Source organism: Frankiales bacterium (assembly GCA_016125335.1).
Classification (GTDB): Bacteria; Actinomycetota; Actinomycetes; order S36-B12; family CAIYMF01; genus Longivirga.
In genome coordinates, this window is sequence record WGLY01000015.1 from 1 (window position 1) to 230,686 (window position 230,686).

The 230,686-nt window shown below is 75.2% G+C and carries 210 protein-coding genes, 1 rRNA gene and 7 pseudogenes (1 of these 218 cut by a window edge); 66 read left to right on the top strand and 152 right to left on the bottom strand.

Annotated elements, in window-relative coordinates:
* From GC157_08135 to GC157_08230, 20 genes and pseudogenes are all read right to left on the bottom strand, one after another.
* Window positions 1-1,420 (bottom strand): 16S ribosomal RNA (locus tag GC157_08135); the annotation flags it as partial.
* A 573-nt stretch (window positions 1,421-1,993) separates the two neighbouring features.
* A complete protein-coding gene (locus GC157_08140) occupies window positions 1,994-3,388 on the bottom strand; it encodes a tyrosine--tRNA ligase (GenBank protein MBI1377435.1) in 1,395 nt (464 codons plus the stop codon).
* Window positions 3,376-4,020, bottom strand: a complete 645-nt coding sequence (locus tag GC157_08145; GenBank protein ID MBI1377436.1) for a DNA-3-methyladenine glycosylase — start codon at window positions 4,018-4,020, stop codon at window positions 3,376-3,378. The genes GC157_08140 and GC157_08145 overlap by 13 nt, the downstream gene beginning before the upstream one ends.
* A 13-nt stretch (window positions 4,021-4,033) precedes the next feature.
* Window positions 4,034-5,395: an argininosuccinate lyase gene (gene argH, locus GC157_08150; GenBank protein ID MBI1377437.1), complete on the bottom strand. Its 1,362-nt coding sequence runs from the start codon at window positions 5,393-5,395 to the stop codon at window positions 4,034-4,036.
* Window positions 5,396-5,453: 58 nt separating this feature from the next.
* Window positions 5,454-6,665, bottom strand: coding sequence for an argininosuccinate synthase (locus GC157_08155; protein ID MBI1377438.1), 1,212 nt, complete (start codon window positions 6,663-6,665; stop codon window positions 5,454-5,456).
* 43 nt (window positions 6,666-6,708) lie between these two features.
* The gene (locus GC157_08160; protein MBI1377439.1) at window positions 6,709-7,212 is read right to left on the bottom strand and encodes an arginine repressor; all 504 of its coding nucleotides are present in this window, start codon (window positions 7,210-7,212) and stop codon (window positions 6,709-6,711) included.
* Complete coding sequence (locus GC157_08165; GenBank protein MBI1377440.1) at window positions 7,209-8,435, bottom strand: acetylornithine transaminase; 1,227 nt, start codon at window positions 8,433-8,435, stop codon at window positions 7,209-7,211. Before GC157_08165 ends, GC157_08160 begins: the two co-directional genes overlap by 4 nt.
* A complete protein-coding gene (gene argB / locus GC157_08170) occupies window positions 8,432-9,391 on the bottom strand; it encodes an acetylglutamate kinase (GenBank protein MBI1377441.1) in 960 nt (319 codons plus the stop codon). Before argB ends, GC157_08165 begins: the two co-directional genes overlap by 4 nt.
* Window positions 9,388-10,539, bottom strand: coding sequence for a bifunctional glutamate N-acetyltransferase/amino-acid acetyltransferase ArgJ (gene argJ / locus GC157_08175; GenBank protein MBI1377442.1), 1,152 nt, complete (start codon window positions 10,537-10,539; stop codon window positions 9,388-9,390). Before argJ ends, argB begins: the two co-directional genes overlap by 4 nt.
* Window positions 10,536-11,576 carry an N-acetyl-gamma-glutamyl-phosphate reductase gene (locus GC157_08180; protein ID MBI1377443.1) on the bottom strand — a complete coding sequence of 347 codons (1,041 nt, stop codon included), beginning with the start codon at window positions 11,574-11,576 and terminating at the stop codon, window positions 10,536-10,538. The genes argJ and GC157_08180 overlap by 4 nt, the downstream gene beginning before the upstream one ends.
* Window positions 11,577-11,622: 46 nt before the next feature.
* Window positions 11,623-14,142, bottom strand: coding sequence for a phenylalanine--tRNA ligase subunit beta (locus GC157_08185; GenBank protein MBI1377444.1), 2,520 nt, complete (start codon window positions 14,140-14,142; stop codon window positions 11,623-11,625).
* Complete coding sequence (gene pheS / locus GC157_08190; protein MBI1377445.1) at window positions 14,142-15,209, bottom strand: phenylalanine--tRNA ligase subunit alpha; 1,068 nt, start codon at window positions 15,207-15,209, stop codon at window positions 14,142-14,144. The genes GC157_08185 and pheS overlap by 1 nt, the downstream gene beginning before the upstream one ends.
* Window positions 15,210-15,553: 344 nt before the next feature.
* Window positions 15,554-16,309: pseudogene (locus GC157_08195) on the bottom strand (hypothetical protein).
* 126 nt (window positions 16,310-16,435) lie between these two features.
* Entirely contained in the window at window positions 16,436-17,206 is a 771-nt protein-coding gene (locus GC157_08200) for a hypothetical protein (protein ID MBI1377446.1), read from the bottom strand.
* A 117-nt stretch (window positions 17,207-17,323) separates the two neighbouring features.
* Window positions 17,324-18,169, bottom strand: coding sequence for an RNA methyltransferase (locus tag GC157_08205; GenBank protein MBI1377447.1), 846 nt, complete (start codon window positions 18,167-18,169; stop codon window positions 17,324-17,326).
* Between the two features lie 37 nt (window positions 18,170-18,206).
* Window positions 18,207-18,590: a 50S ribosomal protein L20 gene (rplT, locus tag GC157_08210; GenBank protein ID MBI1377448.1), complete on the bottom strand. Its 384-nt coding sequence runs from the start codon at window positions 18,588-18,590 to the stop codon at window positions 18,207-18,209.
* Between the two features lie 63 nt (window positions 18,591-18,653).
* Window positions 18,654-18,848, bottom strand: a complete 195-nt coding sequence (gene rpmI, locus GC157_08215) for a 50S ribosomal protein L35 (protein ID MBI1377449.1) — start codon at window positions 18,846-18,848, stop codon at window positions 18,654-18,656.
* 163 nt (window positions 18,849-19,011) lie between these two features.
* The gene (locus GC157_08220; GenBank protein ID MBI1377450.1) at window positions 19,012-19,692 is read right to left on the bottom strand and encodes a translation initiation factor IF-3; all 681 of its coding nucleotides are present in this window, start codon (window positions 19,690-19,692) and stop codon (window positions 19,012-19,014) included.
* A gap of 282 nt (window positions 19,693-19,974) precedes the next feature.
* A complete protein-coding gene (locus GC157_08225) occupies window positions 19,975-20,673 on the bottom strand; it encodes an MIP family channel protein (protein MBI1377451.1) in 699 nt (232 codons plus the stop codon).
* A gap of 118 nt (window positions 20,674-20,791) precedes the next feature.
* Complete coding sequence (locus GC157_08230) at window positions 20,792-21,535, bottom strand: SseB family protein (protein MBI1377452.1); 744 nt, start codon at window positions 21,533-21,535, stop codon at window positions 20,792-20,794.
* Between the two features lie 66 nt (window positions 21,536-21,601).
* On the opposite strand from GC157_08230, the gene GC157_08235 reads away from it, so the two are divergent.
* Entirely contained in the window at window positions 21,602-22,012 is a 411-nt protein-coding gene (locus GC157_08235; protein ID MBI1377453.1) for a universal stress protein, read from the top strand.
* A gap of 55 nt (window positions 22,013-22,067) precedes the next feature.
* Here GC157_08235 and GC157_08240 read toward each other — a convergent pair whose 3' ends face one another.
* The 18 genes from GC157_08240 to GC157_08325 form a co-directional block, all read right to left on the bottom strand.
* Window positions 22,068-22,916: an ATP phosphoribosyltransferase gene (locus GC157_08240; GenBank protein ID MBI1377454.1), complete on the bottom strand. Its 849-nt coding sequence runs from the start codon at window positions 22,914-22,916 to the stop codon at window positions 22,068-22,070.
* 71 nt (window positions 22,917-22,987) lie between these two features.
* Complete coding sequence (locus tag GC157_08245) at window positions 22,988-23,254, bottom strand: phosphoribosyl-ATP diphosphatase (protein ID MBI1377455.1); 267 nt, start codon at window positions 23,252-23,254, stop codon at window positions 22,988-22,990.
* The gene (locus GC157_08250; protein MBI1377456.1) at window positions 23,251-23,748 is read right to left on the bottom strand and encodes a 6,7-dimethyl-8-ribityllumazine synthase; all 498 of its coding nucleotides are present in this window, start codon (window positions 23,746-23,748) and stop codon (window positions 23,251-23,253) included. Before GC157_08250 ends, GC157_08245 begins: the two co-directional genes overlap by 4 nt.
* Window positions 23,745-25,043, bottom strand: a complete 1,299-nt coding sequence (locus GC157_08255; GenBank protein MBI1377457.1) for a bifunctional 3,4-dihydroxy-2-butanone-4-phosphate synthase/GTP cyclohydrolase II — start codon at window positions 25,041-25,043, stop codon at window positions 23,745-23,747. The genes GC157_08250 and GC157_08255 overlap by 4 nt, the downstream gene beginning before the upstream one ends.
* Window positions 25,040-25,636 (bottom strand): riboflavin synthase, encoded by a 597-nt coding sequence (locus GC157_08260; protein ID MBI1377458.1) that lies wholly within the window; start codon window positions 25,634-25,636, stop codon window positions 25,040-25,042. Before GC157_08260 ends, GC157_08255 begins: the two co-directional genes overlap by 4 nt.
* 2 nt (window positions 25,637-25,638) lie before the next feature.
* Window positions 25,639-26,730: a bifunctional diaminohydroxyphosphoribosylaminopyrimidine deaminase/5-amino-6-(5-phosphoribosylamino)uracil reductase RibD gene (gene ribD, locus GC157_08265; GenBank protein ID MBI1377459.1), complete on the bottom strand. Its 1,092-nt coding sequence runs from the start codon at window positions 26,728-26,730 to the stop codon at window positions 25,639-25,641.
* Window positions 26,731-27,033: 303 nt separating this feature from the next.
* The gene (gene rpe, locus GC157_08270) at window positions 27,034-27,723 is read right to left on the bottom strand and encodes a ribulose-phosphate 3-epimerase (protein MBI1377460.1); all 690 of its coding nucleotides are present in this window, start codon (window positions 27,721-27,723) and stop codon (window positions 27,034-27,036) included.
* Between the two features lie 60 nt (window positions 27,724-27,783).
* Window positions 27,784-29,205, bottom strand: a complete 1,422-nt coding sequence (locus GC157_08275; GenBank protein MBI1377461.1) for an rRNA cytosine-C5-methyltransferase — start codon at window positions 29,203-29,205, stop codon at window positions 27,784-27,786.
* A gap of 7 nt (window positions 29,206-29,212) precedes the next feature.
* On the bottom strand, window positions 29,213-30,145 hold the full coding sequence (locus GC157_08280) for a methionyl-tRNA formyltransferase (protein MBI1377462.1): 933 nt from the start codon (window positions 30,143-30,145) through the stop codon (window positions 29,213-29,215).
* Window positions 30,146-30,148: 3 nt separating this feature from the next.
* A complete protein-coding gene (gene def / locus GC157_08285) occupies window positions 30,149-30,694 on the bottom strand; it encodes a peptide deformylase (GenBank protein ID MBI1377463.1) in 546 nt (181 codons plus the stop codon).
* 65 nt (window positions 30,695-30,759) lie between these two features.
* Window positions 30,760-32,859, bottom strand: coding sequence for a primosome assembly protein PriA (locus GC157_08290; protein ID MBI1377464.1), 2,100 nt, complete (start codon window positions 32,857-32,859; stop codon window positions 30,760-30,762).
* The gene (locus GC157_08295; GenBank protein ID MBI1377465.1) at window positions 32,856-33,467 is read right to left on the bottom strand and encodes a GNAT family N-acetyltransferase; all 612 of its coding nucleotides are present in this window, start codon (window positions 33,465-33,467) and stop codon (window positions 32,856-32,858) included. Before GC157_08295 ends, GC157_08290 begins: the two co-directional genes overlap by 4 nt.
* A 37-nt stretch (window positions 33,468-33,504) precedes the next feature.
* A complete protein-coding gene (locus tag GC157_08300) occupies window positions 33,505-34,701 on the bottom strand; it encodes a methionine adenosyltransferase (GenBank protein MBI1377466.1) in 1,197 nt (398 codons plus the stop codon).
* 144 nt (window positions 34,702-34,845) lie between these two features.
* Window positions 34,846-36,087 carry a bifunctional phosphopantothenoylcysteine decarboxylase/phosphopantothenate--cysteine ligase CoaBC gene (coaBC, locus tag GC157_08305; GenBank protein MBI1377467.1) on the bottom strand — a complete coding sequence of 414 codons (1,242 nt, stop codon included), beginning with the start codon at window positions 36,085-36,087 and terminating at the stop codon, window positions 34,846-34,848.
* Window positions 36,088-36,097: 10 nt separating this feature from the next.
* Complete coding sequence (locus tag GC157_08310; protein MBI1377468.1) at window positions 36,098-36,394, bottom strand: DNA-directed RNA polymerase subunit omega; 297 nt, start codon at window positions 36,392-36,394, stop codon at window positions 36,098-36,100.
* A 123-nt stretch (window positions 36,395-36,517) separates the two neighbouring features.
* Complete coding sequence (locus GC157_08315) at window positions 36,518-37,075, bottom strand: guanylate kinase (GenBank protein ID MBI1377469.1); 558 nt, start codon at window positions 37,073-37,075, stop codon at window positions 36,518-36,520.
* Entirely contained in the window at window positions 37,072-37,386 is a 315-nt protein-coding gene (locus GC157_08320; protein MBI1377470.1) for a 30S ribosomal protein S13, read from the bottom strand. Before GC157_08320 ends, GC157_08315 begins: the two co-directional genes overlap by 4 nt.
* A 114-nt stretch (window positions 37,387-37,500) precedes the next feature.
* Window positions 37,501-38,082, bottom strand: coding sequence for a hypothetical protein (locus GC157_08325; protein MBI1377471.1), 582 nt, complete (start codon window positions 38,080-38,082; stop codon window positions 37,501-37,503).
* A 227-nt stretch (window positions 38,083-38,309) separates the two neighbouring features.
* Between GC157_08325 and GC157_08330 the strand changes: the two genes are divergently transcribed.
* The 3 genes from GC157_08330 to GC157_08340 all read left to right on the top strand — a co-directional run bounded on the left by GC157_08330 (window position 38,310) and on the right by GC157_08340 (window position 41,059).
* On the top strand, window positions 38,310-38,669 hold the full coding sequence (locus GC157_08330) for a DUF1801 domain-containing protein (GenBank protein ID MBI1377472.1): 360 nt from the start codon (window positions 38,310-38,312) through the stop codon (window positions 38,667-38,669).
* A 136-nt stretch (window positions 38,670-38,805) separates the two neighbouring features.
* Window positions 38,806-40,359 (top strand): YjjI family glycine radical enzyme, encoded by a 1,554-nt coding sequence (gene yjjI / locus GC157_08335; GenBank protein MBI1377473.1) that lies wholly within the window; start codon window positions 38,806-38,808, stop codon window positions 40,357-40,359.
* Window positions 40,331-41,059 carry a radical SAM protein gene (locus GC157_08340; protein ID MBI1377474.1) on the top strand — a complete coding sequence of 243 codons (729 nt, stop codon included), beginning with the start codon at window positions 40,331-40,333 and terminating at the stop codon, window positions 41,057-41,059. Before yjjI ends, GC157_08340 begins: the two co-directional genes overlap by 29 nt.
* Here GC157_08340 and GC157_08345 read toward each other — a convergent pair.
* Genes GC157_08345 through pyrR form a run of 9 tightly spaced genes read right to left on the bottom strand, consistent with a single transcriptional unit; the run spans window position 41,046 to window position 51,405 of the window.
* Window positions 41,046-41,354 (bottom strand): hypothetical protein, encoded by a 309-nt coding sequence (locus tag GC157_08345; GenBank protein ID MBI1377475.1) that lies wholly within the window; start codon window positions 41,352-41,354, stop codon window positions 41,046-41,048. The two genes, GC157_08340 and GC157_08345, sit on opposite strands and share 14 nt — an antisense overlap.
* Before the next feature lie 25 nt (window positions 41,355-41,379).
* On the bottom strand, window positions 41,380-42,084 hold the full coding sequence (gene pyrF / locus GC157_08350; GenBank protein ID MBI1377476.1) for an orotidine-5'-phosphate decarboxylase: 705 nt from the start codon (window positions 42,082-42,084) through the stop codon (window positions 41,380-41,382).
* A complete protein-coding gene (locus GC157_08355) occupies window positions 42,081-43,103 on the bottom strand; it encodes a dihydroorotate dehydrogenase (GenBank protein ID MBI1377477.1) in 1,023 nt (340 codons plus the stop codon). Before GC157_08355 ends, pyrF begins: the two co-directional genes overlap by 4 nt.
* 50 nt (window positions 43,104-43,153) lie before the next feature.
* Window positions 43,154-44,029: a dihydroorotate dehydrogenase electron transfer subunit gene (locus tag GC157_08360; protein ID MBI1377478.1), complete on the bottom strand. Its 876-nt coding sequence runs from the start codon at window positions 44,027-44,029 to the stop codon at window positions 43,154-43,156.
* Window positions 44,026-47,391 (bottom strand): carbamoyl-phosphate synthase large subunit, encoded by a 3,366-nt coding sequence (gene carB, locus GC157_08365; protein ID MBI1377479.1) that lies wholly within the window; start codon window positions 47,389-47,391, stop codon window positions 44,026-44,028. Before carB ends, GC157_08360 begins: the two co-directional genes overlap by 4 nt.
* On the bottom strand, window positions 47,378-48,520 hold the full coding sequence (gene carA / locus GC157_08370; protein MBI1377480.1) for a glutamine-hydrolyzing carbamoyl-phosphate synthase small subunit: 1,143 nt from the start codon (window positions 48,518-48,520) through the stop codon (window positions 47,378-47,380). Before carA ends, carB begins: the two co-directional genes overlap by 14 nt.
* Window positions 48,517-49,827, bottom strand: coding sequence for a dihydroorotase (locus GC157_08375; protein ID MBI1377481.1), 1,311 nt, complete (start codon window positions 49,825-49,827; stop codon window positions 48,517-48,519). The genes carA and GC157_08375 overlap by 4 nt, the downstream gene beginning before the upstream one ends.
* A 1-nt stretch (window position 49,828) precedes the next feature.
* Window positions 49,829-50,821, bottom strand: coding sequence for an aspartate carbamoyltransferase catalytic subunit (locus GC157_08380; GenBank protein ID MBI1377482.1), 993 nt, complete (start codon window positions 50,819-50,821; stop codon window positions 49,829-49,831).
* Window positions 50,818-51,405, bottom strand: coding sequence for a bifunctional pyr operon transcriptional regulator/uracil phosphoribosyltransferase PyrR (gene pyrR, locus GC157_08385; GenBank protein MBI1377483.1), 588 nt, complete (start codon window positions 51,403-51,405; stop codon window positions 50,818-50,820). The genes GC157_08380 and pyrR overlap by 4 nt, the downstream gene beginning before the upstream one ends.
* 436 nt (window positions 51,406-51,841) lie before the next feature.
* On the opposite strand from pyrR, the gene GC157_08390 reads away from it, so the two are divergent.
* On the top strand, window positions 51,842-52,330 hold the full coding sequence (locus tag GC157_08390) for a helix-turn-helix domain-containing protein (GenBank protein MBI1377484.1): 489 nt from the start codon (window positions 51,842-51,844) through the stop codon (window positions 52,328-52,330).
* 63 nt (window positions 52,331-52,393) lie between these two features.
* Here GC157_08390 and pyk read toward each other — a convergent pair whose 3' ends face one another.
* The 18 genes and pseudogenes from pyk to GC157_08480 all read right to left on the bottom strand — a co-directional run bounded on the left by pyk (window position 52,394) and on the right by GC157_08480 (window position 73,880).
* The gene (gene pyk, locus GC157_08395) at window positions 52,394-53,821 is read right to left on the bottom strand and encodes a pyruvate kinase (protein ID MBI1377485.1); all 1,428 of its coding nucleotides are present in this window, start codon (window positions 53,819-53,821) and stop codon (window positions 52,394-52,396) included.
* 65 nt (window positions 53,822-53,886) lie between these two features.
* Window positions 53,887-55,341, bottom strand: a complete 1,455-nt coding sequence (gene gltD / locus GC157_08400) for a glutamate synthase small subunit (GenBank protein MBI1377486.1) — start codon at window positions 55,339-55,341, stop codon at window positions 53,887-53,889.
* Window positions 55,334-59,869 (bottom strand): glutamate synthase large subunit, encoded by a 4,536-nt coding sequence (gene gltB, locus GC157_08405; GenBank protein ID MBI1377487.1) that lies wholly within the window; start codon window positions 59,867-59,869, stop codon window positions 55,334-55,336. The genes gltD and gltB overlap by 8 nt, the downstream gene beginning before the upstream one ends.
* 151 nt (window positions 59,870-60,020) lie before the next feature.
* Window positions 60,021-60,662 carry a hypothetical protein gene (locus tag GC157_08410; GenBank protein ID MBI1377488.1) on the bottom strand — a complete coding sequence of 214 codons (642 nt, stop codon included), beginning with the start codon at window positions 60,660-60,662 and terminating at the stop codon, window positions 60,021-60,023.
* 87 nt (window positions 60,663-60,749) lie between these two features.
* Entirely contained in the window at window positions 60,750-61,802 is a 1,053-nt protein-coding gene (locus GC157_08415; protein ID MBI1377489.1) for a prolipoprotein diacylglyceryl transferase, read from the bottom strand.
* The gene (locus GC157_08420) at window positions 61,799-62,611 is read right to left on the bottom strand and encodes a thioredoxin domain-containing protein (GenBank protein ID MBI1377490.1); all 813 of its coding nucleotides are present in this window, start codon (window positions 62,609-62,611) and stop codon (window positions 61,799-61,801) included. Before GC157_08420 ends, GC157_08415 begins: the two co-directional genes overlap by 4 nt.
* Window positions 62,608-63,150, bottom strand: coding sequence for a DoxX family membrane protein (locus tag GC157_08425; GenBank protein MBI1377491.1), 543 nt, complete (start codon window positions 63,148-63,150; stop codon window positions 62,608-62,610). The genes GC157_08420 and GC157_08425 overlap by 4 nt, the downstream gene beginning before the upstream one ends.
* 169 nt (window positions 63,151-63,319) lie before the next feature.
* Window positions 63,320-64,114: a tryptophan synthase subunit alpha gene (locus GC157_08430; protein MBI1377492.1), complete on the bottom strand. Its 795-nt coding sequence runs from the start codon at window positions 64,112-64,114 to the stop codon at window positions 63,320-63,322.
* The gene (gene trpB, locus GC157_08435) at window positions 64,111-65,364 is read right to left on the bottom strand and encodes a tryptophan synthase subunit beta (protein ID MBI1377493.1); all 1,254 of its coding nucleotides are present in this window, start codon (window positions 65,362-65,364) and stop codon (window positions 64,111-64,113) included. Before trpB ends, GC157_08430 begins: the two co-directional genes overlap by 4 nt.
* Window positions 65,365-65,374: 10 nt before the next feature.
* On the bottom strand, window positions 65,375-66,184 hold the full coding sequence (trpC, locus tag GC157_08440) for an indole-3-glycerol phosphate synthase TrpC (protein ID MBI1377494.1): 810 nt from the start codon (window positions 66,182-66,184) through the stop codon (window positions 65,375-65,377).
* An 83-nt stretch (window positions 66,185-66,267) separates the two neighbouring features.
* A complete protein-coding gene (locus GC157_08445) occupies window positions 66,268-66,708 on the bottom strand; it encodes a DUF2752 domain-containing protein (GenBank protein MBI1377495.1) in 441 nt (146 codons plus the stop codon).
* Between the two features lies 1 nt (window position 66,709).
* Window positions 66,710-68,110 (bottom strand): HAMP domain-containing protein, encoded by a 1,401-nt coding sequence (locus tag GC157_08450; protein ID MBI1377496.1) that lies wholly within the window; start codon window positions 68,108-68,110, stop codon window positions 66,710-66,712.
* 40 nt (window positions 68,111-68,150) lie between these two features.
* Window positions 68,151-68,852 (bottom strand): response regulator, encoded by a 702-nt coding sequence (locus GC157_08455; protein ID MBI1377497.1) that lies wholly within the window; start codon window positions 68,850-68,852, stop codon window positions 68,151-68,153.
* A 194-nt stretch (window positions 68,853-69,046) separates the two neighbouring features.
* Window positions 69,047-69,265, bottom strand: a complete 219-nt coding sequence (locus GC157_08460; GenBank protein ID MBI1377498.1) for a hypothetical protein — start codon at window positions 69,263-69,265, stop codon at window positions 69,047-69,049.
* Window positions 69,262-70,224: a hypothetical protein gene (locus GC157_08465; GenBank protein ID MBI1377499.1), complete on the bottom strand. Its 963-nt coding sequence runs from the start codon at window positions 70,222-70,224 to the stop codon at window positions 69,262-69,264. Before GC157_08465 ends, GC157_08460 begins: the two co-directional genes overlap by 4 nt.
* Window positions 70,152-71,726 (bottom strand): anthranilate synthase component I, encoded by a 1,575-nt coding sequence (locus GC157_08470; protein MBI1377500.1) that lies wholly within the window; start codon window positions 71,724-71,726, stop codon window positions 70,152-70,154. Before GC157_08470 ends, GC157_08465 begins: the two co-directional genes overlap by 73 nt.
* Complete coding sequence (gene hisI / locus GC157_08475; protein MBI1377501.1) at window positions 71,723-72,112, bottom strand: phosphoribosyl-AMP cyclohydrolase; 390 nt, start codon at window positions 72,110-72,112, stop codon at window positions 71,723-71,725. Before hisI ends, GC157_08470 begins: the two co-directional genes overlap by 4 nt.
* 1,555 nt (window positions 72,113-73,667) lie before the next feature.
* Window positions 73,668-73,880: pseudogene (locus GC157_08480) on the bottom strand (carbohydrate kinase).
* Between the two features lie 2,362 nt (window positions 73,881-76,242).
* On the opposite strand from GC157_08480, the gene GC157_08485 reads away from it, so the two are divergent.
* The gene (locus tag GC157_08485) at window positions 76,243-76,884 is read left to right on the top strand and encodes a TIGR03085 family protein (GenBank protein MBI1377502.1); all 642 of its coding nucleotides are present in this window, start codon (window positions 76,243-76,245) and stop codon (window positions 76,882-76,884) included.
* 192 nt (window positions 76,885-77,076) lie between these two features.
* On the opposite strand, the gene hisF is transcribed toward GC157_08485, so the two are convergent.
* Window positions 77,077-77,868 (bottom strand): imidazole glycerol phosphate synthase subunit HisF, encoded by a 792-nt coding sequence (hisF, locus tag GC157_08490; GenBank protein ID MBI1377503.1) that lies wholly within the window; start codon window positions 77,866-77,868, stop codon window positions 77,077-77,079.
* A gap of 297 nt (window positions 77,869-78,165) precedes the next feature.
* On the opposite strand from hisF, the gene GC157_08495 reads away from it, so the two are divergent.
* From GC157_08495 to GC157_08505, 3 genes are all read left to right on the top strand, one after another.
* Window positions 78,166-78,807 carry a GAP family protein gene (locus tag GC157_08495; GenBank protein MBI1377504.1) on the top strand — a complete coding sequence of 214 codons (642 nt, stop codon included), beginning with the start codon at window positions 78,166-78,168 and terminating at the stop codon, window positions 78,805-78,807.
* Window positions 78,808-78,924: 117 nt separating this feature from the next.
* A complete protein-coding gene (locus tag GC157_08500) occupies window positions 78,925-79,320 on the top strand; it encodes a PPOX class F420-dependent oxidoreductase (GenBank protein ID MBI1377505.1) in 396 nt (131 codons plus the stop codon).
* 184 nt (window positions 79,321-79,504) lie between these two features.
* The gene (locus tag GC157_08505; protein MBI1377506.1) at window positions 79,505-80,074 is read left to right on the top strand and encodes a DUF664 domain-containing protein; all 570 of its coding nucleotides are present in this window, start codon (window positions 79,505-79,507) and stop codon (window positions 80,072-80,074) included.
* 296 nt (window positions 80,075-80,370) lie between these two features.
* On the opposite strand, the gene GC157_08510 is transcribed toward GC157_08505, so the two are convergent.
* From GC157_08510 to hisD, 9 genes are all read right to left on the bottom strand, one after another.
* A complete protein-coding gene (locus GC157_08510; GenBank protein MBI1377507.1) occupies window positions 80,371-82,023 on the bottom strand; it encodes a DUF222 domain-containing protein in 1,653 nt (550 codons plus the stop codon).
* A gap of 632 nt (window positions 82,024-82,655) precedes the next feature.
* Window positions 82,656-83,276 carry a methyltransferase domain-containing protein gene (locus GC157_08515; GenBank protein MBI1377508.1) on the bottom strand — a complete coding sequence of 207 codons (621 nt, stop codon included), beginning with the start codon at window positions 83,274-83,276 and terminating at the stop codon, window positions 82,656-82,658.
* Window positions 83,273-83,662 carry a RidA family protein gene (locus GC157_08520; protein MBI1377509.1) on the bottom strand — a complete coding sequence of 130 codons (390 nt, stop codon included), beginning with the start codon at window positions 83,660-83,662 and terminating at the stop codon, window positions 83,273-83,275. Before GC157_08520 ends, GC157_08515 begins: the two co-directional genes overlap by 4 nt.
* Before the next feature lie 5 nt (window positions 83,663-83,667).
* A complete protein-coding gene (gene priA / locus GC157_08525) occupies window positions 83,668-84,477 on the bottom strand; it encodes a bifunctional 1-(5-phosphoribosyl)-5-((5-phosphoribosylamino)methylideneamino)imidazole-4-carboxamide isomerase/phosphoribosylanthranilate isomerase PriA (protein ID MBI1377510.1) in 810 nt (269 codons plus the stop codon).
* Window positions 84,478-84,566: 89 nt separating this feature from the next.
* Entirely contained in the window at window positions 84,567-84,926 is a 360-nt protein-coding gene (locus tag GC157_08530) for a hypothetical protein (protein ID MBI1377511.1), read from the bottom strand.
* The gene (gene hisH, locus GC157_08535; GenBank protein ID MBI1377512.1) at window positions 84,923-85,561 is read right to left on the bottom strand and encodes an imidazole glycerol phosphate synthase subunit HisH; all 639 of its coding nucleotides are present in this window, start codon (window positions 85,559-85,561) and stop codon (window positions 84,923-84,925) included. Before hisH ends, GC157_08530 begins: the two co-directional genes overlap by 4 nt.
* A 147-nt stretch (window positions 85,562-85,708) precedes the next feature.
* On the bottom strand, window positions 85,709-86,296 hold the full coding sequence (gene hisB, locus GC157_08540; protein MBI1377513.1) for an imidazoleglycerol-phosphate dehydratase HisB: 588 nt from the start codon (window positions 86,294-86,296) through the stop codon (window positions 85,709-85,711).
* Window positions 86,293-87,381, bottom strand: a complete 1,089-nt coding sequence (locus GC157_08545) for a histidinol-phosphate transaminase (protein MBI1377514.1) — start codon at window positions 87,379-87,381, stop codon at window positions 86,293-86,295. The genes hisB and GC157_08545 overlap by 4 nt, the downstream gene beginning before the upstream one ends.
* Before the next feature lies 1 nt (window position 87,382).
* On the bottom strand, window positions 87,383-88,699 hold the full coding sequence (gene hisD / locus GC157_08550) for a histidinol dehydrogenase (protein MBI1377515.1): 1,317 nt from the start codon (window positions 88,697-88,699) through the stop codon (window positions 87,383-87,385).
* Between the two features lie 58 nt (window positions 88,700-88,757).
* Between hisD and GC157_08555 the strand changes: the two genes are divergently transcribed.
* Together GC157_08555 and ybaK are read left to right on the top strand one after the other, a co-directional pair.
* On the top strand, window positions 88,758-89,477 hold the full coding sequence (locus tag GC157_08555) for a peptidase S16 (protein ID MBI1377516.1): 720 nt from the start codon (window positions 88,758-88,760) through the stop codon (window positions 89,475-89,477).
* A gap of 56 nt (window positions 89,478-89,533) precedes the next feature.
* The gene (gene ybaK, locus GC157_08560; protein MBI1377517.1) at window positions 89,534-90,037 is read left to right on the top strand and encodes a Cys-tRNA(Pro) deacylase; all 504 of its coding nucleotides are present in this window, start codon (window positions 89,534-89,536) and stop codon (window positions 90,035-90,037) included.
* A gap of 21 nt (window positions 90,038-90,058) precedes the next feature.
* Here ybaK and dnaE (GC157_08565) read toward each other — a convergent pair whose 3' ends face one another.
* From dnaE (GC157_08565) to GC157_08575, 3 genes are all read right to left on the bottom strand, one after another.
* Window positions 90,059-93,637 (bottom strand): DNA polymerase III subunit alpha, encoded by a 3,579-nt coding sequence (gene dnaE / locus GC157_08565; GenBank protein MBI1377518.1) that lies wholly within the window; start codon window positions 93,635-93,637, stop codon window positions 90,059-90,061.
* A gap of 180 nt (window positions 93,638-93,817) precedes the next feature.
* Complete coding sequence (locus GC157_08570; GenBank protein MBI1377519.1) at window positions 93,818-94,489, bottom strand: hypothetical protein; 672 nt, start codon at window positions 94,487-94,489, stop codon at window positions 93,818-93,820.
* A 37-nt stretch (window positions 94,490-94,526) separates the two neighbouring features.
* Window positions 94,527-95,393 carry an oxidoreductase gene (locus GC157_08575; protein MBI1377520.1) on the bottom strand — a complete coding sequence of 289 codons (867 nt, stop codon included), beginning with the start codon at window positions 95,391-95,393 and terminating at the stop codon, window positions 94,527-94,529.
* Here GC157_08575 and GC157_08580 point away from each other — a divergent pair.
* A complete protein-coding gene (locus tag GC157_08580) occupies window positions 95,287-96,000 on the top strand; it encodes a hypothetical protein (protein ID MBI1377521.1) in 714 nt (237 codons plus the stop codon). The two genes, GC157_08575 and GC157_08580, sit on opposite strands and share 107 nt — an antisense overlap.
* Window positions 96,001-96,081: 81 nt before the next feature.
* On the top strand, window positions 96,082-96,453 hold the full coding sequence (locus tag GC157_08585) for a nuclear transport factor 2 family protein (GenBank protein ID MBI1377522.1): 372 nt from the start codon (window positions 96,082-96,084) through the stop codon (window positions 96,451-96,453).
* 21 nt (window positions 96,454-96,474) lie between these two features.
* On the opposite strand, the gene GC157_08590 is transcribed toward GC157_08585, so the two are convergent.
* The 4 genes from GC157_08590 to GC157_08605 form a co-directional block, all read right to left on the bottom strand.
* On the bottom strand, window positions 96,475-97,920 hold the full coding sequence (locus GC157_08590) for a serine hydrolase (GenBank protein MBI1377523.1): 1,446 nt from the start codon (window positions 97,918-97,920) through the stop codon (window positions 96,475-96,477).
* A gap of 48 nt (window positions 97,921-97,968) precedes the next feature.
* Complete coding sequence (locus tag GC157_08595) at window positions 97,969-98,898, bottom strand: RluA family pseudouridine synthase (GenBank protein MBI1377524.1); 930 nt, start codon at window positions 98,896-98,898, stop codon at window positions 97,969-97,971.
* Between the two features lie 36 nt (window positions 98,899-98,934).
* A complete protein-coding gene (lspA, locus tag GC157_08600) occupies window positions 98,935-99,534 on the bottom strand; it encodes a signal peptidase II (protein ID MBI1377525.1) in 600 nt (199 codons plus the stop codon).
* A 229-nt stretch (window positions 99,535-99,763) separates the two neighbouring features.
* Window positions 99,764-100,429: a DNA-binding protein gene (locus GC157_08605; GenBank protein ID MBI1377526.1), complete on the bottom strand. Its 666-nt coding sequence runs from the start codon at window positions 100,427-100,429 to the stop codon at window positions 99,764-99,766.
* Window positions 100,430-100,535: 106 nt separating this feature from the next.
* On the opposite strand from GC157_08605, the pseudogene GC157_08610 reads away from it, so the two are divergent.
* Window positions 100,536-100,763 (top strand): annotated as a pseudogene (locus GC157_08610) (hypothetical protein).
* A gap of 377 nt (window positions 100,764-101,140) precedes the next feature.
* On the opposite strand, the gene GC157_08615 reads toward GC157_08610, so the two are convergent.
* Window positions 101,141-101,440, bottom strand: a complete 300-nt coding sequence (locus GC157_08615; protein ID MBI1377527.1) for a DUF167 domain-containing protein — start codon at window positions 101,438-101,440, stop codon at window positions 101,141-101,143.
* A gap of 337 nt (window positions 101,441-101,777) precedes the next feature.
* Between GC157_08615 and GC157_08620 the strand changes: the two genes are divergently transcribed.
* Window positions 101,778-104,936, top strand: coding sequence for an isoleucine--tRNA ligase (locus GC157_08620; protein MBI1377528.1), 3,159 nt, complete (start codon window positions 101,778-101,780; stop codon window positions 104,934-104,936).
* A 76-nt stretch (window positions 104,937-105,012) separates the two neighbouring features.
* Here GC157_08620 and GC157_08625 read toward each other — a convergent pair whose 3' ends face one another.
* From GC157_08625 to GC157_08720, 20 genes are all read right to left on the bottom strand, one after another.
* Window positions 105,013-105,816, bottom strand: coding sequence for a DivIVA domain-containing protein (locus GC157_08625; GenBank protein ID MBI1377529.1), 804 nt, complete (start codon window positions 105,814-105,816; stop codon window positions 105,013-105,015).
* A gap of 62 nt (window positions 105,817-105,878) precedes the next feature.
* Window positions 105,879-106,163, bottom strand: a complete 285-nt coding sequence (locus GC157_08630) for a YggT family protein (GenBank protein MBI1377530.1) — start codon at window positions 106,161-106,163, stop codon at window positions 105,879-105,881.
* A gap of 58 nt (window positions 106,164-106,221) precedes the next feature.
* Complete coding sequence (locus tag GC157_08635) at window positions 106,222-106,791, bottom strand: DUF552 domain-containing protein (GenBank protein ID MBI1377531.1); 570 nt, start codon at window positions 106,789-106,791, stop codon at window positions 106,222-106,224.
* Window positions 106,792-106,847: 56 nt separating this feature from the next.
* On the bottom strand, window positions 106,848-107,546 hold the full coding sequence (locus tag GC157_08640; protein ID MBI1377532.1) for a YggS family pyridoxal phosphate-dependent enzyme: 699 nt from the start codon (window positions 107,544-107,546) through the stop codon (window positions 106,848-106,850).
* Window positions 107,543-108,289 (bottom strand): peptidoglycan editing factor PgeF, encoded by a 747-nt coding sequence (gene pgeF / locus GC157_08645; GenBank protein MBI1377533.1) that lies wholly within the window; start codon window positions 108,287-108,289, stop codon window positions 107,543-107,545. Before pgeF ends, GC157_08640 begins: the two co-directional genes overlap by 4 nt.
* An 84-nt stretch (window positions 108,290-108,373) precedes the next feature.
* Window positions 108,374-109,537: a cell division protein FtsZ gene (ftsZ, locus tag GC157_08650; GenBank protein ID MBI1377534.1), complete on the bottom strand. Its 1,164-nt coding sequence runs from the start codon at window positions 109,535-109,537 to the stop codon at window positions 108,374-108,376.
* A 204-nt stretch (window positions 109,538-109,741) separates the two neighbouring features.
* The gene (locus tag GC157_08655; GenBank protein ID MBI1377535.1) at window positions 109,742-110,464 is read right to left on the bottom strand and encodes an FtsQ-type POTRA domain-containing protein; all 723 of its coding nucleotides are present in this window, start codon (window positions 110,462-110,464) and stop codon (window positions 109,742-109,744) included.
* The gene (locus GC157_08660; protein MBI1377536.1) at window positions 110,461-111,888 is read right to left on the bottom strand and encodes a UDP-N-acetylmuramate--L-alanine ligase; all 1,428 of its coding nucleotides are present in this window, start codon (window positions 111,886-111,888) and stop codon (window positions 110,461-110,463) included. The genes GC157_08655 and GC157_08660 overlap by 4 nt, the downstream gene beginning before the upstream one ends.
* The gene (murG, locus tag GC157_08665) at window positions 111,885-113,006 is read right to left on the bottom strand and encodes an undecaprenyldiphospho-muramoylpentapeptide beta-N-acetylglucosaminyltransferase (protein ID MBI1377537.1); all 1,122 of its coding nucleotides are present in this window, start codon (window positions 113,004-113,006) and stop codon (window positions 111,885-111,887) included. The genes GC157_08660 and murG overlap by 4 nt, the downstream gene beginning before the upstream one ends.
* A gap of 4 nt (window positions 113,007-113,010) precedes the next feature.
* Window positions 113,011-114,528, bottom strand: a complete 1,518-nt coding sequence (gene ftsW / locus GC157_08670) for a putative lipid II flippase FtsW (GenBank protein ID MBI1377538.1) — start codon at window positions 114,526-114,528, stop codon at window positions 113,011-113,013.
* The gene (locus tag GC157_08675; protein ID MBI1377539.1) at window positions 114,198-115,637 is read right to left on the bottom strand and encodes a UDP-N-acetylmuramoyl-L-alanine--D-glutamate ligase; all 1,440 of its coding nucleotides are present in this window, start codon (window positions 115,635-115,637) and stop codon (window positions 114,198-114,200) included. The genes ftsW and GC157_08675 overlap by 331 nt, the downstream gene beginning before the upstream one ends.
* On the bottom strand, window positions 115,634-116,701 hold the full coding sequence (locus GC157_08680; protein MBI1377540.1) for a phospho-N-acetylmuramoyl-pentapeptide-transferase: 1,068 nt from the start codon (window positions 116,699-116,701) through the stop codon (window positions 115,634-115,636). The genes GC157_08675 and GC157_08680 overlap by 4 nt, the downstream gene beginning before the upstream one ends.
* Complete coding sequence (gene murF, locus GC157_08685; GenBank protein ID MBI1377541.1) at window positions 116,698-118,131, bottom strand: UDP-N-acetylmuramoyl-tripeptide--D-alanyl-D-alanine ligase; 1,434 nt, start codon at window positions 118,129-118,131, stop codon at window positions 116,698-116,700. The genes GC157_08680 and murF overlap by 4 nt, the downstream gene beginning before the upstream one ends.
* Window positions 118,128-119,735 carry a UDP-N-acetylmuramoyl-L-alanyl-D-glutamate--2,6-diaminopimelate ligase gene (locus GC157_08690; GenBank protein ID MBI1377542.1) on the bottom strand — a complete coding sequence of 536 codons (1,608 nt, stop codon included), beginning with the start codon at window positions 119,733-119,735 and terminating at the stop codon, window positions 118,128-118,130. The genes murF and GC157_08690 overlap by 4 nt, the downstream gene beginning before the upstream one ends.
* Window positions 119,736-119,756: 21 nt before the next feature.
* Window positions 119,757-121,634: a hypothetical protein gene (locus tag GC157_08695; GenBank protein ID MBI1377543.1), complete on the bottom strand. Its 1,878-nt coding sequence runs from the start codon at window positions 121,632-121,634 to the stop codon at window positions 119,757-119,759.
* The gene (locus tag GC157_08700) at window positions 121,631-122,356 is read right to left on the bottom strand and encodes a hypothetical protein (protein ID MBI1377544.1); all 726 of its coding nucleotides are present in this window, start codon (window positions 122,354-122,356) and stop codon (window positions 121,631-121,633) included. The genes GC157_08695 and GC157_08700 overlap by 4 nt, the downstream gene beginning before the upstream one ends.
* Entirely contained in the window at window positions 122,353-123,366 is a 1,014-nt protein-coding gene (rsmH, locus tag GC157_08705) for a 16S rRNA (cytosine(1402)-N(4))-methyltransferase RsmH (protein ID MBI1377545.1), read from the bottom strand. The genes GC157_08700 and rsmH overlap by 4 nt, the downstream gene beginning before the upstream one ends.
* Before the next feature lie 370 nt (window positions 123,367-123,736).
* Complete coding sequence (gene mraZ, locus GC157_08710; protein MBI1377546.1) at window positions 123,737-124,165, bottom strand: division/cell wall cluster transcriptional repressor MraZ; 429 nt, start codon at window positions 124,163-124,165, stop codon at window positions 123,737-123,739.
* 400 nt (window positions 124,166-124,565) lie between these two features.
* Complete coding sequence (locus tag GC157_08715) at window positions 124,566-125,117, bottom strand: RDD family protein (protein ID MBI1377547.1); 552 nt, start codon at window positions 125,115-125,117, stop codon at window positions 124,566-124,568.
* Complete coding sequence (locus tag GC157_08720; GenBank protein MBI1377548.1) at window positions 125,114-126,016, bottom strand: hypothetical protein; 903 nt, start codon at window positions 126,014-126,016, stop codon at window positions 125,114-125,116. The genes GC157_08715 and GC157_08720 overlap by 4 nt, the downstream gene beginning before the upstream one ends.
* A gap of 433 nt (window positions 126,017-126,449) precedes the next feature.
* On the opposite strand from GC157_08720, the gene GC157_08725 reads away from it, so the two are divergent.
* The gene (locus GC157_08725) at window positions 126,450-128,036 is read left to right on the top strand and encodes a hypothetical protein (protein MBI1377549.1); all 1,587 of its coding nucleotides are present in this window, start codon (window positions 126,450-126,452) and stop codon (window positions 128,034-128,036) included.
* A gap of 80 nt (window positions 128,037-128,116) precedes the next feature.
* Here GC157_08725 and GC157_08730 read toward each other — a convergent pair whose 3' ends face one another.
* The 3 genes from GC157_08730 to GC157_08740 all read right to left on the bottom strand — a co-directional run bounded on the left by GC157_08730 (window position 128,117) and on the right by GC157_08740 (window position 133,033).
* Entirely contained in the window at window positions 128,117-131,959 is a 3,843-nt protein-coding gene (locus GC157_08730; protein ID MBI1377550.1) for an AAA family ATPase, read from the bottom strand.
* The gene (locus GC157_08735; GenBank protein ID MBI1377551.1) at window positions 131,956-132,435 is read right to left on the bottom strand and encodes a cyclic nucleotide-binding domain-containing protein; all 480 of its coding nucleotides are present in this window, start codon (window positions 132,433-132,435) and stop codon (window positions 131,956-131,958) included. The genes GC157_08730 and GC157_08735 overlap by 4 nt, the downstream gene beginning before the upstream one ends.
* A gap of 70 nt (window positions 132,436-132,505) precedes the next feature.
* Window positions 132,506-133,033, bottom strand: coding sequence for a MaoC family dehydratase (locus tag GC157_08740; protein MBI1377552.1), 528 nt, complete (start codon window positions 133,031-133,033; stop codon window positions 132,506-132,508).
* A gap of 234 nt (window positions 133,034-133,267) precedes the next feature.
* Here GC157_08740 and GC157_08745 point away from each other — a divergent pair, with 234 nt between their 5' ends.
* From GC157_08745 to GC157_08765, 5 genes are all read left to right on the top strand, one after another.
* A complete protein-coding gene (locus tag GC157_08745; protein ID MBI1377553.1) occupies window positions 133,268-133,987 on the top strand; it encodes an ATP-binding cassette domain-containing protein in 720 nt (239 codons plus the stop codon).
* Window positions 133,984-134,751: an iron export ABC transporter permease subunit FetB gene (fetB, locus tag GC157_08750; protein MBI1377554.1), complete on the top strand. Its 768-nt coding sequence runs from the start codon at window positions 133,984-133,986 to the stop codon at window positions 134,749-134,751. Before GC157_08745 ends, fetB begins: the two co-directional genes overlap by 4 nt.
* A gap of 305 nt (window positions 134,752-135,056) precedes the next feature.
* The gene (locus GC157_08755; GenBank protein MBI1377555.1) at window positions 135,057-136,058 is read left to right on the top strand and encodes an AAA domain-containing protein; all 1,002 of its coding nucleotides are present in this window, start codon (window positions 135,057-135,059) and stop codon (window positions 136,056-136,058) included.
* A gap of 1 nt (window position 136,059) precedes the next feature.
* Entirely contained in the window at window positions 136,060-137,349 is a 1,290-nt protein-coding gene (locus GC157_08760; GenBank protein ID MBI1377556.1) for a DUF58 domain-containing protein, read from the top strand.
* The gene (locus GC157_08765) at window positions 137,346-139,694 is read left to right on the top strand and encodes a hypothetical protein (protein MBI1377557.1); all 2,349 of its coding nucleotides are present in this window, start codon (window positions 137,346-137,348) and stop codon (window positions 139,692-139,694) included. Before GC157_08760 ends, GC157_08765 begins: the two co-directional genes overlap by 4 nt.
* A gap of 156 nt (window positions 139,695-139,850) precedes the next feature.
* On the opposite strand, the gene GC157_08770 is transcribed toward GC157_08765, so the two are convergent.
* The 5 genes and pseudogenes from GC157_08770 to GC157_08790 form a co-directional block, all read right to left on the bottom strand.
* A complete protein-coding gene (locus GC157_08770; protein MBI1377558.1) occupies window positions 139,851-140,246 on the bottom strand; it encodes a DUF3040 domain-containing protein in 396 nt (131 codons plus the stop codon).
* Window positions 140,247-140,547: 301 nt separating this feature from the next.
* Window positions 140,548-141,864: a DNA polymerase IV gene (gene dinB, locus GC157_08775; protein MBI1377559.1), complete on the bottom strand. Its 1,317-nt coding sequence runs from the start codon at window positions 141,862-141,864 to the stop codon at window positions 140,548-140,550.
* A 201-nt stretch (window positions 141,865-142,065) separates the two neighbouring features.
* Window positions 142,066-146,517, bottom strand: coding sequence for a DNA polymerase III subunit alpha (gene dnaE, locus GC157_08780; GenBank protein MBI1377560.1), 4,452 nt, complete (start codon window positions 146,515-146,517; stop codon window positions 142,066-142,068).
* Between the two features lie 240 nt (window positions 146,518-146,757).
* Window positions 146,758-147,183, bottom strand: a pseudogene (locus GC157_08785) (hypothetical protein).
* 322 nt (window positions 147,184-147,505) lie between these two features.
* On the bottom strand, window positions 147,506-147,937 hold the full coding sequence (locus GC157_08790; protein MBI1377561.1) for a hypothetical protein: 432 nt from the start codon (window positions 147,935-147,937) through the stop codon (window positions 147,506-147,508).
* A 19-nt stretch (window positions 147,938-147,956) separates the two neighbouring features.
* Here GC157_08790 and GC157_08795 point away from each other — a divergent pair, with 19 nt between their 5' ends.
* From GC157_08795 to crtI (GC157_08830), 8 genes are all read left to right on the top strand, one after another.
* Entirely contained in the window at window positions 147,957-148,196 is a 240-nt protein-coding gene (locus GC157_08795; GenBank protein MBI1377562.1) for a hypothetical protein, read from the top strand.
* A 618-nt stretch (window positions 148,197-148,814) separates the two neighbouring features.
* Window positions 148,815-149,438, top strand: a complete 624-nt coding sequence (locus tag GC157_08800) for a YbaK/EbsC family protein (protein MBI1377563.1) — start codon at window positions 148,815-148,817, stop codon at window positions 149,436-149,438.
* Between the two features lie 100 nt (window positions 149,439-149,538).
* Complete coding sequence (locus GC157_08805) at window positions 149,539-149,916, top strand: VOC family protein (protein ID MBI1377564.1); 378 nt, start codon at window positions 149,539-149,541, stop codon at window positions 149,914-149,916.
* A 114-nt stretch (window positions 149,917-150,030) separates the two neighbouring features.
* Window positions 150,031-151,029, top strand: a complete 999-nt coding sequence (locus GC157_08810) for a hypothetical protein (protein MBI1377565.1) — start codon at window positions 150,031-150,033, stop codon at window positions 151,027-151,029.
* 52 nt (window positions 151,030-151,081) lie between these two features.
* Window positions 151,082-151,825, top strand: coding sequence for a monooxygenase (locus GC157_08815; GenBank protein MBI1377566.1), 744 nt, complete (start codon window positions 151,082-151,084; stop codon window positions 151,823-151,825).
* Window positions 151,826-151,838: 13 nt separating this feature from the next.
* The gene (locus GC157_08820) at window positions 151,839-152,654 is read left to right on the top strand and encodes a carotenoid biosynthesis protein (protein MBI1377567.1); all 816 of its coding nucleotides are present in this window, start codon (window positions 151,839-151,841) and stop codon (window positions 152,652-152,654) included.
* Window positions 152,651-153,781, top strand: a complete 1,131-nt coding sequence (locus GC157_08825) for a glycosyltransferase (GenBank protein MBI1377568.1) — start codon at window positions 152,651-152,653, stop codon at window positions 153,779-153,781. Before GC157_08820 ends, GC157_08825 begins: the two co-directional genes overlap by 4 nt.
* A gap of 123 nt (window positions 153,782-153,904) precedes the next feature.
* Window positions 153,905-155,401, top strand: coding sequence for a phytoene desaturase (crtI, locus tag GC157_08830; GenBank protein ID MBI1377569.1), 1,497 nt, complete (start codon window positions 153,905-153,907; stop codon window positions 155,399-155,401).
* Between the two features lie 51 nt (window positions 155,402-155,452).
* On the opposite strand, the gene GC157_08835 is transcribed toward crtI (GC157_08830), so the two are convergent.
* Window positions 155,453-156,571, bottom strand: coding sequence for a hypothetical protein (locus GC157_08835; protein MBI1377570.1), 1,119 nt, complete (start codon window positions 156,569-156,571; stop codon window positions 155,453-155,455).
* 179 nt (window positions 156,572-156,750) lie between these two features.
* Between GC157_08835 and GC157_08840 the strand changes: the two genes are divergently transcribed.
* On the top strand, window positions 156,751-157,308 hold the full coding sequence (locus GC157_08840) for a hypothetical protein (GenBank protein MBI1377571.1): 558 nt from the start codon (window positions 156,751-156,753) through the stop codon (window positions 157,306-157,308).
* Window positions 157,309-157,351: 43 nt separating this feature from the next.
* Here the strand turns inward: GC157_08840 and GC157_08845 are convergent, their stop codons facing one another.
* A complete protein-coding gene (locus GC157_08845; GenBank protein MBI1377572.1) occupies window positions 157,352-158,113 on the bottom strand; it encodes a GNAT family N-acetyltransferase in 762 nt (253 codons plus the stop codon).
* A gap of 39 nt (window positions 158,114-158,152) precedes the next feature.
* On the opposite strand from GC157_08845, the gene GC157_08850 reads away from it, so the two are divergent.
* Complete coding sequence (locus tag GC157_08850; protein MBI1377573.1) at window positions 158,153-159,514, top strand: phosphotransferase; 1,362 nt, start codon at window positions 158,153-158,155, stop codon at window positions 159,512-159,514.
* On the opposite strand, the gene GC157_08855 is transcribed toward GC157_08850, so the two are convergent.
* Window positions 159,508-160,407 carry an alpha/beta fold hydrolase gene (locus GC157_08855; protein MBI1377574.1) on the bottom strand — a complete coding sequence of 300 codons (900 nt, stop codon included), beginning with the start codon at window positions 160,405-160,407 and terminating at the stop codon, window positions 159,508-159,510. The genes GC157_08850 and GC157_08855 overlap by 7 nt on opposite strands.
* 91 nt (window positions 160,408-160,498) lie before the next feature.
* On the bottom strand, window positions 160,499-162,229 hold the full coding sequence (locus GC157_08860) for a DHA2 family efflux MFS transporter permease subunit (GenBank protein ID MBI1377575.1): 1,731 nt from the start codon (window positions 162,227-162,229) through the stop codon (window positions 160,499-160,501).
* 57 nt (window positions 162,230-162,286) lie between these two features.
* Here GC157_08860 and GC157_08865 point away from each other — a divergent pair, with 57 nt between their 5' ends.
* Window positions 162,287-162,865 carry a TetR family transcriptional regulator gene (locus GC157_08865; GenBank protein MBI1377576.1) on the top strand — a complete coding sequence of 193 codons (579 nt, stop codon included), beginning with the start codon at window positions 162,287-162,289 and terminating at the stop codon, window positions 162,863-162,865.
* A 28-nt stretch (window positions 162,866-162,893) separates the two neighbouring features.
* Here GC157_08865 and GC157_08870 read toward each other — a convergent pair whose 3' ends face one another.
* The 3 genes from GC157_08870 to metF are packed head-to-tail and all read right to left on the bottom strand — an operon-like array spanning window position 162,894 to window position 165,132.
* On the bottom strand, window positions 162,894-163,559 hold the full coding sequence (locus GC157_08870; GenBank protein ID MBI1377577.1) for a CDP-alcohol phosphatidyltransferase family protein: 666 nt from the start codon (window positions 163,557-163,559) through the stop codon (window positions 162,894-162,896).
* A 12-nt stretch (window positions 163,560-163,571) separates the two neighbouring features.
* Entirely contained in the window at window positions 163,572-164,195 is a 624-nt protein-coding gene (locus GC157_08875) for a DUF541 domain-containing protein (GenBank protein ID MBI1377578.1), read from the bottom strand.
* Window positions 164,196-164,232: 37 nt separating this feature from the next.
* The gene (metF, locus tag GC157_08880; protein ID MBI1377579.1) at window positions 164,233-165,132 is read right to left on the bottom strand and encodes a methylenetetrahydrofolate reductase [NAD(P)H]; all 900 of its coding nucleotides are present in this window, start codon (window positions 165,130-165,132) and stop codon (window positions 164,233-164,235) included.
* Between the two features lie 182 nt (window positions 165,133-165,314).
* On the opposite strand from metF, the gene GC157_08885 reads away from it, so the two are divergent.
* The 3 genes from GC157_08885 to GC157_08895 all read left to right on the top strand — a co-directional run bounded on the left by GC157_08885 (window position 165,315) and on the right by GC157_08895 (window position 169,617).
* Window positions 165,315-166,367 (top strand): polyprenyl synthetase family protein, encoded by a 1,053-nt coding sequence (locus tag GC157_08885; GenBank protein MBI1377580.1) that lies wholly within the window; start codon window positions 165,315-165,317, stop codon window positions 166,365-166,367.
* Window positions 166,368-166,388: 21 nt separating this feature from the next.
* A complete protein-coding gene (gene crtI / locus GC157_08890; GenBank protein MBI1377581.1) occupies window positions 166,389-167,888 on the top strand; it encodes a phytoene desaturase in 1,500 nt (499 codons plus the stop codon).
* A 169-nt stretch (window positions 167,889-168,057) separates the two neighbouring features.
* Complete coding sequence (locus GC157_08895; GenBank protein MBI1377582.1) at window positions 168,058-169,617, top strand: hypothetical protein; 1,560 nt, start codon at window positions 168,058-168,060, stop codon at window positions 169,615-169,617.
* 13 nt (window positions 169,618-169,630) lie between these two features.
* Here GC157_08895 and GC157_08900 read toward each other — a convergent pair whose 3' ends face one another.
* Together GC157_08900 and GC157_08905 are read right to left on the bottom strand one after the other, a co-directional pair.
* Entirely contained in the window at window positions 169,631-170,050 is a 420-nt protein-coding gene (locus GC157_08900) for a hypothetical protein (GenBank protein ID MBI1377583.1), read from the bottom strand.
* On the bottom strand, window positions 170,047-170,556 hold the full coding sequence (locus GC157_08905) for a hypothetical protein (GenBank protein MBI1377584.1): 510 nt from the start codon (window positions 170,554-170,556) through the stop codon (window positions 170,047-170,049). The genes GC157_08900 and GC157_08905 overlap by 4 nt, the downstream gene beginning before the upstream one ends.
* A 37-nt stretch (window positions 170,557-170,593) precedes the next feature.
* On the opposite strand from GC157_08905, the gene GC157_08910 reads away from it, so the two are divergent.
* Complete coding sequence (locus GC157_08910) at window positions 170,594-171,550, top strand: phytoene/squalene synthase family protein (GenBank protein ID MBI1377585.1); 957 nt, start codon at window positions 170,594-170,596, stop codon at window positions 171,548-171,550.
* Between the two features lie 22 nt (window positions 171,551-171,572).
* On the opposite strand, the gene GC157_08915 is transcribed toward GC157_08910, so the two are convergent.
* On the bottom strand, window positions 171,573-172,625 hold the full coding sequence (locus GC157_08915; protein MBI1377586.1) for a hypothetical protein: 1,053 nt from the start codon (window positions 172,623-172,625) through the stop codon (window positions 171,573-171,575).
* 109 nt (window positions 172,626-172,734) lie between these two features.
* On the opposite strand from GC157_08915, the gene GC157_08920 reads away from it, so the two are divergent.
* Window positions 172,735-173,091: a hypothetical protein gene (locus tag GC157_08920; GenBank protein ID MBI1377587.1), complete on the top strand. Its 357-nt coding sequence runs from the start codon at window positions 172,735-172,737 to the stop codon at window positions 173,089-173,091.
* A 9-nt stretch (window positions 173,092-173,100) separates the two neighbouring features.
* Here the strand turns inward: GC157_08920 and GC157_08925 are convergent, their stop codons facing one another.
* The 3 genes from GC157_08925 to GC157_08935 are packed head-to-tail and all read right to left on the bottom strand — an operon-like array spanning window position 173,101 to window position 174,432.
* A complete protein-coding gene (locus GC157_08925) occupies window positions 173,101-173,502 on the bottom strand; it encodes a lycopene cyclase domain-containing protein (protein MBI1377588.1) in 402 nt (133 codons plus the stop codon).
* Entirely contained in the window at window positions 173,499-173,930 is a 432-nt protein-coding gene (locus GC157_08930) for a lycopene cyclase domain-containing protein (GenBank protein MBI1377589.1), read from the bottom strand. The genes GC157_08925 and GC157_08930 overlap by 4 nt, the downstream gene beginning before the upstream one ends.
* 25 nt (window positions 173,931-173,955) lie before the next feature.
* The gene (locus GC157_08935; protein ID MBI1377590.1) at window positions 173,956-174,432 is read right to left on the bottom strand and encodes a TIGR03618 family F420-dependent PPOX class oxidoreductase; all 477 of its coding nucleotides are present in this window, start codon (window positions 174,430-174,432) and stop codon (window positions 173,956-173,958) included.
* Here GC157_08935 and pknB point away from each other — a divergent pair.
* Window positions 174,424-176,505 (top strand): Stk1 family PASTA domain-containing Ser/Thr kinase, encoded by a 2,082-nt coding sequence (gene pknB / locus GC157_08940; protein ID MBI1377591.1) that lies wholly within the window; start codon window positions 174,424-174,426, stop codon window positions 176,503-176,505. The two genes, GC157_08935 and pknB, sit on opposite strands and share 9 nt — an antisense overlap.
* Before the next feature lie 31 nt (window positions 176,506-176,536).
* Here the strand turns inward: pknB and GC157_08945 are convergent, their stop codons facing one another.
* Complete coding sequence (locus GC157_08945) at window positions 176,537-177,259, bottom strand: molybdopterin-dependent oxidoreductase (protein MBI1377592.1); 723 nt, start codon at window positions 177,257-177,259, stop codon at window positions 176,537-176,539.
* A gap of 208 nt (window positions 177,260-177,467) precedes the next feature.
* On the opposite strand from GC157_08945, the gene aroF reads away from it, so the two are divergent.
* The 6 genes and pseudogenes from aroF to GC157_08975 all read left to right on the top strand — a co-directional run bounded on the left by aroF (window position 177,468) and on the right by GC157_08975 (window position 180,956).
* On the top strand, window positions 177,468-178,511 hold the full coding sequence (gene aroF / locus GC157_08950; GenBank protein ID MBI1377593.1) for a 3-deoxy-7-phosphoheptulonate synthase: 1,044 nt from the start codon (window positions 177,468-177,470) through the stop codon (window positions 178,509-178,511).
* A gap of 241 nt (window positions 178,512-178,752) precedes the next feature.
* Entirely contained in the window at window positions 178,753-179,088 is a 336-nt protein-coding gene (locus tag GC157_08955; GenBank protein ID MBI1377594.1) for a hypothetical protein, read from the top strand.
* Between the two features lie 260 nt (window positions 179,089-179,348).
* A complete protein-coding gene (locus GC157_08960) occupies window positions 179,349-179,705 on the top strand; it encodes a hypothetical protein (GenBank protein MBI1377595.1) in 357 nt (118 codons plus the stop codon).
* Between the two features lie 50 nt (window positions 179,706-179,755).
* Window positions 179,756-180,058, top strand: a complete 303-nt coding sequence (locus tag GC157_08965) for a hypothetical protein (GenBank protein ID MBI1377596.1) — start codon at window positions 179,756-179,758, stop codon at window positions 180,056-180,058.
* Window positions 180,059-180,168: 110 nt separating this feature from the next.
* Window positions 180,169-180,531, top strand: coding sequence for a hypothetical protein (locus GC157_08970; protein ID MBI1377597.1), 363 nt, complete (start codon window positions 180,169-180,171; stop codon window positions 180,529-180,531).
* Between the two features lie 209 nt (window positions 180,532-180,740).
* Window positions 180,741-180,956: pseudogene (locus tag GC157_08975) on the top strand (hypothetical protein).
* Window positions 180,957-181,118: 162 nt separating this feature from the next.
* Here the strand turns inward: GC157_08975 and GC157_08980 are convergent.
* The 4 genes from GC157_08980 to GC157_08995 form a co-directional block, all read right to left on the bottom strand.
* The gene (locus GC157_08980; protein ID MBI1377598.1) at window positions 181,119-182,111 is read right to left on the bottom strand and encodes a low specificity L-threonine aldolase; all 993 of its coding nucleotides are present in this window, start codon (window positions 182,109-182,111) and stop codon (window positions 181,119-181,121) included.
* Between the two features lie 63 nt (window positions 182,112-182,174).
* Window positions 182,175-182,534, bottom strand: coding sequence for a hypothetical protein (locus GC157_08985; protein ID MBI1377599.1), 360 nt, complete (start codon window positions 182,532-182,534; stop codon window positions 182,175-182,177).
* A 191-nt stretch (window positions 182,535-182,725) separates the two neighbouring features.
* Entirely contained in the window at window positions 182,726-183,250 is a 525-nt protein-coding gene (locus GC157_08990) for a methylated-DNA--[protein]-cysteine S-methyltransferase (protein ID MBI1377600.1), read from the bottom strand.
* A 46-nt stretch (window positions 183,251-183,296) separates the two neighbouring features.
* Window positions 183,297-184,913: a helix-turn-helix domain-containing protein gene (locus tag GC157_08995; protein MBI1377601.1), complete on the bottom strand. Its 1,617-nt coding sequence runs from the start codon at window positions 184,911-184,913 to the stop codon at window positions 183,297-183,299.
* A 38-nt stretch (window positions 184,914-184,951) separates the two neighbouring features.
* On the opposite strand from GC157_08995, the gene GC157_09000 reads away from it, so the two are divergent.
* The gene (locus tag GC157_09000; GenBank protein ID MBI1377602.1) at window positions 184,952-185,329 is read left to right on the top strand and encodes a VOC family protein; all 378 of its coding nucleotides are present in this window, start codon (window positions 184,952-184,954) and stop codon (window positions 185,327-185,329) included.
* A 45-nt stretch (window positions 185,330-185,374) separates the two neighbouring features.
* Here the strand turns inward: GC157_09000 and GC157_09005 are convergent, their stop codons facing one another.
* The 4 genes from GC157_09005 to GC157_09020 form a co-directional block, all read right to left on the bottom strand.
* On the bottom strand, window positions 185,375-187,438 hold the full coding sequence (locus tag GC157_09005) for an acyltransferase family protein (GenBank protein MBI1377603.1): 2,064 nt from the start codon (window positions 187,436-187,438) through the stop codon (window positions 185,375-185,377).
* Between the two features lie 111 nt (window positions 187,439-187,549).
* On the bottom strand, window positions 187,550-188,431 hold the full coding sequence (locus tag GC157_09010) for a kinase (GenBank protein ID MBI1377604.1): 882 nt from the start codon (window positions 188,429-188,431) through the stop codon (window positions 187,550-187,552).
* Between the two features lie 2 nt (window positions 188,432-188,433).
* The gene (locus GC157_09015; protein ID MBI1377605.1) at window positions 188,434-189,774 is read right to left on the bottom strand and encodes a 3-deoxy-7-phosphoheptulonate synthase class II; all 1,341 of its coding nucleotides are present in this window, start codon (window positions 189,772-189,774) and stop codon (window positions 188,434-188,436) included.
* Between the two features lie 111 nt (window positions 189,775-189,885).
* Entirely contained in the window at window positions 189,886-190,911 is a 1,026-nt protein-coding gene (locus GC157_09020) for an ATP-dependent 6-phosphofructokinase (GenBank protein MBI1377606.1), read from the bottom strand.
* 223 nt (window positions 190,912-191,134) lie between these two features.
* On the opposite strand from GC157_09020, the gene GC157_09025 reads away from it, so the two are divergent.
* Together GC157_09025 and glpK are read left to right on the top strand one after the other, a co-directional pair.
* Window positions 191,135-191,992: a DUF1028 domain-containing protein gene (locus GC157_09025; GenBank protein MBI1377607.1), complete on the top strand. Its 858-nt coding sequence runs from the start codon at window positions 191,135-191,137 to the stop codon at window positions 191,990-191,992.
* Window positions 191,989-193,473: a glycerol kinase GlpK gene (gene glpK, locus GC157_09030; GenBank protein ID MBI1377608.1), complete on the top strand. Its 1,485-nt coding sequence runs from the start codon at window positions 191,989-191,991 to the stop codon at window positions 193,471-193,473. The genes GC157_09025 and glpK overlap by 4 nt, the downstream gene beginning before the upstream one ends.
* Before the next feature lie 57 nt (window positions 193,474-193,530).
* On the opposite strand, the gene GC157_09035 is transcribed toward glpK, so the two are convergent.
* A complete protein-coding gene (locus GC157_09035) occupies window positions 193,531-194,280 on the bottom strand; it encodes a 1-acyl-sn-glycerol-3-phosphate acyltransferase (GenBank protein ID MBI1377609.1) in 750 nt (249 codons plus the stop codon).
* 233 nt (window positions 194,281-194,513) lie between these two features.
* Between GC157_09035 and GC157_09040 the strand changes: the two genes are divergently transcribed.
* Window positions 194,514-195,275: an alpha/beta fold hydrolase gene (locus tag GC157_09040; protein MBI1377610.1), complete on the top strand. Its 762-nt coding sequence runs from the start codon at window positions 194,514-194,516 to the stop codon at window positions 195,273-195,275.
* A 10-nt stretch (window positions 195,276-195,285) separates the two neighbouring features.
* On the top strand, window positions 195,286-196,080 hold the full coding sequence (locus tag GC157_09045; GenBank protein ID MBI1377611.1) for a hypothetical protein: 795 nt from the start codon (window positions 195,286-195,288) through the stop codon (window positions 196,078-196,080).
* A gap of 21 nt (window positions 196,081-196,101) precedes the next feature.
* Here GC157_09045 and GC157_09050 read toward each other — a convergent pair whose 3' ends face one another.
* The 10 genes and pseudogenes from GC157_09050 to GC157_09095 all read right to left on the bottom strand — a co-directional run bounded on the left by GC157_09050 (window position 196,102) and on the right by GC157_09095 (window position 203,964).
* Complete coding sequence (locus tag GC157_09050; protein MBI1377612.1) at window positions 196,102-197,880, bottom strand: hypothetical protein; 1,779 nt, start codon at window positions 197,878-197,880, stop codon at window positions 196,102-196,104.
* Window positions 197,881-198,124: 244 nt separating this feature from the next.
* Window positions 198,125-198,349, bottom strand: coding sequence for a hypothetical protein (locus GC157_09055; protein ID MBI1377613.1), 225 nt, complete (start codon window positions 198,347-198,349; stop codon window positions 198,125-198,127).
* Between the two features lie 76 nt (window positions 198,350-198,425).
* A pseudogene (locus GC157_09060) lies at window positions 198,426-198,521 on the bottom strand (pilus assembly protein).
* Window positions 198,522-198,728: 207 nt separating this feature from the next.
* Complete coding sequence (locus GC157_09065; GenBank protein MBI1377614.1) at window positions 198,729-199,697, bottom strand: ROK family glucokinase; 969 nt, start codon at window positions 199,695-199,697, stop codon at window positions 198,729-198,731.
* Between the two features lie 67 nt (window positions 199,698-199,764).
* Window positions 199,765-200,226, bottom strand: coding sequence for a hypothetical protein (locus tag GC157_09070; GenBank protein ID MBI1377615.1), 462 nt, complete (start codon window positions 200,224-200,226; stop codon window positions 199,765-199,767).
* Window positions 200,223-201,437, bottom strand: coding sequence for an ArsA family ATPase (locus GC157_09075; protein ID MBI1377616.1), 1,215 nt, complete (start codon window positions 201,435-201,437; stop codon window positions 200,223-200,225). The genes GC157_09070 and GC157_09075 overlap by 4 nt, the downstream gene beginning before the upstream one ends.
* 9 nt (window positions 201,438-201,446) lie before the next feature.
* Window positions 201,447-201,899, bottom strand: a complete 453-nt coding sequence (locus GC157_09080) for a DUF2505 family protein (GenBank protein MBI1377617.1) — start codon at window positions 201,897-201,899, stop codon at window positions 201,447-201,449.
* 38 nt (window positions 201,900-201,937) lie between these two features.
* Window positions 201,938-202,717: a metallophosphoesterase gene (locus GC157_09085; GenBank protein MBI1377618.1), complete on the bottom strand. Its 780-nt coding sequence runs from the start codon at window positions 202,715-202,717 to the stop codon at window positions 201,938-201,940.
* A gap of 58 nt (window positions 202,718-202,775) precedes the next feature.
* A complete protein-coding gene (locus GC157_09090) occupies window positions 202,776-203,411 on the bottom strand; it encodes a hypothetical protein (GenBank protein MBI1377619.1) in 636 nt (211 codons plus the stop codon).
* 160 nt (window positions 203,412-203,571) lie between these two features.
* Window positions 203,572-203,964: pseudogene (locus tag GC157_09095) on the bottom strand (polyketide cyclase / dehydrase and lipid transport).
* 117 nt (window positions 203,965-204,081) lie between these two features.
* Between GC157_09095 and GC157_09100 the strand changes: the two are divergent.
* From GC157_09100 to GC157_09160, 13 genes are all read left to right on the top strand, one after another.
* Window positions 204,082-205,875: an AMP-binding protein gene (locus tag GC157_09100; GenBank protein MBI1377620.1), complete on the top strand. Its 1,794-nt coding sequence runs from the start codon at window positions 204,082-204,084 to the stop codon at window positions 205,873-205,875.
* A gap of 115 nt (window positions 205,876-205,990) precedes the next feature.
* The gene (locus tag GC157_09105; GenBank protein MBI1377621.1) at window positions 205,991-206,731 is read left to right on the top strand and encodes an ATP-binding cassette domain-containing protein; all 741 of its coding nucleotides are present in this window, start codon (window positions 205,991-205,993) and stop codon (window positions 206,729-206,731) included.
* Between the two features lie 7 nt (window positions 206,732-206,738).
* Window positions 206,739-208,301: a hypothetical protein gene (locus GC157_09110; protein ID MBI1377622.1), complete on the top strand. Its 1,563-nt coding sequence runs from the start codon at window positions 206,739-206,741 to the stop codon at window positions 208,299-208,301.
* 312 nt (window positions 208,302-208,613) lie between these two features.
* The gene (gene cpaB, locus GC157_09115; protein ID MBI1377623.1) at window positions 208,614-209,366 is read left to right on the top strand and encodes a Flp pilus assembly protein CpaB; all 753 of its coding nucleotides are present in this window, start codon (window positions 208,614-208,616) and stop codon (window positions 209,364-209,366) included.
* A 10-nt stretch (window positions 209,367-209,376) separates the two neighbouring features.
* The gene (locus GC157_09120; GenBank protein MBI1377624.1) at window positions 209,377-210,573 is read left to right on the top strand and encodes an AAA family ATPase; all 1,197 of its coding nucleotides are present in this window, start codon (window positions 209,377-209,379) and stop codon (window positions 210,571-210,573) included.
* Complete coding sequence (locus tag GC157_09125) at window positions 210,570-211,952, top strand: CpaF family protein (protein MBI1377625.1); 1,383 nt, start codon at window positions 210,570-210,572, stop codon at window positions 211,950-211,952. The genes GC157_09120 and GC157_09125 overlap by 4 nt, the downstream gene beginning before the upstream one ends.
* 1 nt (window position 211,953) lies before the next feature.
* Window positions 211,954-213,963: a VWA domain-containing protein gene (locus GC157_09130; protein MBI1377626.1), complete on the top strand. Its 2,010-nt coding sequence runs from the start codon at window positions 211,954-211,956 to the stop codon at window positions 213,961-213,963.
* Between the two features lie 2 nt (window positions 213,964-213,965).
* Window positions 213,966-214,895 (top strand): type II secretion system F family protein, encoded by a 930-nt coding sequence (locus GC157_09135; protein MBI1377627.1) that lies wholly within the window; start codon window positions 213,966-213,968, stop codon window positions 214,893-214,895.
* A gap of 13 nt (window positions 214,896-214,908) precedes the next feature.
* The gene (locus GC157_09140) at window positions 214,909-215,922 is read left to right on the top strand and encodes an AAA family ATPase (protein MBI1377628.1); all 1,014 of its coding nucleotides are present in this window, start codon (window positions 214,909-214,911) and stop codon (window positions 215,920-215,922) included.
* Between the two features lie 89 nt (window positions 215,923-216,011).
* Window positions 216,012-217,640, top strand: a complete 1,629-nt coding sequence (locus GC157_09145) for a hypothetical protein (protein MBI1377629.1) — start codon at window positions 216,012-216,014, stop codon at window positions 217,638-217,640.
* A gap of 94 nt (window positions 217,641-217,734) precedes the next feature.
* A complete protein-coding gene (locus tag GC157_09150; GenBank protein ID MBI1377630.1) occupies window positions 217,735-218,355 on the top strand; it encodes a response regulator in 621 nt (206 codons plus the stop codon).
* Window positions 218,356-218,512: 157 nt separating this feature from the next.
* Window positions 218,513-218,701, top strand: a complete 189-nt coding sequence (locus GC157_09155) for a Flp family type IVb pilin (protein MBI1377631.1) — start codon at window positions 218,513-218,515, stop codon at window positions 218,699-218,701.
* Between the two features lie 56 nt (window positions 218,702-218,757).
* The gene (locus GC157_09160) at window positions 218,758-218,985 is read left to right on the top strand and encodes a Flp family type IVb pilin (GenBank protein ID MBI1377632.1); all 228 of its coding nucleotides are present in this window, start codon (window positions 218,758-218,760) and stop codon (window positions 218,983-218,985) included.
* 1 nt (window position 218,986) lies between these two features.
* Here the strand turns inward: GC157_09160 and GC157_09165 are convergent, their stop codons facing one another.
* The 6 genes from GC157_09165 to GC157_09190 form a co-directional block, all read right to left on the bottom strand.
* A complete protein-coding gene (locus GC157_09165) occupies window positions 218,987-220,252 on the bottom strand; it encodes a M48 family metalloprotease (GenBank protein ID MBI1377633.1) in 1,266 nt (421 codons plus the stop codon).
* 36 nt (window positions 220,253-220,288) lie between these two features.
* Entirely contained in the window at window positions 220,289-221,788 is a 1,500-nt protein-coding gene (locus tag GC157_09170) for a hypothetical protein (protein MBI1377634.1), read from the bottom strand.
* A gap of 225 nt (window positions 221,789-222,013) precedes the next feature.
* Window positions 222,014-223,213 carry a hypothetical protein gene (locus tag GC157_09175; protein ID MBI1377635.1) on the bottom strand — a complete coding sequence of 400 codons (1,200 nt, stop codon included), beginning with the start codon at window positions 223,211-223,213 and terminating at the stop codon, window positions 222,014-222,016.
* Window positions 223,214-223,648: 435 nt separating this feature from the next.
* Entirely contained in the window at window positions 223,649-223,972 is a 324-nt protein-coding gene (locus GC157_09180; GenBank protein MBI1377636.1) for a hypothetical protein, read from the bottom strand.
* Window positions 223,973-224,081: 109 nt separating this feature from the next.
* Window positions 224,082-225,251, bottom strand: coding sequence for a CoA transferase (locus tag GC157_09185; GenBank protein ID MBI1377637.1), 1,170 nt, complete (start codon window positions 225,249-225,251; stop codon window positions 224,082-224,084).
* 1 nt (window position 225,252) lies between these two features.
* Window positions 225,253-225,525 (bottom strand): hypothetical protein, encoded by a 273-nt coding sequence (locus GC157_09190; protein MBI1377638.1) that lies wholly within the window; start codon window positions 225,523-225,525, stop codon window positions 225,253-225,255.
* Between the two features lie 255 nt (window positions 225,526-225,780).
* Between GC157_09190 and GC157_09195 the strand changes: the two genes are divergently transcribed.
* Together GC157_09195 and GC157_09200 are read left to right on the top strand one after the other, a co-directional pair.
* A complete protein-coding gene (locus GC157_09195; protein MBI1377639.1) occupies window positions 225,781-227,550 on the top strand; it encodes a DEDD exonuclease domain-containing protein in 1,770 nt (589 codons plus the stop codon).
* A 20-nt stretch (window positions 227,551-227,570) separates the two neighbouring features.
* On the top strand, window positions 227,571-227,849 hold the full coding sequence (locus GC157_09200; protein MBI1377640.1) for an Lrp/AsnC family transcriptional regulator: 279 nt from the start codon (window positions 227,571-227,573) through the stop codon (window positions 227,847-227,849).
* A gap of 44 nt (window positions 227,850-227,893) precedes the next feature.
* Here the strand turns inward: GC157_09200 and trpD are convergent, their stop codons facing one another.
* Window positions 227,894-228,988 (bottom strand): anthranilate phosphoribosyltransferase, encoded by a 1,095-nt coding sequence (gene trpD / locus GC157_09205; protein ID MBI1377641.1) that lies wholly within the window; start codon window positions 228,986-228,988, stop codon window positions 227,894-227,896.
* Between the two features lie 37 nt (window positions 228,989-229,025).
* Entirely contained in the window at window positions 229,026-229,445 is a 420-nt protein-coding gene (locus tag GC157_09210; protein MBI1377642.1) for a hypothetical protein, read from the bottom strand.
* 214 nt (window positions 229,446-229,659) lie between these two features.
* Between GC157_09210 and GC157_09215 the strand changes: the two genes are divergently transcribed.
* Both GC157_09215 and GC157_09220 read left to right on the top strand, forming a co-directional pair.
* A complete protein-coding gene (locus GC157_09215; protein MBI1377643.1) occupies window positions 229,660-230,274 on the top strand; it encodes a heme-copper oxidase subunit III in 615 nt (204 codons plus the stop codon).
* 128 nt (window positions 230,275-230,402) lie between these two features.
* Window positions 230,403-230,686, top strand: partial view of a c-type cytochrome gene (locus tag GC157_09220; GenBank protein ID MBI1377644.1) — the 5' portion only. The gene runs 433 nt beyond the window's last position; the window shows 284 of its 717 coding nt (coding positions 1-284); it begins with the start codon at window positions 230,403-230,405; the stop codon falls past the right edge of the window.

The window sequence follows — 230,686 nt, forward strand, 5'->3', positions numbered from 1 at the left end:
GGCCACCGGCTTCGGGTGTTACCGACTTTCGTGACGTGACGGGCGGTGTGTACAAGGCCCGGGAACGTATTCACCGCAGCGTTGCTGATCTGCGATTACTAGCGACTCCGACTTCATGGGGTCGAGTTGCAGACCCCAATCCGAACTGAGGCCGGCTTTTTGGGATTCGCTCCACCTTGCGGTATCGCAGCCCTTTGTACCGACCATTGTAGCATGCGTGCAGCCCTAGACATAAGGGGCATGATGATTTGACGTCATCCCCACCTTCCTCCGAGTTGACCCCGGCAGTCTCCTATGAGTCCCCGACATGACTCGCTGGCAACATAGGACGAGGGTTGCGCTCGTTGCGGGACTTAACCCAACATCTCACGACACGAGCTGACGACAACCATGCACCACCTGTATACCGCCCTTGCGGACCCCATATCTCTATGAGTTTTCGGTATATGTCAAGCCTAGGTAAGGTTCTTCGCGTTGCATCGAATTAAGCCGCATGCTCCGCCGCTTGTGCGGGCCCCCGTCAATTCCTTTGAGTTTTAGCCTTGCGGCCGTACTCCCCAGGCGGGGCGCTTAATGCGTTAGCTGCGGCACGGAGAACGTGGAAGGTTCCCCACACCTAGCGCCCAACGTTTACGGCGTGGACTACCAGGGTATCTAATCCTGTTCGCTCCCCACGCTTTCGCTCCTCAGCGTCAGTAGTTGCCCAGAGACCCGCCTTCGCCACCGGTGTTCCTCCTGATATCTGCGCATTTCACCGCTACACCAGGAATTCCAGTCTCCCCTGCAACACTCTAGCCAGCCCGTATCGAGTGCAGGCTCGGGGTTGAGCCCCGAGTTTTCACACCCGACGTGACTAGCCGCCTACGAGCTCTTTACGCCCAATAAATCCGGACAATGCTTGCACCCTACGTATTACCGCGGCTGCTGGCACGTAGTTAGCCGGTGCTTCTTCTGCGGGTACCGTCACTTTCGCTTCGTCCCCGCTGAAAGAGGTTTACAACCCGAAGGCCGTCATCCCTCACGCTGCGTCGCTGCGTCAGGCTTTCGCCCATTGCGCAATATTCCCCACTGCTGCCTCCCGTAGGAGTCTGGGCCGTGTCTCAGTCCCAGTGTGGCCGGTCGCCCTCTCAGGCCGGCTACCCGTCGCCGCCTTGGTGGGCCGTTACCCCACCAACAAGCTGATAGGCCGCGGGCCCATCCCTCACCGAAGTTCTTTCCACCTGGTGTGATGTCGCACCAGGTCGTATCCGGTATTAGCCCCGGTTTCCCGGAGTTATCCCAGAGTGAGGGGCAGGTTGCCCACGTGTTACTCACCCGTTCGCCACTGATCCGGAGGGCAAGCCCTCCTTCACCGTTCGACTTGCATGTGTTAAGCACGCAGCCAGCATTCGTCCTGAGCCAGGATCAAACTCTCCGTTGATGTCTATTGGTACGCCGGAGGAATAGTCCGGCAGTGACCGACTGAAGAGTTCCTGGCATGGATCGAGCTTGCTCGATCAATACCAAAGGAAATTACTTACCTGTTCGACGAGCAGTCCCGGCGGGATCGCCGGCGCCACCCGTCGGACGGGGTTTGTTGGCATCGATAGTTGACACGCTGTTGAGTTCTCAAGGAGCGGGCGCGCACCATGGACTCGCACCGAGGTCTCGGTGAGGGCCTTCCGGGGCAACTCGCCTAACTTAGCGGAGCGGCTTCGCCGGGTCAAACCGGGCGGAGTGCTCCGTGTCCCGCCCCGCCGGAGCGGGCGCGCCACGGAGCGGAGACCCTCTCGGGCCTGCTCTGAGGCGGTGGGAGCCGACCCCGGGACCGGCCACCGAGTCGGTGTCCGTTCCTCCCTGACGGGCTGACGTCGTGAACATTAGGCGGGGGCCCCGCGCCGCGTCAAATCGGCCCCCTGCCCGCCGCCGCCGTCTGGCTCGCAACGCGGGATCCGTTGCGGCACAAGGGATCCCGCGGCACGGGTCAGAAGCCCCGCCGGTGCGGCACAGGGCCTCAGGAGTCGGCGAGCCGGATGCCGCCGATGTGACGCCGACCACGTCGCAGCAGCACCCACCGCCCGTGGAGCAGGTCGGCGTCGGTGAGCACGGCCGCCTCGTCGGTGACGCGGACGTTGGACACCGACGCTCCCCCCTCGGCGATCGTGCGCCGGGCCGCGCCCTTGCTGGGCGCCAGCCCCGCGCGCGCGAGGGCGTCGGCGACGCTGAGACCCGCCGACCAGTCCGCCCGGGACACCTCCGCGTGCGGGGCCTCCGCGAGCGCTGCCTCGAGCGTGGCCGGGTCGAGGGCGGCGACGTCGCCCTGGCCGAACAGCGCCCGGGCGGCCGCGTCGACCTTGTCGCGCTCGGCCCGCCCGTGCACCAGGTCGGTGAGCTCCTCGGCCAGCGCCCGCTGCGCCTCGCGCGCCTGGGGCCGCTCGCGCAGCGAGGCCTCGAGCGCCTCGATCTCCTCCCGGCCGCGGAAGGAGAACAGCCGCAGCATGGTGGGGACGAGCGCGTCCTCGGTGTTGAGCCAGAACTGGAAGAAGGCCCAGGGCGAGGTCAGGCCGGCGTCGAGCCACACCGTGCCGCTCTCGGTCTTGCCGAACTTGGTGCCGTCGGCCTTCGTGACCAGCGGCGTGGTGACCGCGTGCACGTGGTGGCCGGTCACGCGGCGCACGAGGTCGACCCCGGCCACGATGTTGCCCCACTGGTCCGAGCCCCCGGTCTGCAGCGTGCACCCGTGGCGCAGGTGCAGCTGGAGGTAGTCGTAGGACTGGAGCAGCTGGTAGCTGAACTCGGTGTAGGAGATCCCCGGGCCGGCGAGCCGGGCGGCGACCGCCTCGCGGTCGAGCATGCGGTTGACGCTGAAGTGCTTGCCGACGTCGCGGAGGAAGTCGAGCGTGGACAGGCCCTGGGTCCACTCGTAGTTGTTGACCATCACGGCGGCGTTGCCGGGCGCCTCGAAGTCGAAGAAGCGCTCGAGCTGGGCCCGGATGCGCTCGACCCAGGCGTGGACGACGTCGGCCTCGTTGAGGGTGCGCTCGCCGGACTCCTTCGGGTCGCCGATCATCCCGGTGGCGCCGCCGACCAGCGCCAGCGGGCGGTGCCCGGCGAGCTGGAAGCGGCGCACCGTGAGGATCTGGAGCAGGTTGCCGAAGTGCAGGCTCGGCGCCGTGGGGTCGAAGCCGCAGTAGAGCGTCACCGGGCCGGCGGCGGCCTCGGCGCGCAGCGCCTCCAGGTCGGTGGACACCGCCACCAGCCCTCGCCACTGCAGCTCGTCCACCACCCCCACGCGTGCCCGGGCGGCCGGGTCGAGGGCGTCGAGGTCGAGCGGGCCGGCCGCGCCCGAGGAGTCCTGGTCGGCCACGGCGTCCCCGGGCACGGTGTCCTGCGTCGTCACGGCGCCCATCCTCGCGTACGCCGCACCACGCCGGCACCGGGGTTGGCCCGCCGCGGCGGGCTCACGTGCGGGTCGCCGGCGAGCAGGAAGCGCCACGGGGTCTCGACGCCGCGCGTGAGCCCCACCCGGGGTCCGGTGGCCACGGCGTCGTCGGCGACGGGCGATCCGCGGCGCAGGGTGAGCGCCCCGCCGGGCCGGGTGACGTCGAGGTCGTTCCACCCGGCGTCGAGGCCCAGCGCGGCGGCGAGGTTGGCCGGGCCCGAGGCCAGCCGCACGTCCGGGGTGCCGGCGCGGCGCCGCGCCCGCGCCAGCTCCAGCCCGTCGACCACCTCGCCGGCGCGCAGGAGCACCGCGGACGCGGTGCCGGGCGGCAGGCAGACGACGTTGAGCGCCCAGTGCATCCCGTAGGAGAAGTAAACGTAGGACCGCCCGGGCGGGCCGTACATGACCCGCGTGCGCGGGGTCGGCCCGCGCCAGGCGTGCGAGGCGGGGTCGGCCTCGCCGGCGTAGGCCTCCACCTCGACCAGCCGGACCGCGACGACGCCGTGCTCGGTCGTGGACCGCACCACGGCCCCGACCAGCTCGCGCGCCACCTGCGGGGCGGGCCGGTCGTAGAAGGACCGCGGGAGGACGCCGGCCACGCGGGTGCCCGGGTCAGCCGCCCGGACGCGCGGCGGCCCAGGCCGCCCCCGCGTCCACGGTGGCGCCGAGCTGCTCGAGCTGCTCGCGCACCCGGGCCGGGGCCGTGCCGCCGAACGCCGACCTCGCCTCCAGCGCGCCGCGCACGGTGAGCACGCCGCGGACGGCGGGCGTGAGGTGCTCGCTGATGCCGCGCAGCTCGTCGTCGGTGAGGTCCCACAGCTCGACGCCGCGCGCCTCGGCCCGGCGCACGCAGCCCCCGGCGACCTCGTGCGCCTCGCGGAAGGCGACCCCCTGGCGCACCAGCCACTCGGCGATGTCGGTCGCGAGGGCGAAGCCCTGCGGGGCCGAGTCGGCCATGCGCTCGACGTCGAACCGCAGCGTGGCGACGCAGCCGGTCATCGCCGGCAGCACCAGCAGCAGCGTGTCGAGCGCGTCGAAGGCCGGCTCCTTGTCCTCCTGCAGGTCGCGGTTGTAGGCGAACGGCATCCCCTTGAGCACGGTCAGGATCGCCGTCAGGTCGCCCACCAGCCGCCCGGCCTTGCCGCGGGCCAGCTCCGCGACGTCGGGGTTCTTCTTCTGCGGCATGATCGAGGAGCCGGTGGACCAGGCGTCGTCGAGCTGGGCCCAGGCGAACTCGCGCGAGGTCCAGAGGCAGATCTCCTCCCCCAGCCGCGAGAGGTGCACCCCGACCATCGCGGCGACGAAGCAGAACTCGGCCACGAAGTCGCGGTCGCTCACCGCGTCGATGGAGTTGGGCACCGCGCCGCGGAACCCGAGCTCGGCGGCCACTGCCTGCGGGTCGAGCGGCAGCGACGACCCGGCGAGGGCGCCGGCGCCCATGGGCGAGAGGGCCGTGCGCCGGTCCCAGTCCGCGAGCCGCTCGAGGTCGCGCCCGAGCGCGTGCACGTGCTTGGCCAGCTCGTGCCCGAACGAGACGGGCTGGGCGTGCTGCAGGTGGGTGAAGCCGGGCGCGGCCGTCTCGACGTGGCGCCACGACTGCTCGAGCAGCGCCCGCTGGAGGTCGACGACGGCCGACGCGAGCGGCCGGGCGTGGTCGCGCAGGAACAGGCGCAGGTCGGTGGCCACCTGGTCGTTGCGCGACCGGCCGGCGCGCAGCCGGCCGCCGAGCACGCCGAGCCGTTCCGTGAGGCCCCGCTCGAGCGCGGAGTGCACGTCCTCGTCGCCCGGCGCCGGCACGAAGGCGCCGCTGCGCACATCCGCCTCCAGCCCGTCGAGGCCGCCCAGCATGGCCTCGAGGTCGTCGTCGGACAGCAGCCCGGCGCGGTGCAGCACCCGCGCGTGCGCGCGGCTCTGGGCCAGGTCGTACGGCGCCAGCCGCCAGTCGAAGTGCACCGACAGCGACAGCGCGGCCATCGCGTCGGACGGCCCGCCCTCGAACCGCCCGCCCCACAGCCGCTGGCCGGCGCCGTCGTCAGCCAAGGTCGCGGCCCAGCCGCTCGTCGCGCTTCGCGGCGATCTTGCTGGGCAGGCCCCACAGCTCCACGAAACCCTTGGCCAGCGACTGGTCGAAGGTGTCACCGGTGTCGTAGGTGGCCAGGCTGAAGTCGTAGAGCGACTCCTCGCTGCGCCGGCCGGTGACGACGGCGCGGCCCGCGTGCAGGGTCATCCGGATGTCGCCGGTGACCGTGGCGTTGACCTCGTCGAGGAAGCCGTCGAGCGCCCGCTTGAGCGGGGAGAACCACAGGCCGTCGTACACCAGCTCGCTCCAGCGCTGCGAGACGCCGCGGGCGTACCGGGCGAGGTCGCGCTCGACCGTGACGTTGGCGAGCTCCGCGCGCGCGGTGAGCAGGGCGATCGCGCCGGGCGCCTCGTAGACCTCGCGGCTCTTGATGCCCACGAGCCGGTCCTCGACCATGTCCAGTCGGCCGACGCCCTGGCCGCCGGCCCGGTGGTTGAGCTCCTGGATGGCCTCGAGCATCGTCACGGGACGCCCGTCGATCGCGGTCGGCACGCCCTGCGTGAAGGTGATGACGACCTCGTCGGGCTCGCGCGCCACGGCCGGGTCCTGCGTGTAGGAGTAGACGTCCTCGATCGGCCCGTTCCAGATGTCCTCGAGGAACCCGGTCTCGACCGCGCGGCCCCACACGTTCTGGTCGATCGAGTACGGCGACTTCTTGCTCTGGTCGATCGGGAGGCTGTTGCGCTCGGCGAACTCGATCGCCTTGTCGCGCGTCATCGCGTAGTCGCGCACCGGCGCGATGCAGGTGAGGTCCGGCGCGAGGTTGGCGATGCCCACCTCGAAGCGCACCTGGTCGTTGCCCTTGCCCGTGCAGCCGTGGGCGACGACGGTCGCGCCGTGCTGGCGCGCGGCCGTCACCAGGTGCTTGACGATCACCGGCCGGGACAGCGCCGAGACCAGCGGGTAGCGGTCCATGTAGAGGGCGTCGGCCTTGAGCGCCGGCAGGCAGTACTGCTCGGCGAACTCGTCGCGGGCGTCGGCCACGTAGGCCTCGACCGCGCCGCAGGCCAGCGCCCGCTTGCGGATGACCTCCAGGTCCTCGCCCTCCTGGCCGACGTCGATCGCCACGGCGACGACCTCGGCCCCCGTCTCCTCGGCGATCCACCCGATGGCCACGGAGGTGTCGAGCCCGCCGGAGTAGGCGAGCACCACGCGATCGGTCACGGTCGTCCCTCTTTCGTCGTCTGTCGTGCTGCGGTTGCGGGGGTCATCGCCCGTTCTCCGCGAGGCTCAGCATCGCAGCGACGACGTCGCTGCCGCCCTGGGGGTCGCGGGTCACGAGGAGGACGGTGTCGTCGCCGGCGACGGTGCCGAGCACCGTGGGCAGGACGGTGTGGTCGATGGCGGAGGCCAGGAACTGGGCAGCCCCGGGCGGGGTCCGCAGCACGACCAGGTTGGCCGAGCTGTCGGCGGAGACCAGCACCTCGGAGGCGACCCGGGCCAGCCGGGCCACGGCCGCCTCGTCCGCGACGGCCGCCACCGGCGAGGCGTCCCCGCCCTGGCCGGGGACGGCGTACACGAGGGACCCGTCGGGACCGGGCACCTTGGTCGCGCCGAGGTCGTCGAGGTCGCGCGACAGGGTGGCCTGGGTGACCGAGACCCCGTCGGCGGCCAGCAGCTCCGCCAGGCGCGCCTGGTTGGGCACGGCGTGGTGCTCGAGCAGGTCGACGATGCGCGCCCGCCGGGCGTTCTTGGTCGCGGGGGCGCTCATGCGGCGGCGTCCAGCACGGCGGGGAGCGCGGCCACGAAGGAGTCCGCCTCCGCCTCGGTGAGCACCAGCGGCGGGGCGAGGCGGATCGACGTGGGGCGCACGGCGTTCACCAGGAAGCCGGCCTCGGGGGCCGCCGCCTCGACGGCGGCGGCCACCGGCTGCGCGAGCTCGAGGGCGCGCCAGAGGCCCACGCCGCGGTGCGCCGCGAGCAGCGGATGGTCGACGGCGTCGAACGCGGCGGCCCACCGCTCCCCCGTCGCGCGGACGTGCTCGAGCAGGCCCTCCTCGTCGATGGTGCGCAGCACCGCGAGCGCGGCCGCGCACGACACCGGGTTGCCGCCGAAGGTGGACCCGTGGTCGCCGGGGGTCAGCACCTCCGCGGCGGCGCCGGTGGCGAGCACCGCCCCGATCGGCAGGCCGCCGCCGAGGCCCTTGGCGAGGGTCACGACGTCCGGCACCACGCCCTGCGCCGCGCTCATGAGCCACTCGCCGGCGCGGCCGATCCCGGACTGCACCTCGTCCACGACGAGCAGCGCCCCTGCGCCGTCGGCGATCTGGCGCACCGAGGCGAGGTAGCCCGGCGGCGGGACGACGACCCCCGCCTCGCCCTGCACCGGCTCCACGATCACCGCCGCCGTGCGGTCGGTGACCGCGGCCCGCATCGCGGCGAGGTCGCCGAACTCGACGAACGTGACCGGGCCGGGGAGCGGCTCGAACGGGGCCCGCTTGGCGGGGCTGCCGGTGACCGACAGCGCCCCGAGCGTGCGCCCGTGGAACCCGCCGTGGGTGGCCACCACCTCGGTGCGCAGCCCCTGCGTGCGCTTGCGCACGATCTTGAGCGCGGCCTCGTTGGCGGTGGCGCCGTCCTGGCAGAGGAACACCCGGGTGCGCCCGGGCAGCATCGAGGCGAGCCGCTCGGCGAGCGCGACGCCGGGCTCGTGGATCGCGAGGTTGCTGGTGTGCGCGAGTGTCGCGACCTGGCGGGCGACAGCCTCGACGACGGCGGGGTGCGCGTGGCCCAGGGAGCTCACCGCGATGCCGCCCACGAGGTCGAGGTAGCGGCGGCCGTCGACGTCCCACACGGTCGAGCCCTCGCCCCGCGCCAGCGCCAGCGGCGGCGTGCCGTAGTTGCGCATCATGACCGCGTCCCAGCGCGCCTGGAGCGCCGCGGTGGCGGGGGCCGACGTCGGGGTGACCGTCGTGCCGCTGGGGTGCGTGGTCATGCCTGCTCCGCCTCGTCCTCGAACAGCGGGGCGTGGTCGGGCAGCACCATCGTGCCCACGCCCGCCGTGGTGACCACCTCGAGCAGCACGGCGTGCGGCAGCCGCCCGTCGATCACGTGCGCCCGGGGGACGCCGCCGCGGACCGCCCGCGCGCACGCCTCCATCTTCGGCACCATGCCGCTCGACAGCGTCGGCAGCATCGTCTCGAGCTCCCCCACGGCGATGCGCCGGATCACCTCGTCGCTGGCCGGCCAGTCCGCGTAGAGGCCCTCGACGTCGGTGAGCACGACGAGCTTGTCGGCGCGCAGCGCGACGGCGAGCGCGGCCGCCGCGGTGTCGGCGTTGACGTTGTAGACCGCGCCGTCGGCGCCCCGGGCCACGGAGGACACGACGGGCACCAGGCCGTCGTCGAGCAGCCGCAGCACGAAGTCGGGGCGCACGTCGACCACCTCGCCCACGAGCCCGACGTCGACGGTCTCGCCCTCGACCACCACGCCCCGGCGCTCTGCCGTGAACAGGTGCGCGTCCTCGCCCGAGAGCCCCACGGCGTACGGCCCGTGGGCGTTGAGCAGCCCGACGACCTCCCGCTGCACCTGGCCGGTGAGCACCATGCGCACGACGTCCATGGCCTCGGGGCTGGTCACGCGGTAGCCGCCGCGGAACTCCCCCGGGATCCCGAGGCGCTCGAGCATCGTGCTGATCTGCGGGCCGCCACCGTGGACCACCACCGGCCGCAGGCCCGCCATGCGCAGGAACATCACGTCGGCCGCGAAGGCCTCGCCCAGCGCGCGGTCGACCATGGCGTTGCCGCCGTACTTGAGCACGACCGTGGCGCCGTGGAAGCGCTCGAGCCAGGGCAGGGCCTCGGCGAGCACCGACGCCTTGAGCAGCGCCGCCTCCCGCTCCGCCGCGTGCGAGGCGGCAGAGCCGACCGGGCCGCCGGTCGTGGTGCTCATGTGGAGTACGCCGAGTTCTCGTGCACGTACTCGGCCGTGAGGTCGTTGGTCCACACGGTGGCCGACTCCGTGCCCGCGCGCAGGTCCACCGTGACGACCACCTCGCGCGCGCTCATGTCGACCAGATCGCGGTCCTCGCCCGTGGCGCCGTCGCGGCAGACCCACACCCCGTTGATCGCGACGTCGACGGCGTCCGGCTCGAACGCGGCGTCGGTCATCCCGAGCTCGGCCAGGATGCGGCCCCAGTTGGGGTCCTCGCCGTGGATCGCGCACTTGACCAGGTTCGCCCGCGCGATCGCCCGTCCGGCCCCGACGGCGTCGGCCTCCGTGGCCGCGCGCACCACGTCGATGCGGATGTCCTTGCTGGCCCCCTCGGCGTCGGCCACGAGAGCGCGGGCGAGGGCCGCGCACACGCGGCCCACGGCCTCGAGCAGGGCGTCGTGTCCGGGCGCGACGCCGGAGGCGCCGCTCGCGAGCAGCAGCACGGTGTCGTTGGTCGAGGTGCACCCGTCGGAGTCCACGCGGTCGAAGGTGGTGCGGGTGGCCTCGCGCAGCACCGCGTCGAGCGAGGCGGCGTCGGCGACGGCGTCGGTGGTCAGCACCACCAGCATCGTGGCGAGCGAGGGCGCGAGCATGCCCGCGCCCTTGGCCATCCCGCCCACCGTGAACCCGTCGCCCGAGGCCACCGCCGTCTTGGGGACCGAGTCCGTGGTCATGATCGCGGTGGCCGCGTCCGCGCCGCCGTCGGCAGCGAGGGACGCGTGGGCGTCGTCGAGGCCGGCCACCAGGCGGTCCATCGGCAGCCGGACGCCGATCAGTCCGGTCGAGCACACCGCGACGTCGCCGGCCCCGATCCCGAGCAGGCCGCCCACGTGCTCGGCGGTGCGGTGGGTGTCGAGGAAGCCGTCCGAGCCGGTGCAGGCGTTGGCGCCGCCGGAGTTCAGGGCCACCGCGCGCACGACGCCGGCGCGCAGCACCTGCTGCGACCAGAGCACGGGCGCGGCCTTGACCCGGTTGCGGGTGAAGACGCCCGCGGCCGCGTGCTGCGGCCCGTCGTTGACCACGAGCGCGACGTCGGGCGCCCCGGAGGACTTCAGGCCGGCCGCCACCCCGGCCGCCCGGAAGCCGGCGGCGGCGGTGACGCTCACGGCGCGACCCCGATCGCGGTGAGCCCCGCGGTCTCGGGCAGCCCCAGCGCGAGGTTGGCGTTCTGCACCGCGGCCCCGGCCGCGCCCTTGACCAGGTTGTCGATCGCGGAGACGACCACGGCGCGCCCCGAGTGCGGGTCGGCGGCGGCCTGCAGGTGCACCGAGTTCGCCCCGAGGGTGGCCCCGGTCTGCGGCCACGCGCCGGGGGGCAGCACCGTCACGAACGGCTCGTCGGCGTACGCCGCATGCAGCACCTCGTGCAGCTCCTCGGTGCCCGCGGGCCCGGCGAGGCGCGCGGTGGAGGTCGCCAGGATCCCGCGCGGCATCGGCGCGAGCACCGGGGTGAACGACACCGTCACGGGCTCGCCGGCCACCTCGCCGAGCCCCTGCTCCATCTCCGGCGTGTGCTGGTGCACGCCGCCGGCCTTGTACGTCGAGAGCTGGCCCATCACGGTGCTCGCCAGCAGCGCGTCGCTCGGCTTGCGGCCGGCCCCGGTGGTGCCCGACGCCGCGACCACCACGACGTCGTGGGGCTCGACCAGCCCTGCCTGCAGCAGCGGGGCGAGCCCGAGGATCACCCCCGTCGGGTAGCAGCCCGGGTTGGCCACACGGCGCGAGGCCGCGACCTGCTCGCGGTGGCCGGCGAGCTCGGGCATGCCGTAGGTCCAGTGGCCGGCGTAGTGACCGCCGTAGTACGTCGTCCAGGCCGCGTCGTCCTCGAGCCGGTGGTCGGCGCCGAGGTCGATCACCACCGTGTCGGCCGGGAGCCGGGCGGCGACGGCGCCGGACTCGCCGTGCGGCAGGGCGAGGAAGACGACGTCCGCCTCGGCCAGCGCGTCGGGGTCGGTCGGCAGGAACGTGCGCTCGCCGAGCGCGGCGAGGCCGGGGTGCAGGTCGCCGACGCGGGCGCCGGCGCTGCCCGCGGCCATGAGCGGACCCACCTCGAGGTGGGGATGGCCGAGCAGCAGGCGCACGACCTCGCCACCGGCGTAGCCGGAGGCGCCGACGACGGCCGCGACGAGGGGGGCGGTGCTCACCCCGGCAATATACACATATTCCGATATTGCCGGGAGCCGGGGGGGTTCAGCCGCGCAGCACCGCGCCCACGGCCGCGCCGGCCGCGGCCACCGCCGCGTCGCGCGCGGCGACGACCTCCTCGACGGTGAGCGTGCGGTCCGGGGCGCGGAAGCGCAGGGCGAAGGCCAGCGACCGGCGACCCTCCCCCACCTGCTCGCCGGTGTAGACGTCGAAGAGCCGCACCGACTCCAGCAGCTCGCCCGCGCCCGCCTCGAGGGCGGCCTGCACCGCCGCCGCGGGCACGCCGGCGTCCACGACGAGCGCGACGTCCTCCTTGGCGACCGGGTACGACGAGAGCGGCCCGGGTCGCACGACGCCGCCCGAGACGGCGATGAGCGCACCGAGGTCGAGCTCCATGGCCGCGGTGCGCCGGGGCAGCCCGGCGCTCTCGCACACCCGGGGGGCCAGCTCCCCCGCGTGGCCGACCACCTCGCCGGCCACGACGAGCTCCGCGCAGCGGCCGGGGTGCCACGGGGCCGGGGCGGTGCCGTGGCGCACCTCGAGCGCGGCGCCCACGGCCGCGGCGACCACGCGGGCCGCCTCGACGGCGTCGGCCCACGAGGCGGGCTCGCCCGGCCCCCACCAGCCGGAGGGGGTCCGCAGCCCGGCCAGGGCCACCGCCACGTGGTGGGGCTGGTCGGGCAGCAGCCCCTCGAGCGTGGCGAGGTCGGCGTCGGAGGGACGGCCGAGCACGGAGGGGCGGGGCGGGTCGGTGACCCCGCGCGGGCTCTGGCCCTCCCGCAGCCGGAACACCGAGCCGGTCTCGAACAGCGCGACGTCGGAGGCGCCCCGGCCCACGTTGCGGCGCAGCGTCGCGAGCAGCCCCGGCAGCAGGGTCGTGCGCAGGGCCGGCTGCTCGTCGGAGAGCGGATTGGCCAGCAGCAGCGCGGCCCGACGCGGGTCGTCCGCGGGCAGGCCCAGGGCGTCGAGGTCGGCGTCGCCCACGAAGGGGTAGGCGAGCGCCTCGACGTAGCCGGCGGCGGCCAGGGCGCGCCCCGCGCGCCGGCGAGCCCGCTGGTCCTCGGTGAGGCCGAAGCCGGCCCGGGCCCGGGGCACCGTGGGCGCGATGGCGTCGTAGCCGCCGAGGCGCAGCACCTCCTCGACGAGGTCGGCCGGGTCGACGAGGTCCGGACGCCAGCTCGGCGGGGTCACCGCGAGGACCGCCGCCGAGGCGTCGGCCACGGTCGCGCCCACCGCGGCGAGCCGGTCGACGACCACGTCGCGCTCGATGGGGACGCCGGCCACCCGCCCGGGCAGGGCCGGGTCGAGCTCCACCACGACGGGCTCGCGCGCGGCCTCCACGGCGGTCATCCCGACGTAGCTGCCACCCCCGTGGCGCAGCAGCAGCGCGGCGGCGCGCTCGGAGGCGTACGGCGCGAGGTCGTGGTCCACGCCGCGCTCGAACCGGCGCGAGGCCTCGCTGGAGAGCTTGTGCCGGCGCGACATGTGGGCGACGGCCGGGGCCGAGAAGTGGGCCGCCTCGAGCGCGATCTCGCGCGTGGTGTCGTCGACCTCGGTGTCGAGGCCGCCCATCGTGCCGGCCAGCCCGATGGGCCCCCGGTCGTCGGCGATGAGCAGGTCCGCGGCGTCGAGGGTCCGCTCCACGTGGTCGAGGGTCTCGAGCCGCTCCCCCGGTGCCGCCCGGCGCACGCGGACCGGGCCGCGCAGCTTGGCCCGGTCGAAGGCGTGCAGGGGCTGGCCCGTCTCGAGCATCACGTAGTTGGTGACGTCGACGGCCAGCGACACGGGCCGCATGCCGCTCATCACGAGGCGTCGGCGCATCCAGTACGGCGACGGCGCGGCCGGGTCGACGCCCACGAGCGTGCGCAGCGTGAACAGGTCGCAGCCCGCGAGGTCCTCCACGACGCACTCGTGCGCGTCGCCGGGCACCGGGGCCGGCAGGCCGGCGTCGTCGAGCACCGGGTCGCGGAACGTGGTGCCGTAGCGGGCCGCCAGCTCGCGCGCCACGCCGCGCATCGACAGGCAGAACCCCATGTCCGGGGTCACCGTCACGTCGAACACGACGTCGCCGAGCCCGACGACGGGACCGGCGTCCGCGCCCACCGCGGCGGTGCCGGGCGGGAGCACGATGATGCCGTCGTGGTCCTCGCCGAGCCCGAGCTCGCGCTCCGAGCAGATCATGCCGTCGGAGACGTGGCCGTAGGTCTCGCGCGAGGCGATGGCGAACCCGCCCGCGAGGACGGCGCCGGGGAGGGCGACGACGACGAGGTCGCCGGCGACGAAGTTGCGGGCGCCGCAGACGATCCCGCGCACCCCGGGGGTGTCCGGGTGGCCGTGCGCGTCGCCGACCTCGACCTGGCACCAGCGGATGGGCTTCTTGAAGCCGGTCAGCTCCTCGATCTCGCGCACCCGGCCGACCACGAGCGGGCCGGTGACGTCGGCCGCGACGTGGACAGTCTCCTCGAGCTCGAGCCCGGACTCCACGAGGCGCACGCCGATGTCCTCGACGTCGGCGTGCTCGGGCAGGTCGACGTACTCGCGCAGCCACGACAGGGGGACGCGCATCAGATCTCCGTTCCGAACCGGGTCGCGAACCGCACGTCGCCCTCGACCATGTCGCGCATGTCGGTGACCTCGTGGCGGAACATCAGGGTCCGCTCGATGCCCATGCCGAACGCGAAGCCCGAGTAGCGGTCCGGGTCGATCCCGCAGGCGCGCAGCACCCGCGGGTTGACCATCCCGCAGCCGCCCCACTCGATCCAGCGCGGGCCGCCCTTGGCCTCGGTGAACCAGATGTCGAACTCGAGCGAGGGCTCGGTGAAGGGGAAGTACGACGGCCGCCACCGGGTGCGGATGCCGCGGCCGAACATCGCCGCGGCGAAGTGCTCCATGGTGCCCTTGAGGTCGGCCACTGTGATGCCCTCGTCGACGACGAGGCCCTCGACCTGGTGGAAGACCGGCGTGTGCGTCGCGTCGAGCTCGTCGGTGCGGAACACCTTGCCCGGGCACACGACGTAGATGGGCAGCGGGCGGTCGAGCATCGAGCGGATCTGGACCGGCGAGGTGTGGGTGCGCAGGACGACGCCGGAGTCCTCGGAGCCGACGAAGAAGGTGTCCTGCATCGTGCGCGCCGGGTGGTCGGGGCCGATGTTGAGGGCGTCGAAGTTCATCCACTCGGCCTCGACCTCGGGGCCCTCCGCGACCTCCCATCCCATGGCGACGAACACGTCCTCCACGCGCTCCTGGAGCGTCGTGAGGGGGTGCCGGGCGCCCACCGGGCGGCGGTCGTACGGCAGCGTGACGTCGACGGCCTCCTCGACGAGCACGCGCGCGTCGCGCTCGTCCTCGAGCTCGGCCTGGCGGCGCTCGAGGGCCTCGCGGACGGTCGCGCGCGCCTGCCCGACGCGCTTGCCGGCCTCGGCCTTGGCCTGCGGGGGCAGCGCGCCGATCTCGCGGTTGGCCAGCGCGAGCGGGCTGCGGTCGCCGGCGTGGGCGAGCCGCACCTCCTTGAGCGCGTCGAGGTCGGCGGCGGCGGCGATCGCGGCCAGGGCGTCGTCGACGGCGGCCTGCACGGCCTCGGGCTGCAACACGGCGACCTCGACCGGGTCGAAGGACTTGTTGGGGGCGGACATGCTCGCTCTTCTCCGGACGATGCCCGCGGGACGCGCGGGCGGCGACGAGTCTAGGCAACGGAGCAGGCGCCGACCGTCGCGGGCCCGAAGGGTGCAGGCGCCGGTCAGCGCCGGCGAAATCGCCCGCAGGAGCCCAGCGTCGTGCGGCCGCCGGCGGCGGCGTCACGACGGGAACGGGCGCGGGTCACGGCCCGACACTAGGCCGCGACCCGCGCCCGGGTCGACCAGGTTGGCGCTCGGCGCGCCACGAGGAGGACGGATCAGGCCTCGGAGAGCTGCTCCTGCTCCATGCCCATCGACTCCTCGTGCACCCGCAGCGTGCCGTCGCCGAAGCGCGGGTCCGCACCGCGCGCCGCCAGCGCTGCGGCGCGCGCGGCCCGCTTGTCGGCCGCGAGCTGCTCGCCGGCGGCCAGCTCCTCGTCGGTGAGCGGGTAGGAGTCGACCCGGCTCACGCCGTGGTACTTCTCGATGTAGGCCTCGAGCTCGGGGCCGGACTCCCACGAGGTGATGAGGCAGTAGCGCGGGGCGTCGCCCTGGTGCCAGACCGCGTGGTAGAGCCGCTGGGTGTCGACGATGAGCTGCGCGCCGGCCGGCAGCGGGATCCGGGTCTCGGTCGAGGGGTCGTCCTTGTCCTCGCGCAGCACCATCACCGAGTCCGGGTTGTCGGTGAGGTTGAAGAATCCGCGCACGATCCAGCCGGTGCCCTCGGGGTTGAGCCGGTTGTTGTCGTCGCGGTGGAAGTTGTAGAGCGTCTCGCCGTAGAGGTTCGGCTGCAGCTCGATCACGCGGCAGCGCCCGATGTTGGCCCCGGGCTCCTGCGCGCGGCGCACGAGGTTCGGCGCCTTGTCCGCGTTCGCCGGCACCCAGACGCCGTCCTTGTCGGTCTTGGGCGGGGTGTGGTTCCAGAACCCGTCGCACTCGAGGTCGCCGTAGGCCGAGGCGAGGGGCGCGAAGCGGGTCTCGCCCGACGACTTCCAGTCGACGTACTCGATGTCGAGCCACTCCTGCGGGTCCGCCGCCTGGTCGTAGCTGTCGAGCACCACGTAGCCGTTCTCACGGAAGGCCTCAAGCTTGGTGTAGCCGTTCTCGGTGTACGCCATCGGTTCCTCACACGTCGGGGGGTCCGTCCGGGTCCATCATGCCGCAGACACACCGCTACTTAGGTAACCCTAAGTAGCGGTGTGTCCGTTCTCACGCGTCCGGGCGCCACCCGCCGCGTCCGGGGGTCAGGCCTCCGACATCACCCGGGTGGGGTCGTAGCCGTAGTACGCCGTGCGCGCCGCGCGGCGCTGCTGGGCGAGGATCTCGCCCTCGACGGCGGTGCCCTGGTCGAGGAAGGCGCTCTCGACGTGCGTCGTCGGCGAGTTCTCCCACAGCCACTTCTCGAGCTCCGGCCCGGACTCGACCGAGGTGATGAGGCAGTAGCGCGGCTCGTCGCCCTGGTGCCACACCGAGTGCCACATCCGCTCGCTGTCGACCACGAGCTGGGCGCCGGCCGGCAGCGAGATCCGCGTCTCGGTGGACGGGTCGTCGATGTCCTCGCGCAGCACCATCACCGAGTCGGGGTTGTGGGTCAGCTGCATGAAGCAGCGCAGCACCCAGCCCTCGCCGTCCGGGTTGAGCCGGTTGTTGTCGTCGAGGTGGCTGTTGTAGAGCGCGTCCGCGTAGGTGTTGGGCTGCAGCTCGATGATGCGGCAGCGTCCCACGTTGGCCCCGATCGCCTTCACGCGCTCGACGAGCGTGGGGGCCACGGCGGTCTGCGAGTCGATCCAGACGCCGTCCTTGTCCGGCTTGGGCGGGTCGAAGTGCCAGAAGCCGTTGCACTCGACCTGGCCGTACGCCGAGGCCAGCGGCGCGAAGCGGGTGTCGCCGGAGGACTTCCAGTCGACGTACTCGAGGTCCTTCCACTCGGCCGGGTCGATGGGGTTCTGGTAGGAGTCGAGGACGACGTAGCCGGTCTCCTCGAGCAGCGGCAGCTTCAGGTGGTTGCGCGACATGCGACGACCCCTCTCGGGCACACGCGCCACTCCGACCGCAGCGCGACCAGGGTCAGTCTGACGCATCTGGACCGCTGAAAAGCGTTGGGGCCGTAAGTGTTTCGTCACACTGCCCGGTTAGGGAAGCCTTGCCGAAGACCCGTCCGGACCGCGCCGCTGCGCCCGCGCGGACGCGTACAGGCACACGGCCGCCGCGGTGGCCAGGTTGAGGCTCTCCGCCCGGCCGTGGATGGGGACGCGCACCACCTCGTCGCAGCGGTCCCGCACGTCCGGCGGCAGGCCCCACGCCTCGTTGCCGAAGACCCACGCGGTCGGGGCGGTGAGGGTGCCGTCGTCGAGCAGGTCGTCGAGGTCGCGCGTGCCCGCGCCGTCCGCGGCCAGCACCCGCAGCCCCGCGGCGCGCAGGCCGTCGACGAGGGGCCCGACCTCGGGACCGGCGACCACGGGCAGGTGGAAGACCGAGCCGGCGCTGGCGCGCACGGCCTTGGGGTTGAGGTGGTCGACGCTGCCCTCGGTGAGCACGACGCCGGCCACCCCGGCGGCGTCCGAGGAGCGGATCACGGTGCCGACGTTGCCGGGGTCGCGCGCATGCGCCAGCACCGTCACGAGCGAGGGGCGCGAGGCCAGGAGGGCGTCGAGCGAGGCCTCGACCCGGGCGCAGACCCCGACCATGCCCTGGGGGGTCACGGTGCCCGACAGCGAGGCCACCACCTCGCCGGAGGCCGGGAGCACCTCGGCCCCCGCCGCCCGGGCCGCGGCGACGAGGTCGGCGTGCCGGGAGGCGGCCTCGGCGGTGACGTAGAGCTCGAGCAGGACGCCGGGCCCGGCCGCGGCCGCCTCGCGGCAGGCCTGCGGGCCCTCGGCCAGGAAACGGCCGTCCCGGTCGCGGAACGCGCGCTTGACCAGCCGGCGAGCCGCCGTCACCCGCGGACCGCGGGTGGAGGTGAGCTCGGAGCCGCTCATGCGCGTCGCGCGACCGGGACGGCCGGGACGTGCGGGGTCAGGCCGAGACGGGCGCGTTGACGTCGTCCGGCAGCGCGGCCTTGGCCGTGGCGACCAGGGCCGCGAACGCGGTCGGGTCGTTGACGGCGAGCTCGGCGAGCATGCGGCGGTCGACCTCGACACCCGCGGCCTTGAGGCCCTGGATGAGGCGGTTGTACGTCATGCCGTTGGCGCGCGCCCCGGCGTTGATCCGCTGGATCCAGAGGCGGCGGAAGTCGCCCTTGCGCTTGCGGCGGTCGTTGAACGCGTAGACCTCGGAGTGGAGCACCTGCTCCTTGGCCTTGCGGTACAGGCGCGAGCGCTGCCCGCGGTAGCCGCTGGCCTGCTCGAGGATCTCGCGGCGCTTCTTGTGGGCGTTGACCGCCCGCTTCACGCGTGCCATGGGGGTTCTCCTGCTTTCACGGACGGGCCGGCCGGCCCGGCGGGGGACGTCGGGGGTCGGCGCTCAGCGGCCGAGAAGCTTCTTGACCTTGCGGGTGTCGGCCGGCGCGAGCTCGGCGGTGCCGGCGAGACGGCGGGTGCGCTTGGTGGGCTTCACCTCGAGCAGGTGCCGCCGGTTGGTGCGCTCGTGCAGGATCTTGCCCGAGCCGGTCACCTTGAAGCGCTTCTTGGCGCCGCTGTGGGTCTTCTGCTTCGGCATGTCGCCGTTCTCCTCGTACGTCGGGTCGTGCGGTGCGGGCCGGGGCGGCCGGGTGCTGCCGGCCGGGTCCGACCGGGTCGCGCGGTGGTGCGGTCCGTGCGTGATGCGTGCCTGCGTCGTGCGTGCCGGCGGGTGGTGCCCGCCGGCGGTGGTGCCGGGTCGGTCAGGCCTCGGCGGCGTCCGCCGTGGCGGGCGCCTCGGCGTCGGCCTCGGGCCCGAGCTCGCCGGCCGGTCCGCGGCGGGCCCGCTCGGCCTTGGCCTCGGCCATGGCGTCGGCCTTCTTCTTGTGCGGGCCGAGGACCATGATCATGTTGCGGCCGTCCTGCTTGGGCGAGTACTCGACGAAGCCGAGGTCGGCGACGTCGTCGGCCAGGCGCTTGAGCAGCCGGAACCCGAGCTCGGGCCGGGACTGCTCGCGTCCGCGGAACATGATCGTGATCTTGACCTTGTCGCCCTGCTTGAGGAACCGGACGACGTGACCCTTCTTGGTCTCGTAGTCGTGGTCGTCGATCTTCGGGCGGAGCTTCATCTCCTTGATGACGGTGTTGACCTGCTTCTTGCGGTCCTCACGCGCCTTCAGGGCGGACTCGTACTTGAACTTGCCGTAGTCCATGAGCTTGGCGACCGGCGGCTTGGCCATGGGCGCGACCTCGACCAGGTCGAGATCGGCCTCCGCGGCCAGGCGCAGCGCATCCTCGATGCGCACGATGCCGACCTGCTCCCCGTTGGGTCCGACCAGTCGGACCTCCGGGACGCGAATCCGCTCGTTGATGCGGGGCTCGGCGCTGATGGGCTCTCCTCGGGTTGCTCGGGGGTCGGTCCGCGTCCGGGCCCCGACATGGATCGAGGCCCCGCGCACACGCGCGAGGCCTCGCAGTCGTCGGCGCCTCCCCCGGAGGGGTGCGCCTGCGGCGTCCCCGTCGGGACGCCTCGACCTGGACCCGACGACCCGGGGGTCGTGCGGGTGGGAGCGAGAACTCCGCTTGTGTGACCCACCCCTGCGTCCGGGGCGGACCGGTCCGCGGAGAACTGTACCGGGCGGTGGCGCCCGGGCCCAAACCGCGGCGGTCCGGGCCGGGCGCCGCCGGCGCCCGCCCGGACCCGGGTCCGCGGGTGTCCCGGCCGCTCAGGCCAGGTCCGGCTGCCCGACCGCCTCGCCGCCGGCCCGGGTGAACGGGTAGACCAGGGCGCCGAGCAGGCCGCCGATGAGCGGCGCCAGGATGAACAGCCACACCTGGCTCAGGGCCGTGCCGCCGGCGAAGATCGCCGGGCCGAGCGAGCGGGCCGGGTTGACCGACGTGCCGTCGAGCGGGATGCCGAAGGTGTGGATGGCCGTGAGGGCGGCGCCGATGGCGAGGCCGGCCGCGGCCGCCGTCGCGAAGCGGTCGGTCACCATGAGGATCACGAGGATGAACGCCGCGGTGGCGAGCACCTCGAACACGAACGCCCCGGCCATGCTGATGTGGCCGTTGTCGTAGGCGTTGGTGCCCAGGCCGCCGGTCTCGTCCGTCACGCCGCCGGAGCTCACCAGGTACTTGAGCACGCCGGCGGCCACGATCGCCCCGAGCACCTGGGCGATCCAGTAGCCGACCGCCTCGCCGATCGGCTGGCGCCGCGCCACGACCATCGCGAGGGTGACCGCCGGGTTGACGTGCGCGCCGCTGACCGGTCCGAAGGCGTACGCGACGAAGATCAGCACGAAGCCGAAGGCGATGGCGACCGACAGCACGCCGGCGGAGGTGAGGCCGGAGACGGCGGCACCGACGGCGATGAGGACCAGCAGGAACGTTCCGACGAACTCCGCGAGCAACTTGCGCGTGGCCATGGCGACCCCAATCCGGGCGGGAGGCGGACGCGGACATCCTCCCGAAGCCCGTCCGGACCGCCCGTGCGACACGCGGGAGGCGCGCTCTGGGCCCGGGAGGCCTGCTCGGTGCGGCGGGTCAGGCCCCGTCGGGCAGCAGCCCCACCGCCACGCCGCGCGGCGCCGCGCCCGCCACGACGGGCTCGGCGAGCAGGGCCCGCGCCAGCGCGTCGGCCGCGGACGCGGCGTCGACGCCGGGCTCCACACGCACGAGCACCAGCAGGTCGCAGTCGGGCTCGCCGTGCTCGGCCGGGTCGACGGCGCGCACGTCGAGGAGGCCGGCGACCCGCTCCGCGCAGCGCGCCACGGCCGCGCGGACCCCGGCGTCGGCCTCCGCTCGGTGGACCCGGCCGTGCGCGAGGGCGGCGAGGTCGGGACCCTCGACGACGAACGGCACCGGCCCGACCAGGTCGAGCATCACGGCGTCGGCGCCCTCCTCGAGCGCGGCGGCCGCCACCCGGGCCGCCGGCGCCGGCACGCCCCGCGCGTCGGGGTCCCAGCCCGCCATGGAGGCGACCGAGGCGAAGGCCAGCAGGGCGCGGCGCCCGTCGGCGGCGAGCAGGCTGACCGAGGCCATGTGGCTCGACTTCTCCGCCCGCAGGCCGGTGCCCCCCTGCACCTCCTCCTCGTCGAGGACGGCGACGAGCGGTGTCATGAGCCGCGCCGTGGCCAGCGCCGCGAGCACCTCGCGCGCCGCGGCCGTGCCCTCGGCGTGGGCGGCGAGGGCGGCGGCCAGGCGCGGGTCGGCGGAGCCGTCGTCTCCGGCGAACTCCGGTTCGGGGACGACGACGCCCTCGAACCGCCGCCCGGTGCCGTCGCTCACGCCCGCACCGCCCGGCGCTGCGCTATAACGGGGGCACCCGAGACCCGCGCTGCCGATCGGAGCCCCATGACCGTCGTCGTCGGATACGTCCGCACCCCCGAGGGAGAGGCCGCGCTCGCGGCGGCGGTCGCGCAGCTGCGCGAGGGGGAACGGCTCGTCGTGGTCAACAAGCCAGAGCCCAGCGAGCTCGAGGACTTCAGCGCCGAGCAGGACTCCGACGCCCTGCACGCCAACCTCGCCGAGCAGGGCGTGGACGCCGAGGTCGTGAACCTGTACGCCGACGACGAGCCGGCGGAGCTCATCGTCGAGCAGGCCACGGTGCACGCGGCGCGGCTGGTGGTCATCGGCCTGCGGCGCCGCTCGCAGGTGGGCAAGATCCTGCTCGGCAGCACGGCGACGTCGGTGCTGTTCAGCTCGCCCTGCCCCGTGCTCAGCGTGCGCGCCGCCGAGGCCGCGGAGGCCGACCCGACCGCCTGACTCCCCCGCCCCGCCGCCGTCCGGGCCCGGCGACGGGCCCGGGGCCCGCGCGGGCTCACAGCCGGCAGGCGTGGATGTCGGTCACGAGGATCCCGCGGGCACCCATGTCGTAGAGCTCGTCCATGATCCGGTGCACGTCGCGGCGGGGCACCATCGCGCGCACGGCCACCCAGCCCTGGTCGTGCAGCGGCGACACCGTGGGCGACTCGATACCCGGCGTGATCCGGCAGGCCGCCTCCACCGACTCCGCGCGGATGTCGTAGTCGACGAGCACGTAGGCCCGGGCCACGATGACGCCCTGAAGGCGCCGCACGAACGTGTCGACCGCCGGGTCGGCCGGTGCGCCGCTGCGGCGCACGAGCAGCGCCTGGCTCACCAGCACCGGCTCCCCCACCACGACCAGCCCCGCCTGCCTCAGCGTGGTGCCGGTGGCCACGACGTCGGCCACGGCGTCGGCCACCCCGAGCCGCACCGCGTTCTCGACCGCGCCGTCGAGCTTGACGACGGTGGCCTCCACGCCGAGGTCGGCCAGGCAGGTGGCCAGCAGGCCCGGGTAGGACGTCGCGACCCGCCGCCCCGCCAGCCCGGCGACCGAGTCGATGTCGCCGCCCGCGGGGACCGCGAAGCGGAAGGTCGAGGGGGCGAAGCCGAGCTCGAGCAGGGTCTCTGCGTCCGACCCCGAGTCGAGCAGGAGGTCCAGGCCGGTGATGCCGATGTCGAGCTGGCCGGTGGCGACGTAGGTGGCGATGTCGCGCGGGCGCAGGAAGAAGAACTCGACGTCGTTGTCCGGGTCCTGGACGACGAGCTCGCGGGCGCTGTGCGCCGCGGGGTAGCCCGCCTCGCGCAGCATCTCGCGGGCGGGATCGGACAGCTGGCCCTTGTTGGGCAGAGCGACGCGCAGCACGGGGACTCCTGGATGAGGGGACGACGGACCGTCGGTGCCCCCGCGGCGCCGCAGGGGCGCGCTCCGGGGGCCTACAGATGCCGGTAGACGTCCTCGAGGGTCACGTCGGACGCGAGCATGAGGACCTGGGTGAAGAACAGCAGCTGGGCGATCTCCTCGGCCGCCCGCTCCCGGCCCTCGAACTCCGCGGCCATCCAGGACTCGGCGGCCTCCTCGACCACCTTCTTGCCGATCCCGTGGACGCCGTCCTCGAGCAGGCGCGTGACCGTGCCCGACGCCGGGTCCTTCTCGGCCCACTTGGTGACCAGCTCGGCGTGCAGCTCCTCGAACGTCTTCACGACGCGAAGCCTACGGATCCCTTGGGCGCGAGCCCACGCAGGGTGGCCGCCGTCGCCAGCGCGGCCTCGACCGCCTCGCGGCCCTTGTCCTCCTCGGAGCCGGGCAGCCCGGCCCGGGCCAGCGCCTGCTCCTCGGTGTCGCAGGTGAGCAGGCCGAATCCCACGGGGACGCCCGAGTCGAGCGCGACCCGCGTGAGCCCGTCCGTCGCGGCCTGGCAGACGTACTCGAAGTGCGGCGTGCCGCCGCGGATCACCACGCCGAGGGCGACGACGGCGTCGTATCCGGCCGCCGCCGCGGCGCCGGCCACGATCGGCAGCTCGAACGCGCCGGGGACGCGGACCACCTCGTGGGCGGCGCCGGCGTCCTCCAGCGCGCGCAGCGCGCCGGCCACCAGGCCGTCCATCACCTGCTCGTGCCACGAGGAGGCGACGACGGCGACGCGCAGCCCGCGCGCGCGCCCGAGGTCGAGGGACGGGGCTCCGGTGCCGCTCATGACGGGTTCCCTTCGGGGTTGTCCGGGTCGCCCGGGAGGTCGAGCCCGCTGGGGTAGTCGTGGCCCATGCGGTCGCGCTTGGTGCGCAGGTAGGCCACGTTGTCACGGTTGGGCGCCACCTCGAGCGGGACTCGCTCGACGATGGTCAGCCCGTAGCCCTCGAGCCCGGCGCGCTTGGCCGGGTTGTTGGTGAGCAGCCGCATGCTGCGCACGCCGAGGTCGGCGAGGATCTGCGCGCCGGTGCCGTAGTCGCGCGCGTCGGCGGGCATCCCGAGGGCGAGGTTGGCGTCCACCGTGTCGGCGCCGCCGTCCTGGAGCTCGTAAGCCTGGAGCTTGTGCAGCAGCCCGATCCCGCGGCCCTCGTGCCCCCGCATGTAGAGCACGACGCCGCGGCCCTCGGCGGCGACGGCGGCCAGCGCCGCCTCGAGCTGCGGGCCGCAGTCGCAGCGGCGCGAGCCGAACACGTCGCCGGTGAGGCACTCGGAGTGCACCCGCACGAGGATGCTCTCCCCGTCGCCCACGTCGCCGCACACGAGCGCCACGTGCTCGATGCCGTCGAGCCGGGACCGGTAGCCGACCGCGCGGAACTCGCCGAACTCGGTGGGCAGGCGGGTGTCGGCGGCCCGCTCGACCTGACGCTCGGAGCGCCGGATGTAGGCGATGAGGTCGGCGATGGAGATCATCACCAGGCCGTGCTGGTCGGCGAAGGCCCGGCACTCGGGCGCGCGCATCATCGACCCGTCGTCGTTGACCAGCTCGCACAGGGCACCGGCCGGTGAGAGCCCGGCCAGCCGGGCGAGGTCGACCGCGGCCTCGGTGTGGCCGGGCCGGCGCAGCACGCCGCCCTCCATCGCGCGCAGCGGCACGACGTGGCCGGGCCGGGTGAGCTCCCACGGCTCGGTGGCCGAGTCCGAGAGCACCTTGATGGTGCGGGCCCGGTCCTCCGCCGAGATGCCGGTCGCCTTCACGTCGCGGGCGTCCACGGTGACGGCGTAGGCGGTGCCCTTCTTGTCCTCGTTCACGAGCGTCATCGGGGGCAGGCCGAGGCGGTCGAGCTCGCGGCCGGGCATCGCGACGCAGATGTAGCCGCTCGTCCACCGGATCATGAAGCCCACGAGCTCCTGCGTGGCCCGCTGCGCGGCGAAGATCAGGTCGCCCTCGTTCTCGCGGTCCTCGTCGTCGACCACCACGACGGGGCGGCCCTCGCGCACGGCCTCGATCGCGGCCTCGACGGCGTCGAGCCGGATGCCCGCGTGGTGCGACGCCGTGGTGGCGACGGGCTCGGGCGTGGTCATGCGGACCTCCACTGCAGCATGCGCTCGACGTACTTGGCGACGACGTCGACCTCGAGGTTCACCGGGTCGCCGACCCCCTTGGTGCCGAGGGTGGTCAGGGCCAGGGTGGTGGGGATGAGCGACACCGAGAACCAGTCGCGCCCGGCCTCCACGACGGTGAGCGACACCCCGTCGACGGTGATCGAGCCCTTCTCGACGACGTAGCGGCCGAGGTCGTCGGGCAGCGACACGCGGACGACCTCCCAGTGCTCGCTGGGGGTGCGCTCGAGGATCGTGCCCGTCCCGTCGACGTGGCCCTGCACCAGGTGCCCGCCGAGCCGCGCCTGGGGGGTGACGGGTCGCTCGAGGTTGACCGGGCTCCCCGCGGCCAGGGCGCCGAGGGAGGAGCGGTCGAGGGTCTCCTGCATGACGTCGGCCGTGAACTCGCCGTCCCCGTGCTCGACCACGGTGAGGCAGACGCCGTTGACCGCGATCGAGGCGCCGTGGACGGCGTCCTGGGTGACCAGCGGCCCCCGGATGCGCAGCCGCGCGGCGTCCTGCTGGGGCTCGACGGCCACCACGTGCCCGAGCTCCTCGACGATGCCGGTGAACACCCTCAGTCCTCCTGCCCGGTGCGGCCCGGCGGGGTGCCGGTGCCGTCCTCCTGCGCCCGGACCACCCGGGCGTCGATGCGCACGTCGTCGCCGACGCGGGCGACGTCGCGCACCTGGAGGCGCAACGCGTCGGTGATCGTGGACATGCCCGCGTCGGCCAGCGCCGGCTGGCCGGCGCCCAGCAGGGCGGGCGCGACGTACCAGCGCACGGCGTCCACCAGGCCCGCCCGCACGAAGGCGGCGGCGAGGCGGGGACCGCCCTCGAGGAGCACGTGCTGCACGTCGTGCGGGACGAGCGCGGCGAGGGCCTCGGCCGGGTCGTGGGTGCGCAGGTGCAGCGTGGGGCCGGTGGCGTCGAGGACGCGCGCGCCGGCCGGCAGGTCGCGCCGGCCCACCACGACGCGTAGCGGCTGGGCGCCCGGCGCCACCTGGCCGTCGCGGCGCACGCCGAGGTGCGGGTCGTCGGCGAGGACCGTGCCGGTGCCGACCATGACGGCGTCCACCTGGGCGCGCAGGGCGTGGACGTCGGCCCGGGCCGGCGACGAGGTGATCCAGCGGCTGGTGCCGTCGGCGGCGGCGATCCGGCCGTCGAGGGTGGCGGCCGCCTTCCAGGTGACGAACGGGCGGCCGTGGCGCATCGCGAACGTCCACGCCTCGTTGAGCGCCTCGGCCGCGGCGAGCAGCTCGGCGCCGACCGCCTGCGCCCCGGAGGCGACGTCGACCCCGGCCGCGGCGAGGGTGCGTGCGCCGCCCGCCGCCACGGGGTTCGGGTCGGACTGGGCGAACACCACCCGCGCGACGCCGGCCGCCACGAGGGCCTGCGCGCAGGGGCCGGTGCGGCCGGTGTGGTTGCAGGGCTCGAGCGTGACGACCGCGGTGGTCCCGGCCGCACGATCGCCGGCACGGGCCAGCGCGTCGGCCTCCGCGTGCGGCGTCCCGGCGCCGCGGTGGAAGCCCTCGGCCACGACCGTGCCGTCCGGGGCGAGCAGCACCGCGCCCACGCGCGGGTTGGGGCCGTGGGGCACGCCCGGGGTCGCGGCGAGCTCGACGGCGCGCGCGAGCGCGGCGCGCTCACGATCGTCGGCGGCTCTCACGTCGTCCTCCCGGTGCGGACCGCTGCGCCGGCCCGGGAGCGGGACGGGGCGCGAACGGCGCAGGACGACGCCGGGGCCCGCGACGCGCGCACGCGCCGGGCACCGTCGCTCGACCCGCGCGCGTCACCTCCCATCCGGACTCTCACCGTCGGCTCCGGATGACCGTCGTCGCTCGGGGCGACGACCTGGCTGACCGGATCCACCGGCCACTGGCTGTGGCCGGGTCGCGGGCTGGCACCGCCGGCTCGGACTTGCACCGATCCCGGGACGCGCGAGCAGGTTCGTGCTCGTACGGCGGGGAGTCTACGCGGAGGCGCACCACCAGGACGCGTCGGTGGCGGCCCGGGCCTGCGCCGCCAGCGCCCGCACGGCCGCAGCCGGGTCCTCGGCGCCGTACACGGCGGACCCGGCGACGAAGACGTCCGCCCCGGCGTCCGCGCACACCTCGATGGTCTCGGCCGACACTCCCCCGTCGACCTGGATCCACAGGTCGAGGTCGCGCCCCTTCACCAGCTCGCGGGCCCGGCGGATCTTCGGGACGACGACGTCGAGGAAGCGCTGGCCGCCGAAGCCCGGCTCGACGGTCATGACGAGCAGCATGTCGAGCTCGGGCAGCAGGTCGGCGTACCCGTCGACCGGCGTGGCCGGCTTGAGCGCCATGCCCGCCCGCGCGCCGGCGGCGCGCACCGCCCGGGCGAGGCGCACCGGCGCCGCGGCGGCCTCCACGTGGAAGGTGACCGACCCCGCGCCGGCCTCGGCGTACGCCGGTGCCCAGCGGTCGGGGTCCTCGATCATGAGGTGGCAGTCGACCGGCGTCGTCACGGTGGCCAGCAGCGCCTCCACCACCGGCAGCCCGATCGTGAGGTTGGGCACGAAGTGGTTGTCCATGACGTCGACGTGCAGCCAGTCGGCCGCGCCGGCGACGCGCTCGCACTCCTGCGCCAGCCGGGCGAAGTCGGCCGACAGGATGCTCGGGGAGATCTGCACGCCCATGGCGGCTCACGCTATCGCCCGCGGGCCGGCGCGCGGCACGACGCACCGCGCGCGCCGGGCTCAGCGGGTGCGGCGCAGGACGGCGAGGAACATCCCGTCGGTGCCGTGCAGGTGCGGCCACAGCCGCAGGTCCGGGCCCGGCCCGGTGCCGGTCACCTCGGGCAGCAGCGAGGGGACGTCGACCCGCTCGACGTTGCCGCGGCGCACGGCGTCCTCGACCACCACGGTGGTCTCGGCCAGGTGCGGCGAGCAGGTGGCGTAGCCGACGACCCCGCCCACCCGGACCGCGGCCACCGCCGAGGCGAGCAGCCGCGCCTGCAGCGAGGCCAGCGCGGAGACGTCGGCCGGCGAGCGCCGCCAGCGCGACTCGGGCCGGCGGCGCAGGACGCCGAGGCCGGAGCAGGGCGCGTCCAGCAGCACGCGGTCGAACCCGCCGGGCACCCAGGGCCCCTGCGTCGCGTCCGCCGCCACCACCGCGTGGTGGCCCGGCGCGCCCTCGAGGGCCCGCGCGACGAGCCGGGCGCGGTGCGGCGCGCGGTCGACGGCCAGCAGCGCGGCGCCGCGCTCGAGCCCGAGGCCGGCGAGCAGCGCCGCCTTGCCGCCCGGTCCGGCGGCCATGTCGAGCCAGGTGCGGTCGGGCCCGGCGACCTCGGCGCGCGCGAGCGCGAGCGCCACGAGCTGGCTGCCCTCGTCCTGCACGCCGGCCGCGCCGGAGCGCACCTGGGCGAGCCCGCCCGGGCTGCCCGAGGCCAGCGCCACCGCGTAGGGGGACCAGCGCCCGGGCGAGGTGCCCGGCAGCGCGAGCAGCTCCTCGACCGTGCAGCGGCCCGGGCGGGCGGCCAGCGTGACGCCGGCGTTGAGGTTGTCGGCCGCGAGCAGGTCCTCGGTCTCGGCCCAGGACGCCGACCCGGCCCACGCGGAGAGCGCGTCGTGCAGCGACTCCACGACCCACCGGGGGTGCGACTGCACCACGGCGAGGTGGCCCACGGCGTCCACGTCCGGGTCCGGTGCCACCTCCTCGACCCAGTCGTCGAGGTCGCGCTCGCCCACGCGGCGCAGCACGGCGTTGGCGAAGCCGCTGCGCGCCTCGCCCCCCACGAGACGGGCGAGCTGCACGGTCTCCCCCACCGCTGCGTGCAGCGGCGTGCCGAGGAACAGGATCTGCTGCGCGCCGAGGCGCAGGACGTCGAGCAGCTCGGGGTCGACCTCGGACAGCGGGCGGGCGCTGCACGCCTCGAGCACGGCGTCGAGGAACCCGCGGCGGCGGAGGGTGCCGTAGGCCAGCGTCGTGGCGAAGGCGGCGTCGCGGCCCTCGAGACCGGCCTCGGACAGCACGCGCGGCGCCACGAGGTTGGCGTAGGCGCCGTCGGCCTCCACCGCCCGCAGCACGTCGTAGGCGGCCAGTCGCGCCGGGTCGGTGTGGCGCCGGTCCGGGCGCCACTGCACCGGACGCGTGTGGTGCCCGCGCGGCCGCTCGGTCATGGCCGGCTCACGCGGCGCCGAGCCGCTCGCCCGCCGGGGGCCGGGTGCCGCGGGCCCAGTCGGCGGCGGCCATCGCCCGCTTGCCCTGCGCCTGCACCTCGCCGAGCACCACCGCGTGGGTCGCCGTGCCGACGCGGACCCGGTTCTTGTCGACGCCGAGCTCGCCCGGGGCGAGCGAGACGTCGTCGGGCAGCAGGTCCACCGGGCCGAGCTTGAGCCGCTCGCCGGCGTAGGTCGTCCACGCCCCGGGAGCCGGGGTGCAGGCCCGCACCTGGCGATCCACCCGGACCGCGGGCTGCGCCCAGTCGACCCGGGCGTCCTCCACGGTGATCTTGGGGGCGAAGCTCACGCCGTCGGCGGGCTGGCGCACCGCGGCGATGACGCCGGACTCGATCGCGTCCAGAGTCGCCACGAGCAAGCCCGCCCCGCTGGTGGCCAGGCGGCCCAGCAGGTCGCCGGCGGTGTCGCGCGGCCCGATCGCCTCGGTCACCACTCCGAGCACCGGCCCGGTGTCGAGCCCCTCCTCGAGCAGGAAGGTGCTCGCCCCGGTGACGTCGTCGCCGTGCCACACCGCGTGCTGCACCGGTGCCGCCCCGCGCCACGCCGGCAGCACCGAGAAGTGCAGGTTGATCCAGCCGTGGCGCGGCACCGCCAGCGCGGCCCGCGGGACCAGCGCGCCGTACGCGACCACGGGGCAGCAGTCCGGGGCGAGCTGCTCGAGCCGGGCCAGGAACCCGGGGTCACCGGGACGCTGCGGCGTGAGCACCTCGATGCCGTGCTCGTCGGCCAGCGCCCCGACCGGGGAGCGCACCAGGCTGCGGCCCCGGCCCGCCGGGGCGTCCGGGCGGGTGAGGACGGCGACCACCTCGTGCCGGGACCCGAGCAGGGCGCGCAGCGACGGGAGCGCCGGCTCGGGCGTGCCGGCGAAGACGAGACGCACGGGTCACAGCCAGCGCGAGGAGACGCGGTGCGGCGAGATCTTCACCTGCGCCGGGGGCTGCCCGAACCACTCGGCCTCGCGGATGGCACGCATGGCCTCCTTGCGGGTCTCGGGGTCCAGGCGGTCGATGAACAGGATCCCGTCGAGGTGGTCGGTCTCGTGCTGCACGCAGCGGGCCAGCAGCTCGGAGCCCTCGACCACGACGGGCTCGCCGAACTCGTTCATGCCCTTGGCCACCACGCGCATCGCGCGCCGGGTGTTGAAGGCGAGGTCGGGCACCGACAGGCACCCCTCGTCGCCCTCCTGCGTCTCGTCGCTCAGGTCGAGCACCGGGTTGATGAGGTGGCCCACGACGTCGTCGACGTCGTAGACGAACACCCGCAGGCTCACGCCGAGCTGCGGGGCGGCCAGGCCCACGCCGGGGGCGTCGACCATGGTGTCGGTGAGGTCGCGGACGAGCTTGCGCAGCTCCTTGTCGAAGGTCTCGACGGGGGCCGCCGGGGTGGTGAGCACCGGGTCGCCGAACAGGCGGATGGGCTTGACGGCCACGGAGGGCACTCCTTCGTCGACGAACGCAGGGGGCCAGTCTACGGACGGCCGCGGCGCCGCCCGACTCAGCCGATGCGCACCGGGTCGATCCGCACCGCGACCGGGCCGCCCTCCTTGCGCGCGCTGCGGATCGCGGCGGCGGCGCGCAGCGCGGAGGCGAGCTCGAGGCCGGCCGGTCGCGGCGCCACCACGAGGGCGCGCGAGCGCGGCTCGGCGGCCGGCCCGCGCCGCGGGGGCGGCACCACGACCGGGCCGAGCACGGTGGCGTCCTCGGGCAGCCGCGCGTGGCCGAGCAGGTCGGCCACGTCGTCGCCCGCGCCGGTCACCTCCGCGACCCGCCACGCCGGCGGCAGGTGCAGCAGCTCGCGCTCGGTGAGCTCGCGCGCCGCGAAGCCGCCCGGGTCGAGGCGCACGACGGCCTGCACCGCCGGCAGCGACGGGTCCGCGAGCAGCACCACCGTGCCGCCGGCCGACGCCGGGCGTACGAGGCTGGCCGCGTGCAGCCACCGGCGCACCGCCTCCTCGGCCGCGCGCAGGTCGGGCCGGTCGAGCATGAGCCGGCCGTCGAGCAGGAGGGCCGCGGCGTACCCGCCCTCCGCCCGCGGCTCGGCGCCGGGCGTGCAGACCACCAGCGCGGGCTCGGCCCCCACGGCGTCGAGCACGCCGTTGGTCCCGTCGTCGCGGCCCGACACCCGCACCGGGACGCCGGGGAAGGCCCGGCCCAGCTCCTCCGCGGTGCGCCGCTCGCCCACGGAGACCGCGCGCAGGCGGGTGCCGCCGCACCGCGGGCACGACCAGCCGCCCGCCGTGCGCCCGCACCAGGAACACGTGGGCACGGCATGCCCGCTGGTGACGCCCAGCGGGCCGTGGCAGGTGGTGCAGCGCGCGGGCTCGCGGCAGGACTGGCAGGCGAGGGTGGGCACGTAGCCGCGGCGCGGCACCTGCACGAGCACCGGCCCCTCGCGCAGGGCGGCGCGGGCCGCGTCCCAGGCCACGTGCGGCAGCCGGGCCGTGGTGGCCGCCTCGTCGCGGGCCAGCTCGGCGTCGCTCCCGCTGGTGAGCACCCGCGGGCGCCGGGCCCGCAGCTCGGCCTTGGGCAGCGCGACCTCGCGGGCCCAGCCCCCCGAGACCAGCGCGGCGCACTCCGCGGAGCGCGACGTCGACCCGGCCACGAAGGCGGCGCCGCTGCGCGCCGCGCGCAGCACGAGCACCTCGCGGGCGTGCCAGTAGGGCGCGTGCGGCTCGGCCAGGGAGTCGTCGCCGTCGTCCCAGAGCACCACGAGCCCGAGGTCGCGGACGGGCGCGAACACCGCCGCGCGCGTGCCGACCACCACCCGCACGTGCCCGCGCCGGATCTCGAGGAACGCCCGGTAGCGCGCGGCCGGGCCGAGGTCCGCGGTGAGCACCCGGTGCCGGCGCACGCCGTCGGCGCCGAGGCGCTGCGCGAGGGCCCGGTCGATGCGGGCCACGTCGCGGGCGTCGGGGACGACGACCACCGCGCCGCGGCCGGCGTGCGCGGCGGCCACGACCAGCTCGGCCACGGCGACCGCAGGGTCCTCGCCGGGGCTGGCCGTCCACACGGCCCGCGGTCCCGGGGCCGCCGGGGTGAAGCGCAGCGCCGGGTCGGCCAGCCGCCCGAGCAGGGCCGCGCCACCGGGGTAGGCCGACCAGGTGCCGGCGCCGTCGGGGGCGGGCGGGGCCGGCGCGTCGGGCGGGTCGCCGGCCGCGTCGAGCGCCTTCTCCGTGGCCGCGTGCCGGGGCGGCACCGCGGCGCGCAGGACGTCGGGCATGGTGCCGGCCCAGCGGTCGGCCACCGCGCGCGCGAGCCAGGCGACCTCCGGGGTGAGCACCGGCTCGGGGCTGACCACCTTGGCGACGCGCTCGAGCCGCCCGACGTGCTCGGTCGAGGCGGCGCGCTCCACGACCCAGCCGTCGACCAGGCCGCCGGAGAACCGCACCCACACCCGGGTGCCGGGCACCGCGGCGGCCGAGAGGGGCTCGGGCACCAGGTAGTCGAAGGGGCGGTCGAGGTGCGGCAGGGGCACGTCCACCACGACGCGCGCGATGGGGTCGGTGGCCGCCGGGCCGGGCACCGGCCGGGTGCGGGCGCGGCGGGCCTTGGCCGCCACGAGGGCGACCTGCTCGCCCTCGGGCGCTCCGGTCACGGGTGTGTTCTACCGGACGGGTCCGCCGGCGGGGGGCCGTCGTCCCCGAGGTCGCCCGCCACGGCCCGGTAGAGCACGTGCGGGCGCCACCACTGGCCGGGGGTCGCGCGCGGGTGGTCGAAGACGCCGTCGTAGCGCATGCCGAGGCGCTGCATCACCGCCTGCGAGGCCAGGTTGGCCGGCACCGTGAACGACACCACCTCGGGCAGGCCGGCGTCCAGCAGGCCGAACCGCAGGGCCGCGGCGGCCGCCTCGGTGGCGATCCCCAGCCCCCACCAGTCCGGGGCCAGGCGCCAGCCCACCTCGACGAGCGGCTGCGCGTGCGGGAACGGAGCCTCGAACGACGGCGGCACCAGTCCCACGAAGCCCACGAACGGCGCGCTGCCTCGCGTGGAGCCGAGCACCTCGACGGCCCAGGCGGTGAAGCCCAGCTCCGCGTGCACGGCGTCGAAGCGGGCCATGCTCGCGGCGCTCTGCTCGCGCGTCATCGTGGAGGGGAACCAGCGCATGACGCGCTCGTCGGCGTTCATCGCCGCGAACGGCCCGAGGTCGTCCTCGCGCCAGGCCCGCAGCGCCAGCCGGGGCGTGCGCAGCTCGTGCCGCGTCACGCGGGCGCCCCGGACGGCGACGGGTCGACGGCGGTGCTCAGAGACCGGCCGCCGCGCGCAGCGCGTCGGCGCGGTCGGTGCGCTCCCACGAGAAGTCGGGCAGCTCGCGGCCGAAGTGGCCGTAGGCGGCGGTCGCGGTGTAGATGGGGCGCAGCAGGTCGAGGTCGCGGATGATCGCGGCGGGGCGCAGGTCGAAGACCTCGAGCACCGCGCTCTGGATGTCCGCGTCCGGCCGCACCCCGGTGCCGAAGGTCTCCACGAACACGCCGACGGGGTGCGCCTTGCCGATCGCGTACGCCACCTGCACCTCGCAGCGGCGGGCCAGGCCCGAGGCGACGACGTTCTTGGCGACCCAGCGCATCGCGTAGGCGGCGGAGCGGTCGACCTTCGACGGGTCCTTGCCGGAGAAGGCGCCGCCGCCGTGACGGGCCATGCCGCCGTAGGTGTCGACGATGATCTTGCGCCCGGTGAGGCCGGCGTCGCCCATGGGGCCACCGATCTCGAACCGGCCGGTGGGGTTCACGAGCAGCCGGTAGCCCTCGGTGTCGATGGTGAGGTCGGCCAGCTCGGGGGTGACGACGAGCTCGGCGACGTCGGGCGCGAGCAGCGTCGCGAGGTCGATGTCCGAGGCGTGCTGCGTCGAGACGACGACGGTGTCGAGCCGCACGGCGCGGTCGTCCTCGTCGTACTCGATCGTCACCTGGGTCTTGCCGTCGGGGCGCAGGTAGGGGATGGCGCCGTCCTTGCGCACCTGGGTGAGGCGGCGGGCCAGCCGGTGCGCGAGGTGGATCGGCAGCGGCATGAGCTCGGGGGTGTCGTCGCAGGCGTAGCCGAACATGAGGCCCTGGTCGCCGGCGCCCTGCCGGTCGAGCTCGTCGTGGCTGCCCTCGGTGCGCTCCTCGAGGGCGTCGTCGACGCCCTGCGCGATGTCCGGGCTCTGCGAGCCGATGGAGACGCTGACCCCGCACGAGGCGCCGTCGAAGCCCTTCTTGCTGGAGTCGTAGCCGATCTCCAGGACGCGGTCGCGCACGATCGCGGGGATGTCGACCCAGCCCGAGGTGGTGACCTCGCCGGCCACGTGCACCTGGCCGGTGGTGATGAGCGTCTCGACGGCGACCCGGCTGCGCGGGTCCTCCTTGAGCATCGCGTCGAGGATCGAGTCGCTGATCTGGTCGGCGATCTTGTCCGGGTGACCCTCGGTGACCGACTCGGAGGTGAACAGGCGACGGGCCACGTGGCTCTCCCGGTGACGACTGGCGGACTTCGGCGGGTGGTGCGGGGACCCGGGCCCACCGCGGGGCCCGGACGTCCGAGGGAGTCTATCCGCGGACGGCGCAAGGCCCGAACGGCGCGGCCGCGCGAGCGCCCGGTGGGCGGCTCAGCGCGGGAGGCGGGCGACCACGGCGTCCCACACGGCGTCGGCCACCGCCTGCTTGGAGGCGCGGGGGACGTGCACCTCGGTGCCGTCGCGGCCGAGCACCACGACCTCGTTGTCGTCCGCGCCGAACGTCGCGCCGCCGCCCACGTCGTTGACCACGAGCAGGTCGCAGCCCTTGCGCGCGAGCTTGGCGCGGGCGTGGTCGAGCACGCCGGCGGACTCGTCGCCCGTCTCGGCCGCGAAGCCGACGACCACCTGGGCCCGGCGCTGCTCGTCGCGGCGCGCCACGGTCTCCGCGAGCACGTCCACGGTGCGCTCGAGCACGACCGGGTCGGGCGCTCCCCCGGCGTCGTCCTTCTTGATCTTGTACGCCGACGCCGCGACCGGCCGGAAGTCGGCGACGGCCGCGGCCATGACGACCGCGTCGGCGGTCGCGGCGTGCTCACCCACCGCCCGGCGCAGGTCCTCGGCCGAGGTCACGCGCACCACGCTCGCCCCGGCGGGGTCGGGCAGCGCCACGTTCGCGGACACCAGCACGACCGAGGCGCCGCGCGCGGCGGCCGCCGCGGCCAGCGCGTAGCCCTGCTTGCCGCTGCTGGAGTTGCCGAGGAACCGCACCGGGTCGAGGTGCTCGCGGGTGCCGCCCGCCGAGACGACGACGCGGCGGCCGGCGAGGTCCGCGGCCCGCGGACCGGACAGGACGGCGAGGCAGGCGTCGTAGATCGCCTGCGGCTCGGGCAGGCGGCCGGGCCCGGAGTCGGCGCCGGTGAGCCGGCCCACCGCGGGGTCGAGGACGACCACGCCGCGCTCGCGCAGCAGCGCGACGTTGGCACGGGTGGCCGGGTGCTCCCACATCTCCGTGTGCATCGCCGGGGCCATGACCACGGGGCAGTGCGCGGTGAGCAGGACGTTGGCGAGCAGGTCGTCGGCCAGCCCGGCGGCCGCACGGGCCAGCAGGTCGGCGGTGGCGGGGGCCACGACCACGAGGTCGGCCTGCTGCCCGAGGCGCACGTGGGGCACGTCGGCGACGTCGTCCCACACCTCGGCCGAGACGGGCTTGCCCGAGAGCGCCTCCCAGGTGGCCGAGCCGACGAAGCGCAGGGCCGCGCGGGTGGGCACGACGGTGACGTCGTGGCCGGACTCGGCGAAGCGGCGCAGGAGCTCCGCGGCCTTGTAGGCCGCGATGCCCCCGCCGACGCCGAGGACGACCGACAGCGCGCCGGGGGCGCGGCCGGGCGTCATCGGTGCGTGGTCAGGCGACCGGGGCGCCGGTGTCCGACTCCGTCTCGGGGTCGAACGGCGTCGCGGCGAGCAGGCCGGAGTTGATCTCGCGCAGCGCGATCGACAGCGGCTTCTCCTGGACGTGGGTCTCGACCAGCGGGCCGACGTACTCGAGCAGGCCCTCGCCGAGCTGGGAGTAGTAGGCGTTGATCTGGCGCGCGCGCTTGGACGCGTAGATCACGAGGGAGTACTTCGAGTCGGTCGCCTCGAGCAGCTCGTCGATGGGCGGGTTGGTGATGCCCTCGGGGGATGACACGGTGCCGGACACGCGGGCGCCTCTCGCTCGGGTTGGGTCCTACGGGGCCCCATGTCGTCCCGGCGGCCGCCGGGCGACCCGGCCGGGGTTCGGGCGGGGGCTCGTCGGGGCGGTGCGCTCACCGCATACAGGACGTCAGAGGGGGCTCAGACCCATCAATGCTAGCAAGGCTCCGGTGGCCTCCTCGACGGACGCGTTGACCACCGTCGCGTCGAACTCCGACTCGGCGGCCAGCTCCACCTGGGCGGTGGCCAGCCGGGCCCGGATCACCTCGGCCGGCTCGGTGCCCCGACCCACCAGCCGGCGCACCAGCTCGTCCCACGACGGCGGTGCGAGGAACACGAACAGCGCGTCGGGCATGCTCGCCCGCACCTGACGGGCGCCCTGGAGCTCGATCTCGAGCACCACCGGGGTGCCCTGCTCGAGGTGCTCGAGCACGGGACGGCGCGGGGTGCCGTAGAAGTTGCCGGCGAACTCGGCGTACTCGAGCAGCTCGCCCTCCTCGACCATCCGGGCGAACTCGGCGTGGTCGACGAAGAAGTACTCGACCCCGTGGGTCTCCCCCGGGCGCGGGCGCCGGGTGGTGGCCGACACGGAGAGCCAGACGTCGGGACGCGTGGCGCGCAGGTTCTGCACGACCGTGCTCTTGCCCACCCCGGAGGGACCGGACAGGACGGTCAGGCGGGCGTTCAGGCGGAGAACTCCTTCTCCAGCGCCGCGATCTGGTGCGTGCCGAGGCCCCGGACGCGGCGGTTCTCCGCGATCTGCAGGCGCTCCATGATCTCGGCCGCCCGCACCTTGCCGACGCCGGGCATCGACTCGAGCAGGGCCGAGACCTTCATCTTGCCGATGATGTCGTCGGTCTGGCCCGCGGCGATGACCTCGCCGATCGAGGCCCCGGAACGCTTGAGACGGTTCTTGACCTCCGCGCGGATGCGTCGTGCCTCGGCGGCCTTCTCCAGGGCGGCCGCGCGCTGCTCGGGGGTCAGGGGCGGTAGGGCCACGACCGGTCCTCTCCTCGGGTTCTGGTCGTGACCCTAGCGACCCCGGCGACCGCGTCAACAGCCTCGGTGCAGGTCCGGCGCCCCCCGGGCCGGACCTGCACCGGGCAAACCGGGTCAGACCGATGCGGAGGGGACCCGCACCGCGCGGAACGGGTTCGACGTCGGCGACACGGCGTGCGCGCCGAGGTGGATCCGGTCCGTGGGCACCTTGTGGCCGTTGACGAACAGCTCGAAGGCGACGCGCGACGAGCAGTCGGCGCCGATCCGCAGGAGGTCGACTCCCCCGACGTTGGTGAAGCGGAAGGCCAGCGTGTGGTGGCGCGGCCCGATCCACCAGCGGTCGCCGCCGCGGCCGTGCTCGAGCCGGACGCCCGTGGCGTGCAGCTCGTCGCTCGCGGTCACGAACCCGCTGAAGACGACCTTGCGCGTGCCCGGGTGGGTGGCGAACAGGTGCCAGCCGGTGGCGTTGTGCCAGATCCAGTAGCCCGTGGGGAGCCCGGCGTGGAGCCCGGCGGGACGGCCCTCGAAGCGGTCCGGCACGGTGCCGGTCGAGCAGGTGGCGGTGGCGGTGGTGGATGACGGCGCGAGCGGCGCGGCCCCGGCCGCGGACGGTGCCGCCACCGCGAGGCCGGCGGCCAGGGCGGACGCGGACACGGCCGCGACCGCGCCGCGCCGGACGGTGCTGGTGGTGGACATGGTGCTCCCTCGTGTCGTGCGGCGGGCCCGTCCCGTCGCTGCGGTCCTCACGGTGACCGGCCCCCGTTGTCCGCGCGTGGGCGTCGGGTCAGAGCCGTGTAAGGACCGCCCGGGTGCGCTCGGCGCAGCCGTCGTCGTCCCGGCTCGGGCATGCTTGTCCGCCGGGGCGCTCGCCGCGGCGCCCCCGCCGTCCGGCGCGCGACGCGGCGGGCACCGCGGAGGCGGCCATGGCGCAGACGACGTCCACCATCGAGGAGTACGCCGCGCGGCTCGCGCCGGAGGCGGTGGCGCCGTTCTCCGCGATCCGGGCGGTGATCGAGCGGGTGGCGCCGCAGGCCGAGGGCCGGATCTCCTACGGCATGCCGACGTGGGCCGACCACGGCACCGCCTTCGTCCATCTCGCCGCCTGGCGGCAGCACGTCTCGCTCTACCCCGTGCCGGCGATGGACGAGGAGCTGCACCGCGCGCTGGTCCCCCACCTGAGCGGTCGCGGCACGCTGCGCTTCCCGCTGAGCGACCCGCTGCCCCTCGACCGCATCGAGCAGGTGGTGCGCCTGCTGCACGACCAGCGGACCGGGTCCGCGTGACCCTCGGCACTGCCGTCCGCCCCGTCGTCGGGGCTCCGGGTGAAGCAGCCCTTCGTGGCTGGGATCACAGCCCTGACCAGGGCTGACGCCGCCGCCCACGAGGACTCGCACCGGCCGCGCGCGTAGCGTCGAACGCGTGGACACCACCGAGATGCGCACCCGGGCCCGCGCCCTCGTCGACAGCCCCGCGCTGACCTACCGGCAGCGCGTCGCGGCGCTCGCCGCCCTGGCCGAGGAGTCGCTCGACCCGCCGAAGGTCTCCGCCGCGTGCGAGGACGCCCTCGCCTCCGGGCTCGTCGACGACCTCGCCGAGGGCCATGCGCCGTACCGGCCGCGCTACCTGCTGCCCGACTACGGCCTGGCCCTGCGCCAGGGGTCGGAGTTCCTCGGGCTGCCCGCACCCACCGACCTCTACGAGGCCGTGGCGTTCCTGCTCTCGGCGTACTCGCAGGTGCCGTCGATCACCGGCTACCCGGTCTACCTCGGCGCCGTCGACGCGCTGCTCGAGCCGTTCGCCGCGGACGTCGACGACGACACGCTGCGACGCGTGCTCAAGCTCCTGTGGGTCACGATCGACCGGTCGCTGCCCGACGCCTTCACCCACGCGAACCTCGGGCCCGACGACACCCGGGTCGGGCGCACGGTGCTCGCCCTGGAGCGCGACCTGCTCCAGACGGTGCCCAACCTCTCCCTGCTCGTCGACCCGGACCGCACGCCCGACGACCTCGTGCTCGACGCGGTCCGCACCGTGTTCGCCTGCGGCAAGCCGCACTTCGTCAACCACCGGATGATGACCGGCGACCTCGGGCCGGAGTACGGCGTCGTCTCCTGCTACAACTCGCTGCGGCTCGGCGGCGGGTCGCACACGCTCGTGCGGCTCAACCTCAAGGAGTCGGCGGACCGCAGCGGCGTGGACGCCGAGCGGTGGCTCTCCGACGTCCTGCCCGAGCACGTGGCCCTCACCGCCGAGCTCATGGCCGCGCGGATCGAGTCGCTGGTCGAGCAGGCGCGGTTCTTCGAGCACTCGTGGCTGGTCGACGAGGGCCTCGTGCACCTCGACCGGATGTCGGCCATGTTCGGCGTCTACGGCCTCGCCGAGGCGGTCGACGTCCTCGTGGAGCGCGCCGGCGGCGACGGGCACTACGGCACCGACCCCGAGGCCACGGCGCTCGGGTGGCGCACGGTCGAGCGCCTGGCCGAGCTGGTCGGCGAGGTGTCGCTGCCGTACTGCGAGGGCAACGGGGGCCACCCGTTCCTGCACTCGCAGTCCGGGATCGACTCCGACGTCGGGGTCACCGCGGGCACGCGCATCCCGATCGGGCAGGAGCCCGGCCTGCTCCAGCACCTGCGCGCCGTGACGCCGAACCACCGGTGGTTCGCCTCCGGCGTCAGCGACATCGTCCACTTCGACGACACCGCCGTGCGCAACCCGCAGGCCGTCGTCGACGTGGTCCGGGGGGCCCTGGCGTCCGGCATGCGCGACGTCACGTTCAACCTCGACAGCAACGACTTCATCCGCATCACCGGCTACCTCGTCCGCAAGTCCGACCTGGCCCGGCTCGCGGCGACCGGGGTCGCACGCCACGGCAGCGATGTCCTGGCTGCAGGGTCGGTCGCCAACTCCCACGTGACCGATCGCGTCGTGAAGAGGGTGATCAGCAGTGAGTCGGCCTCTCGGGCTGCTGGCTGACGTCGTCCCGTTCTCCTGGGTCGACGGCCCCGGCAACCGCTGCGCAGTGTTCCTCCAGGGCTGCAACCTGGACTGCCTCGCCTGCCACAACCCGCACACCATGCCGCGGCAGACCGCGCGGGCGCGCGAGGTGACGGTCGAGGAGCTCCTCGACGAGGTGCGGCCGCTCGCGCCGTACCTGTCCGGCGTCACGGTGTCCGGCGGCGAGGCCACCCTCCAGGCGGAGTTCGTGGCCGCGTGGTTCGCCGCGCTGCGCGACGACCCGGCCACCGCGCGGCTCACCCGCTTCATCGACAGCAACGGGTGCGCGGACTCGGCCACGTGGGACCTCCTGCTCCCGCTGACCGACGGGGTGATGCTCGACCTCAAGGCCCTCGACGTCGAGACGCACGAGGCGCTCACGCACCGGTCCAACGCGCCGGTCCTCATGAGCCTGCGCCGCCTGGTGCACGAGCGGAAGCTGGCGGAGGTCCGGCTGCTCGTGGTCCCCGGCTACAACGACGACGAGGACACGCTGCGCGACACCGGCGAGTACCTGGCCGACAACGCGCCGGGCGTCCCGGTGCGGGTGATCGGGTTCCGCGCGCACGGGGTCCGGGCCGCGGCCCGGCAGATCCACGAGCCGACCGCGGAGGAGCGCGCCAGCTACGGCGAGTGGGTGGGCGCCGCGGTGGGCCGCCAGCTGGTCACCCTGGTGTGAGCGCGTCCGCGCGGTCCGGCCGGGCCAGCGCGTAGCAGGCCGCGCCGGCGGCGGCGGCCACCAGCAGCACCGACGGCCACGCCCCGATGACGAGCCCCAGCGGGTGCGAGACGACGAAGAGCACGGCCACCACGGCCAGCGCGGCGATCGTGCGTGCCGCCCCGCTGCTGCGCGCCATCCACCAGGCGCACAGCGCCGCCCCGGCGACGAGCACCACGCCGCCCAGGGCGCGGTTGCCGCTCAGCGAGGCCACGGCGAACCCGGCCAGGAGGGTGAGCGCGGCCGTGAGCGCGATCCGGGCGCGCGATCCGGACGGCACGTCAGCGCGCCCGCAGCGACTCGGCGAGGGCGGCGGCCGCTGCGCCGGCGTCGGCGGCGCCGGTGATGGGGCGCCCCACGACGAGCAGGTCCGCGCCGTCGGCGAGCGCCTGCTCGGGCGTGGCCACGCGGGCCTGGTCGCCGGCGTCCGCGCCGCGCGGGCGCACGCCGGGGGTGATGAGCACGACGTCGGGGCCCACCTCGGCCCGCACGGCGGCGACCTCCTGCGGGGAGCAGACCAGGGCCGAGGCGCCGGCGCCGACGGCCAGCACCGCCAGGCGGCGCACCGCGTCGATCGGCGGCCCGGCGATGCCCACCGAGGCCAGCGCCGCGGCGTCCAGCGAGGTGAGCACCGTCACCGCAGCGACGCGGGTGCCGGGCAGCGCGTCGACGGCGGCCCGCACCATGGCGGCACCGCCGGAGGCGTGCACGGTGAGGTAGTCCGGGGCAAGGCCGGCCACCGAGCGCGACGCGCCCGCGACGGTGTTGGGGATGTCGTGCAGCTTGAGGTCGAGGAACACCTCGCGGCCCCCCGAGGCGGCGCGCACCGCGTGCACGGCGTCCGCGCCGTCGCGCAGGTAGGTCTCGAGCCCCACCTTCAGGGTGGACACGTGCGGGCCGACCGCGGCCGCCCACGCCGTGGCGGTGGCGAGGTCGGGCGCGTCGAGCGCCACCGCCACGGGGGCCAGGGCCAGGGCGGCGGTCATCCCTCCGCCCCCGCGGCCACGGTGTCGTCGGCGTCCTCGTCCGGCGCGCCGTGGGCGGACACCGGGCCCCCGGAGGCGGGCTCGGGGTCGGGCGCCCGGTGGGCGAAGCCCACGGCCTCCTCGAGCGAGCCGAAGCCGCGCTCGGCGAGGGCGACGGCGAGCTCGCGGGCGACGCGCAGCGGCGCGCTCGGGTCGTGGAAGGTCACCGTGCCGACGCTGACCGCGCTGGCGCCGGCCAGGACGAACTCGAGCGCGTCCAGGCCCGTGCGGATGCCGCCCATCCCGAGGATCGGGACGTCGGGCAGGGCGGCGTGCACCTGGTAGACGCAGCGCACCGCGACCGGGCGGATCGCCGGCCCGGACAGGCCGCCGGTGACGCCGGCGAGCGCGGGCCGCAGGGTGTCGGTGTCGATCACCATGCCCAGCAGGGTGTTGATGAGCGAGAGGCCGTCGGCCCCGGCGTCCACCACGGCCTGCGCGATCTCGACGATGTCGGTGACGTCGGGCGAGAGCTTCGCCAGCACGGGCACGCCCGGGTTGGTGTTGCGGCGCACCGCGGACACGACGTCGGCCGCGGAGCCGGCGCGGCAGGCGAACACCTGGCCGCGGTCCTCGACGTTGGGGCAGGAGATGTTGACCTCGATGGCCGCGACTTCGCTGACGTGGCGGAGCTTGGAGGCCAGCCGGGTGTACTCGTCGACCGAGCCGCCCGCGATCGACACGACGGTGCGCGCGCCCCGCGCCCGCAGCCACTCCAGGTCGTTGTCGAGGAAGGCCTCGATCCCCGGCCCCTGCAGGCCGATCGAGTTGAGCATGCCGCTGGGCGTCTCGGCCATGCGCGGCGTGGGCCGACCGGACCGCGGGTTGAGCATGATGCTCTTGGTGACGACGGCGCCGATCTCGGTGATGTCGAAGAACTGGTCGAGCTCGCGCCCGGCGGCGGCGCACCCGGACGCCGTGAGCACGGGCGAAGGCAGCTCGAGCGCGCCGAGCCGGGTGGTCATGTCGACGTCGGGCACGGCGGCGGCCTGGTCGGGACGCGGTCCGTGCGTGATCACCGCGCGGGTCATCAGTGCCCTCCGCTCACGGGGCCGCCGAGGGTGCCCTCGGGGATGGTGCCGACGTCGTCCCAGCGCACCCGGTCGCCCCGGAACACCGGACCGTCGACGCACGAGCGCAGCATGCGGGTGACGCCGTCGTCGCCGACCACCGGCAGCACGCAGGTCATGCACACGCCGATCCCGCACGCCATCGACTCCTCGACCGCGCACTGGGAGTACGCGCCATGGTCGGCGGCCACCTTCGCCACCGCCTGGAGCATCGGCATCGGCCCGCAGGCGTAGACGACGTCGGCGTCGGTGCGCCGGAGCACGGCGGGCAGCGCGTCGGTGACGCGGCCCCGCTCGCCCACCGAGCCGTCATCAGTGGTGAGGGTGAGCGAGGCGGCGATGCGCTTGGCGTCCAGGACGCCGAACAGCTTGGACTCGGTGGAGGCGCCGAGCACGACGTCGACCCGGCAGCCCCGGGCGCGCAGCGCGTCGGCGAGGGAGAACATCGGCGCGGAGCCGTAGCCGCCGGCCACCAGCACGCACGACACGGGTTCCTTGGGCAGGGCGAAGGGACGGCCGAGCGGGCCCACGATGTCCACGGTGTCGTGGCGGTGCAGGCGCGCGAGCCACTCGGTGCCCTTGCCCTGGGCGGCGAAGACGATCTCGAGGGTGCCGCCGTAGACGCCCCGGCTCTGCACGGAGTAGATCGAGAACGCGCGCCGCAGCAGCATCGAGGTGTGCGGGCCGCCGACGGACAGCGCCACGAAGTGACCGGGCCTGGCCAGCTCCGGGATGCCGGCCGCCGTGAGGGTCAGCACGTGGTAGTCGCCGGCCCGGCGCTGCCCGATCACCTCGCCGGTGACCTGCACCGCGCCGGCCCTGGTCTGCACCGTCATGCGTGGATCCCGTCCTGGTTCGAGTCGCCCCCGTCGGACGATCCTTCACCACGCGCCGTCTGGGCCGCGCGCAGGGCCGTCAGGTCGGCGGCCCACTCCTGGAGGGACCGTACGCCGATCTCCCCCGCGAGCAGCGCCTCGATCCCCTGGACCGTGGCCGCGAGGCCCTGCACGGTGGTGATGCAGGGCACGCCGCGGGTGACCGCGGCGGTGCGGATCTCGTAGCCGTCGAGCCGGGACCCCACGCCGTAAGGGGTGTTGACGATGAGGTCGATGTCGCCGGCGAGGATCGCGTCGACGGTGGTGGGCTCGCCGGCGGCCCCGCGGCCGTGGTGCTGCTTGCGCAGCACCGTCGCCTTGAGCCCGTTGCGGCGCAGCACCTCCGCGGTGCCCTCGGTGGCCAGGATCTCGAAGCCGAGGTCGGCCAGCCGCTTCACCGGGAACACCATCGAGCGCTTGTCGCGGTTGGCCACCGACACGAAGGCGCGCCCGGTGACGGGCAGCCCGGACGAGTACGCGGCGGTCTGCGACTTGGCGAAGGCGGTCCCGAACACCGAGTCGAAGCCCATCACCTCGCCCGTGGACCGCATCTCCGGGCCGAGCACGGTGTCGACGCCGTGGAAGCGCCCGAAGGGCAGCACGGCCTCCTTCACCGCGATCGGGGCACCGATGGGCAGGGTGCCGCCGTCGCCGGAGGCGGGCAGCAGGCCCTCCGCGCGCAGCTCGGCGATCGTGGCGCCCATCGTGACCCGGGCCGCCGCGCGGGCCAGCGGCACCGCGGTGGCCTTGGCGACGAACGGGACGGTGCGCGAGGCCCGCGGGTTGGCCTCGAGCACGTAGAGGATGTCGCCCGCGAGGGCGAACTGGACGTTGAGCAGACCGCGCACGCCGACACCCGAGGCGATGGCCTCCGTGGATCGCCGGATGCGCTCGATGTCGTTGTGCCCCAACGTGATCGGCGGCAGCGCGCACGCGGAGTCGCCGGAGTGGATGCCGGCCTCCTCGATGTGCTCCATCACGCCGGCGAGGTAGAGCTCGTGGCCGTCGTAGAGGGCGTCGACGTCGATCTCCACGGCGTCGTCGAGGAACCGGTCGACGAGCACCGGGTGCTCGGGGCTGACCGCGGTCGCGCGCTCGATGTAGTCGCCGAGCATCTCCTCGTCGTAGACGATCTCCATGCCGCGGCCGCCGAGCACGTACGACGGCCGCACGAGCACCGGGTAGCCGATGCGGTCGGCGACCTCGGCGGCCTCCTCGAAGCTCGTCGCCAGCCCGTGCGCGGGGGCCGGCAGCCCGGCCGCCGCGAGCACGCGGCCGAAGGCGCCGCGCTCCTCCGCGAGGTGGATCGCCTCGGGGCTGGTGCCCACCACCGGCACGCCCGCGTCCTTGAGCGGCTGCGCGAGCCCGAGGGGTGTCTGGCCGCCGAGCTGCACGACGACGCCGGCGACGGGTCCCACGGCGAGCTCCGCGTGGTAGACCTCGAGGACGTCCTCGAGGGTCAGCGGCTCGAAGTACAGCCGGCTCGAGGTGTCGTAGTCCGTCGAGACGGTCTCCGGGTTGCAGTTGACCATGACGGTCTCGTAGCCGGCGTCGCGCAGCGTGAGGCTCGCGTGCACGCACGAGTAGTCGAACTCGATGCCCTGGCCGATCCGGTTGGGCCCGCTGCCGAGGATGATCACCGCCGGGGTCTCCCGCGGCTCCACCTCGGACTCCTCGTCGTAGGAGCTGTAGTGGTACGGCGTGCGCGCGGCGAACTCGGCGGCGCAGGTATCGACGGTCTTGAAGACCGGCCGGATGCCCAGGGCGTGGCGGACCCCGCGCACGACGGCCTCGGGCAGCCCGCGGACCGCGCCGATCTGCGCGTCGGAGAACCCGTGCCGCTTGGCGAGGCGCAGCAGGTCCGGCGTGAGCTCGGGCGCCTCGCGCAGCGCGTCGCCGATCTCGTTGAGCAGCGCCACCTGGTCGAGGAACCACGGGTCGATGTTGGTGGACTCGTGCACCTGCTCGACCGTGGCGCCGGCCCACAAGGCCTGCTGCACCAGGCGCATGCGCCCGTCGCGCGGCACCCGCACCTGCTCGAGCAGCCCGGCCACGTCGACGTCGTCCTTCGAGCCGGTCCACGCGAACGGCGCCTCGCGCCGCTCGACCGAGCGCAGCGCCTTCTGGAGCGCCTCGGTGAAGCTGCGCCCGATCGCCATGGCCTCCCCGACGCTCTTCATCGTCGTGGTGAGGGTGGGGTCGGCCTGGGGGAACTTCTCGAACGCGAAGCGCGGCACCTTGACCACGACGTAGTCGAGGGCCGGCTCGAAGCTCGCCGGGGTCTCCCGCGTGATGTCGTTGGGGATCTCGTCGAGCGTGTAGCCGACGGCGAGCTTGGCCGCGATCTTCGCGATCGGGAACCCGGTCGCCTTCGAGGCCAGCGCCGAGGAGCGCGACACCCGCGGGTTCATCTCGATGACGACCATGCGTCCGTCGTCGGGGTTGACCGCGAACTGGATGTTGCAGCCGCCGGTGTCGACGCCGACGGCCCGGATCACCGCGATGCCGACGTCGCGCAGGTGCTGGTACTCGCGGTCGGTCAGCGTCATCGCGGGCGCGACCGTGATGGAGTCGCCGGTGTGCACGCCCATCGGGTCGACGTTCTCGATCGAGCAGATGACCACGACGTTGTCGTTCCGGTCGCGCATCAGCTCGAGCTCGTACTCCTTCCAGCCGATGATCGACTCCTCGAGGAGCACCTCGGTGGTGGGCGAGGCCTGCAGGCCGGAGCCCGCGATGCGGTGCAGGTCGGCCTCGTCGTAGGCGATGCCCGACCCGGCGCCGCCCATCGTGAACGACGGGCGCACCACGACGGGGTACCCGAGCCACTCGACCGCGGACAGGCAGTCCTCCATCGAGTGGCACACGGCGCTGCGCGCCGACTCGGCCGCCAGCCCGGCCGCGTCGATCTCGGCGACGATCTCCTTGAACCGCTCGCGGTTCTCCCCCGCCTCGATCGCCTCGACGTTGGCGCCGATGAGCTCGACGCCGTAGCGCTCGAGCACGCCGGCCGCGTGCAGCGCCATGGCGCAGTTGAGCGCCGTCTGGCCGCCGAGCGTGGCCAGCAGCGCGTCCGGCCGCTCCTTGGCGATGATCTTCTCGACGTACTCGGGCGTGATGGGCTCGACGTAGGTGGCGTCGGCGAACTCGGGGTCGGTCATGATCGTCGCGGGGTTGCTGTTGACCAGCACCACGCGCAGCCCCTCGGCCTTGAGCACCCGGCACGCCTGGGTGCCGGAGTAGTCGAACTCGCACGCCTGCCCGATCACGATCGGCCCGGAGCCGATCACCATCACGCTGCGCAGGTCGTCACGCCTCGGCACGGGTGGCCTCCATCAGCTCGACGAAGCGGTCGAAGAGGTAGGCCGAGTCGTGCGGGCCCGCCGCCGCCTCCGGGTGGTACTGCACCGAGAAGGCGGGCACGTCGAGGCACCGCAGGCCCTCGACCACGTCGTCGTTGAGGCACACGTGGCTCACCTCGACCCGGCCGTACGGCGTCTCGCTCGCGCGGTCCGTGGGTGCGTCGACGGCGAAGCCGTGGTTCTGCGCGGTGATCTCCACGCGGCCGGTGACGCGGTCGAGGACGGGGACGTTGATGCCGCGGTGCCCGTAGCGCAGCTTGTACGTGCCGAAGCCCAGCGCCCGGCCGAGCACCTGGTTGCCGAAGCAGATGCCGAACACCGGCCGCCGCGCGTCGAGCGCGGCCCGCACCAGCTCCACGGCGTGGTCCGCGGTGGCCGGGTCGCCCGGGCCGTTGCTGAAGAAGACGCCGTCGACGCCCACCTCGAGCAGTCGCTGCGGACTGATGGTCGACGGGACGACGTGCACCTCGATGCCGCGCGCGGCCATGTGCCGCGGGGTGGCGCCCTTGATGCCGAGGTCCACCGCGGCGACGGTGAACCGCCGCTCCCCCACGGCCGGCACGACCTCGTCGGACTCGAGGCTCACCTCGTCGGCGAGCGCCGCGCCGAGCATGGGCGGGCTGGCGAGCACCCGCTCGAGCAGGACCTCGACCGGCTGCGCGGCGGCCTCGCCGCTGAACACCCCGACGCGCATGGCGCCCCGCTCGCGCAGGTGCCGGGTGAGCGCGCGCGTGTCGACCCCGCTGATGCCCACGACGCCCTGCGCCACGAGCTCGTCGTCGAGCGTGCGCGTGGCGCGCCAGTTCGAGGCGGTGCGGGAGGGGTCGCGCACGACGTAGCCCGACACCCAGATGCGGCGCGACTCGGCGTCGTCGTCGTTGACGCCGTAGTTGCCGATGTGCGGCGAGGTCTGGACGACGACCTGCCGGTGGTAGGAGGGGTCCGTGAGGGTCTCCTGGTAGCCGGACATCCCCGTGGTGAACACGGCCTCGCCGAAGGTCTCGCCCACGGCGCCGTAGGCCTGCCCGCGGAAGACGCGCCCGTCCTCGAGCACGAGCACGGCGGGCGCGGCGGAGGTCAGCACGCTCATGCCGGCACCTCCTGCACCGCGGCGTCGAGGTAGGTGGGCCGCCCGCGCAGGAACGTGGCGACCACCGTGACCGGCAGCGTGCGTCCCGCGTAGGGCGTGTTGCGGCTGCGGCTGTGCAGGCCCGCCGGGTCGACGACGCGTGGTCGCGCCGGGTCGAGCAGCACGAGGTTGGCGGGCTCGCCGACGGCGATCGGCCGGCCGTGGCCGGCGAGCCGGCCGATGCGCGCCGGTGCCGCGGACATCCGGTCGGCCACGCCGGCCCAGTCGAGCAGGCCCGTGGCGACCATCGTCTCCGCGACGACGCCGAGCGCCGTCTCCAGCCCGACCATGCCCATGGCGGCGGCGGACCACTCGCAGTCCTTGTCCTCGACCGGGTGCGGCGCGTGGTCGGTCGCGACGACGTCGATGGTGCCGTCGGCCAGCGCCGCGCGCAGCGCCTCGACGTCGGCCTTGGACCGCAGCGGCGGGTTCACCTTGAAGACGGGGTCGTAGGAGGCGACGAGGTCCTCGGTGAGCAGCAGGTGGTGGGGGGTCACCTCGGCGGTGACGTCGACGCCGCGCGCCTTCGCCGCCCGCACGATCTCGACCGAGCCCGCCGTGGACAGGTGGCAGACGTGCAGCCGCGACCCGACGTGCTCGGCGAGCAGGACGTCGCGGGCCACGATCGCCTCCTCGGCCACCGCCGGCCAGCCGCGCAGGCCGAGCACTCCGGACAGCGCGCCCTCGTTCATCTGCGCGTCCTCGGTGAGCCGCGGCTCCTGCGCGTGCTGCGCGACGACGCCGCCGAACGCCTTCACGTACTCCAGCGCCCGTCGCATGATGACCGCGTCGTGCACGCACTTGCCGTCGTCGCTGAAGACGCGGACCTGCGCGGCGCTGGTGGCCATGGCGCCGAGCTCGGCGAGCTGCTGGCCGCCGAGGCCGATCGTGACGGCGCCGACGGGCTGCACGTCCGCGTGCCCGGCCTCGTGGCCGAGCCGCAGCACCTGCTCGACGACGCCGGCGGTGTCGGCGACCGGGTCGGTGTTGGCCATGGCGAACACCGCGGTGAAGCCGCCGGCCGCCGCCGCCCGGGTGCCGGTCTCGACGGTCTCGGCGTCCTCGCGGCCGGGCTCGCGCAGGTGCGTGTGCAGGTCGACCAGGCCGGGCAGAGCCACGAGCCCGTCGGCGTCCACCTCCACCGCGCCGTCGGCGGCCGCCGCCCCCGGCGCGGTGATCTCGGCGATCACGCCGTCGCGCAGGACGAGGTCGCGACTCTCGGCGCCGAGCACCGAGGCCCGGCGCACGACGTAGGTCTGTGCGGTCATCTCAGGCCTCCACGGCGGTGTCGGCGGGATCCGCGGGATCGGCCGCCGCGGCGGGCGAGCCGAGCTGCGCGCCCCCGAGCAGCAGGTAGAGCACGGCCATCCGGACGCTGACGCCGTTGGACACCTGCTCGACGATCACCGAGCGGGGCGCGTCGGCGACCTCGGCGGCGATCTCCATGCCGCGGTTCATCGGGCCGGGGTGCATGACGATGGCGTGCTCGGGCAGCTGCGCCATGCGGCGGGTGTCGAGGCCGTAGCGGCGGCTGTACTCCCGGGCGCTGGGGAAGAACGCGGCGTTCATGCGCTCGCGCTGCACCCGCAGCATCATGACGGCGTCGGCCTTGGCGAGGTGGGCGTCGAGGTCGTAGGAGACATCGCACGGCCAGGTCTCCACGCCCACCGGCAGCAGCGTGGGCGGCGCCACCAGCGTCACCTCGGCGCCGAGGGTGGCGAGCAGGAGCACGTTGCTGCGGGCGACGCGGCTGTGCAGCACGTCCCCGACGATGGTGACCCGGCGCCCGGACAGGTCCCCGACGCCGCCGGCGAGGTGGCGGCGCATCGTGAACGCGTCCAGCAGCGCCTGGGTGGGGTGCTCGTGGGTGCCGTCGCCGGCGTTGACCACCGAGCCGCCGATCCAGCCGGAGGTCGCCAGCCGGTGCGGCGCGCCGCTCGACCCGTGGCGGATGACCACGGCGTCCGCCCCCATCGCCTCGAGGGTCAGCGCCGTGTCCTTGAGGCTCTCGCCCTTGGACACGCTCGAGCCCTTGGCCGAGAAGTTGATGACGTCGGCGGAGAGCCGCTTGGCGGCGGCCTCGAACGAGATGCGGGTGCGGGTGGAGTCCTCGAAGAAGAGGTTGACCACCGTGCGCCCGCGCAGCGTGGGCAGCTTCTTGACCGCGCGGTCGGTCAGCGAGGCGAGCTCGGCCGCGGTGTCGAGCACGAGCAGGGCGTCGTCGTGGTCCAGGTCGGCCGCCGAGAGCAGGTGTCGCTTCACCGCTCCTCCTCCGTCGGGGCGCCGGCGTCGCCCGTGCCGCTGATGAGCACGGCGTCCTCGCCGTCGTGCTCGACCAGCCGGACGTGGACGGTCTCCGCGTGCGCCGTGGGGATGTTCTTGCCGACGTGGTCGGCGCGGATGGGCAGCTCGCGGTGGCCGCGGTCGACCAGCACCGCCAGCCGCACGGCGCGCGGGCGCCCGATGTCGTTCATGGCGTCGAGTGCGGCGCGGATGGTACGCCCGCTGTAGAGGACGTCGTCGACGAGCACCACGACCTTGTCGTCGATGCCCGACGCCGGGATCTCGGTGGGCAGCAGCGCCCGCGCGGGGGCGCGGCGCAGGTCGTCGCGGTACATGGTGACGTCGAGGGAGCCGACGGCGACGTCGCGGCCCTCGATCTCGCGGATGCGCTCGGCGATCCGGCGGGCGAGGAACACGCCGCGCGTGGGGATCCCCAGCAGGACGAGATCGTCGGCGCCCTTGGCGCGCTCGAGGATCTCGTGGGCCACGCGGGTGAGCGCGCGGCCGATCTCGGCACCGTCGAGCACGGTGCGCATGTCGTCAGGATTCCGGGCACCGGACATCTCGGCGACCCCCTTCCCCGCCTCACGGGACGGACTTAAAGGAGCTCGGTCGGACCGACCCTACCCCCGACCGCCGGGCCCCGGCCGCGGGGGGCCCGGCCCCGCGCGCCGCGACCCGCCGGACCCCGCCCGGCCGTCCGGCGCCGGCCGGGCAGCCGTCCGGCCGAGCGCCGCTCGCCCGGCGCGGTCACCGTCGGCCACCCGACACGGATCGTGACGCCCGGTGCCCGCCGCGGCCCCGCCGGAGGATCATCCGAACGGACCAGGCGGTCCGAGTGCGAACGGAGGGTCACGCTCCGTAACATCACCTGTGACACTGAGAGCACGGGCCGCGACCCGCCGACACGCCGCCGGCGCGTCGACCCCGTGCCGGGGGGCGCCAGCCGACCCGGGCAGGCAGCGGCGCGTCGAGCACGCACCGGACGGAAGGACCCACATGGCCAGCGACTACGCGCGAGCGCTCGGGGCGCGGCTGCGCGCGATCCGCCAGCAGCAGGGGCTCTCGTTGCACGGCGTCGAGGAGCGCTCGCAGGGCCGCTGGAAGGCGGTCGTGGTGGGCTCCTACGAGCGCGGCGACCGCGCGGTGACCGTGCAGAAGCTCGCCGAGCTCGCGGACTTCTACACCGTCCCGGTCTCCGAGCTGCTGCCCGACTCCTCGCCCGCGGCCGCCGCCGAGCCGCCCCAGCGCCTCGTCATCGACCTCGAGCGCCTCGGCCAGGTGCCCGCCGAGAAGGCCGGCCCGCTGGCCCGCTACGCGGCCGCGATCCAGGCCCAGCGCGGCGACTACAACGGCCGGGTGCTCTCGATCCGCCAGGACGACCTGCGCACCCTCGCCGTCATCTACGACGAGCCGCCCAGCCAGCTGGCCGACCAGCTCATCGCCTGGGGCGTGCTCAACCCCGAGGCGCGCCGGGCCCTGGACTGACGGGCACCGGCACCCGCACCACGAGGGCCCCCGACCGCTGCGGTCGGGGGCCCTCGTCGCGCGCTACACGCCGCTGGGGACCGAGGTGCCCATCCGGTGCACGCGCATGCCGTTGGTGGTGCCGGGCACGCCCGGGGGGACGCCGGCGATGACCACGATCAGCTCGCCCACGGAGGCGCGGCCGATCTCCTGGAGCGAGGCGTCCACGAGGCGCACCATCTCGTCGGTGCTGCTCGCCTTGGGCACCAGGAACGTCTCGACCCCCCAGCACAGGGCCAGCTGGCTGCGCACCCGGGGGTTGGGCGTGAACGCCAGCAGCGAGATGTCCGGCCGGTAGCGCGCGACGAGCCGGGCGGAGCGGCCGGTCTCGGTGAAGGCGATGACCGCCGAGGCCCCGACGTCCTGGCCCACGGTCACCGCCGCGCGCGTGATCGCGCGCGACGTGGAGTCGTTGCGGTCCTCGATCTCGGGCAGCTGGTCGAGCGCCTCGCCCTCGACCTGCTCGATGATGCGCGCCATGGTGCTCACCACGTGCGCGGGGTGGGCGCCCACCGAGGTCTCGCCGGAGAGCATGAGCGCGTCGGCGCCGTCGAGGACGGCGTTGGCGACGTCGCTGGCCTCGGCGCGGGTCGGCCGGGTCATCGACACCATGGTCTCGAGCATCTGCGTGGCCACGATGACGGGCTTGGCCCGGCGGCGCGCCAGCGTGATCGCGCGCTTCTGCACGAGGGGCACCTGCTCGAGCGGCAGCTCCACGCCGAGGTCGCCTCGGGCGACCATGATCCCGTCGAAGGCGTCGATGATCGACTCGAGGTTCTCGACGGCCTGCGGCTTCTCGATCTTCGCCAGCACCGGCAGGCGCACGCCCTCGTCGTCCATGATCCGCACGACGTCGAGCAGGTCGTCGGCCCGGCGCACGAACGACAGCGCGATCATGTCCACGCCGAGGCGCAGCGCCCAGCGCAGGTCGGCGACGTCCTTCTCGGACATCGCCGGCACGCTGACCGCGACCCCCGGCAGGTTGATGCCCTTGTGGTCGCTCACCCGGCCGCCCTCGACCACGCGGGTGACCACGGTGGTCTCGGACACCTCGACGGCCTCGAGCGCCACCTTGCCGTCGTCGATGAGGATCGAGTCGCCGGGGTGCACGTCGCCGGGCAGCCCGGAGTAGGTCGTCGAGCAGATGGTGGAGTCGCCCTCGACGTCCTCGGTGGTGATCGAGAACGTCGCGCCGCGGTCGAGGACGACGGGGCCGGAGGCGAAGGTGCCGAGGCGGATCTTGGGGCCCTGGAGGTCGACGAGGATGCCGATCCCGCGGCCGGCGGAGTCGCCGGCCTGGCGGACCCACTCGTAGATCCGCTCGTGGTCGGCGTAGGCGCCGTGCGAGAGGTTCATGCGGGCGACGTCCATGCCCGCCTCGACGAGGGACTCGATCCCCTCCTGGCTCGCGACAGCAGGGCCGAGGGTGCAGACGATCTTGGCGCGGCGCACGGGGGAACCCTATCTGGAAGCGCTTGCAGGGGTGAGGGGTGGGACGGGTGTCGCCTGCGGGCCGCTCACACGACGAGCGGGCGGGCGGTGGGCGGGATCGGGGCCGGGAGGTTCGTGGCACCCGAGAGCCAGCGGTCGACCCCGGCCGCGGCCGAGCGGCCCTCGGCGATCGCCCAGACGATGAGCGACTGGCCGCGGCCGGCGTCGCCGGCGACGAAGACGCCGTCCTCGCTGGACATGTAGTGGCGGTCGCGGCGCACGTTGCCGCGCTCGTCGAGCTCGACGCCGAGCTGCTCGAGCAGCGGGCCCCGCTCCGGGCCGGTGAAGCCCATCGCGAGGAACACCGCGTCGGCCGGGATCTCGCGCTCGGTGCCCGGCACCGGCTCGAAGCGGCCGTCGCGCGGCTCGACCTCGACCAGCTCGAGCGCCCGCACATGGCCGGCGCCGTCGTCGAGGAACCGCACGGTGGACACCGCGTAGACCCGCTCGCCGCCCTCCTCGTGGGCGCTGGTGACCTTGTAGGTCATCGGGTAGGTGGGCCAGGGCTGTGCCGCCGGGCGGTGCTCGGGCGGCATCGGCAGGATCTCCAGCTGCGTGACCGACAGCGCGCCCTGGCGGTGCGCGGTGCCGAGGCAGTCGGCGCCGGTGTCGCCGCCGCCGATGATGACGACGTGCTTGCCGGCGACGTCGATGGGCGCCTGGTCGAGGTCGCCCTCCTGCACGCGGTTGGCGCCGGGCAGGTACTCCATGGCCTGGTGCACGCCGGCGAGCTCGCGCCCGGGGACCGAAAGGTCGCGCCACTGCGTGGCACCCACCGCGACCACCACCGCGTCGTAGCGGCGGCGCAGGTCCGACCCCGTGACGTCGGTGCCGACGTCGACGCCGGCGCGGAACTTGACGCCCTCCGACTGCATCTGGGCGATGCGCCGCTCGAGGTGGCGCTTCTCCATCTTGAACTCGGGGATGCCGTAGCGCAGCAGCCCGCCGACGCGGTCAGCGCGCTCGAAGACCGCTACCGTGTGCCCGGCCCGGGCCAGCTGCTGGGCCGCGGCCAGACCGGCCGGGCCGGACCCGATGACGGCGACCGTCTTGCCGGACTGGCGCGGCGCCGGCTGCGGCGTGACCCAGCCTTCCGACCAGGCGCGGTCGACGATCTCGACCTCGACCTGCTTGATGGTCACCGGGTCGGCGTTGATGCCGAGCACGCAGGCCGTCTCGCACGGGGCCGGGCAGAGCCGGCCGGTGAACTCCGGGAAGTTGTTTGTCGCGTGCAGCCGCTCGCTGGCACCTCGCCAGTCGCCGCGCCACACCAGATCGTTCCACTCGGGGATGATGTTCCCCAGCGGGCACCCGTTGTGGCAGAAGGGGATGCCGCAGTCCATGCACCGCCCGGCCTGCTTCTCGAGGTGGTCGGCGGGGAACGGCTCGTAGACCTCGCGCCAGTCGCGGATGCGCACGTCCACCGGGCGGCGGACCGGGGTCTCCCGGCCGGTGGTGAGGAAGCCCTTCGGGTCAGCCATGGGTCGACTCCATCACGGCGAGCTGGACGTCACGGCCCTCGCGCTCCGCCGCGGCCTGGGCCTCCAGGACGCGGGCGTAGTCGCGGGGCATGACCTTGGTGAACCGGGAGGCGAGGTCGTCCTCGGCGAGCAGCGCGGCGGCCACCTCGCTGTCGGTCTCCTCCTGGTGGCGGACGACGAGGTCGCGCAGCACCGCGACGTCCTGGTCGTCGAGGGGCACGAGGTCGACCATCTCGGGGTTGACCCGGCCCGGCAGCGCGTCGAGCAGGTACGCGACGCCGCCGGACATGCCCGCCGCGAAGTTGCGGCCGATCGGCCCGAGCACCACGGCCACGCCGCCGGTCATGTACTCGCAGCCGTGGTCGCCGACCCCCTCGACCACCGCGGACGCCCCGGAGTTCCGCACGCAGAAGCGCTCCCCTACGACTCCGCGCAGGAACAGCTCGCCCGCGGTCGCACCGTAGGCGATGACGTTGCCGGCGATCACGTTCTCCTCGGCGACGAACGTGGCCGAGCGGTCCGGCCGCACGACGATGCGCCCGCCGGACAGGCCCTTCCCCACGTAGTCGTTGCTGTCGCCCTCGAGCCGCAGGGTGATCCCGCGGGGCAGGAACGCCCCGAAGGACTGGCCGGCCGAGCCGGTGAACGTGACGTCGATGGTGCCGTCCGGTAGGCCCTCGCCGCCGTGGCGCCGGCTCACCTGCGACCCGAGCATCGTCCCGACGGTGCGGTTGACGTTGCGGACCGGGAGCTGCGCCCGCAGGGGCGCACCGGTCTCCAGCGCATCCGCGGCCAGCGCGATCAGCTCGTTGTCCAGGGCCTTCTCCAGCCCGTGGTCCTGGCCGGTGGTGTTGCGGCGGGCGGCGCCCTCGGGCAGGTCGGGCACGTGCAGGACCGGGGTGAGGTCGAGCCCCTCCGCCTTCCAGTGCGCCCGGGCCGCCGCCGTGTCGAGCAGCTCCGCGTGCCCGACCGCCTCGGCCACCGAGCGGAAGCCGAGCGCGGCGAGGTGCTCGCGGACCTCCTCGGCGAGGAAGAGGAAGAACTGCTCGACGAACTCCGGCTTCCCGTTGAAGCGCTCGCGCAGCACGGGGTTCTGGGTAGCGACGCCGACCGGGCAGGTGTCGAGGTGGCAGACCCGCATCATCACGCAGCCCATCACCACGAGCGGTGCGGTCGCGAAGCCGAACTCCTCGGCGCCGAGCAGGGCGGCGATGACGACGTCGCGGCCGGTCTTGAGCTGACCGTCGGTCTGCACCACGACGCGGTCGCGCAGCCCGTTGAGCAGCAGCGTCTGCTGCGTCTCCGCGGGCCCGAGCTCCCAGGGACCGCCGGCGTGCTTGAGCGAGGTCAGCGGCGAGGCGCCGGTGCCGCCGTCGTGCCCGGAGATGAGCACGACGTCGGCGTGCGCCTTCGCGACGCCCGCAGCCACCGTGCCCACCCCGACCTCGGCCACGAGCTTGACGTGCACCCGCGCCTGGGGGTTGGCGTTCTTCAGGTCGTGGATGAGCTGGGCGAGGTCCTCGATCGAGTAGATGTCGTGGTGCGGCGGCGGCGAGATGAGCCCGACGCCGGGCGTGGAGTGCCGCGTCCTCGCGATCCACGGGTAGACCTTGTGGCCGGGCAGCTGGCCGCCCTCACCCGGCTTGGCCCCCTGGGCCATCTTGATCTGGAGATCGTCGGCGTTGACCAGGTAGTGGCTGGTGACGCCGAAGCGTCCCGAGGCCACCTGCTTGATCGCCGACCGCTTGGAGTCGCCGTCCGGCAGCGGCTCGAACCGCTCCGGGTCCTCGCCGCCCTCGCCGGTGTTGGACTTGGCGCCGAGCCGGTTCATCGCGATGGCGAGCGTCTCGTGCGCCTCGCCGGAGATGGAGCCGTAGGACATCGCGCCGGTCGAGAACCGCCGCACGATGTCCGCCGCGGGCTCGACCTCCTCGATCGGGACCGGCTCGCGCACGCCCTCCTTGAAGCGGAACAGGCCGCGCAGCGTCATGAGGCGCTCGGACTGCTCGTCGACGCGGGCGGTGTACTGCTTGAAGATGTCGTAGCGGCCGGAGCGCGTGGCGTGCTGGAGCCGGAACACCGTCTCCGGGTCGAACAGGTGCTGCTCGCCCTCGCGGCGCCACTGGTACTCGCCGCCCACGTCGAGGCGCCGGTGCGCCGGCGAGATCCCGGTGGGCGGGTAGGCCACGGCGTGCCGGCGTCCGACCTCCTCGGCGATGACGTCGAGCCCGACGCCGCCGAGCCGCGAGGTGGTGCCGGTGAAGTAGCGGTCGACCACGGAGGGCGCGAGCCCGATGGCCTCGAACACCTGCGCCCCGCGGTAGGACGCCACGGTCGAGATGCCCATCTTGCTCATGACCTTGAGCACGCCCTTGCCGAGCGCCTTGACCAGGTTGCGGACGGCCTTCTCCGGCGCGATGCCGGTGACGACGCCCTGACGCGCGAGGTCCTCGACGGTCTCCATCGCGAGGTAGGGGTTGATCGCCGCGGCGCCGTACCCGATGAGCAGCGCGACGTGGTGCACCTCGCGGACGTCGCCGGCCTCGACCACCAGCGAGACGTAGGTGCGCTCCTTGGACCGCACGAGGTGGTGGTGCACCGCAGCGGTCACCAGCAGCGACGGGATCGGCGCGAGGTCGGAGTCGGAGTCGCGGTCGGAGATCACGACGAAGCGCTTGCCGTCGGCGATCGCGGCGGAGACCTCCGTGCAGATCTCGTCCAGCCGGGCCTCGAGCGCCGCGCCGCCGCCGTCGACCTCGTAGAGGGCCTTGATCTTCGTCGCGGCGAAGCCCGGGAGGTCGCCGTCGGCGTTGATGTGCAGGATCTTCGCCAGCTCGTCGTTGTCGATCACCGGGAACGGCAGGATCACCTGCCGGCAGTGCGACGGCGTCGCGTCGAGCAGGTTGAGCTCGGGGCCGATGTGGCTCGACAGCGAGGTCACCAGCTCCTCGCGGATCGCGTCCAGCGGCGGGTTGGTCACCTGGGCGAACAGCTGCTGGAAGTAGTCGAAGAGCAGGCGCGGGCGCTGGCTGAGCACCGCGATGGGCGTGTCGGTGCCCATCGAGCCGATCGCCTCGGCCCCCGACCGGGCCATCGGCGCGAGGATGACCCGCAGCTCCTCCTCGGTGTAGCCGAAGGACTGCTGACGGCGCAGCACGCTCTCGTGGGTGTGCACGATGTGCTCGCGCTCGGGCAGCGAGTCGAGGTGCATCACGCCGGCGTGCAGCCACTCGTCGTAGGGCGCCTCCGAGGCGAGCTCGGCCTTGATCTCGTCGTCCTCGACGATGCGGTGCTTCTCGGTGTCCACGAGGAACATGTGGCCCGGCTGGAGCCGGCCCTTGCGCACGACGTGCTCCGGCGCGATGTCGAGCACGCCGGCCTCGGAGGCCAGCACGACGAGCCCGTCGTCGGTGACCCAGTAGCGGCCCGGGCGCAGCCCGTTGCGGTCGAGCACGGCGCCGATGACGGTGCCGTCGGTGAAGGCGACGTCGGCCGGGCCGTCCCACGGCTCGGTGAGCGTGGCGTGGAACTCGTAGAACGCCCGACGGGCGGGGTCCATCTCGGTGTGGTTCTGCCACGCCTCCGGGATCATCATGAGCACCGCGTGGGGCAGGCTGCGCCCGGCGAGGTGGAGCAGCTCGAGCACCTCGTCGAAGGACGCCGAGTCGCTCCCGCCCGGGGTGCAGATCGGGAACAGCCGCGAGATGTCGCCGGGGATGAGGTCGCTGGCCAGCCGCGCCTCGCGGGCGCGCATCCAGTTGCGGTTCCCCTTGACGGTGTTGATCTCGCCGTTGTGCGCGATGAGGCGGTAGGGGTGCGCCAGCGGCCAGCTCGGGAACGTGTTGGTGGAGAACCGCGAGTGGATGAGCGCGAGCGCCGAGGCGTAGCGCGGGTCGAGCAGGTCCGGGAAGAAGGTGGCGAGCTGCCCGGTCGTGAGCATGCCCTTGTAGACGATGGTGCGGGCCGACAGCGACGGGAAGTAGACGTCGGTCTCGTGCTCGGCCCGCTTGCGCAGGCAGAACGCCATCCGCTCCAGCGCGAGCCCGACGACACGGCCGGCGCGTGCGGTCACGACCAGCTGGCGGAAGCGTGGCATGACCGAGGCGGCCGTGGCGCCGACCCCGGTGGCGTCGGTGGGCAGGTCGCGCCAGGCGACGACGGCGAGCCCCTCCTCCTCCGCGAGCTCCTCGATCCGGGCCACCTCGGCCGCGGCCTCGGCGTCCTCCACGGGGAGGAACGCGATGCCGACGGCGTAGGCGCCCGGGCCGGGCAGCTCGACGCCGAGCTCGGCGAAGGTCTCGCGCAGGAACTCGTGCGGGACCTGGGTGAGGATGCCGGCGCCGTCGCCGGAGTCCGGCTCCGAGCCCGAGGCGCCGCGGTGCTCGAGGTTCTCCAGGGCCGTGATGGCCTGCCGCACGATCTCGTGCGACGGCTCGCCGGACAGCCGGGCGACGAAGGCGACGCCGCAGGCGTCGTGCTCGTGCTCGGGGTGGTAGAGGCCCTGGGGGGCGGGAGCTGCGGACCGCATGGGCCCTCCCGTCGTCTCGCTCGACTGGCGTCGGCCGCTCGGGCCGGTGGTCGGGCAGGGGACGACATTGGCCGCACTGCTGGCGTGGAGCGTAACCGACGCGCTCCCCCGGATCACACCGGGCGGGCCCCGTCCGTGTCGCAGGAGCGTCTCAGCCCAGGGTGGAGCCCACCACGTGGCCGACGCCGTAGGTGACCACCGCGGCGAGGACGCCGACGATGAGCTGGCGGGTGCCCGAGAACAGCCACGACCGGGCCGTGACCTGCGAGACCAGGACGCCGGCCAGGAAGAGCCCGATCACCGACAGCACCGCCGAGGCCACCAGGCTCTGGGCGCCGAACAGGTAGGGCACGAGCGGCACCAGGGCCCCGACCGCGAAGGCCAGGAAGGACGAGCCGGCCGCCAGCCACGGGTTGGGCAGCTCGCCGGGGGCCATCCCGAGCTCCTCGCGGGCGTGCACCTCCAGGGCGGCGTCGGGGTTGCGGCCGAGCTGCTCGGCCATCCGCTCCGCGAGGTCCTGGTCGACGCCGCGGCTCACCCAGATCTGGGCGAGCTCCTTGGCCTCGCCCTCGGCGTTGCGGCGCAGCTCGAGCCGCTCGTTCTCGAACTCCTGCTCGGCCAGCTCGGCCTGGGAGGCCACCGAGGTGTACTCGCCGGCGGCCATGGAGAAGGCGCCGGCGGCCAGGCCCGCCAGGCCTGCGAGCACGACGGCCGTGCGTCCGCCGGCGTCGGCGGCCGCCGTGCCTCCGGCGACGCCGGCCATCAGGGCGAAGTTGGAGACCAGCCCGTCCATGGCGCCGAAGACGGCTGGCCGCAGCCAGCCGCCGGTGACGTCGCGGTGGTGGTCGGCGGGGGGTGGGTTACCGCTCACAGGAGGACGCTACCGTCCGGCGGCGTCCTCGGCGTCCGGGGCCGAGCCGCCCGGCCCGGGCGCGGTGCGCTCCGCACGGGTCGCCGCGGCGGCCGCCTCCACGCCGTCGCGAGGGCCATCGGGGTCGGCGGGTTCGGCGCGGTCGTCCGGGTCGGGGTCCTCCGTCGCGTCGGCGCCCCCTGCGGGCGCTCCCTCGAGGCCGTCGCCGGTGCCCGTCCCGGCGGCGTACCGGGGGTCGAGCTCGGCCGGGGTCTCGCGACCGGGCCGCATCCGCCGGGACACCACGAGGTAGACCAGCGCCCCGAGCGCCACCACGAGGGCGGTGAACACGTTGAGCCGGATGCCGAAGAAGTGGTGCGCCTCGTCGATGCGCAGCGACTCGATCCACGCGCGCCCGATCGAGTAGAGCATCACGTAGAGCGCGAAGACCCGGCCGTGGCCCATGCGGTAGCGGCGGTCGGCCCACACGACGACGGCGGCCACGCCGAGGCACCACAGGGACTCGTAGAGGAAGGTCGGGTGGTAGGTGGCGAACTGCTCGTAGCCCGGCGGGCGGTGCGCCAGGTCGATCTCCAGGCCCCACGGCAGGTCCGTGGGCCGCCCGAACAGCTCCTGGTTGAAGTAGTTGCCGAACCGGCCCATCGCCTGGGCGATGACGATGCCCGGGGCGATCGCGTCCGCGAAGGGCGGCAGCGGGATCCCGCGACGGCGCACGCCGATCCACGCGCCCACGCCGCCGAGCAGGACGGCGCCCCAGATGCCGAGGCCGCCGTCCCAGATGCGGAACATGGCCAGCCAGCCCTTGCCGCCCTCGCCGAGGTAGATCTGCCAGTCCGTGACGAGGTGGTAGAGCCGGCCGCCGATGATCCCGAACGGCACCGCCCACACCGAGACGTCGGTGACCAGCCCGGGGCGACCGCCGCGGGCCACCCAGCGGCGGTTGCCGATCCAGACCGCGACGACGATCCCGGCGAGGATGCACAGCGCGTAGGCGCGCACGGGCAGCGGCCCGAGGTACCAGACGCCCTCCGGCGGGCTGGGGATCGAGGCGAGCAGGTTCACGAGTTGTCGGCGATGAGCTTGGCCAGCGCGGTCATGTCGTTGAGCGTCGCCGACGGCACCTCGGTGCCGTTGAGGTACGCGGTGGGGGTGCCGGGGACGCCGTCGTCCTGGAACGCCTGGTAGGAGTTGTTGACCCAGTCGCGGTAGATGCCGCTCTGCACGCAGGTCTCGAACGTCGTGTAGGCGTCACCGGTGATGCCGGCCTGCTTGCCGAAGTCGAGCAGCTGGGCCTGCGAGTAGCCGTCGCCCTCGTTGGCCGGCTGGTTGTGGAACACCACCGAGTGGTACTGCTGCGCCTTGCCGGCGTCGATCGCGCAGCCCCAGGCCATGGCCGCGGCCAGCGAGGAGTTGGGGTTGGGGCTCGTGGCGGCGAACCGGGCGTCGAGGAACGCCGTGGGCCGCCACACGAGGTTGACCTTGCCCTCGTCGGCCATCTTCACGACGTCCGCGCCGTGGGTCTGCTCGAACTGCCCGCAGCTGGGGCACTGGAAGTCCTCCCAGATGGCCAGCGTCGGCTTGCCGGCGGCGGTGTTGTACGGCACGCCCCAGGGCGTGGAGCCGGTGCCGGTGAGGACCCCCGTGGGCACGGCGGCGTCGGCCACGGTGCCGCTGGTGGTGCCGGCGCTCGACTGCTGGGAGTTGTTCCAGTAGACGGCGCCGAAGATCAGGCCGACGGCGACGACCACGGCGATGCCGCCGAGGATGCGCACGCGCCGGTCGCGGCGGCGCTGCTCGGCCTCGGCCGCGGCGCGCGCCGCGGCGGCCTTCTCCTTGGTCGTGCGCTTGCTCTCCTTGGGGGCGGGGCTCATCGGGTCGGCTCCTCGAGCGCGGAGGGGTCATCGGTCAGGTCGTCGTCGTAGGCGTCCGGGTCGAACGGCTCGCCGTCGAGCGAGAGCTTGGTGCGGGGCCACGCCACAAGCCACACGGCCATCCCCATGAACAGGAAGTCGCGCAGCAGCTCGGAGGTGTAGCGCCAGACCTTGCCCTCCTCGCTCACGTCGCCGCCGCCGCCGAAGCAGCCGCAGTCGATCGAGTAGCCGCGGATCCACACGCTGGAGATGCCGAGGATGAACCCGAGCATCAGCAGGGCGGTGCCCAGTGCGGCCCAGCGGGTGAACAGCCCGACGAGGAGCAGCACGGCGAGCAGCACCTCGACGCCGGGCAGCGCCCAGCCGAGGAAGTCGACCCACGACGCCGGGAACACGCGGTAGGCGAGGATCGCCTCGCGGCGCGCGTCGTTGGACTCGAGCAGCTTGGCCAGCCCGGACCAGAACAGGATCCCGGCCAGGACGAGGCGCAGGGCGGTGCCGATCCAGGCACGGACGTCAGGACTCACGTGCCCGATCATCCCTCACCAGTCCCGTCCCCCCGTGCCCCGGGGCCCCGTGCTGCGTCCCCGTGTCGGACGGCCCGGCGGCCGCCGGAGTTCCCCGTGGCGCTCCCCCAGCGGTGCCGTGCGACGGCGGCGGCCGCCGTCCCGGCCACCTCCGGGCGCCCCGGACGGGCTGCCGGACCGGTCAGCGGCGGCGCACGCCCTGCGCGAGCTCGGCCGCCAGGCGGCCCACGGAGGCGATCCCCTCGGCCCGCGTGGGCGCGTCGAGCAGGCGGCGCACGAACGCCGAGCCCACGATCACCCCGTCGGCGTAGGCGGCGACGTCGGCGGCCTGCTCGGCGGTGGTCACGCCGAGGCCCACGGCCACCGGCAGCGACGTGTGCGGCCGGGTGCGGGCCACGAGGGCCGGCGCCGCGGCCGACACGGACGCGACGCCGGTGACGCCCATGAGGCTCGCGGCGTAGACGAACCCCGTGGTGATCCCGCAGACCACGCCGATCCGCTCCTCGGTGGAGCTCGGCGCGACCAGGAACACGCGGTCGAGGCCCGCGGCGTCCGTGGCGGCGATCCACGGCCCGGCCTCCTCGGGGGTGAGGTCCGGGGTGATGACGCCGACGCCGCCGGCTGCCGCGAGGTCGGTCGCGAAGCGCTCGACGCCGTAGCGCTCGACCGGGCTCCAGTAGGTCATCACGAGGGTGGGCGCGCCCGTGGCCGCGACCGCCTCGACGGTCTTGAGCACGAGCGAGGTGGTGACGCCGCCCCGCAGGGCGGCCTCGGCCGCCGCCTGGATCGTGGGCCCGTCCATCAGCGGGTCGCTGTAGGGCAGCCCGATCTCCACGATGTCGACGCCGTTCTCGACCATCACCCGGATGGCGTCGATCGCGCCGTCGACGTCGGGGAAGCCGGCGGGCAGGTAGCCGACGAGCGCGGCACGGTTCTCGGCCCTCGCCGCGGCGAAGGTCTCGTGCAGGCGGCTCACGCCCGCCCCTCCGGTGCGCGCTCGCCCTCGAGCAGGCCGAACCACCGGCTCGCGGTCTCGACGTCCTTGTCGCCGCGGCCCGAGCAGTTCACGACGATGACCGCGTCGGGCCCGAGCTCGCGGCCCAGCCGCAGGGTGCCGGCGAGCGCGTGCGCCGTCTCGATGGCCGGGATGATCCCCTCGGTGAGGCACAGCAGGCGGAACGCGTCCATCGCCTCGGTGTCGGTCACCGCGGAGTAGTGCGCCCGGCCCGTGTCGGCCAGCCAGGCGTGCTCGGGCCCCACGCCCGGGTAGTCGAGCCCGGCGCTGATCGAGTGCGACTCGATCGTCTGCCCGTCGTCGTCCTGGAGGACGTACGAGCGGGTGCCGTGCAGCACGCCCACGGAGCCGCCGGTGATCGTGGCGGCGTGCCGCCCGGTCTCGACCCCCTCGCCGCCCGCCTCGTAGCCGTGCAGCGCCACGCCCGGGTCGTCGACGAACCCCGAGAAGATGCCGATCGCGTTGGAGCCGCCGCCGACGCAGGCGGTGACGGCGTCGGGCAGCCGGCCGACGAGCTCGAGCACCTGGGCCCGGGCCTCGACGCCGATCACCTTCTGGAACTCGCGCACCATCTCCGGGAACGGCGCCGGGCCGGCGACCGTGCCGATGAGGTAGTGGGTGTCCTCGACGTTGGTGACCCAGTCGCGCATGGCCTCGTTCATGGCGTCCTTGAGGGTGCGGCTGCCGGCCCGCACGGGCACGACCTCGGCCCCGAGCAGGCGCATGCGCGCGACGTTGAGCGCCTGGCGCCGGGTGTCCTCCTCGCCCATGTAGACCACGCACTCGAGGCCCATCAGCGCGGCCGCGGTGGCCGTGGCGACGCCGTGCTGCCCCGCACCGGTCTCGGCGATGACCCGCTTCTTGCCCATGCGGACGGTGAGCAGCGCCTGGCCGAGCACGTTGTTGATCTTGTGCGACCCGGTGTGGTTGAGGTCCTCGCGCTTGAGCAGGACGCGCGCCCCGCCGGCGTGCGCGCCGAAGCGCGGGCAGTCCGTGAGCGGGCTCGGGCGGCCCGTGTACGACGCGAGCAGCCCGGCGAGCTCCGCGTGGAACGCCGGGTCGGCCTGCGCGGCGCGGAAGGCGGCGTCGAGCTCGTCGAGGGCGACGATGAGCGCCTCGGGCACGAACCGTCCGCCGTAGCGGCCGAAGTGGCCGGCGGGGTCGGGGACCTGCGCAGCGGCGGAGTCCGGGTCGCTGTGCGTGGTGGTCATGGGGCCTCCGTCAGCCTCGGGCGTTCTTCACCGCGGGGTGCGCGCCGGCGGTGACGAGGTCGTGCACCGCGGTGCGCGGGTCGCCCCCGGTGACGAGACTCTCCCCCACCAGCACGGCGTCCGCACCCGCGTGGGCGTAGGCGAGCAGGTCGTGGGGGCCGCGGACGCCGGACTCGGCGATGCGCACGCACGACGACGGGATCGACGGAGCGACCCGGGCGAAGGTCTCGCGGTCGACCTCGAGGGTCTTGAGGTTGCGGACGTTGACGCCCACCACGGTGGCGCCGGCGTCGAGCGCGCGGGCCACCTCCTCGGTGTCGTGCACCTCGACGAGCGGGGTGAGCCCGAGGCTGCGGGCGCGCTCCACGAGCGACACCAGCGCCTCCTGCTCGAGGGCGGCGACGATGAGCAGCGCGACGTCGGCGCCGTGGGCCCGCGCCTCCCACAGCTGGTAGCTGCTGACGATGAAGTCCTTGCGCAGCACGGGGACGTCGACCGCGGCCCGCACGGCCGCGAGGTCGTCGAGCGACCCGCCGAAGCGCCGCCCCTCGGTGAGCACGCTGATCACGTGGGCGCCGCCGGCCTGGTAGTCGAGGGCCAGCGCGGCCGGGTCGGCGATCGCCGCCAGCGCGCCCTTGCTCGGGCTGGAGCGCTTGACCTCCGCGATGACCGAGACGCCGTCGCCGCGCAGCACGGCCTCGGCGTCGAGGGCCGGCGGGCGGGCCGCGGCCAGCTCCTTGAGCTCGTCGAGGGTGGTCCGCGCCTGACGCTCGGCGAGGTCGGCGCGGACGCCGTCCAGGATGTCGTCGAGCACCGTCATGCGACGAGGCTAGCCGTCGGGGTCGACCCGGTTTCGCCGGGGGCGCGCGAGGTGCGGCCCGCGACCGGGCCGACGTCGTCGTCCTAGACCGTGGCCGAGCCCAGCCAGGCCAGCGCGGGCACGGCGTCGATGTTGCGCGCGACGGTGAAGGCCAGCACCACCGCCGTGGCGGTCCAGAGCAGGGCCCTGCTCGCGGCGGGGCTCAGCCGCGCGGACACCGGTCGGGGGGGCTCGCCGGTCCAGGCCCGGCGCAGCCACCGCACCCAGAGCACCAGCGCCGGCACGGCGAGCAGCACCACGAGCGCGTTGTGCGAGAGGGCGCCGGCCACGTCGCCGTGCGCCAGCGCGTGCACGCTGCGCAGCCCGCCGCAGAACGGGCAGTCGAGCCCGGTGAGCGCCTTGGTGGGGCACAGCGGGTAGTGGCCGGGCTGGTTCGGGTCGACCAGGCCCACGTAGGCCGTGCCCAGCAGCACCGCGCCGCCGACCAGGAGCGGGCCGGCCAGGCGCCGGGTGCGCGGGCTCATGTCAGGAAGGGTAGGCGCCGGCGGGGGCGTGCGGCAGCGCGACACCGATCCGCGCGCCGCCCTCGGGTGCGTTGCCGGCGTAGGCCCGGCCGCCGAGCCGTGCTGCCAGCCGCCCCACCAGCGCCAGCCCGACGCCGGTGCCGACCTGGCGGACGCCGTGGTAGCGCTCGAAGAGCGCGGCCGGCTCGAACGCGACCGCGACGTCGTCCGGGGTGAGGCCGGGGCCGCCGTCGCGCACCTCGACCGCGGCGCCCCACGTCTCCGGGCGCACGGACAGCACGAGCGGGCGCCCGGACGGCGTGACGCGCAGCGCGTTCTCGGCCAGGTTGTCGACGATCTGGCGCACGCGCAGCGGGTCCGTGCGCACCACCAGCGGTGTCGCGGGCAGCTCCGGCACGAACACCACGCCCTCGCGCTCGCAACGGGCCGACCACACGGCGGCGGCGTCGGCGCCCAGCGCGGCGAGGTCGACGTCCACCGGTGAGAGGCGCAGGTCGGCCGCCCCGAGGCGGGCGAGATCGAGCAGGTCGGCCACGAGCCGGTCGAGGCGCTCGGACTCGCGCAGCAGGGTGGCACCGGTGCGCGGCACCTCGCCGGGCGCCACGACGCCGTCGGCGAGGGCCTCGGCGTATCCCTTGATGCCCGTCAGCGGTGTGCGCAGCTCGTGCGACACGGAGAGCAGGAAGTCGCGCTGGCGGCTCTCGCTGGAGGCCAGCGCCCCGGAGAGCCGGTTGATCGACTCCCCCACCGACGCGACCTCGGCGGGACCGTCCGGCACGAGGGCGACGTCGCGCGCGCCGTCGGCGAGCCGGTGCGCGGCCTCCGCCGCGTCGCGCAGCGGCCGGACCACACGACGGGCCACCACGTAGCCGAGCAGCGCCGCGACGACGAGACCCGCGAGCAGGGCGAGGGCGAGGCGGCGCAGCGCCAGCCCGGCCTGCGAGCCGGCCACCGCGGCGTCCTGCACGAGGAAGACCGACACCCCGGAGCTGACCTGGCGGCCCTCGACGTAGACGGTGCCGCCGTCGCCGCCCCGCACGTCGCTGACGCTGCCGCCCGCCGCCGTGACGGCGACGTCCGCCGCCGTCACCGGCGGCTGCGGCGGACGGCGCGGGCGGACCACCTGCACGGTGATGCCCTGAGCCACGAGCGCCGCGCGCCACCGGGCCAGTCCGGAGCCTACCGGGTCGTTCTCGGCGCGCGCCACGACATCGACCACGAGGTCGGCCTCGCGGGCCAGGGTGTCGCGGGCCTGCGCCTCGCTCGCGCGCGACACCAGCGGGATCGACACCAGTGCCGCGACCACGACCGCCACCACCGCGACCAGCGAGGTGGTGAGGGCGAACTGGCGGGTGAGGCTCGGCCGCCGGCGCGGGGCCGCGGCGGGCGGGGGCGCGGGCACGGCGTACCCGGCCGCCGGGGACGGCGGGACGCTCACCGGCTCACGCCCCGCCGCGCGGGTCGGCGCTGTAGCCCACGCCGCGCACGGTGCGGATCGGGCTGGCCGCGCCGAGCTTCGCGCGCACCTGGGCGACGTGGACGTCGACGGTGCGCGTGCCCACCACGGCGGCGTAGCCCCACACCTCGCTGAGCAGCTGCTCGCGGGTGAACACCCGCCCCGGCGACCGCATGAGGTGCGCGAGCAGGTCGAACTCGGTGGCGGTCAGCTCGACGTCGCGGCCCGCCACGGCGACCCGCCGGGTGCCGCGGTCGACGGTGACCTCGCCGACGGCGAGCGGCGCCGAGGCCGTGGCCGGCCCGTCGGCGCGGCGCAGCACCGACTTCACCCGCGCCACCACCTCGCGCGGCGAGAACGGCTTGGTGATGTAGTCGTCGGCGCCGAGCTCGAGGCCGAGCACGCGGTCGATCTCGTCGTCGCGCGCCGTGCAGAACAGCACCGGCACCCAGTCGCCCTCGGCCCGCAGCGCGCGGCACACCTCGGTGCCGTCGAGCTCGGGCAGCCCGACGTCGAGCACGACCGCCACCGGGGCCAGCGACCGGGCGGCGGCCAGGCCGGCCCGGCCGTCGCGCTCGACGTGGACGCCGTAGCCCTCGCGCGCGAGGTACATCCGGAGCAGGTCGGCGATGGAGGCCTCGTCCTCCACGACCAGGACGAGGCCGCGCTCGGACCCCGGGGTGCTCACGCGTCCCAGCGTGTCAGAGCCGGGTCACGGGACCGCTCAGCGCGTGTACGAGTCGTGTCAGGACCGGGTCACGGGACGACGGGACGGTGGGAGGCCGGTCGCGGCCGGCGTGCCGTGGCCGCCGGGTCGGGACGAGGCGGGTGCGACCGCGCGGTGCGGCGCGGCGGTGTGCGGCGCCGGGTGCGGCGCGCGGGTCAGTGCTCGGCGCTCTCGGCCTGCTTGCCCAGGCCCGCCATCGACATGACCTTGCCGACGACCGCGCCGACCACGGCGAGACCGACGGCGCCGATCCAGAACAGGGTCCAGTTGTCCGTGAGGACGGCGATGGCGCCGATGACGAACGCGATCATGATGATCGTGACGGCGGTCCACGCAGCGGGGGTGTTGCCGTGGTCCTCGTGCTCGGCGGTCATCGTGGTCCCTCCTCGACGGTCGTCGGCGCCATCATGTCAGACCCGGTCCGCGGCGCGGGGCCGGGCCGCGCCGTCGCGGCGGCGTCGGTCCCCGCCGGCCCGCCGTCGCCCGTGCCGGGTGCCTCGGCCGACGGGTGGCCCGCGCCGGCGGCGGCCTCGTCGACGGGCGCGTTCGCGGGAGCGTCCGCGGGTGCGGAGCGCGGCGCGGTGTCGGTGTCCGCGTCGGGGTCGGCGTCGGCGTCGGTGTCGGCGTCCAGGGTGGGGTCGACCCCGCGGTCGAGCTGGTCCCAGGCCGACTCCGGTCGCGCGGCCCGCGGCCCGGGCGCGGCCGGCTGCGCGCCGTCGCGCTCGTAGCGCCGGCCCATCTGCGGCCAGCCGCCGCCGCGCAGCAGGGCCAGCACCCCGGCGGCGGCGACCAGCACGCCTCCGAGCAGCGCGACCAGCCACCACAGCGAGCCGACCACGACCGCGCCGGCGGGCGAGCCGGTGCGCTCGGCCACCACCTGCGCGATCGTCGCCCCGGCGCCGGTGGCGCCCGAGGCCGTGAGCGCGAACTGCACCGCGATCCACGCCGTTCCGGCACCGGCGAGCACCAGCAGCGCGCCGACGACGACGCGGCCGCGCGAGCGCGTGGCGACCAGGCCCGCCACCCCGGCCAGCGCCAGCACAGCGAGCGCCGAGAGGGCCGGCGCGACGTCGGATCCGGTCACCGCGACGGCGAGGGTGGGCAGACCGGCCCCGCCGACGGCGGCGCTGGCCCACACCCGTCCGGCCGAGAGCAGCAGTGCGCCGGCGCCGACCGCGAGCAGCACCAGCGCGAGGGCGTAGCTGCGGTCGCGGCCCGGTGCAGGCCCGGTCGTGGCGGAGCCAGCGGCGTCCGGCTGGGTCACGCGCCCGCCGTCCGCATCGTCGAGGCCATGGCGACGGCGCGCAGCACCGCCGCGGCCTTGTTCACGCACTCGACGTGCTCGGTCTCCGGGACGGAGTCGGCCACGAGGCCGGCCCCGGCCTGCACGTACGCGACGCCGTCCTTGACCACCGCGGTGCGGATCGCGATGGCGGTGTCGAGGTCGCCGGCGAAGTCGAGGTAGCCGATGGCGCCGCCGTAGATGCCGCGGCGCACCGGCTCGAGGTCGTCGATGATCTCCATCGCGCGCGGCTTGGGCGCGCCCGAGAGCGTGCCCGCCGGGAAGGTCGCCGCGAGCACGTCGTACGCCGTGCGGCCGGGGGCGACCCGGCCGACCACCGTCGAGACGATGTGCATGATGTGGCTGTAGCGCTCGACCGACATGAAGTCGATCACCTCGACCGTGCCCGGCGCGCACACCCGGCCGAGGTCGTTGCGGCCGAGGTCGACGAGCATGAGGTGCTCGGCGCGCTCCTTCTCGTCGGCGAGCAGCTCGTCGGCGAGTGCGTTGTCGGCCTCCGGGGTTGCGCCCCGGGGGCGCGAGCCGGCGATGGGGTGCAGCAGCGCGCGCCCCTCCTCGACCTTCACCAGCGCCTCGGGCGAGGACCCGACGACGTCGAAGGCGACCTCGTCGGACAGCGACCCGTCGGCCGTTCGCACGGGCACGCGGAGCAGGTACATGTAGGGGCTGGGGTTGGTCACGCGCAGCACCCGGTAGACGTCCAGCGACGACGCCGGGCACGGCGCGGAGAAGCGCTGCGACAGCACGATCTGGAAGGCGTCGCCCGCGCGGATGTGCTCCTTGCACGCCTCGACCCCGGCCTGGAAGTCCTCGGGCGTCGACCGCGCCGACACCTCCACGGTCGCCGTGGTGTCGTAGGTGGACGCCGACGCCGCGGAGCTGCGGGCGAGGTCGGCCTGCATCGCGTCGAGCCGGGCGACGGCGTCGTGCCACGCCTCGTCGACGCGCTCGTCGGTGGCGTCGTAGTTGATCGCGTTGGCGATGAGCAGGACCGACCCGTCGTGGTGGTCGAGCACGGCGAGGTCGGTGGCGAGCAGCATCGCGAGCTCCGGCACGCCGAGCTCGTCCGGGTTGGCGTCGGGCAGCCGCTCCCAGCGCCGCACGACGTCGTAGGAGAGGTAGCCGACCATCCCGCCGGTGAGCGGCGGCAGCCCGGGCAGGCGCTCGGTGTGCAGGGCCGCGATGGTGTCGCGCAGGGCCTGCACGGGGTCGCCCGTGGTGGGCAGCCCGACCGGGGCGTTGCCGTACCAGCGGGCCTCGCCGCCGGTCTCGGTGAGCATCGCGGCGCAGCGCACGCCGACGAACGAGTAGCGCGACCACGAGCGCCCGTGCTCGGCGGACTCGAGCAGGAACGTGCCGGCGCGCTCCCCCGCGAGCTTGCGGTAGAGGCCCGTGGGGGTCTCGCCGTCGGCGAGCAGCCGGCGCACCACTGGGATCACCCGGCGGTCGCGGGCGAGGACCCGGAAGGTGTCGAGGTCGGGCGAGGCCGACCCGGCGAACGTGGCGGCGTAGGGCTCGGCGGTGGCGGTCACGAGCTGCTCCCGGCGAGGTCGAGCAGGAGGTCGGCGTCGAAGCAGGTGCGCTCGCCCGTGTGGCAGGCGGCGCCCACCTGGTCGACCGCGAGCAGGACGGCGTCGCCGTCGCAGTCGAGGCGCACGGAGCGCACGTGCTGGGCGTGGCCGGAGGTGTCGCCCTTCACCCAGTACTCCTGCCGCGAGCGCGACCAGTACGTCGCGCGGCCGGTGGTGAGGGTGCGGCGCAGCGCCTCGGCGTCCATCCAGGCCAGCATGAGCACCTCGCCGGTGTCCCACTGCTGGGCCACCGCCGCGACGAGGCCCGTCTGGGGGTCGGGACGAAGCCGCGCGCGCACGGCCTCCCACTGCTCGGCGTCGAACGCGACCTGCTCCACGGGCGCCATTGTGCCGTGCGGGGGCGAGCCCGTTTCGCGCCCCGAGGGCCCGGGCCGTCCGCGGGCCGTCGGCGCCGTCCCGGACGGCGGCCGGGAGCGACCACCTGCGCCGGGTGTGCCGGGCGCGCCGGCGCGGCTGCCGGATCAGGCCGAGAGCAGCCAGGACCGCGCGTCGCCGCGCAGCAGCAGCGCGACGACCGAGCCGGAGAGCGCGAGCGTGACCACGAACGAGATGAGCGAGCCGTTGCCCGTGAGCAGCGTGCCGACCGACCAGAGCAGGTTGAGCCCGCTCAGGACGAGCAGCACCCACGCGCCCCAGCGCCGTCCGCGCACCGCGGCGACCCCGCAGGCGAGGTAGACCGCGCCGTCCGCGAGCAGCACGAGGGCCCCCACGAGCACGAGCGAGGAGACCGAGACCGTGAGGGTGCCGTCGCCGCTCGCGATCGCCCGGTTGAGGGTGTCGAGGTCGTGGGCGAGCGAGAGGTAGGCCAGCACGGCGAGGACGCCGACGACCAGCGTGATCGCGCCCTCCACGATGCCGATGACGCCGGCGGCGGTCACGCCGCCGGGGATCCGGCCCGGGGCGGGGTGCGCGTCCCCTGCGACGTGGGGCGACATCGGACCCGGTGCGACGGAGTCCCAGGGGCTCACCGGACCCGGCGCCGCCACGGCGGCCCCGGCGATCCCGGGAGCGGCGTAGGGCCCGGTGGGGACGGCGGGCAGGTCGATCGGCGTGCCGAACCGGTTCACGGCGCCCGGTTGGTACCCGGCCTCCGCGGGGGCGGGGGGCACCGGCGCGGCCGGGGTCGGTGCGGCCGGGGTCGGCGGCTCGGCCAGCAGCGTCCCGGTCGCGCCGGCGGGGTCGGGGACGAGCAGGGTCGACGCGGCGGCGGCCGCGACCGGCATGCCGGCGGCCACCGTCGCGACCGGAGCGGCCACGCTCGCCGGGGCGCTCGCGGCGGCGACGGCCGGCGCGGGCACGCTCGCCGCGGCCCCGGGGTCGGACCCGGGCCACGACGCGAACGCCGGCTCTGCCGACGGCTCGGGCATCGCGGGGGCGCTCTGCTGCACGGGGATCGGGTCGGGTGCCCGCTCGGCCGCAGCGACCGGCTCGGCGGCGGGCTCGGGCAGGTACGGCCCCGGCTCCGGCACGCCCACCGCCACCGGCACCTCCGCGACGACGGCCTCGGCCACGACCGGCTCGGGGACGGCAGCGGCCGCAACGACGGCGTCGGGGACGACGATCTCGGGGTCGGCCGCAGCGACCGGCTCCACGTCGGGCTCGGGCAGGTACGGACCGTGCTCCGGCACGAGCTCCGCCACCGGCACGTCGACGGCGAGCTCCTCGGGCTCGACAGCCTCGGGCCCGGCCGCGGGGACGAGCTCGGCGGCGGGCTCGGGCAGGTAGGGGCCCGGCTCGGGCACGCTCACCGGCACCGGCACGTCCGCGACGACGGCCTCGGCGACGGCCGCCTCGGACACGACCTCCTCAGCGTCGGGCGCGGGCGGGTACGGACCCGGCGCCGGCATGCTCACCGGCACCTCCGCGACGACGGCCTCCGCTGCGACCGGCTCGGCGACCTCGACCGCAGCCGCAGGCGCGACAGGCTCGGGCACGACCGCCTCGGGCACAACGGTCCCGGGCCCGGCCGCGGGGACGAGCTCGGCGGCGGGCTCGGGCAGGTAGGGGCCCGGCTCCGGCACGCTCACCGGCGCCGGCACCTCCGCGACGACGGCGTCGGGGACGACGATCTCGGGGTCGGCCGCAGCGACCGGCTCTGCGTCGGGCTCGGGCAGGTACGGACCGTGCTCCGGCACGAGCTCCGCCACCGGCACGTCGACGGCGAGCTCCTCGGGCTCGACAGCCTCGGGCCCGGCCGCGGGCACGAGCTCAGCGGCGGGCTCGGGCAGGTACGGACCCGGCTCCGGCACGCTCGCCGGCGGCGGCACCTCCGCGACGACGGCCTCGGCCACGACCGGCTCCGGGACCGCAGCCACAGGGACGACAGCCACAGGCGCGACGACCTCGGGGGCGACGGCCTGGGTCTCGGGCAGGTACGGACCGGGCTCCGGCACGCTCACCGTCACCGGCGTCTCCGACACGACCGCCTCGGACACGACCTCCTCGGCCACGACCGGCTCGGCGACCGCAACCGCAGGGACGACGACCTCAGGCACGACAGCCTCGGGGGCCACGGTCACGGACTCGGCGGCAGCGACCGGCTCGGCGGCGGGCTCGGGCAGGTAGAGGCCCGGCTCGGGCACGCTCGCCGTCACCGGCACGTCCGGCACGGCCGGCCCGGACACGACCTCCTCGGCGGCCGGCTCGGCGACCGCAGCCACCGGGTCGACAGCCTCAGCCACGACCGCCTCAGGCCCCGCGGCCGGCTCGTCCGCGGGCTCGGGCAGGTACGGACCGGGCTGCGGCACGGACTCCGCCACCGGCACGTCCGACCCGACCGCCTCGGGAACGACGATCTCGGGGTCGGCCGCAGCGACCAGCGCCTCGGCAGGCTCGGGCAGGTACGGACCGGGCTCCGGCACGGACTCCGCCACCGGCACGTCCGACCCGACCGCCTCGGGAACGACGATCTCGGGGCCGGCCGCAGCGACCAGCGCCTCAGCAGGCTCGGGCAGGTACGGACCGGGCTCCGGCACGACCTCCGCCACCGGCGCCTCGATGGTGCCCACCTCGGGCTCGGGTGCGGGGGCGGTCTCGGACACGGGCTCGGGCAGGTACGGGCCGGGCGCCGGTACGAACTCCGCCACCGGCACCTCGATGGCGCTCGCCTCGGGACCGACGATCTCGGGGCCGGCCGCAGCGACCAGCGCCTCGGCAGGCTCGGGCAGGTACGGACCGGGCTCCGGCACGGACTCCGCCACCGGCACCTCGACGGCGCTCGCCTCGGGCTCGGGCGCAGCGGCGGTCTCGGACCCGGGCTCGGGCAGGTACGGCCCCGGCTCCGGCACGGACTCCGCCAGCGGAACCGCCGCGACGTCGGCCTCGGACTCGACCGCCTCCGGGACCGCAGCCACGGGGACGACAGCCTCCGGCACGACAGCCTCAGGCATCGGGGCCAGCCCGGCCGCGGGCTCGGGCAGGTATGGACCGGGCTCCGGCGCGCCCCCCTCCGCCGCCACCTCGGGCACGACGGCCTCGGGCACGACGGCCTCGGGCACGTCGGCCTCGGAGGTGACAGCGTCGGGAGCGACCGCGGCGAGAACTCCCACCGCCTCGTCGGACGCCGAGACCTCGGGGGCGTCCGACGCCACCGGTGCCGGCGGGAGGTCCGGGGCCGCCGGCTCGGGGGCCGCCGACTCACGGGCTTCCGGCTCAGGGGCCGCCGACTCCGGTGCCGGTGGCTGCGGGACGTGCGTCGCGGGGGCCGCCGACGACGGTGCAGCGGGGTACGGAGTCGGGCTCGGGACCTGCGCCGGCGCGGCCGGCCGGACCGGCTCCGCCTCGGGGGTGCCGACGGCGAGCGCGAGCCGCTGCTCCTCGGTCAGCCGCGCGGTCGGGTCGGACCCGGGCAGCGGCGCCGCGAAGGGCGGCAGCGGGGCCGGCGGCGGCAGGATCGGTGTGGCCGGGGCGGCGCCCTCGACGTCGACGGGGATCCCGAAGCGGTTGACCTGCACCGAGTAGGCCTCGTGCAGCACCCGGTCGATGTCCGGGGCGGCCTCGACCACTCCGGGGTCGACGGCGGTGACCGGTGCGGACACGGCGTCGAGCGGGATGCCGAAGCGGTCGACGGCGCGCGAGGGTGCAGGAGCGGGCGAGCCCTGCCCGTCGTCGGCAGGGCCGGTCCCGTCGTCGGGCGTGCCGATGGCGAAGAAGTCGTAGCCCGGGTCGGCCATGGTCGTGCTCCTCTGCGCGGGGCCGGGCGGCACCCGTCCTCCCCGAGGGACTCGACACGTCCGGCCACCACCTTGACGCCCGGACCGCGCCCGGGCGGTCGCCGGGACCCCGGACGGACCAACCACGAACCGGGCCCGGCCGGCACCGGGGGGACGCCGCAGCCCGGATCCCGCCCGTGCGCGCCACGACCGGGCGCCCCGGGCGGCGGCAGGGGCCACCGGTCGTGGCGGGCCCGGTCCCTGCCTAGGGTGGCGGGGTGACCTCCAGTCCCGCTGCCGCGCCGGTGCCCGCCAACGCGACGGCCCAGGCCGAGCGGGACGCCCTGTGCGACCTGCTTCTCGCGACCGGGCCGGACGCCGCCACGCTGTGCTCGGGGTGGACCACCCGCGACCTCGCCGCCCACCTCGTCATCCGCGAGAACCGCCCCGACGCCGCGCTCGGGATCGTGCTGCCGCCCGTGGCGCCATGGACGGGGCGCGTGCAGTCCGACACGGCCCGGCAGGACTTCGCGTCGCTGGTGGAGTCGGTCCGCCAGGGCCCGCCCCGCTGGTCGCCCCAGGCGCTGGCCCCGGTCGACGGGGCGACGAACACGATCGAGTTCTTCGTGCACCACGAGGACGTGCGCCGCGCCCAGGACGGCTGGGAGCCGCGCGAGCTCGACGCGCCGACCTCGGACCAGCTGTGGTCTCGGTTGCGCGACGGCTCCCGGTGGCTGCTGCGCCGCAGCCCCGTGGGCGTGATGGCCACCCCGACGGACGGGCCGGACGCCGGTCGCGAGGTGCGGCTGCGCGGCGGCGAGCCCGTGGTGCGCCTCGTGGGTCCGGTGGGCGAGATCGTGCTGGCGTGCTACGGCCGGCTCACCCGCGGCCTCGAGGTGCGCGGCGGCGGCCCGGAGGTCACCGCCTTCCTCAGCTTCCCGCGCTGACCTGGCACTGTCCCCGCCGACCCCGCACGTCCCGCGGACCTCGCCTCCCCGTCGACCCCGCACGTCCCGCCGACCCCGCACGTCCCGAGGACGTCGCGTGCCCGCGGACGCCGCGTCCTGCCCGGACGCCGCTCCCCCGCTGACGCCTCTCCCGCTCGAGGCGCGTTGGCCGAGGGCGCCCGCGTGCGCCCGTCAGCCCGGCTGGACGACGGGACGCCGTACCGGGTGCCCGGCCTGCTCGAGGGCGGCCTTCACCTGCGGGATGCGCAGGTCGCCGAAGTGGAAGACGCTCGCGGCCAGCACGGCGTCGGCGCCCGCCTCCACCGCCGGGGCGAAGTCCTCGAGCCGGCCCGCGCCGCCGCTGGCGATCACCGGCACGGTCACCGCGGCGCGCACGGCGCGGATGAGCGCGAGGTCGTAGCCGTCCTTGGTGCCGTCGGCGTCCATCGAGTTGAGCAGGATCTCCCCCGCGCCGAGCTCGGCGGCGCGCGCGGCCCAGGCGACGGCGTCGATGCCGGTGGAGCGGCGGCCGCCGTGCGTGGTGACCTCCCAGCCGGAGTCGGTGCGCACGCCCTCGGGGCAGCGCCGCGCGTCGACCGAGAGCACGATGCACTGGGCGCCGAAGCGCTGCGCGGCCTCGTGCAGCAGCTCCGGTCGGGCGATGGCCGCGGTGTTGATGCCCACCTTGTCGGCCCCCGCGCGCAGCAGCCGGTCGACGTCGTCGACGCCGCGCACACCGCCCCCGACGGTGAGCGGGATGAACACCTGCTCGGCCGTGCGCCGCACGACGTCGTAGGTGGTCTCGCGGTCGCCGCTGCTCGCGGTGATGTCGAGGAAGACCAGCTCGTCGGCGCCCTGCGCGTCGTAGGCGCGGGCCAGCTCGACCGGGTCGCCGGCGTCACGCAGGTCGACGAAGTTGACGCCCTTGACCACGCGGCCCGCGTCGACGTCGAGGCAGGGGATCACCCGCACGGCCAGACTCACGCCCCGGAGCCTACGCAGCCGCGCCGGCGCGCTCCCCGGCGTACCACGGGCCGGACACCCCCGCCCCGGACCACCTCGTCGTTACTGCCGGAATGACCGGAGAACGGCCGCGTCTCCGCGCTTTCGGGCAGTAACGACGGATCCAGCGGGGCGGGTTCGGGGTGCCGTGCGCGCCCTCGGCCCGGGTCGCTGACAGGATCGGGCCCGCCCGCGCACGGAGCCGGGCTCGTGCGACGGGACGCGCGGTACCCGAGCGGGTGCCGACCAGCCCGGCGCGGCGGCGGTGGAGGAGGCCGGATGGGCGAGGTGCTGACGCTCGCGCTCGCGGTGGCGGCGTCGCCGTTCCCGATCATCCCGGCGATCCTGCTGCTGTTCACCGAGCGGGCCCGGCCGACGTCGCTGGCCTTCCTGGCCGGGTGGAGCGGCGGCATCCTGCTGGTCTCGACGGTGTTCGTGCTCATCCCCGAGGTCCTCTCGGGCGAGGGCACGCCCACCTGGGCGTCGTGGGCGCGCGTGGTGCTCGGCCTGGTGCTCGTCGTCCTCGGCGCCCGGCAGTGGCTGCGCCGCGACGAGCCGGCCGAGACACCGGCCTGGATGCGGTCGCTGGAGACGGCGACGCCGCGCTCGGCGCTGCGGCTGGGCCTGCTGCTCTCGGCCGCCAACCCGAAGATCGTGGTGATCGCCGCCGCCGCCGGCATCGCCATCAGCAGCGGCGACGCGAGCGGCTGGGCGGAGGCGGCCGAGGTGGCCGTGTTCACGCTCGTCGGGTCGATCACCGTCGCGGTCCCCGTGCTCACCTACGCGGTGCTGGGCGAGCGCGTGCTGCGCCCCCTGGGCGTGGCGAAGGACTGGCTCACCGCGCACCACACCGCGGTGATGGCCGTCGTGCTGGTGGTCCTCGGACTGCTCGTGGCGCTCAAGGGCGTCCAGGGTCTCTGACCGACGACGGGCCGCGGCGGGCCGCGCCGCCCGTCGTCCGACAGCCGGCGTCCGCCCTGTGACCGGGACGACGCGCGCCGGGATGCCACGCCCGGTGGGCCGACCTAGCGTGGAGGCATGACCGCGACGACCGACGAGGAGCTCGAGCGGCTCGGAGCCGCGACGTACGTCTCCCTCACCACCTTCCGGCGCGACGGGCGGGCCGTGGCGACCCCGGTGTGGGCCAGCCGCGAGGCCGACGCGCTGTGGGTGTGGACGGAGGCGGGCTCCGGCAAGGTGAAGCGGCTGCACCACGACTCGCGGGTGCTGCTCGCCCCGTGCGACGCGCGCGGCCGGCTCCAGGGCGCCCACGTCGAGGGCACCGCGCGGGTGTCGTCCGCGCCGGAGGACCTCGAGCGCGTGACGCGTCTGCACGCGGCCAAGTACCGGCTGGCCTTCCACGCCTGGCGCACGCTCGGGCGCCTCGTGCGCGGCCTGCCCGAGTACGTCGCCGTCGAGATCACCCTGCCCTGACGCCCGAGAAGGCTCAGCGTCACCTGGGCAGACCCGTCGCGCGAGCCCGGGAACGGACGATGCGGGGTCCGGGAGGCCCGCGCACCTCCTACGGTGGACGGATGCTCACCGGACCGCACCGCCCGCGCACCGCCAACCGCAGCACCGTGACCGCACGCCGCCTGCCGACCCTCGCGAGGCGGTCGTGACCACGCCACCGGGGTTCGTCGCCGGCCGGCCGCCCGAGTGGGACGTCGAGAAGTTCCTGCACGGCGACGAGGTCGAGACCGCCCTCATCACCCTGGAGCGCAACCGGCTCACGTTCGCCTGGAAGTGCGCCGACGTCGACGCCGCCGGCCTGGCCCTGCGCCTGGAGCCCTCGGCGGTGACGCTGGGCGGCCTGCTCAAGCACCTGGCGTGGGTGGAGGAGCTGTACTTCGAGCACCGGCTCGCCGGGCGCCCCATGATGGCCCCGTTCGACGGGCTCTCCCTCGACGACGACTGGGACCACTGGGCGTGGCGCGACGCCGGGGACGCGCCACAGGACCTGCGCGACCTCTGGGCCGCCACGGTCCACCGCTCGCGTGACGCGCTGGCGTCCGCGCTCCCGTCCGGCGGGATGGACCAGCACACGCACGACGGGATGAGCCTGCGGCGGCTGCTGGCCGACATGATCGAGGAGTACGCGCGGCACACCGGCCACGCGGACCTGCTGCGCGAGGCCGTCGACGGCTCCACCGGCGAAGGGGCACCGCAGGACTTCCCGGTGCCCTAGGCGACCGCCGGCGACGGACCGGGGGCGCCTCCCACCCGGGCGCGGCGCCCCTGAGGACCTGGGGATCCGCCAGCACGAGGAGCGCCCGCGGCGCAGACCCCCGCACCCGGGCACCGCGGCGCACGGAGCGCCCCGCGCAGGCGCGACGGCCTTCCCGCCGGCTCGCGACCGTCACGACCCGTCCACGGGGACCCGCACCGGCCGCGCCGGCGCCCGGCGCCCGGCGGGCACGGAACCGTCCACCTCGCCGGGAGCCGTCCGGCGTCCGTCTCCTGCCCGGTGGCACCGGTCGACCGTCAGAACGGCGGGACGTCGGGCCCGGTGCCGGACACGTCCCCGGGAGGTGCGTCGAGCGGCTCGGGCAGGTACGAGCGCGCGGGGGTCGTGCCGTACTGCCCCAGGCGCGTGCACCAGGCGGCCCGGCCGTCGGCGCCGTGCTCGACGTAGCGCAGGTGCCCGTCGGTCTTGAGGGAGTGGTCGCGCGCGCAGAGCGCGTGCGTGTTGGCGGTGTCGCTGGGGCCGTGCGGGAACGGGACGACGTGGTCGAGCTGCGACCGGTGGGCGGGTTGTCCGCAGCCCGGTGATCGGCAGGTGCCGTCGCGCGCCGCGACGAAGGCGCGCAAGGCGTCGGGCAGGTAGGTGCGCGTGCCGTAGTCGAGCAGGTGCCCGTCGACCGGATCGGTGACGACGCGGCGCATCGACCCGCACGACGTCGCGAGCTCGCGGGCGATCTCGGCCGGCACGGGCTGCCCGGACAGCAGGCCCGGCTCCTCGGCCAGCCCCAGCAGGGTTGCGAGGTCGACCACGACCTGGAGCTCACCGCGCCGGCTGCGTCGCCCGCCTCCACGACGGCGGCGACCCGCTGAGACCTCGGGGTCTGCGGTACCGGTGCGGGCGGGAGCGCCCGGGCCGTCGGACGCGTCGACGTCGGCACCGGCGCCGGGACGGGAGATGTCGTCGGCTGCCAGCACCCGGTCGAGGTGGGCGGCCGCCCGGGCCGGCCCGATCTCGTCCGGCACTGCGGCGGCGCAGGGCGGGCAGCCGCGGCGGTGCGCCAGGAAGCGGTCAGCGTCGGTGTCGAGCGCCTCGATGATCGCGCGGGCGTCCTCGATCCGGTGCACGGCCGTGATCTGTCCCAGCCCGTCGGGCAGCGGGCGGAACCACACGCCGAGGTCGTGGCGACGGGCGCGGCGGATCCGCGCGGCCTGGCCGGCCGGGTCGAGGCGGGTCAGCACGCGCGTGAGCTCCGCACCCACCCGGTGCGAGCCGAGCCGGCCGACGCGGGCCAGCACGTGGGTGAGCGCGGTGTCGAGCGTCGCGGGGTCGTGCCCGGCGGTGCGGTCGAGGAAGGCCGCGACGTGCCGGGAGGAGATCGCCCCGCACTCCCACGCGTCGCGCACCGACCGCAGCTCGCGCGCGAGGCGCCGCGCGGCGTCGAGGTCGCGCCGGGCTGCCGAGTCCGAGCACGACCTCGCCAGGCGCACCTCCAGCGCGAGCGCACGGTCCGGGTCCGCGACGATCCACGCGGAGGACGCCGTGACGCTCCCCGGGATCGCGCGCGTGGAGGTGTCGGCGTCGGCGAGGTCGGACAGCGCCCTGGCGGCCTGCGCCGCCGCCCAGGCGGCGACCCGGTCGGCCAGGCGCAGCCGGTCGAGCAGGCCGTCCTCGTCGAGGAGCGCCGGATCGACGGCGACGAGCTCCGCCGCCGTCGCGGCCGAGACGGGACGGGCCAGCGCGTCGGAGAGCATCCGGCGGGCCGCCGCCCGGGCCGCGACCCGAGGCGGGAGCGGCGACCGGGGCGCCATCCCGTGCCGGCCGGCCGGGCCCACCCGCACCGGGCGCGTGCCCGGTGCGCGCACGACGTCGACGTCGCGCAGCCGGGCGCAGGGGCCAGCGAGCCCGGCCACGGCGAACCGCGCCTCGAGCACCGACACCCCTCGACCTCGCATGCCCCCATCCTCCCGCCCACCTCCGACAACGCGGGCGATCCACCGATCCCCCACCGCACCCGACGCCGGGATCCCGTGCAGCGCAAGCGATCACAGCCGCGGCACCGTGAACGGCGACCCGCACCGGCCGCGTCGGTGGCTGACGGAGAGGAATCGTCGTCCCCGGGATACGTTGCGGCCCAGCCGATCTCAGGACCGGCGAGACCGCTGCTGCGCCGGCAGCCGTGACGACGAGGAGCCGCACGACCCCTCGGGATCCCAGGCAGTCCAGCCGCCCCGGGCTCCGGTGCGCAGCCGAACCGCACCTGACCCGGACCGCGCCCGTCGCGCGCGAGCCGGTGATCCCCGGCGACTCAGCGCGGTTCAGCAGCGAGGCCCAGCCCGGCCCTCACCGCGTCGTCTGCGTGTGCCGTCCCCGGGACAAGCCCCAGGATCCGGCGGTGCCCCGGCTGATCTCGGCACCCACGAGCAAGCGCGCCTCACCGGACCGGCAGCGTTCACGAGTCGCGCGAGAGCCGGGGACCCCGGATGGCCCCACCGGTCTCAGCGCCGGCGCAGCCGATGTCACGGCATGGGCGGCGTCCGCGGCGGCGCGTCAGCCCGGCTCGGCCGGTGGGCGCCGGACAGGTGGCTCAGCCGCCGACCGTGCGCCGGCGCAGCACCACGACGGCGAAGTCGGAGCCGATCTGCCACGGGCGCAGGTCCCAGGTGGCGAAGCGGTGCTCCACGTCGAGCCCGGCAGCGTCCGCGTCGCGCGAGAGCGAGTCGACGCCGTACCCGCGGTCGGTGGCGAAGCCCACCACCACCACGCCGTCGGCCACCACGTGCGCCGCAACCCGGGCCAGCACCTCGCCTTCACTGCCCGGCGCGACGTAGACCATCACGTTGCCGGCGAGCACCGCCGCGTCGAACGGGTCGGCCACCCCGAGCGCGGGAAGGTCGAGCGTCGCGAGGTCGGCCACGAGCCAGCGCGGGCCGGGGTGGTCGGCCCGGGCGCCCTCGACGAGCACGGGGTCGGCGTCCACCCCCACCACGCGGTGCCCCCGCGCGTGCAGCACGGCACCCACGCGCCCGCTGCCGCAGCCGGCGTCGAGGATCCGCGAGCCCGGCGCCACGATCGCGTCGAGCAGGCGCGCCTCGCCCCCGAGGTCCGCGCCGTCGCGGGCCAGCGCGCGGAAGTGCGCCAGGAACCGCTCGGAGTGCCCGGACGCGGTCTCGGTCTCCCACCGGGTGGGCCGCGACGAGGTCGTCATGCGCGCACCTCCGGCCGGTAGGCGTCCGCCTCGACCTCCACCAGCATCCGCGGGTCGACGAAGCGCGACACCTCCACCATCGTGGCCGCGGGCCGCACGTGCTCGAAGAGCTCGCGGTGGGCCCGGCCGACGGCGTCCTGCGTGCTGATGTCGGACACGTACATCCGGGTGCGCACCACGTCCTCGAGCGCGAGCCCGGCCTGCTCGAGGGCGCGGCGCACCACCCCGAACGCCTCGAGCGTCTGGGCGTAGGCGTCGCCCTCGTGGAGCACCTCGCCGTCGACCACCGACGTCGATCCCGACACGAGCACCCACGGGCCGGCCACCACTGCGCGCGAGTAGCCGACGACGTCCTCCCACGGACCCCCGGAGGAGATCCGGCGCACGCCCGTCACGGCATGACGCCGGGGATCTCGTCGCCGCGGCCGAACGGCGAGTCGCGGGCCTCGACGCGGGGCGCCACCGCCGCGAGCGCCTCGGCCAGGGTGAACGCGCCGGCGTAGAGCGCCTTGCCGACGATCGCGCCCTCGACGCCCTCGGGCACGAGCTGGGCGATCGCGTGCAGGTCGGCCAGCGAGGAGACGCCGCCGGAGGCCACGACCGGGCGGTCCGTGGCGACGCACACGCGGCGCAGCAGGTCGAGGTTGGGGCCGCTCAGCGTGCCGTCCCTGGCGACGTCGGTGACGACGTAGCGCGCGCAGCCCTGGCCGTCGAGGCGGGCCAGCACCTCGAACAGCTCGCCGCCCTCCTGGGTCCACCCGCGCGCGGCCAGCGTCGTGCCGCGCACGTCGAGGCCGACCGCGACGCGGTCGCCGAACTCGCCGATGGCCCGCGCCGTCCACTCCGGGTCCTCGAGCGCCGCCGTGCCGATGTTCACCCGCGTGCAGCCGGTGGCGAGCGCCGCGCGCAGCGACGCGTCGTCGCGGATGCCGCCGGACAGCTCCACCTGCACGTCCATGCGCCCCACGACCTCGGCGATGAGCTCGGCGTTCGAGCCCCGGCCGAAGGCCGCGTCGAGGTCGACGAGGTGGATCCACTCGGCGCCCTGCTCCTGCCAGGCCAGCGCAGCCTCGAGCGGGTCGCCGTAGGACGTCTCCGACCCGGCGGCGCCCTGCACGAGGCGCACCGCCTGACCCCCGGCGACGTCGACGGCCGGGAGCAGCTCGAGCACGGGAACGGGGCGGGGGTCCTGGTCGCTCATGCGCCGACCCTAGCGACCGGCGCCGGCGGCCGGCCGCTCGCCGTGGGCGCCGGCGCCGGGCACCCGGGCGGGCACGCCACCGGGCGGTCTCAGCGCCGGTCGAAGAGCAGCACGCGCAGCACCGGCAGCAGCAGCACAGTGAGCCCCAGCACCCCGACGCGCACGAGGAGCGAGGGCACCAGCACCCAGGCCAGCACCTGCACCGCGACGGCCACGAGCAGGAGCACCAGCGTGCGCCGGCGCCGGCGGCGGGCGAACGGGTCGCCCTTCGGGTAGGTGCGCCGCCACCACCGGCGCACGGACGCGCGGGCACGAGCGGCCGGTCCGGTCACCGTGCCCACCACCGCGGCGCGCGACTCGGCCCGACGCCGCGAGGCCTCCCGGCGACGCCGCTCCTCCGCGGCGGCGGCCTCGCGCTCGGCCCGGCGCCGCTGCCGCTCGCGGCTCACGCCAGCGACCCCACCCAGTTGCGCAGCAGCACCGCACCGGCGTCGCCGGACTTCTCCGGGTGGAACTGCGTGGCCACCAGCGGCCCGTTCTCGACCGCGGCCACGAAGGGCTCCCCGTGCGTGGCCCAGGTGACGAGCGGTGCCGCGGTGCGGGAGTGCTCGTCGACCGCGAGCTCCCAGCGGCGCACGGCGTAGGAGTGGACGAAGTAGAAGCGCTCGCCCTCCACCCCGCGGAAGAGCGCCGAGCCCTCGGGCACGTCCACGGTGTTCCAGCCCATGTGCGGCAGCACCGGCGCGTGCAGCTCGTCGACGACGCCGGGCCACTCCCCCAGGCCCTCGGTGTCGACCCCGTGCTCCACCCCGTGCTCGAAGAGCACCTGCATGCCCACGCAGATGCCCAGCACCGGACGTCCGCCGGCCAGCCGCCGCCCCACCACCTCGCCGCCGCGCACGGCCCGGATGCCGGCCATGCACGCGGCGAACGCGCCGACGCCGGGCACCACGAGCCCGTCGCACTCGGTGGCCGCCGTGCGGTCGGCGGTGACGGTCACGTCCGCACCCGCGCGGGCCAGCGCCCGCTCGGCCGAGCGCAGGTTGCCCGAGCCGTAGTCGAGGACGACGACGCGCGGGCTCACTTCGGCAGCCACAGGATCGTGGCGGCGCCGGCCATCAGCGCGGCGACGCCCACCACGGCGGCCGGCGTCCATGCGCGGTTGCGCACGAACGACCAGGTGCCTCCGATGAGGAACCCGGTGAGCACGAGCAGGGCGATCCACACGGCGCTACAGCGAGCCCTTCGTGCTCGGGACGCCGACCACGCGCGGGTCGGCCTCGACCGCTGTGCGCAGCGCGCGGGCGAACGCCTTGAACTGCGCCTCCACCACGTGGTGCGCGTTGCGCCCGGACAGCACGTTCACGTGCAGGGTGATGCGCGCCTCCGCGACCAGCGACTCGAAGATGTGCCGCGTGAGCGTGGTGTCGTAGGTGCCGATCAGCTCGACGACCTCGGGCTCGGTGTGCACGAGGTAGGGCCGGCCGGAGAGGTCGATCGCGCACTGCACGAGGGTCTCGTCGAGCGGCACGAGCGAGTCGCCGTAGCGCCGGATGCCGGCCTTGTCGCCCAGCGCCTCGCGCAGCGCCTGGCCCACCGCGAGCGAGGTGTCCTCCACGGTGTGGTGCGCGTCGACCTCGAGGTCGCCGCGCGTGCGCACGGTGAGGTCGAGACCGCCGTGCTTGCCCAGCTGGGCGAGCATGTGGTCGAAGAACGGCACGCCGGTGTCCACCTGCGTGACGCCCGTGCCGTCGACCTCGAGCTCGACGAGGACGTCGCTCTCCTTGGTCGTGCGCTGCACGCGCGCGGACCTGCTCATGCCGTGACCTCCTCCAGCGCCGCACGGAACGCGGCGTTCTCCTCGGGCGTGCCGACGCTGACCCGCAGCCATCCGTCCGGGCCCGTCTCGCGGATCAGCACGCCGCGATCGAGCAGCGACCGCCACACCGCGTGCCGGTCGGCGAAGCGGCCGAACAGCACGAAGTTGGCGTCGCTGTCCGCGGCGTCGAGGCCCTGCGCGCGCAGCCAGGCGACGAGCGCGTCGCGCTCCTCGCGCAGCAGGGCCACCTGGGCCTGGAGCTCGCCTGCGTGCGCGAGCGCCGCCCGCGCGACCGCCTGCGTGACGGCCGAGAGGTGGTAGGGCAGGCGCACGAGCCGCACGGCGTCGACGACGGCGGGCGAGGCCGCGAGGTAGCCCAGCCGCGCGCCGGCCAGCGCGAAGGCCTTCGACATCGTGCGGGTCACCACCAGCCGCGGGTGGTCGGCGAGCAGCTCGACGGCGCTCGGCACGCCCTGCTGGCGGAACTCGGCGTAGGCCTCGTCGACCACCACGACCCCGGGCGCCACGGCCAGGACCGCGCGCACGACGTCGAGCGGGAGCGAGGTGCCCGTGGGGTTGTTGGGCGAGGCGAGGAGCACCACCGACGGCTCGTGCTCCGCGATCGCCGCGGTGGCGACGTCGACGTCCACGGTGAAGTCGTCGCGCCGCGGCGCCACGACGTAGCGGGTGAACGTGTCGCGGCAGTACTCCGGGTACATCGAGTAGGTCGGCTCGAAGCCGAGCGCCACCCGGCCGGGACCGCCGAAGGCCAGCATCAGCTGGTGCATCACCTCGTTGCTGCCGTTGGCGGCCCACAGCTGCTCGCCGGTGAGCGCCACGCCCGTCTCGAGCGAGAGGTACGCCGCGAGGTCGGCCCGCAGCGCGACCGCGTCGCGGTCGGGGTAGCGGTTGAGCCCGCGGGTCGCCTCGGCCACGGCCGCGGCGACGTCGGCCACCAGCGACTCGGACGGCGGGTAGGGGTTCTCGTTGACGTTGAGCCGCACGGCCACGTCGAGCTGCGGGGCGCCGTAGGCCACCTGCCCCCGCAGGTCGTCGCGCAGCGGGAGGTCGTCGGGTGCGCCCACGTCAGCCGCCGGCGTGGCGGTGCGTGCGCACCTCGATGGCGGCGGCGTGCCCGGGCAGGTCCTCGGCGTTGGCCAGTGCGACCACGTGGTGGCCGACGTCGCGCAGCGCCGCCTCGTCGTAGTCGATGACGTGGATGCCGCGCAGGAAGGTCTGCACGGACAGCCCCGAGGAGTGGCAGGCGCAGCCGCCGGTGGGCAGGACGTGGTTGGAGCCCGCGGCGTAGTCGCCGAGCGAGACCGGCGAGTGGTCGCCCACGAAGATCGCGCCGGCGTTGCGCACCCGCATGGCGACCGCCCGCGCGTCGCGGGTGTGGATCTCGAGGTGCTCCGCGGCGTAGGCGTCGACCACGCGGAGCCCGGCCTCGAGGTCGTCGACGAGCACGATGCCGCTCTGCCGGCCCGCGAGCGCCTCGGCGATCCGCTCGTGGTGCTTGGTGGCGGGCACCTGCACCTCGAGCTCGGCCTCCACGGCGAGGGCGAGCTGCTCGCTCGTGGTGACGAGCACCGACGCGGCGATCACGTCGTGCTCGGCCTGGCTGATGAGGTCGGCCGCGACGAAGGCCGGGTCGGCGGTGTCGTCGGCCAGGATCGCGATCTCCGTGGGGCCGGCCTCGGAGTCGATCCCGATGCGGCCCTTGAGCAGCCGCTTGGCGGCCGTCACGTAGATGTTGCCGGGGCCGGTCACCATGACGACGGGGCGGCAGTCGTCCGGGCCGTCGCCGGTGCCGTGGGCGAACATGGCCACCGCCTGCGCGCCGCCGGCGGCGTAGACCTCGTGCACGCCCAGCAGGGCGCAGGCCGCGAGGATCGTGGGGTGCGGCAGGCCGCCGTGGTCGCGCTGCGGCGGCGAGGCCACCGCGAAGGAGCCGACGCCGGCCACCTGCGCCGGGACGACGTTCATGACGACGCTGCTCGGGTAGACGGCGCGGCCGCCGGGCACGTAGAGCCCCACGCGGTCGACGGGCACCCAGCGCTCGGTGACCGTGCCGCCCGGCACGACGTGCGTGGCGACGTCGGTGCGGCGCTGGTCCTCGTGCACCCGGCGGGCCCGGCGGATCGACTCCTCGAGCGCCTCGCGGACGGCCGGGTCGAGCGCGGCGAGCGCCGCGTCGAGCGCCTCCTGCGGCACGCGCAGCGACGGCGGGCGCACGCCGTCGAGGCGCTCCCCCCACTCGAGCACCGCCTCGGCGCCTCGCTCGCGGACGTCGGCCACGATGGGCCCGACCGTGGCCAGCACGCTCTCGACGTCGACCTCGGCGCGCGGCAGCACGTCGCGGGGGTCGGCGGACGACCCGCGGAGGTCGAGGCGGCGGATCACGCGTCCAGTCTAGGGATCCGGACCCGCCCGGCTCGACCGGGATGCAGGGGCGCCCCGCATGGGCCAGGGTGGGCCGGTGACGGCACGTCAGGTCGGCGCGCGGGAGGTGATCCCGCTCTTCCCGCTGGGCACCGTGCTGGTGCCCGGCCTGGTGCTGCCGCTGCACATCTTCGAGGAGCGCTACCGCCGCCTCATGACCGACCTGCTCGCCCGCGACGAGCCCGACCGCGTCTTCGGCGTCGTGGCCATCCGGGAGGGCTGGGAGGTGGGCGCGGACGGCGTCACCGCGATGTTCGACGTCGGCACGCTCGCCGTGCTGCGCGAGATCCGCACCTACGCCGACGGCCGCTCGGACGTGGTGGCCAACGGCGACGCCCGGTTCCGCGTGCTGCGCCTGGCGGACACGGGTACGCCGTACCACTGCGCCGAGGTGGAGTGGCTCGGGGAGTCCGACGGCGGCGGGGCCGGCGAGTCCGGGCTGCTCGCCACGGCCGTCGCCCGCCGCTTCGACGTCTACCGGGGCCTGCTCACGCGGGTGGGCGCCGTGGAGGCGGCGCAGATGGCCACCCTCCCCGAGGACCCGGCCGTGCTGTCCTACCTGGTCGCCGTCGCGATGGTGCTCGACCTGCACGACCGCCAGCGCCTGCTCGAGTGCGACTCCACCTGCGAGCGCCTGCGCGCCGAGATCGGGCTGCTGGGCCGCGAGACAACGCTGGTGCAGGAGCTGCCGTCGCTGCCGGCGGTCGACCTCGCGCGCACGCCGAGCACGATGAACTGAGCCCGAGCGGCTGGCCCGCCTGCAGGCCGGCCCCCGCGGTGGGCCAGGATCGCGGCGTGGCCAAGAAGGACGCGTCGCGCACCTCCGGCGGTGCGACCCCCGCGACGGCGGCGCTGCTGCGCGCAGGCGTGCCGTTCACCATCCACGCCTACGAGCACAACCCCGCGGCGCCCTCCTACGGCCTCGAGGCGGCCGAGGCCCTCGGGCTCGCGCCCGAGACCGTGTTCAAGACCCTGCTCGCCGACGTCGACGGCGCGCTCGTCGTCGCGATCGTCCCGGTGGCGGCCAAGCTCGACCTCAAGGCGCTGGCCGCCGCGGTGGGCGGCAAGCGCGCCGCCATGGCCGACCCGGCGGTGGCCGAGCGCACCACGGGCTACGTCGTGGGCGGGATCAGCCCGATCGGGCAGCGCAAGGCGCTGCGGACCGTGCTCGACGCGAGCGCGCTGGACCACCCGACGGTCTACGTGAGCGGCGGCCGCCGCGGCTTCGACCTCGGCCTCGCGCCGTCGGACCTGGTCGCCCAGACCCGCGCCACCACCGCCCCGATCGCCCGGAGCTGACCCTCCATCCGGGCCCGAGGCTCACTGGAGGCAGGAGGGTCCGAGCAGGGCCTTGAGGTCGGCGTAGAGGGCCGGGGTGCGCGTCACGCGGAGCCTGTCGTCGAGCCGCACGACGGTGGTGCGCGGCCCGTTGGTCATCGCGAGGCGCACCTCGGTGACGCCGGGGTGCGCGGCCAGGACGTCCTTGAACCGCTCGATCACCGGCGGGATGCAGCGCGCCGCCGGGATGGTGACCACCACCGGACCGCCCTCGTCGGTGGACAGGTCCGGGACGGTGACCTCCATCGCGATGAGCTTGGGCGCCTCCTCCTCGCTCTTGTCGAGGCGGCCCTTCACCAGCAGCACGGCGTCGGGCACGACGTGCGGGCCGACGAGCTGGTAGGTGGCCGGGAAGACCATGACGTCGATGGAGGCCTCGAGGTCCTCCAGCGACGCGATCGCCCACACGTTGCCCTGCTTGGTCACCTTGCGCTGCACGCTGGTGACCAGGCCGCCGACGGTGACCGTGCGGCCGTCGCCGACGTCGTCGGTGTGCAGCGCGGACACGGGCACGTCGGTGCTCGCGCTCAGCACGTGCTCGACGCCGTTGAGCGGGTGGTCGGACACGTAGAGCCCGAGCATCTCCCGCTCGTAGCCGAGCAGCGTGGCCTTGTCCCACTCCCCCGTCGGGATCGGCGGAGGCGCCCACATCTCGGCCGCGGCGTCGTCGTCCATGCCGCCGAACAGCGAGTCCTGCCCGATGGCCTCGTTGCGCTTGATGTCGAGGATCGAGTCGATGCGCTGCTCGTGCACCAGCAGCAGGCCCCGGCGCGACTCGCCGAGGGAGTCGAACGCCCCCGCCTTGATCAGGGACTCGACCACGCGCTTGTTGACGACGGTGACCGGCACCTTCTCGAGGAAGTCGTCGAACCCGGAGAACCGGCCCTTCTCCCGGCGCGCGCCGATGAGCGCCTCCACCACGTTGCCGCCGACGTTGCGGACCGCGGAGAGCCCGAAGCGGATGTCGGTGCCGCGCGGGGTGTAGTCGAAGTCGGAGTCGTTGACGTCCGGCGGCAGCACCTTGATGCCCATGCGGCGGCACTCGTTGAGGTAGACCGCGGACTTGTCCTTGTCGTCCTTGACGCTCTGGAGCAGCCCGGCCATGTACTCCGCCGGGTAGTTCGCCTTGAGGTACGCCGTCCAGTACGACACCAGGCCGTAGCCCGCGGTGTGGGCCTTGTTGAAGGCGTAGTCGGAGAACGGGACCAGGATCGACCACAGCTTGTCGATCGCGTCGCGGGAGTAGCCGTTGGCCAGCATGCCGTCGCGGAACGGCACGAACTCCTTGTCGAGGATCTCCTTCTTCTTCTTGCCCATCGCCCGGCGCAGCAGGTCCGCGCTGCCGAGGCTGTAGCCCGCGAGCTTCTGCGCGATCGCCATGACCTGCTCCTGGTAGACGATCAGCCCGTAGGTGTCGTCGAGGATCTCGGCCAGCGGCTCCGCGAGCTCCGGGTGGATCGGCTCCACCGGCTTGCGGCCGTTCTTGCGGTCGGCGTAGTCGTTGTGCGCGTTGGCGCCCATGGGGCCGGGGCGGTAGAGCGCGAGGACGGCGGAGATGTCCTCGAAGTTGTCCGGTGCCATCGAGCGCAGCAGGGCGCGCATCGGGCCGCCGTCGAGCTGGAACACCCCGAGGGTGTCGCCGCGGCCGAGCAGCTCGTAGGTGGCGCGGTCGTCGAGGTCGAGGTCCTCGAGCACCACGGTCTCGCCGCGGTTGCTCGCGATGTTGCGCAGGCAGTCGTCGAGGACGGTGAGGTTGCGCAGGCCCAGGAAGTCCATCTTGAGCAGGCCGAGGGTCTCGCACACACCCATGTCGAACTGCGTGATGATCGCGCCGTCCTGCTCGCGCCGCCAGATGGGGATGACGTCGATGAGCGGCTCGGAGCACAGGATCACGCCCGCGGCGTGCACGCCGGGCTGGCGCTTGAGCCCCTCGAGGCCCTTGGCGGTGTCGACCACCTTGCGGACGTCGGCGTCGGCCTCGTAGAGCGCCCGGAACTCCGTGGCCTCGTTGTGCCGCGGGTCGGACGGGTCGAAGATCCCGGCGAGCGAGATGTCCTTGCCCATCACCGACGGCGGCATCGCCTTGGTGATGCGCTCGCCGACCGCGAAGGGGTAGCCGAGCGCGCGGGCGGAGTCCTTGATCGCCGCCTTGGCCTTGATGGAGCCGTAGGTGACGATCTGGGCGACCCGCTCCTCGCCGTAGGTCTCGGTGGCGTAGCGGATCATCTCGCCGCGGCGGCGCTCGTCGAAGTCCATGTCGATGTCGGGCATCGACACGCGCTCGGGGTTGAGGAAGCGCTCGAACAGCAGGCCGTGCTTGATCGGGTCGAGCTCGGTGATGCCCAGCGCGTAGGCGATAAGCGCCCCGGCGGCCGAGCCGCGGCCCGGGCCCACGCGGATGCCGGACTCCTTGGCGTGGCGCACGAGGTCCGCGGTGACCAGGAAGTACCCGGGGAAGCCCATCTGGATGATGACGCCGACCTCGTACTCGGCCTGCCGGCGGTGGGTGTCCGGCACGCCCTCGGGGAAGCGCAGGGCGAGGCCGCGCTCGACCTCCTTGACCAGCCAGGACTCCTCGGTCTCGCCGGCGGGCACCGGGAACCGGGGCATGAGGTTGGCGCCCTCGGCGAACTGAACGTCGCAGCGCTCCGCGACCCACAGCGTGTTGTCGCACGCCTCGGGCAGCTCGGCGAACACCTCGCGCATCTCGGCCGCGGACTTGAGGTAGTAGTCGTGCCCGGGCAGCCGGAACCGCTTGGGGTCGTCCATGGTCGTGCGCGTGCCGATGCACAGCAGCACGTCGTGGCTCTCGCCGTCGCCGGGGTAGACGTAGTGCAGGTCGTTGGTGGCCAGCAGCGGGAGCTCGAGGGTGCGCGCGATGCGCAGCAGGTCCTCGCGGTGGCGGCGCTCGATGCCGAGCCCGTGGTCCATGAGCTCGCAGAAGTAGTTGTCCTTGCCCAGGATGTCGCGGTAGTCGGCGGCCGCGGCCAGCGCGCGGTCGTAGTTGCCGGCCTGGAGCCAGCGGTTGACCTCCCCCGACGGGCAGCCCGTGGTGGCGATGATCCCGGCGCCGTAGGTCTCGAGCAGCTCGCGGTCGAAGCGCGGCTTGCGGTAGAAGCCCTCGAGGCTCGACAGGCTCGAGAGCCGGAAGAGGTTGTGCAGGCCCTGGGTGCTCTCCGCCCACATGGTCATGTGGGTGTAGGCCTGGCGGCCCTTGGCCGTGCTCTCGCCGTCCTCGCCGGTGCCCTCGTCGTAGCCGCCGCCGAAGTCGAAGGGCGCGCGCTCGAAGCGGCCCTGCGGGGCGTAGTAGCCCTCGATGCCGATGATCGGCTTGACCCCGGCCGCCCGGCCCCGCTTGTAGAAGTCGTAGGCGCCGTAGACGTTGCCGTGGTCGCTCATGGCCAGCGCCGGCATGCCCATCCGCGAGGCCTCCGCGAACAGGTCGCCGAGGCGGGCCGCGCCGTCGAGCATGGAGTACTCGGTGTGCACGTGCAGGTGCACGAACTCCTGGCTCGACAACGTGCGCTCCCCTCGGGTCGGCGCCTCGCGGCGTCGGGTCATGACCCCCAGGTCGCCGGGGGAAGTCGGCTCGTCGGGAGCTTTCACCCTAACGCGGGCGACCGACGGCGCCGGGCCGGGCGCGGGCCCCGGCAGGTCGCCCGGCGTGTCGCCGCCCGGGCCCGGTCGCGGCGGTGTCCGGCCGCCGGCCGACCACCCGCCGCGCGCCCCGCGCGGCGGCCGTCAGGACGACGTCGGCGAGCCCGACGCGGACTCGTCCGGGGCGGCCGGCGCGCTCCCGGAGGTGGCGCCCGTGGCACCGGCGGACGGGGTGGCCGACGAGGTGGGCACGGACTCGACGAAGCCCAGCGCGGCGCGCGCCTCCGCCTCGCTGGCGAATCCGGAGAGCACCATCACGCCGCCGTCGACCTGCTCGGTGATCGGGGGCGCGGCCTGCACCCGGCCGTGGGTGACGATGGCGACCTGGGACCTGGGCGGCTGCTGCACGAGCGCCTCCGCCGTCAGCCGGCTCAGGGACGCCGCCCCGCGCGGGTCGAGGCGCACCTCGATCACCGGTCGCCCGGCCTCCCAGCTCACGTCGAGCCCGGTGACGCGGGCCCCGGTGACGCGGGCCGGACCGAGCGAGTAGACGTAGACGCGGTCCTGCGAGCACAGCGTGGCGGGCTGGGCTGGGTCGGGCGTGGCCGGGGCGACCACCGCGCAGTCGCCCCCGCCGGCGATCCCCGCGGTGAGCACGGGGCGCAGCTGGAGGTCGAGCTGGGGCGGTGTCGGCGCGGGGGTGAGCGGGGCGGACGTGGGGGCCGTGCTGGTGGTGGGCACCACCGAGCACCCCGCCAGCGCCAGTGCCGCGGGCAGGAGCGCCCCGAGTGCGCGTCGCCGCCGCGTGCCCGTCATGCCGCCAGTGTGCAGCACGCGGCTCGGGCCCCCCGGGTCAGTGCCGGGCGAGGCCGTCGAGCTCGGCGTAGGTCGCGTCGTCGAGCTCCACGAGCGCGGCCGCGCAGTTCTCCTCCACGTGCGCGACGCTCGAGGTGCCGGGGATGGGCAGCATCACCGGCGAGCGGCGCAGCAGCCACGCCAGGGCGAGCTCGGCGGGGGTGTGGCCGGTGCGCTCGGCGATGCGCGAGAGCGCGCCGTCGGGCGCCACGAGGCTGCCGCTCGCGATGGGGAACCACGGGATGAAGCCGATCCCCTCCTGCTCGCAGTGGTCGAGCAGCTCCTCGCTCTGGCGGTTGCCCAGGTTGTAGAGGTTCTGCACGGTCGCGATCGGCGTGATCGCCCGGGCGGCCTCGAGCTCGGCGACGCTCACCTCGGAGAGCCCGACGTGGCGGACCTTGCCCTCGGCGACGAGGTCGCGCAGGAGGCCCACCTGGTCCTCGAGCGGCACGGCCGGGTCGATCCGGTGCAGCTGGAGCAGGTCGAGCGTGTCCACCCCGAGCCGGCGCAGCGACATCTCGGCGCACTGGCGCAGGTACTCGGGGCGCCCGACGACCTCCCACCGGTCCGGGCCCTGCCGGGTGAACCCCGCCTTGGTCGCGACGACGACGTCGCCGTAGGGGTGCAGCGCCTCACGGATCAGGTCCTCGGACACGAACGGCCCGTAGGAGTCCGCGGTGTCGATGAAGTCGACGCCGAGCTCCACGGCGCGGCGCAGCGTGGCGACGGCGCCGGGCCGGTCGACCGGCTCGCCCCAGATGCCGGGGCCGGTGATGCGCATCGCGCCGAAGCCGAGGCGGTGGACCTCGAGGTCGCCGCCGATGCGGAAGGTGCCGGATGCCTGCACGGGTGCCGTCGTCGTCATGCGAGCATCCAACCCGACCTGCGCCGCACCCGCCCCCCGGGGGGTGGCCGGCGCCGACCGGTCCGGACGGTTGACCGGCACCTCGCGGGGTAGGGGGCGGCTCATGGCACGCATCGCACCGGCGCTGGGACTCCTCGGCGCCTACCTGGCCGGGCAGGGAGCCTCGCTGGCGCTCACGGGCGCCGGCACGGGCACGGGGGGCAGCGAGCGGTCGCGGCGCACGTTCGCGTCGCTGCCGACGCCGTCGTGGGCCCCGCCGTCGTGGACCTACGGCGTCGTCTGGTCCGGTCTGGCCGTGACCTCGAGCGCGGCCGGGTGGCGCGTGTGGACCGCCTCCGGCGGCGCCGCGGCCGAGGGCCCCGCGCGCACCGCGCTCGCCCTGTGGGCCGCCGCGATCGTGCCACGCTCCGCCTACACGCCGCTGGCCTTCCGGGCGCGGCGCCAGTGGGCCGCCACGGCCGACTCCGCCGCGCTCGCGGCCACCTGGGCCGGCTTCGCGCTGGCCGCGCGCCGGGTCGACCGCACCGCGTTCGCGCTCGCCCTGCCGGAGCTGGCCTGGACCTCGTTCGCGACCGTGCTCTCGGCGGCCACCGCCCGCCGCTCCTGAGCCGTCGCTGCGGCCTGCGCCGGTCCTGCCGTGCGCGTCCGACCCCTCCCCTCCCGGGCCCGGCTGTGCCAGGGTCGGCGCGTGCCCGACGTGGACCTGCTCCGGCGGCTGGTCGCCGCGTTCAACGCGCACGACCTCGACCGGGTGATGGAGTTCTTCGCCGACGACTGCGTGCTCGAGATGCCCCGCGGACGCGACCCCTGGGGCACGCGCCTCGTCGGCCGCGAGGCGGTGCGGGGCGGCCTGGCCCAGCGCTTCGCGGGCCTGCCCGACGTCCACTACGGCGACGACGACCACTGGGCCGCCGGGCGCCACGGCGTGTCGCGATGGCTGCTCACCGGCACGACCCCCGAGGGACGTCGCGTGCAGGTGCGCGGCTGCGACCTGCTCGACTTCGACGACGACGACCGCGTCGTGCGCAAGGACTCGTACTGGAAGATCGTCGAGGACTGACGCGTCCGCCCGTGGCGGCGCTCAGTGCAGGGGCAGCCGCTCCGCCTCGCCGAGCACGACGCGCAGGGACTGCACGCGCGGCTCGCGGTCCGGCGACAGCAGCACCTCCACGGTCGCCCGGCCCGTGGCGCCCTCCAGCCACCAGCGCACGTGGGCCGGCGAGGTGGACCGCGGCGGCCGCGCCGAACGCCGGAAGGGTCCGATGGCGGCGCGCACCGCGGCCGCGTCGGCGGCGCGCTCGGCGCGCGGGCGGTCGAGGTCCATGTTCGGCGCGAACACCGAGTCGGCGAGGTCGTCGTCCCACTCCTGCACCAGCCGCTCCGCGACGTCCATCGCGGCCAGCGTCGAGGGCCACACGCCCGCGAGCGGGTCGGCCGGGGCGTCGGCGAGCTCCGCGGCGACGAGCTCGTCCATCACGGCGGTCGCCACCCGCACGCACGGCGCGTAGGTGCGGTTGCCCAGCGCGACCACCCCCCAGCCCGTGGCCGGGTGCCAGCGCATGTGCGAGCCGTAGCCCGGGTAGCCGCCCGAGTGCGAGACGAACCGGCCCAGCTCGTGGTCGTCGTCGCAGATGAGGCCCATGGCGTAGGACGTGGTGACGACCCGCCCGGGCCCGCCCGGCTCCGGGACGGTGGTGCCGATCAGGCGGGCGGGCTCCTGCATCTCGCGCCGGCTCCAGCGGTCCAGCGGGTGCGCCGCGCCGGTGGGGGCCCAGGCGTCCTGGAAGCCGGCCACCCAGCGGGCCAGGTCGCGCACGGTGCTGTGCAGCCCGCCCATGGGGCTGAACGCGCCCGGGCCCGTGGGCGGCACGACGACCAGCCCGGCGGCCACCGGGGCGTGCCCCGGCACCAGCCGGTCGCCGGGCACGGCCTGCGCGTCATAGGTGGTCGAGGTCATCCCGAGCGGCCCGAGGAGCTCGGCGGCGACCAGGTCGCGGTAGTCGACGCCGGACACCTCGGTGAGGACGCGCCCGAGCAGCGCGTAGCCGAGGTTGGAGTACTCGAAGCCGGTCCGCGGCGGACGGGCGAACGACAGCCCGTTCGCGACGAGGGCGTCGAAGTCCGGCACGGGCAGGCTCTCGTGCCGGTCGCCCCAGGGGTCGTCCGTGGGGAAGCCCGCGCCCATGGTGAGCAGGTCCCGCAGCGTGATGGGGTGCCCGCCCTCGGGGCTGCGCAGCCGCGAGGTCCACGGCAGGTGGTCGGCCAGCGCGTCGTCGAGGCGGAGCAGCCCGCGGTCGCGCAGCAGCAGGAGCGTGGCCGCAGTGAACGACTTGGTCATCGACGCGATGCGCAGGACGTCGTCCGGGCCGGGGGTGCGGCCGGCGCCCACCTCCACTGTCCCCGCGCCGGACGCGTGCACGAGGGCGCCGTCCTTCACCAGGCCGTAGGCGACGCCGGGGACGTCCTCGGCGTCGCGGAAGGCGGCGAGCCGCTCGTCGACCAGGGCAGCGGCAGCGGGGACGTCCATGGCGCCGCAGTCTGGCGCAGCACCGGCGCGGGCGCGACGGACGACGCGTCAGCCGGCGTCGCGGACGAGGTCGAGGGCGTGCTGGAGGTCCGCGGGGTACGGCGAGGTGAAGGTGACCCGCTCGCCGGAGCCGGGGTGGGTGAACGTGAGGCTGACGGCGTGCAGCCACTGCCGGGTGAGCCCGAGCCGCTGCGCGAGGACCGGGTCGGCGCCGTAGGTGAGGTCGCCGACGAGCGGGTGGCGCAGCGCGGACATGTGCACGCGGATCTGGTGGGTGCGCCCCGTCTCGAGGTGCACCTCGACGAGCGAGGCGTGCCGGAAGACGTCGAGGGTCTCGTAGTGGGTGACGCTCGGCTTGCCGTCGCTCACCACCGCCCAGCGGTACTCGTGCACGGGGTGGCGGCCGATCGGGGCGTCGACCGTCCCCCGCTCCGGGTCCAGCCGGCCCTGCACGAGCGCGTGGTAGACCTTGTCGACCGTGCGCTCGCGGAACTGCCGCTTGAGCAGCGTGTAGGCGCGCTCGCTCTTGGCCACCACCATCAGCCCGGTGGTCCCGACGTCGAGGCGGTGCACGACCCCCTGCCGCTCGGCCGCACCGGAGGTCGACACGCGGAAGCCGGCGCCGGCGAGCCCGCCCACGACCGTGGGCCCGGTCCACCCGGGCGAGGGATGGGCGGCCACGCCCACCGGCTTGTCCACGACCACGACGTCGTCGTCGTCGTGCACCACCCGCAGGCCCTCGACGGTCTGCGACACGACCTGCACGGGCGCGGGCGGGTCGGGCAGCGTGACCTCGAGCCAGGTGCCGGCCACCACGCGGTCGGACTTGCCGACGACGACACCGTCGAGCAGCACGTGCCCGTCGGCGGCGAGGTCGGCCGCCTTCGTGCGCGAGAGCCCGAACAGCCGCGCGAGGGCGGCGTCGACGCGCTCGCCCTCGAGCCCCTCGGGCACGGGCAGGCTGCGGTGCTCGCCCACGTCAGGCGCCCGGGGGCCGGCCGGGGCGCGCCCGCCTCACGAGCGCCGGCCCGAGATCTCGACGCCGCGCAGCGACAGCAGCACCATGAAGATCGCCGAGCAGACGATCGCGGAGTCGGCCAGGTTGAACACCGCGAAGTGCGGCAGGGCGATGAAGTCGACGACGTGGCCCTGGAGGAAGCCGGGCTCGCGGAACAGCCGGTCGATGAGGTTGCCCACCGCGCCGCCGAGCAGGCCGCCGAGCGCGATCGCCCAGGCCAGGCTGCCGAGCCGGCGCGAGGTGCGCACGATGACGACGACGACCGCCACGGCGATCGCGCTGAACACGAAGGTGACGCCGGTGCCGATGCTGAAGGCGGCGCCGGGGTTGCGCAGGAACACCAGGCGCACCCACTGGCCCACCACCTCGACCGGCGGCTGGCCCTCGAGGTAGCGCACGGCGAGGTACTTGGTCAGCTGGTCGAGCAGCACCACGGCCAGCGCCACCCCGAACGTGACGCGGACCAGGTGCCGGTTGCCCGTCCGGCCGCCGGCCCGCTCGGGCGAGGCCGACCCCTCCGCGCCGGGCCCGGGGGTCGGCGCTCCGCCCGCGGGATCGCTCGTCGCGGGACCGGACGTCGCGGCAGCGCTCGTCACGGGGCCGTCCGGCGCGGTGTCGCTCGTCGCGCGGTTCGGCGACGACGGGTCCGTCGGATCGGGCTGCGTCGCGGGCCGCGCTGCTGCGTCGGCCCCGGGGAGGGCCCCGGCGTCCCCGGGATCGGCGTCGCTCACGAGAGGCGAGGGTACGGGCCGTGCCGGGGCACCGACGAATCCCCCACCGCGGGCACCGCGTCCGGGCCGGGACCGCGAGGGGGCGCGCCTGGGGTCAGGCGCGCTCCTCGAGCTGCTTGCAGCTCACGCAGAGCGTCGCCCGCGGGAAGGCCTGGAGCCGCAACTTGCCGATGGGGTTGCCGCAGTTCTCGCAGATGCCGTAGGTGCCGTCCTGGAGCCGGGCCAGCGCGCGCTCGTTCTGCAGCAGCAGCTCGCGGGCGTTGTTCGCCAGCTGCATCTCGTGCTCGCGCTCGAAGGTCTTGGTGCCCGCGTCGGCCTGGTCGTCGCCGGCGCCGTCGCCGGAGTCGCGCAGCAGGTCGGCGATGCCCTCCTCGGCGTCGCTGATCTGGGCCCGCAGGCGGGCGATCTCGACGTCGAGCTCGGTGCGGACCTCGGCCAGCTCGGCCTCGGTCCAGGGCGACTCGTCCTCGCGGACCACCAGGCGCCGCGTGGTCCCCCCGGTCTTGGCGGGAGCCGCCTTGGCGGGAGCCGCCTTGGCAGGAGCCGCCTTGGCAGGAGCCGCCTTCGCAGGAGCCGCCTTCGCAGGAGCCGCCTTCGCAGGAGCCGCCTTCGCAGGAGCCGCCTTGGCAGGGGCGGCCTTCGCAGGAGCCGTCTTGGCAGGAGCCGCCTTCACAGCCTTCGCGGGAGCGGCCTTCGCCGGAGCGGCCTTCGCGGGAACCGCCTTCGCCGGAGCCTTGGTCGCCTTCACGGGCGCCTTCACCGGCGCCTTCGCGGGCGCCTGGACCGGGGCCTTCGCCGCCTTGGTCGCCTTCGCCGGCGACTGGGCCGGGGCCTTCACGGCCTTCGCCGGGGCCTTGGCGGCCTTCGCAGGAGCCTTCGCCGCCTTGGTCGCCTTCGCGGGCGCCTTCGCCGCCTTGGCCGGGGCCTTGGCCGCCTTCGCAGGAGCCTTCGCCGCCTTGGCCGGGGCCTTGGCCCCCTTCGCGGGCGCCTTGCTCGCCTTCGCGGGGGCCTTGGCTGCCTTGGCCGGGGCCTTGGTCGCCTTGGCGGGGGCCTTGGTCGCCTTGGCGGGGGCCTTGGTCGCCTTGGCGGGGGCCTTGGTCGCCTTGGCGGGGGCCTTGGTCGCCTTGGCCGGGGCCTTCGCCGCCTTGGCGGGGGCCTTGGCCGCCTTCGCGGGGGTCTTCGCCGGAGCCTTCGCGGCCTTCGTCGCCGCGGAGCGCGCGGCCGGAGCCGCCGTCCTCCTCGCGGTCGCTGCCATCGCCGCCTCCTCGGTCGGGCCTCCCCCACCCCGCCGCCCGGACGCCGGGGCTCGCGGAGCACGTCGTCACCGCGAGTCACGCGAGGATAGGTGCGGCCCGCCCGATGATCAACAAGGCGCGCCGCCCGAGCGCTCACGGCCACCCGGACGTGACGCGCGGTGCCGGTCCCCCGCCTCCGCGTCGCCACATCGACCACGGAGAGTGACGGCGACGGGTCAGCCGGCGTCCCCCAGCGCCTCGATCCGGGCCGCCACGTCGGGCGGCGGGTCGAGGATCTCGAGCAGCTTGTCGCGGCTGGTCCGCCCGTGCACGAGCACCACCTGGCGCCGGCGCACCCCGAGCGCCTCGGCCACCGCCGCGAGGACCGCCTCGGTGGCCGCGCCGTCGACGGCCCGGGCGCCCACCGCCACGACGAGCGCGGCCGACCCCGCGGCGGCCTCGCCGTACCAGCCGCCGACCCGCGTTCGGGACGCACCGGGACGCACCCGGACGGCGAGGCGGTGGGACGCGGGCATACGTGGCAGCGTGCCAGACCGCGCGGCCGTTACCCTGGTGCGCGTCACGGCAGGCGACGACGGGGACGAGTAGTCCCGCACGCAGCCACCAGCGACCCGGGGACGGTGCGAGCCCGGGGGCGTGCGCGGGACGAAGATCACCCCCGAGCATCCCGGAAGAGCCGCGGGGAACCGCGGGGTAGACCCGGAGCCGTCGACGCGCGAGTGGGGTCGGCGCCCGGCGCCGGCCCAAGGAGGGTGGTACCGCGGGAACCGCGACCGCACCGGTCGAGGTCCTCGTCCCTCCGTCCCGAGCAGCCCCGGCGCAGGCCGGGCACCGCACGACGACGGAGGTCCGATGTACCGCCCGGTGCCGCCCCAGGTCGACCTGGCCGCCCTCGACCACGAGGTCCTCGACCTGTGGCGCGAGCGCGACGTGTTCGCCCGCTCGCTCGCCGCCTCCGAGGGACGACCCACCTGGGTGTTCAACGAGGGCCCGCCCACGGCCAACGGCATGCCCGGCACGCACCACGTCGAGGCGCGCGTGTTCAAGGACGTCTTCCCGCGCTACCGCACCATGAAGGGCTACCACGTCCCCCGCAAGGCGGGCTGGGACTGCCACGGCCTCCCGGTGGAGCTCGCGGTGGAGAAGGAGCTCGGCTTCTCCGGCAAGAAGGACATCGAGGCCTACGGCATCGCCGAGTTCAACGCGCGGTGCCGCGAGTCGGTGCTGCGCCACGTCGACGCCTTCGCCGACCTCACCGAGCGCATGGGCTACTGGGTCGACATGGGCGACGCCTACTGGACCATGGACCCGCACTACGTCGAGAGCGTCTGGTGGTCGCTCAAGCAGATCTTCGACAAGGGCCTGCTGGTCCAGGACCACCGCGTGACGCCCTACTGCCCCCGGTGCGGCACGGGGCTGTCCGACCACGAGCTGGCCCAGGGCTACGAGACGGTCGTCGACCCGTCGGTCTACGTCCGCTTCCCCGTCACCGGCGGTCCGCTGCTCGAGCGGCACCCGGGGCTCGCGCTGCTCGTCTGGACCACCACGCCGTGGACCCTCGTGTCCAACACCGCGTGCGCGGTCAACGCCGACGTCGCCTACGACGTCGCCCGCACGGTCGACGGCGAGACTCTGCTCGTCGCCTCCGCCCTGCGCGAGGCGGTGCTCGGCGCGGACAGCACCGTGCTCGAGACGGTGCCGGGGTCCGAGGTCGTGGGGACGCCCTACCAGCGCCCGTTCACCTGGGTCGACTTCCCGCAGACCGACGGCCCCCTGCACACCGTGCTGGCCGCCGACTTCGTCACCACCGAGGACGGGTCCGGCGTCGTGCACGAGGCCCCGGCCTTCGGCGCCGACGACCTCGCGCTGTGCCGCTCCTACGGGCTCCCCGTGGTGAACCCGCTGCGCCCCGACGGGCGGTTCGAGTCCGACGTGCCCCTCGTGGGCGACGTCTTCTTCAAGAAGGCCGACACGCTGCTCGTCGACGACCTCCAGCAGCGCGGGCTGCTGTTCCGGCACGTGCCGTACGAGCACTCCTATCCGCACTGCTGGCGCTGCCACACGCCGCTGGTCTACTACGCGCAGCCGTCGTGGTACATCCGCACCACCGTCATCAAGGACGCGCTGCTGCGCGAGAACGAGGCCACCGACTGGCACCCGGCCACGATCAAGTGGGGGCGCTACGGCGACTGGCTCAACAACAACATCGACTGGGCGCTGTCACGCAGCCGCTACTGGGGCACACCGCTGCCCATATGGCGCTGCGGATCGGACCACCTGACGTGCGTGGGGTCGCTGACCGAGCTCGGCGCCCTCGCCGGCCAGGACCTCTCGGCGCTGGACCCGCACCGGCCCTTCGTCGACGACGTCACGTTCGACTGCCCGGAGTGCGGCGGCACCGCCACGCGTGTGCCCGAGGTGATCGACGCCTGGTACGACAGCGGCGCGATGCCCTTCGCGCAGTTCGGGTACCCGCACCGCGGCACGGAGCTGTTCGACGAGCGCTACCCCGCGGACTTCATCTGCGAGGCGATCGACCAGACGCGCGGCTGGTTCTACACGCTCATGGCGGTCGGCACGCTGGTGTTCGACCAGTCGTCCTACCGCACGGTGCTCTGCCTCGGCCACATCCTCGACGAGGAGGGCCGCAAGATGAGCAAGCACCTCGGCAACGTGCTCGAGCCGATCCCGCTCATGGACGCGCACGGGGCGGACGCCGTGCGCTGGTTCATGCTCGCGGGAGGGTCGCCGTGGCAGGCCCGGCGGGTCGGGCACACGACGATCCAGGAGGTGGTGCGCAAGACGCTGCTCACCTACTGGAACACCGTGTCGTTCCAGGCGCTCTACGCGCGCGAGTCCGGCTTCGAGCCGGGCAGCACGCCGGCGCCCCCGGTGGCCGAGCGCATCGCGCTGGACCGCTGGGCGCTCGGCGAGGCGCACCGGCTGGCCGCCGACGTCGACGCCGCCCTGGAGGTGTACGACACCCAGCGCGCCGGGCGCCTGCTCTCGGCGTACGTCGACGACCTCTCGAACTGGTACGTGCGCCGGTCGCGCCGCCGGTTCTGGGCCGGCGACCCCGCCGCGCTCGCGACGCTGCACGAGTGCCTGTACGTCGTCACGCTCCTGATGGCGCCGTTCACCCCGTTCATCACCGAGCGGGTGTGGCAGGACCTGTTCGCGGCCACGAGCGACGAGCTGCCCGACTCGGTCCACCTCGCCTCGTGGCCGCAGGTCGACGCCGCGCTCGCCGACGACGCGCTCGCCGAGCAGATGGCCCTCGTGCGGCGGCTCGTCGAGCTCGGCCGTGCGGCGCGGGCCACCTCCGGCGTGCGCACGCGGCAGCCGCTCGGCCGCGCCCTGGTGTCCGCACCCGGGTGGGACGCCCTGCCGGCCGAGCTGCGCGCCGAGGTCGCCGACGAGCTCAACTGCGGCGAGCTGCTCTCCCTCGGAGCCAGCGAGGGCGACCTGGTGGACGTCTCGGTGAAGCCGAACTTCCGCTCGCTGGGCGCGCGGTTCGGCAAGGGCACTCCCCCGGTGGCCGCCGCCGTCGCGGCCGCGGACGCCGCCGAGCTGGTGTCGCGGCTGCGGGCGGGCGGGTCGGCCACCCTGGTCGTCGACGGCGAGCCGGTCGAGATCGGCCCGGACGACGTCGTGGTCACCGAGACCCCGCGGGCCGGGTGGGCCGTGGCCAGCGAGGGCGGGGAGACCCTCGCCCTGGACCTGGAGGTGACGCCGGCGCTGCGCCGCGCCGGGCTGGCCCGCGAGACGGTCCGCACCCTCCAGGAGGCCCGCAAGGCCGCGGGCCTGGCCGTGAGCGACCGCATCGAGGTGCGACTGGTGGCCGGGGGCGAGCTCGCCGAGGCGCTGCGCGAGCACGGCGGGTCGGTGGCCGACGAGGTGCTGGCCCGCGAGCTGGGTGACGGCGCCCCGGAGGACGCCGAGCACTGGTCCGCCGGCCGCGACGACGACCTCGGGCTGGCCTACTGGCTGCGCCGGGTCGCCACCGGCTGACCGCGGGGACGACGACGCCGGGCCCTCCCCGAGGGGAGCGGCCCGGCGTCGTCGTCCTGCTGAGGTGGCCCGGCGATCAGGCCTGCGCGGGCGGCGCGTCGTCGTTCGGGACGGCGAACGGCGAGGGCGCCGACGGCGGGGCGGCGGGCGGCCCCGACGGCGCGGGGTGGCTCACCACGGGCGGCGTCGACGGCGGGGGCGCCGCGGGGGCCGGGGCGGACGGCGGCGCCAGCGTGGGGGTGGGGGCCGAGGCCGGGGAGGCCGGTGCCGGGGCGGCCGCCGGGGGTGCGGCAGGAGCGGCCGCGGCCGGCGCGGGGGCGCCCGCCGGGGCGGAGGCGGGTGCCGCGGGCTGGCCCGGCGTCTCGTCCGAGCCCCGGTGCTCGAGCTCCTTGAGCGCCGACTCGTGGTGCTGGCGCAGCCGGGTGCGGTACTCGCGCTCGAAGGCGCGCAGGCCCTCCACGCGGCGCTCGAGGCTCGCGCGCTCGGCCTGCCCGGCCCGCTCGAGCTCGGCGACCTTGGCCCGGGCGCCCGCGACGAGCGCGTCGGCCTCGGCCTTCGCCTTGGCCTTGTGCTCCTCGGCCGTCTTCTGCGCCAGCGCGAGCATCGCGACCGCCTGCTCGGTCGGCTCGGGCGCGCTCGAGGCCACGGCGGGAGCCGGCGCCGGCGCCTGGTGCACGGCCGCCGCGGCGGCCTGCTGGGCGCTCGCGGCCGTCTGCTCGGCGGCGGCGAGCCGTCCGCGCAGCTCGGCGTTCTCGCGCGCGAGGCTGCCGAGCTCGAGCTCGACCTGGTCGAGGAACGAGTCGACCTCGTCCATCTCGTAGCCCTTGCGCTTCGCGGTCGAGAACTGCTTGTTGCGAACGTCCTCGGGGGTCAAGGCCATCGGATTCACCTTCGTGGGCGGGTGGGTCGGACTGGCTGGGGTCGAGTCTAGGCAGCGGCGGGCTAGAAGTAGCGGACGAGCAGCGCGATGAGCACCTGGACGAGGATGAAGAGCACGACGAACGCGAGGTCCAACGCCACACCGCCGATGCGCAACGGCGGGATGAACCGGCGGAGAAGCTTCAGGGGCGGGTCGGTGACGGTGTAGACGCCCTCGACGAGCAGCAGCACGAACCCGGTCGGCCGCCAGTCGCGCGCGAAGAAGAACACGTACTCCAGCACGATCCGCGCGATGAGCACGATGATGTAGATCTGCAGGAAGCCGGCGAGGACCCGCCCCACGGTCACGTCATCCTCGCATCAGTCGTGTCCGTCGCGGCCGCGACGGCTCCTCGGTCGGCCGGGCTCAGCTCTGGTTGAAGAACCCGTCCTGCGCCAGCCGGCGCGCCTCGGCGGCGACGTCGACGTTCACGGGCGAGAGCAGGAACACCTTGTTCGTGACGCGCTCGATCGAGCCGCGGCAGCCGAACACCAGTCCGGCGGCGAAGTCCACGAGGCGCTTGGCGTCGATGTCGTCCATGTCGGTGAGGTTCATGATCACCGGAACGCCCTCGCGGAACTCCTCGCCGATGCGGCGGGCGTCGTTGTAGGTGCGCGGGTGCAGGGTGGTGATGCGGTAGAAGTCGCTGACGCCGATCGGCTCGGGCTCGGGCTCCAGCCGCGCGTGCAGCGCGGTGTCGGTCGCGAGGCTCGACCGCGAGGCGGGCACGCCCGCGGACACGCTCGCGGAGGCGCGGTGCGCGGGGGCGGAGCCGCCGGCGCGGACCGGCTCCGGGCGCACCTCGCGCACGGAGGAGTAGCGGGTCTCGTCGTGGCGCACCCGGGTGTCGACGTAGTCGTCCTCGTGCTCGGCGTACTCGAGGCCCTCGTCCTCGACCAGGCCGAGGTAGACGGCCATCTTGCGCATCGCGCCCATGCCAGCTCCTCCACCGCTCCCTCGACGTGCCGTCGGGCACCGCCGTGGCGGAAACGCTACCCGAGGCCGGGACGACCGCCGAGCACCGCCGTCCCGACCCGCACGTGTGTCGCACCCGCGGCGACCGCCTCCTCGAGGTCGCCGCTCATCCCGGCGGAGAGCACGTCCGCCCCGGGGTGGTCCCGGCGCAGCGACGCGGCGGCCTCCGCGAGGCGGGCGAAGGCGGCGGCCGGGTCCTCCCCCAGGGGGGCCACCGCCATGAGCCCGCGCAGCCGCAGACGGTCGCGGGCGGCCACGTCGTCGGCCAGGCGCGCGAGGTCGGCGGGGTCGGCGCCGCCGCGGCCCGGCTGGGGCGGCTGGGCGAGGTCGACCTGGAGCAGCACGTCGAGCGTGCGGTCGGCGTGCTCCGCCGCGCGGGCGAGCGCCTCGACCAGCTCCGGCCGGTCGACCGACTCGACGACGTCGGCGTAGCCGGCCACCGAGCGGGCCTTGTTGCGCTGGAGCTGGCCCACGAAGTGCCAGCGCAGCCCGAGGCCCGCGCACGCGTCGTGCTTGGGCCGCGCCTCCTGGTCGCGGTTCTCGGCCACCTCGCGCACGCCGAGGCCGGCGAGCAGGGCGACGTCCTCCGCGGGCCAGGTCTTGGTCACCACCACGAGCGTCACCGAGCCCGGCTCGCGGCCGGCCCTCCGCTCGGCGCCCTCGATGCGCGCGTGCACCCGCGCGAGGTTGGCCGCCAGCTCGTCCCGCCGTGTCACTGCGACCCACCGCTCCCCGGCTCGAGGACGACGACGCCGCCGTGCCGTCCCGTGACGCCGTCACGGTAGTGGGAGTACAGCGCGGGAGTCTCCGCGGTGCAGCCGAGGTGGCGCTCGGCCGCGACACCCGCCCGTGCGAGGCGCTCGTCGACCGCAGCGCGCAGGTCGAGCCCCCGCCCGCCGGCGGCCGACGTGGCGGCGGCGGCGGGGGCGACCTCGACGACGTCGCGGTAGCGCTCCTCGTGCACCCCGTAGCAGCGGCCGCAGATCGCCGGGCCCACGAGCGCGTGCAGCCCCGCGGGGGTCGCGCCCAGGTCGTGCATGACGCGCAGCGTCTCGCCGACGACGTCGGAGCGCACCCCGCGCCAGCCCGCGTGCACCACCGCCACGACGCCGCTCCCGGAGTCGGCGAGGAGCACGGGGACGCAGTCCGCGGCGAGCACCAGCAGGGCCAGTCCCGGCACCGTGGTGACCAGGGCGTCGACGTCGGGCACGGGACCAGGGGTGGGGCCGGTGACGACCGCGACCGCGTTGCCGTGCACCGGCGCCATCGCCACCAGGCGGGACCCGTCGACGCCGGCGTGGGCGGCCAGGGCGCGCCGGTTGGCGGCCACGGCGCCGGGGTCGTCGCCGACGTGGTCGGCGAGGTTGCCGTCGTCGTACGGGGGCCGGCTCGCGCCCCCGCGGCGGTCGGCGAAGGCCCAGCGGGCGCGCGCACCGAGCGTGCCCGTCCGCGTCGTCACCGGGTCACCCTCTCACCCGGCCGTCGGCCGCAGACGCGACAGGCCCTCCCCCCGCTGCACGGGAGGGAGGGCCTGTCGACGGGACTACTTGAGGAAGTCCGGGACGTCGAGGTCGTCGTCGTCGATCGAGTCGTCGAACACGATGCGGCGCGGCTCCCGCTTGGGCTCCTCGTCCTGCGGCACCGGGATGACCGGCGGCTGCCCGGGCTCCGCGGCGGCACGCGCGGTGTCGACCGCGAGCGGGGTGTCGTCGTAGTCGCCCTTGGTGACCGGCTTGGCGCCGGCCCGGCGGGCCGGCGGCAGGCCGCCGTCGAAGCCGGCGGCGATCACCGTGACGCGCACCTCGTCGCCGAGGGTGTCGTCGATGACCGCGCCGAAGATGATGTTGGCCTCGGGGTGCGCGGCGTCGGCGACCAGCCGCGCGGCCTCGTTGATCTCGAACAGCCCGAGGTCCGACCCGCCGGAGATGGACAGCAGCACGCCGTGGGCGCCGTCGATGCTGGCCTCGAGCAGCGGGCTGGAGATCGCGCTCTCGGCGGCGGCGACGGCGCGGTCGTCGCCGCGCGCGGAGCCGATGCCCATGAGCGCCGAGCCGGCGCCGGCCATGACGCTCTTGACGTCGGCGAAGTCGAGGTTGATCAGACCCGGCGTGGTGATGAGGTCGGTGATGCCGCTGACGCCCTGCAGCAGCACCTGGTCGGCCTGGCGGAACGCGTCGAGCATCGAGATGTTGCGGTCGGACAGGGAGAGCAGGCGGTCGTTCGGGATGACGATGAGGGTGTCGACCTCGGCGCGCAGCGAGTCGACGCCGGTGTCGGCCTGCACGCCGCGGCGCTTGCCCTCGAAGCCGAACGGGCGGGTCACCACGCCGATGGTGAGGGCGCCGAGCTGACGCGCGATCTTCGCGATCACCGGGGCACCGCCGGTGCCGGTGCCGCCGCCCTCGCCCGCGGTCACGAAGACCATGTCGGAGCCCTTGAGGACCTCCTCGATGTCCTCGGCGTGGTCCTCCGCGGCGCGCCGGCCGACCTCGGGGTCGGCGCCGGCGCCGAGCCCGCGGGTCAGCTCGCGACCGATGTCGAGCTTCACGTCGGCGTCGCTCATGAGCAGCGCCTGGGCGTCGGTGTTCACCGCGATGAACTCGACGCCCTTGAGTCCGACCTCGATCATGCGGTTGACGGCGTTGACGCCGCCGCCGCCGATGCCGACGACCTTGATGACCGCGAGGTAGTTCTGGGGAGCCGCCACGGGACAGCCTTTCCGCTCGTCCGGATCGCGCGTGCGCGAACCCTCACCCTCATCTAGAGGCTCAGAGTTATGTCATGCTGACGTTGGGGGTGAACGTACGCCGGGACCCCCGGACGGCGCAAGGCGCCGACCGCAGCCCGGGGTGGGAGGTGCGCCACACGCGCGCCATCCGTTGCGCCGCAACCGAAAGCGGCCGGGGTCGGCTCAGCCGGCGCTCGCGGACGCCGACGTGCCGCGCGTCGTCGGCAGGTCCGGGGCGCTCACGTCGTAGGAGCGCGCCTTGACGTGCAGCAGTGCGGCGAGCACCTCGGCCTTGCGGGCGGAGTCCTCGGCGCTCCCCCACTGCACGGTGGCACCGCCGGCGAGGTGGAGCACGACGTCGTCGCGCGAGCGCGCCACGACGGTGGCCACCTGCTCGGCGAGCGTGGGCGGCAGGGCCGAGACCACCGCCGCCGCCGTCGCGCGGGCGGGGTCCGACCTCGCGGTGACCACCGGCAGGCCCTGCGCGCCGGCGGGGTCGCCGAAGCGCACCCCGGTCGCGTCGAGGTAGGTGAAGCCCGAGCCCGAGCGCATCACGGCCACGGGGGTGCGCTCGGTGACCACGATCACCAGGACGTCCGGCCACCCCCGGCGCACCTCGACCGAGGCGACCTCCGGGATCGCGGACACCCGGGCGGTGATGCCGTCGACGTCCACGCGGGCCAGCGGCTGGTGGGCGGGGACGGCGGCGGCCTGGCGCACCTCGTCGATGCTCACGGTGCGGGCGCCGAGCACCCGCACCTCGGACACGGAGAACCAGGTCGAGAACCACACGGCCCAGACCACGCCGGCGGCGAGGAGCACCACGAGCGCCGCGACCGCCCATCGGAGCACCCGACGCTTGCGGGTGGCCGCCCCGAAGCGCTGCGCGGACTCGACGACGGTCATCGGCTGACGACCTCGCGCGCCCGCAGCAGGTCGAGGACCTCGGTCGCGATCATCGCGATGTCGCCGGCCCCGAGGGTCATGACGACGTCGCCGGGCCGGGCCCGCTCGGCGAGCCGCGCGGCGACCCGGCTCCACGACGGCTCGAACACCACGCTCTCCGCGGGCAGCGGGACGTGCGAGGCCATCGCCACCCCGGACGCCCCCGGGATCGGCTCCTCACCGGGCGCGAACACCTCGAGCACGACGACCTCGTCGGCGAGCCCGAGCGCCTCGCCGAACTCCTTCACGAACATCGCCGTGCGGTAGTAGTGGTGCGCCTGGAACGCCACGACGAGCCGGCCGTCGCCCACCTGGTCGCGCATGGCGGAGAGGGTCGCGGCGATCTCCGTGGGGTGGTGGGCGTAGTCGTCGTACACGCGCACCCCGTCCGCGGTGCCCTTGAAGTCGAACCGGCGCCGCGTGCCGGAGAACGACTCGAGCCCCGCCCGCAGGTCGCCCGCGGAGTGCCCGAGGCCCAGCCCCGTGACGAACGCGGCCGTGGCGTTGAGGACGTTGTGCCGGCCCGGCACGCCGAGCTCGACGGTGCCGAGCCGCACGCCGCGGTCGAGCAGCTCGAAGCGCCAGCCGCGCTCCCCCGGCGCGACGAGCTCGACCCGGACGTCGGCGTCCTCGCTGCGGCCGTAGGTGCGCACGTCGACGCCCTCGGCGCGGGCCCGGGCGGCCAGCCGCGCCGAGCCGGCGTCGTCGGCGCACACCACGACGAAGCCGCTGTTGTCGCGGATCCCGGTGCAGAAGTCGAGGAAACCCTGCTCGATCGCCTCGAACGTGCCCCAGTGGTCGAGGTGGTCCGGCTCGACGTTCGTGACGATCCCGGCGTGGGCGGGCAGGGCGAGGAACGCGCCGTCGCTCTCGTCGGCCTCGGCCACGAAGTCCGGGCCGCTGCCCAGGTGCGCGTTGCTGCCGCTCTCGTTGAGCTCGCTGCCGATGGCGAAGCTGGGGTCCGCGCCGCAGTGCTGCAGCGCGACCGTGAGCATCGAGGTGGTGGTGGTCTTGCCATGGGTCCCGGCGACGGCCACGCCGCGGTAGCCGGTCATGAGCGTGGCCAGCGCCTCGGCGCGTCCCATCACGCGCAGGCCCCGGGCCCGCGCGGCGACCAGCTCCGGGTTCCGCTCGCCGATCGCGGTGGACACGATGACGGTGTCCGCGCCGTCGACGTGCGCGGCGTCGTGCCCCACGGCCGCCTCGACGCCGAGCGCGCGCAGCGCGGCGAGCCGGCGCGAGTCCTTCGCGTCGCTGCCGCTGACGACGACCCCGCGCGCGACCAGGATGCGCGCGATGCCGGACATCCCGGCACCGCCGATCCCGACCACGTGCACGTGGCCCAACCCCGACAGGTCGAGCGGCTCGACCGGCGTGGCCGTCATGACGGACCTCCTGCCTCACGTGCGGTGCCGGCCGTCGGGCCGTGCGCCTCGACGGCCTCCAGCACCAGTGCCCTCAGTCTCTCGTCCGCGTCGCGCTGACCGTGGGACGCGGCCGCCGACCCCATGGCGCGTCGCTGCTCGGCGTCGAGCAGCAGCGGCGCCAGCACCGCCAGGATGCGCTCCGCGTCGAGGTCCGCGTCGTCCACGACCAGTCCGCCGCCGGCCTCGACGACCGGGAGCGCGTTGAGCCGCTGCTCGCCGTTGCCGATCGGCAGCGGCACGTAGAGCGCGGGGAGGCCGACCGCCGCGAACTCGGCGCAGGTCATGGCGCCCGCCCGGCTGAGGGCGACGTCGGCCGCCGCGAGGGCGAGGTCCATGCGCTCGATGTAGGGGACGGCGACGTAGGGCGCCGGGCCCAGCGCGCCGGTCGGCCGCTGGTCGTCGTTGCGCAGCCCGGCCGCGTGCAGCACCTGGATGCCCTGGGCGGTGAGGCCGGCGGCCGCGCCGACCACCGCCTCGTTGATGCGGCGGGCGCCCTGCGAGCCGCCGGTGACCAGCAGCGTGGGCCGGTCCGGGTCGAGGCCGAAGTGGGCGCGCGCCGTGGCGCGCAGCGCGTCGCGGTCGAGCTCGGCGATCTGGCGGCGCAGCGGCATGGCGATGTGGCGCGAGCCGGCGATGGCGCCGGGGACCGCGCAGCCGACGTAGGGGGTGAACCTGGCGCCCACGCGGTTGGCCAGGCCCGGGCGGGCGTTGGCCTCGTGCACGACGAGCGGGACGCGCCCCCGCGCGCCGAGGTAGGCGGGCAGCGCGACGTAGCCGCCGAAGCCCACCACCACGTCGGCACCGGTGTCGTCCAGGACCGCGCGCACCTCGGCGACGGCGCGGCGCACGCGGGAGGGCAGCCGGGCCAGGTCCGCACCCGGTCGGCGCGGCATGGGCGTCGCGGTGATGAGACGCAGCTCGTAGCCGCGCTCGGGCACGAGGCGCGTCTCCAGCCCGCGCTCGGTGCCCAGGGCCGTGATGCCGCACGCGGGGTCGTGGCGGCGCAGGCAGTCGGCGAGGTTGAGCGCGGGTTCCGCGTGCCCGGCCGTGCCCCCGCCCGCGAGGACGACGTGCACCGGGTCACCGGCCCCGGGCGGTGCTCGTGCGGCGGCGCGGCCGCAGGTCGACCGTGCGCGCCTCCGCGCGCGCGAAGGACATGAGCATGCCGAGCGCGACGAGGGTGGGCACGAGCGAGGATCCGCCGTAGCTCACCAGCGGCAGCGGGACGCCGGTGATCGGGATCAGCTGGAGCACGGCGCCGATGTTGAGGAGGGTCTGCGTGAGGAGCCAGGCGACGACTGCCGCGGAGGCCGTGCGGATGAACGGGTCCGAGGTGCGCCGCGCGAGGCGCAGGCCCGCGATCCCGATCGCGGCGAACAGCGAGATCACCAGGAGCGACCCGACGATGCCGAGCTCCTCGCCGACCACGGCGTAGATGAAGTCGGTGTGCGCCTCCGGCAGCCAGCCCCACTTCTCCCGGCTGGCGCCGAGCCCCACACCGAACCAGCCGCCGCCGCCGAGCGCGCTCTTGCCGTGCAGCACCTGCCAGCCGCTGCCCAGGGCGTTCGCCTCGGGGTCGAGCCACGACGCGAACCTGCCGAGGCGGTAGGAGTGGCCGAGGCTGAGCAGCGCGACCCCGCCGACGACGCCGACCGCACCGACCGCGAACAGCCGCAGGGGCGCGCCGTTGACGAACAGGATCGCGGCCACCATCGGCACCAGGATGAGCGCGGTGCCGACGTCGCCCTCGAGCACGACGAGCCCGACGATGAGCAGCGCCACCGGCATCAGCGGCACCAGCAGGTGCTTCCACTGGTGCAGCACCGCCTGCTTGCGCGCCATGAGGTCGGCGCCCCACACCACGAGGGCGAGCTTGGCGAACTCGCTGGGCTGGAAGCGGAACGGCCCGCCGAGCTCCACCCAGTTGCGCTGCCCCGCGACGCTGTGGCCCACCACGAGAACCAGCACGAGTGTCGCGATCGCGACGGCGAGCAGCGGGTAGGCGAAGCGGCGCCACACGCGCACGGGCAGGCGGCTGGCCACCACCATCGCGACCAGCCCGAGGACGGCGAAGAGCACCTGGCGCAGCCAGAGCGTGTAGGCCGAGCCGAAGACGCGGTAGCTCTCGACCGTGGACGCCGAGAGCACCATCGCGATGCCGAGCACGAGCAGCAGCAGGGTGGCGCCGAGCAGCACGTGGTAGGTGGCCAGCGGGTGCTCGGAGCGGGGGCGGTCGACGGACTCGACCCGCCGGACTGTCTCGGCCGTCACCGGCCGACCTGCCGCAGCACCGCGGTCGCGAACTGCTCGCCGCGGTCGGCGTAGTCGCGGAACATGTCCCAGGAGGCGCAGCCCGGCGCGAGGAGCACGGTGTCGCCGGGGCGCGCGAGCCCGGCGGCGGCTGCGACGACGTCCTCCATGGCCCCAGTGTCCGTGCGCGGGACGTCGATGACGGGGACATCCGGCGCGTGTCGCGCGAGCGCGTCGCGGACCAGGCCCCGGTCGACGCCGAGGAGCACGGCGCCGCGCAGCCGCGGGGCCGCGGCGACGACGAGGTCGTCGAAGGTCTGGCCCTTCGCCATGCCGCCGGCGATCCACACCACGCTGTCGCACGCGAGCAGCGAGGTCAGCGCGGCGTGGCCGTTGGTGGCCTTGGAGTCGTCGACCCAGCGCACGCCGCCGGCCTCGGCGACCAGCGCGATGCGGTGCCCCGCGGGCTCGAAGGCGCGCAGCCCGTCGCGCACGGCCGACGCCGGGACGCCGTAGGCACGAGCCAGGGCAGCGGCAGCGAGCGCGTTGACGACGTTGTGCGGCGCGAAGGGTCGCACGTCGTGCACGGAGGCGAGCTCCTGCGCGCTCTCGGCGCGGTTCTCCACGAACGCGCGGTCGACGAGCAGGTCGTCGACCACTCCCAGCATGGACGGCCCCGGCACGCCGAGCGTGATGCCGATCGCGCGGCAGCCCTCCACGACGTCGGCCTCCTCCACCATGCGCTCGGTGGCCGGGTCGGCGGTGTTGTACACGGCCGCCACCTGCGTGCCGGAGTAGATGCGCGCCTTCGCGTCGCGGTAGGCGTCGAACGTGCCGAACAGGTCGACGTGGTCCTCGGCGAGGTTGAGGCAGACCGACGCCACCGGGCTGGCCGAGGTGAGGAACGGGAGCTGGGGCGCGCCCACCTCGACCGCGAGGACGTCGTAGCCCTGCGGGTCCATCACGGCGTCCACCAACGAGACGCCGATGTTGCCGACCGCGGCCGTGCGCAGTCCGGCGGCGCGCAGGATCGACTCGAGCATGAGCGTGGTCGTCGTCTTGCCGTTGGTGCCGGTGACGGTGAGCCATGCGGCCGGGTTCTCGCCGCGCAGCCGCCAGGCCAGCTCGAGCTCGCCCCACACGGGCACGCCGGCCCCCTGGGCCGCGAGGATGACCGGCGAGCGCGGCGGCAGGCCGGGCGAGACCACGAGGACGTCGGCCCCGTCGGGCAGCGTGTCGCCGTCACCCAGGCGCACGACCGCGCCGACGACCTCGAGCACGTCGGCGCGCTCCCGCTGCCGCTCGCCGTCGGCGGAGTCGATCACCGTGACCCGGGCGCCGAGCTGGAGCAGGTGGTCGGCCGCGGCGAACCCCGCGACGCCGACGCCGGCCACCACGGCGTGCACGGCCGACCAGTCCGACCCCCGCGTGTGGGCGGAGACGTCGACGCCGGTCACTGCCGGACCCACTCCGCGTAGAACAGGCCGAGGCCGAGGGCGACGAACAGTCCCTGGATGATCCAGAAGCGCACCACGATCTGGATCTCGGCCCAGCCGAGCATCTCGAAGTGGTGGTGCAGCGGCGCCATCCGGAACATCCGCCGGCCGGTGAGCTTGAAGCTGCCCACCTGCCCGATGACCGAGAGCGCGACGATGACGAACAGCCCGGCCAGCAGCGGGAGCAGCAGCTCGGTGCGGGACAGGATCCCCAGCGCGGCGATCGCACCGCCGAGCGAGAGGGCCCCCGTGTCGCCCATCCAGATGCTCGCCGGCGACGAGTTCCACCACAGGAAGCCGAAGCAGGCGCCGGCGGCGGCCGCCGCGAAGATGGCGAGGTCGAGCGGGTCGCGGACGTCGTAGCAGCGGGCGAACTCGCCGAACTGGCAGTTCTGGCCGTACTGCCAGACCGACAGCAGCGTGTAGGCGCCGAGGGTCATCACCGAGGCTCCCGCGGCGAGCCCGTCGAGGCCGTCGGTGAGGTTGACCGCGTTGGTGGTGGCCGTGATGAGGAACCACGCCCACAGCAGGAACAGGGCGGTCGGCAGCACGATCGCCGTGTTGCGGAACAGCGAGACGGCGTGCGAGGCGGGGTTGCGGCCGTACTCGTCCGGGAAGTGCACCGCGAGGTAGGCGAACGACAGGGCGACGGCCGCCTGGCCCACCAGCTTGGTGCGGGCCCGGACCCCGGTGCTGCGCTGCTTGAAGATCTTCAGGTAGTCGTCGGCGATGCCCACGGCACCGAGCCCGACCGTCAGGTAGATCGCGAGCAGCCCGGACACGCTCGGCACCCGCCAGGCCACGAGGTGCGCGCCGAAGTACCCGATGAGCAGGCCGGCGAGGATCGCCAGGCCGCCCATCGACGGCGTGCCCAGCTTGGCGCCGTGCTCCGGGTAGGGCTCGTCCGGCGTCGACACCCGGATCGCCTGCGCGTAGTTGTGGTTGCGCAGGAAGCGGATGAGCAGCGGGGTGCCGAGCAGGGCGACGAACAGGCCCAGTCCGGCCGCGATGAGGACGAGCTTCACGCCGGCTCACCGGTCCCCTGGGCCGCGACCGGCGCGGCGAGCAGCGCCTCCGCGACGCGCTCGAGCCCGACCGACCGCGACGCCTTCACCAGCACGACGTCGCCGGCGCGCAGCTCGGTGCGCAGCAGGTCCGCCGCGGCGCCGACGTCCTCGACGAGCACCGCCGAACCCCCTGCGGCGAGAGCCGCGTCCCTCATCGCCGTCACGGACGCCGACGACCCGACGGCCACCAGCCGCTCGACGCCCAGTCGCACCGCTGTCCTCCCGATCTCCGTGTGCTCCGCCTCCGCCGCGGGGCCGAGCTCGAGCATCTCGCCCAGCACCGCGACCGCCCGGCGGGGGCCCCGCGTCGGCGTGGCGTGCGTCATGGCGGCGAGGGTCTCGAGCGCGGCTGTCATCGAAGCAGGGTTGGCGTTGTAGGCGTCGTTGACCACGGTGACACCCGCTGCGGTGTCGGTCACGTCGCCGCGCCAGCGACTCGCCGGACGGGCCGCTGTGAGCCGCTCGGCCACCTCGTCGAGGTCGGCCCCGAGCACCAGTGCGACCGCCGCCGCGGCCAGGCCGTTGGCCACGTGGTGGCGGCCGTGCAGGGCGCTGGCGACCCGGGCCCGCCGCCCGGCGTGCACGAGGTCGTACGACGGGCGCGCGGCGTCGTCGAGCACGACCGACTCCGCGCGCACGTCGGCGTCGGCCGACTCCCCGAACAGCACGACGCGCGCCGCGGTGCGCGACGCCATGGCGCGCACGCGCGGGTCGTCCGCGTTGAGCACGGCGACGCCGCCGCGCTCCGCGGCGGGCAGCGCCTCGACGAGCTCGCCCTTCGCGACGGCGATGGCGTCCACCGAGCCGAACTCGCCGACGTGCGCGCTGCCGACGTTGAGCACGAGCCCCACAGCCGGCGGGGAGATCGTCGTGAGGTAGCGCACGTGGCCCACGCCGCGCGCGCCCATCTCGACCACGAGCACCCGCGTGGTGGGACCGACACCGAGCACGGTGACCGGCAGGCCCACCTCGGTGTTGAAGGACCCGGCCGGCGCGAGGGTCTCCCCCACCGCCGGGAGCACCTGCGCGAGCAGGTCCTTGGTGCTCGTCTTGCCGGAGGACCCGGTGAGGCCGACCACGACGAGGTCCGGGAAGCGGTCGAGCACCGCGCGCGCGAGGCGGCCGAGCGCCGCGACGGTGTCGTCGACGACGACGCACGGGACGTCGAGGGGGCGCGAGGCGAGCACGCCGACGGCCCCGGCCGCGACCGCCTGCGCCGCGTGGTCGTGCGCGTCGTGGTGCTCGCCCACGACGGCCACGAACAGGTCGCCCGCACGGGTGGTGCGCGAGTCGGTGCTGATGCCGACGGCGGTCTCGTCGCCACGGGCTCCGCCGCCCAGCCGGCCGCCGACCGCGGCGGCGACCTCGGCCAGGGTGAGCGCGATCACGGCCGCACCGCCGTCCCGGCCGCGGCGCCCGGCCCGGGGTGCACGGCCTCGAGCGCCTCGGCCAGCACCACCCGGTCGTCGAACGGGGTCACGACGCCGCCGGCCTCCTGGCCCTGCTCGTGGCCCTTGCCCAGGACGAGGACGACGTCGCCCGGCTGCGCCGCGGAGACCGCGGCGGCGACGGCGTCGCGGCGGTCGCCGATCTCGGAGGTCCGCGTCCCGGGATGCACGGCGGCACCGCGCAGGAGCTCGGCCCGGATCGCCTCCGGCGGCTCGGACCGCGGGTTGTCGTCGGTGACCACCACGACCTCGGCACCCCGCGCCGCCGCCTCGCCCATCGCGCGGCGCTTGTGCGGGTCGCGGTCGCCGCCGGCACCGAGCACCACCAGCACACGGCCGCCGGCACCGCGCGCCTCGAGCACCTCGCGGGCCGCGACGAGCGCCCGCTCGACCGCGTCCGGGGTGTGGGCGTAGTCGACGTAGGCGAACAGTCCTCGCGACGCGTCGGGGTCCGGCACGCGCTCCATCCGCCCCGGCACGCCGGGGCAGGCCGCGATGCCGTCGGCCGCGACGTCGGCGTCGACCCCGCAGGCCTCCAGGACCGCGAGCGCGCCCAGGGCGTTGGCGGCGTTGAACGCGCCGGGCAGCCGCACCTCGAGCGGCACGTCGGCGAACCCGCCGCCGGACAGCCGGCCGTGCGCCCGCATCACGGTGCCGCCCGGCACGCCGACGACGCCACGCGCGGTCCACGTCGCGGCGGTGCCGCCGAGCGCGTAGGTCGTCACCTCGAGACCCCGCGCGCCGGCCAGCTCCGCCATGCGGCGGCCCCACTCGTCGTCGACGCACACGACGGCCCGGCCGGCGCGGTCGGCGCGGAACAGCTCGGCCTTGGCGTCGAAGTAGTCGTCCATGTCGCGGTGGAAGTCGAGGTGGTCCGGGCTGAGGTTGGTGAACGCGACGACGTCGAACCGGACGCCGTCGACACGGCCGAGCCGCAGGGCGTGGCTCGACACCTCCATGGTCACCGCCGTCACCCCGCGCTCGCGCATGACGGCGAGCAGGGCGTGCACGTCGGTGGCCTCGGGGGTGGTGCGCGCGGTCGCCACCGGCTCGTCGCCGATCAGCGTGCCCACCGTGCCGATGACGCCGGTGGTGCGCCCGTCGGCGCGCAGCCCGGCGTCTACCAGGTAGCTCGTCGTGGTCTTGCCGTTGGTGCCGGTGATGCCGACGACGAGCAGGTCCTGCGAGGGGTCGCCGTAGACCCGGGACGCGATCGCCCCGAGCGCGGCGCGCGGGTCGTCCGACACCAGGACCGGGACGCCGGCGGCGAGGGCGCGGTCGAGCCCCGCGGGGTCGGTGAGGACGGCGGAGGCGCCGGCCGCGGCGGCCTCGCGGACGAACTCGGCCCCGTGCGTGCGGAACCCCGGCAGCGCGGCGTAGAGGTCGCCGGGGAGCACGGCGCGGGAGTCGTGCGTGACGCCGGTGACGACCGTGGCGGACGCCGCGTCGGGCGACGGGTCGTTGCTGCGGCCGTGCGCCCCCAGCAGCGGTACGAGCTCGGCGACCGGCAGCGGGCGCGTGCTCGGTCGCGGGCCTGCGGACACGTTCCCGACCCTATCCGGCGGTCACCAGAACACCGGGAGGCGCGGGTGCGCGGTGCCGGTCGGGGGGATGCGCAGGTGCTCGAGCCCGAAGGTCATGACCTTCTTGAAGACCGGGGCTGCGAGCTGGCCGCCGAAGTGGCCGTTGCGCGGGTTCTGGAGGAAGACGCCGATGACCAGCCGTGGTGCGTCCGCGGGCGCCATGCCCACGAACGACGCGGTGTAGCCGCGGTAGCAGCCGCACGTCTCGTCGATGCGGTTGGCCGTGCCGGTCTTGCCCGCCACGCGGTAGCCGGAGATCGCCGCCTTCGGCGCGGTGCCCTGGTCGGAGACGACCGACTCGAGCATGGTGCGCACCTGCCGCGCGGTGCTCGCGCTGACCACCCGCGTGCTGGCCGGCGCCGGCGCCGGCTGGAAGGTGCCGTCGGGCGCCGTGTAGCCGGCGACCAGCGTCGGCGCGACGCGCACGCCGTCGTTGGCGATGGTCGCGTAGACGGACGCGGCCTGCACGGCCGTCAGCGACAGGCCCTGGCCGAAGGCGAGGGTGCCGAACGTCGTGCCCGACCAGTCCGCGGGCGGGGGGACGTAGCCGTCGCTCTCGCCCGGGAAGTGCAGGCCGGTCGGCTGGCCGATGCCGAACTTCTTCAGGTACGAGTAGAGCTTGTCGCCGCCGATGCGCTGCGCCGCGAGGATCGTGCCGATGTTGCTGGAGCGCGCCAGCACGCCGTTGAGGGTGAGGTGCAGCGTGCCGTGCGGCACGTCGTCGTGCCAGGTCTTGTACCGCGTGCGCAGCACGGGCGGGACGGTGATACGCGTGTAGGGGTTGGCCTTCTTCTCCTGGATCACCGCGGCCATCGTCATGACCTTGCTGGTCGACCCGGGCTCGAACACGTCCGAGACGGCACGGTTGCGCACGTCGCTCTGCGCCGCGTCCGCGGGCTTGTTGGGGTCGAACGTGGGGACGGTCGCCAGGGCGTAGATCTGGCCCGTCCTCGGGTCCATCACCACCACGGAGCCGCTGTCGGCGCGCGCGCTGCGCACGGCCGACGCCAGGGACGACTGGGCCACCCACTGGAGGTCGCGGTCGATCGTGAGCTGGATCCCGGTGCCGGGCACCGCCGGCGTCCCCGAGCTGCCCGCGGTCGGGATCTCGGTGCCGAGCGGCGAGCTCTGGTAGACCTCGCTGCCCGGTGTGCCGGCCAGCTCGGAGTTGAAGCCGTACTCGAGGCCGGAGCCGCCGTCGCCGTCGGCGCGGACGTAGCCCACGACGTTCGCCGCGACCGACCCGGCCGGGTACACGCGCGTGGAGGTGGCCTCGCTGAAGACGCCGGGGAGCCGCAGGGCGGCGACCCGGGCCCACGTTTCGGGAGTGACTCCCTTGGCCAGGTAGATGAACCGGCGGGTGCCGGTCATCCGCTGCTCGTAGGCGGTCGCGTCGCCGCCGAGGACCGCGGCGAGCTGCTCGCCCTCGCCCGCGGGGTCGGTCACCAGCGTCTGGTCGGCCGTGACGTTGCGGGCGGCCACCGTGGTGGCCAGCTGGACGCCGTTGCGGTCGGTGATGTCCCCGCGCACCGCGGGGATGACGATCGTGCGCGTGCGGTCCTTCACGCCCTCGGCGGCCAGGGTGGGGCCCTGGATCGCCTGGAGGTCGATCACGCGCGCGGCCACGACCGAGAGCACCACGAGGAGGAACACCTGCCAGGCGCGGATGCGGCGCAGCGGGTTGCCGGGACGGTAGGTGCGGCCCGCCGGGCGGGCGGGCGGCCGTGCCGGCCGGGTCTGCTGCGACGGCGCGCGCGGCGCCGTGCGCCCGGTGCCCCGCGCGGAGGTGCCGGGGCGCGATCCGGCGCGCGGGCGCTGCCCCGAGGGAGTCCGCCGGGGCGGCGGGGCGAGCGTGGTCATCGGTGGGTTCCTCCGCCCGTGGTGCCGCCGGTGCCCGACGTGCCGGTGCCGCCGGAGGTGCGCGTCGTCCCGCGGGCCGCGCCGTGGCCGGCCGAGGACGCGCCACCACCGGCGCGGGTCGTGGTGCGGGTCGTGCGCTGCGCGGGCGCCGGATCGGCGACCGCGGCGTCGATCCCGGCGGGCCGGCCGGCGGCGGTGGTGGTGCTCGACGACGTGGCCGCTGCGCCCGTGGCGCCCGACGGGTCGGGGCTGGTCGAGGCGGCGTCGATGGCCGGCTGCTTCGGCGCGGGACGCGGCGGGGCGGCCGCCGCGACGGGGACGCCGAGCACCGCGCCGTCGGAGAGCCGCAGGAACACCGGCGAGGCCACCGGCACCATGTGCAGCTGGAGCGCGCGGCGCTGCAGCGCCTCGGGCGACTCCTTCAGCGCGACGTCCTGGAGCAGCTGCTGCTCCTGGTCCTCGAGATCGCTCTGCGCCTTCGACAGCGAGCTGAGCTCGAAGGCACCCTGGGCCAGCGACGTGTTGAGCACGAGCAGCACGACCATCCCGGACAGCAGGAGCCCGACGACGACGGCCGCGAAGATCCCGGTGCCGGCGACCACCGGTGCCGGCTCCGGGAGGGCGACGAGCTGCGGACGGCGCCGGGCGGCGGGCCGGGGCCGCGGCGAGCCGGCCCGGCGCGACGACGGACGGGCCGGCGCGGAGCGCGCCGCGGTGCTCACGCCGCCTCCCTCAGCCGCTCGGCGGCACGGAGGCGGACGGAGGCGGCCCGCGGGTTAGCGGCGATCTCGGCGTCGGACGCCTTCTCCGCCCCACGGGTGAGCAGGCGCAGCTCGGGCTCGTGCCCCGCGGGCACGAACGGGAGGTCGTCGGGCACGTCGGTGCTCGCCCGGGACACCAAGGCACGCTTGACGATGCGGTCCTCGAGGGACTGGTAGCTCAGCACCACCACGCGGCCGCCGACGCGCAGCGCGTCGACGGCTGCCGGCACCGCCCGCTCGAGCACCTCGAGCTCGGCGTTGACCTCGATGCGCAGCGCCTGGAAGGTGCGCTTGGCCGGGTTGCCGCCGGTGCGCCGGGCGGGCGCGGGGATGGAGGCGCGCACCAGCTCGACGAGCCGGGCGCTGGTGTCGAACGGCGCGCGGCCGCGCTCGCGCACCACGGCGTCGGCGATGCGGCGGGCGAAGCGCTCCTCGCCGTAGTCGCGCAGCACACGGGCGAGCTCGGCCGCGGCGTAGGTGTTGAGCACCTCCGCGGCGGTGATGCCGCGGGTCGGGTCCATCCGCATGTCGAGCGGGGCGTCCTGCGCGTAGGCGAACCCGCGGGCCGCCTGGTCGAGCTGCATCGACGAGACGCCGAGGTCGAACAGCACGCCGTCGACGCGCGGCGCGGCCGCCTCGTCGAGCACCCGCGGCAGCTCGTCGTACACCGCGTGCACGAGCACCGTCCGCGCGGCATGGGCGGCCAGGCGCCGGGACGAGCGGGCGAGGGCGTCGGCGTCGCGGTCGATCCCCACGAGCCGCACGTCGGGGAAGCGGGTGAGCAGCGCCTCGCTGTGCCCGCCGAGGCCGAGCGTGGCGTCGACGACGACCGCGCCGGGACGCTCGAGCGCCGGGGCCAGCAGGGCCAGGCAGCGCTCCAGCAGCACCGGCACGTGCGACGGCTCCCCCGCTGGTGCGGGTCCGCCGTCCGCGGCGTCGTCGTCCGCCGGGCCGTCGTACGGGTCGGGCACGGGTCAGCCCAGCCGCGAGACGAGGTCGGCGAGGGCGACCAGGAAGGCCGCGGCGAGGGCGCACGACGCGACGAGGACACCGGCCGGGCCGGTCGCCACGGCGACCGCGCGGGGCCGGCGCACGACGACGGGGGGACGGTCCTCGTGCCGGAGGAGAGTCAGGTCCATGGGGGCTCCCTCGCCCGGAGGCGCTCGCGGTGGGAACGGGATGTGCGGGGCCGGCTCGGGGCCGGTTGGCTCGGGCTCGCGGGGTCGGGCGTCGGTCCTGGGACCAGGTCCCCTGTCCGTCAGCCGGGGTGGGTCTCCCTGGCACCGGGGAAGGTGCGCCAGGAAGCCGGGTGACGGACCGGAGACCTCGTCCCACGACGGGCTACGACGAGGGCACCACCTCCCCGTCGAGGTCCACGAAGGACTGCTCGGTGCCGGCCAGGTAGGACTCCCACGTCGCGGCGTCCCAGATCTCGATGCGGGTGTCGGCGCCGACGACGACGCAGTCGCGGGTGAGCCCGGCGTACTCGCGCAGGGGCTGCGGGATGGTGATGCGGCCCTGCCGGTCGGGGGTCTCGTCCGACGCGCTGGCGAACAGCACACGGGTGTAGGCGCGGGTGCGCTCGTTGGTCTGCGACCCGGCGCGCAGGGTGGCGGCGTACTCGGCGAAGCCCTCGGCGGTCCAGACCACGAGGCAGCGGTCCTGGCCCTTGGTGATCACCAGGCCGTCGGCGAGGGCGTCGCGGAACTTGGCCGGCAGGATCACGCGGTTCTTCTCGTCGAGGCGCGGCGTGTGCGTCCCGAGGAACACCGCCACCACCTCCACCCGCCCCCGCGGAGGGTCCTGTCCCTCCGTCGCGCGCCAACATACTCCACTTCCCTCCACCGTCAACCACCATGACCCACCAATCACCCACGCGGCGCCCCACTGCCGCAGGTCGGGGGCCTGACGAGGACGGCGACGCAGCCGGCATCACGGCATCACCGCAGGTCACGGCGGTGGAGGAAAGTGGAGGGGTCAGGGCGCGACGGGCCCCGACGGGCGTCCCCGCGGTCCCGACGCCGGCACGCAGCGGCATGGAGCGGGCTGGAGCGGGGTGGCAGCGGCACGGCCGCGGCCACGAGGGGCGCCGCGCGGTGGCGCGGTGCGCGGGCGCCGGAGGCGTCCGGGGGCAGGGGTCGGTGCCGGCGGCCGGGTCAGGCCGGCCGGGTCACAGCTGCGAGCGGCTCTCGGTGTCGGTGGGGCTCGGCGGGGCGGCGTGCACCGGCCAGTCGTGGATCACCGAGGTGCGCAGGACGACGTCCTGCACGGAGCGGTTCTCCCGGCTCACCGCGCACCAGAACAGGCCGACCGGGAACACGGCGCAGAAGCCGGCCCGCAGCACCGCCGCCCACCAGTGCATCCGGGTGCCCTTGCGGCCCACCACGCGCAGCCCCATGAGGCGCGCGCCGACGGTGCGCCCCGTCGTCGCGAACGCGAGCGCGAGGTAGATCACGAGGTAGCCGAAGCCGACGAGCAGGAACAGCCCGAACGACCACGTGGGCAGCACGTAGTCGCGCGGGTCGACCAGGAACTTGAGCACCACGATCGCGAGGTAGGTGCCCACCGTCGTCGACGCCACGAGGAGGTAGTCGATGGCGCCGGCCGCGGTGCGCGACACCACGCCGGCGCGCAGCCCCTGGAACACGCGCGCCTTCGGGGGGATGGGGTTCAGGTGCGGCACCGGGTGCTGCGGGCCGTGGACCGGGCTCGGATCGGTCATGCGTCCCCTCCCCCGTCGTCGCGCGGCTGCGGCCCGGAAGCGTCCGAGATCTGCCGCTGCTCCTCGCGCTCGGCCTCCCGCAGCGCGGACCGGACCTCCTCCTGCGCACGCGCCTCGGCGCCCGGCGCGGTGGTGCGCCGGGCCTTGCGCCGCAGCATGATCCGGTCGACCCAGCGGTTGACCAGCTCGTCGCCGGCGACCGCCGAGAGCCGCGCCTGGTCGACCACCTCGGCCGCCACGCCGGTCGAGGACTCCCGGATGATCTCGGGCAGGTCGACCTCCTCGATGACGTCCTCCGCGAGGCCGGCGAGATCGACCCGGCTGCGCACGATCTCCGTGAGGTCGATGCTGGCGATCGCGGACTCGACGATCCGCTGGAGGTCGACGCGGTCGAGCACGACGTCGGTGAGCTCCATCGAGTCGAGCACCGCCACGACGAGGCGCTCGAGGTCGACGCGCTCGAGCACGATGCCGGTGATGTCGACCCGGTCGAGCACCGGCCCCATCACGGCGGGCACCAGCAGGTCGAGCGCGTCGTTGCCCGCCGCGGTGACGTCGGCGCCCGCCGCGAAGCGCACCTGGCGACCACGGTCGCCGAGCCGCTGCGCGAGGGCCGCCGGGGTCCAGTCCGGGTGCACGAGCGGCGGGCGGGCCAGCAGCGCGAGCCCCACCCGCGCGACAGGTCCGACGGTGCGCCGCACCACGGAGCCGGCGGCCAGCACGGGACGGGCGACGACCACCGCCGCGCCGAGGGCGACGTCGAGCGGCACCTCGACCGCGGCCGGCATCCGCGGGCCGGCCCGGTGCACGACGGGCACCACCTCGCGCCCGGGCTCTCCCGCGGCGGGCGCGCCGACGGGCCCGGTCACCGGGTCGTCGGCGGCGGTGTGGTGGGGCACGGCGCCCATCCTCACGTACCGGGGGCCGCGTGCGAGCGCGATCCGGTGCGGCCGTCCGGGACGGCGCCCGCCGGCCCGGGCCGGCGCACCGCGGGGGCGGCGGCCCGACGCAGGGGACGAACGCGGTCGCCGACCGCGGACCGTCCCCCGGTCGGAGCAGTGCGTGACCGCGGGCCACCGAGCGTGGCCGTGGCCTCGACGCAGCGTGCCCGATGCGGCCCTGACCAGGAGCGACGGTGCACGACGACCCTCCCGAGGGGCTCCCGCGCCGGCCCGCCGACCGCTACGGTGAGCGACGACGACCCCGCCGTCCGCAGCAGCCCGGGGGTGCGTGCCGCAGGCACGCAGCGTGCTCGCCGCGGACGGTCACCCCCGGTCCGTCGCCGCGTGTCCTGGCCGGCAACGGGTCACCTCACCGACCCTGGGAGCCCGCATGCGCGCACGCGCCTGGATCGCGACCGCCACCGGCCTCGCGACCCTCACCACTGCAGCACTCGTCGCCGGCGCGGCCACCGGGGCCAGCGCCGGCCTCACGCTCCAGCCTCCCCTCCCCGGCACGAGCACCTCGGCCGGCACCCTGGTGCTGGCCGACACCCTGGCCAACAACGGCAAGGGCACGAGCTCGTTCACGGTCTCGTGGCACAAGCCCGACGGCACCACGGCCTCCACCGTGCAGACCGTCGCCGCGACGTCGAAGAACGCCTGCAACCTCGACAGCCGCAACGCGACCCCGTACCTCACGATCAGCGGCACCGCGGGCGGGTCGGGCTCCCAGGTGGGCATCGGGTCGCAGGGCGACATCGGCGTCAACTCCGAGTCCACCGGCGGTGCGTGCTCGCAGGTGAACCTCTCCGCGGGCGAGGCGCTCACCATCAAGGTCGCCAGCCTCCCCGGGCAGCTCGGCTCCACCAGCGTCGACGGTGCCGGGTTCGACCTGAACCTGTCCGGCAGCGTCGTCCTCCAGGCGATCTTCAAGAAGGACGGCCACGAGATCGGCGGCGCGGAGTTCCAGTCGGGCCTGTCGAGCCCGGCCCCGCTCAACCCCGCCCGTCCGCACGACCTGCTCGACTGGTGCAACCAGGGCACCGTCAACTCCGGTCCGCAGAGCGGCACCCCCGGCACCAACGAGTGCTACTGGCAGATCCCGTCGCTGAAGATGTACGACCCCAATGTGGGGCCCACCTACACCTCCGACGGCCGCATCACGAGCGGCTCGGGGCTGAGCACCGAGGCGTACGGCAACCGGTGGGACGAGGTCGTGCTCTCGGCCACGAGCTACAGCTACACGGTCGACGGCGTGACCCAGACCGTGCCGCCGAAGGCCAACAACAACCCGGCGTTCTCCCTCGAGGGCGGGCAGCAGTGGACCGGGTGGACGGGCACGCCGCAGGGCGGCCCCACCACGTTCAACCTCTTCAGCACCTCCGAGTACACGGCGACGTGCGGCACCACCGGCACCGAGACCTCCGGCGGCGTCACCGTCACCTACACGAGGGTCTACGACTACACGACCGGCACCTGCAAGCAGGACAAGGCGTACAACGTCTCGCTGACGACGTCGAGCAGCGGGAGCGTCTTCTCGCTGCAGACCGACCAGGCCGACACCGACGGCACCTGGCTCCTGCAATTCGCCCGCGACTACACGACGCCGGTGAGCAACGACCCCGACCTCGCGGTGGACTTCTCCAACGGGACGGTGGCCAACGCCGCGCGCACCGTGGGCTACTGCCCGACGACGGCGTTCACCTACACCTCGTCACCATGGGCGCACCAGCAGACGGTGTCGGGCACCTCGCTGACGCAGTGGGCGTACAACTCCAGCCCCAACGCACCGACCGCGGACCCGAACGTGGTGAAGGCCGGGTCGTCGTCGTACGACTTCGACAGCACCTCCGGCGGCGCCCAGTACGCCTGCAAGTACGCGACGAGCACGGAGCTCGTCACGGTGAACGGCGTCCAGGTGCAGCGCTGGGTCGACTGGGTCTGGATGTCCGGCGACGTCATCTGGCTCGGGAAGTGACACCGCTGCGAGACTGAACCGCCGGGAGCCCGGGTGACGGACCGCCGTCGCCCGGGCTCCCGTCGCACTGCCGTCAGCCGTCAGCCCGGGGACGACGAGACCGCGCCCTCGCCCTGGATCCGCGCGCGCAGCGCGGCTGCGTCGGCAGCCGCGGCCGCTGCCGCCGCGCGGTCGCCCGCGGCCGTGGCGACCTCCCCGCGCAGCAGCACCAGTCGCAGCTCCTCGAAGTCCGAGCCCTGCTCGCGCGCCGCGGCGAGTCCCGCGTCGACGTCGGCGAGGGCGGCGTCGAGCCGGCCCAGGACGAGCTCGGCGCGGGCCCGTTCGAGGTGGGCGCGGGGCAGCAGCGATGCGGCCTCCGCGGAGGAGTACGGCGCGAGGTCGACGACGAGCTCCCACGCCCGGTCGCCGATCCCGCGCCGGCTCAGCGACTCCGCCCGGGCCAGCCGGGCCTCGAGCGCCGGCACGGACTGCGAGTAGGCGAGCAGGTCCTCCTCCGCGCGCACGGCCGTCTCCTCGGCGAGCTCGTAGCGGCCCTGCGCGATCTGCAGCCGGGCCGAGAGCATCCGGGTGTGCGCGGCCAGCGGCCCGGCGCCGGCCGCGATCGCCGCGCGCAGCGCGTCGTCGAGCACCCCTTCGCACCGCTCGAGCTCGGACCGGGTCAGCAGCAGCTCGGCCAGGTTGGCGCCCGCAGTGGCGGCGTAGACGAGGTCGCCCGCCTCGGCGGCCACCCGGCGCGACTCCTCGTAGAGCTCGACGGCCTCGCGCCAGCGACCGGTGAGGAAGCGGAAGTTGCCGAGCACGAAGGCCGCCTCGGCCGCGCCGGAGAGCCGGCGCTCGCGCCGGGCGATGTCCAGCGCCTCCTGGGCCAGCGCGCCGACGCCGTGCTCGCCGAGGACGAACCGGGCGATGTCGTAGGTGACGAACGTGGCCACGAGCGCGTCGACGTCGCCGGCGCGGCGCACCTCGTCGAGCATCCCCTCGCTCGCGGCCCGCGCCTCGCGCCACTGCCCCTGGTTGCGCCGGATGAGCGCGCGCCCGCTCACCAGCCGAGCCCGCAGACGACGTGCCTCCTCGGTGTCGCGTGGCTCCAGGGTCCGCAGCGTGGTCGTGATCACCCGTAGCGCGGCGCGGTAGTCGCCGACGACGTTGAGGATGCGCATGCGCAGCACCTGGAACGTCGCCGACCACTCGGGATCGCCGGCGGCGAGCCGGGCGCCGCGCCGCACCGCGTCGAGCGCCTGGTCGAACAGGCCGGCGGCCGTGCACACCTCGACCAGGTCCACGAGCACCTCGCGGCGCTCGTGCAGCGGGACGTCGCCGAGCGCGAGCGCGGCGTCGTACGCGCGCTGGAACTGCACCGCGGCGTCGGTGTTGGCGTAGGCACGCTGGGCCCGGCGTCCGGCCCGGCGGGCGTGCACCCAGGTGCGCGCGTCGTCGCCCGCGCGGGAGAAGTGCAGGGAGAGCGTGTCGGCGTCCGCGTCGAGGTCGCTCGACAAGGCCTCGACGGCGCGGCCGGCCGCGCCGTGCAGCGTGGCGCGGGTGCGGAACGCGAGCCCGTCGTAGGCCGAGTCGCGGATCATGCTGTTGCGGAAGCGCATCCGGCCGGGGCCGTCGGCCTCGAGGAAGTCGGCGAGGCGGCCCAGCGACGCCGCGTCGACGGCGACGTCGTCCTCGCGCAGCGTCTCCGCCAGCACCTCGGTGCGGAACGAGCGGCCCAGCACCGAGGCGTAGCGCAGCAGGCGGCGCGAGCCCGGGTCGAGCGCGTCCACCTGGGCGTCGAGGGCCGCGTGCAGGCTCTCGGGCATCGCCTCGAGCGACCCGACCTCGCGGAACGCGCGGACGAGCTCCTCGGCGTAGAGCGGGTTGCCCTCCGCCCTCGCCACGATCGCGTCGACCTCGTGCGGGCGCAGCGGCGCGGCCGCCGTGGCACCGATGACGAACCGGGCCAGCACGTCGTCGGCGATGGGCCCGAGCTCGACGCGCGGCCCGTGCTCGAGCTCGAGCCCCGCCCCCTCGCCGCGGCGGACGACGACGACCGCCCACGGTCGCCCCTGCGCGGCGGTCGCGACGTGGGCGAGCACGGCGGAGGACGCCGCGTCGGCCCAGTGCGCCTCCTCCACCACGAGCACGAAGCGGCCCGGCACGCTCGAGGAGATCAGCCGCACCATGAGGTCGGCGATGAGCCCGGGGCGGAACCGCGCCTCGACCACCGAGGACTCGGGCGTGTCCGGGATCGGGATCATCACGACGGGCTCGAGCAGGGGCGCGAGCGCGAGGCGGTCGGGCATCCGCTCGCGGAAGGTGGCCAGCAGCTGCGCGGCCATCGTGTCCGGGTCGGCCCGTTCCACGCCGAAGGCCCGGCGGACGGGGTCGCGCAGCATCCGGTAGGGCGAGGTCATGCCGTAGGGCTCGGCGCGCACCGTGACGACCGAGGCGCCGAGGCCGTCGAGCGCCTCGGCCAGGATCCGCGACTTGCCGGTGCCGGTGGCCCCGGCGATGGTGAGCACCCCTCCGCCCCCGTCGAGCGCCCCGACGAGGGCGGCGCGCACCGCCGCGAGCTCGTCGTCGCGGCCGATCAGCGGCGCGCCCGCGCCGCGCTCGTCGTCGCGCGCGCCGAGCTCCTCCCCCACGGCGAAGACGGGCACCGGCGCCGCCTTGCCCTTCATGACGAAGGGGCCCACCGGCGCCGTAGCGAACAGGGTCCTCGAGTGCTCGAGCACCTGGGGGTGGGCGAACAGCGAGCCTGCCGGCGCCTTCGACATGATGCGCGCCGCCGTGTTCGTGGTGTCGCCCATCGCGGAGTACGCGGCACGGGCCGGCGTGCCGACCTCGGCGGCGAACACGTGGCCGCGGTTGACGCCGATCTGCACGGGCAGCGGGGTGCCCCGGTCCAGCACCGCGCGCATCGCGCGCAGCATGCGGCCCTCGTCGTCCTCGGTGGAGTAGGGCACCCCGGAGGCCATGAACAGCTTGCCGCCGTCGCTGTCGAGGTCGGTGGCGAGCAGGGACACGCGCTCCCTGTTCATCGCCTCCTCGAACACGGACACCGTCTCGTGCAGCGCAGCGCCCACCGCGTCGGGGCCGCGCGTGCGCAGCAGGTCGTCGGTGCCGGAGAAGCGCGCGAACGCGATGGTGGCGAGCTTGTGCTCCGGCTCGGGGACCGCGGGGCCGAGGTGGTCGCCGAGGTCGTGCGGGAACAGGGTGCGCAGCCGCGCCTCCTGCACCGCAGGGGCCGGCGGGGCGTCGCCCTCCGGTGGCCGGGTGCGGCGCCAGCGCAGCCGGTGCAGCCCGTCGGGCCTCGGCTCGGCCGAGCCGCCCGGCAGCCGCTGCGCGGTGCCGGTGGTCAGGAGGATCTCCCCCGCCACTGCCGCGTGCTCGGCCTCGGCGGTCGACGTCGCAGCCTCGCCCAGCACCAGCAGCTCGCGCGTGGGCGAGCCGACGAGGAAGAAGTCCACCGGCCCGGAGTGCACGCCGATCGAGATCGACAGCGACAGCCGGCCGACGGACGTGGGGGTCGCCGCCGCGGCACGCAGCGCCGTGCGCATGTCGACGGCGGACCGGCACGCGCGGGCGGCGTGGTCGTCGCCGCGGAAGACGAACAGCAGCGCGTCGCCGCCGAACTTGAGCAGCTCGCCCCCGCGCACGGCAGCCTGCGACAGGATCCCGCCGAAGATGCGGTTGAGCGTCTCGATCAGCTCCTCCGCGCCGATCCGCCCGCGCCGGGCGAGCTTCTCGGTCAGCGCGGTGAACCCGGAGATGTCGGCGAACACGAGCGTGGCGTCGACCTGCTGCCAGGTGCGGCCGGGGGCGTCGTCGTCCCAGTCGAGCGCGATCCGCGGCACGTGCCGGCGCAGGTCGGTCGCGCCCCCTGGCACGGTCGCGGCCCCCCGAGCGCCGGCCGGGCCGGGCTCGGGCGCTGTCATCGCGGTGCGGGCGCCGCGGGGCCGCCCGGGTCGACGGCCTCGTGCGCGCGCAGCCGGGCGCACAGGACGCGCAGCATGGGGACCGCCACCTCGGGGTGGTCCTCGAGGAGCGACTCGAAGGTCCACTTCGAGATGGCGAACGTGAGCAGCCCGCCCGCGTCGGCGACGACGTCGGCCGAGCGCGGCAGCCCGTCGATGAGCGAGAGCTCGCCGAAGTACTGGCCGGGGCGCAGCGTGGCCGCGGGCTCGCCGTGCACCAGCACCGTCGCCGTGCCCTCGAGGATCACGTGCATCCCCACCACCGGCAGCGAGAACGCACGGAACCCGGCGACCTCGTCGCCCTGGGAGATCACGTGCGACCCGGCGGCGTAGGCCTCGCGCTCGCCCGTCTCGGCGATGCGGGAGATCACCTTGGGCGGCACGCCGGCGAACAGGTCGATGCCCGACAGCGCAGCGACGAGCTCGGCCTCGGCCACCGGTCCTCCTCGCGCGGTCGTTGCCGAAGCGTAGCCGCGGGCAGCAGGCGCTCGCCCGGCGGACGGCGGGTCAGCCCGCGGTGAGCGGGCCGGCCTTCGCCTCGGGGAAGTAGCCCTGCCCGATGCCCGTCTCGCGCTTGGGCACCATGACCGACCGCGTCCACGACACGATGACGTCGCCGTCCTGGTTGAGCCCGCGCGTGACCATCGTGATGATGCCCATGCCCGGGCGCGAGGAGCTCTCGCGCTTGTCGGTGCAGACGCTCTCGGCGTAGATGGTGTCGCCGATGTAGACGGGGTGGGTCAGCTTGATGTCGGTCCACCCCAGGTTGGCGACGGCGTTCTGGCTCATGTCGATCACCGAGAGCCCCAGCACGAGCGCCACGGTGAGGCCGCTGTTGACGATGATGCGCCCGCCCGTGATCGGGTTGGACTCCGCGAGGTGGGCGTTGAAGTGGTTCTGGTTCGTGTTGCAGGTGAGCTGCGTGAACCAGGTCGAGTCGGCCTCGGAGATGGTCCGGCCGAACGGGTGCTGGTAGACGTCGCCCACCACGAAGTCGTCGAAGAACCTGCCGAGCTGTGCCGGGTGCACGGTCATCGCGTGTCGCCTCTCTCGCCGTCCGTCGGGCCCGCGCCGGGCCGGTCGTGTCGCCGGTTCGAGCGTAGTGAGCCGCGCTCCCCGGACGTCCGGCGGTCGCGCCCGTCCGCGGGGACGGGTCGTCGCCCGGTCCGGCGCCGGGCCGAGGACCCGTCGCGGCCGTAGGTTGACGCCGTGGAGCGTCCCGAGCTGTTCACCCTCGAGCACGTCTCCTTCGTCGTGGACGGGCGCCGCGTGCTCGACGACGTCGACGAGCACCTGCACGCGGGCGGGGTCACGGCCGTCGCCGGGCCGAGCGGGTCGGGCAAGTCCACGCTGCTGCGGCTGCTCAACCGCCTGGCCGAGCCGACCTCGGGCCGGGTCCTGTTCGGCGGCCGCGACGTGCGCGAGCTCGACGTGCTCGAGCTGCGCCGCAGCGCGGTCCTCGTGCCGCAGCGCGCCACCCCGCTCACGGAGGACGTGTTCGCGGAGGTGCGCGTGGCGGCACCGGCGCTGTCCGACACCGAGGTGGCCGCGCTGCTCGCCCGGGTCGCACTCGACGCCGGCGCGCTGCGCGGGCGCAGCCCGGCGAGCCTGTCCGGCGGCGAGCTCCAGCGGCTGTGCCTGGCCCGCGCCCTGGCCGTCTCCCCCCGCGTCCTGCTGCTCGACGAGCCCACCTCCGCCCTCGACCCGCGTTCGGGCGACGCCGTCGACGAGGTGATCCGCGGCCTCGTCCGCGACGGGCTGTCGGTCGTGCTGGTCAGCCACGACGTGGTGCGCGCCGGCCGCGTCGCCGACGACGTCCTGGTGCTGCACGAGGGCCGCGTGACCGCCCGCGGACCGGCCGGCTCCCTCGACCTGCGCCACGAGCTGCTCAGCCCGCCGGGCGACGGGCACTCCCACGACGCCGACGACCCGCGGTCGCACGGCGGGTCCCACGCCCCGCACCGCCATGTCCCCGAGGAGGGCACGTGACCCAGATCCCCAGCTGGGGCGCCGTCGGCGTCTCGGTGCTGCTCGTCGTCGTCGCGGTCGCGATCGCGTCGTGGCAGCGCCTGGGCATCTCGCGCGACATCGTCGTGGCCGCCGCCCGGGCCCTGGTGCAGCTCGCGGCTGTCGGCGCCGTGCTCGCCTGGCTGTTCGCGCACGCGGGCATCGCCGGCGCGCTGGCGTGGGTGCTGGCGATGATCCTGGTGGCGGCCAACGAGTCTCGCCGGCGCGGCCGCGGCATCCCCCACGCCTACCGATCGGCCCTCATGGGGATCGCGGTCGGCACGGCGGCGACGCTCGGCGTGCTCGTCGCCGGCGGCGTCATCTCCACCGCCCCGCAGGTGCTCATCCCCATCGGGGGCATGGTGGTCAGCGGCTCGATGCAGGCGGCGTCCCTCACCCTCACCTCGCTGCGCCGGTCGGTGACCGACAACCGCTCGGCGATCGAGTCGGCCCTGAGCCTCGGCCTGCCGGCGCCGGCCGCCTTCGCCCGCGACCTGCGCACCGCCGTGCGCACCGCGCTCGTCCCCACCGTGGACTCCACCCGCGTGGTGGGGCTGATCTCGCTGCCGGGCACGATGACGGGCCTCATCATCGCCGGGGTCGACCCGCTCGAGGCGATCCGCTACCAGATCATCGTGATGTACATGCTGCTGGCGGCCTGGGCGGTGTCCGCGCTGGTCACCGCCCGTGCGGCCCAGGCCACGCTGTTCGACGACGCGCAGCGGCTCGTGCCGCTCGCCGTCTGAGGCGCGGCCGGACGAACGGCGCGAACCGGGCAGCCCGCACGGCGGCCGCTGCACCGCCGCCTGGGGCCGCCGACGGGAGGGAACCGGAACGGGCACCCGCTGCGTCCCAGCGCTGCCGTAACGTGACGTCGCGCCGCGGGGGCGGCAGCGGGCACACCAGCGCCGGGTCGTAATGCCCGGGTGCGCCTGCGCCCGTCGGCCCCGCGGGTGACAATCGAGCGTCCGACCCGCGCCACCGCCCGACCCGAGGAGCCCGTGTGACGACCGACCAGACCGGTGCCGCGCCCATCGAGCCCGGCCCGACCGTGTCTTCGCCGGGCGCGGGTGCGCCGCCGGTCGACGCCGTCGGGCCCGAGGACGTCCCGGGCCTGGTCGCCACCGCGGCGCGCATCGGCCGCTCCGTCGAGACCGTCATCGAGGGCAAGGCCGACGTCGTGCGCAGCGCGCTCACGGTGCTGCTGGCCGAGGGGCACCTGCTCATCGAGGACGTCCCCGGCGTCGGCAAGACCATGCTGGCCAAGAGCCTGGCCCGCTCGCTCGACTGCAGCGTCCGGCGCATCCAGTTCACCCCGGACCTCCTCCCCGGCGACGTCACCGGGGTGAGCGTGTTCAACCAGGAGAGCCGCGACTTCGAGTTCCGGCCCGGCGCGGTGTTCGCCAACATCGTGCTCGGCGACGAGATCAACCGCGCCTCGCCCAAGACGCAGTCCGCGCTGCTCGAGTGCATGGAGGAGCGGCAGGTCACCGTCGATGGCACGACGTACCGGCTCGCCTCGCCGTTCATGGTGATCGCCACCCAGAACCCGGTCGAGATGGAGGGCACCTACCCGCTGCCCGAGGCCCAGCGCGACCGCTTCATGGCGCGGCTGTCGATGGGCTACCCCGACGTCCGCGCGGAGATGGACATGCTCGCCGAGCACGCCGCGACCAACCCGCTCGACGCGGTCACCTCCGTGGCCGACGCCGCGACCATCACGCGTCTGGTCGCGGTGGTGCGCACCATCCACGTCGCCGACTCCGTGCGCCAGTACGCGGTCGACGTCGCGAACGCCACGCGCCAGCACGGCGACGTCCGGCTCGGCGCGTCGCCGCGCGCCACGCTGCACCTGGTGCGCGCGGCCAAGGCCTACGCCGCTCTCGACGGCCGCGACCACGTGCTCCCCGACGACGTCCAGGCGCTCGTGTCGCTCGTGCTCGCGCACCGGCTGATCCTCACCGCCGACGCCCAGATCGCGGGCCGTACGGCGGACACCGTGCTCGGCGACATCCTGCGCCGGGTGCCCGTCCCCGCAGCGGCCCGGGTCTGAGGTGCGGGCCGCCCTGCGCCACCTCACCACCCGCGGGCGCGCGGTGGTGGCGTTCGGCGTGGTCGGCGTCCTCATCTCGCTCGTGCTCTCCCAGCGCGACCTGCTGCGCATCGGGATCCTCCTGCTGCTCCTGCCCGTGCTCTCCGCGCTGTGGGTCTCGCGCACGCGCTATCGGCTGGCCTCCGCCCGCGGGATGCGGCCCACCCGGGTGGCCGTCGACCAGCCGGCCACGAGCGTGGTGCGCGTCGAGAACGTCTCACGCCTGGCCAGCGGGCTGCTGCTGGTCGAGGACGAGGTGCCGTGGCAGCTCGGCCGCGCGCAGCGCTTCGTCATCGACCGCCTCGAGCCCTCGGGGCGGCGCGACGTGCGCTACGAGCTGCGCGGGTCGCTGCGCGGCCGCTACACGGTGGGACCCGTGTCCGTGCAGCTCGTGGACCCCTTCGGCTTCTGCCGCACGACGCGCAGGTTCACCACCACCGACGTGCTCACCGTCGTCCCCGCCACGGTGTCGCTGCCGGCGATCCCGCTCGGCGGCGACTGGTCCGGGCTCGGCGAGGCGCGCTCGCGCGCGGTGGCGTCCGCGGGCGAGGACGACGTGATCCCCCGCGAGTACCGCCACGGCGACGAGCTGCGCCGGGTGCACTGGAAGTCCACCGCCCGCAGCGGCGAGCTGATGGTGCGGCGCGAGGAGCACCCCTGGCGCACCCGCGCCACGATCCTGCTGGACACCCGCGCGAGCGCCCACCGCGGCGACGGGCCCGCCTCGTCGTTCGAGTGGGCCGTGTCCGCCGCCGCGTCGATCGCCTGCCACCTCGCGCTGCGCGGCTACGCCGTGCGCGTGGTCGACTCCGACGGCGAGTGGCTGCGGCCCGGCACCACCGGCATCGAGACGATGAGCGGCGCCGAGGCCGAGGGCCCGCTGCTCGACGTCTTCGCCACCGTGGGCCTCACCGAGGGCCACCCGCTCGGCGTGCGCGACCCGCAGACCCGCGCCCGCATCCGCGACGGGCTGCTCGTCGCCGTCCTCGGCGACCTCGAGGACGACCAGAGCGAGACCGTCGCCGCGCTGCGCAGCGGCAACGCCAGCGGTCTCGCGCTCGTGCTCGACACCTCCGCGTGGTCGTCGCGTTCGGCCGTCCCCGACGACGGCCGCACCACGCGCGCCGCGGCCCTGCTGTCCTCGGCCGGCTGGCGGGTCACGGTGTGCGGCCCGCAGACCGACCTGGTCGAGGCCTGGCAGTCCCTGGCGCGCAGCGGCGTGGCCCGGGCCGGGATCGGCGGCGGCCGATGACCACCACGCTGCGTCCGCCGACGTCCACGCCCTCCGCGGCGCCGGCGTCGCCGTCCGCCCCCGCCTCCTCGCTGCCCCCGCGCGGCGGGGTGGCCGGGCCGAGCGCCGCCGTCGCGGTGGCGGTGCTGCTCGCTGCGCTCTCGGTCGGCCCGCTGGTCGCGGAGGGCGGGTGGTTCGGGCCCACCGTGGTCGCGGTCCTCGTCGTCTGCCTCGTCGGCGCGGGCGCCACCTGGCTGCGCGTGCCGGTGTTCCTCGTGCCGATCGTGCAGGCGTTCGCGCTGTTCTCGGTGCTCATCGCGAAGTTCACCACCGACGCGCCGCTGGGGTTCCTGCCGAGCACCGACTCCCTGGCCGCGCTGCGGGCCGTGCTCGCCGACGGCATGGCCGACGTCGACCAGTTCGCGCCGCCCGTGCCGCTCACCGACGGCCTGAGCGCGGTGATCGCCCTCGGCATCGGCTGCGTGACGATCGTGGTCTACGTCCTGTCGGTCGACCTGCGCATGCCCGTCGCCGCCGGCGCCGGGCTCGTCGCCGTCTACGTGGTCCCCTCGTTCGTGCTCGACGACGGCTCCCCGTGGTGGACCTTCGTGTGCCTGGCCGCCGCGTGGATGGTGCTGCTCGTGAGCGACGAGCGGGTCGGGGTGGTCAGCTGGGGCCGCCTGCTGCGCCGCGGCGACGCCAGCGCCGCGCGCTCGGCCTGGGGCGGGCTGTCCTCGGCCGCGGTCCGCCTCGGCGTGGTCGCGACCCTCGCCGCGCTGATCGTCCCCGTGCTGGTGCCGGCGCTGACCGACGCGGTGCTCGGCCGCTGGGGCCAGGCGGTGTCGGGCACCGGCCCGGGCGAGGGCGCCGGTGGCGGCGGGGTGCGCCTGGATCCGCTCGCGTCCCTCAAGCGCTCGCTGGTCAACCAGCCCGACGCCACCGTGCTGCACTACACGACCTCCTCGCCCACGGCCGGCTCGGTCTACCTGCCGACGGTGGTGCTCGAGGACTACGCCGACGAGAAGTGGACCGCGCGCGGCTTCTCGCCGGACGTCGCGACCCGCGTGGCCGACGGCGTGGTGATCGCGCCGATCCCGCGCAGCGGCCCGGTCACCCACTACTCGGTCACCGTCGACAAGCTCGCCGACGTCTACCTGCCGGTGCCCGAGCGCACGCAGGTGGTCGACGGACTCACCGGCACGTGGTGGGCCGACGACGCCACGGGCACGGTGTTCGCCGGCCAGAACACCACCACGCGGCAGAACCAGACCTACGAGGTGGACGCCATCACCGCCGCGCCGGACGTGAGCGCGCTGGCGGCGGCCAACGCGACCACCGCGCCCGACCCGATCCAGCAGCGGAGCCTCACCGACGGCATCCCCGACTTCCTCATCGCGCAGGCGCAGGAGGTCACCTCCGGCGCCACGACGAACCTCGAGCGGGCCTACGACCTGCAGCAGTGGTTCCTGTCCAACTTCACCTACAGCCTCGACGTGCCCGACACCCAGGGCACCTCGGCGCTGCAGTCCTTCCTCACCGACCGCAAGGGGTACTGCCAGCAGTTCGCCGCGACCTTCGCCCTCATGGCCCGGGCGCTGGGCATCCCCTCGCGCGTGGTCGTCGGCTACACCGGCGGCACCCGCCAGCCGGACGGCACCTACGTCGTCAAGGCGAAGGACGCGCACGCCTGGCCCGAGCTCAGCTTCCCCGGGATCGGCTGGGTGCGCTTCGAGCCGACGCCCCCGAGCGGTCCGGGCTCGACCATCGGCGTCCCGTCCTACGCCCAGCCGGGGGCGATCGCCACGGCCACCGCGGCCCCGACCAGCACCGCGAGCGCCTCGCCCGGCAGCAGCCACAGCGGCAAGGTGGGCCCGAGCGAGCAGGAGTTCCCGGCCGGCCTGACCCCGCTCGAGGCGCCCGGCGCGGGCACGAGCGCGGACACCTGGCGGCTGCGCGCGCTGCTCCTGCTGCTCGTCGTCGCGGTCGCCCTCGCCGCCGTCCCCGCCGTGCGCCGCATCGTGCGGCGCCGCCGGCGGCTCTCGCGGCAGGCCTCGGTCGAGGACGCCTGGGCCGAGCTGCGCGACACCGCGCGCGACCTCGGCGTCGTGTGGCCGGAGTCGCTCACCCCGCGCCAGGCCGTGGCCGGGATCGTCGAGCGGGCGCACCTGCGCGGCGACGTGGCCGCCGCGGCCACGCGGATCGGGCGCACCACCGAGCAGGCGCGCTACGCCCCGGCGCCGCCCTCCACCGAGGGGCTGGCCGAGGACCTCGGCACCGTGCGCACCGCGCTGCTGGAGCGGGCCGACACCGGCACCCGGCTGCGGGCCACCCTGTTCCCGCCGTCGCTGCGCGCGCCCGAGGAGTGAGCCGGCCGTCCGCCGTTGCCGTGGGGGCGGCGCGAGGACGGTGCCCGGACGCCACGACGCGGCTGCAGCAGCTGTCCGGAGACCGGTGCCGGTCCGGAGAACGCGACGGCCGCCGTCGGTGGACGGCGGCCGTGGCGAGGCGGGAGCTCCCGGGGGCTAGGCCCCGTCACCCTCGCGACGCTTGCGGAAGCGCTCCTCGACGCGGTCCATGAACCCGCCCTGCTTGGGGGCGCGGGCCGGGGGCGCGGAGGGGCTGGGGGCGGCGGTGTCCGCGGGGGCCGCGGAGCCGGGGCGCAGGGCGCCGATGACGAGCACCGTGCCGCCGAGCATGAGCAGGAAGCCGAGGACGCCGACGAGCACCACCGAGGTGGCGGCGCCGGTGACCAGCAGCGCGACGCCGGCCAGGGCGCCGAGGACGCCGACGGCGGCGCGACGCCGGCTCCCGGCGCGAGGCGTGGCCGAGCGCAGGCTGGAGGCGAACTTGGGGTCCTCCGCATAGAGGGCCCGCTCCATCTGCTCGAGCAGGCGCTGCTCGTGCTCCGAGAGCGGCACGGCTCCTCCTCGGTCTCGTGGCGGGCGCCACGCGGTAGGTGCTCACGGGCGGCGCGGCCGCCCACAGCACGAGGATAAGCAGCGAACGGCGAACTGGAAACCCGGAGGGCCGTGTTCGAAGGTTCGTGCCGCGCCACGTGCCACTGACAGTGTCGGCCGCCGCAGGCCCGTCCTGAACGGTTCCCGGCGCACCGCGCTGCCCCGGCTGACGAACGGGTGACGCGCGTGGTTCCCGTCCGGACCCGCGCAGGTCCTCACCGGACACGGTCTCGACGGCCGTGCGACCCCGGTCGCGACGGGGTCAGCGGCCCGGCCGCGGGGCCACCGGCGCCCCGCCGAAGCCGTCCTGCTCGCCGGTCGGCAGCAGCCGGGCCGGCCGGACCGAGCCCCGGCCGAAGCGGGCCGAGGCCCGGTCCACGGCCTGCTCGGCCTCGCGCCAGCCGAGCTCGGGTTCGTCGAGGTGCAGCTGGCGGGGGGCGTCCTCGACGTCGAGCAGGCCCTCGGCCCGCACGCCCACCAGCCGCAGCCGGGCCCGCTGCAGCCCGAGGGCGTCGTAGAGCGCGCGGGCGGTGTCGTAGATCTCGCGGCCGACGTCGGTGGGGCTGCGCAGCGTGCGCGAGCGCGTGATGGTCGAGAAGTCGGCGAACCGCACCTTGATCACGACGGTGCGCGCGGCGTAGCCCTGGGTGCGCAGCCGGGCGGCGACCTTCTCCGACAGGCGCAGCAGCTCGCGCCGGACGACCTCGGGGTCGTCGACGTCGCGGGGGAAGGTCTCCTCGTTGCCGATGCTCTTCTCCCCCTCGGGGGCCTCGACCGCGCGCGGGTCGCGGCCCCAGGCGAGGTCGGACAGGTGGGTGCCGGCCGCCTGCCCGAGCGCCCGCACCAGGGTGTCGACGGGCGTGTGCGCGATGTCGCCGACGGTGGTGAGGCCGAGCCGGAGCAGCGCCTCCTCGGTCTTGTCCCCCACGCCCCACAGCTCGCCGACGGGCAGCGGGTGCAGGAAGGAGACGACGCGGTCGGCCGGCACGACGAGCAGGCCGTCGGGCTTGGCCCGGGTGGAGGCGAGCTTGGCCACGAACTTGGTCGGCGCGACGCCCACCGAGCAGGTGATCCCCTGCTCGTCGTGGACCCGCGAGCGGATGCCCTCGGCGATGACGGCGGGCGGCCCGAGGCGGCGCACCGCGCCGGAGACGTCGAGGAACGCCTCGTCGAGGCTCAGCGGCTCGACCAGCGGGGTCACGTCGCGGAAGACCGCCATGACCCCGGCGGAGACCTCGGCGTAGAGCTCGAAGTCCGGCGGCAGGACGACGACGTGCGGGCACAGGCGCTTGGCCCGCGACATGGGCATCGCCGAGTGGATGCCGAAGCGGCGCGCCTCGTAGGTGGCGGCGGTGACGACCCCGCGCGACCCGTCGCCGCCCACGATCATCGGGACGCCGACGAGGTCGGGGCGCGAGCGCAGCTCGCAGGAGGCGAAGAACGCGTCCATGTCGACGTGCAGCACCGGGCAGCCGTCGTCGTCGCGGCGCCCGGCGTCGGCCTCGCCCCGCGACCCGCGCGGCGCGGAGACGTCGGCCTGGGTGAGCCGCGCGCCGCGGGTGATCTGGCTGCGGCTCACCGGGCACCCCCGCGGCCCGGCTCCTCGGGGCGACGCGCAGGGAGCGCGCGGGTGCGCCGGCGCTGCACGTGGTCGCGTCCGCTCATGACGCGCCCATCATCCGCCCCGGGACCGACACGTCGCGGCAGGGTGCGCCGGACCCGCCGGGTGGTCGGTCCGATGTCGGCCGTGGGTGCAGGCACGGTGCGGTGCGGCATCGGGTCACCAGCCCGAGCTGCCGGGGCTCGAGTGCCACAGCTTGCCCGGGGGCGTGCGCCGCGGGCCGCCGGACGCCCCGGGCCCGGGCTCCCGGCGCGCCTCCGGGTCCGGTCCGTCCTCCTCCGGCCGGCCGGTCCCCCGGTCGGCCGCCCGCTGCTCGGCGCGCAGGGCCGCCTCCCGGGCGGCCGCCTCGCGCGCGGCGCCGCGCGCCGCCGCCTGGCCCCGGGTGTCGGCGGCGTCGACCCCCTGCGGCTTGATGTCGGCGTAGGGCGACTGGCGGAACCCGCTGGCGTGCACGAGCACCCGGCGCACCCGCTGCTCGGCCGTCTCCTCCGGGCTGTCCCCGTTCCCGGCCGGGCGCCCGGCGCCCGCCCCGGCCCGTGCGGCCGCGGCGAGGTCGGACCCGCGCCGGCCCATGCCCCCGGCCGCCCCCGCGGCGGACTCCTCGCCGGGGCGCCCGGCGTAGCCGTAGCCGTAGCCCGCCGGTGCCGCGCCGGCCGGTGCCGGCGCCATGACCGGGCGGGTCGACCGGCTCCCCGCGCGGCCGGTCACGGCGGCGTCGTCGCCGTCGTGCCGGGTGCCGGAGTCCGCGGCGAGCAGGGCGTGCACGGCCGGGGCGCCGCCCCGGCGCCAGGCGTCGTGGACCACCCCGAGCTCCCAGGCCCCGGTGGCCCGGATCGAGATCCCGCGCGGGCCGGTGCGGCGCACCACCCCGCGCACCAGCAGGAGCCAGGAGCCGAACACGGTGGCGGCGTAGGGGCCCTGGACGTCCTCGAAGAACGTGGCGTCGACCGGCCCGGTGGCGTCGTCGAGGGTGAGGAAGACGACGCGCCGTCCGGAGCGCACCGGCGGGGTCTGGGTGGCGACCTTGACGCCGGCGACGAGCACCTCGGACTGGTTGCGCCGGCGGAGCAGGTCGCGCGCGCGGGTGACCGAGAGCGCCTCGAGCATCGGGACGTAGAAGTCGACGACGTGCCGGCTCGCGTCGAGGCCGAGCACCTCGAGCTCGGCCCGGACCCGCTCGGCGTCGGTCATCTCGGGCAGGCCGCTGGCCGCCACCTCGCCGGGGGCGTCGCCGAGGTCGAGGGTGAGCTGCACGTCGAGGTCGGCGGCCGCGGTCGGCGTCGCCGGCGACATCGCCTGGCGCCGGGCGGCGGCCACGACGTCGCGCGTGGCGCTCGGGACCCCGGTGGCGGTGAGCGGCACGCTGCGCGGTCGCGGCGCGGCGGCGCGGGCCGCCCGCGCGGTCGCCCGGGTGTGCCGGTCGAGGTCGGCGACCTGCAGCAGCAGGTCGCGCCGGGTGACCCGGCCGCGGCGGCGGACCGGGCTGGACAGCCCGATGCCGTAGAGCGAGTCGAACGCACCCGCGACCACGAGCCGCTCGACCACCGGGCGCGCGACCCGGGCGCGGTGCCAGAAGTCCGACAGCGAGCCGTAGGGGCGGCCGGCGACCACCCGCTCGACCTCGGCGGCGCTGATGCCCTTGACGTCGGCGAGGGAGAGCCGGATGCCGTACGCCGACCCGTCCGGCAGCCCGGGCACGTCCTGCGGGCGGCGCGGGCGCTCGCCGAGGATCTCCGGCGGCGGCTCGTCGTAGGGCGAGACGCGCTCGACGCGGTAGGTGCCCTCGGAGGCGTTGACGTCCAGCGGCAGGATCGCGATGCCGAGGTTGCGGGCGTCGTCGAGGATCAGCCGCTTGGGGTACATGCCCGGGTCGTGGGTGAGGACGCCGGCGAGGAACGCGGCCGGGTGGTGGGTCTTGAGCCACGCCGAGTGGTAGGTGGGCAGCGCGAAGGCCGCGGCGTGGGCCTTGCAGAAGCCGAAGGAGGCGAACGCGCGCAGGACCTCCCACACCCGCTCGATGGTGACCAGGTCGTAGCCGCGCGCGCGGGCCGCGGGATAGAACCAGGCGCGCACCTCGGGCTGGGTGTCGGGCGAGCCGAGGGCGCGGCGCACCTCGTCGGCCTCGGCGAGGCTGGCGCCGGTCATCACCGCGACGATGCGCAGCACCTGCTCGTGGAACACCACCACGCCGCAGGTCTCCTCGAGCGCGGGGCGCAGGTCCGGGTGGAGGTACTCGGCGTCGTTCCACCCCTGCCGCGCGCGCAGGAACGGCGTCACCATGTCGGACTTCACCGGGCCGGGGCGGAACAGCGAGATGTCGGTGATGAGGTCGTCGAAGGTCTCGGGCGCGAACTTGCCGACCAGCTCGCGCTGGCCGGGCGACTCGATCTGGAAGCAGCCCAGCGTGTGCGCGGAGCGCACGAGGGCGTAGGTGGCGGGGTCGTCGAGGGGGACGGCGTCGAGGTCGACGTGCTCGCCGTCGACCCGCTCGATCTCGGTGAGGGCGTACGCCATCGAGGACTGCATGCGGATGCCGAGGACGTCGAGCTTGAGCAGCCCGAGCTCCTCGACGTCGTCCTTGTCGAACTGGCTCATGGGGAAGCCCATCCAGCTGGCCTCGACGGGGGTGCGATCGAGCAGCGTGGTGTCGGAGAGCAGGACGCCGCACGGGTGCAGCGCGATGTGGCGCGGGAGGCCGTCGAGCGCCTCGACGAGGGTGAGGAAGCCGTCGAGCTCGCCGCGGGCGGCGAGGCGGCCGAGGCCCGAGGAGCGCAGCTCGGGCAGCTCCTCGAGCGCGGCGCGGGCGTCGCGCGCGCGGATGTGCGGGAAGGACTTGGCGAACGCGTCGATCTCGCCTGGCGGCATGCCCAGGGCGGCCCCGACGTCGCGGACGGCGTGGCGCACGCGGTAGGTGTCGCGCATCGACACGCAGGCGCAGCGCTCGCCGCCGAAGCGGTCGAGGATCCGCTCGTAGACCTCGGTGCGCCGGGCCGACTCGACGTCGACGTCGATGTCGGGCAGCGCGCGGCGCAGCGGCGAGAGGAAGCGCTCCATGAGCAGCCCGTGGGCGAGGGGGTCGACGCCGGAGATGCCGAGCAGGTGGTTGACCAGGCTGCCCGCGCCCGAGCCGCGGGCGGCGACGCGCACGTCCATCCCGCGGATGAGGTCGACCACCTCGCCGACGGTGAGGAAGTAGCCGGCGAACCCGAGCGTGGCGATGGTGGCGAGCTCGTCGTCGAGCCGGTCGCGCACCTGGTGCTCCGGGTGCCGCCCGCGGTCGAGGTAGCCGGCCAGCGTGGCCTCGCACCGCGCGCGCAGGTGCCGGTCGGCCTCGAGCGCCTCGGCGGCCAGGACCGCCGGGCCGCGGTCGCGCACGGCGCTGCTGCGCCCGGCCGTGCGGGCCGGCAGGAGCAGGTCGAGCTCGGGGACGTGGACCTCCCCGATGCCGAGGTCGGCGACCGGGTCGAGGACGCAGGCGTCGGCGAGGGTGCGGGTGTCGGCGAGCAGCCGGTCGACCTCGCGGCGCTGCGCGGCCTCCCCCTGCGCCACCCCGGACAGGTGCACCACCTCGCTCGCCACCCGCCGCATGTGCTCGCCGTCGGCGAGGTAGCCCTCGCCGTTGGCCCGGTCGAGGTGGCGGGAGTCGAGCGGGACGAGGCGGCGGATCGCGTCGAGGACGTCGACCACCGGCGCCTGGTCGCGCTCGGCGTGCCGGACGGCACCGGCGAGCACGGCGGGCAGCCCGTGCTCGCGCGCGAAGCGCAGCGTCCGGGCGGCCAGCGAGGAGGAGTAGGGCAGCCCCCGCGCCGGCGCGCCCGACAGGTCGCTCACGGCGAGGGCGGAGTCGCGCGCCCGGTGGCTGACCACCTCGACGGCCAGGCGCCGGCCGAACACCTCGCGCCACGGGGCGAGGGCCGCCTCGGCGAGGTCGGGACGCCGGCGGGCCAGCGCCCGGCCGACCTCGGACTCCGGGCCGAGCAGGACGACGAGCCCCTCGGCGTGCTCGGCCACGGTCTCGAGGGTGGTGACCGGCGACCCGCGCCGGGCCTGCCCGGCCCGCGCCTCGCGCAGGTCGGGCGGCTCGGCCCCCGGCGGCGGGTCGGGCCGCAGCCCGAGGTGGGCCGCCGAGACCAGCCGGCACAGCGAGGCCCAGCCGGTGCGCCCGCGGGCGAGCAGCACCACCCGGGGGTGGTGCGGGTCGACCTCGGCGCCGCCGCGGGCCGGGGTGCGCCGGACCGCGGCGCCGGCCCCGGCGGTGCGCTCGGCGAGGGTGGGGCCGGAGCCGAACCGGCCGGCCGGGGTGCGCCGCACCCGCGAGCCGAGCCCCGCGGCCGGGAGGCCCGGGACGACGGGGGTCGGCCCGGGAGGCCCGGGATGCACGGGATGCACGGGATGCACGGCGAGGTCGAGGCCGAGGATCGGGGAGATCCCGGCGTCGCGGCAGGCCAGGACGAAGCGCACGGCCCCGTAGAGGCCGTCGCGGTCGGTGAGGGCGAGCGCGTCCTGGCCGAGCGCGGCGGCGCGTGCCACGAGGGCCGCCGGGCTGCTCGCGCCGTGGCGCAGGGAGTAGCCGGAGGCGACGTGGAGGTGGACGAAGGGATCGGCAGGCACAGGAGACGTCGCGGGGGTGCAGGGCCGGCGGGCCGGCAGGGGGAAACGAGCAGGGACGAGCAGGGACGAGCAGGGACGAGCAGGGACGGGTCGCCGACGCGCTCAGGGTGCCGGGACCGACCGCAGCCGGGGCGGCCCGTCCGCCCCGCCTCCCGGCGCGGCGCCGCCGGTGTCGGGCCGCCGGGCACCGGGCCGGGCGCCCGGTCCGACGCGGGGCGCCGGGTCGTCCCCCGCGTCGTGCGGCAGCGGGGGCTGGCGGGTGGTGACCCCGAGGACCCGGGCGACCACCGCCAGGAAGGCCTCGGCGTCGCGCATCAGGTCGTCGGCCTCGCGCCCGCTCACCACCCCGCGCAGCCCGGCCTCCGCGGCGGCCCGCTTGCCGGCGCCCGCCGCGAAGAACGCCGCCCACTCCCCCAGCTCGGGGGCGACCTCGGTCAGCAGCGACCAGGCGCTGCGCACCCGGCCGGATCGTCGGGCCCGGGGGCGGGCCCGGGCGGCGAGCACCGCGGCGGCGGCGCGCAGCGCGGACAGGTGCGCGTGGGCGTAGCGGCTCTCGGGGTCCTCGGCCGCGCCGGCGGCGAGCAGCTCGCGGGCCGAGCCGGCGAGCAGGTCGCGGCTGGCGCCGGGGGCCTCGGGGCGTGGCGGCCGGGCCGCCGCCGGGCCGCTCGCCCCCGGCCCGGCGGAGGGCCCGACGGACGGCGCGGCGGGCGGTTCGGCGGACCGCCCGGCCGGAGCCGGCGCGGGCGGGCCGGCGGGTCGGACCGGGGCGGGTCGGACCGGGGCGGGACGGGCGAGGACGGGCCGCGGCCGGGCCGCCTCGGCGACGGCCACCGGCAGGACCAGCGGGACGGTGAGGGACGCGGGCACGGGGACTCCTCTCGGACGGACGCGGGTCGAGCAGGTCGGGTCGGGCGGGTCGAGCAGGTCGGGTCGGGCGGGTCGGTCGGGTCGGGCGCGTCGAGCAGTCGGGCGGGTCGGGCGGGTCGGGTCAGTCCAGGGCGCGGGCCAGCCGCCAGCGGACCGGGCGGGCGGAGCCGGCAGCGGATCCGGCACCGCCACCGGCAGCGCGATCACCGCCGGGCGGCCCGCAGCCGGCGGCGGCCGGGTCGCCCGCCGGCACGTCGCGCACGAGGTCGTAGACACCGATCCCGGCACTGCGCCCCGGGGCGGCCTCGACGCGCCACACCTCGCGCTCGACCGCACCGACGTCGGCCGCCACCGACCGGGGGCGCGCCGACAGGCCGGCCCGGTCGAGCGCGCCGGGCCCGTCGGACCCGTCCGGCCCGTCGGCCATGGGCGTCCCGGCACCGCGTGCCGTGCCGGCCCCGCCACCGCGCGCCGACCACCACGTGCCCAGCTCGACCCAGTGGGCGAGGACGCCGCGCACGAGGTAGAGCCGGCCGCGCCAGACGAACTGCACGGGCGCGCCCGGGACGGACGTGCCCGTCGAGGCGCCCGGCCCGGACGGCCCGGACGACCCGGACGACCCGGACGACGCGGACGGCCCGGACGATCCGGACGGCCCGGACGACCCGGACGGGAGCCGGCCGGAGGAGGGCGCCCCGGAAGACCGGGGAGACGCGGGAGACGCGGGAGAGCCGGGAGACGCGGAGGGTGCGGGAGACGCGGGCGTCGGCCCGGGCAGCGCCGACGTGCGGACGTCGATGACCTCGCCGTAGGTGCGCACCGGCCACCACCTCCCCCCGTCCGTGGACGGGAGCTCAGCCCCGGGCAGCGACGGCTGCGCGGGGACCAGCCCGCACGGCAGCGGTCGCTGCCGTGCACGGGAGGGGGAAGGCGACCCGTTCGCCCGCGCGGGGAGGGGCCGACGGCGGACCGCCGGGCTCCCGCCCGTCCGGGCGCGGACGCGGGGGGAACCGCCCGCCGGCGGGGCCTGAGCGCTTCCCCACGCTCGTGGTCCGCCGGCGGGGCAGGTGCCCTGTCCGCGTCGGCCCGGTGGGTCGCGCGAGGACCGCGAGAACCTCACGGACCCACCGGGGCCGGCGCCGGGAGGAACCGCGGCCGCGAACCGCGGGCCCTCCCGGACCGGTGCCGATCGAGAGGCCCTCGGACACTCCCCGCGCGCCGGGAGGCTCCCGCGGGCGGTGCTGGTGTTCGAACACCTGTTCGATCGAGTCCCACCGTACCCCCCACCCCCGACAGCGCGTCAAGCCCTCGCCACCACCGCCCGCGACCCGCCCCGCCACCCGCCCGCCCCGCGGGCCGGGGCGCCGCGGCGAGGACCGACCTGGCCGCGAGCGGCGGCGCGGTGCCCACGCCGGCCCTACCCTGCGTCCATGCGACCTGAGGCCTCCGACGCCGCCGGCGACCCGCACGCGCCGCGGCCCGCGGCCGCGGCGCACGACGAGGCGGGTGCCGACCTCCCGCACGCGGAGGTCAACGACGACGGCACCCTCGTGACCGCGGTCGGCGACACCGAGGGGCTGCACCCCCAGGCGGTGCGGGTCGCCCGTGCCCTGGCCTCCCTCGGCGTCGCGGGGCAGGTCCGCGCGCTGCCCGAGCCGGCCCCCACCGCGGCCACCGCCGCCGCCCAGCTCGGCGTCGAGGTCGGCGCGATCGCCAACTCGCTGGTCTTCGACGCCGACGGCGAGCCCCTGCTCGTGCTGACCTCCGGCGCGCACCGGGCCGACACCTTCCTGCTCTCCGGCATCGCGGGCGCCTCGCGCGTGCGCCGGGCCACGCCGGAGTTCGTCCGGCAGCACACCGGCCAGGCGATCGGCGGCGTGGCGCCCGTGGGGCACCCGCACCCGCTGCGCACGGTGGTCGACGTCGACCTGGCCCGGCACCCGGTGGTCTGGGCCGCCGGGGGGCACCCGCACTACGTGTTCCCGACGACCTACGACGAGCTCCTGCGGATCACCGCCGGCGAGGCCGCCGAGGTCGGCGAGCGCTCGGGCTGAGGCCACCCGCTCATCCGCCGCAAGGGGCCGCCGAGGGCGCCGCCGCGCCCGGCCGGCAACCCGCTGGACGCGGGGAGCCCGCACCCGCGAGGCTCGGCCGATGCCCCTCCGCGTGCAGTGCCTGAGCATCGACGCGCACGACCCCGCGCCCGTGGCCGACTTCTGGCAGCAGGCCCTGGGGTGGCGGCGCACCTACGAGGACGCCGACGAGATCGTCCTCGAGCCGCCGGAGGACAGCGCCGCGGGCGGCGCCGTCCCCGACCTGCTCGTGCTGCGCGTCCCGGAGACCAAGACGGTCAAGAACCGCCTGCACCTCGACCTGCGCCCCGACGACCAGCAGGCCGAGGTGGACCGTCTCCTCGCGCTGGGCGCGACCCGGGTCGACATCGGCCAGGGCGAGGTGAGCTGGGTGGTGCTCGCGGACCCGGGCGGCAACGAGTTCTGCGTGCTGCGCGCGCTGCCCGTCCCCGAGGGCTGACGGGCACCGCACCCGTCCGGGCACCGACCGCGTACGGTTCGCAGTGGTGTGCCGGGAAGTCTGGTCGGCGAGCAAGCGTCGCGTGCGCGCGATCCGTGCCGACCGAGGAGTCCGATGGCGTTCGTCGTCCCCACCGTCCCGCTCGCCGTCTTCGTCGTCTCGGCCACTCTCGCGCTCGTCGCCTCCGCGCTCCTGATCGTCCGCCTCGAGCGGATCGGCGCGCGGCTGGGCATCAGCGAGGCCGCGCTCGGCCTGGTCGCCGCGCTGGCCGCCGACATGCCGGAGATCGCGACCGCCGTCACCGCGCTCGCGGCGGGCCAGCACGACGTCGGCGTGGGCGTGATCCTCGGCTCCAACGTCGCCAAGCTCTTCATGCTGCTCGGCGTCGCCGCGGTCGTGGCCGGGCGCATCCGGCTCGACCGGCGCGTGGTGCTGCTCGAGACCGTGGTGGCCGGCGGCCTCGCCCTGGTGACCCTCGCCGTGGTGCAGGACGACGTCGCGCCCGTGCCCGGGCTCGGGCTGGCCCTGCTGCTCTTCGGCCCCTACGTCGCGCTGTCGGTGATGCGGCCAGAGACCCGCGCGCGCCTGCCGATCCCACGTCGGCTGCGCGGCACGCTCACCTCCGCGCTGACGCAGGAGGAGACCGACCTCGACCTGCACCCGGGCCGCGGCGGCACCGTGGACGCGCTCGCCGCGCTCGGCCTGCTGGCCGTCGTCATCGTCTCCTCGGTGCTGCTCGAGCAGAGCGCCACCGACATCGGCACCGAGTGGCAGCTCTCCGACGTCGTGGTGGGCGCGGTGCTGCTCGCGGTGGTGACGAGCATCCCCAACGCCGTCGCCGCGATCTACCTGGCCCGGCGCGGCCGGGGCGCCGCGACGCTGAGCACCACGACCAACAGCAACAACATCAACGTGCTCGTGGGTCTGCTGATCCCGGCCGCGCTGCTCGGCCTCGGCACGGTCACCGAGTCCGCCCACGTGACGGCGTGGTGGTACGCCGGGCTCACCCTCGCGGTGCTCGCCTGGGCGTTCCTGCGCCGGGGCCTGACCCGCTACGACGGCGTGGTGATCGGCGTGCTCTACCTCGTGTTCGTCGTGCTGATCGTGCGGTGAGGCGGCCCCGCCTGCACGGCACGACCGCCCCGGCAGCGACAGGATGGGTGCGATGAGCGACGACGTCACCGGCGGTGCGGGCAGCGGCGTCCCCGCCGTGGTGAGCCTGCACCTCTACGGCGTCGCCGGCCTCGACGTGCTGCGCGCGGTGGCGCGCATGGGGCTCGACCGGCGTCCGGTCCGCGCCCTGCCCGGCGCGCGGTTCGTGAAGCTGCTCGGCACCGGGTCGGGGCGCACGTTCACCGTCCGCGACGCCGACCCGCACCACTGGGGGGTCCTCGCCTGCTGGTCCGACGACGACGGCCCGGCGCGGTACGAGCAGTCGCGCAGCCACGGCGCCTGGAGCGCGATGGCGCACGAGCAGGCGCGGATCCTCCTGCGGCCGCTGGGCTCCCGCGGCACGTGGGCCGGACGCCTGCCGTTCGGGGATCCCCGCCCGCAGCGGTGGGACGGGCCGGTGGCCGCGCTCACCCGCGCGCGCATCCGTCCCACGAGGTGGCGCACGTTCTGGGCGTCGGTGCCGCCCGTGTCCGACGACCTCGCCCGCGTGGAGGGCCTCGAGCTCGCGCTCGGCATCGGCGAGGCGCCCGTCGGGCTCCAGGGCACGTTCAGCCTGTGGTCCTCCGGGGCCGCGGTGTCGCAGTTCACCCACCGCCGCGAGGCGCACCAGGTGGTGGTGCGGCGCACCCGCGAGCTGGACTGGTACGCCGAGGAGCTCTTCGCCCGCTTCGCAGTCCTCGACGCGCGTGGCCGATACGACGGCCGGGATGTGGGGGTGGGCGGCCGGACCCCGTAAGGTCGCCCCCGCGATGAGCGTCCGCATCTACAACGGCCCTCACGCCGACCGACGCCGCGGCGGTTCGGGCGGCGTGCTCCGAGCGCTGCCCTGGATCCTCGCGCTCGCGACGATCGCCGCGCAGATCGCCTGGCCGCTCACCCACGGGTCCGTGCGCGACACGGTCACCGTCGTCAGCGTCGTGCTGTTCTTCCTCGCCAGCGCGTCGCACGCACTCGTGGCGCGCGGCGTGCTGTGGGCGCTCGGCTGGTTCGTGCTCTCGGCCGGCATCGGCTTCGGCGCCGAGGTGCTCGGCACCCGCACCGGGTTCCCGTTCGGCACCTACACCTACGCCGACACCCTCGGCCCGCTGGTCGCCGGCGTCCCCGTCGTCATCCCGCTGGCCTGGGCGATGATGAGCTACCCCGCTCTGCTGGCGGCCCGGCGCCTGAGCCGCGGGCCGCTGCTCACCCCGGTGGTCGCCGCTGTCGCGCTCGCCTCGTGGGACCTGTTCCTCGACCCGCAGATGGTCGGCGAGGGGCACTGGTCGTGGACGCTCGACAACACCCCCGTGCTCATCGGCATCACCGACGTCCCCGTGCAGAACTTCGTCGGGTGGCTGCTCGTGTCGCTGGTGCTCATGCTGCTGCTCGACCGGCTGCCGCGGCGGCGCAACGACGGCGGCGAGGGCGACGGCGTGCCGGCCCTGCTGTTCCTGTGGACCTACGTCTCGAGCATCGTCCTCAACGCCTTCTTCCTGCACCGCACCGGCGTGGCGGTGTGGGGCGGCGTCGTGATGGGCGTCGTCGCGATCCCCTACGCCGTGGCGCTGTGGCAGGGACGCGACTGAGCCGCGTCGGCCGTGCCGTCGTGGCGTCCGGCACCCTCGGCGCGTGCCTGGCCACCGCGCACACGGCGTACAACCTCACCCGGCTGCGCCGTCCCGCGCGCCGGCCCCCGGCCGTCGCCGAGCGCGTGAGCGTGCTGGTGCCCGCGCGCGACGAGGCCTCGCGCATCGGGTCGTGCGTGACGGCGCTGCTCGCGAGCCGCGGGCTGCGCGACGCGGAGGTCGTGGTGCTCGACGACGGCTCGCGCGACGGCACGGCCGAGGTCGTGCGCACCGCGGCCGACGGCGACCCCCGGCTGCACGTCGTGGACGGAGGCGGGGCGGACCCGCCACCGGGCTGGCTCGGCAAGACCTGGGCCTGCCACCGGCTCGCGGAGCTCGCCACCGGGCAGGTGCTGGTGTTCGTCGACGCCGACGTCGTGGTGGCGCCGCACGCGCTGGCGGCGTCGGTGGCGCTGCTGCGCCAGGGCGACCTCGACCTCGTGTGCCCCTACCCGCGCCAGCTCGCCGACGGCGTGCTGCCGCGTCTCGTGCAGCCGCTGCTGCAGTGGTCGTGGGCCACCCTGCTGCCGCTCGGCCTCGCCGAGCGCTCCCCCCGCGAGTCCCTCACGGCCGCCAACGGCCAGCTGCTCGCCGTGGACGCCGACGTGTACCGCCGCAGCGGCGGCCACGAGCACGTCCGTGGCGAGGTGCTCGATGACGTCGCGCTGCTGCGCGCGGTGAAGGCCGCCGGCGGGCGGGGCGGCGTCGTGGACGGCACGGAGCTGGCCAGCTGCCGGATGTACGACGACGCCGCGTCGCTGGTCGAGGGCTACACCAAGTCGCTGTGGTCGGCGTTCGGCTCGCCGGCCGGCGCGGCCGGCGTCGTCGTGCTGCTGTCGTGGCTCTACGTCGTGCCGGTGGTGGCGGCGCTGGTCGCCCGCGACCGCCGCACCCGGGCCTGGGGCGGGGCGGGGTACTCGGCGGGCGTCGCGGGACGCGTGCTGGTGGCGCGGCGCACCGGCGGTCGCGTAGTGCCGGACACCGCCGCGCACCCCGTCTCGGTGCTGGCCTTCGCCGCGCTCGTGGCCGAGTCGTGGCGCCGGCGCCACGCCGGCACCCTCGCCTGGCGCGGCCGCCCCCTCCCCTGACCCGCCCGGCCCCGTCGTTACTGCCCGAACACCCGGAAAATGCGCCGGTTTCCGCGCGTTCGACGTGTAACGCGGGGGTGGGCTGGAGGGGGGCCGCGGCGCCGGGGCCTAGGCTCGTCGCCCGTGGCGCGCGTGGTGGTGATCGGTGCGGGCATGGGCGGCATGGCCGTGGCGGCCCGGCTCGCGGTGAAGCGGCACGACGTCACCGTCGTCGAGCAGGCGCCCACCTACGGCGGCAAGGTCGGCTCCTACGAGCGCGACGGCTTCGTGTTCGACACCGGTCCGTCGCTGCTCACCCTGCCCGCGGTGTACCGCGACCTGTTCAACAAGACCGGCGCGGGACTCGACGAGACCGTCGACCTGGTCGAGCTCGAGCCCGGGTTCCGCTACCGCTTCCCCGACGGCACGGCGGTGGAGCTGCCGGGCGTCGACACCGGCCGCGTCGCGCTCGCCCTCGGCGACGCGCTCGGCGGCGCCGCCGCCGACGACTGGCGCGCCCTCATGCGCCACGCCTCCGACGTCTGGCAGCTCACCCGCAGGCCCTTCCTCGAGTCGCCGCTGTCCGGCCCCTCGGACCTGCTGCCGCTGGCGCGGCGGCTCTCCGACGTCCGCACGGTGGCCCCGTTCACGAGCCTGCGGTCGCTGGGACGCCGCCACCTGCGCGACCCGCGGCTGCGCATGCTGCTCGACCGCTACGCGACCTACACCGGCTCCGACCCGCGCCGCGCACCCGCCGCGCTGGTCACCGTGCCCTACGTCGAGCAGACGTTCGGCGCGTTCCACGTCGGCGGTGGCATCCGCGTGCTCGCCGACGCGCTGCACCGCCGCTCGCTGGAGCGCGGCGTCGCCTACCGGTTCGGCGCCGACGCGGCCGAGGTGGTCACCGGCGCCGCGGGCGTCACCGGCGTGCGCCTGGCCGACGGCGAGGTGCTCGCGGCCGACGTCGTCGTGGCCGACGCGGACGCGACGCACCTCTACCGCGACCTCGTGCAGGACCCTCGTGGCCGCAAGCCGTTGCGCCGCCTGCGATCCGCGACGCCGTCGCTGTCCGGCTTCGTGCTGCTGCTCGCGGTGCGCGGCCGCACGCCGGGCCTGCGCCACCACAACGTGTGGTTCCCCGAGGACTACGACGCGGAGTTCGACTCCGTGTTCGGCCGCCGGGCCCGCCCCGTGGACGACCCCACGGTCTACGTGTGCGCGCCCGACGACGACCGGATGCGACCGGACGCCGACCACGAGTCGTGGTTCGTCCTCGTCAACGCGCCGCGCCACGGGGCCGACGGCACGCCCGGCACGGTCGACTGGACCAGCCCGGGCCTCGCCGAGTCCTACCGCGACCGCGTGCTCGACGTCATGGCGGCCCGCGGCTACGACGTCCGCGACCGCCTGCTGTGGTCGCAGGTGCGTACGCCGGCCGACCTCGAGCGCGACACCCGCGCCCCCGGCGGCGCGATCTACGGCACGTCGTCCAACGGTGCCCGCGCCGCCTTCCTGCGCCCGGCCAACGCCTCGCCGGTGCCGGGGCTGTACCTCGTGGGCGGCTCGGCCCACCCGGGCGGCGGCCTGCCGCTGGTGGGCCTGTCCGCCGAGATCGTGGCCGACCTCGTCGGCCGCGCCTGACGCCGTCGGCCGCTGCGCCCGCACGCTGCCGGACGTCGACGACGGCCGGCGTCACGCGACCGTCACGCGCACGGTCGAGGACACCGACCCCCGGTACAGGCAGCTCAGCCCGGACGGCTGGCACGGTGTGTCGCTGCTTCGGTCGCCCCACGACGGCAGCAGCGCCCGGTAGGCGAGCGTGCCGCGCAGGTGCGGCCTGGTCGTGTAGTCCCAGCGCCCGCTGACCCGCGGCACGACCTGTCCCAGGGTGGACCACGCGCCGCTGACCCACCGCTGCACGAGCAGCACCGAGGCGTGGCGCGCCTTGCCGGACAGGGTCGTGGTCGCCCCGAGGCGGAGCAGAGTGGGGCTGGCCGAGGCGGTCACCCAGGTGCGGGTGGCGGGGTCGAGCCTGGTCCGGGTCCACTGCACGCCGTCGGCGTACCGACCATGGACGTTGTGGCGGTACAGCGTCGCCGTCGTCGACCCGCGCGCCTCCGGGTACGACGTGTACGAGTACGTCGCCCGTCCCTTGCTGTCGGTGAGCCGCGGTCCCAGCAGCCCTTGGTCGCAGCCGGAGTCGTGGCAGAACACGACGGGCACCCCGACCAGCAGCGTGCGGGACTGCTGGAGCATCGCCGTCACGGTCGCCGTCACCCGGCCCGTCCAGGAGTCCGCGACGGTCGCCGGCACGGTCGAGACGAGCAGCACGGGACGGTCCCGGCCGCGCACGCCGATCGAGGTGTCGGCGAGCCCGCGGAGGTCGAGCGTGTACTGCGTCCCCTGGAACCAGCTGCCCTCGATGACGACGAGATCGGTCACCTCGGTGCGCAGGCCGTCGTCGTTGGCGGTCACGTAGAAGGTCGACCGCCAGTCGCCGTCGGTCGGGCTGCCGCCCACCTGGTACAGGTTCTGGAGCCGTCCGTCGCCCAGCCGCAGGTACGGCGAGGTGAGCTCCTCGGAGTACTCGCCGGCGTTGACCGGCACCACCGGGAACGGCGAGACGATGTGCACGTCGACGACGACCTGGCCCACCTGCATCCCGGTGAGGTCGTAGTGGTGCTGACCGGTGAAGGTCACCGACGTCACCGACGGTCCGACCGGCTCGGTTCCGGCCGCGGGCGCTTGCAGCACGGGCAGGAGCAGCGCGCCCGCGAGCGCCGCGATCCATCCCCCTCGACGTGGCCTCATGGCCGCCTCCCCCCTCGGCACGGAGGTCGCCCGGCGAGGCCGGGACCTCGTGTCACCTGGAGCACGTCGCCTCCACGGTAGGCACCGGGATCCGCGGGTGTCGCGGTGGTGACGAGGCCGTCCGACGACGTCGTGCGCCCGTGTGGAGACGCGCACCCGCTCGGCGCGACGATGGCCCCGTGGCCCGGGTGGACCTCTACTGGATCCCGTTGGGCGCAGGCTCCCGCGTGCCGGTGGTGCGCGTGTGCGGTCGCGCCTACGAGCGGCTCGTGGCGTGGCGCGACCGCCGGGATCCCGCGCCGCTGTTCCACGCCGCGCTGCTCCTCCACGGCGACGACGCCACCTACGCGGTGGAGATGGCGCCGGTGTGGGGGCGCGAGCCGGTCGACCGCGGCGTCGTGGCCACGGGCCCGGTGGGCGCCGCCGTGCTGGGCCGCTCGCGGATGTTCCGCTACGAGGTGTGCCGCTGGCGCGGCGGTCGCATCCCGGACCTGGCCTTCGCCGTCGGGGGCGCGACCACGGTGCTCATGGGGCCCGAGGCGGTGGGCCGTGCGCTGCGGCTGCTCGACGAGGTCCCCGTGCACGTGTGGGGACGCGACGAGCTCGGGGCAGGCGACATGTGGAACTCCAACTCCGTCGTCGCCTGGTTGCTCGCGCGGGCCGGGGCCGACGTCGGCGGCCTGCACCCGCCGGGCGGCGGACGCGCCCCCGGCTGGTCCGCCGGCCTCGTCGCCTGACCGACCCGGCCGGCCCGCTGCCGGACGCGACGGGCGGGCCTGGCTACCAGTCGTCGCCGGACCGCTCCCGGCACGCGATCGGGACGCTGAGGTCGAGGTCGCGGCCCGGCAGGCGCAGCACCATGATCCCGTCGTCCTCGGACTCCGAGCGCTCACGCACCTCGCCGCGCAGCACGTACGTCGGCCCGCGCCAGCGCTCCCAGCCGAGCCGCTCGTAGAAGTGGTGGCTGGACGTCGCGAGCACCCCCACCTCGTAGCCGGCGCGCACGACCTCGGCCACCCCGCGCATCACGAGGGTGCCGAGGCCCTCGCCCTGCCGCGACGGGTCGACGGCGACACCCTCGACGTAGCCCGAGCGCAGGGTGCGGACGCCGGCCTCGCCGATGCCGTCCACGGCGCTCGCGGACCCCGGGTGGCCGACGTCGACGGCGCGCTCCACCACGGCCGCGTGCGCGAGGAACCGGTCGCCCTCGCGCAGCAGCACGCGGACCCCGCCGCACGTGTGGTCCCAGTCGTCGGCGGTGAAGGCGTCGTCCGGGTCGTCGCGGAAGCGGTGCGCGAACGAGACGTCGCACAGGTCCTTCACCGCCGCGCGCGCCGCCTCGCCGAGGGCGTCGTCGCCCACCACCCGCACCTCGACGTCGCCGCCCACCCGGACATCGTGCCGTCCCGCGGCCGCGCTGTCGGCCAGGATGGCCCCCGTGCCGGCCGACCACCCGATGACGTACGCCGTCGTCGAGCGCGAGCACCGATGGCTGCTGCCCGCCCCGCCCGCCGGGCTCGACCCGCGCGACGCGCTCCTGATCGAGGACCACTACCTCACCGGCACCCGGCTGCGCCTGCGGTGCGTCACCGACGCCGAGGGCCGGCGCACCTGGAAGCTCGGCCACAAGGTGGTGGTCGACGCCGGCCCGCCGCAGGGCGTCGCGCACACCTCCCTCTACCTCGACGACGCCGAGGCCGCACTGCTCGGCGCGCTGCCGGCGGCCGCGCTGTCGAAGACCCGCCACCGGGTCCGCCACGGCGGGCGCGACGCGGCGCTCGACGTCTTCCGCGGCGACCTCGCGGGGCTGGTGACCCTCGAGGTCGACCTCGGCCGCGGTCCCGAGCCCCCGGGCCACGCGACCGGGCACGGGATGGCGCCGCCCGTCGGCGCCCTTGCCGAGGTCACGGCCGACCCGCGCTTCGCCGGCGGCGCGCTCGCGACGACGACCCGCGCGACGCTGCGCGCGCTGCTGCTCGAGCACGGGCTCGACCCCGGACCGGACCGGTGACCGGCGTCCCCGCTCGGGAGGTGGACATCGACGAGCGGCTCGTCCGCCGCCTGCTCGAGACGGCCGCACCCGGGCTCGCCGCGCTGCCCTGCCACCTCGCCTTCCACGGCTGGGACAACGACATCTGGCGCCTCGGCGACCGGCTCGCCGTGCGGCTCCCGCGGCGGGAGATGGCCGCCACTTTGGCGGCGCACGAGCAGCGCAGCCTGGACCGCCTCGCGCCGCTGCTCCCCCTGGCCGTGCCCGCCCCCGTCGTCACGGGCGAGCCCGTCGACGGCGTCTTCCCGTGGCCGTGGAGCGTCGTGCCCTGGTACGACGGCGACCTCGCCGCCACGCACCCCCCGGAGCCCTCGCAGGCCGCCGTGCTCGGCGCCTTCCTGGCCCGCCTGCACTCCCTCGCACCGGACGGGCTGGCGGACAACCCGTTCCGCAGCGGCCCGCTCGCGCAGTACTCCGAGCCCATGGCCGGCCGGCTCGCCGCCCTGCGCGGCGACCCGTCGCTCGACGACGCGGACTCCGCGCTGATCGACGACGCCGAGCGGGCGTGGGGGGCCGGGCGCACCGCCGCGCCGGCGCCGCAGCGCGCATGGGTGCACGGCGACCTGCACCCGCGCAACGTGCTCACCCGCGACGGACGGCTGCACGTGGTGCTCGACTGGGGCGACACCACGGCCGGCGATCCGGCCGTCGACCTGTCGGCGGTGTGGTGGCTGTTCGACGTCGCGGCGCATGCCGCCGCGTTCGCGGCGTACGGCGAGCCGGACGACGACCTGTGGCTGCGCTCGCGTGCGTGGGCGGCGTACTTCGGCCTCATGTGGCTCGGCTTCCGGCTCGCGAGCGACCCGGCCCGGCTCGACGCCGAGGGCGCGCGCCTCGGCCGCGCGCTGCTGGAACGGGTCGCCGCGACGCCCGCGCCGCCGTGGGCTCAGTAGGAGCCGGTGACCAGCCAGCGCAGCAGCGTCGCCACCTCGTCGGGGTCGCCGAGGTGGCCGGAGTCCTCCTCCACGACCACGGTCGCCCCGGGCACGTGCCGCCCGAGCCAGGCGCCGTGGGCGGCCGGCACCAGCACGTCGCGGGCGCCGTAGCGCACCTCCACCGGCACCGCGATCTCGCCGACGTCGAACCCCCACGGACGGGTGAAGGCGAGGTCGTCGTCGACCCAGCCCCACACTCCCCCGCGCGCGAGGTCCTCGGTCGCCTCGCGCGTGACCTCGGCGACGTCCTCACGGCCGAGCACCGCGCGGTCGGCGTCGTCGAGGCCCCAGTCCTCGCCGAGCAGCAGGGCGGGGTCGAGCGCCACGCGGTCGGCCATCTCGCGCAGCTCGCGCTCGAGCTCGGGCACGAGGCGCTCGACGCCCTCGAGCGCCCAGCCGAACTCGGTGACGTTGAGCGGGTCCATGCCCGCGAAGAAGTCCAGGTCCGCCACGCCGTACGGCGCGACGCCCACCACGCAGCGCGTGCGCACCACGCGCTCGGGCAGCCGCGCTGCGACCGCGAGGCAGTGCGGGCCGCCGCCGGACGCGCCGGTCACCGCGAACCGCTCGATGCCGAGATGGTCGGCGAGGGCCGCGACGTCGGCCACGCAGTCGACCACGCGCCGCCCCTCGTGCCGGGTGGAGGCGCCGTACCCGGGACGGTCGTAGGTGATCATGCGGACGCCGGCCGCCACCCGGATCGCGTCGTCGGGATGGCGGTTGAGCCGCCCGCCCGGCGTGCCGTGGATCGCGACGACGGGGAACCCCTGCGGGTCGCCCCACTCCGCGTAGCACAGCGTGCGCCCGTCGGGCAGGGTCAGCGTGCGCCGGGTGCGATCCTCGTCGGCCATGGGCGGATCCTGGCAGCCACGGCCGCCCCATGGAGGCTCGACCGCGGATGCCCGACGGCCGCGCCCGGCCCGCAGGCCGGGTGCCGTCGCCTCAGTCCTGCGCCGGGCGCCCGGCGGTCCCGCCGCGCGCGGTCGGCTCGTCCCTCTCGTCGCCGTCGCCGTCGGAGGTGTCGTCCGCCTCGCCGTCGTCCCCCGCGGCCTCGTCCTCGCGGCGCGCGGCCTGGCCGGGGTCGGGCGAGACGTAGGGCAGCGCGAGGGTGGCCAGGAGGCCGACGCCGATGACGCCCGCCGCGATGCCGGTGGTCCAGCGGCTCGCCGTCACCAGGGCCGCGGCCGCAGCCTCGCCCGCGGCGGCCGTGGCCGGGTCCGCCCGCAGCGACGGGATCACCGAGCCCGCGCTGCCCTGCACGGCGCTCGAGATCGACTCCGCCGCCTGCGGCGGGGCACCGGTGGCCTCCACGTTGGTCGTGGTGGCCCGGCCGAGGGTGGTGAGCAGCAGGGTGCCGAGGAGGGCGACGCCCAGCGCGGAGCCCAGCTGCCGGAAGGTGCTCTGCAGACCGGAGGCCTGGCCGGACTCGGTCACCGGGATCTCGGCGAGGATCACGCTCGTCAGCTGCGCCGTCGCCATGCCCACGCCGAGGCCGTAGAGGAAGAGCCACAGCGCGACCAGCCACCCGCTGATGTCGAGCGAGACCGTCAGCGCGAGCCCGAGGACCGCGACGGCCTCGGTCGCGAGACCGGCGCGCACCACGGCCCGGCCGCCGAAGCGCCCGGTGAGCCGCGGCGTCATCCCGGACACGACGAAGGTGCCCATGGCCAGCGCCGCGATGAGCCAGCCGGTGTCGAGCGCGGAGAACCCGAGGGCGTTCTGCAGCAGCAGCGGCAGGGTGAACAGCAGCCCGAACTCGCCGAGGGCGACGATCAGCGCGGCCAGCGACCCGAACCGGAACGAGCGCACGTCGAGCAGCCCGAGGTCGACGAGCACGTTCTTGCCCGCGCGCGCCCGGCGCCGCTGCACCACCCAGAAGCGCCACAGGAAGACCACGCCCACGACGAGGGCCACCGGCACCGGCGACAGCGTGCCGTCGGCCTGACGCCACCAGCCGTAGTGCTGGCCCTCGATGAGCGCGAACACGATGCCCGCGAGGCCGACCGCGGAGAGCGTCACGCCGTACAGGTCCAGGCGCCGCGGCGCGTCCTCGTCGCGGGTCTCCGGGACGGCGACCACGATCAGGGCCAGCACCACGAGGCCGACCGGAACGTTGAGCAGGAACGACCAGCGCCAGCTGTAGTCGGTGGTGAGCCAGCCGCCCACGAGCGGGCCGAGCGCGGCCATGCCGCCGATCGTCGAGCCCCACACGGCGAACGCGATCGCGCGCTCGCGGCCGACGAACACGGCGTTGAGGGTCGACAGCGTGCTCGGCAGGATCATCGCCGCGCCAAGGCCCTGGAGCAGCCGGGCGCCGAGCAGCATCAGCGGGGTGGTGGACAGGCCCGCCAGCACGGAGGCGACCACGAAGATCGCCATGCCCAGCAGGAACAGCCGGCGCCGCCCCCAGATGTCCCCCGCGCGGCCCACGGTGAGCAGCAGCGCCGCGAAGACCAGGGAGTAGATCGCGTTCATCCACTCCGCCTGCGTGGCGTCGAGGTGCAGGTCCTCGATCACCGTCGGCAGCGCGACGTTGACGACCGTGGCGTCCATGATGATGAGGGAGACGCCCAGCGCGACCGCGGCCAGGCCCCACCACCGGCGCCGGTCGGGCGTCGCAGCCGAGGTCGGCGTCGCGGACGTGCCTCGGGTAGGGTTCTTCTCGACGCTCATGTCGGCATCATACCGACGCAAGTGTCGAGACCGCATCTCGGGGGCGAGGGAGGGACCATGCCGCGCATCGAGGCGCCCACGGTGGCCGAGCACCACCGGATGCGCCGGGCCGCCCTGCTCGAGGCGGCCGAGGAGGTGCTCGCCGAGCAGGGTGCGGACGCCCTCACGCTCGGCGCGGTGGGCGAGCGCGCCGGGCTGGCCCGCTCGAGCGTGTACCAGTACTTCTCCTCGGCGGGCGCCCTCATGGCGGCCCTGGTGGAGGACGCCTTCCCGCGCAGCACGGACCGGCTGCGGGCCGCGGTCGACGCCGAGGCCACGCCGCGGGGCAAGGTGGACGCCTTCGCCGTCACGGCGCTCGGCCTGGCCACCGACCGCACCCACCGCTCGCTGGAGGTGCTCGGGGCGGTCGACCTCCCGGCCGAGTGCCGGGCCCGGCTGCTCGAGCTGCACCACGAGCAGGCCGCGCCGCTCGTCGACGCGCTCACCGCGCTCGGGCTCGCCTCGCCGGAGGTCACCGCCCGGCTCGTCCTCGGGATCGTCCATGCCGCGGCGGCCCTGGTCACCGAGGGCCTCGACGTCGAGGACGCCCGCAGCCAGGTGCTGGGCCTGCTGCACGAGGGCCTCGGCGTCGACTGACCCCAGGCGATGCGTCCGGGCGGGGAGGTCAGCGCAGGCGGCGGCGCACCGTCACGAGCAGCTGCACGATCCCGACGGCGCCCACCCCCACCAACGCCCAGGCGCCGAGCGCGGCCCACGTGACCGCCTCGCCCGGGTAGACGCCGGCGGCGAGGAGGAACGCCGCCGCCACGATGACCCGGGTGGGGCGCTCCCCCACGGTCACGACGCCGATGTCGTCCATGCCCACGGCGGTGGCCCGGGCCCGCGCGTACTCCTGGACGAACGCGAGGGCGGCGGCCGCGACGCACACCGGCGTCGGGGCGCCGACCACCCACAGCGCGAGCACGTGCGCCAGGTCGCTGAGCCGGTCGAGCACGGAGTCCAGCACGGCGCCCCAGGCGCTGGCGCGACCCGTGAGCACCGCCACGGCGCCGTCGAGGGAGTCCATCAGCCCCGAGACGCCCACCACCACGGCACCGGCCACGACCCAGCGGCCGCCCGGCACGCACAGGCCCACGGCCGCGGCGGAGACCAGCACCCCCAGCAGCGAGACGACGTCGGGCGAGGCGCCCGCCCGGGCGAAGGGCACGGCGCAGGCGTGCACCACCCGCAGCCACGTGCCCACCACGCGCGAGGAGCGCGGGTCGTACCCCCCGTGCAGCCCCTGCCACGTGTCGAGGTAGCTGTCGAGGCTCGGGACGGCGCGTGCCATCGACGACGCCGCTCAGCCGACCGGGCCGAGCGCCCAGGAGACGGTGACCACCGCCGACACGACGCCCTCGCCGGGGTCCACCGGCATCGGCGGCCCGCCCTCCGCCGCCATGGCCATCCGGCGCGGCACGGCACCGCCGCCGGAGTCGCCCTCCGTCACGTGGCGCACCTCGCCCAGCGCCTGCCCGGCGAGCCCGGCGTACTGCTCGGCCCGGGCCCGCGCGTCGGCGAACGCGGCCTCGCGCGCGCTGCGCTCGAGCGCGGCCGGGTCGTGGTGGGCGAAGCTCACCCCGTCCACGCGCGCCCCGTCGCCGCCGGCGTCGACCGCCGCCACGAGCACCGAGCCCACGCGGCCGAGGTCCTCGAGCCGCACGGACAGCGCGAGCGAGGCCTCGTAGCCGGTGACCGTCGGCCACGGGTTGTGCACCGGGCTCAGCGACACCCGCGTGGTCGACAGGTCGCCGGGCGCGGCGCCGGCCCCCAGCACCGCCTCGCGCATCTGCGCCATCGCGTAGGTGGCGCGGGCGGTCGCGTCGCTCGGCGTCGTCGCGCGGGCCGTGGCCGCGAGCCGCAGCGTGGCCTCGTCGTACGGCGCCGCGGCGCGGCCGTGCCCGGTCACCGTCACGGTCCTGCCCATGGCCGCGATCCTGCCCGACGCCGGTGCGCGCCGCCCGTCAGACGCGGGCGCCGAGGCCGAGGTTGGTGTAGATCTCGCGGCTCGAGGTGGACCGGTTCAGCGTGTAGAAGTGCAGCCCGGGGGCGCCGGCGTCCAGCAGCGCCTGCGCCATCTCGGTGGCGACCAGCACCCCCTCCGCGTGGACGGCGTGCGGGTCGTCGGCCACCGATCGGAACCGCGCGGCGAGCTCGTCCGGGAAGGCCGTGCCGGCCAGCTGCCCGAAGCGCTCGATCTGCGAGATGTTCGTGAGCGGCATGAGCCCCGGCACGATCGGCATCGTGCAGCCCGCGGCGCGGGCCCGGTCGACGAGCTCGACGTAGTCCTCGACGCGGAAGAACAGCTGCGTGACGGCGAAGCCGGCGCCCGCGGCCTGCTTGGCCGCCAGCACCTCGGCGTCGCGCTCGAGCGACGGCGACTCGGGGTGCTTCTCCGGGAACGCGGCCACGCCGACGGAGAAGTCGCCCAGCGAGCGCACCAGCGACACGAGCTCGTCGGCGTGCTCGAGGCCGCCGTCGGTGCGCACCCACTCCGTGCCGAGGCCGCCCTGCGGGTCCCCGCGCAGCGCGAGGACGTTGCGCAGCCCGGCGTCGGCGTACGACCCGATCACCGCGCGCAGCTCGGCCACCGTCGCACCGACGCAGGTGAGGTGGGCCATCGCCAGCAGCGTGGTGTCCTCGAGGATCCGGCGGGTGGCCCGCACGGTGCGGTCGCGGGTGGAGCCGCCGGCGCCGTAGGTGACCGACACGAAGGTGGGCGCCAGCGGCTCGAGCTCGCGGATCGCCTGCCACAGCTGGCGTTCGCCCTCGTCGGTGCGCGGCGGGAAGAACTCGAACGAGAAGGAGTGACGGCCGGACGCGAGCAGCTCGCTGATGGACGTCGAGCGCGGAGCGGGGGCCATGGGGACGAGGGTACGACGCGACCCGCGGCCGGCTCCGCACGGTCCGAGGGGCGGACGAGCCCCGCGGACCGCCCGGTCCGCAGCCATGTCGCGGGATCGTCACGGCGTCGTCACGGCATGCCGGGTCGCGGCGCTCGCCCTACTCTGGCCCCGTGACTCAGGAGGGGAGAGCCGTGGCAGCGCTGGACGCCGAGGACCTCAGGGTCCGGGTCCAGAAGCGGCTCGACGACTTCCTCGCGGCCCAGGTGCCGGTGCTCGACGACATCTCCCCGGACCTGGCCCAGCTCTCCGACGCGCTGACCGACCTCCTGCGCGGTGGCAAGCGGCTGCGGCCGGCGTTCGCCTACTGGGGCTGGCGCGGCGCGGGCGGGCACGACTGCGAGGAGGCGATCGCCGCCGCCACCTCCCTCGAGCTGCTCCAGGCCTGCGCCCTGGTGCACGACGACGTCATGGACGGCAGCGACACGCGGCGCGGCCTGCCCGCGGCGCACCGCCGCTTCGCCGCGCTGCACACGGGCAACAGCTGGCGCGGGTCCGCCGACGGCTTCGGCGTGGGCGCGGCGATCCTGCTCGGCGACCTCTGCCTGTCGTGGGCCGACGAGCTCCTCATGTCCAGCGGCCTGCCGGTCCAGTCGCTGGTGCGCGCCAAGCCCGTCTACGACCTCATGCGCACCGAGCTCATGGCCGGCCAGTACCTCGACCTGCTCGAGCAGGCCATGGGCGGCGGGTCTGCGTCGCGGGCGATGCGCGTGGTGCGCTACAAGGCGGCGAAGTACACGATCGAGCGGCCGCTGCACCTCGGGGCCGCCCTCGCCGGCGCACCCGACGAGCTGCTCACCTCCTACTCGGGGTTCGGCCTCCCCCTGGGCGAGGCCTTCCAGCTGCGCGACGACGTCCTCGGCGTCTTCGGCGACCCGGAGCGCACGGGCAAGCCGGCCGGGGACGACCTGCGCGAGGGCAAGCGCACCGTGCTCGTGGCCACGGCCGGCGAGGCCGCGACGCCGCAGCAGGCCGACCTGCTGCGCCGCCACCTCGGCGACCCGGACCTCGACGCCGCCGGCGTCGACGCCCTGCGCGAGGTCATCGTCGACACGGGCGCGCTCGCCCACGTGGAGGCCCTGATCGAGGCGCTCACCGCCCAGGCGCTGGGCGCGATCGAGCGCGCCGACGTCGACGCCGAGGCCCGCGAGGTGCTGCGCGACCTCGCGATCGCCTCGACCGAGCGGACGGTGTGAGCCGTCGTGCCGCTGCGCCCGATGCGACGCGTGACCGGGCCGACCGACGAGGTGGTCGTCGTCGGCGCCGGCCTGGCCGGCCTGTCCTGCGCGCTGCGCCTCGCGGGTGCGGGGCGCAGCGTCACCGTCGTGGAGCGCGAGGCCGTGCCCGGCGGGCGGGCCGGCGTCATCGAGGACTCCGGCTACCGCATCGACACCGGGCCCACCGTGCTCACGATGCCCGACCTCATCCGTGACGCCTTCGCCGCCGTCGACGAGGACATGGACGACTGGCTCGACCTCATGCCGGTCGACCCGCTCTACCGGGCCTTCTTCCCGGACGGCTCGCAGCTCGACGTCCACGCCGACATCGACGCCATGGCCGACGAGATCGCCCGGGTCGTGTCGCCCGCGGAGGCGGCGGGCTACCGCTCCTTCGTCGACCTCGTCTCGCGCATCTACCGCTACGAGATGCGCGACTTCATCGACCGCAACATCGACACCCCGCTCGACCTCCTCACCGCCAACCTCGCCCGCCTCGCCGGCGTCGGCGGGTTCCGGCGGCTCGCGCCCGTGGTCGCGTCGCACCTGCACGACCCGCGCACCCAGCGGGTGTTCAGCTTCCAGTCCATGTACGCCGGGCTCGCCCCGCAGGACGCGCTGGCCATCTACGCGGTCATCGCCTACATGGACTCCGTGGCCGGGGTCTTCTTCCCGCGAGGAGGGATGCACGCGCTGCCCCGCGCCATGGCCGCGGCGGCCGAGAAGCACGGGGTGCGGTTCCGCTACGGCACCGAGGTCGCGAGCGTCGAGCTGCAGGGTCGGCGCGCCACCGCGGTCGTCACCACCGAGGGCGAGCGGCTGCCCGCCGACACGGTGGTGCTCAACCCGGACCTGCCCGTGGCGTGGCGCGACCTGCTCGGGCGCGAGCCGTGGAGCGTGCGCCGGCTGCGCTACTCGCCGTCGTGCTTCCTGCTGCTGGCGGGCTCCACGGCGTCGTACTCCCGCACCGCGCACCACAACATCCACTTCGGCCGGGCCTGGGACGGCGTGTTCCGCGAGCTCATCGACGAGAAGCGGCTCATGAGCGACCCGAGCCTGCTCGTCACCAACCCCACCCGGTCCGACCCGTCGCTGGCCCCCGAGGGCCGCCAGGTCTACTACGTCCTGCTGCCCACCCCGAACCTCGACGCCGACATCGACTGGCGGGTGGAGGGCCCGCGCTACCGCGACGAGGTCGTGCGCACGCTGGAGTCGCGCGGGTACATCGGCTTCGGCGACGGCATCGAGGTCGAGCACCTCACCACCCCGCTGGACTGGCAGGCCCGCGGCATGGAGCGGGGCTCGCCGTTCGCGGCGGCGCACACGTTCCTCCAGACCGGGCCGTTCCGCCCGTCGAACCTGTGGGGCGAGAACGTCGTCTTCACCGGGTCCGGCACCCAGCCGGGGGTCGGCGTCCCCATGGTGCTGGTCTCGGGGCGCCTCGCCGCCGAGCGGGTCACCGGGCCGGACCGGTCCTACGCCCCGTCCTACCTGCACTGACGCACGCCGCCCCGCCCCCCCGCCAGACACCGGGAGCGGGCCGTACGGGGCGAAAGGGACGAAACGCGGCACGGTCCCCTCAGGTTCCCGTCCGATGAGCGACGTGCGTCACGCTCGACCCACCCGATCGCGTTGGGATCCGGGCGATCCGCGGCCGTACCCTGTGCCCGTGGCTTCCGGCGACCCCTCATCGGAGGACCTCCACCCGACCGACCACGGCATCGCGTTCACGCTGCGCTACGCCGTCCCCGGTCTCGTGGGGTCCGCCGTCCTCGCGATCGGCGCGCTCGGCGTCGGCTGGGTCCCCACCGACGAGCTGAACAGCACCATCATCCACGCGATGCAGTCCCCCGGGCTGGGCAAGCTCGTGTCCACCGCCTCGGTCATCCTCGGCGGCGCGCTGCTGCTCCAGTCGTGGCTCGTGGTCGGCGGCGACGTGCTCGCCGGGCACATCCGGGGCGTGCGCGGCCTGTGGGGCGTGCTCGCGCTCTGGGTCACCCCGCTCATGCTCGTGCCGCCGCTGTTCAGCCGCGACGCCTACTCCTACTACGCCCAGGGCAAGCTGATGCTCCGGGGCGTCGACCCCTACACCAACGGGGTCGCCTCGATCCCCGGGTGGTTCGACAGCGGCGTCGACCCGATGTGGCAGAACACGCCCACGCCTTACGGCCCGTTGTTCCTCGCGCTCTCCCGCGGCATGGCCGCGCTGACGTCGAACCCGTTCATGGCGGTGATCGGCTTCCGCGTGCTGGCGGTGGTCGGTGTCGCGCTGCTCGCCTACTACGTGCCGCGCCTGGCCTTCCACCACGACATCGAGCCGGCCAAGGCCTTGTGGCTCGGCGTCATGAACCCGTTGGTGCTCATGCACTTCGTCGCTGGCGTGCACAACGACGCGCTCATGGTCGGGCTGCTGGTGGCGGGGCTCTGCCTCGCCGTGGAGCACCGCGTCGTCGCCGGCACGCTGCTGGTCGTCGCGGCGGGCATGGTGAAGCCGATCGGCCTGCTGGCGCTGCCGTTCGTCGGGCTGGTCTGGGCCGGCACCCGCGCGGACTGGCGCGGGCGCTTCCTGGCCTGGGCCAAGGTCGGCGGCCTCACCACCGTGTCGTTCGTGGTCTTCTCCGCGATCGTCGGGCTCTCGGCCGGCTGGATCCGCGCCCTCACCACGCCCGGCGTGGTGAAGACCTGGCTCTCCCCCTCGACCGCAGCGGGGATGTTCACCGGCGACGTGCTCGACTGGATCGGTCTGGGCGACCACACCGACCTCGCCGTGAACGTCTTCCGGATGCTGTTCATGATCGCGGCGATCGCCATCGTGGCCTGGCTGATCCTGCGTCCCGAGGGGCGCACCCCGGTGCGCGGCGCCACGCTCGCCTTCGTCGTCGTCGTGCTGTTCGGCCCGGTCGTGCAGCCCTGGTACCTGCTGTGGGCGCTGCCGCTCGCGGCCGCCTCCGGCCTGAGGCCGCGCTCGCTGAAGTGGGTGATGCTCGGCGTCGCCGCGTTCACCCTCTACGGGCTGTGGGAGACCAGCGCCTCGGCCGACAGCCTCATCGAGCTCTCGGACGGCATCGCCATGGTGGCCTCCGCCGCCGCGGTCGCGATCGCGGTGTCGATCTCGCCGCGGGAGCGCCAGCTGCTCTTCGGTGAGCCCAGCGCCCACGGGCTCGTCCCGGAGGACGCGGTCTCGGCGGCCCGGCGCGACCTGCTCGTGGTGCAGCCGGCCTCCCGCTGACCCGGGGCAGGCGTCAGAGGGCGTCGACGTCGATGTCGGGGCCCTCGCCCAGCAGCACCACTCCCCCGCCGACGCCGTCGCGGTTCCAGCCGCGCACCGCGCCGCGCAGGACGTCGAGCGCCACGGCGAAGTCGGGCGGGTCGGCCTCGGCGAACTCGCCCCAGCCCGACCACACCACGAGCACCCCGTCGGCGCCCTCGTGGTCGAGGTCGGCCAGGCACTCCTCGAGCGCGTCCCAGTTCATGCCGAACCACTCGGGCAGCTCGAAGGCCTCGTCGCACGCCTCGAGGAACGCGGCGCGGTCCTCGACGTCGGTGCCGTCGAGCACCACGCAGCGCCAGCCGAGCCTGGCGGCCGCGTCCTCGTACTCGTCGACGGCGCGGCCCTCGGCGCGACGCACGCCGCGCAGCTCGGACAGCCTCAGTGCACTCATCCGGACACCCCCGAGACGATCTCGTGGAACGACGCGTAGTGGTCGTCGGAGTAGAACTTGCCACCGTCGCGCCCCGCGACGATGCGCCGGGCACCGCGGTCCGGCGAGCCCGGCGTGACGACCGTGTACTCCTGGTACCAGCCCGACGGATGGGCCGGCAGCAGCCCCTCGCGGTTGGAGAACGTCGCGCCGTCCTTGGCGTAGGGGAACGGGCCCCCCGCCGCGATGAGGCGCAACGTGTCGACCCCCTGCGGCGGGAGCGCAGCCACCGTCATCGTGGGCAGGCCGGACACCGGCTGCGCCGGCGCGAGCGCCGCCGTCCCCGATCCCGCGGGGACGGAGGGTGCGGCCGCCGACGTCGTCCCCCCGCACGCCGCCACGGCGGGCAGCAGCAGGGCGACCAGCACCCAGAGCAGGGCGAGCCGCGGCGCGCGGCTGCGGTGTCCGGTCGGGATGGGCCGCACGCTCGGTATCGTGGCACGGCCCGACCGGCGGGCACCACGCATCGGTGCGAGGATCTGACCCCATGAGGTGCGCCGTCCCATGAGCGCGCGCGACCTGGACCGCGCGGGCATCACCGACCCGACGCTGCGGGAGTCCTACGAGCGCTGCCGCGTCCTCAACGCGCAGCACGGCCGCACCTACTACCTGGCCACGCTCCTGCTCCCGCCGGCCAAGCGCCCCTACGTGCACGCGCTGTACGGATTCGCGCGGTACGCCGACGAGATCGTCGACGACCTCGGCTCGGACGCCACCGCCGCCCAGCGGGCGGCCGAGCTCGACGCGTGGTCGGCGCGCTTCCGCGACGACCTGGCCCGCGGCCGCAGCGACGACGCGGTCTGCGCGGCGGTCGTCGACACGGTGCAGCGGTGGGACATCCCCGTGGAGCACTTCGACGCGTTCCTGCGCTCGATGCGCATGGACCTCACCGTGAGCGAGTACCCGACGTACGACGACCTGACGACGTACGTCTACGGCTCGGCGTCGGTGATCGGCCTCCAGATGGTGCCGATCCTGGAGCCGACGGCTCCCGAGGCCTACGAGCACGCGCAGGAGCTGGGCACGGCGTTCCAGCTGGCCAACTTCGTCCGCGACGTGGGCGAGGACCTCGACCGCGGGCGCGTGTACATCCCGCTCGAGGACCTCCACCGGCACGGCGTCACCCGCGAGGAGCTCGAGCGCCGGGTGGTGACCCCCGGCGTACGCCGCGTGCTCGAGGACCAGGTCGCGCGGGTGCGCCGGCTCGAGGAGCGCTCGCGGCCGGGCGTCGCGATGCTCCACCCGTCGTCGCAGCCCTGCATCGAGGCCGCCCGCGTCCTCTACTGCGGCATCGTCGACGAGGTGGAGCGCATCGACTACCAGGTGTTCACGCGGCGCGCGACCGTGCCCACCCGGCGCCGGCTGGCCGTGGCGCTGCCCGCGTGGCGCGCGGCGCGCGCGGCCCGGCGACGCCACGGCGAGGGCCACCCGCACGGGCTGCACGCGCCGACGTCGCGCTGACCGGGCAGCCGTCCGCGAGCGGTCAGTCCCCGCGCAGCACGCTGTCGTCCGGCACCTTCCACCACGAGCCGATCAGCTCGTCGGCGGACGCCGGCTCCCAGCTGTTGCGCCCGCCGTCGTGGTACATCGTCATCTCGCCGAAGGCCATGCCCGTGCCCACGGGGTAGATGTCCACCCGCACGAAGTCCAGCCCGCGCGAGAGCTCCTCGGCCGCCGCCTTGAGCTCGCGCCAGTGCGGCACGAGCGGCGGGTGCTCCTTGTCCGGGTGCGGGCCGAACCGGATCGCGGAGGGCGAGCCGTCGCCGTCGAACACGGCGATGCGGTGGTCGGTGAACCGGCCGCCGACGACGTAGAACAGCGGGCAGGTGCCGTCGAAGCACATGAACTTGTAGTCGGTCGGCAGCTCGCCGCCCGTGCCCGGCACGAGGTGCTCCACGAGGACGCGGCGCGGGACGTCGCGGTAGCCCCACTCCGGCACGTGGCCGGGGCTGTGGGAGTAGTCGAGCTCGAGCCACCGGCGGCCCAGCGCCACGATCCGCGGCGGGCTCGCGTGCTCCGGGCGGACGGCGAAGCGCTCCCACTCGCAGAACCGCGCGGAGCCCGGGAGCCGGTTGCCCGCGGGCGCGCCGTCGAACACGACGACGACGGCGCCCGAGCCGTGCGTGGCCTTGACGACGTACTCGCGCGGGAGCTCGCGCCACGGGATGCGTCCCGGGTCGTCGAACGCGCCCACGACCGGGGTCAGCACCTCGTCGCCGAGCCGCTCGCGCACGTAGTCGCGCACGGCGACCTTGTCGACCATGGAGGTGAGGATCGGGCGGCGGTCGAACGCCGCGCGGTAGCGCACCTTCTCGCTGAACGTGCGCGGGTCGCGGGGCGTGCGCGCGAGGCGCCGCACGGCCACCTCGCTGGGCCAGTTGCCGTCGACGAGGTCGCGCGCGCGCCTGGCCGCCGGCTTGAGCACCTGCGGCAGCCGTTCGCCGAGGTCCTCGAGCTCGAAGAGCCGGACTCCCACCCTGCACCCCCCGGTGCCGCACCTGCGACGGTCGACGACGGCCGTGGCCGTCCCCGCCATCCTCGCCCTGACGTCGTGCCCCCGCAGGGAGCGTAATGACCGCTCCAGGCGCGAGGCGAGCCGTGTCGGTGATCCGGCCTAGGCTCGGCGGGCACCGGGAGGAGGGGACGTGGCAGACGCCGAGGACGTGCGCCGCATCGCGCTCGCCCTGCCGCACGTCGAGGAGATCGACAGCGACGGGTTCGACTTCCGCGTGGGCGGCAAGGGGTTCGTGTGGTCCTACCCGGACCGCGAGGGCGGCCGCCGGGTCATCCGCACGGACGTCGCCGTGCTCTACGTCGGCGACGAGGCGGAGAAGCAGGCGCTGCTGCTCGGGGAGCCCGAGCTGTTCTTCACCACCCCCGGCTACGACGGCTTCCCGCTGGTGATGCTGCGCCTGGCCGCCGTGCGCGTGCCCCGGCTGCGCGAGCTGGTGGCCGACGCCTGGCACATGCGCGCGCCGGCGGAGCTGCGCGAGGGCGCCTGACCCGCCTCGTCAGTCGTCGCGGCGGGGCGATCCGGGCAGCGGCAGGCGCGGCGGTCCGGCGTAGGGCGTGCGCTGCACCCCGCGTCGTCCCCACCACACCCACAGCGCCTGGGTCAGCAGCACGAGCGCGAAGCCGAAGAGCAGGTCCTCCACCGGGGCCCAGGCGATACGGCCGTCGCCGAGGAACGGCGGCGGCCCGGCGGCCGGCGTCGAGGAGCCGACGATCGCGGCTCCGTCGTACCGCACGATGCGCAGACCCGTGAGGACGCCGTTGGTGAGCAGCTGGAAGCCGACGACGATCGCGTAGGCCGTCCAGAACACGCGCCGGCGCAGCAGCCGCGTGCGCAGCACCGCGAGGTCCGCCAGCGCCGTCAGCGCGACCGCGAGGACCGCGAGCGAGGTGTAGGTCACCGCCCGTCCCCCGGCCCGCCGTGCGGGCGGCGCTCGGGCTTCGCCGAGGCCGGGCCGCCTGCCGTGGCGTCGTCGCGGCGCACCCCGTCCACGCACGTGCCCGGCGGCTCGTCGCCGACCTCCCAGCGCCGTGCCGAGCGCACCGCCTCGAGGGTCAGCAGCGAGGCCACCGGCACCACCACGAAGAACAGCAGCTCCTCGAGCGGCACGTCGCCGACGGTGACCCCGGTGGTGCGCGCGGGGTCGAACGACCAGTGCCCCGCGGACACGGCGTAGGCGTCCCAGAGGCTGAAGACCACGAGGACGGGTCCGATCGTGAGCAGCAGCCGGCGCCAGCGCGAGAGCACGCGGGTGCGCAGCGCGACCTCGAGCCACGTGCTCCCGATCACCACCAGCGCGAGCACGCCGAGGTAGGCGAGGTGCCCCATCAGCGGGACCCCGGACGCGGGGCGGTCACGCGGGGGTCCCCGGCGCCTTGGCGTGGTCCCACGACACAGTGCGCGCGACGTGCAGCCGCAGCGCGCGCTGCTTGGGCGCCCGCACGCGGTAGGCGGCGCGCACGTCGTCGGCGTGCGCCGGGTCGAGCCCCTCGTACTTCACCAGCAGCCGCGCCATCACGTCGCAGATACGGTCGACGTCCTCGACCAGCTCCACCGTGCCGGTCAGCTGGAGGCCGCGCAGCTGCGCGTAGCGCTCGCCGGACTCGACCAGCGCGGCGAACCGCGGGTCGCGCTCGAGGTTGCGCACCTTCTGGCTCGCGGCGTACGTGCGCATCCACACGGTGCCGTTGTCGTCGACGACGAACCACATGGGCACGGGGTCGGGCACCCCGTCCGGGCCGTTGGTGACCAGCACGGGGATCCGCGACTCGCGCAGCATCGCGCCGGCCTCGGCCTCGCTCAGGGCGATCCGGTCGCGGACGTGGCTCACCCCGCCATCCTGCCGTCCGCGGCGGCGGACCGCGCGCGAGCGGCGCCTCCGGGCGGTCCGCGGGTCTCGGCGCCGTCACGGCGGGGTCACGGCCCGGGACCGGTGCGCGGCGCCCGATGTCCGGGACCCGGCGCGGCAGGACGGCCCCACGGCGTGTCGAACGTAGACTCCTGGACCGTGGAGACCTCTGCCGGTACGCGGCCCGACGCGCTGGTCGGGCGCGTCGTCGACGGCCGCTACCGGGTGGAGAACCGGCTCGCGCGCGGCGGCATGGCCACGGTGTACGAGGCCACGGACCTCCGGCTCGACCGCGCCGTCGCCCTCAAGGTGATGCACGCGACCCTCGCCGACGACGCCGCGTTCGTGTCGCGGTTCCAGCGCGAGGCCAAGTCCGCCGCACGCCTGTCCGACCCCCACGTGGTGGCCGTCTACGACCAGGGCGAGGACGACGGGCTCGTCTACCTGGTCATGGAGTACGTGCCGGGCCGCACCGTGCGCGACGTGCTGCGCCAGGTCGGGCGCCTCACCGCCGAGCAGGCGCTCACGATCCTCGACCCCGTGCTCCAGGCGCTCGAGGCGGCCCACGCGGCCGGGTTCGTGCACCGCGACGTCAAGCCGGAGAACGTCCTGCTCACCGACGACGGCCGGGTGAAGGTGGCCGACTTCGGGCTGGCCCGAGCCATCTCGGCGGCCACGTCCACGGCGGCCACGCAGGGGCTGCTCATCGGCACGGTCGCCTACCTGTCCCCCGAACAGGTCGAGCGCGGCATCGCCGACGCCCGCAGCGACGTCTACGGGGCCGGCATCCTGCTCTACGAGATGCTCACGGGCTCCGTGCCCTTCGCCGGCGAGACGCCGCTGGCCGTCGCCTACCAGCACGTCAACGCCGCGGTGCCCGCGCCGTCGACGATCCGGCCGGGCGTGCCGCGGCTCGTCGACGACCTCGTCGCCCGGTCCACGGCCCGCGACGCCGACGAGCGCTACGCCGACGCCTCGGCGTTCCTCGCCGACGTCCGCGAGGCGCGCCGGGTGCTGCCCAGCCCGCGGCCGTTCGGCGTCGCCGAGGACCAGGCCGCCACCCTCGTGGTGCCGCTGTCGACCACGTCCACCTCCGGCGCGCCGCGGGCGATCACCACGACCCACCCGTCGATCCCGCCGGACGGCGCGGCCCCCACGGCACGGCGCCGGCGGCGGCGGGGCTGGATCCCGCTCGTGGTGCTGCTCCTGCTCGGTGCCCTGGTGTCGGGCATGGCCTGGGTGTACGGCGCCACCAAGACCGTGCAGGTGCCCGGGCTCGTGGGCCTCACCCCGCAGCAGGCCGCGGCCAAGCTCGACCCGCTCCAACTCACGCTCGACGCGAGCAGCACCGACTTCAGCGAGACGGTCAAGGCCGGCCAGATCATCTCCACCGATCCCGCCGGCGGTGCCGAGGCACGCGAGGGCTCGGTGGTCTCGGCCGTGGTGTCCAAGGGCCCGGAGCGTTACGCCGTCCCGCAGGTGAAGGGGATGTCCGTCGACGAGGCCACCGCCGCCCTGACCGACGCGTCCCTCGCCGTCGGCGGCCAGCGGCAGACCTACGACGACACCGTGCCGAAGGGCTCCGTCGTCACCACCGACCCCGCTCCCGGCCAGAAGCTCAAGCGCGGCCAGGAGGTCACCCTCGTCGTGTCCAAGGGCCCGGCGCCCGTGCCGCTGCCGAGCTACGTGGGCAAGCCGTCGTCGCAGGTGGTCGCGGCGATCAAGAAGCTGGGTCTCACGCCGCAGGTCACCGAGGACTACAGCAAGACCGTGGCCAAGGGCGACGTCGTGTCCACCACGCCCAAGGCCGGCGCCAAGGTGTTCCCCGGCGACACCGTGCAGGTGGTGGTCAGCAAGGGTCCGCCGCTGGTGCAGATGCCCGACCTCTACCGCGTGCCCGAGGCCGACGCTCGCACGCAGCTGGCCGGCCTCGGCCTCAAGGTCGAGGTGAGCTACCCGATCGGGTTCACCCCGTTCGGCCGGGTCGTGTCGCAGTCGGTGAAGGCCGGCGACATGGTGCCGTGGGGCTCCACGGTCTCGCTCGACGTCGTCTGACCCGGGCCGTCGTCGTGCGCCGGTCGCGGCGTCAGCCCGCGTGGTCGTGCTGGTGGGGCAGCGGCGGCCCGTCGCCGTCGGACTCCTGGTAGGAGTAGCGCTGCTCGAGCCACGGGTCGCCGATGTTGTGGTAGCCCCGCTCCTCCCAGAAGCCGCGCCTGTCCTCGGTGAGGTACTCGAACCCGCGCACCCACTTGGGGCCCTTCCACGCGTAGCGGTGCGGCACGACCAGGCGCAGCGGCCAGCCGTGCTCGACCGGGAGCGGCGTGCCGCCGCAGCTGTGCGCGAGCACCGACGACGCCGAGGCGAGGTCGTCGATGCGCAGGTTGGCGGTGTAGCCGCGGTCGGCCCACACCAGCACGTGCGTCGCCTCCGGGGCGGGCGGCGCGAGCTCGAGGATCGTGGCGGCGGCGACGCCGGACCACACGAGATCCAGCACGGTGTAGCGGGTGACGCAGTGCAGGTCCGCGGTGACGTCGGACTGCGGGAGCGACATGAGGTCCTCGTAGGTCCACCGGGTCGCCCCGCCGTCCTCGGTCGCGCCGAGCACCTGGAAGTCCCACGAGTCGGGGCGGAACTGCGGCGGCCGCCCGTAGTGCATGACGCGCAGCGACTCGTGCAGCTCCTGGCCCGGGGGGACGCGCGGATGCGCGGACGTCACCACCGCCGGCCCCGCGCCGCTCCCCGCTGCCACTCCCCCATGGTGCCGAGGCGCCGGACGCGACCCGTGGCGGGGGTCGGCGTCGTCCCGCATCGTGGACACGACGTCCACCTGGTGGGAGGGCTGGGCTACCGTCCTCCCGTGCGCAGCTGGCGGTTCTATGGCGTCCGGCCCGGGTCTCCCCGGGTGGGCCGTCCCGTCTGACGCGCCCACCCCCGCAACGAGCCCCGCGCCGAACCGGCCGGGGCTCTCGTCGTCCCGGGCCCCGGACGGCGCCCGCACGAGAGGCACGGACCCCACCATGGTCGTCGTCATGAGCCCTGGAGCCACCGACACCGAGATCGACGCCGTCGTCGCCCGCGTCGCCGAGGCCGGCGGCGAGGCCTTCGTCAGCCGCGGCGACACCCGCACCATCGTCGGGCTGGTCGGGGACATCGACCGATTCCACGGCCTCAACCTGCGCGCGCTCGCCGGCGTGGCCGAGGTGGTGCGCATCTCGACCCCGTTCAAGCTGGTGTCGCGCCAGCACCACCCGCAGATGTCGACCGTGTACGTCGGCGCCTCGCGCGTGCCGATCGGCCCCGAGACCTTCACGCTGATCGCCGGCCCGTGCGCCGTCGAGACGCCGGAGCAGACGCTGCAGGCGGCGCTCATGGCCAAGGGGGCCGGCGCCACGCTGCTGCGCGGAGGCGCCTTCAAGCCGCGCTCGTCGCCGTACGCCTTCCAGGGCCTCGGTGAGCAGGGCCTGCGGATCCTGGCCGAGGTGCGCGAGGAGACCGGCCTCCCGGTGGTGACCGAGGTGGTCGACGTGGCCGACGTCGACCTCGTCGCCTCCTACGCCGACATGCTCCAGGTGGGTACGCGCAACGCCCAGAACTTCTCGCTGCTCCAGGCCGTCGGCGCGGTGGGCAAGCCGGTGATGCTCAAGCGCGGCATGAGCTCCACCATCGAGGAGTGGCTCATGGCCGCGGAGTACATCGCGCAGCGCGGCAACCTCGAGGTGGTGCTGTGCGAGCGCGGCATCCGCACCTTCGAGAAGGCCACGCGCAACACCCTCGACGTGTCGGCGGTGCCGGTGGCGCACGACCTCGCCCACCTGCCCGTGGTGGTGGACCCCTCGCACTCCGGCGGCCGCCGCGACCTCGTGGTGCCGCTCTCGCGCGCGGCCATCGCCGTCGGCGCCGACGGGATCATCGTCGACGTCCACCCGCATCCCGACACCGCGCTGTGCGACGGCCCGCAGGCCCTCGTCGACGGCGACCTGCGCGCCCTCGCCACCGCCGTGCGCCAGCTGCCGCCCCTGCTCGACCGCCGTCCCGCCGAGCCACTCGGCGCGCGCACCTGAGACGGTGCATCCCACTTCCTGCGCCGCGCGATAGCCGGCTGCTTGAGACTTCTCGGCAGCCAGGAGCCTGCGCGAGGCTTCGGGTCAGGTGCCGGCGGGTCGCTCGATAACCGGCTATTCGCGCTCGCCCCTGCGCGGTAGGCGAGCACTGCTTTCCACTGTTTCGCTTCGAAGTGAGGCTGCCCTTGGTAACTTTCCGAGGTCATCGGTCAACTCGGGCGTCGGGCAGTGAGGAGTCGATATGAAGCGAATCATCGCAACCTGCGCCGTTACGGCGGGGCTGGTGCTCTCAGGAACTGGCGTCGCGAATGCGGGTGAGTACACCGGCAACGGTGGCTACCCCGCGGCGACAGACCACGCCGCATCAGAGTGCGCGTACTCCGGTCTGGACAGGGCGGACTCGCTCGAGGGAAACCCTCCGGGCTTCGACGACGACGCGTTGGCCGTGCGGGGGAACCAGAGCCCGGGCGGTGTCGACCGCTACCACGGAGTGCAGAGCTACGGCATCTACGTGCGAGCTGGCCTGAAGGCGCTCGTGCCGTCGCCCGGCGTGGCCTGCAACGGCAGCGGCGGCTGACGCCGCCTATTCAGTGAGATCGGGGCGTGATGCGCCAGACCAGGCGCATCACGCCCCAATCTCGGTGGACGGCGACCTGCATCGATGGAGCACCAGCGACAGGTTCTTCTCCCGCTGCCCGGAATGCTTGATCGATAGCCCGCCGAGCGTGTCGGCCTTGTCCGCAGACAACTGGGTTGCCGCTCATCGCCGCACAGAACACGGCGGATAGGTGCCGACAGCGCTCGCCTTAGCGACATCGGCCCGGCAGTATCGCTGGCATGGGGGACCTCGACCGGTGGCTCGAACATGAGCGAGACCACGGCTTCGTCCGCGCCCGACTCACCCTGCTTCCGGCCACTGGTGACAGTGGGCGGCAAACTCCGATTCTGAGCGGCTACCGAGCCTCGTGGGACATCGGGAACCTGTGGGAGGGCAAGCCGACGGTCAACGATGCGCCACTCGTGATCGAGGACCAGGACAGCGTCTCTCCCGGCGGACAGGCCATCGTGCGCCTGCACCCGCTGGCGAGAGAGTTCTGGGCGAACCTCGTGGTCGGCCAGAGCATCCGGGCCTTCGAAGGCCCTCGATGGGTCGCCACCTCAGACGTGCTGGAGATCGTGGGACCTGCAGCCTAGGTGCCGTTCCGACTCGGTTGTGCCCGGATGCGCGGGCCTACGCTTCGCGCATGACCCCGGATGAGGTCGCTCGCTACGCGGAGTCGCTGCCAGGGGTGAGGCGCAAGGGGACCGCGCTTCGTCCGGCCTGGTACGTCAGGGACCGGCTCGTCGCTCGTCTCCAGGACCCGAACACCCTGGTGATCCGGGTTCCGCTGAGCGAGCGACAGTCGTTGATGGACGCCGACCCGGACGGCTTCGGCGTACCGCCGCGCATGGAGACGCATCACAAGGTGGAGGCCTATCTCGATCGAGCTCAGCCTCGTGCCGTTCGCATGGCCATCGACCTCGCCTGGCAGATGCAGCATCGGTGAGAGCGACCAGGGTCTCGTCGGGCGAAAGTCGGCGGTAGGTGTCGAAACGGGCTGCTGCCGTTCGTGTACTTGGTGAAGGGTGGCCACAGCGGCTCGCCGGAGGAGGAGACATGCCCGAGTACCTGATCGCCTTCTACGACGGATGGGTGCCAGACCTCACGGAGGCGGAGGTGATCGAGCGGGTCAAGGCGCTGCGGCCGCTGCTGGCCGAGATGAGGGCTGCCGGGGTCCTGATCTTCACCGGAGGACTGGACGACGGCCCGGTGTTCAGCGTCGACCCGTCGGACGGGACGCCGCTGTTCACGGACGGCCCGTACATCGAGACCAAGGAGCACATCGGCGGCTTCTCGGTGGTGGATGTGGCCGATGAGCACGCGGCTCGGCTGTGGGCGGGGAAGATCGCAGTGGCCTGTGGGTGGCCACAAGAGGTCCGGCGCTTCCAGGTCCCCCGGACGATCGACGAGACCAGCTGACCCGTCGCGTCAGCAGGGTGCGACCGATGAGTCGCGCGCGGACCGCCTGAGATCACGCCCTTCCCGCGCGGATCCGTGGCTCGCAGAGCAGGGGCCCAGCCTCCGAGCCCTTGCTGGGCGACGTCAGCACCGCGACGCACTCGGGCGACGACCAGGGCGCGGGACGCGCCGGACTGCCATCGCACGATCCGCGGACGTACTCTCGGGCCGTGACCGGGAGCGACCGAGCAGCCCTGCGCAGGCTGGTGGACGAGGGCAACGAGGCGGCAGCGGACCGCCTCGCCCGGCTCGCCGGGGACGACGGCGACATCGAGACGCTGATGTACCTCGTGGACATGGGGAACGAGCAGGCGGGAGACATCCTCGCCCGGCTCGCTGCCGCCTCGCGGGACCTCGAGCTCCTGGAGCGGCTGATCGACAGCGGGGTGGCGACGGCCGCCGACGAGCGTGCGACGATCGCGGCCGCGGAGGGCGACGCCGTCACGCTGCAGCGGCTGGCCGACGAGGGCAGCGAGCTCGCCGCGTCGCTGCTCGACCGCGTGATCGCCCACACCGACTAGGGCATCACTGCGCCGCCAACGTGGCGCTCAGCGTGGCGAGCGCAGCAAGCGGGCGAGCACGGTGCCGGCGTGGTCGACGCCCTCGTCGTCGACGTCGAGGTGCGTGACGAGACGGGCGAACGTGGGCCCCAGCGCCGAGATGCGCACGCCGTCCTCGGCCGCCGCGGCTGCGAGCGCGGCCGCCGTCCAGCCGCTGGGTGCGAGGTCGAGCACGACGATGTTGGTCTCGACGTGCTCCGGCTCCACGACGTCGTCGACGGCCTCCGCGATCGTGAACGCGAGCCGCTGGGCGCGGGCGTGGTCGTCGGCGAGGCGCTCGACGTGGTGGTCGAGCGCGAACGCGCCGGCCGCGGCCAGGATGCCGGCCTGCCGCATGCCGCCGCCGTAGCGCTTGCGCCACACCAGCGCCTCGCCGATGCGGTCGGCGCGGCCGACGAGCACCGAGCCCACCGGCGCCCCGAGCCCCTTGGACAGGCACACGGACACCGTGTCGGCGATCGCGCCGTAGGCGTGCAGCGGCACGCCCGAGGCCACGTGCGCGTTCCACAGCCGGGCACCGTCGAGGTGCACCGCGAGGCCGTGCTCGTCGGCGAGCGCACGCACCTCCTGCAAGCGGTCGAGCGGCTGCACCGTGCCGCCGCCGAAGTTGTGCGTGTTCTCCACCGCGATCGCCGTCGTCGACACCAGGTAGGGGCCGGCGGCCGGGCGGATGAAGCCGCGCACCACCGCGGGGTCGAGCAGCCCGCGCGGCGCGTCCCACGTGCGCGTGGTGATGCCGCTGAAGGCCGCGGCCGCGCCGAGCTCGGCGCGCACCACGTGGGCCTGCGCGTCCGTCACCACCTCGCTGCCCGGCCCGGCGTGCAGGCGCAGCCCGAGCTGGTTGGCCATCGACCCGGACGGCGTGAACAGCCCGGCCTCGTGGCCGAGCAGCCCGGCCACCCGCGCCTCGAGGGCGTTGACCGTGGGGTCCTCGCCGTAGACGTCGTCACCGACGTCCGCGGCCGCCATGGCGGCCCGCATCTCGGGCGTCGGTCGGGTGACGGTGTCGCTGCGCAGGTCGACGATGAGGCTCACACGCGCAGCCTAGGACTCCCCCTCCGGCACGTGCCGCAGCACCGCGGCCAGCACCTCGGCCTCCTCGCGCAGCGACCGGGCCCGGTCGGTCGCGCCGTGGCGCTCGAGCTCGTCGGCGTCGGACCGCCGGCTGTCGACCTCGAGCTGCACGATCGCGCGCACGTCGCGCTCGTGCAGCTGCCGGCGGGCGACCTCGGCGGCGCCGACCCCGACGACGGCACCGGCGACGTGCCGGGACCCGCCCTCCCCCATGGAGTGCGCGGTGACGTCGACCGCCTCGGCGTTGGCGATCGCCGCGAGCGCGGTGCGCAGCGCCGAGACCGCGACGCTGTCGCGGGCCCGCATCGCCGGGTTGAGCGCCGCGCGCAGCGTGCGCTCGATCGAGGTCTGCGTGGTGGTCACGGCGTCGAGGCTAGGCGCCGATCACCAGCACGCCCAACGGGTTTCGCCGCTGCGCCGCCGATGGGTCGTGCTGCCCGGCGCCGATCGACCCCGTCAGCAGCCGCGCGGCACCCGTGGCCCGGTCTCGGGTGAGCGGTCCGGCACCCGCGAGGCGGGCGTCAGGAGAGCAGGGCGCCTTCGTGCACGAGCAGGGCCTCCTTGACGGGCAGGCCGTAGGCATAGCCCCCGAGCGAGCCGTCGCTGCGCAGGATCCGGTGGCAGGGCACGAACGGCGCGACGTGGTTGGTCGCGCACGCCTGGCCGGCGGCCCGCACCGCGGTGGGGCTCCCGGCCCGGGCGGCGAGGCCGGCGTAGCTGTCGGTGCGGCCTGCCCGCACGCCGCGCAGCTCGGTCCAGGCGCGCTGCATGAACGCGCCGCCGGGCTGCCGCACCTCGACCCGGTCGAGGGCGTCGAGGTCGCCGGCGGCGTAGGCCGCGAGCGCGGCGACGACGGGCGCCACCCGCGGGGAGTCCGGCGCCTCGCGGTGGCCACGAGCCTGCTCCTGCTCGGTGAGGAAGCCGAACACCAGGTCGAGCCCGCCGAAGCCGGACGCCACGACGGCCCCGTCGTCCGGGTCGACCACGACGACGACCCGGCCGCCGGGGACGGCGGCCTCCGCGGTCTCGTACGGCTCGCTGCTCATGGTCTCTCCTTCTCGTTCGGACCCGATGTCACTGGTGAAACGGTTGCTACTCGGCCCGGGAAGCGACCGTTTCACCAGTGACATCGCGGCCGTGCTGGGTGATCGCGGTCCAGAGGTGCTGCGCTGCGTAGGAGCGCCAGGGGCTCCAGGCGGCGGCGCGCACCGCGAGCGCCGCGGCGTCGGACGGGAGGCCGAGCCGCTCGGCCGACTGGCGCAGCCCGAGGTCGCCGGCGGGGAACGCGTCCGGGTCGCCGAGGCCGCGCAGCCGCAGGTAGTCCGCCGTCCACGGCCCGATGCCCGGGATCCGCAGCAGGGTGGCGGCGACCTCATCGGGGTCGCCGCCTGTCAGGTCGACCTCCCCGCGCGCGACCGCGCGCGCCGCGAGGTGCAGGGTGCGCCCGCGCGTGCGCGGCATGCCCAGGGCGGAGATCGCCTCCGGCGCCGACGCCGCGAGGACGCCGGGCCCCGGGAAGGCCGCGAGCCCGTCGGCCACCGGCGTGCCGAACGCGGCCACCAGCCGGCCCAGCAGCGTGCGCGCCCCGGCCACCGACACCTGCTGGCCCACCACGGTCCGCACGAGGGTCTCCCACGGGTCCACCGTGGTGGGCACGCGCAGCCCGGGCCGCGCCGTCACCAGCGGGCGCAGGTCGGCGTCGGCGCGCAGGACCTCGCCGATGGCGTCCGGGTCCGCGTCGAGGTCGAGCCAGCGGCGCACCCGCCGCACGAGGGACGCCGTGGCCCGCAGGTCGGTGCCGCTCCGGACGACGACGTGGTCGCCGGCCACCCGCACCTCGGTCACGGCCGGGCCGCGCCGGGTGCCCACCACCCTGCGGTGCGTCCATGCGTCGCCGTCGGCCGTGTGCTGCTCGAGGCCGACGACGGCCCGCGCCGCCAGATGGGCCCCCACGGCCTGCGCGTCGTAGGGCGGTCGCAGCCGCAGCCGCAGCACCAGCGCCGGGTCCGACGCCGGGATCGGCGCGACCGGACGACGGCGCAGCTGCGACGGCGGCGCCCCGAACTCGCGGCGCATGACGTCGTTGAACTGCCGGATGCTGGCGAAGCCGGCGGCGAACGCGACCTCCGAGAGCGGCAGCTCGGTCTGCTCGACCAGCAGCCGCGCCGTCTGGGCGCGGCGGCTCACCGCGAGCTGCAGCGGTCCGGCCCCGACCTCGGCCACGAGCGTGCGGTGCAGGTGGCGCTCGGAGACGTGCAGCGTCGCCGCGAGCCCGGTGACGCCGCCCTCGTCGACCGCGCCGTCCGCGATGAGCCGCAGCGCCCGCGAGGCGAGGTCGCCGCGGTGGTCCCAGTGGCGCGAGCCCGGCGCCGAGTCCGGCCGGCACCTCTTGCAGGCGCGGAAGCCGGCGCTCACGGCGGCCGCGGGCGCCGCGAAGTAGCGCACGTTGCTGCGCTTCCGCGTCTGCGCCGGGCACACCGGGCGGCAGTAGACACCGGTGCTCGTCACCCCGAACCACAGCCGTCCGTCGAAGCGCCGGTCGCGCGACACCAGGGCCTGGTAGGCGGCGTCGACGTCGAGCCCGGCCGGCCCAGAGTAGGCCGGCGGCAGGGCGGTCGCGGTGCTCACGGGGCAGAGTCTGCCCCAGGCCACCGACCGAGGACTGGCGATAATCGGACGTCGCGACCCGCCTCGCCGGATCGCGCCCATGGGCCGACCTGGGCCCGATCGCTCCTACGATCGGGCGCATGGTGGTCGCGTCGCGCGGGGTGGTCACGCTCGACTGCGCCGAGCCCGGCCCGCTCGCGCAGTTCTGGGCCGACGTGCTCGGGGGTCGCGTGGTGCACGCGGGCGACGCCGCCGTGGTCGTGCGCACGGAGTGGGTGGCGATCGCGGCCATGCGCGTCGAGGGCTACGTGCCGCCCACGTGGCCCGCGGCTGACGTGCCCAAGCAGGTCCACCTCGACCTCGCCGTCGACGACCTCGAGCCCGCGGTGGCGGAGGCGGTCCGGCTCGGCGCGACCGTGGCGGCGCACCAGCCCGCGCCGGGGCTGCGGCGGATCCTGCTCGACCCGGCCGGCCACCCCTTCTGCCTCACCACCCAGGTGCCGCCCGCGGCCCTGTGACCCGGCACGCCCCGCGGCTCCGGCATGCGCAGGACGAGACGCTCGTCAGAGCATCGGCTTGAGCCACTCCGAGAACCACGGGCCCTGCGAGCCGGCGTAGGTGTTCGTGACGTGGTCGGTGTCGCGGTAGATCACGATCCGCCCGTCGACCAGCGAGCACGCGCTCGGGTCCGGGCACAGGTGCGGGAACGTGTCGACGTTCGTCGCCCCCGCCGCCGCTGCCGCCGTGCGGACGACGTCGAGACCGCGCCCGTGCGGGTCGCCGGTGAAGTCGCAGTCCGACGGCTTCGCGGCCCGGCCGAGGCACGAGCCCGGCGGTCCGGGCAGCACCGGGTTGTCGCCGAGCACCACCGTGGTGCGCGCGTCCGGCATGACCTCGCCGAGGGTCTTCGTGACCGCCGCCGAGATCGCCTGGCTCGGGTCGGGGTAGGGCTGGCCGTTGGCGTCCACCGCGTTGGTCCACGCGGTGGTGGACGCCAGCACCAGGACGTCCGGCTTGGTCTGCGCGATGAGCGCGAACAGGTTCTGCCGCCACGTGGCGCACTCGGTGTACGTGCGCTGGAGCTTCGTGCTCGCCACCGGCAGGTCCCACACCGGGCAAGACTGCTTGGTCGCCGTGATGAGCCGGAAGCCGTCCTTCTGCGCCGCGGCCACGAACCCGCCCTGCCACTGGATCGCGTGGCTGTCGCCCACGAGCATCACCGTCTTGCTCGCGCCGGCGGGGCCGCGCTCGCACGTGGTGACGTCGGTGACGTCGAGACCCACGAAGCACACCGAGGCGTCCGGGCTGCCGTCCTGCTTGACCGAGGTGAGCGGCGGCTTGAGCAGCTCCTGCCACCGGGGCAGCGGCAGGGCACGCGCGACGCCGCCGAGCGCGACGGCGGTGACCGCCGACGCCGTGACGCCCACGGCGATGGTGCGCCAGTTGGGCCAGTGGCGGATGCGGGCGCCGTCGCGCAGCGGCACCTCCACCCACCGGTGGGTCGCCCACGCGAGCACGCCGCTGGCGAGGAACGCCGCCACCACGAGCACCCAGCCGGGCACGGTGGTCACCACGCGCAGCAGCACCCACACCGGCCAGTGCCACAGGTAGAGCACGTAGGAGGTCGTGGCCACCCAGGCCAGCGGGCGCCAGCCGCCCCATCGCGAGAGCGGGTCACGCGCCGGGTCACCCGGGGTGGCGAGCACCAGCGCCACGGGCACCGCGATGGCGAGGCTCCACGGGCTCGGGCTCACGACGTAGAACGAGGGGACGGCGTACATCACCACGAGCACGGCCAGCACCGCGAGCCGGGCCAGCGCCACGACGTCGATGCCCGCCGGCCGCCACCGGGGCACGCGGCCGCCGCGCGCGATCCACATCGCGACGAGGGCGCCGAGCAGCAGCTGGTAGGCGCGCCACCACGGCATGAAGAACGCCCGTGCCGGATCCTCCTGCACGGCGAAGCCGGCCCCCACGAGGCTCACCACGAGCCCGACCGCGGCGACCACCGCGAGCACCGGCAGGAACTGCGGGCGACGCCGGCGCAGCAGCGCGCCGACGCCGATCACCACGAACGGCCAGACGACGTAGAACTGCTCCTCGACCGCGAGCGACCAGAAGTGCAGGAACGGCGACCCGTCGACCGCGCCGCCGAAGTAGTCGACGGCCTGGGCCGCGAAGTAGAAGTTGCTCACGTAGAGCAGCGCGGCCACCCCGGCCGGCGCCTGGTCCTTGAGGTAGGCGCGGTCGGCCAGCACCAGCATGGCGACGCCGGTCACCGCGATCACCAGCACGGCGCTGGGCAGCAGACGGCGCACGCGGCGCGCCAGGAACCACGCGTAGGTGAGGCTGCCGCGCGAGTGCGCGCCGAGCATCTGCTGGGTGATGACGAACCCGGAGATCGTGAAGAACACGTCGACGCCGAGGTAGCCGTTCGGCGCGAGGGTGAAGCCGGGGTCGAAGTGGAAGAGCATCACGCCGATGACGGCGAACACACGGAGCAGCTCGATGTCGGTGCGGCGGGCGCTGTGCGGGGCGTCGGGGGCCGGCACGGGCGCGCTGACGACCGGGATGGGGGCAGTGTCCTCGGACGCCGACGACGCGGCGGAGCGAGCACGTCCCAGCACCCGCGCAGTCTACGTGAGCCGTTGCGCCGCCCCCGTCGCCCCGCAGGCCGCGGCGGCGCGTCGTCCCGCACCCGGGCCCGGCGCGGGGTGGAGCGGACCCCGCCCCGCAGGTCAGGGCGCCAGGGCCCGGACCACCGGGAGCAGATCCGGCCACCAGAAGAGCTCGGTCACGCCGCGTGCGAAGACCCACGTGCGCACCGCGGCGGCGTCCACGTCCGCGAGCGCCGCGAGCCGGCCGGTGAGGCCCGCCGGGTCGGCGGTCAGTCGTGCGCGGCAGTTGAACAGGTGCTGCACGAGGTCGTACGCCGCCTCCCCCGCGTAGGGCTTCGGGTCGACCACCAGCCACGGCTCACGGTGGGCCGAGAGCACGTTGCCGGCGTGCAGGTCCGTGCACAGCACGACGTCGCCGTCGACGACCTGCGCCGTGGGCCTCTGCCGCAGCACCGCGATCGCCTCGCGAGCGAGCCCGGCGTCGACCACGTCCTCGCGACTTCGAAGGCGCTCCTCCGTCTCGTCGGCCCAGATCGCGCACAGCTCGGCGAGCGGCCGGAAGGTCGTCGGCGCGACGGCGGCCGCCCAGGTGCGGCGGAGCACCGACGCGATCACCTCGTCCTGCTCGGGCTCGGAGCGGTCCGAGAGCGGTGCGCCCGGCACGCAGCGCTCGAGGAGCAGGTAGAGGGTGTCGTCGTCGAGCTCCTCACGGTGCAGCCGCACGGCTCCCGAGCCGTCCCACAGCCGCAGCGCCGTCGCCTCGTCGTCGGCCTCGCGGTGGCGCATGCCGACCTTGAGCACCACCTCGTCGCCGTCGCGGGTGCGAGCAGGCGCCACCCACGCCGTGTGACCACCGGGGAGGAACGGGTCGCCGAGCTCGAGCCGCCACCGTGCGGCGACGTCGGCCACGCGCTCGGGCATGACGTCGAGCCAGCGCCGGACGGACGCGTCGAGGGCGGCGGACTCGAGCAGCCGCGGGGTGGGCCGGGCCCCAGGCGGCACGGTCAGGGTCGACGCGGCCGGTCGAGCAGCCAGTCGGCGACGTCGAAGGCGAGCTCGAGGGACTGCACCCGGTTGAGCCGCGGGTCGCACGCGGTCTCGTAGCGGTCGCCGAGCTGGTCCTCGGTGACCCCCTCGGTGCCGCCCACGCACTCGGTGACGTCGTCGCCGGTGAGCTCGACATGGATGCCGCCGGGGACGGTCCCGAGCGCCTTGTGCACCTGGAAGAACCCGAGCACCTCGTCGGCGACGTCGGAGTACGAGCGGGTCTTGTGGCCCGACGACGCCTCGCGGGTGTTGCCGTGCATCGGGTCGCACACCCACACCACCGGGTGCCCGCTGGCGGTGACCTTCTCGACGATGCCGGGCAGCACGTCGCGCACGGCCGCGGCGCCCATGCGCGTGATGAGGGTGAGCCGGCCCGGCACCCGGTCCGGGTCGAGCCGGTCGCACAGGTCGACGGCCTGCTCGGGCGAGGTCGTGGGGCCGAGCTTGACGCCGATCGGGTTGGAGATGCGCGCGGCGAAGTCGACGTGGGCGCCGTCGATCTGCCGGGTGCGCTCGCCGATCCACACGAAGTGGCCGGACACGTCGTAGAGGCGGCCGGTGCGCGAGTCGATGCGGGTGAGCGCCTTCTCGTAGTCGAGCACGAGGGCCTCGTGGCCGGCGAAGAACTCGACCCGCTTGAACTCCTCCGGGTCCGCGCCGCAGGCCGCCATGAACGCGAGCGCGCGGTCGATCTCGCCCGCGACCTGCTCGTAGCGGTCGCCGGCGGTGGTCTCGGCCACGAAGTCCTGGTTCCACGCGTGCACCTGGCGCAGGTCGGCGTAGCCGCCCTGCGTGAACGCGCGCACCAGGTTGAGCGTGGCGCTCGCAGTGTTGTAGGCGCGCACCAGCCGCTGGGGGTCGGGCACGCGGCCCGCCTCCTCGAACGGCAGGGCGTTGACGCCGTCGCCGAAGTACGACGTCATGCGGGCGCCGTCGCGCGTCTCGAACGGGTTGGTGCGCGGCTTGAAGTACTGGCCCGCCATCCGGCCGACCTTCACCACCGGCAGGCTCGCGCCGTAGGTGAGCACGATCGCCATCTGCAGGACGGTCTTGAGCTTGGCCCGGATCGACTCGGCGGTCGCGCTGTCGAAGGTCTCCGCGCAGTCGCCGCCCATGAGCACGAAGGCCTGCCCGCGCGCGGCGGCCGCGAGGCGGTCGGTGAGGTTGTCGCACTCCCCCGCGAACACCAGGGGCGGCAGCGTCCGCAGCGACGCCACGGCGCGCTCGAGCGCCGGCTCGTCGGGCCACACCGGCTGCTGGGCAGCGGGCAGGTCCGGCCAGGAGATGTGATCGACCACGAGGCGAGTGTAGGGACGCCCACGAGGCTGCCGCTCGCGCGGGGCGCGCGCACGCCGGCCCGGCCCGCCCGCCGCCTCGAACGACAGGGGGCCGGGGCCGGTCGAGCGGGATCAGCCGAAGAAGGTGCGGACCTCGTCGTAGCGCGAGACCGGCACGGTCTTGAGCTCGCCGGTGGCCGCGATGAACGGCACGCGCACGATCTCGGTGCCCTGGAGCGCGACCATCTTGCCGTAGTCCTGGGAGGCGACGGCGTCGATCGCGTGCAGGCCGAAGCGGCTGGCCAGGACCCGGTCGAAGGCCGTCGGCGTGCCGCCGCGCTGGATGTGCCCGAGCACCGAGGCCCGCGCCTCCTTGCCGGTCTTGGACTCGAGCCCGGAGGCCAGCCAGTCGCCGATCCCGGACAGGCGCACGTGGCCGAAGGCGTCGAGCGACTGGTCCTTGGTGATCATGCCGCCGTCGGCCGGCAGGGCACCCTCGGACACCACGATGATCGGGGCGTAGTGCGAGCGGAAGCGCGACTCGACCCAGCCCGCGACCTCGTCGAGGTCGAAGGGCACCTCGGGGATCAGGATGCCGTTGGCGCCGCCGGACAGGCCCGCGTGCAGCGCGATCCAGCCGGCGTGGCGGCCCATCACCTCGACGACGAGGATCCGGTGGTGCGACTCCGCCGTGGTGTGCAGGCGGTCGATCGCCTCGCTCGCGATGTTGACCGCGGTGTCGAAGCCGAACGTGTAGTCGGTGGCCGAGAGGTCGTTGTCGATCGTCTTGGGCACGCCCACCACGGGGACGCCGAGCTCGTCGAGCTTCGTGGCGACGCCGAGGGTGTCCTCGCCGCCGATCGCGACCAGGGCGTCGACGCCGTGGGCCGCGAGGTTGGCCTTGATCTGGTCGACGCCGCCGTCGATCTTGATCGGGTTGGTCCGGCTGGAGCCCAGGATCGTGCCCCCGCGGGGCAGGATGCCGCGCACCTGCTCGATGCCCAGCGGCATGGTGAGCCCCTCGAGGGGGCCCTTCCAGCCGTCGCGGAACCCGACGAACTCGAAGCCGTACTGCGTGACGCCCTTGCGGACGACGGCTCGGATGACGGCGTTGAGACCGGGGCAGTCGCCGCCACCGGTCAGCACTCCGACGCGCATGGTTCTCCTCATGCGTAGTCACGGATGGGGGTCATGACCGCGCTGTCGTGACCGGGACCCATCCAACCGCACTCACCCGGGGCGTTGCGAACCCCACCCGCGACCGGCGCCGCCCCGGGTGCCGGTCGCGCTGCCGAGGCGGCCGGCGGGCACGGCTGCGGCGCCCGGGCGCGGACGCGCGGCGGCCTGCGCCGGGCCTCCCCGCGCGCTAGCGTCGCGGGCCATGACGTTCTCCCTCGTCGCCCGCTCCGAGGACGGCTCCCAGCTCGGCGTCGCCGTCGCCTCCAAGTTCCTCGCCGTCGGCGCCGCGGTGCCCGCCGCCGAGGTCGGCGCCGGCGCGGTCGCCACGCAGGCCATGGCCAACCTCGCCTACCGGCCGCAGGGGCTCGCGCGCCTGGCCGCGGGCGACGACGCCGACGCGGCGGTCGCCGCGCTCACGGGCGCCGACCCGGACCGCGACCACCGTCAGCTCGGGATCGTCGACGCGCACGGCGGCTCGGCCACCTACACCGGCGCCGCCTGCTTCGGCTGGGCCGGCGGCGTCGCCGGCGCCACGGCCGGCGGCGCGGCGTACGCGATCCAGGGCAACATCCTCACCGGGCCGGACGTCGTCGACGCCGTGGAGGCCGCCTTCCGCCAGGCCGACCCGGCACGCCCCTTCCGGCACCGCCTGCTCGACGCGCTGCTCGCGGGCGACCGCGCCGGCGGCGACTCCCGCGGCCGGCAGAGCGCGGCCCTGCTCGTGGTGACCCCCGGGGGCGGCTACGGCGGCGGCAGCGACGTGCTGGTGGACCTGCGCGTGGACGACCACCCGGACCCGGTCCCCGAGCTCGTCCGGCTGCTCGGCATCCGCGACCTGCTCTTCGAGCGGCCCGACCCCGCCGACTGCCTGCCGCTCGTGGACGACGTCGCCGACGAGGTGCGCCGGCTGCTGGCCGGCCTCGGCCACACCGACCCGGACCTCCCCACGGCCCTCGCCGGATGGGTCGGCATCGAGAACCTCGAGGAGCGGCTGGTGCCCGGGCGGATCGACCCGCTCGTGCTCGAGCACCTGCGCCAGCAGGCGGGGGCGGCGTCGTGAGCATCCTCGCGATCGACGCCGGCACGACGGGCGTGACCGCCCTCGTGGTGTCCTCCGGGGCGGCCGTGCTCGCGCGCGGGTACGCCGAGTTCCCCCAGCACTTCCCGCGCGAGGGCTGGGTCGAGCACGAGCCCGGCGACATCTGGCAGGCCACGCTCACGGCGGTGGGCCAGGCGCTCGACGCCCTGGGCCCCGACGGGGAGCCGCCGACGGCCGTCGGCATCACCAACCAGCGCGAGACGGTCGTGCTGTGGGACCGCGAGACCCTGGGCTCGCCGCGGCGGGCGATCGTGTGGCAGGACCGCCGCACCGCCGGCATCTGCGAGCAGCTGCGCGCGGACGGCAACGAGCCGCGCGTCACCGAGCTCACGGGCCTGCGGCTCGACCCGTACTTCAGCGCCACCAAGCTCACCTGGGTGCGACTCAACGAGCCGCACGTCTGGGCGCAGGTGGAGAGCGGCCGCGTGGCCGTGGGCACGGTGGACTCCTACCTCGTGGCCCGGCTCACCCGCGGCCTGCACCACCTGACCGACGCGTCCAACGCCTCGCGCACCCTGCTCTACGACATCCACGAGGGTCAGTGGAGCGACGAGCTGTGCGCCCTGTTCCACGTCCCGCGCGAGGCGCTGCCGGAGGTCGTCGCGTCCTACGGCGTCGTGGCCCGCACCGACCCGGCGTCGTTCCTCGGGCTCGACCTGCCGATCGCGGGCATCGCCGGCGACCAGCAGGCGGCGCTGTTCGGCCAGGCCTGCTTCTCCCCCGGCACGAGCAAGTGCACCTACGGCACCGGGTCGTTCGTGCTCGTCAACACCGGCGAGCGCCCCGTCCCCTCGGCCAACGGCCTGCTCACCACGGTGGCCTGGCAGCACCCGGACGGCCGGCTCACCTACGCCCTCGAGGGCGCCGTCTTCGTCACCGGCGCCGCCGTGCAGTGGCTGCGCGACGGGCTCCAGATCATCGGCAGCGCCGCCGAGACCGAGGAGCTGGCTCGCTCGGTGCCCGACTCCGGCGGCGTGGTGTTCGTGCCGGCCCTCACGGGCCTGGGCGCACCGGACTGGGACCCGCACGCGCGCGGCACCATCCTCGGCCTCTCGCGCGGCACCACCCGCGCGCACATCGTCCGAGCCACGCTCGAGGCGATCGCGTTCGAGGTGCGCGACGTCGTCGACCTGATGGTCCACGAGGGCGGGGTCACCATGCCCGAGCTCGCCGTCGACGGCGGCGCGTCCGCCAACGGGTTCCTGTGCCAGGTGCAGGCCGACACCCTCCAGGTGCCGGTGGTGCGCGCCGGGATCCTCGAGACAACCGGCCTCGGCGCGGCGCTGCTCGCCGGGCTGGGCACCGGCGTGTGGGCCTCCCCCGAGGACATCGCGGGCGTGGTGCGCCGCGACGCGCGCTTCGAGCCCGGCGCGGCCGACGAGCACGCCCGGCGGCGGTGGCGCGTCGCGGTGGAGCGGTCGAAGTCCTGGGCGACGGTCTGACCGGCACGTCCGGGAGCAGGCGGCCCGACGTCGGCGGTCCGGCGCCCGCGCGCGTCGTCAGGCGGCGGGAGCGGCGGGAGCGGCGCCGGTGAGCTCCCCGGGCTCGGGGGCCTCGAGGACGAGCGCGGCGTCGGCCGACATGGCCTTGGCCTTGGCGGCGTACATGTCGACGTACTCCTGCCCGGACAGCAGCATGAGCTCGTACATGATCTCGTCGGTCATCGACCGGAGCACGAAACGGTCGCCGGCCATGCCCTCGTAGCGCGAGAAGTCGATCGGCGCCCCGATGGCGATCTTGACCCGCATGATCTTCGGGCGCAGCCGGCCGGGCGGCTGGATGAGGTGGGTGTTGACCATCGCGCACGGGATGACCGGGACACCGGCCTCGAGCGCCATGCGCGCGACGCCGGTCTTGCCGCGGTAGAGCCGGCCGTCGCCGGAGCGCGTGCCCTCGGGGTAGATGCCGAGCAGGTTCCCCTCGCCGAGCACCCGCAGGCCGGTGCGCAGCGCCGCCTCCGAGGCACGGCCGCCCGAGCGGTCGACCGGCACCTGACCCACGCCCGCGAAGAACAGCTTCATCAGCCATCCCTTGATCCCGGGCGTCGTGAAGTAGTCGCTCTTCGCGAGGAAGGTGATCTTCCGCCGGCAGACCAGCGGCAGGAAGATCGAGTCCGAGAAGGACAGGTGGTTGCTCGCGAGGATCGCGGGACCCTCGCCCGGCAGGTGCTCGAGACCCTCGACCTGGGGCCGGAACAGCAGTCGGAGCCACGGACCGATCAGGATGTACTTGCACACCCAGTAGAACACCGGCCCGCCGCCTCCTCCCGGGTGTCGTGCGCACCGGCCAGCCGGTGCGTCGTCGCAGGTGGCACCGACAGTAAGCCGCGCCAACCCCGGCGGGCAACGCGACGCGGCGGGTACGGTCACCCGTGGGGCCGCGCGGTCCGCGCCCGGCCCCGCCGTCCCCCCACCCGGGAGGCCGGTGCCCGACCCGCTCCGGCGCGCCGCACCGCCGCCGGACCGACCCCCCGGAGCCGCACGTGCCACTCCTCCCCGGCGCCGAGCCGTTCTCGCACGAGGGCGGGCCGGTCGGCGCGCTGGTCCTGCACGGGTTCAGCGGTCAGCCCGCGTCGATGCGGCCCTGGGCCGAGCACCTGGCCGAGGCCGGCCTGTCCGTGGAGCTGCCCCGCCTGCCCGGGCACGGCACCACCTGGCAGGACATGACGGTCACCCGCTGGGAGGACTGGTACGCCGAGGCCGACCGCGCGCTCACCGTGCTGCGGCGTCGCTGCGACACCACGTTCGTCATGGGCCTGTCCATGGGCGGCACCCTCGCCCTCCGGCTGGCCGAGAGCCGCCCTGATGACGTGGCCGGCCTCGTGCTGGTCAACCCCGCGGTCCACACGGAGCGCTGGGACCGCCACCTGCTGCCCGTGGTGCGCCACCTGGTGAAGGCGTTCCCCGGGATCACCGACGACATCAAGAAGCCCGGCGTGTCCGAGAACGGCTACGACAAGCTGCCGCTCCAGCCGGCCCACTCCCTCCAGCAGCTGTGGGCGCTCGTGCGCCAGGACATCGCGGCCGTGCGGGCGCCGCTGCTGCTGCTCCACTCGCGGGTCGACCACGTGGTGGAGCCGAGCAACGCGGCGTGGATCCTGGCCCACGTCTCCAGCGCGGACACCACCGAGGTGTGGCTCGAGGACAGCTACCACGTGGCCACCCTCGACAACGACGCCCCGATGATCTTCGAGCGCAGCGTGGAGTTCGTGCACCGCCTCGCGCCCGCGCCGCCCCAGGCGTGACACTGGTGGCATGACCCCGCCGACCGGCCGCGACAACGGGCTGCCCCCGGCCGCCCGCTACGTCGCCCTGGTCGACGTCGACCCGCCCGTCGCCGACCACGTGCTGGAGATCCTGCGCGACGCCGGCGTCCCCGCCGTGGCCGAGCCGCTGGCCGGCGACCGGGGCATGGCCCGGGAGACACCGCCGCCGCGCCGTCCCACCGATCGCGTGCACGTCGACCTCGGGCACGTGCTGCTCGCCCGCGCGGTCGTGGCCGAGGCCCTCCCCGCGCTGCGCGCCGACTTCCACGCCGACGCCGCCCGCCGCGCCGACGCCGCCGACGCCGACGCGGCCGAGCGCTCGCGCCGGTCCCGCGACGAGCTCGCGCCCGAGGACGTCGACACGCTGTTCGCCGGCATCGTCGCCGGCTTCGACGACGCCCCGCGCGGCCCGGTGCCCCCGTGGCCGGTCAGCGAGGACGCCGACGACGCGCCGGCGGCGCCGCGCGCGCCGCTGTCCGCCCGGCTGCTGCGCTCCGGACCGGCCGAGGACCCGGCCCCGGCGCCGCCGGAGCCCGACGAGCACTTCGTGCCTCCCCCGCCTCCCCCGCTGCCCGACGTCGACCGCGTCACCCGGCTGGCCTGGGCGGCGATGCTCGGCGGCCCGGCGCTCATCGTGCTGGCGGCGATCCTGCGCATCCCCCTCGAGGGCTGGGTCGTCGTCACCGCGCTGGTGGCCTTCGTGGGCGGGTTCGCCACGCTCGTGGCGCGCATGCACGACCGCGCCCCGCACGACGACGGGTGGGACGACGGCGCGGTCCTCTGACCGCGGCCGGGGTGCCGGCGGCTACTTCACCAGCCGGACCGGGTCGCCCGTGATCGAGGCGCTCCACGTGGTGGCGTCGGTGAGAAGCGTGCCGGTCGGGAAGCCGACCTGCACCCGGTACCAGCAGCCCGAGAGCGAGCCGTAGTTGCACGTGTAGTCGTTCGGGATGGGCACGTAGATGGTGTAGGACTTCCCGTTCCACGTGCTCGAGGTGATGCCGCCCCGCACGCAGCCGGACAGCGTCTGCGCGGAGTTGTTCCAGTCCACCCCGCTGCAGGTGCTGATCGTGTCCGAGGCCGAGTTGATGTTCGACCCCGTCGCCTCGAGCGGGGCCTTCACCGCCACGCTCGCGGTGCCGTTGCCGGCGGCATCGCCGACGTCGAAGAACGTGAACTTGATGACCTTGCCCGCCGCGCCGGGCAGCACCCGGATCAGGTTGAACGTGGCGGTGGAGTTGTTCGGGTCGTTGGCGAAGATCGGCATGTGCTGGAGCGAGCCGATCGACACGGCGTTGGGGTCGCCGGACACGATCGCGCGGATCGAGAACCGGTTGGCGCCCTGCCCGTGCTCGGAGGAGTTGTCGCCCGGTGCCGACCACGCCGAGGTCGGGGCGCCGTAGGGCACGTCCGTGCGCACCTGGAGGTAGTAGTCGCCCTGCTGGAGCGGCCCGGGGATGGTGCACAGCGTCGTCCAGCGGTGGAAGGTCTCCGCGAGCTGGGGCTGGTAGTGGTTGCGGTCGGTGATGGAGGTCGCGGCCGGCGTCCGCCGGCTGTCGAGCACGGTGGAGAGCGACGCCGGGTCGTTCCAGCCGAAGAACTGCCGCTCGCAGGTGCCGATCACCGGTGCCTGCAACGGGTTCTGGGTGGACACCGGCGAGCGCAGCACGAACGTCGTGGTGGTGGGCGTCGTGCGGTTGGACGCGTAGTCGCCGTCCCCCGGGCAGTAGGCGGTGGGCCTGGTCTGCGTGCCGGGTGCGTAGCGGGTGCGCGCGTCGCTGACGTAGGGGTTCTCCGCAGTCCCGTTGGGGCGGTACGCGTTCGCCGCGGGGAGGTTGCGGTCGTCGCAGTAGAAGCCGGTCTTGACGTAGGACGCGTCGAACAGCTGCACCTGCACGCTCGACACCCGGGAGACGTCCGCCACGTGGATCGCCCAGATGTAGCCGTTGGGGTCGAACTCGGTGTTCGTCGAGCCGGAGCACCCGCTCTCGCCGCCCGCGCAGTAGCGCGTGCTGAACTGGTCCCCCTGCGTCTTGTCGACCTCGGGGCCGTGGATGGTCGCCCAGAAGTTGGGGTTCTGCGGGCAGTTCGAGGGCCGGGACTGGCCGAGCGGGTCCGGCTCGTTGCCGAAGGCCCAGCAGGGGCTGCCCATCGGCGCGGGGCCGTTGTAGTCCGACACCGCCGTGCGGGCGATCGTCGTCGTCGGGAACCCGAGCAGCTGGCCGAACGCGTTGGTGACCGTGCTGGCCACGGTCACCTCGAGCTGCGAGGGCCGCGCGCCCACCCTGACGTCGACGGACACCGTCGCGGAGGGCGCGTAGCCGTTGCTCGCTGCCACGCTCAGCGCGGTGGCCTTGCCCTTCGCGAAGTCCTGCGGCAGGTACACGACGCCGGCCAGCGCCGCGGCGTCGGCCACCTTCTGCACGCGCTCGGCCTCGACGTACCAGCGGGCGATGTCCACGGCGAGCGCGCAGAACCCGAGCAGCACCGGCGTCATGAGCGCGACGATGATCGCGACCGCCCCGGCGTCGGCCGCCTGCGACCCGCGCACGCGGCGCAGCACGCCGCGACCGGCGCCCGTCACTGGTGACCGCCGGAGCCGATCGGCCTGCTCCCCTGGCAGGAGTCCGTGGGCAGCGGCTCGAACTGCATGACGGCGCGGTCCGACAGCGACATCGACGTGCCGAACAGCCCGAACAGAAAGTTGTGGTGCGCCTTGATGATGACGCCGACGGCGTCGGAGGAGCCGATGCAGGCGTTGATGGTCGTCGAGGTCCACGTGCCGCTGGCGTACTGGAACCGGTCGTTGGACGCGATCCACACGTACTTCACGCAGTTCGTGCCGCAGGTGGCCGACGAGAAGCTCGTGGCCGTGCCGGGCAGACCGGAGGAGTTCGCCTTGTAGATCCACATCTCGTCGATCTGGTCCTTGGGCATCGCGGACCCGGCGCGCTGCACGGCGTCGGCGGCGTCCTGCGCGAGCTTGGGCGCGGACGCCGGGGTGCACGGCGGCGGCGGCGAGGGCGAGGTCGGGCACGCGGCGGGGCCGCCACCGGCCTCCGCCGAGGCGATGCGCGCCCCGGCCCGCACAGCCGAGGAGACGGCGACGTTGTCGCGCATCAGCAGGGCGAACTCGATGATCCCGAGCAGGATCGTGAACAGCAGCAGCGAGACGAGCGCGAACTCGACGGCGGCGGCGCCGCCGTCCCCGTGCACGCGCCGCATCCGGCCGCGGGCAGGACAGCGCAAGGACGACATGAGTACCTACCGGTGCGTGGGACGGCCAGGTCCGTCCACGTCCTCGATCGTGTCACCGTGCGTGTCCGGCCGGTCCGTCCCGGCGGACGGGCTGCCGTCGACCGTTCGGCCCATCTGCGGGGTCCGCGGGCCCCCGGGCGGCCGAACCGCTCACCCTCGGTGAGCGGGCGGTGGTCAGATCGTGAGGTCGCGGGCGAGGTCGGCGGCGCCGACCAGGCCGGCGTCGTTGCCGAGCTGGGCCGGCACGACGCGGGCCACCGGCCGGTGGTCGTGGGCCACGAGCGCGGTCTCGAACGCCGCGCGGGCCGGGTCGAGCAGCAGCTCGCCGGCCTCCGAGACGCCCCCGCCGATGACGAACAGCTCCGGGTCGAGGATGGCCGCGACGTCGGCGAGCCCGGACCCGAGATGGGCGCCGATGCGGGCGAAGGCCTCGAGCGCGACGGGGTCGCCGTCGCGCGCCGCGACGGTGACGTGCTGACCGGTGACCCCCTCCGGTGTGCCGTCGCCGAGCGCGAGCAGGATGCCCGCCTCGGTGCGGCGCTCGGCCGCCAGCTCGCGCGCCTCGCGCAGGAGCGCGTTGCCGCTGGCGTACTGCTCCCAGCAGCCGCGCTTGCCGCAGCCGCACAGCCGCCCGTCGGGCACCCGCACCACGTGGCCGAACTCCGCGGCCATGCCGTAGGAGCCGCGGACGAGCTGGTCGCGGTGGATGATCCCGCCGCCGATGCCGGTGCCGACGGTCACGGCCACCAGCGTGTGCGCTCCGCGGCCGGCGCCGAAGCGGAACTCCCCCCACGCGGCGGCGTTGGCGTCGTTCTCGACCACGACCGGCAGCCCGCACCCCTGCCGCACCGCGGGGCCGAGCGGCTCCTCCTTCCAGTCCACGTTCGGCGCGAAGCGCACGATCGACCGGGTCTCGTCCACCAGCCCCGCGGCGCCGAGGCCGACGGCCTCCACCTCGGGCAGCGAGGCGGCGCGGGCCGCGGCCGTGAGGTCGGCGACCACCGCGACGATGGCCTCGACGATGCCGTCGGCCGAACGGGCCGGGGTGTCGCGCCGGGCGCGGGCCAGGACGGTGCCCTCGACGTCGACGAGACCACCGGCGATCTTGGTCCCGCCGATGTCCACGCCGATCGTGACGCTCATGCCACCTGCCTCCGGGATCGGTCCCGGGCGGTCCCGGGCCTGACGGCTCGCGGCCCGCGGTGCCGCCTCACCCCTCGGGCCGACCCTCGCCGGGGTCGACCGGGATGCGGCGCACCCGCGGACCGGGGCCATCCTGCCCTGTCGCGGGGGCCTCGTGCGCCCGCTGCTCGCCACCCGGACCGCCCCCGCCCGGGGCCGCGTCCGCGTCGTCGCCGGCAGCGGGGCCCGTGGACGCCTCCGCCGGGCCGGGCGTCGCCGGCTCCTGCTGCGCGCCGTCGCGCGCCGCGCGCGCCCGCTCGGCGGCCTGCGTGGCGAGCGCGCCGGCCGCCGCCACCGCGCCGTCGACCCACTGGGCGACGGTGTCCGGGTCGGCCTCGCGCACCGTCGCCACCGCCCGGCACACGGGGCACGAGCACGGCTCGCCGTCCGGGGCGGAGGGGGCGAGGTGGGGGGCCGAGGACCGCAGCCACTCCTGGGCGGCACGCAGCAGCCGCGCCGCCTCCTGCCCCGCGCGGGCCTCCTCGCTCACCGGGACGTCCCGAGGTTGGTCCAGCGCGAGCGGTCCGGCTCGAAGGTCACGCGCAGCACCGAGCCGGACTCGGTGAGGTCGATCACCGCCCCGGAGACCTCGCAGCGGCGCAGCACCGACGGCAGCGCCAGCACCCGGCGGTGCGGCCCGAGGTCGACGACGAGGTCGCCGCCCTCGGTCACGGCGAGCAGCACCTCGCCGGCACCGGCACCCGGCACGGCGACGTCGAGGAACCACCGCTCGCCGTCCGTGCGCGGGCCGGCCGCGAGCCGCGGGGCGGCGAGGTCGAGCGGGTCGGCGCCGTCGAGCACACGGTCGGCGAGGGCGAGCAGCGCCGCGACCCCCACCGGCTCGGTCTCGGCGTACGGGGCCCAGCGCACGGGCAGCTCCGGGAAGCGGTCGCGCGTGCGCACCAGCACCTCGCGGTGCCGCTCGGCCAGGGGCTCGGGCCACGCCCCCGCGAGGGCCACGCGGTTGACCACCACGCCGTCGACGTGGTGGCCCAGCATCGCGAGGGTGGTCCTGGCCCGTGCGGTCTCGGCCAGCACGACGTTCTCCGGGGTGGTCACCAGCCGCACCGCGGCACCGGGACCGGTGACGAGGTCGCGCACGGCGAGCAGGTCGGCGGCGAGCGCGTCGAGCGCCGCGAGCGCCTCCACGGTCGCGGGCGCGAGCCCCGCCGGCCCCACGAGCCGGGCGATCCGGCGGTCCATGGGCAGCGCGCGGGCCACCAGGCGCTCGAAGGCCTCCGGCAGGGCCAGCAGCCGCAGCGTCTCCGCCGTGGGCGCGCAGTCGACGACGAGCGCGTCGTAGCCCGCCGCCCAGCGGCGCACCTCCAGCAGGGCGAGGACGTCGTCGACGCCGGGCACCGCGGCGATCTCCTCGGCCACGAGGGGGTCGACCCCGGCGTCGCCGAGCAGCCCGGCCACCGTTCGGCGCAGCGACGTCCAGGCCGAGTCGAGCCGGGCCCGGGTGTCGATCTGGAGGACGTCGAGCCGCCCCGAGGCGCCCGGGACGCCGACCGGCTCGGCCGCCAGCCGCCAGTCGGCCACGCGACCCTCGGCGAGGTCGAGCACGTCGGCGACCGAGTGCGCCGGGTCCGTGCTCACCAGCAGCGTGCGGGCGCCGTCGCGGGCGGCGGCCAGCGCCGAGGCGGCGGCGAGGGTCGTCTTGCCGACCCCGCCCTTGCCCACGACCAGCAGCACCCGCACGGGAGGAACCTACTCGCGCGGGGCGGTGCCCTCCACGCGCTCCTTGAGGCCCCGCAGGGCGGTGTCCACGATGACCTTCTCGGCCTTGCGCTTGATCAGGCCGATCATCGGCACGCTCACGTCGACGGCGAGCTGGTAGGTGACGTGCGTGGTGCCGTCGCCGTTGTCGCGCAGCGTGTACGCGCCGTCGAGCATCTTGAGCATCGTGCCGGAGGTGAGCTTCCAGGTGACCGAGCTGTCGTCGTCGGCCCAGTCGTACTCGAGCTCGTAGGTGTCCTTGATCACGCCGGCGTCGACCACGAACCGAGCGTCGGCCGGGCGCCCGTCCTCGTACTCGGTCAGGACCTCCACCGAGGTGACGCCGTCGCTCCACTGGGGGTAGGCGGCCAGGTCGGCGACGACCGCCATGACCTGCGGCGGGGTGGCGGTGATGTCGATGCTCGACTCGGTCCGATCGGCCATGCGCGGGACCCTACTCGGTGCGGCCCGGGCCGGCCCGCTCACCAGGAGACGGCGAAGGGGCGGCGGCGGGAGCGGAAGTGCCCGACGTTGACGCACTCGGTGCGGCCCACGCGCGCCCGGCGCACCAGCGGCTGGTGCACGTGGCCGAACAGCACGAGCCGGGGCTGGGTCTCGCGCACGTGCTCGAGGATCGCCCTGCTGCCGTACTCGAAGCGCCGGGCGACCACGTCGTAGGTGAGCTCGGGCAGCGCGGGTGGGATGTGGGCGCAGAGCACGTCCACCTCGCCGAGCGCCGCCACCTTGGCGGCGAACGTCTCCTCGTCGAGCTCGTACGGCGTCCGCATGGGGCTGCGCAGCCCGCCGCCCACCATGCCCACCCGCAGGCCGCCGATCTCGGTCACCTCGCCGTCGAGCACGGTGTGGCCCGGGCGCAGGTAGTCCGGCCAGAACACGGGGACGTCGACGTTGCCGTAGGTGAGGTACGCCGGCTCGGGCATGGCCGCGAACAGGGCGGCGTACTGAGCCCGCACGCGCTCCTCGTGCAGCTCGCCGCGGCTGCGGCCCTCCCGCGCGATGGCCTCGGTCCACAGGTCCATGGCCCAGGCGCTGGCCTCGGCGAAGCGCCCGGCCGTGCGCAGCTCGATGAAGCGCCGGGTGCTCTCGGCACCGAACAGGTCCGCGAAGATCCCCTGCGCGGGGTCGTCGTAGTCCAGGTAGAGCACGAGGTCGCCGAGGCACACCAGGGCGTCCGCGCCCTCCCCCGCCCGGGCCAGCGCCTCGACGCTGCCGTGGACGTCGCTCACGACGTGGATGCGCACGCCACGACCCTAGGTGCGACCGCACCCGCGCGCAGTCGCGGCCTGCGCGGCCGTGGGCTCAGTGGTTGGTGAGCAGGACGAGCAGCGAGCCGAGCACGAGCAGGACGACGGTGACCGCCGCGGCGCCGCCGAGCATGACGCCCCACTTGCCGCCGGGGAGGTCCTCGGGGCTCACCAGGCGGCTGCGCGGCTCGGTGACGGCGAGGCGGCCGAGCATCTCCTCGGCGATCGCGTGGACCTCCTCGCGGGTCGCCTCGTCCGCGGTCGGCAGCTCCACGTGCTCGAGGGTGGCGACGTCGTGGTGCGACCGCGAGCCGGCGGCGTGCCGCCCGGTGCGGGCCCGGGGCGCGGCGCTCGCCCGGGAGGGCGCGGGCACCCGTTCGCGGCTGTGCCGCCCCAGCGGGACGTCGTCGTCCTCGTCCTCGTCGGGATCCGCGGCAGGAGCGTGGGCGGCGTGGGCGCCGCGGGCGTCGGCGACGGTCACGGCTGCGGGAGCAGACGCGACGGCCGGCCCGGGCTCGGCCGCCGGCGGCACCGGCGCGGTCAGCGGGCTCGCCGTGGGGGCTCCGGGCAGCACGCTCGAGGCGTTCGGGTTGGCCAGCCGCGGGCGCAGGTCGCTGTTGCACAGCGAGCACCAGGCGGCCGCCACCGGCACGGCGGCGCCGCACGTGGGGCAACGCGACTGGATCGGCACGAGTGCCTCATCGGCACACCCACCCCTCCCCTTGACCCGCCGCCCGGGGGCCCGCTCAGGCGCGGGGCGCCGCCGGCCCGGCCCCGCCGCCGTCCGGGTGCGCGTCCCCGGCGGCCGCAGGCCCGCCGGACGGCTCCGCCGGCGCGGGCCCGAGCGGGCGGGGCTCGCCCGGGGCGCGGCCGGCCTCGAGACCGTCCTTGAGCTCCCACACCGCGCGCTTCCAGGCCCGGGCCCGCCGGGCCCTCTCCCGGGCGGCCCGGCGCCGTGCGGCCGGTCCGGGAGCCGCGGCGTCCCCCGCCCGGTCGGCGGGGTCGAGCCGGACGTAGTGGTGCACGAGGACACCGTCGAGCACGGGCTCGAGCCAGATCTCCATCGAGCCGGCCCAGCGCCCGGACACCGACCACCGGATCCCGTCGAAGCCGCGGTCCATGAACACGCTCAGCTCGAGGTCGGGCCACCAGGCGCGCCAGCGCGCCGGATCGGCCACGATGCGGGCGAGCTCCGCGCGGTCGGCCACCACGAAGGTCTCGTCCACGAGGTCGACGGCCGGCACGCCGCGATCCTGGCACGCCGCCGCCGGTGCCACGCGCCGGCTTCCCTCGAACGAGCGCTCCACGGCGCCGGGGGCCCTACCGTGTCCGGGGACACCGACGAACGACGGGAGCGCCAGGTGCACGAGATCCACGAGCCGCCGCTGGTCCCGGAGCCGGTCGCAGCCCGGCTGACCGACGACGTCGTCCGGCACGCCACCACGACCCCGGAGCGCGTGGTCCTGTCGCGCCGGGCCGAGGGCGTGTGGCGCGACGTCACGGCCCGGGACTTCCACGCCGAGGTGCGGGCGACCGCGAAGGGTCTCGTCGCGGCGGGGGTCGGGCCGGGCGACCGGGTCGGGCTCATGTCGCGCACGCGCTACGAGTGGACCGTCGTCGACTACGCGATCTGGTACGCCGGCGGGGTCACGGTGCCGATCTACGAGACCAGCTCCGCCGAGCAGGTCGAGTGGATCCTGGGCGACTCCGGGGCCGTGCTGGCGGTGGTGGAGGCCGACCGGCACCACGCGCTCGTGGACGAGGCGGCCGAGCGGCTCCCGGCGCTGCGCCGCACGGTGGTCGTCGAGCACGGTGGGCTCGACTCGCTGGCCGCCGAGGGCGCGCACGTGGACGACGACGAGCTCGAGGCGCGCCGGACCGGGGTCGGCCCCCACGACCTCGCCACGATCATCTACACGTCGGGGACGACCGGCCGCCCGAAGGGGTGCGAGCTCACCCACGAGAACTTCGCCTACGAGGCGGAGAACGTCGTGGCCAGCGTGCCCGAGATCTTCACCGACCCCGAGTGCTCCACGCTGCTGTTCCTGCCGCTGGCGCACGTGTTCGGTCGCATCATCCAGATCGCGTGCGTGAGCAGCGGCGTCCGCCTGGCCCACACGCCCGACGTCAGCAACCTGCTCGAGGACCTCGCGGAGTTCCGGCCCACCTTCCTGCTCGCGGTGCCGCGGGTGTTCGAGAAGGTGTTCAACGGCGCACGCCAGCGCGCCATCGCCGACGGGCGTGGCGCGATCTTCCACCGGGCCGCCGCGGTGGCCGTGGCCTGGAGCGAGGGCCTCGACCGTGGTGGCGCAGGCCTCGGGGTGCGGCTCCAGCACGCCCTGTTCGACCGCCTGGTCTACGCGCGGCTGCGCACGGCCATGGGCGGCCGGGTGCGCTGGGCGGTGTCCGGCGGGGCGCCGCTGGGCGCGCGACTCGGGCACTTCTTCCGCGGCACGGGCCTGGTCGTGCTCGAGGGCTACGGGCTCACCGAGACCGCGGGAGCCACCACGGTGAACCGTCCCCGGCTGCTGCGGATCGGCTCGGTGGGCCGGCCGTTCCCGGGCGCCTCCGTGCGCATCGCCGACGACGGCGAGGTGCTGCTCTCCGGCCGCCACGTGTTCCGCGGCTACTGGGCCAACCCGCAGGCGACGGCGGAGGCGATCGACGCCGACGGCTGGTTCCACAGCGGCGACCTCGGCGCGCTCGACGACGACGGCTACCTGTCGATCACCGGGCGCAAGAAGGAGATCCTGGTGACCGCGGGCGGCAAGAACGTCGCCCCTGCGGTGCTCGAGGACCGGCTGCGCAGCCACTGGATCGTCGGCCAGTGCATGGTGGTGGGCGACGCGCGGCCCTACGTGGCCGCGCTCGTCACCATCGACCCCGAGTCCTTCCCGGTGTGGAGGAGCGAGCACGGCAAGGACCCGGCGGCGGAGGTCGCCGACCTGGCCGAGGACCCCGACCTGCGGGCCACCGTGCAGCACGCCGTGGACGACGCCAACCGCGCCGTGTCGCAGGCCGAGTCCATCCGCAGGTTCCGGATCGTCCCCGGCGACTGGACCGAGGAGGGCGGCCAGCTCACGCCGTCGATGAAGCTCAAGCGCGACGTGGTGATGAAGGAGCTCGCCGGCGAGGTGGAGTCGCTCTACTCCTAGCCGGCGGTCGGGGCCGCTGCCGGGCGGACCCGCCGCGACCGCCGGTCACCCGATCGGGGCAGCGCGTCCCCGCGCCCGGCACGCGCGGGCGGGCGCGACACGGCACCCTGGTCCGGTGAGCACACCGACCGACCGGGTCCCGGCGTCCGGCAGCGCCCTCGTGGACGTGCGCGGGCTGGTCGTGGAGTTCGGCAGCGTGCGCGCGGTGGACGCGCTCGACCTGCGGGTGACGGCGGGCGCCTCCGTGGCGCTCGTGGGACGCAACGGCGCGGGCAAGTCCACGAGCCTGCGCGTGCTGGCCGGCGTGCTGCCGCCGTCGGACGGCGAGATCCGCGTGGCCGGGGTCGACGCGCGACGCGAGCCGCGCCGGGCCCGGGAGGTCGTGGGCTACTGCCCGGACGTCGGCGGCCTGATCCCGCGGGCCACGCCGTGGGAGCACCTCCAGCTCGCCGCGAGCCTGCGCGGCATGGCGCCCGGCTGGGAGGACCGCGCGCGCGACCTGCTCGAGCGCTTCGACCTCGCCGGCGCGGCCGACCGCGTGACCTCCGGCTTCTCCCACGGCATGGGACGCCGGCTCTCCGTGCTCCTCGCGGCGTTCCACGAGCCCGCCGTGCTGCTGCTCGACGAGCCGTTCGACGGCGTGGACCCGCTCGGCGTCGAGGCGACGCTCGAGGAGGTGCGTCGCGCCCGGCTGCGCGGGGCCGCCGTGCTGGTCTCGACGCACCTGCTCTCGCTGGCGGTGGCCGCCTGCGACGAGGCGGTCGTGCTGCGCACGGGGCGGGTTGTGTCCGCCTCGCCGTCCTCGGAGCTGGCCGGGGAGGCAGGCGCCGAGCGCTACCGCGAGCTGCTGCGGTGAGCCGCGCATGAGCCGGGGCCAGGCCGGGGCGCTGTTCGCCCTGCGGTGGCGGATGGTGCGCTCGCCCGCGGTCCGCGCCGGCCTGCTGGTGCTGGCCGTCGTGTCGCTGGTGACCCTCGTGGCGCTCGCCGTCGCGGCGGCCGGCGTCCCGCTCGGGCGGCTGGTGAGCACCGGCCCCTCGGCGGAGGACCTGCTGCGCGCGGGGGTGCCGGTGGACCGCACGGGCGAGGTCCGCGCGCTGCTGCCGTCGGCGATGCTCGCGTTCGCGCTGTTCTCGGTGATCGCGCCGCTCGCGGCGGGCGGCGGCACCGAGCTGATCCCCGAGTCCGAGCTCGTCGCCTACCCCGTGCGGGTGCCCACGATCGTGCGGCTCTCGCTGGCGCTCACGCCGCTGAACATCGCCTGGTACTTCCAGGTGTTCCTGCTCGTGGGGGCCACGTCGTACGCCGTGCGCGGCGAGCTCGGCCCGCTGCCGCCGCTCGGTGTGCTGGTGCTGTTCCTCGTCGCGTGCACCACCGTGGGCCACGCCCTGGGCTGGGCCCTCGTCGGCGTGCGGCGCACGCGCCGCGGCCGCGTGGCCACGTGGACCCTGCTGGGCCTGCTGCTGGGGTACGGCGCGGTGCTCGCGACCACCGGCCGGCTGACCGGCCTGCTCGACCGTGCGCCCACCGTGAGCGTCCTGGTCTCCGAGCTCGACGCCGCGCAGGGCCGCAGCGAGGCGCTGCCGACCGTGGCCGTGCTCCTCGTCGTCGCCGTGGCGGGCTACCTCGCCGCCGTCCGCCTGGCCGCCTGGGCGCTGCGCCGGCCCGGCGACCGCGGCACCGACGGGCCGCTGGCCCGGCCCGTGCGGAGGCGGGCGCAGCGCGACTCCGCCCTCGCCGCCCTCGTGGCCGTCGACCGCGCGTCGGTGTGGCGCTCCCCGCCGCTGCGGCGCGGGCTGGTGATCCTGGCGCTGCTGCCGGTCGCCGCGGCCGCGGTGGCGAGCCTGCCGTGGTCGTCGATCGCGCTGCTGCCCCCGCTGGTGTCCTCCGGCGCCGCGCTGCTCTTCGGCGTCAACGCCCTGGCCCTGGACGGCTCGGGGGCCACCTGGGTCGCGACCATGCCGCACGACCCGGCCCTCGTGCTGCGCAGCAAGGCGCGCGTGGTGCTCGAGGTCGTGGGCGGCGCCGTGGCGCTGGTGCTGGTCGGCTCGTCGGTGCGCGCGGCCAGCGCGCCGACCGCCGTCGACCTGCTGTGCGCCGTCGGCGCGTCCGCGAGCTGCGTCGCGATCGTGGTGGTCACCTGCCTCAAGCTCTCGGTGACCCGCCCGCACCGCGCCGAGCTGCGCAGCGCCCGCGACACCCCCGCCCCGCCCGGGTCGATGGCCGTCTACTCCGCGCGGCTGGCCGGCGTGACGACGCTGGTCGGCCTGGTGTTCTCCCTCGCCACCTTCGGCGACAGCCCCCTGCTGCCCGTGCTGGTGACGGTCGCCCTCGTCGCGTGGTCGGCGGCCACCTGGCTGCGCGTGCGGCGGATGTGGGCCGACGACGTGCGCCGCGCCGGCGTCGTGGCCACCGTCTCGGCCGGCTGACGGCCCGCCGGAAGGACGTTCGGCGCCCGGCGGAGGCCGAGGGTCCTGCGACCACCGTCAGTCACGGAGCGTCATACGAACGGATGAAACACCCCGCCGAACGTCCCGACGCCGCGCCTGGATCTTCCGTCCCGGTCACGGAGGGCTACTAATGGACCGGGAGCAGACCACGGGTGTCCGCTCCGCCGGGGGTCCGCCCCCGGGGTCCGGGATCGGTGTCGCGGGACCGCGGCCGGGACCGGGCCCGGGGGGCCGGTGCCCCGGTGTCCGATCCGCACCGCGTCCCGCGCGGTCGCACGAGCCGAGGTCCTCATGGGTCGACGTACGCTGCTCCTCGTCGCCGCGCTGGTGATCGCCGCGCTGGGGACCGTCCTGGTGTTCCTGTACGCGCAGAACGCGAAGAACGCCGCCCAGGAGGGCCAGGCGCTGGTCAAGGTCCTGGTCGCCAAGACCCAGATCGAGACCGGCACCACCGGTGCCACCGCCTCCTCGAACGGCGCGTTCGAGGAGGCGCAGGTGCCGCAGAGCACGGTCGTGCCCGGCGCCCTGTCCGACGCCTCGTCGATCGCCAATCTCGTCGCGGTCGTGCCGGTGTTCCCCGGCCAGCAGATCCTCGGGCAGCAGTGGGGCGCGGTGGCGCAGACCTCCGGCCTCGCGCTCCCGGCCGGCACCGTGGCGGTCTCCGTGCAGCTCGACGACCCGCAGCGCGTCGCCGGGTTCGTCTCCCCCGGGTCGAACGTCACGATCTTCACCTACGCCGCGGACGGCACCAAGGACGGCGTGCGCGCCCTGCTGACGCACGTGCCCGTCGTGGCCGTGGGCCCCACCACCGTGGTGTCGCGCACCACCGCGAGCAGCGACCAGACGCAGCCGAGCAACACCGAGCAGATCCCCACCGCGATCCTCACCCTCGCGGTGAGCCAGCAGCAGGCGGAGAAGATCATCTTCGCCTCCGGGAAGGTCTCGGCCACCCAGTACGCCGGTCTCTGGTTCGCCCTGGAGGACAAGAACTCCAAGGTGGCCCAGGGCGATCCCGGCGTCACCTCCAAGAACCTCTTCGGCTGATCGCGCCGACATGACCGCCATCGTCGAGTTCGACCCGCTGGGCGCGGAGTCGATCAAGGGCGCGCTCGGGCCGGACGCGCAGGTGCTGCCCGGCCTGGACGCGCTCCACGAGCACCTCAAGCTCAACCTGTTCGAGGACTGCGTGGTGCTCGGCCCGAGCGTCGACCAGCACGACGCGTTCTCCCTGGCCGAGCAGATGCGGCTGGACCGCCCGAGCCTCGGCGTCGTGCTCGTGCGCCGGCGCATCGACACCGCGGTGCTCTCCGACGCCCTGCGCGCCGGCATCCGCGAGGTGGTGCAGGAGCGCGACCTGGCGGGGCTCTCGGCCGCCGTGCGGCGTCAGCGCGAGATCGCCAGCCGGCTGCGCGAGACGGTCGAGGACGGCGAGGGCGCCGCCGCCGGCCCGAGGCGCGGCCGGGTGGTCACGGTGTTCTCCGCCAAGGGAGGCTGCGGCAAGACCACGCTGTCGACCAACATGGCGGCCTCGATCGCCGCGGCCGGACGCGGCAGCGTCGCCCTGGTGGACCTCGACCTGTCCTTCGGCGACGTCGCCATCGCGCTCCAGCTGTTCCCCACGCACACGATCGCGGACGCCGCAGCGATGGGCGACGACCTCGACGGCCCGGCGCTGACGTCGCTCATGACGCCGCACCGCTCGGGGCTCCAGGCCCTCGTCGCGCCCATGGAGCCCAGCGCCGCCGAGGCCGTGCCGACCCCGCTCGTGGTGCGGATCCTCGAGCTCATGCGCGAGAGCTTCGACTACGTCATCGTCGACACCCCGCCCGCGCTCGACGACAACGTGCTCGCGGCCTTCGACCGCAGCGACGTCGTCGCGCTCATGGCGACGCTCGACATCCCGGCGCTGAAGAACCTCAAGCTCACGCTCGAGACCCTCGACCTCATCGGGTTCCCGCGCGATCGGCTGAAGGTCGTCATCAACCGCTCCGACTCCAAGGTCGGCCTGGCCATGGCCGAGGTCGAGAAGACCCTCAAGACGCCGATCGTCGCGCAGATCCCGTCGAGCCGGGACGTCCCGGCGTCGACCAACCGCGGCGTGGCGCTGGTGTCCGAGGAGCCCAAGCACCCCGTGAGCCTCGCGATCACCGCGTTCCTCGACGAGTACGTGATGAGCACGAACGCCGACGACGCGATCCCGGCACCCATGCGCAAGGACCGGCGGTCGCGCCGGTGGAGGAGGAACCCGTGAGCCTCTCGGACCGACTCGCGCTCGCGCGCCGCGGGCGCACCGGCACTGCACCGGAGCCCGACAACCACGACGGCCCCCGGGTGCGCCGCACCGCGGCCGCCGACCCGTTCCTCGAGCTCAAGCGCGCCGTGCACACGCAGCTGCTCGAGAGCCTCGGCCCGCAGCTGTACGACGCGCGGCTGAGCGAGGACGAGCTCGAGTCGCGCGTGCGCGTGACGCTCCAGGAGGTGCTCGCGCACGAGGACGCTCCGCTCACCTCCGTGGACCGGGCGCGCCTCACCCAGGAGATCTCCGACGACATCCTCGGCTACGGACCGCTCGAGCCGTTCCTGCGCGACCCCGAGGTCACGGAGGTCATGGTCAACGGCCCCACGACGATCTACGTCGAGCGCGCCGGCCGGCTCTACCCGGCCGACGGCCGGTTCAACGACGACGCGCACCTGCGCCGCACGATCGACAAGATCGTCGCCCGCGTCGGCCGTCGCGTCGACGAGTCCTCCCCCATGGTCGACGCGCGCCTGCCCGACGGCAGCCGCGTCAACGCCGTCGTGCCGCCCCTGGCGATCGACGGCCCGTCCCTGACCATCCGCAAGTTCGCCACCGACGCGTTCGAGGCCGAGGACCTGGTGTCCTTCGGCACGGTCACGACGACGGTGGTCGAGTTCCTCGCCCAGTGCGTGCGGGGCCGCCTCAACGTCATGGTGAGCGGCGGCACCGGCGCCGGCAAGACGACCACGCTCAACGTCCTGTCCAGCTTCATCCCGGGCGACGAGCGCATCATCACCATCGAGGACGCCGCCGAGCTCCAGCTGCACCAGGAGCACGTCGTCCGCCTCGAGTCGCGCCCGCCCAACATCGAGGGCCGCGGCGAGGTGCGCATCCGCGACCTGGTGCGCAACGCCTTGCGCATGCGCCCGGACCGCATCGTCGTCGGCGAGGTCCGCGACGCCGCCGCGCTCGACATGCTCCAGGCGATGAACACCGGCCACGACGGGTCGATCTGCACGGCGCACTCGAACAGCCCGCGCGACACGCTCGCCCGCATCGAGACCATGGTGCTCATGGCCGGTGCGGACCTGCCGCTCAAGGCGATCCGCGAGCAGATGGCCGGGGCGCTCGACCTCATCGTGCACCAGACGCGCTTCCGCGACGGTTCACGCCGCATCACGCACGTGACCGAGGTCGTCGGCATGGAGAGCGACATCATCACGCTCCAGGACCTCTTCGTGTTCGACTACTCGGCCGGCTACGACGACGAGGGTGCCCCGCTGGGCACCCTGCGCTCGACCGGCCTGCGGCCCAAGTTCCTCGACAAGCTCGCCGCGCACGGCCTGCACATCGACACCTCGATCTTCGCCTTCGAGCGGTTCGGGGTGTGACATGACGGGCAGGAGCACCCGCGTGCTGGCGCGCGTGGCCGCCGGCGCGCTCGCGCTCGCGGGCGCCGTCGCGCTGGCGGGCCCGGCGTACGCCGCGGACGGCCGGATCGTGTCGGCGACACCGCAGCCCGACGGCCACCTCTCGGTCGTGTTCGCGGCCACCGACACCACCGGCACCGCGTCGATCAACCCGGCCAGCGTGGTCGTCACCATCGACGGGCAGGTCGTGCCGTCGTCCGCGAAGCCGATCGACGTCGCGCCCGTCGTGCCGGACCGCACGTCGCTGCTCGTGATGGACGTCAGCGGCAGCATGACGGCGAAGACGGCGGACGGCCGCACCACCCGCATCCAGGCCGCGCAGGACGCCGCGCGCGCCTACCTCGCCAGCGTCCCCCGCGACGTGAAGGTGGGGCTGATCACCTTCGGCGACAAGGCCGTGCTGCGCGTCGCGCCCACCACGGACCGCACCGCCGTCCTCCGCGCCGTCAACGGCCTCACGCCCGGCGGCAGCACGGTGCTCTACGACGCCGTCGTGCTGGCCGACCGCACGCTCGGCACGAACGGGGTGCGCAACCAGCTGCTGCTCACCGACGGCACCGACGAGGGCAGCCGCACCACCCTGGCGCAGGCCACCGCCGACGTCGCGAAGTCCGGCGCCACGGTCGACGCCGTGTCGCTCGGCACGGACAAGGCGCAGGTGGCCGCGCTGCGGGCGCTCACCACCGCGGGCCAGGGCACCGTGGTGGCCACCAACGACGCCGCGCAGCTCGCGTCGGCGTTCGCCGCCGTGGCCAAGAGCCAGGCCACGCAGGTGGTCGTCGACGTCACCGTGCCGCCGAACGTGGCGGGCACCTCCAAGAACATGACCGTGTCGGCCCAGGCCGGCGGCCAGACCATCGGCGACGCGGGCGTGTTCATCATGCCCGCGGCCGCCACGAGCGGCCCGACCGGCGACGCCGCCGCGTCCTCCGGCCCGCAGCCGGTCGCCGCCCCGGACCCCGGCCTCACCACGGAGCCCTGGTTCCTGCCGGTGGCCCTCGGCCTCGTCGCCCTCGGGCTGTTCACCGTGCTGGCGGTGGCGCTCGTGGCCAGCGACCGCGAGAACAGCACGCGCGGGCGCGTGCGGCGCCGGCTGGCCCGCTACTCCCTGGGCGCGCGCCCGGAGGACGCCCGGCCCGCGGCACCGACGTCGGGCGCAGCGGGTTCGAGCGCCGTGGCGCGCTCGGCGGTGGAGCTCGCGGGCCGCGTGGTGCAGCGCCGCGACATCGACACCGGGCTCGGCGCGATGCTCGACGCCGCCGGCCTGCCGCTGCGGCCGGCCGAGTGGACGCTGATCCACCTCGGCATCGCCATCGGCGCGGCGACGCTGTTCACGCTGATCAGCGGGTTCGCGCTGCTCGCGACGCTGGTCGGCCTGGCGCTCGGCACGCTGCTGCCGTTCGTCTACCTCTCGATGAAGGAGCACCGGCGCAAGGCGGCCTTCGCCGCCGCGCTGCCCGACACCCTCCAGCTGCTCAGCGGCGCGCTGGCCGCCGGCCACTCGCTCCCCCAGGCGGTCGACTCCGTCACGCGCGAGGCGAGCGGCCCGATGGCCAGCGAGCTCAACCGGGCGATCGTCGAGGCCCGTCTGGGCGTGCCGATCGAGGACGCGCTGGAGACGGTCGCGCAGCGCATGGGTTCGGTCGACTTCGGGTGGGTCGTGATGGCCATCAGGATCCAGCGCGAGGTGGGCGGCAACCTGGCCGAGGTGCTGGCGCAGGTGTCTGCAACGATGCGCGAACGCGAGCGGCTGCGCCGCCAGGTGCAGGTGCTCTCCGCCGAGGGCCGGCTCTCCGCCTGGGTGCTCGGCGGCCTGCCCCTGGTGTTCATCGTCTACCTCGTGCTCGTGCGGCCCGAGTACATCGGCCTGCTGGTCACCACCCCGCTCGGCGTGGTGATGATCGTGGTCGGCGTTCTGCTCCTGGCCGTCGGCGCGGTCTGGCTCCGCAAGGTCGTCCGGGTGGAGGTGTGATCGTGACCAGCTGGTTCCTCTACGCCGGGCTCGCGGCGATCTTCGTCGGCCTCGTCGCGGCGGTGGCCGTCACGTTCGTCGGCGGGGAGCGCTCCGGGGTGGCCCGCTCGCTCGCCGCGGTGGAGGCGATCAGCGCCGCGCCGGACCCGATGAGGCGCGAGCTCGACCGGCCCTTCAACGAGCGGGTGACCGGCCCCTTCTTCGCCCGGCTCACCGCGCTGGGGCGCCGCTTCACCCCGGCCGACCAGTCCGCTCGGCTGCGCCGCAAGCTCGACCTGGCCGGCAACCCCGCGGGCTGGGACACCGACCGCGTGCTCGCCTTCAAGATGCTCGGCCTCCTGGTGGGCGCCGCCGTGGGCGTGCTCGTCCCGCTGCTGCTCGGCAGCCTGCTCTGGGCGCTGATCCTGGGCATCGGGCTCGCGGCGCTCGGGCTGTTCACGCCGAACCTGGTGCTCTACCAGATCGCCTACGGGCGGTCCGAGCGCATCCGGCGCGACCTGCCCGACGCCCTCGACCTTCTCGTGATCTCGGTGGAGGCCGGGCTGGGCTTCGACGCCGCGCTCTCCCAGGTGGCGCGCAACACCGAGGGGCCGCTGGCCGAGGAGTTCTTCCGCGTGCTCCAGGAGATGCAGCTCGGCACCGGCCGCGCCGACGCGATGCGCGCGCTGTCGGACCGCACCGACGTCGCGGAGCTGCGCGGGTTCATCACCTCGATGGTGCAGGCCGACAGCTTCGGCATCCCGGTGGCCAATGTGCTGCGCGTGCAGGCCCGCGAGATGCGCATCCGCCGCTCGCAGCGTGCCGAGGAACTGGCGCAGAAGGTGCCGGTGAAGATCCTCTTCCCGCTCATCTTCTGCATCATGCCGGCCCTGTTCATCGTCATCCTCGGGCCGGCGGCGATCCAGATCATCGCGTCCTTCTCCCGACTCTGAGGTGGGGCCCCGCATGGCAGACGACACCGTCGACGCGTTCCGGCTCGCACGGCTCTCCGACGTCCTCGCGGCCACGGACTCGCGGCTGCGCACCGACGGCTCGGCGTCGCTGCGGCCCTGGGCCACCGGCTTCGAGCCGCTCGACAGCTTCCTCTCCGGGGGCCTGCGACCCGGCGAGCTCACCCTGCTCGGCGGCCCGCAGGGGCTCGGCAAGACGACGTTCGCGCTCCAGGTGGCCCGCCGGGCCCTCGCGGCCGGCCGGCCCGTGGTGTACGTGTCCTACGAGCACGACGCCGTCAGCGTGCTCGAGCGCCTCCTCGCGGCGGAGGCCGGTGAGCGCGCCGGCCGGGACGCCGTGTCGCTCAAGGCGGTCCGCGGCCTCATCGAGGGCGACGGCAGCGCCGCGTCGCTGTCGGACAAGCTCGCCGAGACCCCCGGCGGCGCCGAGGCGCTCGCCGCCGTCTCCGCGGACCTCGACCGGCTCTTCGTCCTGCGCGGCGGCGTGCGCACCGCCATCCCGGACATCGCCGAGGCGGTGCGCGCGGTGATCGAGCGCACCGGCGCGCCCCCGCTGGTGATCGTCGACTACGTCCAGAAGGTCGCGGTCGACCTCGCCCAGGGCGACGAGGAGCACCGCATGGCCCGGGTGTCCGGCGAGCTCAAGGACCTCGCGCTCACCGTGGCCGCCCCGGTGCTCGCCATCTCCGCGAGCGACGCCGCCGGCATCGCCGACGGCCGTCGCCTGCGCACCCAGCACCTGCGCGGCGCCTCGGCGCTGGCCTACGAGGCCGACACCGTGCTGGTGCTCAACGAGAAGTACGACGTGGTAGCCCGCCACCACCTGGTGTACGGCGCGGGCAACACCGAGCGCTTCCGCAACTACGCCGTCCTCACGATCGAGAAGAACCGCGGGGGCATGGCCGGCGTCGACATGGAGTTCCGCAAGCGCTTCGACCAGGCGCGCTACGAGCGGCAGGGGCAGCTCGTGGCCGAGCAGCTGGTCGACTCGCGCGTCTTCACCGAGTAGTCCGGCAGGGCCGCGCACGGAACCGGCCGGCGGCCCGGCCGGGCGTGTGACGTGCGCGCGGGCGCCCCGGTGTGCCACCGTCAGTCCTCGTGAGCAGTCATTCGGCGATCGGGCGGATCCGGGCGTCCACCGATCCGGCCGAGGCCATCGTCACCGTCGTGAGGGTGGGGGTCCTCGCGCTGTGCGGCCTCCTCTACTTCCTGAACTCGGCCAAGACCCCGGTCGCCATGGCGCTCATGGTGCTGCTCGCGCTCCTCATGAGCATCCCGATCCCGCTGGAGTTCCTCCGGGCCGGCAAGCCCTTCGTGGAGGCTGCCGCCGCTGCCGCGATCATCGGGCTCACCGCCGACCACCTGACCGGGACCGGCCTGCCCGAGACGCTGCTGCCCTACCTGGTGGTCCCGCCGCTGGCCGCCGGCCTGCTGCTCGGGGCGGCGTCGGCGCTCACGGCCTCGGTGCTCTCGCTGCTGGTGCTCATCCTGACCCAGCTCGACGCCGGGGCCCTCAACGAGTCCAGCTCGAGCATCGCGGAGTGGGTCGGGCTCGGGCTGGCTACCGGGCTGGTCGGCGCGTGGGCCCGGGCGGTCAACACACGCGAGGGCCAGGCCAACTCCACCTACGTGGCCGCGCACCGGCTGCTCACCCGGCTGCGCGACGTGGCCCGCGCGCTGCCCACCGGCCTCGACGAGGTGGCGCTGGCCCAGCAGGTGCTCTCCACGATGAGCGCCGACCTGCACTTCGACCGGGCCGCCCTCTACGCACGCTCGGAGGGCGGGGTGCTCATGCCCCTGGCCTACGGCGGCACCGACCACGTGGAGTGGCTGCCCAGCCCGGACGAGGGCATCTGGGGCAAGGTGTGGCAGACCGGTCAGGTGGTGCAGCAGACCGGCACGTTCAGCGACCCGTCGGCCGGGCACTCGGCCGTGCTGGCGCTGCGACTCGGCGACCGCCGGGTGGGCCTCATCGGCATCGAGCGCCACGGTGGCCCGTGGTCGGCGCGCAGCCTCTCCCGGGCCCAGGCCCTGGCCGACGACGCCGCCCTGCGCATCGACACCGGCCAGCTGTTCTCCGAGGTACGCGCCCTGGCCACCGTCGAGGAGCGCCGCCGCCTCGCCCGGGAGATCCACGACGGCGTGGCGCAGGAGGTCGCCTCGCTGGGCTACGTCGTCGACGACCTGCTGCACCAGCCGCTCGACGAGCGGGCCACCGAGGACCTGATGACGCTGCGGCGCGAGCTCACCCGCATCGTCGACGAGCTGCGGCTGTCGATCTTCGACCTGCGCAGCGACGTGCAGCCGGCCTCGGGCCTCGGCGCCGCGCTCACCAGCTACGTGCGCTCGGTGGGCACCGGGGCGGGCCTCACGGTGCACCTCGTGCTCGACGAGTCGGCCTACCGGCTGCCCATCGAGGCGGAGACCGAGCTGCTGCGGGTGGCGCAGGAGGCCATCACCAACGCCCGCAAGCACGCACGGGCGCGCAACCTGTGGGTCACCTGCCGGGTGGACCCGCCGCGGGCGTTCCTGCGCATCGCCGACGACGGCCGCGGGCTCGGCCAGCCCCGGGCGGACTCCTTCGGCCTGGAGATCATGCGCGAGCGGGCCTCGCGGCTCGGCGCGGCCCTGACCGTGCGCAACCGGGTGGGCGGGGGCACCGTCGTCGAGGTCACTCTCGGTGCTGCTCCGCGGCCCCGCGAGGTGGAGGTCGCGGCGCGCGACTGACCGGGGTGTCACGCTCCGGAGCCGACCCGCGTGGCATGATCCTTCCGACGAGTCGGCTGAAGGGGGGTCCTCGGTGCCGATCAGCGTGCTCCTGGTGGACGACCACGAGCTCATCCGCCAGGGTCTGCGGCGCGCCTTCGAGCGCGACGGCGACTTCGAGGTCGTGGGCGAGGCCTCCACCCTCGCCGACGCGCGCCGGCTGCTGAGCCTGCTCTCCCCCGACGTCGTGATCCTCGACGTGCGCCTGCCCGACGGCAACGGCCTCGAGGCTTGCCGCAAGGTGCGGGCGGACAACTCCGAGATCGGCATCGTGATCCTCACGATGTACGCCGGCGACGACCAGCTGTTCGAGGCCCTCGAGGCGGGCGCCTCGGCGTTCGTGCCCAAGAACGCGCCCTCGGAGGACGTCGTCGCGGCCGCGCGCCACGCGGCCAGCACGCCCCGCTCGTTCACCGCCGACGGGCTCGGCGACGCCATGAAGCGCAAGCTGTCCCCGAGCGGCCCGCAGCTGAGCCCGCGCGAGCGCGAGGTGCTCGGGCTGCTCGCCGACGGGCTCGGCGTGGCGCAGATCAGCCGGCAGCTCTACATCAGCGAGTCGACCACCAAGACCCACATCAGCAAGCTCTACGAGAAGCTCGGCGCGGGCAACCGCGCCCAGGCGCTCATGACCGCCCTCAAGCTGGGCCTGCTCAAGCGCGAGGAGAGCGGACCGTAACCGGATCGGGGCCCAGTCGACCGTTCGGTCGACCCTGTTACGCACGCACGACCGACCTGATCCGCCCTCTCGTCCGATCACGTCGTCACTCTCCGCTGCCACAGTTGTCCCGATGCCCCGCGCGAACACGGGGACACGACAACTGGAGGGGCACCCCATGATCACTCGCATCCGCACCACCCTGCGCCGCGACGAGGGCGCGTCCGCCGTCGAGTACGGCCTCCTCGTGGCCGCCATCGCCGCGGTCATCGTCGCCGTCGTCTTCGTGCTCGGCACGAAGGTCAAGGCCGCGTTCCAGAGCACCTGCGACACCATCAGCCAGAACCAGACCCAGACCAACTGCTGAGGCTCGGGAGGAGGGCTGCCGCGGGTCGACCCCGGCAGCCCTCCTCCGTTTCCTGGATGGGGACCATGACCACGAAGTTGCGCGCCACGCGCACCCGCCGCCTCGCGCTCCTGCGATCGCGCTCGGGCGACCACGGTGCCTCCGCCGTCGAGTACGCGCTGCTCGTCGCCGCCATCGCCGGCGTGATCGTCGCCGTGGTCTTCACCCTCGGCCGGCTGACGAGCACGAACTACACCAGCGCGTGCACCGCCTGGGACACCGCCGCCGGCACGACCGACTGCTGAGTCAGCCCGCGTCGACCACGAGGGCGGGGATCTCGTCGCGACCCTGGGCGCGGGCCCAGGCGCGGGCGGTGGCGATCCGTTCGGGCGAGGTCGGGTGGGTGCCGAACCACAGGTGCAGCAGTCGCGGCGGGCGCAGCGCCGCGATGTTCACCACGGCCAGCGACCGGTGCATCCGCGCTACGGTGAGCGGGTCGGCCGCGAGCCCGAGGCAGTGCAGGTCGGCCCGGCGCTCCACCCGGCGCGACACCGCGTTCTGCACGGGCGCGCCGAGCAGCCCGGCCCAGGCGCCCGCCGCCAGCAGCAGGCCCACCACGGCCGGGTCGTCGGCGCCCGTCACGTGGGCGAGGTCGAGCAGCGCCGGCCACGCGAGCAGCACCGCCGCGCCCACCACCCCGAGCGCCGCGCCGCCGGCGCCCAGCAAGGTTCCGGTGCGGACGTCGTGCGCGACCACGTGACCGAGCTCGTGCGCCACAACGGCGCGCACCTCGTCGTCGCGTCCCCGGTCCAGCAGCGTGTCGTGCACGACGATGCGACGGGTGGCGCCCAGGCCGGACACGTACGCGTTGAGCGCCGTCGTGCGCCGTGAGGCGTCGGCCACCAGCACGTCGCGCACCGCGACGCCGTCGGCCGCGGCGAGCGCGAGCAGGTCGCGGCGCAGGTCGCCGTCGGGCATCGGCGTCACCCGGGCGAAGAGCGGCTCCACCACCACGGGGAGCAGGAACGACAGCGCGACGACGAGCCCCGCCGCGACGAGCGCGACCGGCCACCACCACGAGTCCGGCCACCAGCGCACGGCCAGCAGCCAGCCCAGCAGTGCCAGCCCGACCAGCACCCAGGCGAGGGCGAAGGAGACCAGCACGTCGCGGGCCCAGCGCCGCCAGCTGCCGGTGGCCAGGCCGTAGGCGACCGACGCCCGGCGCACGGCGACCGAGCCGGGCAGCGTGGTCAGCCGCGTGACGGCGAGCACGAGAGTCGTGGCCAGGAGCACCTGGAGCCACCACGGCCCGTCGACGGAGTCGACCACCCCGCGCACGGCACCGGTCAGCACGAGCGCGGTCGGCACCAGCACGTCCAGCGCCGCCGCGAGCAGCCCCCACGGACGCACGCGACGCCGGAACGCGCGCTCGCGGGCCCGCTCGGAGTCGGTGAAGTCGCGCGCGAGGTCGTCGTCACCCACCGGGGGCACCGGCTGGGCGGGCACGGCGCGCACGGTCACCACCGCGAGCAGCACGACGCCAAGCACGAGCACGACGAGCGGGAGCAGCACGGGCACCGGGCCATCGTCCCCGATCGCGCCGGCGCCTCAGCGCAGCGCGGCCATGCGGGCGCGCCACGCGATGACGAACGCGGGGGTGCCCTTGCCGGTCACCTCGCGCAGGGCGTGGTCGAGGTTCTCGGCCGGCGTGCCGGTGCCCGAGCGGACCGCCCGGTAGAGCTTCACCAGCGCGGCCTGCCCGTAGGTGTCCGCGACCATCCGGCAGGCGAGGTCAGACGACTCGTAGGCCAGGTCGATGGCCCCGTGGTGGAACTGCGCGTCCGTGGGCAGCGACGTCGGCGCCTTGCCCTTGCGGACCGCGGTCACCAGCTCCGACCAGGCCGAGCGCTCGGGGATGCCGGTGCCGGAGTACCCGACGTACTCGGCGAAGCCCTCCTCCAGCCACAGCGGCACGCCGGGCGTGGCCGGGGCCGCGGTCGCGACGTGGGTGATCTCGTGGCGCAGCACCACCTCGCGCCCCAGCGTGCTCACGTCCGAGAGACCGACGGTGTTGGTCCACACCCGGAAGGCCGTGCGCGACGGCGGGGCGCCCTTGCTCTCCCCCGTGGTGACCGCGGCGAAGTCGGTGAGGAAGGTGTCGCTCTGCGACAGCGCCCGCGCGAGCTGGTCGAGCGACTTCGGCACGATGACGACCGGGTGCTGGTTCCAGTCGGTGCCCCAGATGGCCGTGACGTCCGGGGTGACGGCGTCGGCGATGTCGGCGTACCGCTGGAGCACCTCCGGCCGCTGGTCGATCCCGATCACCAGGCTGTGCGGTCCCGCGACCACCGAGAGGTCGCCGAGGTCCCACGGCTGGAGGCGCTGGGAGTCGCTCGACTCGTGCGACACCAGCCAGCCCGACGCCGTGTGCTGCAAGGTCATCCGCTCGCTGACGATCGCGTCGGCGGTGTCGACCGACAGCCGCATGTGCACGTCGACGAGCAGCGAGTCGACGTCCGGCGCCGTGGCGACGTCGGAGCGCACCTCGTAGCGCCAGCGGGTGATGGGGAGCGCGCGCAGCCGCGAGAACGCCGGCGCCGTCGCGTAGGAGGTCTGGGTGGCCTTCCAGCCGCGCAGGTCGTCGTGCACGACCGCCGTGCCGCGGGCGTCGAGCACGGTGCCGATCGCCGCGGTGCGCGCCGAGTCCTCGGTGCCGTGGGTGGTGGCGCCGGCCGGGCCGGTGCCCAGCCCGGCGGCCGACCACCTGCCCGCGGTGCCCACGATCGCGGGGACCGCGACGACGAGCCCGGCGATCAGGCTCACCACGAGAGCGACCGTGGCGACGAGCAGCGCCACGCTGCTGCGCGGCGGCAGCCCGGCGGGCTGGGGAACGGGCGGCGGCGGGAACGGCGTGCGGCCGGCCGGCGGAGGAGCCGCGGCCTGGACCGTCGGGGGCGGGAGCGCGACGGCGGCCCCCGGCGTGGGCGCGGGCAGCAGCGAAACCAGGGGCGGCGCGGGCGGTGCGGGGGGCGGGCCGTGCACGACGACCGCCGGCTGCGGGCCCGGCGGCTGCGGGCCGTGGCCGACGTCGTCCCCCGGGTCGCTCACGCACCCACCGTAAGCGGCCGGCGCCTGCCGGTCATCACCGGTCCGGACGGGTCGGCGGGCCGCTCGTCCGATGCCCCGCCGGGGCGCGGGTCGCGCTCACGGCAGCGGCGGACCCGTTCGCCCGCCCCTGCAGCACGCCTGCACGACCCCCGCGGGGAGGCCGGCCCCGGACGCACGAGTGCCCGGGCGCTTCGCGCCCGGGCACTCGTAGGTGCGTCGCTGCGGTCAGGCCACGCGGCCCGCACCCGAGTAGCGCTCGCCGTACCACGGCCCCCAGGCGGCGATGATCTCCACGCCGGCGCCGGGGTTGGAGGCGCTCACCATCATGCCGCCGCCGATGTACATGGCGACGTGGTGCGCGCCGTAGCCGAAGTAGAAGAGCAGGTCGCCCGGGCGCAGCTCGCTGCGGCTGATGTGCCGGGTGACGCCGTACTGCGCGTAGGAGTAGTGCGGCAGCGAGACGCCGGCGGCGCGGTAGGCGGCCATCGTGAGCCCGGAGCAGTCGAACACGCTCGGACCGGCACCGCCGGCCACGTAGGAGTGCCCCACCTTGGACAGCGCGTACTGCACCGCGATGCGCGCCCGGCTCGACTCCGAGCCCGACGACGACCCGCTGCTGCCGGAGTCGCTGCCGCTGCTGCTGCCGCCCGAGCTGCCGCGCGAGTGCGAGCTCGAGCTCGAGCTGGAGCTGGAGCTGGAGGTGTGCTGCACGGAGGCGGCGGCCCGCGCCTGCGCCGCGGCGGCGGCCTTGGCGTCGGCCGCGCGCTTGGCGGCGGCGATCTTGGCCAGCCGGGCCCGCTCGTCGGCCTTGAGCGAGGACAGCAGCGCCTGAGCGGCGGCGAGCTTGTCGTCGACCTTCTGCTTCTGCGCCTTCGCGTCCGCGGCCGCCGAGTCGGCGGCCACCTGCTGCTGGGCGAGCTGGAGCTTGAGCTGGGCCAGCCGCACCCGCGCAGCCTCGGTGCGGCGCAGCGAGGTGCCCTGCGACCGGGCGATCTGGTCGAGGTCGGCGGTCTGGTCGAGGAACTGCTGGGGGTTGTCGGCCAGCAGGGCCTGGAGCCCGGGGTCGATGCCGCCGGTGGCGTAGGCGGTGCGCGCCATCGCGTCGACGGCGGTCGCGACCTGGCCGTAGGCCTTCTCCGCGGCGGCGATGCGCAGCTTGAGCACGGCGATCTTCTGGGCGATCTCGGCCTGGTGGGCGCGTGCGGCGTCCCACGCGTCGGCGGCGTCGGCCGCCTCGCGCTGCAACGCGAGGATCTGGTCCTCGACCTGGGCGATGGTCGCGGTGGGCGCGGCGGTGGCCGACGACCCGATGGCCGAGGCACCGATACCGCCCCCGACGACGACCGCACACACGGTCAGGGGCACGAGCACGCGGATCCGGCGGATCCCACGCAGGCGCACGAGCGCCGACGTCCTGGTCGCCACGAAGGCGGCCTCCCTCTCCCGTACCGCATACCGGGTGAGCTGACGGGCTCGGGCGGGAAGATCGCCCTACCACGGCTCGGGTCCGGCCGACGTCGTGCACCGGTCCTCACCGCGGATTCGCCCCAGGGGAAGTTGGGTCCCCGGCTCCGTGCGAGCCCTCCTGGCGGGGGGGCTCACGACGAACTCTGCGGGGTGGTCGCTGCCGTCGGCTGACAGCGCCTCGCGACCACCTGCCGGGGACCCTACCAGGAGATCCGTCGCCGTCACGCCGTCTGGCCGACATCTGCTCGTCATGTCTCCGTGATCGATCCGTGACCGCGTCCCGGGTGTCACGGGCGACAGGACGAGGTGATTTCGGACCGTGTCCGGGCGACTACTCTCCGACCACCCCGCCGGGTGCGCCGCGCCGCGACCCCCGTGCGCCGGGGCAACCGCTCAGCCGGCGGCCCGTCCCGCGTCCGCGGCGCGGCGCGCCCGGCCGGGGCGCGGGCTCGGTCCCGCCGTCTCCCCCGCGGCCGGTGACCCCGGCGCGGCGGGCTCGCCCGGCGAGCCGTGGGCACCCGCGTCCGGCGCGTCGCCGGTGAGCAGGCGCAGTGGCGGGACGAGACCGGACTCGGCGAGCACCGCCAGCGCGGCGACCTCCTCGCCGGGCAGGCCGCCGTCGACCAGCAGCGCGTCCGGCGGACCGAGCAGGAAGGTGACGACGCAGTCGCCGCACGCGGGACCGCGCGCCACGCAGGTGTCGCAGTCGACGATCATGGGCACCTCGGCTCGACGCTCGGGTCCGGGCCGTCCCGGACCACCTGCCGACGACGCTAGGTCGGGGGTCCGACAGCGCGTCCGACAGGCCGCACCCGCGCCGGTGCGCTCAGGCCGTGGCGCCCGCGGCGCGCAGCGCGGCCAGGTCGACGCCGAGGGCGCCGAGCACCTCGTCGGTGTGCTCGCCCAGCCCCGGCGCGCGCGAGGGGGCCGGCGGCGCCGGCGCCCAGGCGGCGGAGCGCCCCACCACCGCCGTGGACCCGTCGGCGAGGGGGACGTCCACGGTGACGCCACGGGCACGCAGGTCCGGGTCGGCCAGGGCGTCGGCCACCGTGCGCACGGGGCTCACGCAGGTGTGGTCGTGCTCGAGCAGGTCGAGCCAGTCCTGGCGGGGCCGGCCCGCGAACAGGGCGACGAGCCGCCCGTGCAGGGCGTCCTGCCCGGCGACGTCGTACTGCGCCGCGGCCAGGTCGGGCTCGCCCACGAGCTCCGCGATCCGCGCGAAGAACTGCGGCTCGAGCGCCCCCACCGCCAGCTCGAGGCCGTCGGCGCAGCGGTAGACGCCGTAGCAGCCCAGGCCGCCGGTGAGCGCGTCGGGCACCGGGGGCGGGGCGCCCGTGGCGACGACGGCGCCCTGCGCCATGGGGGTGAACGACAGCGCGGAGTCGACCATCGTGACGTCGGCGCGGAACCCGGTGCCGCCAGCGGCCGAGCGCAGCCCGCTCACCGCCGCGAGCGCCGCGTGCAGGCCGGTCGCGAAGTCCGCGACCGGCACCGGCGGGAGCGGGGGCATGCCGTCCGGGCCGCGCGAGAGCCCGAGCACCCCGGCGTAGGACAGCGCGTTGAGGTCGTGGCCGGGCAGCGCGGCGCGCCCGCCGTCGCCGTACGCCGTCAGCGACACGTGCACGAGCGCGCCGTTCGCGGCGGCGAGCGCCTCGGCGCCCAGCCCGAGCCGGTCGAGCACGCCAGGGCGGAACGAGTCGAGCAGGACGTCCGCGCTCGCCACGAGGGCGAGGAACGCCTCGCGCCCGGCCGCGCTCTTGAGGTCGAGGGTCACCGAGCGCTTGCCGTGGCACAGCGCGACGAAGACCCCGGACTCCCCGGACTCCGTGAACGGCGGGGTGACGCGCAGCCCGTCGCCACCGCGCGGGTCCTCCACCTTGACCACGTCGGCCCCGAGCCCGACGAGCAGCGAGGTCGCGAACGCCCCGGGCAGCAGCCGGGTGAGGTCGACGACGCGGACCCCGGCCAGCGGGGCGCCCGGCTCGGCCGCCGGCACGTCAGCCCGCGTCCGCCGTCGGGTCCTCGGACGGGCCGCCCGCCTCGGGGCGCGGCACGACCTCGACCGCGTCGCCGTCGGCCCCGCACCAGCGGCACGAGACGGACTCGACGGCCTCGCTCACGACCTCGGTCTCCTCGACCGCCGCCTCGCCGCCGAGGTCGAGGTGCCAGAACTCGCGGACCCGGCTCGAGCGCACGACGTCGAAGCGCGTGAGGTTGCCGCAGCGCGAGCAGCGCCAGCGGCTCCGGGCATCGGGAAGGACGACGGCCACAGCTCGCTCCTCGTCGGCGGTACCAGGCTGCACGCCGGCCGCGGGGTGGCGTCCGGCGCCCCGACCCTACGGCGGCGCGCCTCACCGGCGCCGTCGCACCCCCCGCCTACCGTCGACGACGTGAGCCCGCACGTCCCCACCCCGGCGTCGCTCGTGCACGTCGCCGGCCGGCGCACGGGCCGCAGCTACGACGCCCTCCCGGGGCTCGACGCGCCACGGCCCGGCCCAGCCGCGCGGCCGGTCGCCGCGACCCGGGTGGAGCCGGAGCACCTCGCCCGCCGGCGGCCCGCGCAGCCCACCTTCGACGACCTCGGCACGCCGCTGCCGGAGGTCACGTTCGTCGTCGTCGACCTCGAGACCACCGGCGGCACGCCCTCGGAGGCCGGCATCACCGAGATCGGGGCGGTCAAGGTGCGCGGCGGCGAGGTGCTCGGCGAGTTCCAGACCCTCGTGCAGCCGGGGGTGTCCGTGCCGCCGTTCATCGCGCTGCTCACCGGCATCACCGACGCGATGCTCGTCGACGCGCCGCCGCTCGGCGCCGCGGTTCCGGCGTTCCTGGACTTCGCCGCGGGGTCGGTGCTCGTCGCGCACAACGCGCCCTACGACGTCTCCTTCCTCAAGGGCGCCTGCGCCCGGCTCGGCCGGCCCTGGCCGGAGCACACCGTCGTCGACACCGCCCGCCTGGCCCGCGCCGTCCTGCTGCGCGACGAGGTGCGCAACTGCAAGCTCGGCACCCTCGCGCAGCACTTCCGCGCCTCCACCGTGCCGGACCACCGCGCCCTGTCGGACGCCCGCGCCACCGTCGACGTGCTGCACGGCCTCATCGAGCGCGTGGGCAGCCTCGGCGTCCACTCCCTCGAGGACCTCGCCACCTACACCTCGCGGGTCAGCCCGTCGCAGCGCCGCAAGCGCCACCTCGCCGAGGGGCTGCCGGACTCCCCCGGCGTCTACGTCTTCCGCGACTCGCAGGGCCGGGCGCTGTACGTCGGCAAGTCCGGGCGCATCCGCTCGCGGGTGCGCACCTACTTCACCGCGTCGGAGAAGCGCACCCGCATGGCCGAGATGGTCGGGATCGCCGAGCGCGTCGACGCGATCCCCTGCGCGACCCCGCTCGAGGCGGAGGTGCGCGAGCTGCGCCTGATCGCCGAGCTCGCCCCGCGCTACAACCGGCGCAGCCGCAACCCCGAGCGGGCGGTGTGGGTCAAGCTCACCGCCGAGCCGTTCCCGCGGCTGTCCGTGGTGCGCCGGGTGCGCGACGACGCCGCGTCCGGCGCGGCCTACCTCGGCCCCTTCCGGTCCCGCCGCACCGCGGGCGAGGCCGTCGAGGCGCTGCAGGCCGCGATCGGGCTGCGCACCTGCACCGACCGCATCTCCCCCACGCGCACGTCGTCGGCGTGCGCCCTGGCCGAGATGGGACGCTGCGCAGCGCCCTGCGTCGGGGCGGTCGACGTCGCCGGCTACGCCCCGCTCGTGGAGGCGGCCCGGCACGCGCTGCTCGACGACGTCCGCGCCGTGGAGGCCGCGCTGCTGGCGCGGCTGCGCACCCTCGCGGCGGACCTGCGCTACGAGGAGGCGGCGCAGTGGCGCGACCGGCTCGAGGCCTTCGCCCGCGGCGCGGCGACGGCCCAGGAGATCTCCGCCCTCGCCGCCCACGCGCAGCTCGTCGCCGCACGGCCGGTGGCCGACGGCGGCTGGGAGGTGCACGTCGTGCGCCACGGCCGGCTCGCAGGTGCGGCGTCGGTGCCGCCCGGCGTCGACCCCCGCCCGGTCGTCGACGCGCTGCTGGCCACCAGCGAGGACGTCGCCGCCGGTGCGGGCCCGGCGCCGGCCGCGCTCGTGGAGGAGACCACCCGCATCCTGCGCTGGCTCGAGAGCGACGGCGTGCGCCTGGTGCCCCAGGCCCGGGCGACGCCCTGGGCGCTGCCCGCGCACGGGGCCGCGGGGCTGCTCGCCCGGCTCGCGGCGGCGGCCCGCACCGACGTGCTGCGCCTGCCCGCCGCGCACAGCCTGCGCCCCGCGGGCTGACCCGGGCCTAGGGTGACGCCATGGTCACCGCTCTCGTGTTCATCCGCACCGAGCTGCACGCCGTCAACGACGTCGCCGAGACCGTCGCCGGTATCGACGGCGTGAGCGAGGTCTACTCCGTGACCGGCGACCTCGACCTCGTGGCGCTGGTGCGGGTGCGGGCCCTCGAGGACGTCAGCGCCGTGGTCACCGACGGGATCGCCCGCGTGGAGGGCATCGCGGAGACCGAGACGCACATCGCGTTCCGCACCTACAGCCGCCACGACCTCGAGGCCGCGTTCTCCATCGGCCTGGACTGACGCCGCCCACGTCCGGCGGAGCCGGGCGCGGGGACGTCCGGCGGTCAGCGGCCGGCGAGCCGGCCGGACACCTCGATCCAGCGTGCCAGCACCGCCCCGGCGGCGCCGTCGTCGACCGCCTGCGCCGCGCGCGGCAGGGCCGCCGCGATCCGGTCGCCGGCGCTCCCCGGGCCGGGGTCGCCGGCCGCCGCGTCGTGCGCCACCAGGGCGGCCGCGGCACCGAGCAGCACGGCGTCGCGCACCGGGTCGAGGGCCGCGGAGCGCTCGCCGCCGAGGACGGCGCGGGCCACCGCGGCGTTGTAGTCCGCGTCCCGGCCGCGCAGCGCCTCCGGCGCGCACCGGGCGATCCCGAGGTCGGCGGCGTCGACCACCGACTCCACGACCGCGGCACCGGTGGCGTCCCACACCCGGGTGGGCGCGCCGGTGGACAGCTCGTCGAGGCCGTCCTCGCCGCGCACGACGATGGCCCGGGTGCCGCGGCTGCGCAGCGCCTCGGCCATCACCGGGGCCAGCCGCAGGTCCGCGCACCCCACGAGCTGGGCGGCGGGCCGGGCCGGGTTGGCCAGCGGCCCGAGCACGTTGAACACGGTGCCCACGCCCAGCTCGCGCCGGGCCACCGCGGCGTGGCGCATCCCGGGGTGGAAGACGGGGGCGAAGCAGAAGGCGATCCCGGCCTGCTCCACGCACGGCCCGATGAGCTCGGCGGGCAGGTCCACCGTGACGCCGAGGGCCTCCAGGACGTCGGCCGAGCCCGCCGCCGAGCTCGCCGCGCGGTTGCCGTGCTTGACCACGGGGGCCCCGGTGGCGGCCACCACCACCGCCGACATGGTGGAGATGTTGACGGTGTTGGAGCGGTCGCCGCCGGTGCCGCAGGTGTCGACCAGGGCCCCGACCGAGGCCGGGACCGTGACGGACGAGGCGTGGGCCAGCATCGCCGAGACCAGCCCGGCCACCTCGGGGGCGGTCTCGCCCTTGGCCCGCAGCGCGACCAGGAAGCCGGCGAGCTGCACCGGGGTGGCGTCGCCGGACATCACGCGGCCCATGGCCCACGCGGCGTCGTCGGCGGAGAGGTCCTCGCGGCGCAGCAGGGCGGCGGTGAGGTCGGCCCAGGCGCGCGGGTCGTCCGAGGAGGTCGTCACGGCCGAAACCCTAGCCAGGCCGCCTCCGGGCGCCGCGTCAGTTGCCGGTGACGGCCAGGCGGGGACGCAGCAGGGACGCCGCGGTGCGGGCCAGCACCACCGGGTCGATCGGGTGCGGCACCACGGCCTCGGCCTGCGACCAGGTGGCCAGCCACGCGTCCTGGGGGCGGCCGATGATCAGCAGCACCGGCGGCGCCTGGTAGATCTCGGTCTTCATCCGCTTGGCGATGCCCATGCCGCCGGACGGCACGGCCTCGCCGTCGAGGATCGCGAGGTCCACCCCGCCCTCCTCGAGCCGGCGGATCACCGCGGGCTCCGTGGCGGTCTCGACGTACTCGACCCGGGGCAGGTCCGCGGCGGGACGGCGCCCCAGCGCGGCGCGGACGGCCGCACGCACCGTCGCGTCGTCGCTGTAGACCAGGACCGTCAGGGTGGGCTCGGAGTCCGCGGTGCTCATGCGCGAATCGTATCGGTGCGCGCCGGCCGCGCCCCGCCGAGCCGGACGGCGCCCGCCGGGGGCCCGCGGGTCCCTCGCAGGGGGCTCGCGACGGCTCCCGCGGCGCCCGTCGTGACCGCCCTGTGACCTGCGCGTACCCGCATCCGGACACCTGCGCCACGACGCGCCCCGGAGTCGGGGGGTGGGGGGGCCAGGTGGGTCCGGACCTGACACAATGCCGCGCGTGGCGACCGCAACCGTGTCCGAGACCGCAGCCGCGCACCCGCCGGCCAACCGCCCCAACATGGTGTCCGTCGGCACCATCGTCTGGCTGGCGAGCGAGCTCATGTTCTTCGCCGCCCTCTTCGCGATGTACTTCACGATGCGGGCGGTCAACCTCGAGACCTGGTCCGACTACACCGAGAAGCTGAACATCCCGTTCGCCACGGTCAACACGATCATCCTCGTGCTGTCGTCGGTGACCTGCCAGCTCGGTGTGTTCGCGGCCGAGCGCGGCGACGTCCGGCGCCTGCGGATGTGGTTCATCATCACGTTCGTCATGGGCGCGGTCTTCATCGCGGGCCAGGTCACGGAGTACGCCCAGCTCGTGCAGGAGGGCATCACGCTGTCCTCCTCGGCGTACGGCTCGGTCTTCTACCTCACCACCGGCTTCCACGGCATGCACGTGACGGGCGGCCTCATCGCCTTCCTGTTCGTGCTGGGGCGCACCTACGCGTCGCGCCGGTTCACCCACCGCCAGGCCACCACCGCGATCGTCGTGTCGTACTACTGGCACTTCGTCGACGTCGTGTGGATCGGCCTGTTCACCATGATCTACCTCATCAAGTGACCCCACCGACCCGCGTGACGCGCTGACCCTCGCCCACCTCACCGACCAGTGAAGGCGCTCAAGTGACCAGCACCTCCGTACGACGGCACAAGGCCACCGGACTCCTCGTCCTGCTCGGCGCCCTCGTCATGACCGGTCTGGGCTACGCCACCGTGACGCAGGCCGCCGAGGCCGCGCCCGCGGCGGCGTCCCAGACCCAGATCGACCAGGGCCGCCAGCTCTACCTCGAGGGCTGCGCCACCTGCCACGGGCTCGCCGCCCAGGGCACCAACGCCGGCCCCGGCCTCATCGGCGTCGGCGCGGCCGCCGTCGACTTCCAGGTCTCCACCGGCCGCATGCCGCTGGCCGCGCCCGCGGTGCAGGCCGTGCGCCGCACGCCCACCTACACGCCGGACCAGGTCGCCGCGCTCGC

Coding starts and splice junctions, on each gene's coding strand:
- GC157_08225 (MBI1377451.1), bottom strand. CDS start 20,673: ATGGCCACGCGCAAGTTGCTCGCGGAGTTCGTCGGAACGTTCCTGCTG.
- gltB (MBI1377487.1), bottom strand. CDS start 59,869: ATGCGGTCCGCAGCTCCCGCCCCCCAGGGCCTCTACCACCCCGAGCAC.
- GC157_08725 (MBI1377549.1), top strand. CDS start 126,450: ATGCGCGCACGCGCCTGGATCGCGACCGCCACCGGCCTCGCGACCCTC.
- GC157_08570 (MBI1377519.1), bottom strand. CDS start 94,489: ATGACGGGCACGCGGCGGCGACGCGCACTCGGGGCGCTCCTGCCCGCG.
- GC157_08765 (MBI1377557.1), top strand. CDS start 137,346: ATGACCACCACGCTGCGTCCGCCGACGTCCACGCCCTCCGCGGCGCCG.
- coaBC (MBI1377467.1), bottom strand. CDS start 36,087: ATGACGCCCGGCCGCGCCCCCGGCGCGCTGTCGGTCGTCCTCGGCGTC.
- GC157_09045 (MBI1377611.1), top strand. CDS start 195,286: ATGACCCCGCCGACCGGCCGCGACAACGGGCTGCCCCCGGCCGCCCGC.
- GC157_08590 (MBI1377523.1), bottom strand. CDS start 97,920: ATGGACGTCCCCGCTGCCGCTGCCCTGGTCGACGAGCGGCTCGCCGCC.
- GC157_09080 (MBI1377617.1), bottom strand. CDS start 201,899: ATGGCCGATCGGACCGAGTCGAGCATCGACATCACCGCCACCCCGCCG.
- GC157_08390 (MBI1377484.1), top strand. CDS start 51,842: ATGGCCAGCGACTACGCGCGAGCGCTCGGGGCGCGGCTGCGCGCGATC.
- GC157_08960 (MBI1377595.1), top strand. CDS start 179,349: ATGGGGGACCTCGACCGGTGGCTCGAACATGAGCGAGACCACGGCTTC.
- argB (MBI1377441.1), bottom strand. CDS start 9,391: ATGAGCACCACGACCGGCGGCCCGGTCGGCTCTGCCGCCTCGCACGCG.
- GC157_08235 (MBI1377453.1), top strand. CDS start 21,602: ATGACCGTCGTCGTCGGATACGTCCGCACCCCCGAGGGAGAGGCCGCG.
- GC157_08800 (MBI1377563.1), top strand. CDS start 148,815: ATGCGACCTGAGGCCTCCGACGCCGCCGGCGACCCGCACGCGCCGCGG.
- GC157_08970 (MBI1377597.1), top strand. CDS start 180,169: ATGCCCGAGTACCTGATCGCCTTCTACGACGGATGGGTGCCAGACCTC.
- GC157_08420 (MBI1377490.1), bottom strand. CDS start 62,611: ATGAGCCCCGCCCCCAAGGAGAGCAAGCGCACGACCAAGGAGAAGGCC.
- GC157_08445 (MBI1377495.1), bottom strand. CDS start 66,708: ATGAGCCCGCGCACCCGGCGCCTGGCCGGCCCGCTCCTGGTCGGCGGC.
- pheS (MBI1377445.1), bottom strand. CDS start 15,209: ATGTCCGCCCCCAACAAGTCCTTCGACCCGGTCGAGGTCGCCGTGTTG.
- GC157_08620 (MBI1377528.1), top strand. CDS start 101,778: ATGTACCGCCCGGTGCCGCCCCAGGTCGACCTGGCCGCCCTCGACCAC.
- GC157_09025 (MBI1377607.1), top strand. CDS start 191,135: ATGACGTTCTCCCTCGTCGCCCGCTCCGAGGACGGCTCCCAGCTCGGC.
- hisB (MBI1377513.1), bottom strand. CDS start 86,296: ATGAGCAGGTCCGCGCGCGTGCAGCGCACGACCAAGGAGAGCGACGTC.
- gltD (MBI1377486.1), bottom strand. CDS start 55,341: ATGGCTGACCCGAAGGGCTTCCTCACCACCGGCCGGGAGACCCCGGTC.
- GC157_08500 (MBI1377505.1), top strand. CDS start 78,925: ATGACCGCGACGACCGACGAGGAGCTCGAGCGGCTCGGAGCCGCGACG.
- GC157_08865 (MBI1377576.1), top strand. CDS start 162,287: ATGCCGCGCATCGAGGCGCCCACGGTGGCCGAGCACCACCGGATGCGC.
- GC157_08160 (MBI1377439.1), bottom strand. CDS start 7,212: ATGAGCGCCCCCGCGACCAAGAACGCCCGGCGGGCGCGCATCGTCGAC.
- GC157_09140 (MBI1377628.1), top strand. CDS start 214,909: ATGGCAGACGACACCGTCGACGCGTTCCGGCTCGCACGGCTCTCCGAC.
- GC157_08555 (MBI1377516.1), top strand. CDS start 88,758: ATGGGCCAGGGTGGGCCGGTGACGGCACGTCAGGTCGGCGCGCGGGAG.
- GC157_08200 (MBI1377446.1), bottom strand. CDS start 17,206: ATGTCGCGCAACCACCTGAAGCTGCCGCTGCTCGAGGAGACCGGCTAC.
- GC157_09065 (MBI1377614.1), bottom strand. CDS start 199,697: ATGAGCGTCACGATCGGCGTGGACATCGGCGGGACCAAGATCGCCGGT.
- rpmI (MBI1377449.1), bottom strand. CDS start 18,848: ATGCCGAAGCAGAAGACCCACAGCGGCGCCAAGAAGCGCTTCAAGGTG.
- GC157_08915 (MBI1377586.1), bottom strand. CDS start 172,625: ATGGCGGGGACGGCCACGGCCGTCGTCGACCGTCGCAGGTGCGGCACC.
- GC157_08275 (MBI1377461.1), bottom strand. CDS start 29,205: ATGACCGAGCGGCCGCGCGGGCACCACACGCGTCCGGTGCAGTGGCGC.
- GC157_08510 (MBI1377507.1), bottom strand. CDS start 82,023: ATGCGAGGTCGAGGGGTGTCGGTGCTCGAGGCGCGGTTCGCCGTGGCC.
- GC157_08955 (MBI1377594.1), top strand. CDS start 178,753: ATGAAGCGAATCATCGCAACCTGCGCCGTTACGGCGGGGCTGGTGCTC.
- GC157_08325 (MBI1377471.1), bottom strand. CDS start 38,082: ATGTCCACCACCAGCACCGTCCGGCGCGGCGCGGTCGCGGCCGTGTCC.
- crtI (MBI1377581.1), top strand. CDS start 166,389: ATGCGACGCGTGACCGGGCCGACCGACGAGGTGGTCGTCGTCGGCGCC.
- GC157_08715 (MBI1377547.1), bottom strand. CDS start 125,117: ATGACCGATCCGAGCCCGGTCCACGGCCCGCAGCACCCGGTGCCGCAC.
- GC157_08805 (MBI1377564.1), top strand. CDS start 149,539: ATGCCCCTCCGCGTGCAGTGCCTGAGCATCGACGCGCACGACCCCGCG.
- GC157_08360 (MBI1377478.1), bottom strand. CDS start 44,029: ATGACGGTGCAGACCAGGGCCGGCGCGGTGCAGGTCACCGGCGAGGTG.
- rplT (MBI1377448.1), bottom strand. CDS start 18,590: ATGGCACGCGTGAAGCGGGCGGTCAACGCCCACAAGAAGCGCCGCGAG.
- carA (MBI1377480.1), bottom strand. CDS start 48,520: ATGAGCGTGCTGACCTCCGCCGCGCCCGCCGTGCTCGTGCTCGAGGAC.
- GC157_08655 (MBI1377535.1), bottom strand. CDS start 110,464: ATGACCGTCGTCGAGTCCGCGCAGCGCTTCGGGGCGGCCACCCGCAAG.
- GC157_08980 (MBI1377598.1), bottom strand. CDS start 182,111: ATGCGGGCCGCCATGGCGGCCGCGGACGTCGGTGACGACGTCTACGGC.
- cpaB (MBI1377623.1), top strand. CDS start 208,614: ATGGGTCGACGTACGCTGCTCCTCGTCGCCGCGCTGGTGATCGCCGCG.
- GC157_08375 (MBI1377481.1), bottom strand. CDS start 49,827: ATGACCGCACAGACCTACGTCGTGCGCCGGGCCTCGGTGCTCGGCGCC.
- GC157_08820 (MBI1377567.1), top strand. CDS start 151,839: ATGAGCGTCCGCATCTACAACGGCCCTCACGCCGACCGACGCCGCGGC.
- GC157_08330 (MBI1377472.1), top strand. CDS start 38,310: ATGGCGCAGACGACGTCCACCATCGAGGAGTACGCCGCGCGGCTCGCG.
- GC157_09180 (MBI1377636.1), bottom strand. CDS start 223,972: ATGATCGTCGACTGCGACACCTGCGTGGCGCGCGGTCCCGCGTGCGGC.
- GC157_08580 (MBI1377521.1), top strand. CDS start 95,287: ATGCCGGGGCCGGTGATGCGCATCGCGCCGAAGCCGAGGCGGTGGACC.
- GC157_09000 (MBI1377602.1), top strand. CDS start 184,952: ATGGTGGTCGCGTCGCGCGGGGTGGTCACGCTCGACTGCGCCGAGCCC.
- GC157_08660 (MBI1377536.1), bottom strand. CDS start 111,888: ATGACGGCCACGCCGGTCGAGCCGCTCGACCTGTCGGGGTTGGGCCAC.
- GC157_08250 (MBI1377456.1), bottom strand. CDS start 23,748: ATGAGCGGCACCGGAGCCCCGTCCCTCGACCTCGGGCGCGCGCGCGGG.
- argH (MBI1377437.1), bottom strand. CDS start 5,395: ATGGCCGCGCTGTCGCTGTCGGTGCACTTCGACTGGCGGCTGGCGCCG.
- GC157_08185 (MBI1377444.1), bottom strand. CDS start 14,142: ATGCGCGTCCCCCTGTCGTGGCTGCGCGAGTACGTCGACCTGCCCGAG.
- metF (MBI1377579.1), bottom strand. CDS start 165,132: ATGGCCCCCGCTCCGCGCTCGACGTCCATCAGCGAGCTGCTCGCGTCC.
- GC157_09160 (MBI1377632.1), top strand. CDS start 218,758: ATGGGGACCATGACCACGAAGTTGCGCGCCACGCGCACCCGCCGCCTC.
- GC157_08635 (MBI1377531.1), bottom strand. CDS start 106,791: ATGGGCGCGATGCGCAAGATGGCCGTCTACCTCGGCCTGGTCGAGGAC.
- GC157_09215 (MBI1377643.1), top strand. CDS start 229,660: ATGCCGCGCGTGGCGACCGCAACCGTGTCCGAGACCGCAGCCGCGCAC.
- dnaE (MBI1377518.1), bottom strand. CDS start 93,637: ATGACCCGACGCCGCGAGGCGCCGACCCGAGGGGAGCGCACGTTGTCG.
- GC157_08815 (MBI1377566.1), top strand. CDS start 151,082: ATGAGCGACGACGTCACCGGCGGTGCGGGCAGCGGCGTCCCCGCCGTG.
- GC157_08835 (MBI1377570.1), bottom strand. CDS start 156,571: ATGAGGCCACGTCGAGGGGGATGGATCGCGGCGCTCGCGGGCGCGCTG.
- trpB (MBI1377493.1), bottom strand. CDS start 65,364: ATGACCACCACGCACAGCGACCCGGACTCCGCCGCTGCGCAGGTCCCC.
- GC157_09210 (MBI1377642.1), bottom strand. CDS start 229,445: ATGAGCACCGCGGACTCCGAGCCCACCCTGACGGTCCTGGTCTACAGC.
- GC157_08810 (MBI1377565.1), top strand. CDS start 150,031: ATGGCGTTCGTCGTCCCCACCGTCCCGCTCGCCGTCTTCGTCGTCTCG.
- rpe (MBI1377460.1), bottom strand. CDS start 27,723: ATGGGCGTGCAGATCTCCCCGAGCATCCTGTCGGCCGACTTCGCCCGG.
- GC157_08740 (MBI1377552.1), bottom strand. CDS start 133,033: ATGACCGTGCACCCGGCACAGCTCGGCAGGTTCTTCGACGACTTCGTG.
- GC157_08965 (MBI1377596.1), top strand. CDS start 179,756: ATGACCCCGGATGAGGTCGCTCGCTACGCGGAGTCGCTGCCAGGGGTG.
- GC157_08165 (MBI1377440.1), bottom strand. CDS start 8,435: ATGACCACGCACCCCAGCGGCACGACGGTCACCCCGACGTCGGCCCCC.
- GC157_08730 (MBI1377550.1), bottom strand. CDS start 131,959: ATGACAGCGCCCGAGCCCGGCCCGGCCGGCGCTCGGGGGGCCGCGACC.
- GC157_08900 (MBI1377583.1), bottom strand. CDS start 170,050: ATGAGTGCACTGAGGCTGTCCGAGCTGCGCGGCGTGCGTCGCGCCGAG.
- GC157_08425 (MBI1377491.1), bottom strand. CDS start 63,150: ATGATCGGGCACGTGAGTCCTGACGTCCGTGCCTGGATCGGCACCGCC.
- GC157_09155 (MBI1377631.1), top strand. CDS start 218,513: ATGATCACTCGCATCCGCACCACCCTGCGCCGCGACGAGGGCGCGTCC.
- GC157_08875 (MBI1377578.1), bottom strand. CDS start 164,195: ATGGGCAGGACCGTGACGGTGACCGGGCACGGCCGCGCCGCGGCGCCG.
- GC157_08255 (MBI1377457.1), bottom strand. CDS start 25,043: ATGACCACGCCCGAGCCCGTCGCCACCACGGCGTCGCACCACGCGGGC.
- GC157_09110 (MBI1377622.1), top strand. CDS start 206,739: ATGAGCCGGGGCCAGGCCGGGGCGCTGTTCGCCCTGCGGTGGCGGATG.
- GC157_08930 (MBI1377589.1), bottom strand. CDS start 173,930: ATGGGGCACCTCGCCTACCTCGGCGTGCTCGCGCTGGTGGTGATCGGG.
- trpC (MBI1377494.1), bottom strand. CDS start 66,184: ATGACGGTGCTCGACGACATCCTGGACGGCGTCCGCGCCGACCTCGCC.
- GC157_08460 (MBI1377498.1), bottom strand. CDS start 69,265: ATGACCGCCGAGCACGAGGACCACGGCAACACCCCCGCTGCGTGGACC.
- GC157_08910 (MBI1377585.1), top strand. CDS start 170,594: ATGAGCGCGCGCGACCTGGACCGCGCGGGCATCACCGACCCGACGCTG.
- GC157_08515 (MBI1377508.1), bottom strand. CDS start 83,276: ATGACGACCTCGTCGCGGCCCACCCGGTGGGAGACCGAGACCGCGTCC.
- GC157_09020 (MBI1377606.1), bottom strand. CDS start 190,911: ATGCGCGTCGGAGTGCTGACCGGTGGCGGCGACTGCCCCGGTCTCAAC.
- GC157_08575 (MBI1377520.1), bottom strand. CDS start 95,393: ATGACGACGACGGCACCCGTGCAGGCATCCGGCACCTTCCGCATCGGC.
- GC157_08695 (MBI1377543.1), bottom strand. CDS start 121,634: ATGACCACGCTCGCCCCGCCGCCCCGGCGGACTCCCTCGGGGCAGCGC.
- GC157_08615 (MBI1377527.1), bottom strand. CDS start 101,440: ATGCCCGCGTCCCACCGCCTCGCCGTCCGGGTGCGTCCCGGTGCGTCC.
- GC157_08860 (MBI1377575.1), bottom strand. CDS start 162,229: ATGAGCGTCGAGAAGAACCCTACCCGAGGCACGTCCGCGACGCCGACC.
- pyrR (MBI1377483.1), bottom strand. CDS start 51,405: ATGTCCGGTGCCCGGAATCCTGACGACATGCGCACCGTGCTCGACGGT.
- GC157_08945 (MBI1377592.1), bottom strand. CDS start 177,259: ATGCGGGACGACGCCGACCCCCGCCACGGGTCGCGTCCGGCGCCTCGG.
- GC157_08870 (MBI1377577.1), bottom strand. CDS start 163,559: ATGGCACGCGCCGTCCCGAGCCTCGACAGCTACCTCGACACGTGGCAG.
- GC157_08905 (MBI1377584.1), bottom strand. CDS start 170,556: ATGCGTGGTGCCCGCCGGTCGGGCCGTGCCACGATACCGAGCGTGCGG.
- priA (MBI1377510.1), bottom strand. CDS start 84,477: ATGAGCGACCAGGACCCCCGCCCCGTTCCCGTGCTCGAGCTGCTCCCG.
- GC157_08990 (MBI1377600.1), bottom strand. CDS start 183,250: ATGAGCAGCGAGCCGTACGAGACCGCGGAGGCCGCCGTCCCCGGCGGC.
- GC157_08495 (MBI1377504.1), top strand. CDS start 78,166: ATGGGCGAGGTGCTGACGCTCGCGCTCGCGGTGGCGGCGTCGCCGTTC.
- GC157_08855 (MBI1377574.1), bottom strand. CDS start 160,407: ATGGCCGACGAGGATCGCACCCGGCGCACGCTGACCCTGCCCGACGGG.
- GC157_08205 (MBI1377447.1), bottom strand. CDS start 18,169: ATGAGCGGCTCCGAGCTCACCTCCACCCGCGGTCCGCGGGTGACGGCG.
- GC157_09130 (MBI1377626.1), top strand. CDS start 211,954: ATGACGGGCAGGAGCACCCGCGTGCTGGCGCGCGTGGCCGCCGGCGCG.
- aroF (MBI1377593.1), top strand. CDS start 177,468: ATGGTCGTCGTCATGAGCCCTGGAGCCACCGACACCGAGATCGACGCC.
- GC157_08625 (MBI1377529.1), bottom strand. CDS start 105,816: ATGGCCTTGACCCCCGAGGACGTTCGCAACAAGCAGTTCTCGACCGCG.
- GC157_09200 (MBI1377640.1), top strand. CDS start 227,571: ATGGTCACCGCTCTCGTGTTCATCCGCACCGAGCTGCACGCCGTCAAC.
- GC157_08140 (MBI1377435.1), bottom strand. CDS start 3,388: ATGGGCGCCGTGACGACGCAGGACACCGTGCCCGGGGACGCCGTGGCC.
- GC157_09120 (MBI1377624.1), top strand. CDS start 209,377: ATGACCGCCATCGTCGAGTTCGACCCGCTGGGCGCGGAGTCGATCAAG.
- GC157_08410 (MBI1377488.1), bottom strand. CDS start 60,662: ATGGACGGGCTGGTCTCCAACTTCGCCCTGATGGCCGGCGTCGCCGGA.
- GC157_08995 (MBI1377601.1), bottom strand. CDS start 184,913: ATGGGCGCGATCCGGCGAGGCGGGTCGCGACGTCCGATTATCGCCAGT.
- pyrF (MBI1377476.1), bottom strand. CDS start 42,084: ATGACCGCCGCCCTGGCCCTGGCCCCCGTGGCGGTGGCGCTCGACGCG.
- hisI (MBI1377501.1), bottom strand. CDS start 72,112: ATGGCGCCCGTGGAGCAGGTCGCGTTCGACGCCGAGCAGTGGGAGGCC.